Origin of the sequence: Microbispora hainanensis (assembly GCF_036186745.1) — a bacterium.
Classification (GTDB): domain Bacteria; phylum Actinomycetota; class Actinomycetes; order Streptosporangiales; family Streptosporangiaceae; genus Microbispora.
This window is the reverse complement of record NZ_CP108086.1, coordinates 567,457-795,865: the sequence shown is the minus strand read 5'-3', so window position 1 is coordinate 795,865 and position 228,409 is coordinate 567,457. Positions and strand designations below refer to the sequence as shown.

General features: G+C 71.7%; 203 protein-coding genes, 3 tRNA genes and 1 pseudogene (2 of these 207 running past the window's edge). 121 read left to right on the top strand and 86 right to left on the bottom strand.

The features are described from left to right. Window positions 1-237, bottom strand: the 5' end (the start) of a protein-coding gene (locus OHB01_RS03590) for a B3/4 domain-containing protein (protein ID WP_142651270.1). It extends 405 nt beyond the left edge of the window; 237 of the gene's 642 nt are visible here — the first part of the coding sequence; it begins with the start codon at window positions 235-237; the stop codon falls past the left edge of the window. Between the two features lie 10 nt (window positions 238-247). Further along, window positions 248-823 (bottom strand): TetR/AcrR family transcriptional regulator, encoded by a 576-nt coding sequence (locus OHB01_RS03585; protein ID WP_328854925.1) that lies wholly within the window; start codon window positions 821-823, stop codon window positions 248-250. 69 nt (window positions 824-892) lie between these two features. Here OHB01_RS03585 and OHB01_RS03580 point away from each other — a divergent pair, with 69 nt between their 5' ends. Together OHB01_RS03580 and OHB01_RS03575 are read left to right on the top strand one after the other, a co-directional pair. After that, on the top strand, window positions 893-1,651 hold the full coding sequence (locus OHB01_RS03580; protein ID WP_142651272.1) for an SDR family oxidoreductase: 759 nt from the start codon (window positions 893-895) through the stop codon (window positions 1,649-1,651). 46 nt (window positions 1,652-1,697) lie between these two features. After that, window positions 1,698-2,408, top strand: coding sequence for a type 1 glutamine amidotransferase (locus tag OHB01_RS03575; RefSeq protein ID WP_142651273.1), 711 nt, complete (start codon window positions 1,698-1,700; stop codon window positions 2,406-2,408). Between the two features lie 19 nt (window positions 2,409-2,427). On the opposite strand, the gene OHB01_RS03570 is transcribed toward OHB01_RS03575, so the two are convergent. Next, window positions 2,428-2,808: a YbaB/EbfC family nucleoid-associated protein gene (locus OHB01_RS03570; RefSeq protein WP_147944689.1), complete on the bottom strand. Its 381-nt coding sequence runs from the start codon at window positions 2,806-2,808 to the stop codon at window positions 2,428-2,430. A gap of 26 nt (window positions 2,809-2,834) precedes the next feature. Continuing rightward, window positions 2,835-3,224 (bottom strand): YbaB/EbfC family nucleoid-associated protein, encoded by a 390-nt coding sequence (locus tag OHB01_RS03565; RefSeq protein WP_142651275.1) that lies wholly within the window; start codon window positions 3,222-3,224, stop codon window positions 2,835-2,837. 79 nt (window positions 3,225-3,303) lie between these two features. Here OHB01_RS03565 and OHB01_RS03560 point away from each other — a divergent pair, with 79 nt between their 5' ends. From OHB01_RS03560 to OHB01_RS03550, 3 genes are read left to right on the top strand one after another with little or no spacing between them, the layout of a single operon-like run. Then, window positions 3,304-3,630 carry a hypothetical protein gene (locus OHB01_RS03560; RefSeq protein ID WP_142651276.1) on the top strand — a complete coding sequence of 109 codons (327 nt, stop codon included), beginning with the start codon at window positions 3,304-3,306 and terminating at the stop codon, window positions 3,628-3,630. Between the two features lie 13 nt (window positions 3,631-3,643). Next, window positions 3,644-4,615, top strand: a complete 972-nt coding sequence (locus tag OHB01_RS03555) for a DUF4258 domain-containing protein (protein WP_142651277.1) — start codon at window positions 3,644-3,646, stop codon at window positions 4,613-4,615. Between the two features lie 18 nt (window positions 4,616-4,633). Then, on the top strand, window positions 4,634-4,966 hold the full coding sequence (locus tag OHB01_RS03550; RefSeq protein WP_328854924.1) for a DUF2283 domain-containing protein: 333 nt from the start codon (window positions 4,634-4,636) through the stop codon (window positions 4,964-4,966). 119 nt (window positions 4,967-5,085) lie between these two features. On the opposite strand, the gene OHB01_RS03545 is transcribed toward OHB01_RS03550, so the two are convergent. Beyond that, window positions 5,086-7,626, bottom strand: a complete 2,541-nt coding sequence (locus OHB01_RS03545; RefSeq protein WP_260617501.1) for a glycoside hydrolase family 9 protein — start codon at window positions 7,624-7,626, stop codon at window positions 5,086-5,088. A gap of 196 nt (window positions 7,627-7,822) precedes the next feature. Between OHB01_RS03545 and OHB01_RS03540 the strand changes: the two genes are divergently transcribed. Both OHB01_RS03540 and OHB01_RS03535 read left to right on the top strand, forming a co-directional pair. Next, window positions 7,823-8,431: an ArsR/SmtB family transcription factor gene (locus tag OHB01_RS03540; RefSeq protein WP_142651280.1), complete on the top strand. Its 609-nt coding sequence runs from the start codon at window positions 7,823-7,825 to the stop codon at window positions 8,429-8,431. Between the two features lie 98 nt (window positions 8,432-8,529). Beyond that, the gene (locus OHB01_RS03535; protein WP_328854923.1) at window positions 8,530-9,594 is read left to right on the top strand and encodes an MBL fold metallo-hydrolase; all 1,065 of its coding nucleotides are present in this window, start codon (window positions 8,530-8,532) and stop codon (window positions 9,592-9,594) included. 45 nt (window positions 9,595-9,639) lie between these two features. Here OHB01_RS03535 and OHB01_RS03530 read toward each other — a convergent pair whose 3' ends face one another. The 3 genes from OHB01_RS03530 to OHB01_RS03520 all read right to left on the bottom strand — a co-directional run bounded on the left by OHB01_RS03530 (window position 9,640) and on the right by OHB01_RS03520 (window position 14,742). After that, on the bottom strand, window positions 9,640-11,196 hold the full coding sequence (locus OHB01_RS03530) for an FAD-dependent oxidoreductase (RefSeq protein ID WP_147944686.1): 1,557 nt from the start codon (window positions 11,194-11,196) through the stop codon (window positions 9,640-9,642). Window positions 11,197-11,680: 484 nt separating this feature from the next. Beyond that, a complete protein-coding gene (locus OHB01_RS03525; RefSeq protein WP_328854922.1) occupies window positions 11,681-14,548 on the bottom strand; it encodes a DUF222 domain-containing protein in 2,868 nt (955 codons plus the stop codon). Continuing rightward, window positions 14,527-14,742, bottom strand: a complete 216-nt coding sequence (locus OHB01_RS03520; protein ID WP_328854921.1) for a hypothetical protein — start codon at window positions 14,740-14,742, stop codon at window positions 14,527-14,529. The genes OHB01_RS03525 and OHB01_RS03520 overlap by 22 nt, the downstream gene beginning before the upstream one ends. Window positions 14,743-15,710: 968 nt before the next feature. Between OHB01_RS03520 and OHB01_RS03515 the strand changes: the two genes are divergently transcribed. Together OHB01_RS03515 and OHB01_RS03510 are read left to right on the top strand one after the other, a co-directional pair. After that, window positions 15,711-16,184 carry a MarR family winged helix-turn-helix transcriptional regulator gene (locus tag OHB01_RS03515; protein ID WP_205831275.1) on the top strand — a complete coding sequence of 158 codons (474 nt, stop codon included), beginning with the start codon at window positions 15,711-15,713 and terminating at the stop codon, window positions 16,182-16,184. A 110-nt stretch (window positions 16,185-16,294) separates the two neighbouring features. Further along, window positions 16,295-17,203, top strand: coding sequence for an SDR family oxidoreductase (locus tag OHB01_RS03510; protein ID WP_328854920.1), 909 nt, complete (start codon window positions 16,295-16,297; stop codon window positions 17,201-17,203). 28 nt (window positions 17,204-17,231) lie between these two features. Here OHB01_RS03510 and OHB01_RS03505 read toward each other — a convergent pair whose 3' ends face one another. After that, the gene (locus tag OHB01_RS03505; RefSeq protein ID WP_142652675.1) at window positions 17,232-19,637 is read right to left on the bottom strand and encodes a glycoside hydrolase family 65 protein; all 2,406 of its coding nucleotides are present in this window, start codon (window positions 19,635-19,637) and stop codon (window positions 17,232-17,234) included. Further along, window positions 19,634-20,377, bottom strand: a complete 744-nt coding sequence (locus OHB01_RS03500) for a beta-phosphoglucomutase family hydrolase (RefSeq protein WP_142652676.1) — start codon at window positions 20,375-20,377, stop codon at window positions 19,634-19,636. Before OHB01_RS03500 ends, OHB01_RS03505 begins: the two co-directional genes overlap by 4 nt. A 157-nt stretch (window positions 20,378-20,534) precedes the next feature. Here OHB01_RS03500 and OHB01_RS03495 point away from each other — a divergent pair, with 157 nt between their 5' ends. From OHB01_RS03495 to OHB01_RS03470, 6 genes are all read left to right on the top strand, one after another. Beyond that, window positions 20,535-21,737: an ROK family transcriptional regulator gene (locus OHB01_RS03495; protein WP_221890037.1), complete on the top strand. Its 1,203-nt coding sequence runs from the start codon at window positions 20,535-20,537 to the stop codon at window positions 21,735-21,737. A 19-nt stretch (window positions 21,738-21,756) separates the two neighbouring features. Continuing rightward, entirely contained in the window at window positions 21,757-23,403 is a 1,647-nt protein-coding gene (locus OHB01_RS03490) for a sugar ABC transporter ATP-binding protein (protein WP_328709248.1), read from the top strand. Continuing rightward, window positions 23,396-24,403 (top strand): ABC transporter permease, encoded by a 1,008-nt coding sequence (locus OHB01_RS03485; RefSeq protein ID WP_328709249.1) that lies wholly within the window; start codon window positions 23,396-23,398, stop codon window positions 24,401-24,403. Before OHB01_RS03490 ends, OHB01_RS03485 begins: the two co-directional genes overlap by 8 nt. A 143-nt stretch (window positions 24,404-24,546) precedes the next feature. Continuing rightward, window positions 24,547-25,602 (top strand): ABC transporter substrate-binding protein, encoded by a 1,056-nt coding sequence (locus tag OHB01_RS03480; protein ID WP_328854919.1) that lies wholly within the window; start codon window positions 24,547-24,549, stop codon window positions 25,600-25,602. A gap of 15 nt (window positions 25,603-25,617) precedes the next feature. Continuing rightward, complete coding sequence (locus tag OHB01_RS03475) at window positions 25,618-26,784, top strand: Gfo/Idh/MocA family oxidoreductase (protein WP_328854918.1); 1,167 nt, start codon at window positions 25,618-25,620, stop codon at window positions 26,782-26,784. 31 nt (window positions 26,785-26,815) lie between these two features. After that, window positions 26,816-27,826, top strand: coding sequence for a sugar phosphate isomerase/epimerase family protein (locus OHB01_RS03470; protein ID WP_328709252.1), 1,011 nt, complete (start codon window positions 26,816-26,818; stop codon window positions 27,824-27,826). Window positions 27,827-27,924: 98 nt separating this feature from the next. Here OHB01_RS03470 and OHB01_RS03465 read toward each other — a convergent pair whose 3' ends face one another. The 4 genes from OHB01_RS03465 to OHB01_RS03450 form a co-directional block, all read right to left on the bottom strand. Then, window positions 27,925-28,419 (bottom strand): MSMEG_6728 family protein, encoded by a 495-nt coding sequence (locus tag OHB01_RS03465; protein WP_147942991.1) that lies wholly within the window; start codon window positions 28,417-28,419, stop codon window positions 27,925-27,927. 73 nt (window positions 28,420-28,492) lie between these two features. Further along, complete coding sequence (locus tag OHB01_RS03460) at window positions 28,493-29,578, bottom strand: alcohol dehydrogenase catalytic domain-containing protein (RefSeq protein WP_142646297.1); 1,086 nt, start codon at window positions 29,576-29,578, stop codon at window positions 28,493-28,495. 49 nt (window positions 29,579-29,627) lie between these two features. Further along, on the bottom strand, window positions 29,628-29,822 hold the full coding sequence (locus OHB01_RS03455) for a ferredoxin (protein ID WP_142646295.1): 195 nt from the start codon (window positions 29,820-29,822) through the stop codon (window positions 29,628-29,630). A 70-nt stretch (window positions 29,823-29,892) separates the two neighbouring features. Further along, a complete protein-coding gene (locus OHB01_RS03450) occupies window positions 29,893-30,372 on the bottom strand; it encodes a pyridoxamine 5'-phosphate oxidase family protein (RefSeq protein WP_142646293.1) in 480 nt (159 codons plus the stop codon). A gap of 82 nt (window positions 30,373-30,454) precedes the next feature. Between OHB01_RS03450 and OHB01_RS03445 the strand changes: the two genes are divergently transcribed. After that, window positions 30,455-31,084: a class I SAM-dependent methyltransferase gene (locus OHB01_RS03445; protein WP_205829952.1), complete on the top strand. Its 630-nt coding sequence runs from the start codon at window positions 30,455-30,457 to the stop codon at window positions 31,082-31,084. Here the strand turns inward: OHB01_RS03445 and OHB01_RS03440 are convergent, their stop codons facing one another. The 3 genes from OHB01_RS03440 to OHB01_RS03430 all read right to left on the bottom strand — a co-directional run bounded on the left by OHB01_RS03440 (window position 31,085) and on the right by OHB01_RS03430 (window position 34,171). Beyond that, a complete protein-coding gene (locus tag OHB01_RS03440) occupies window positions 31,085-32,146 on the bottom strand; it encodes a prenyltransferase (RefSeq protein ID WP_142646291.1) in 1,062 nt (353 codons plus the stop codon). Beyond that, window positions 32,143-32,856, bottom strand: a complete 714-nt coding sequence (locus tag OHB01_RS03435) for a class I SAM-dependent methyltransferase (RefSeq protein WP_142646288.1) — start codon at window positions 32,854-32,856, stop codon at window positions 32,143-32,145. Before OHB01_RS03435 ends, OHB01_RS03440 begins: the two co-directional genes overlap by 4 nt. Before the next feature lie 73 nt (window positions 32,857-32,929). Beyond that, entirely contained in the window at window positions 32,930-34,171 is a 1,242-nt protein-coding gene (locus OHB01_RS03430; RefSeq protein WP_240971098.1) for a glycosyltransferase family 4 protein, read from the bottom strand. 255 nt (window positions 34,172-34,426) lie between these two features. Here OHB01_RS03430 and OHB01_RS03425 point away from each other — a divergent pair, with 255 nt between their 5' ends. Then, on the top strand, window positions 34,427-35,452 hold the full coding sequence (locus OHB01_RS03425; protein ID WP_142646284.1) for a GDP-mannose 4,6-dehydratase: 1,026 nt from the start codon (window positions 34,427-34,429) through the stop codon (window positions 35,450-35,452). A gap of 11 nt (window positions 35,453-35,463) precedes the next feature. Here the strand turns inward: OHB01_RS03425 and OHB01_RS03420 are convergent, their stop codons facing one another. Next, entirely contained in the window at window positions 35,464-37,290 is a 1,827-nt protein-coding gene (locus tag OHB01_RS03420) for a hypothetical protein (RefSeq protein ID WP_328854917.1), read from the bottom strand. 21 nt (window positions 37,291-37,311) lie between these two features. Between OHB01_RS03420 and OHB01_RS03415 the strand changes: the two genes are divergently transcribed. Then, on the top strand, window positions 37,312-37,638 hold the full coding sequence (locus OHB01_RS03415; protein WP_142646280.1) for a hypothetical protein: 327 nt from the start codon (window positions 37,312-37,314) through the stop codon (window positions 37,636-37,638). Window positions 37,639-37,841: 203 nt separating this feature from the next. Here OHB01_RS03415 and OHB01_RS03410 read toward each other — a convergent pair whose 3' ends face one another. After that, window positions 37,842-38,438, bottom strand: coding sequence for a hypothetical protein (locus tag OHB01_RS03410; RefSeq protein WP_328854916.1), 597 nt, complete (start codon window positions 38,436-38,438; stop codon window positions 37,842-37,844). Continuing rightward, entirely contained in the window at window positions 38,435-39,493 is a 1,059-nt protein-coding gene (locus OHB01_RS03405; protein ID WP_147942987.1) for a PASTA domain-containing protein, read from the bottom strand. The genes OHB01_RS03410 and OHB01_RS03405 overlap by 4 nt, the downstream gene beginning before the upstream one ends. Before the next feature lie 381 nt (window positions 39,494-39,874). On the opposite strand from OHB01_RS03405, the gene OHB01_RS03400 reads away from it, so the two are divergent. After that, window positions 39,875-41,284 (top strand): ROK family protein, encoded by a 1,410-nt coding sequence (locus tag OHB01_RS03400; RefSeq protein WP_328854915.1) that lies wholly within the window; start codon window positions 39,875-39,877, stop codon window positions 41,282-41,284. Here the strand turns inward: OHB01_RS03400 and OHB01_RS03395 are convergent. Then, the gene (locus OHB01_RS03395; RefSeq protein ID WP_142646272.1) at window positions 41,256-42,455 is read right to left on the bottom strand and encodes a cytochrome P450; all 1,200 of its coding nucleotides are present in this window, start codon (window positions 42,453-42,455) and stop codon (window positions 41,256-41,258) included. The genes OHB01_RS03400 and OHB01_RS03395 overlap by 29 nt on opposite strands. Before the next feature lie 182 nt (window positions 42,456-42,637). Here OHB01_RS03395 and OHB01_RS03390 point away from each other — a divergent pair, with 182 nt between their 5' ends. Then, window positions 42,638-42,982: an MmcQ/YjbR family DNA-binding protein gene (locus OHB01_RS03390; RefSeq protein ID WP_142646270.1), complete on the top strand. Its 345-nt coding sequence runs from the start codon at window positions 42,638-42,640 to the stop codon at window positions 42,980-42,982. A 313-nt stretch (window positions 42,983-43,295) separates the two neighbouring features. Here the strand turns inward: OHB01_RS03390 and OHB01_RS03385 are convergent, their stop codons facing one another. Then, complete coding sequence (locus OHB01_RS03385; RefSeq protein WP_328854914.1) at window positions 43,296-46,175, bottom strand: ATP-binding protein; 2,880 nt, start codon at window positions 46,173-46,175, stop codon at window positions 43,296-43,298. A 432-nt stretch (window positions 46,176-46,607) separates the two neighbouring features. Here OHB01_RS03385 and OHB01_RS03380 point away from each other — a divergent pair, with 432 nt between their 5' ends. The 5 genes from OHB01_RS03380 to OHB01_RS03360 all read left to right on the top strand — a co-directional run bounded on the left by OHB01_RS03380 (window position 46,608) and on the right by OHB01_RS03360 (window position 56,520). Beyond that, complete coding sequence (locus OHB01_RS03380) at window positions 46,608-48,863, top strand: TOMM precursor leader peptide-binding protein (protein ID WP_168065720.1); 2,256 nt, start codon at window positions 46,608-46,610, stop codon at window positions 48,861-48,863. 16 nt (window positions 48,864-48,879) lie between these two features. Continuing rightward, window positions 48,880-50,481 (top strand): SagB family peptide dehydrogenase, encoded by a 1,602-nt coding sequence (locus tag OHB01_RS03375; RefSeq protein ID WP_328854913.1) that lies wholly within the window; start codon window positions 48,880-48,882, stop codon window positions 50,479-50,481. Further along, window positions 50,478-51,290, top strand: coding sequence for an HlyD family efflux transporter periplasmic adaptor subunit (locus OHB01_RS03370; RefSeq protein ID WP_168065718.1), 813 nt, complete (start codon window positions 50,478-50,480; stop codon window positions 51,288-51,290). Before OHB01_RS03375 ends, OHB01_RS03370 begins: the two co-directional genes overlap by 4 nt. A gap of 92 nt (window positions 51,291-51,382) precedes the next feature. Next, a complete protein-coding gene (locus OHB01_RS03365) occupies window positions 51,383-53,548 on the top strand; it encodes an NHLP family bacteriocin export ABC transporter peptidase/permease/ATPase subunit (RefSeq protein WP_328854912.1) in 2,166 nt (721 codons plus the stop codon). Continuing rightward, window positions 53,545-56,520 carry an NHLP bacteriocin export ABC transporter permease/ATPase subunit gene (locus OHB01_RS03360; protein WP_142646260.1) on the top strand — a complete coding sequence of 992 codons (2,976 nt, stop codon included), beginning with the start codon at window positions 53,545-53,547 and terminating at the stop codon, window positions 56,518-56,520. Before OHB01_RS03365 ends, OHB01_RS03360 begins: the two co-directional genes overlap by 4 nt. A gap of 312 nt (window positions 56,521-56,832) precedes the next feature. On the opposite strand, the gene OHB01_RS03355 is transcribed toward OHB01_RS03360, so the two are convergent. The 3 genes from OHB01_RS03355 to OHB01_RS03345 are packed head-to-tail and all read right to left on the bottom strand — an operon-like array spanning window position 56,833 to window position 59,185. Next, window positions 56,833-57,018, bottom strand: a complete 186-nt coding sequence (locus OHB01_RS03355; protein ID WP_079320568.1) for a hypothetical protein — start codon at window positions 57,016-57,018, stop codon at window positions 56,833-56,835. Next, window positions 57,015-57,851, bottom strand: coding sequence for a class I SAM-dependent methyltransferase (locus OHB01_RS03350; RefSeq protein WP_168065716.1), 837 nt, complete (start codon window positions 57,849-57,851; stop codon window positions 57,015-57,017). Before OHB01_RS03350 ends, OHB01_RS03355 begins: the two co-directional genes overlap by 4 nt. Beyond that, entirely contained in the window at window positions 57,848-59,185 is a 1,338-nt protein-coding gene (locus OHB01_RS03345) for a cytochrome P450 (protein ID WP_147942979.1), read from the bottom strand. Before OHB01_RS03345 ends, OHB01_RS03350 begins: the two co-directional genes overlap by 4 nt. A gap of 230 nt (window positions 59,186-59,415) precedes the next feature. On the opposite strand from OHB01_RS03345, the gene OHB01_RS03340 reads away from it, so the two are divergent. Genes OHB01_RS03340 through OHB01_RS03330 form a run of 3 tightly spaced genes read left to right on the top strand, consistent with a single transcriptional unit; the run spans window position 59,416 to window position 61,649 of the window. Further along, window positions 59,416-59,808 (top strand): hypothetical protein, encoded by a 393-nt coding sequence (locus OHB01_RS03340; RefSeq protein WP_205829950.1) that lies wholly within the window; start codon window positions 59,416-59,418, stop codon window positions 59,806-59,808. A gap of 42 nt (window positions 59,809-59,850) precedes the next feature. Then, window positions 59,851-60,795: an ABC transporter ATP-binding protein gene (locus OHB01_RS03335; protein ID WP_261985726.1), complete on the top strand. Its 945-nt coding sequence runs from the start codon at window positions 59,851-59,853 to the stop codon at window positions 60,793-60,795. Continuing rightward, window positions 60,795-61,649: an ABC transporter permease gene (locus OHB01_RS03330; RefSeq protein WP_240971095.1), complete on the top strand. Its 855-nt coding sequence runs from the start codon at window positions 60,795-60,797 to the stop codon at window positions 61,647-61,649. Before OHB01_RS03335 ends, OHB01_RS03330 begins: the two co-directional genes overlap by 1 nt. 3 nt (window positions 61,650-61,652) lie before the next feature. On the opposite strand, the gene OHB01_RS03325 is transcribed toward OHB01_RS03330, so the two are convergent. Continuing rightward, window positions 61,653-62,816: a cytochrome P450 gene (locus OHB01_RS03325; RefSeq protein ID WP_142646250.1), complete on the bottom strand. Its 1,164-nt coding sequence runs from the start codon at window positions 62,814-62,816 to the stop codon at window positions 61,653-61,655. Window positions 62,817-62,936: 120 nt separating this feature from the next. On the opposite strand from OHB01_RS03325, the gene OHB01_RS03320 reads away from it, so the two are divergent. Genes OHB01_RS03320 through OHB01_RS03305 form a run of 4 tightly spaced genes read left to right on the top strand, consistent with a single transcriptional unit; the run spans window position 62,937 to window position 66,562 of the window. Beyond that, a complete protein-coding gene (locus OHB01_RS03320; RefSeq protein WP_142646249.1) occupies window positions 62,937-64,163 on the top strand; it encodes a flavin monoamine oxidase family protein in 1,227 nt (408 codons plus the stop codon). Continuing rightward, window positions 64,160-65,077 carry a Rieske 2Fe-2S domain-containing protein gene (locus OHB01_RS03315; protein WP_142646246.1) on the top strand — a complete coding sequence of 306 codons (918 nt, stop codon included), beginning with the start codon at window positions 64,160-64,162 and terminating at the stop codon, window positions 65,075-65,077. The genes OHB01_RS03320 and OHB01_RS03315 overlap by 4 nt, the downstream gene beginning before the upstream one ends. After that, the gene (locus OHB01_RS03310; protein ID WP_261985727.1) at window positions 65,077-65,862 is read left to right on the top strand and encodes an alpha/beta fold hydrolase; all 786 of its coding nucleotides are present in this window, start codon (window positions 65,077-65,079) and stop codon (window positions 65,860-65,862) included. Before OHB01_RS03315 ends, OHB01_RS03310 begins: the two co-directional genes overlap by 1 nt. Beyond that, window positions 65,849-66,562: a VOC family protein gene (locus tag OHB01_RS03305; RefSeq protein ID WP_328854911.1), complete on the top strand. Its 714-nt coding sequence runs from the start codon at window positions 65,849-65,851 to the stop codon at window positions 66,560-66,562. Before OHB01_RS03310 ends, OHB01_RS03305 begins: the two co-directional genes overlap by 14 nt. On the opposite strand, the gene OHB01_RS03300 is transcribed toward OHB01_RS03305, so the two are convergent. The 3 genes from OHB01_RS03300 to OHB01_RS03290 all read right to left on the bottom strand — a co-directional run bounded on the left by OHB01_RS03300 (window position 66,522) and on the right by OHB01_RS03290 (window position 68,505). Continuing rightward, window positions 66,522-66,692, bottom strand: a complete 171-nt coding sequence (locus tag OHB01_RS03300) for a hypothetical protein (RefSeq protein ID WP_168065714.1) — start codon at window positions 66,690-66,692, stop codon at window positions 66,522-66,524. The two genes, OHB01_RS03305 and OHB01_RS03300, sit on opposite strands and share 41 nt — an antisense overlap. A 125-nt stretch (window positions 66,693-66,817) precedes the next feature. Beyond that, window positions 66,818-67,666 (bottom strand): hypothetical protein, encoded by an 849-nt coding sequence (locus OHB01_RS03295; protein WP_328709266.1) that lies wholly within the window; start codon window positions 67,664-67,666, stop codon window positions 66,818-66,820. Window positions 67,667-67,848: 182 nt separating this feature from the next. Beyond that, complete coding sequence (locus tag OHB01_RS03290; protein ID WP_328854910.1) at window positions 67,849-68,505, bottom strand: TetR family transcriptional regulator; 657 nt, start codon at window positions 68,503-68,505, stop codon at window positions 67,849-67,851. Between the two features lie 209 nt (window positions 68,506-68,714). Between OHB01_RS03290 and OHB01_RS03285 the strand changes: the two genes are divergently transcribed. After that, window positions 68,715-69,782 (top strand): acyl-CoA dehydrogenase family protein, encoded by a 1,068-nt coding sequence (locus OHB01_RS03285; protein ID WP_328854909.1) that lies wholly within the window; start codon window positions 68,715-68,717, stop codon window positions 69,780-69,782. Next, complete coding sequence (locus OHB01_RS03280) at window positions 69,782-70,954, top strand: acyl-CoA dehydrogenase family protein (protein WP_142646235.1); 1,173 nt, start codon at window positions 69,782-69,784, stop codon at window positions 70,952-70,954. Before OHB01_RS03285 ends, OHB01_RS03280 begins: the two co-directional genes overlap by 1 nt. A gap of 90 nt (window positions 70,955-71,044) precedes the next feature. Here the strand turns inward: OHB01_RS03280 and OHB01_RS03275 are convergent, their stop codons facing one another. Then, complete coding sequence (locus tag OHB01_RS03275; protein WP_328854908.1) at window positions 71,045-73,162, bottom strand: hypothetical protein; 2,118 nt, start codon at window positions 73,160-73,162, stop codon at window positions 71,045-71,047. Between the two features lie 283 nt (window positions 73,163-73,445). Between OHB01_RS03275 and OHB01_RS03270 the strand changes: the two genes are divergently transcribed. The 4 genes from OHB01_RS03270 to OHB01_RS03255 are packed head-to-tail and all read left to right on the top strand — an operon-like array spanning window position 73,446 to window position 76,803. Next, window positions 73,446-74,513, top strand: coding sequence for an ABC transporter ATP-binding protein (locus OHB01_RS03270; protein ID WP_147942975.1), 1,068 nt, complete (start codon window positions 73,446-73,448; stop codon window positions 74,511-74,513). Further along, the gene (locus OHB01_RS03265; RefSeq protein WP_142646230.1) at window positions 74,510-75,184 is read left to right on the top strand and encodes an ABC transporter permease; all 675 of its coding nucleotides are present in this window, start codon (window positions 74,510-74,512) and stop codon (window positions 75,182-75,184) included. Before OHB01_RS03270 ends, OHB01_RS03265 begins: the two co-directional genes overlap by 4 nt. After that, the gene (locus OHB01_RS03260; RefSeq protein WP_142646228.1) at window positions 75,181-75,843 is read left to right on the top strand and encodes an ABC transporter permease; all 663 of its coding nucleotides are present in this window, start codon (window positions 75,181-75,183) and stop codon (window positions 75,841-75,843) included. The genes OHB01_RS03265 and OHB01_RS03260 overlap by 4 nt, the downstream gene beginning before the upstream one ends. A gap of 39 nt (window positions 75,844-75,882) precedes the next feature. Further along, complete coding sequence (locus OHB01_RS03255) at window positions 75,883-76,803, top strand: ABC transporter substrate-binding protein (protein WP_142646226.1); 921 nt, start codon at window positions 75,883-75,885, stop codon at window positions 76,801-76,803. 347 nt (window positions 76,804-77,150) lie between these two features. On the opposite strand, the gene OHB01_RS03250 is transcribed toward OHB01_RS03255, so the two are convergent. From OHB01_RS03250 to OHB01_RS03240, 3 genes are all read right to left on the bottom strand, one after another. Further along, entirely contained in the window at window positions 77,151-77,579 is a 429-nt protein-coding gene (locus OHB01_RS03250; RefSeq protein WP_142646224.1) for a hypothetical protein, read from the bottom strand. Continuing rightward, window positions 77,572-77,844, bottom strand: coding sequence for a type II toxin-antitoxin system ParD family antitoxin (locus OHB01_RS03245; protein ID WP_142646222.1), 273 nt, complete (start codon window positions 77,842-77,844; stop codon window positions 77,572-77,574). The genes OHB01_RS03250 and OHB01_RS03245 overlap by 8 nt, the downstream gene beginning before the upstream one ends. 111 nt (window positions 77,845-77,955) lie before the next feature. Further along, window positions 77,956-78,792 (bottom strand): helix-turn-helix transcriptional regulator, encoded by an 837-nt coding sequence (locus tag OHB01_RS03240; RefSeq protein WP_142646220.1) that lies wholly within the window; start codon window positions 78,790-78,792, stop codon window positions 77,956-77,958. A 132-nt stretch (window positions 78,793-78,924) separates the two neighbouring features. Here OHB01_RS03240 and OHB01_RS03235 point away from each other — a divergent pair, with 132 nt between their 5' ends. Beyond that, window positions 78,925-79,536: a YbhB/YbcL family Raf kinase inhibitor-like protein gene (locus OHB01_RS03235; RefSeq protein WP_328854907.1), complete on the top strand. Its 612-nt coding sequence runs from the start codon at window positions 78,925-78,927 to the stop codon at window positions 79,534-79,536. 89 nt (window positions 79,537-79,625) lie between these two features. Here the strand turns inward: OHB01_RS03235 and iolD are convergent, their stop codons facing one another. From iolD to OHB01_RS03210, 5 genes and pseudogenes are all read right to left on the bottom strand, one after another. Continuing rightward, a complete protein-coding gene (gene iolD / locus OHB01_RS03230; protein WP_147942973.1) occupies window positions 79,626-81,488 on the bottom strand; it encodes a 3D-(3,5/4)-trihydroxycyclohexane-1,2-dione acylhydrolase (decyclizing) in 1,863 nt (620 codons plus the stop codon). Further along, on the bottom strand, window positions 81,485-82,297 hold the full coding sequence (gene iolB / locus OHB01_RS03225; RefSeq protein WP_142646214.1) for a 5-deoxy-glucuronate isomerase: 813 nt from the start codon (window positions 82,295-82,297) through the stop codon (window positions 81,485-81,487). The genes iolD and iolB overlap by 4 nt, the downstream gene beginning before the upstream one ends. Beyond that, a complete protein-coding gene (locus tag OHB01_RS03220; protein ID WP_328854906.1) occupies window positions 82,294-82,455 on the bottom strand; it encodes a hypothetical protein in 162 nt (53 codons plus the stop codon). Before OHB01_RS03220 ends, iolB begins: the two co-directional genes overlap by 4 nt. A 68-nt stretch (window positions 82,456-82,523) precedes the next feature. Continuing rightward, window positions 82,524-82,718, bottom strand: a pseudogene (locus OHB01_RS03215) (PfkB family carbohydrate kinase); the annotation flags it as partial. Window positions 82,719-82,736: 18 nt separating this feature from the next. Further along, window positions 82,737-83,480, bottom strand: a complete 744-nt coding sequence (locus OHB01_RS03210) for a GntR family transcriptional regulator (protein ID WP_142646213.1) — start codon at window positions 83,478-83,480, stop codon at window positions 82,737-82,739. Window positions 83,481-83,686: 206 nt separating this feature from the next. On the opposite strand from OHB01_RS03210, the gene OHB01_RS03205 reads away from it, so the two are divergent. Beyond that, on the top strand, window positions 83,687-84,178 hold the full coding sequence (locus tag OHB01_RS03205) for a flavin reductase family protein (protein ID WP_260617155.1): 492 nt from the start codon (window positions 83,687-83,689) through the stop codon (window positions 84,176-84,178). Here OHB01_RS03205 and sppA read toward each other — a convergent pair. The 3 genes from sppA to OHB01_RS03190 form a co-directional block, all read right to left on the bottom strand. Beyond that, on the bottom strand, window positions 84,171-85,862 hold the full coding sequence (gene sppA / locus OHB01_RS03200) for a signal peptide peptidase SppA (protein ID WP_147942972.1): 1,692 nt from the start codon (window positions 85,860-85,862) through the stop codon (window positions 84,171-84,173). The two genes, OHB01_RS03205 and sppA, sit on opposite strands and share 8 nt — an antisense overlap. A gap of 101 nt (window positions 85,863-85,963) precedes the next feature. Continuing rightward, entirely contained in the window at window positions 85,964-87,613 is a 1,650-nt protein-coding gene (locus tag OHB01_RS03195; protein ID WP_142646209.1) for a glycosyl hydrolase family 18 protein, read from the bottom strand. A 168-nt stretch (window positions 87,614-87,781) separates the two neighbouring features. Continuing rightward, a complete protein-coding gene (locus OHB01_RS03190) occupies window positions 87,782-88,162 on the bottom strand; it encodes a MerR family transcriptional regulator (protein ID WP_030506153.1) in 381 nt (126 codons plus the stop codon). Window positions 88,163-88,371: 209 nt separating this feature from the next. Between OHB01_RS03190 and OHB01_RS03185 the strand changes: the two genes are divergently transcribed. From OHB01_RS03185 to OHB01_RS03175, 3 genes are all read left to right on the top strand, one after another. After that, window positions 88,372-89,313, top strand: a complete 942-nt coding sequence (locus OHB01_RS03185) for an alpha/beta hydrolase family protein (protein ID WP_030506152.1) — start codon at window positions 88,372-88,374, stop codon at window positions 89,311-89,313. A 189-nt stretch (window positions 89,314-89,502) separates the two neighbouring features. Further along, on the top strand, window positions 89,503-90,642 hold the full coding sequence (locus OHB01_RS03180) for a sensor histidine kinase (protein WP_142646207.1): 1,140 nt from the start codon (window positions 89,503-89,505) through the stop codon (window positions 90,640-90,642). Next, the gene (locus OHB01_RS03175) at window positions 90,639-91,316 is read left to right on the top strand and encodes a response regulator (RefSeq protein WP_142646206.1); all 678 of its coding nucleotides are present in this window, start codon (window positions 90,639-90,641) and stop codon (window positions 91,314-91,316) included. The genes OHB01_RS03180 and OHB01_RS03175 overlap by 4 nt, the downstream gene beginning before the upstream one ends. A 27-nt stretch (window positions 91,317-91,343) precedes the next feature. Here OHB01_RS03175 and OHB01_RS03170 read toward each other — a convergent pair whose 3' ends face one another. Beyond that, entirely contained in the window at window positions 91,344-92,279 is a 936-nt protein-coding gene (locus OHB01_RS03170; protein WP_142646204.1) for a LysR family transcriptional regulator, read from the bottom strand. A gap of 309 nt (window positions 92,280-92,588) precedes the next feature. Between OHB01_RS03170 and OHB01_RS03165 the strand changes: the two genes are divergently transcribed. Next, window positions 92,589-94,010, top strand: coding sequence for an MFS transporter (locus OHB01_RS03165; RefSeq protein ID WP_260617154.1), 1,422 nt, complete (start codon window positions 92,589-92,591; stop codon window positions 94,008-94,010). 19 nt (window positions 94,011-94,029) lie between these two features. On the opposite strand, the gene OHB01_RS03160 is transcribed toward OHB01_RS03165, so the two are convergent. After that, complete coding sequence (locus tag OHB01_RS03160; protein ID WP_240971093.1) at window positions 94,030-94,716, bottom strand: DUF2306 domain-containing protein; 687 nt, start codon at window positions 94,714-94,716, stop codon at window positions 94,030-94,032. Window positions 94,717-94,877: 161 nt separating this feature from the next. Here OHB01_RS03160 and OHB01_RS03155 point away from each other — a divergent pair, with 161 nt between their 5' ends. Together OHB01_RS03155 and OHB01_RS03150 are read left to right on the top strand one after the other, a co-directional pair. Then, window positions 94,878-95,861, top strand: coding sequence for an NAD(P)-dependent alcohol dehydrogenase (locus OHB01_RS03155; protein ID WP_142646200.1), 984 nt, complete (start codon window positions 94,878-94,880; stop codon window positions 95,859-95,861). Between the two features lie 6 nt (window positions 95,862-95,867). Then, the gene (locus OHB01_RS03150; protein ID WP_168065712.1) at window positions 95,868-96,032 is read left to right on the top strand and encodes a hypothetical protein; all 165 of its coding nucleotides are present in this window, start codon (window positions 95,868-95,870) and stop codon (window positions 96,030-96,032) included. 14 nt (window positions 96,033-96,046) lie between these two features. On the opposite strand, the gene glgB is transcribed toward OHB01_RS03150, so the two are convergent. Genes glgB through OHB01_RS03130 form a run of 4 tightly spaced genes read right to left on the bottom strand, consistent with a single transcriptional unit; the run spans window position 96,047 to window position 103,533 of the window. Next, the gene (gene glgB / locus OHB01_RS03145; protein ID WP_328854905.1) at window positions 96,047-98,305 is read right to left on the bottom strand and encodes a 1,4-alpha-glucan branching protein GlgB; all 2,259 of its coding nucleotides are present in this window, start codon (window positions 98,303-98,305) and stop codon (window positions 96,047-96,049) included. Between the two features lie 47 nt (window positions 98,306-98,352). Next, window positions 98,353-99,705 (bottom strand): maltokinase N-terminal cap-like domain-containing protein, encoded by a 1,353-nt coding sequence (locus tag OHB01_RS03140; protein ID WP_142646197.1) that lies wholly within the window; start codon window positions 99,703-99,705, stop codon window positions 98,353-98,355. After that, window positions 99,702-101,453 (bottom strand): maltose alpha-D-glucosyltransferase, encoded by a 1,752-nt coding sequence (treS, locus tag OHB01_RS03135; RefSeq protein ID WP_142646195.1) that lies wholly within the window; start codon window positions 101,451-101,453, stop codon window positions 99,702-99,704. The genes OHB01_RS03140 and treS overlap by 4 nt, the downstream gene beginning before the upstream one ends. A 31-nt stretch (window positions 101,454-101,484) precedes the next feature. Then, window positions 101,485-103,533, bottom strand: coding sequence for an alpha-1,4-glucan--maltose-1-phosphate maltosyltransferase (locus OHB01_RS03130; RefSeq protein ID WP_142646193.1), 2,049 nt, complete (start codon window positions 103,531-103,533; stop codon window positions 101,485-101,487). A gap of 373 nt (window positions 103,534-103,906) precedes the next feature. Here OHB01_RS03130 and glgP point away from each other — a divergent pair, with 373 nt between their 5' ends. The 3 genes from glgP to OHB01_RS03115 are packed head-to-tail and all read left to right on the top strand — an operon-like array spanning window position 103,907 to window position 108,414. Next, window positions 103,907-106,504 carry an alpha-glucan family phosphorylase gene (glgP, locus tag OHB01_RS03125; RefSeq protein WP_142646191.1) on the top strand — a complete coding sequence of 866 codons (2,598 nt, stop codon included), beginning with the start codon at window positions 103,907-103,909 and terminating at the stop codon, window positions 106,502-106,504. A 55-nt stretch (window positions 106,505-106,559) separates the two neighbouring features. Beyond that, window positions 106,560-107,618: a glycosyltransferase family 4 protein gene (locus OHB01_RS03120; protein ID WP_142646189.1), complete on the top strand. Its 1,059-nt coding sequence runs from the start codon at window positions 106,560-106,562 to the stop codon at window positions 107,616-107,618. A 22-nt stretch (window positions 107,619-107,640) separates the two neighbouring features. Continuing rightward, window positions 107,641-108,414: an enoyl-CoA hydratase/isomerase family protein gene (locus OHB01_RS03115; RefSeq protein ID WP_147942964.1), complete on the top strand. Its 774-nt coding sequence runs from the start codon at window positions 107,641-107,643 to the stop codon at window positions 108,412-108,414. Between the two features lie 4 nt (window positions 108,415-108,418). Here the strand turns inward: OHB01_RS03115 and OHB01_RS03110 are convergent, their stop codons facing one another. Genes OHB01_RS03110 through OHB01_RS03100 form a run of 3 tightly spaced genes read right to left on the bottom strand, consistent with a single transcriptional unit; the run spans window position 108,419 to window position 112,024 of the window. Further along, window positions 108,419-109,288: an alpha/beta fold hydrolase gene (locus OHB01_RS03110; protein WP_328854904.1), complete on the bottom strand. Its 870-nt coding sequence runs from the start codon at window positions 109,286-109,288 to the stop codon at window positions 108,419-108,421. Between the two features lie 3 nt (window positions 109,289-109,291). Beyond that, complete coding sequence (locus OHB01_RS03105) at window positions 109,292-111,637, bottom strand: helix-turn-helix transcriptional regulator (RefSeq protein ID WP_328854903.1); 2,346 nt, start codon at window positions 111,635-111,637, stop codon at window positions 109,292-109,294. A 30-nt stretch (window positions 111,638-111,667) separates the two neighbouring features. Continuing rightward, a complete protein-coding gene (locus tag OHB01_RS03100) occupies window positions 111,668-112,024 on the bottom strand; it encodes an ATP-binding protein (RefSeq protein ID WP_328854902.1) in 357 nt (118 codons plus the stop codon). A gap of 133 nt (window positions 112,025-112,157) precedes the next feature. Between OHB01_RS03100 and OHB01_RS03095 the strand changes: the two genes are divergently transcribed. The 7 genes from OHB01_RS03095 to OHB01_RS03065 all read left to right on the top strand — a co-directional run bounded on the left by OHB01_RS03095 (window position 112,158) and on the right by OHB01_RS03065 (window position 121,058). Beyond that, a complete protein-coding gene (locus OHB01_RS03095) occupies window positions 112,158-112,526 on the top strand; it encodes a hypothetical protein (protein WP_240971091.1) in 369 nt (122 codons plus the stop codon). Between the two features lie 6 nt (window positions 112,527-112,532). Continuing rightward, complete coding sequence (locus OHB01_RS03090; RefSeq protein ID WP_147942963.1) at window positions 112,533-113,759, top strand: DUF6395 domain-containing protein; 1,227 nt, start codon at window positions 112,533-112,535, stop codon at window positions 113,757-113,759. Next, entirely contained in the window at window positions 113,744-114,598 is an 855-nt protein-coding gene (locus OHB01_RS03085; protein ID WP_240971089.1) for a M55 family metallopeptidase, read from the top strand. Before OHB01_RS03090 ends, OHB01_RS03085 begins: the two co-directional genes overlap by 16 nt. 71 nt (window positions 114,599-114,669) lie before the next feature. Further along, the gene (locus tag OHB01_RS03080; RefSeq protein ID WP_142646179.1) at window positions 114,670-115,185 is read left to right on the top strand and encodes a YbaK/EbsC family protein; all 516 of its coding nucleotides are present in this window, start codon (window positions 114,670-114,672) and stop codon (window positions 115,183-115,185) included. Between the two features lie 106 nt (window positions 115,186-115,291). Continuing rightward, window positions 115,292-117,679 carry a serine/threonine-protein kinase gene (locus OHB01_RS03075; RefSeq protein ID WP_328854901.1) on the top strand — a complete coding sequence of 796 codons (2,388 nt, stop codon included), beginning with the start codon at window positions 115,292-115,294 and terminating at the stop codon, window positions 117,677-117,679. Window positions 117,680-117,690: 11 nt separating this feature from the next. Further along, complete coding sequence (locus tag OHB01_RS03070) at window positions 117,691-119,622, top strand: bifunctional serine/threonine protein kinase/MFS transporter (RefSeq protein WP_328854900.1); 1,932 nt, start codon at window positions 117,691-117,693, stop codon at window positions 119,620-119,622. A 200-nt stretch (window positions 119,623-119,822) separates the two neighbouring features. Continuing rightward, window positions 119,823-121,058 (top strand): serine/threonine-protein kinase, encoded by a 1,236-nt coding sequence (locus OHB01_RS03065; protein ID WP_142646176.1) that lies wholly within the window; start codon window positions 119,823-119,825, stop codon window positions 121,056-121,058. On the opposite strand, the gene OHB01_RS03060 is transcribed toward OHB01_RS03065, so the two are convergent. Further along, on the bottom strand, window positions 121,055-121,996 hold the full coding sequence (locus tag OHB01_RS03060; protein ID WP_147942961.1) for a hypothetical protein: 942 nt from the start codon (window positions 121,994-121,996) through the stop codon (window positions 121,055-121,057). The two genes, OHB01_RS03065 and OHB01_RS03060, sit on opposite strands and share 4 nt — an antisense overlap. A 367-nt stretch (window positions 121,997-122,363) precedes the next feature. Between OHB01_RS03060 and OHB01_RS03055 the strand changes: the two genes are divergently transcribed. Next, window positions 122,364-123,143: an electron transfer flavoprotein subunit beta/FixA family protein gene (locus OHB01_RS03055; protein ID WP_142646170.1), complete on the top strand. Its 780-nt coding sequence runs from the start codon at window positions 122,364-122,366 to the stop codon at window positions 123,141-123,143. 11 nt (window positions 123,144-123,154) lie between these two features. After that, window positions 123,155-124,108 (top strand): electron transfer flavoprotein subunit alpha/FixB family protein, encoded by a 954-nt coding sequence (locus tag OHB01_RS03050; protein ID WP_142646168.1) that lies wholly within the window; start codon window positions 123,155-123,157, stop codon window positions 124,106-124,108. 54 nt (window positions 124,109-124,162) lie between these two features. Here OHB01_RS03050 and OHB01_RS03045 read toward each other — a convergent pair whose 3' ends face one another. From OHB01_RS03045 to OHB01_RS03035, 3 genes are all read right to left on the bottom strand, one after another. Continuing rightward, entirely contained in the window at window positions 124,163-125,185 is a 1,023-nt protein-coding gene (locus OHB01_RS03045) for a zinc-dependent alcohol dehydrogenase family protein (RefSeq protein ID WP_142646166.1), read from the bottom strand. 195 nt (window positions 125,186-125,380) lie between these two features. Further along, window positions 125,381-126,607, bottom strand: a complete 1,227-nt coding sequence (locus tag OHB01_RS03040; protein ID WP_328854899.1) for an MFS transporter — start codon at window positions 126,605-126,607, stop codon at window positions 125,381-125,383. A 138-nt stretch (window positions 126,608-126,745) separates the two neighbouring features. Continuing rightward, the gene (locus tag OHB01_RS03035; protein ID WP_142646162.1) at window positions 126,746-127,237 is read right to left on the bottom strand and encodes a TetR/AcrR family transcriptional regulator; all 492 of its coding nucleotides are present in this window, start codon (window positions 127,235-127,237) and stop codon (window positions 126,746-126,748) included. A gap of 103 nt (window positions 127,238-127,340) precedes the next feature. On the opposite strand from OHB01_RS03035, the gene OHB01_RS03030 reads away from it, so the two are divergent. Beyond that, a complete protein-coding gene (locus OHB01_RS03030) occupies window positions 127,341-128,495 on the top strand; it encodes a cysteine desulfurase family protein (protein ID WP_142646160.1) in 1,155 nt (384 codons plus the stop codon). A gap of 88 nt (window positions 128,496-128,583) precedes the next feature. Here OHB01_RS03030 and OHB01_RS03025 read toward each other — a convergent pair whose 3' ends face one another. Then, the gene (locus OHB01_RS03025) at window positions 128,584-128,982 is read right to left on the bottom strand and encodes a RidA family protein (RefSeq protein WP_142646158.1); all 399 of its coding nucleotides are present in this window, start codon (window positions 128,980-128,982) and stop codon (window positions 128,584-128,586) included. Window positions 128,983-129,003: 21 nt separating this feature from the next. On the opposite strand from OHB01_RS03025, the gene OHB01_RS03020 reads away from it, so the two are divergent. After that, window positions 129,004-129,285 carry a LysR family substrate-binding domain-containing protein gene (locus OHB01_RS03020; protein ID WP_260617152.1) on the top strand — a complete coding sequence of 94 codons (282 nt, stop codon included), beginning with the start codon at window positions 129,004-129,006 and terminating at the stop codon, window positions 129,283-129,285. A 10-nt stretch (window positions 129,286-129,295) separates the two neighbouring features. On the opposite strand, the gene OHB01_RS03015 is transcribed toward OHB01_RS03020, so the two are convergent. From OHB01_RS03015 to OHB01_RS03005, 3 genes are all read right to left on the bottom strand, one after another. Next, the gene (locus tag OHB01_RS03015; protein WP_168065708.1) at window positions 129,296-129,850 is read right to left on the bottom strand and encodes a hemerythrin domain-containing protein; all 555 of its coding nucleotides are present in this window, start codon (window positions 129,848-129,850) and stop codon (window positions 129,296-129,298) included. Continuing rightward, complete coding sequence (locus tag OHB01_RS03010; RefSeq protein ID WP_142646154.1) at window positions 129,847-130,767, bottom strand: Rieske 2Fe-2S domain-containing protein; 921 nt, start codon at window positions 130,765-130,767, stop codon at window positions 129,847-129,849. The genes OHB01_RS03015 and OHB01_RS03010 overlap by 4 nt, the downstream gene beginning before the upstream one ends. A gap of 134 nt (window positions 130,768-130,901) precedes the next feature. Next, window positions 130,902-131,942, bottom strand: coding sequence for a DUF695 domain-containing protein (locus tag OHB01_RS03005; RefSeq protein ID WP_142646152.1), 1,041 nt, complete (start codon window positions 131,940-131,942; stop codon window positions 130,902-130,904). Between the two features lie 76 nt (window positions 131,943-132,018). Here OHB01_RS03005 and mnmA point away from each other — a divergent pair, with 76 nt between their 5' ends. Then, a complete protein-coding gene (gene mnmA, locus OHB01_RS03000; RefSeq protein ID WP_147942959.1) occupies window positions 132,019-133,104 on the top strand; it encodes a tRNA 2-thiouridine(34) synthase MnmA in 1,086 nt (361 codons plus the stop codon). A gap of 2 nt (window positions 133,105-133,106) precedes the next feature. Here mnmA and OHB01_RS02995 read toward each other — a convergent pair whose 3' ends face one another. After that, the gene (locus tag OHB01_RS02995; RefSeq protein WP_142646148.1) at window positions 133,107-133,739 is read right to left on the bottom strand and encodes an MBL fold metallo-hydrolase; all 633 of its coding nucleotides are present in this window, start codon (window positions 133,737-133,739) and stop codon (window positions 133,107-133,109) included. Window positions 133,740-133,758: 19 nt separating this feature from the next. On the opposite strand from OHB01_RS02995, the gene OHB01_RS02990 reads away from it, so the two are divergent. The 4 genes from OHB01_RS02990 to OHB01_RS02975 all read left to right on the top strand — a co-directional run bounded on the left by OHB01_RS02990 (window position 133,759) and on the right by OHB01_RS02975 (window position 139,934). Beyond that, window positions 133,759-134,763: a methionine synthase gene (locus tag OHB01_RS02990; protein ID WP_142646146.1), complete on the top strand. Its 1,005-nt coding sequence runs from the start codon at window positions 133,759-133,761 to the stop codon at window positions 134,761-134,763. Window positions 134,764-135,023: 260 nt separating this feature from the next. Beyond that, the gene (gene ligA / locus OHB01_RS02985; protein ID WP_328709283.1) at window positions 135,024-137,504 is read left to right on the top strand and encodes an NAD-dependent DNA ligase LigA; all 2,481 of its coding nucleotides are present in this window, start codon (window positions 135,024-135,026) and stop codon (window positions 137,502-137,504) included. Between the two features lie 225 nt (window positions 137,505-137,729). Further along, complete coding sequence (locus tag OHB01_RS02980; protein WP_328854898.1) at window positions 137,730-138,602, top strand: PhzF family phenazine biosynthesis isomerase; 873 nt, start codon at window positions 137,730-137,732, stop codon at window positions 138,600-138,602. A gap of 261 nt (window positions 138,603-138,863) precedes the next feature. Next, window positions 138,864-139,934, top strand: coding sequence for an ERCC4 domain-containing protein (locus OHB01_RS02975; RefSeq protein ID WP_142646142.1), 1,071 nt, complete (start codon window positions 138,864-138,866; stop codon window positions 139,932-139,934). Between the two features lie 170 nt (window positions 139,935-140,104). On the opposite strand, the gene OHB01_RS02970 is transcribed toward OHB01_RS02975, so the two are convergent. Then, window positions 140,105-141,517, bottom strand: coding sequence for a glycoside hydrolase family 6 protein (locus tag OHB01_RS02970; protein WP_142646140.1), 1,413 nt, complete (start codon window positions 141,515-141,517; stop codon window positions 140,105-140,107). A 361-nt stretch (window positions 141,518-141,878) separates the two neighbouring features. On the opposite strand from OHB01_RS02970, the gene OHB01_RS02965 reads away from it, so the two are divergent. The 7 genes from OHB01_RS02965 to OHB01_RS02935 all read left to right on the top strand — a co-directional run bounded on the left by OHB01_RS02965 (window position 141,879) and on the right by OHB01_RS02935 (window position 151,850). Continuing rightward, window positions 141,879-143,948 (top strand): putative bifunctional diguanylate cyclase/phosphodiesterase, encoded by a 2,070-nt coding sequence (locus OHB01_RS02965; protein WP_328710956.1) that lies wholly within the window; start codon window positions 141,879-141,881, stop codon window positions 143,946-143,948. A gap of 426 nt (window positions 143,949-144,374) precedes the next feature. Beyond that, the gene (gatC, locus tag OHB01_RS02960; protein WP_142619286.1) at window positions 144,375-144,674 is read left to right on the top strand and encodes an Asp-tRNA(Asn)/Glu-tRNA(Gln) amidotransferase subunit GatC; all 300 of its coding nucleotides are present in this window, start codon (window positions 144,375-144,377) and stop codon (window positions 144,672-144,674) included. Continuing rightward, window positions 144,671-146,161: an Asp-tRNA(Asn)/Glu-tRNA(Gln) amidotransferase subunit GatA gene (gene gatA / locus OHB01_RS02955; RefSeq protein ID WP_142646138.1), complete on the top strand. Its 1,491-nt coding sequence runs from the start codon at window positions 144,671-144,673 to the stop codon at window positions 146,159-146,161. Before gatC ends, gatA begins: the two co-directional genes overlap by 4 nt. A gap of 25 nt (window positions 146,162-146,186) precedes the next feature. Then, window positions 146,187-147,347, top strand: coding sequence for an ATP-binding protein (locus OHB01_RS02950; RefSeq protein WP_328854897.1), 1,161 nt, complete (start codon window positions 146,187-146,189; stop codon window positions 147,345-147,347). Continuing rightward, complete coding sequence (locus OHB01_RS02945; protein ID WP_147942955.1) at window positions 147,344-147,934, top strand: DUF4276 family protein; 591 nt, start codon at window positions 147,344-147,346, stop codon at window positions 147,932-147,934. Before OHB01_RS02950 ends, OHB01_RS02945 begins: the two co-directional genes overlap by 4 nt. Further along, entirely contained in the window at window positions 147,931-149,439 is a 1,509-nt protein-coding gene (gene gatB, locus OHB01_RS02940; RefSeq protein ID WP_260617150.1) for an Asp-tRNA(Asn)/Glu-tRNA(Gln) amidotransferase subunit GatB, read from the top strand. The genes OHB01_RS02945 and gatB overlap by 4 nt, the downstream gene beginning before the upstream one ends. Window positions 149,440-149,960: 521 nt before the next feature. Then, window positions 149,961-151,850, top strand: a complete 1,890-nt coding sequence (locus OHB01_RS02935) for a VanW family protein (RefSeq protein WP_142646132.1) — start codon at window positions 149,961-149,963, stop codon at window positions 151,848-151,850. Here OHB01_RS02935 and OHB01_RS02930 read toward each other — a convergent pair whose 3' ends face one another. Then, on the bottom strand, window positions 151,851-152,993 hold the full coding sequence (locus OHB01_RS02930) for a PQQ-dependent sugar dehydrogenase (protein WP_328854896.1): 1,143 nt from the start codon (window positions 152,991-152,993) through the stop codon (window positions 151,851-151,853). A gap of 66 nt (window positions 152,994-153,059) precedes the next feature. Here OHB01_RS02930 and OHB01_RS02925 point away from each other — a divergent pair, with 66 nt between their 5' ends. From OHB01_RS02925 to ilvC, 5 genes are all read left to right on the top strand, one after another. Beyond that, complete coding sequence (locus OHB01_RS02925) at window positions 153,060-153,992, top strand: 2-hydroxyacid dehydrogenase (protein WP_147942953.1); 933 nt, start codon at window positions 153,060-153,062, stop codon at window positions 153,990-153,992. 189 nt (window positions 153,993-154,181) lie between these two features. Then, complete coding sequence (locus OHB01_RS02920) at window positions 154,182-156,950, top strand: putative bifunctional diguanylate cyclase/phosphodiesterase (protein WP_419197564.1); 2,769 nt, start codon at window positions 154,182-154,184, stop codon at window positions 156,948-156,950. A gap of 395 nt (window positions 156,951-157,345) precedes the next feature. Next, on the top strand, window positions 157,346-159,166 hold the full coding sequence (locus OHB01_RS02915; RefSeq protein WP_205829943.1) for an acetolactate synthase large subunit: 1,821 nt from the start codon (window positions 157,346-157,348) through the stop codon (window positions 159,164-159,166). A gap of 55 nt (window positions 159,167-159,221) precedes the next feature. Continuing rightward, complete coding sequence (gene ilvN / locus OHB01_RS02910; RefSeq protein WP_030506098.1) at window positions 159,222-159,746, top strand: acetolactate synthase small subunit; 525 nt, start codon at window positions 159,222-159,224, stop codon at window positions 159,744-159,746. 57 nt (window positions 159,747-159,803) lie between these two features. Further along, a complete protein-coding gene (ilvC, locus tag OHB01_RS02905; RefSeq protein ID WP_142646338.1) occupies window positions 159,804-160,796 on the top strand; it encodes a ketol-acid reductoisomerase in 993 nt (330 codons plus the stop codon). 283 nt (window positions 160,797-161,079) lie between these two features. Here the strand turns inward: ilvC and dacB are convergent, their stop codons facing one another. From dacB to OHB01_RS02880, 5 genes are all read right to left on the bottom strand, one after another. Beyond that, window positions 161,080-162,705 carry a D-alanyl-D-alanine carboxypeptidase/D-alanyl-D-alanine-endopeptidase gene (dacB, locus tag OHB01_RS02900; RefSeq protein WP_328854895.1) on the bottom strand — a complete coding sequence of 542 codons (1,626 nt, stop codon included), beginning with the start codon at window positions 162,703-162,705 and terminating at the stop codon, window positions 161,080-161,082. A gap of 81 nt (window positions 162,706-162,786) precedes the next feature. After that, on the bottom strand, window positions 162,787-163,320 hold the full coding sequence (locus OHB01_RS02895) for a DUF1707 and FHA domain-containing protein (protein ID WP_142646123.1): 534 nt from the start codon (window positions 163,318-163,320) through the stop codon (window positions 162,787-162,789). A 135-nt stretch (window positions 163,321-163,455) separates the two neighbouring features. Continuing rightward, window positions 163,456-164,403, bottom strand: coding sequence for a CAP domain-containing protein (locus OHB01_RS02890; RefSeq protein WP_328854894.1), 948 nt, complete (start codon window positions 164,401-164,403; stop codon window positions 163,456-163,458). A gap of 421 nt (window positions 164,404-164,824) precedes the next feature. Next, the gene (locus tag OHB01_RS02885; protein ID WP_240971085.1) at window positions 164,825-166,279 is read right to left on the bottom strand and encodes an MFS transporter; all 1,455 of its coding nucleotides are present in this window, start codon (window positions 166,277-166,279) and stop codon (window positions 164,825-164,827) included. Between the two features lie 127 nt (window positions 166,280-166,406). Continuing rightward, complete coding sequence (locus OHB01_RS02880) at window positions 166,407-167,306, bottom strand: hypothetical protein (RefSeq protein ID WP_142646117.1); 900 nt, start codon at window positions 167,304-167,306, stop codon at window positions 166,407-166,409. Between the two features lie 383 nt (window positions 167,307-167,689). On the opposite strand from OHB01_RS02880, the gene serA reads away from it, so the two are divergent. The 4 genes from serA (at window position 167,690) to OHB01_RS02860 (ending at window position 173,360) form a co-directional block, all read left to right on the top strand. Next, on the top strand, window positions 167,690-169,279 hold the full coding sequence (gene serA / locus OHB01_RS02875) for a phosphoglycerate dehydrogenase (protein ID WP_142646115.1): 1,590 nt from the start codon (window positions 167,690-167,692) through the stop codon (window positions 169,277-169,279). Window positions 169,280-169,799: 520 nt separating this feature from the next. Next, entirely contained in the window at window positions 169,800-171,002 is a 1,203-nt protein-coding gene (locus OHB01_RS02870; protein ID WP_328854893.1) for an ROK family transcriptional regulator, read from the top strand. 76 nt (window positions 171,003-171,078) lie between these two features. Continuing rightward, on the top strand, window positions 171,079-172,125 hold the full coding sequence (locus OHB01_RS02865) for a 3-isopropylmalate dehydrogenase (RefSeq protein WP_142646111.1): 1,047 nt from the start codon (window positions 171,079-171,081) through the stop codon (window positions 172,123-172,125). 143 nt (window positions 172,126-172,268) lie between these two features. After that, window positions 172,269-173,360, top strand: a complete 1,092-nt coding sequence (locus OHB01_RS02860; protein WP_142646109.1) for a branched-chain amino acid aminotransferase — start codon at window positions 172,269-172,271, stop codon at window positions 173,358-173,360. A 194-nt stretch (window positions 173,361-173,554) separates the two neighbouring features. On the opposite strand, the gene OHB01_RS02855 is transcribed toward OHB01_RS02860, so the two are convergent. Beyond that, window positions 173,555-174,205, bottom strand: coding sequence for a hypothetical protein (locus OHB01_RS02855; protein WP_142646107.1), 651 nt, complete (start codon window positions 174,203-174,205; stop codon window positions 173,555-173,557). Window positions 174,206-174,399: 194 nt separating this feature from the next. Continuing rightward, window positions 174,400-175,053: an O-methyltransferase gene (locus tag OHB01_RS02850; protein WP_147942949.1), complete on the bottom strand. Its 654-nt coding sequence runs from the start codon at window positions 175,051-175,053 to the stop codon at window positions 174,400-174,402. Between the two features lie 273 nt (window positions 175,054-175,326). Between OHB01_RS02850 and cimA the strand changes: the two genes are divergently transcribed. The 4 genes from cimA to OHB01_RS02830 all read left to right on the top strand — a co-directional run bounded on the left by cimA (window position 175,327) and on the right by OHB01_RS02830 (window position 179,645). Further along, window positions 175,327-176,901, top strand: a complete 1,575-nt coding sequence (gene cimA / locus OHB01_RS02845; protein WP_142646103.1) for a citramalate synthase — start codon at window positions 175,327-175,329, stop codon at window positions 176,899-176,901. Window positions 176,902-177,474: 573 nt separating this feature from the next. Continuing rightward, window positions 177,475-177,858 carry a group I truncated hemoglobin gene (locus OHB01_RS02840; protein ID WP_142646102.1) on the top strand — a complete coding sequence of 128 codons (384 nt, stop codon included), beginning with the start codon at window positions 177,475-177,477 and terminating at the stop codon, window positions 177,856-177,858. Then, window positions 177,859-178,980, top strand: a complete 1,122-nt coding sequence (locus OHB01_RS02835) for a globin domain-containing protein (RefSeq protein WP_142646100.1) — start codon at window positions 177,859-177,861, stop codon at window positions 178,978-178,980. It begins immediately after the preceding gene. After that, complete coding sequence (locus tag OHB01_RS02830) at window positions 178,977-179,645, top strand: DivIVA domain-containing protein (protein ID WP_168065704.1); 669 nt, start codon at window positions 178,977-178,979, stop codon at window positions 179,643-179,645. The genes OHB01_RS02835 and OHB01_RS02830 overlap by 4 nt, the downstream gene beginning before the upstream one ends. Before the next feature lie 32 nt (window positions 179,646-179,677). Here OHB01_RS02830 and OHB01_RS02825 read toward each other — a convergent pair whose 3' ends face one another. Further along, on the bottom strand, window positions 179,678-181,348 hold the full coding sequence (locus tag OHB01_RS02825; RefSeq protein WP_328854892.1) for a heparinase II/III family protein: 1,671 nt from the start codon (window positions 181,346-181,348) through the stop codon (window positions 179,678-179,680). A 191-nt stretch (window positions 181,349-181,539) separates the two neighbouring features. Between OHB01_RS02825 and OHB01_RS02820 the strand changes: the two genes are divergently transcribed. Further along, the gene (locus tag OHB01_RS02820) at window positions 181,540-182,187 is read left to right on the top strand and encodes an HD domain-containing protein (protein ID WP_205829941.1); all 648 of its coding nucleotides are present in this window, start codon (window positions 181,540-181,542) and stop codon (window positions 182,185-182,187) included. 198 nt (window positions 182,188-182,385) lie between these two features. Here OHB01_RS02820 and OHB01_RS02815 read toward each other — a convergent pair whose 3' ends face one another. Beyond that, entirely contained in the window at window positions 182,386-182,799 is a 414-nt protein-coding gene (locus OHB01_RS02815) for an antibiotic biosynthesis monooxygenase (protein WP_328854891.1), read from the bottom strand. A 274-nt stretch (window positions 182,800-183,073) separates the two neighbouring features. Between OHB01_RS02815 and OHB01_RS02810 the strand changes: the two genes are divergently transcribed. Next, window positions 183,074-183,844: a fumarylacetoacetate hydrolase family protein gene (locus OHB01_RS02810; RefSeq protein WP_142646094.1), complete on the top strand. Its 771-nt coding sequence runs from the start codon at window positions 183,074-183,076 to the stop codon at window positions 183,842-183,844. Between the two features lie 28 nt (window positions 183,845-183,872). Beyond that, window positions 183,873-185,201 (top strand): glutamate--tRNA ligase, encoded by a 1,329-nt coding sequence (gene gltX / locus OHB01_RS02805; protein WP_205829978.1) that lies wholly within the window; start codon window positions 183,873-183,875, stop codon window positions 185,199-185,201. Here gltX and OHB01_RS02800 read toward each other — a convergent pair. Then, window positions 185,098-186,429, bottom strand: a complete 1,332-nt coding sequence (locus OHB01_RS02800; protein ID WP_328854890.1) for an MATE family efflux transporter — start codon at window positions 186,427-186,429, stop codon at window positions 185,098-185,100. The genes gltX and OHB01_RS02800 overlap by 104 nt on opposite strands. A gap of 72 nt (window positions 186,430-186,501) precedes the next feature. On the opposite strand from OHB01_RS02800, the gene OHB01_RS02795 reads away from it, so the two are divergent. Continuing rightward, window positions 186,502-187,041, top strand: a complete 540-nt coding sequence (locus tag OHB01_RS02795) for a PadR family transcriptional regulator (protein WP_142646088.1) — start codon at window positions 186,502-186,504, stop codon at window positions 187,039-187,041. Between the two features lie 15 nt (window positions 187,042-187,056). Here OHB01_RS02795 and OHB01_RS02790 read toward each other — a convergent pair whose 3' ends face one another. Then, window positions 187,057-189,039, bottom strand: coding sequence for a M3 family metallopeptidase (locus OHB01_RS02790; protein ID WP_328854889.1), 1,983 nt, complete (start codon window positions 189,037-189,039; stop codon window positions 187,057-187,059). 248 nt (window positions 189,040-189,287) lie between these two features. Here OHB01_RS02790 and OHB01_RS02785 point away from each other — a divergent pair. The 4 genes from OHB01_RS02785 to OHB01_RS02770 all read left to right on the top strand — a co-directional run bounded on the left by OHB01_RS02785 (window position 189,288) and on the right by OHB01_RS02770 (window position 190,240). After that, window positions 189,288-189,359, top strand: a tRNA-Gln gene (locus OHB01_RS02785). A gap of 45 nt (window positions 189,360-189,404) precedes the next feature. Then, window positions 189,405-189,477, top strand: a tRNA-Glu gene (locus tag OHB01_RS02780). Window positions 189,478-189,490: 13 nt separating this feature from the next. Beyond that, window positions 189,491-189,563: transfer RNA gene (locus OHB01_RS02775), tRNA-Glu, on the top strand. Between the two features lie 248 nt (window positions 189,564-189,811). Further along, a complete protein-coding gene (locus tag OHB01_RS02770; protein ID WP_142646085.1) occupies window positions 189,812-190,240 on the top strand; it encodes an ester cyclase in 429 nt (142 codons plus the stop codon). A gap of 31 nt (window positions 190,241-190,271) precedes the next feature. Here the strand turns inward: OHB01_RS02770 and OHB01_RS02765 are convergent, their stop codons facing one another. Continuing rightward, window positions 190,272-190,994 (bottom strand): MgtC/SapB family protein, encoded by a 723-nt coding sequence (locus OHB01_RS02765; RefSeq protein ID WP_142646083.1) that lies wholly within the window; start codon window positions 190,992-190,994, stop codon window positions 190,272-190,274. A 77-nt stretch (window positions 190,995-191,071) separates the two neighbouring features. Here OHB01_RS02765 and OHB01_RS02760 point away from each other — a divergent pair, with 77 nt between their 5' ends. Further along, on the top strand, window positions 191,072-191,566 hold the full coding sequence (locus OHB01_RS02760) for a PaaI family thioesterase (protein WP_147943801.1): 495 nt from the start codon (window positions 191,072-191,074) through the stop codon (window positions 191,564-191,566). On the opposite strand, the gene OHB01_RS02755 is transcribed toward OHB01_RS02760, so the two are convergent. Then, window positions 191,544-193,247, bottom strand: coding sequence for a hypothetical protein (locus OHB01_RS02755; protein ID WP_328709296.1), 1,704 nt, complete (start codon window positions 193,245-193,247; stop codon window positions 191,544-191,546). The two genes, OHB01_RS02760 and OHB01_RS02755, sit on opposite strands and share 23 nt — an antisense overlap. Window positions 193,248-193,404: 157 nt before the next feature. Next, entirely contained in the window at window positions 193,405-194,121 is a 717-nt protein-coding gene (locus tag OHB01_RS02750; RefSeq protein ID WP_079312748.1) for an IclR family transcriptional regulator, read from the bottom strand. A gap of 140 nt (window positions 194,122-194,261) precedes the next feature. Here OHB01_RS02750 and leuC point away from each other — a divergent pair, with 140 nt between their 5' ends. The 5 genes from leuC (at window position 194,262) to OHB01_RS02725 (ending at window position 199,283) form a co-directional block, all read left to right on the top strand. Next, on the top strand, window positions 194,262-195,647 hold the full coding sequence (gene leuC, locus OHB01_RS02745) for a 3-isopropylmalate dehydratase large subunit (RefSeq protein ID WP_142646077.1): 1,386 nt from the start codon (window positions 194,262-194,264) through the stop codon (window positions 195,645-195,647). Between the two features lie 32 nt (window positions 195,648-195,679). After that, window positions 195,680-196,267, top strand: coding sequence for a 3-isopropylmalate dehydratase small subunit (leuD, locus tag OHB01_RS02740; protein ID WP_142646074.1), 588 nt, complete (start codon window positions 195,680-195,682; stop codon window positions 196,265-196,267). Continuing rightward, window positions 196,246-196,506, top strand: a complete 261-nt coding sequence (locus tag OHB01_RS02735; RefSeq protein ID WP_147943798.1) for a hypothetical protein — start codon at window positions 196,246-196,248, stop codon at window positions 196,504-196,506. The genes leuD and OHB01_RS02735 overlap by 22 nt, the downstream gene beginning before the upstream one ends. Before the next feature lie 53 nt (window positions 196,507-196,559). Next, window positions 196,560-196,856 (top strand): HU family DNA-binding protein, encoded by a 297-nt coding sequence (locus tag OHB01_RS02730; RefSeq protein WP_142562214.1) that lies wholly within the window; start codon window positions 196,560-196,562, stop codon window positions 196,854-196,856. Between the two features lie 402 nt (window positions 196,857-197,258). Beyond that, entirely contained in the window at window positions 197,259-199,283 is a 2,025-nt protein-coding gene (locus OHB01_RS02725) for a SpoIIE family protein phosphatase (protein ID WP_328854888.1), read from the top strand. On the opposite strand, the gene OHB01_RS02720 is transcribed toward OHB01_RS02725, so the two are convergent. Then, on the bottom strand, window positions 199,262-200,797 hold the full coding sequence (locus tag OHB01_RS02720) for an MFS transporter (protein ID WP_328854887.1): 1,536 nt from the start codon (window positions 200,795-200,797) through the stop codon (window positions 199,262-199,264). The two genes, OHB01_RS02725 and OHB01_RS02720, sit on opposite strands and share 22 nt — an antisense overlap. A 149-nt stretch (window positions 200,798-200,946) precedes the next feature. Here OHB01_RS02720 and OHB01_RS02715 point away from each other — a divergent pair, with 149 nt between their 5' ends. Together OHB01_RS02715 and OHB01_RS02710 are read left to right on the top strand one after the other, a co-directional pair. Next, on the top strand, window positions 200,947-201,318 hold the full coding sequence (locus OHB01_RS02715) for a YciI family protein (RefSeq protein WP_142646071.1): 372 nt from the start codon (window positions 200,947-200,949) through the stop codon (window positions 201,316-201,318). Next, entirely contained in the window at window positions 201,315-202,529 is a 1,215-nt protein-coding gene (locus tag OHB01_RS02710; RefSeq protein WP_142646070.1) for an RNA polymerase sigma factor, read from the top strand. Before OHB01_RS02715 ends, OHB01_RS02710 begins: the two co-directional genes overlap by 4 nt. A gap of 16 nt (window positions 202,530-202,545) precedes the next feature. On the opposite strand, the gene OHB01_RS02705 is transcribed toward OHB01_RS02710, so the two are convergent. Next, window positions 202,546-202,728 (bottom strand): hypothetical protein, encoded by a 183-nt coding sequence (locus OHB01_RS02705; protein WP_142646069.1) that lies wholly within the window; start codon window positions 202,726-202,728, stop codon window positions 202,546-202,548. A gap of 411 nt (window positions 202,729-203,139) precedes the next feature. Further along, window positions 203,140-204,006: a TetR family transcriptional regulator gene (locus tag OHB01_RS02700; RefSeq protein WP_328854886.1), complete on the bottom strand. Its 867-nt coding sequence runs from the start codon at window positions 204,004-204,006 to the stop codon at window positions 203,140-203,142. 110 nt (window positions 204,007-204,116) lie between these two features. Between OHB01_RS02700 and OHB01_RS02695 the strand changes: the two genes are divergently transcribed. Beyond that, on the top strand, window positions 204,117-204,908 hold the full coding sequence (locus OHB01_RS02695) for an SDR family oxidoreductase (RefSeq protein ID WP_142646068.1): 792 nt from the start codon (window positions 204,117-204,119) through the stop codon (window positions 204,906-204,908). 269 nt (window positions 204,909-205,177) lie between these two features. Here the strand turns inward: OHB01_RS02695 and OHB01_RS02690 are convergent, their stop codons facing one another. Continuing rightward, on the bottom strand, window positions 205,178-205,378 hold the full coding sequence (locus tag OHB01_RS02690) for a hypothetical protein (protein ID WP_142617359.1): 201 nt from the start codon (window positions 205,376-205,378) through the stop codon (window positions 205,178-205,180). A gap of 71 nt (window positions 205,379-205,449) precedes the next feature. On the opposite strand from OHB01_RS02690, the gene OHB01_RS02685 reads away from it, so the two are divergent. Beyond that, window positions 205,450-206,697: an MFS transporter gene (locus OHB01_RS02685; RefSeq protein ID WP_147943795.1), complete on the top strand. Its 1,248-nt coding sequence runs from the start codon at window positions 205,450-205,452 to the stop codon at window positions 206,695-206,697. On the opposite strand, the gene OHB01_RS02680 is transcribed toward OHB01_RS02685, so the two are convergent. Further along, the gene (locus tag OHB01_RS02680) at window positions 206,694-207,437 is read right to left on the bottom strand and encodes a TetR/AcrR family transcriptional regulator (RefSeq protein ID WP_147943794.1); all 744 of its coding nucleotides are present in this window, start codon (window positions 207,435-207,437) and stop codon (window positions 206,694-206,696) included. The two genes, OHB01_RS02685 and OHB01_RS02680, sit on opposite strands and share 4 nt — an antisense overlap. A 195-nt stretch (window positions 207,438-207,632) precedes the next feature. On the opposite strand from OHB01_RS02680, the gene OHB01_RS02675 reads away from it, so the two are divergent. Then, window positions 207,633-209,099 carry an MFS transporter gene (locus OHB01_RS02675; RefSeq protein WP_205829939.1) on the top strand — a complete coding sequence of 489 codons (1,467 nt, stop codon included), beginning with the start codon at window positions 207,633-207,635 and terminating at the stop codon, window positions 209,097-209,099. A 158-nt stretch (window positions 209,100-209,257) separates the two neighbouring features. Here the strand turns inward: OHB01_RS02675 and cofC are convergent, their stop codons facing one another. After that, a complete protein-coding gene (gene cofC / locus OHB01_RS02670) occupies window positions 209,258-209,905 on the bottom strand; it encodes a 2-phospho-L-lactate guanylyltransferase (protein ID WP_142646064.1) in 648 nt (215 codons plus the stop codon). Between the two features lie 78 nt (window positions 209,906-209,983). Between cofC and OHB01_RS02665 the strand changes: the two genes are divergently transcribed. From OHB01_RS02665 to OHB01_RS02655, 3 genes are all read left to right on the top strand, one after another. Beyond that, window positions 209,984-210,781, top strand: a complete 798-nt coding sequence (locus OHB01_RS02665) for a lysophospholipid acyltransferase family protein (RefSeq protein WP_260617146.1) — start codon at window positions 209,984-209,986, stop codon at window positions 210,779-210,781. A gap of 53 nt (window positions 210,782-210,834) precedes the next feature. Further along, the gene (locus tag OHB01_RS02660; RefSeq protein WP_142646063.1) at window positions 210,835-211,842 is read left to right on the top strand and encodes an NAD(P)H-dependent glycerol-3-phosphate dehydrogenase; all 1,008 of its coding nucleotides are present in this window, start codon (window positions 210,835-210,837) and stop codon (window positions 211,840-211,842) included. Window positions 211,843-211,962: 120 nt separating this feature from the next. Continuing rightward, entirely contained in the window at window positions 211,963-213,078 is a 1,116-nt protein-coding gene (locus OHB01_RS02655) for a D-alanine--D-alanine ligase family protein (protein WP_142646062.1), read from the top strand. Here the strand turns inward: OHB01_RS02655 and OHB01_RS02650 are convergent, their stop codons facing one another. Together OHB01_RS02650 and OHB01_RS02645 are read right to left on the bottom strand one after the other, a co-directional pair. Then, window positions 213,079-213,534, bottom strand: coding sequence for a DUF3515 domain-containing protein (locus OHB01_RS02650; protein ID WP_142646060.1), 456 nt, complete (start codon window positions 213,532-213,534; stop codon window positions 213,079-213,081). Between the two features lie 23 nt (window positions 213,535-213,557). Next, window positions 213,558-213,791 carry an Lrp/AsnC family transcriptional regulator gene (locus OHB01_RS02645; protein WP_030506047.1) on the bottom strand — a complete coding sequence of 78 codons (234 nt, stop codon included), beginning with the start codon at window positions 213,789-213,791 and terminating at the stop codon, window positions 213,558-213,560. A gap of 47 nt (window positions 213,792-213,838) precedes the next feature. On the opposite strand from OHB01_RS02645, the gene OHB01_RS02640 reads away from it, so the two are divergent. Beyond that, window positions 213,839-214,807: a thiamine-phosphate kinase gene (locus OHB01_RS02640; RefSeq protein WP_142646058.1), complete on the top strand. Its 969-nt coding sequence runs from the start codon at window positions 213,839-213,841 to the stop codon at window positions 214,805-214,807. 169 nt (window positions 214,808-214,976) lie between these two features. Here the strand turns inward: OHB01_RS02640 and OHB01_RS02635 are convergent, their stop codons facing one another. Continuing rightward, entirely contained in the window at window positions 214,977-215,468 is a 492-nt protein-coding gene (locus OHB01_RS02635) for a hypothetical protein (protein ID WP_142646056.1), read from the bottom strand. Between OHB01_RS02635 and OHB01_RS02630 the strand changes: the two genes are divergently transcribed. Continuing rightward, window positions 215,467-216,468 (top strand): cellulose binding domain-containing protein, encoded by a 1,002-nt coding sequence (locus OHB01_RS02630; RefSeq protein WP_142646054.1) that lies wholly within the window; start codon window positions 215,467-215,469, stop codon window positions 216,466-216,468. The genes OHB01_RS02635 and OHB01_RS02630 overlap by 2 nt on opposite strands. Before the next feature lie 255 nt (window positions 216,469-216,723). Then, a complete protein-coding gene (gene thiD / locus OHB01_RS02625) occupies window positions 216,724-217,521 on the top strand; it encodes a bifunctional hydroxymethylpyrimidine kinase/phosphomethylpyrimidine kinase (protein ID WP_142646052.1) in 798 nt (265 codons plus the stop codon). A gap of 53 nt (window positions 217,522-217,574) precedes the next feature. On the opposite strand, the gene OHB01_RS02620 is transcribed toward thiD, so the two are convergent. Together OHB01_RS02620 and rpmB are read right to left on the bottom strand one after the other, a co-directional pair. Beyond that, entirely contained in the window at window positions 217,575-218,249 is a 675-nt protein-coding gene (locus OHB01_RS02620; RefSeq protein WP_260617158.1) for an NAD(P)H-binding protein, read from the bottom strand. Window positions 218,250-218,409: 160 nt separating this feature from the next. Next, a complete protein-coding gene (rpmB, locus tag OHB01_RS02615; RefSeq protein WP_030506042.1) occupies window positions 218,410-218,595 on the bottom strand; it encodes a 50S ribosomal protein L28 in 186 nt (61 codons plus the stop codon). 207 nt (window positions 218,596-218,802) lie between these two features. On the opposite strand from rpmB, the gene OHB01_RS02610 reads away from it, so the two are divergent. From OHB01_RS02610 to OHB01_RS02560, 11 genes are all read left to right on the top strand, one after another. Continuing rightward, complete coding sequence (locus tag OHB01_RS02610) at window positions 218,803-220,371, top strand: DAK2 domain-containing protein (protein ID WP_328854885.1); 1,569 nt, start codon at window positions 218,803-218,805, stop codon at window positions 220,369-220,371. A gap of 36 nt (window positions 220,372-220,407) precedes the next feature. Continuing rightward, the gene (gene recG / locus OHB01_RS02605; protein ID WP_142646046.1) at window positions 220,408-222,570 is read left to right on the top strand and encodes an ATP-dependent DNA helicase RecG; all 2,163 of its coding nucleotides are present in this window, start codon (window positions 220,408-220,410) and stop codon (window positions 222,568-222,570) included. A 323-nt stretch (window positions 222,571-222,893) separates the two neighbouring features. Beyond that, the gene (rsmD, locus tag OHB01_RS02600; protein ID WP_142646044.1) at window positions 222,894-223,463 is read left to right on the top strand and encodes a 16S rRNA (guanine(966)-N(2))-methyltransferase RsmD; all 570 of its coding nucleotides are present in this window, start codon (window positions 222,894-222,896) and stop codon (window positions 223,461-223,463) included. Window positions 223,464-223,480: 17 nt separating this feature from the next. Next, on the top strand, window positions 223,481-223,957 hold the full coding sequence (coaD, locus tag OHB01_RS02595; RefSeq protein ID WP_142617375.1) for a pantetheine-phosphate adenylyltransferase: 477 nt from the start codon (window positions 223,481-223,483) through the stop codon (window positions 223,955-223,957). Window positions 223,958-224,027: 70 nt separating this feature from the next. Further along, a complete protein-coding gene (locus OHB01_RS02590) occupies window positions 224,028-224,582 on the top strand; it encodes a YceD family protein (RefSeq protein WP_142646042.1) in 555 nt (184 codons plus the stop codon). Window position 224,583: 1 nt separating this feature from the next. After that, on the top strand, window positions 224,584-224,763 hold the full coding sequence (gene rpmF, locus OHB01_RS02585; protein WP_142646040.1) for a 50S ribosomal protein L32: 180 nt from the start codon (window positions 224,584-224,586) through the stop codon (window positions 224,761-224,763). A gap of 268 nt (window positions 224,764-225,031) precedes the next feature. Beyond that, entirely contained in the window at window positions 225,032-225,781 is a 750-nt protein-coding gene (gene rnc, locus OHB01_RS02580; RefSeq protein WP_142646039.1) for a ribonuclease III, read from the top strand. Window positions 225,782-225,797: 16 nt separating this feature from the next. Further along, a complete protein-coding gene (gene mutM / locus OHB01_RS02575; protein ID WP_142646037.1) occupies window positions 225,798-226,679 on the top strand; it encodes a bifunctional DNA-formamidopyrimidine glycosylase/DNA-(apurinic or apyrimidinic site) lyase in 882 nt (293 codons plus the stop codon). 47 nt (window positions 226,680-226,726) lie between these two features. Next, entirely contained in the window at window positions 226,727-226,996 is a 270-nt protein-coding gene (locus OHB01_RS02570) for an acylphosphatase (protein WP_185948930.1), read from the top strand. Between the two features lie 188 nt (window positions 226,997-227,184). Beyond that, window positions 227,185-227,379, top strand: coding sequence for a hypothetical protein (locus tag OHB01_RS02565; RefSeq protein ID WP_036331364.1), 195 nt, complete (start codon window positions 227,185-227,187; stop codon window positions 227,377-227,379). A 278-nt stretch (window positions 227,380-227,657) separates the two neighbouring features. Further along, window positions 227,658-228,409, top strand: the beginning of a protein-coding gene (locus tag OHB01_RS02560; RefSeq protein WP_328709299.1) for an AAA family ATPase. It continues 2,971 nt past the right edge of the window; only the first 752 of its 3,723 coding nucleotides appear in the window; the start codon lies at window positions 227,658-227,660; its stop codon lies beyond the right edge, outside the window.

Genomic DNA, 228,409 nt, shown 5'->3' with positions numbered 1-228,409 from the left:
CGCGTCGACCGAGGGCCGGGTGCGCTGCGGCTTGGCGCCGAAGGCGCGGTAGGCCGTCCGCCAGGCCTCGATCCTCTCGTCGGTGAGCGGCACGGCGTGGGCCGCCGCGTCGGCGAGCCAGGCCCGCGACCGGTCGTCGGAGGGCCCGTTGCGCAGGCCGTACGCGCAGACCACCAGGACGGCGAAGTCCGGACGTAGCGCCGTGACGGCGTCGTCCACCCAGATGTCGTCGATCACGCCCGACAGCCTACGGCCACGCCCGCATGGCGAGCGTCGCCACCGCGTCGAGGTCGCCACGGCTCGCGCCGTCCCTGGCCTGGGTGGACATGCCCTGGATGACGGCGGCGAAGAACGTCGCGAGCGCGGGGGCGTCGGTCTCCGGGGGGAGGAGGCCGGCCTCGACGTCCCGCTCGATCCGGCGGCGGATCGCCGCCTTGCTCGCCTCGCGGTGCGCCCGCAGCTCCTCGACCACGCCGGGGTCGCTCGTGTTCACTCCCGCCGAGATGATCATGCAGCCGGGTGGGTGGGCCTGGTCGGTGTAGACCTCTGCCGCCTCGCGCAACAGGCGCTCGACGGCGGCCCGCGCGGTCGGCTCCCCCGCCAGGGCATGCGAGGCGAACGCGCCGTGGGTCTCCTGGTAACGGCGCACGGCCTCGCCGAACAGCCGGCGTTTGTCCCCGAAGGCGGCGTAGAGGCTCGGCGGGTTGATCCCCATCACCGCGGTCAGGCCGGCGACCGAGGTCGCCTCGTAACCATGCCGCCAGAACTCCTCCAGCGCCCGCTCCAGCGCGACGTCCCGGTCGAACGCCCTCGTCCTGCCCATGCGCCGATTTTATAGCGATCGCTACAGGTCGTGTTATTTTGTAGCGGTCGCTAAAGAAAGGGGACGGGCATGGGCACGCTCGACGGCAGGACGGCGCTGGTCACGGGCGCGAGCAGGGGAATCGGACGCGGGATCGCCGAACGGCTGGCGGCCGACGGGGCGCTGGTGGCGGTGAACTACGCCAGGGACGAGGCGGCGGCCAAGGACACGGTGGCGGCGATCGAGGCCCGAGGCGGCCGGGCCTTCGCGGTCAGGGCCGAGCTGGGCGCGCCGGGCGACGTGGACGAGCTGTTCGCCGGGCTGGACCGGGAGCTGGGGCCGCGGGCGCCGATCGACATCCTCGTCAACAACACGGGGATCACCGTGCGGGGAACGATCGAGGAGGTGACGCCGGAGCTCTATGACCGGGCGTTCGCCGTCAACACGCGGGCGGCCTTCTTCGTCACCCGGCGGGCGCTGCCGCGCATCCCCGACGGCGGGCGGATCGTGACCGTCACCTCGGGAGTGACCAGGATCGCGTTCCCCGAGGCGATCGCGTACGCGATGACCAAGGGCGCGCTGGAGACCTTCACACTGGCGCTGGCCAAGCACCTCGGGCCGCGAGGGATCACCGTCAACAATGTGGCGCCGGGGATCGTCGACACCGACACCAACGCGGACTGGCTGCGCGGCGACGAAGCGGCCTGGGCGGCGTCGGCCGGCCGGGCGGCGCTGGGCCGCGTCGGCACACCGCGCGACATGGCCGACGTGGTCGCGTTCCTCGCCTCCGGAGACGCCCGCTGGGTCACCGGCACCACGGTCGACGCCACCGGCGGCAGCGACCTGTGAGCCCGCCGCCCGGGGGCAGGAGGCCGGGCGAGTAGAGTCCGGGCTCATGCCGGAAACGCCGCGTGTGCTCGCCGTACAGAACGGGGCGAAGGGGGGTCCCGGGCGGTTCGGGAAATGGCTGGAGGCCGCCGGGGTCGCCGTCGACGTGGTCACCGCCTTCGACGGCTCCGCCCTGCCGTCACGGCTGGAGCACGACGGCCTGCTCGTGCTCGGCGGCGGCTACATGCCGGACGACGACGACACGGCGCCCTGGCTGCCGGCCACCCGCGCCCTCGTCGAGCAGGCCCTCGCCCGGTCGGTGCCCTACTTCGGCATCTGCCTGGGCGGGCAGATGCTGGCCTCGGTCGGCGGCGGGAAGGTCCAGGCGGACGCCGGGGCGCCCGAGCACGGCAGCACCTCCATCGCCATGAGGGCCGAGGCGGCGGACGACGTGGTGTTCGGCGGGCTGCCCCAGGTCGTCCCGGCGATCGAGAACCACATCGACGCCGTCACGGCCCTGCCGCCGGGCGCGGTCTGGCTCGCCGAGACGGAACGCTGCCCCTACCAGGCGTTCCGGCTGGGCGAGCGTGCCTGGGGCGTGCAGTTCCACCCCGAGGCCGGGCCCGAGCGCATCCGGCTGTGGGACGCCGAGCACACCCGCAGGCGGGGGCTGGACATCGACGAGCTGTACGCCGCCGCCGTGACCGACGACCCGCTCGCGCGGGCCGCCTGGGGCGAGGTCGCCTCCCGCTTCGCCGCCGTGGTCGAGCGGGGCTGAGCGGATCGTCTCCGGGGCGTCAGTCCCAGGGGACGTCGAGCAGCCGTTCGAACTGGGCGGCGGCCTCGTCGGGGTCGAACCCGGGCAGGCCGTCGCGGATCAGCTCCCGGGTCCGGCGCGCGGCGTCGAGCCGCGCCCGGGAGACGGCGGCGCGGACCTCCTCCGCCAGCGTCCGGCTGTCCAGGCGCATAGCGCGCGGCCCGAACGTCACGTCCAGCACCATGCCCTCCGCCGACACGGTGGCCGTCACCTGGCCGGAGGCCGCCTCGCCCGTGCCGGTGATCTCTTCGAGGTCGGCCCGGGCCCGCTCTGCCCAGGCGTGGACGCGCTCCGCCTGCTCCTCGGCCCGGGCGAGATCCTCCTCGCGGATGTCGGCCGGGTTCATGCGAGAGCCGTACACGGCGCCTCCAGTCGGGTCGTGAAGGGTCACAGCAGGTCGCGGGCGATCCGCTCCACACGGTCGCGGACGAAGCCGTCGTCCAGGGGCGCGGGGACGTCCGCGGTCTCCGCGAGGGCGGCATCCATGATCTGCCTGGTCCTGGCCTCGGCGTCCCACTGGGCCGCGCGCAGCACGGCCGTCACCTGCCGGCCGAGCGCCTCGCGGTCGAGTCGCAGGACGCGGGGGTCGAAGTGCAGCTCCACGATGTCGCCCCGGCCGTCGGCCACCGCTCTCATCGTGCGGTCGGGGTTTTCCGCCCGACCCGTCACGTCGCGGACCAGGGCCCGCGCGTCCTGCAGCCGTCGCATCATCGCCCGGCCCTCCAGCAACACGCGCTCCAGCAGCTCGGCGTCGCCGTCGGGGGAGGGGGTCGTCATGAAAAAAGGTTATCGAATGGTAGATCGGTGTTTACTGGGATCTGTACGCGACGGGAAGTGGGGGAGTTGAGCCTGCGGCATGGAGTCGGGACTGGAGATCATCCACGACCGGATGAGGCAGGACGCCTCCCGGATGCGGGTGCACGGTGAGGACTACGCCGCCGCGCTGCGCCGGCTCAGGGAACGCGGGCTCGGGGGCGCGGCCTGGCAGGACGACGGCCTGCTCGGCATGCTGACCGGGCCGTACGCCGAGTGCACGCTTCTGGGGGTGGAGGCGCTGACCGGTCTGTCCGCGGCGATGGCCGACACCGGCGACGGGCTGGGCAGGGTGAGCGCCCGCGTCGGCGAGGCCGAGGACGCGAGCCTGACGCGGTCCCGCGACCTGTACGGCGAGCAGTGGGCGTGACGGGGGCCCCGCGATGGGTGTGACGGTTCCTCCGCAGGTGGACGTGATGCTGAGCATGCTCGGCATGCCCTGGCCGAACGTCGACGAGGACGAGATCCGCAAGGACGCAGACGCCTGGCGGACCGTGCTCGCGGGCACCGACCGGTCCGGTGCGGCGGCGAACGCCACGATCGCGGGGACGGGTGAGGTCTATCGCGGCAGGTCGGCGAACGCGCTGGCCGGCTACTGGAACGAGACGGGCGGCGAGGGCGGGCACCTGAGCCGGGCGGCCGCCGCCGCGCGGCTGGCCCCTGCCGTGCTCGACAACACCGCCTGGCTGACGACCGGCGTGAAGGTCGCGGTGGCCTCGACCGCCGTCTACACGACCGTACGGGTGGCCAGGGCGTACCTGTCCGGTGGCCCGCTCGGCGCGGCACTGGCCGCGGCGGAGATGTTCCGCTCCCGCGCCGCCATCGGGAAGATCCAGCGGGAGGGCGCCGAGGGCGCCGGACGGGTGCTGGCCCCCGCGCTCGACCGCCGGGTCACCGAGCAGTTCCGCCGGATCCTCGAAGGCCTGCGCCGCCCGGGCGGAGGAGGGCCGGTCCCCGCGTTCGCCGGCGCGGGTCACCGCATCCCGGCCCGGGGGACGGTGGGTCCCCGCGCGGCGGCCGGCCGGTCCCCGCAGGACGGCCTGGCGCTCATGGGGCGCAGCAACAAGAACGCCAGGAGCGGCGGCAACGGGCGCCGCGGCGGGGGCGGACGCCGTAGCGGTGGCGGGGGTGGCGCCAGTGCCAGGGACGACGGCCGGACCTCCCACAGCGAGCAGCGCCAGAGCCAGCGTGGTTTCAGCGACGACATGATCGACGACGTCAAGGCGAACGGCCGGAGGAGCCGTGGCCACGAACCCGGCACCTCCGTCTATGAGACGGACAAGCTGAAGGTCGTCGTGAACGACAAGACCGATAACGTGATCACTGTCATCCGCAAGAAGAAAAGAAGGAACTAGTGGGCGGGGGAGTCTGACGTGCGAATCGAGCACGACAGGGAGAACAACGTCGCCTACATCTACCTGGTCGACGAGATCGGTGAGGGAGAGGCGGTCACCCAGATCGAGGTCGAGGACGACGACCTGCGCGGGGAGATCGTGCTGGACCTGGACCGGGAGGGGCGGCTGCTGGGCATCGAGGTGCTCGGCGCGTCGCGCGTCCTGCGGCCGGAGGTCCTCGCCCTGGCCGACGACGATGCCGGCGATGATGCCGGCGACCAGGCAGGCGAAGGAGACGGCGGGGACGACGGCGGGGACGGGGGCGGGCCGGGCGGTTCCAGCCTGCCGCCCTACGAGCCGCACCTGCGCTGAATTCTCTTTGTGCTGAGTTCTTTTGCGCTGAGTTCTTTTGTGATGGGCCTGCCGACGACGTGGAACCGGCCGCCGCCTCTGCTGAGGCGGCGGCCGGGGTCTTCAGAGGCGGCGGGCCGTCAGGCGGAGCAGGCGGCGCCGTTCAGCGTGAACAGGTCGGGCGTGGGGTTGGCCTCCGGCGCGGCCTTGCCGTTGAAACCGAAGGTGATCGACTGGCCCGGGTTGATGGTCTTGTTGTACGACTCGTTCGAGGCGGTCACCGTCGCCGCCTTCTGGGAGAACTTGGCGTTCCAGCCGATGTCGATCGTCTGACCGCCCAGGAACGACCACTTCAGCGACCAGCCCTCGATCGCCTTCGTGCCGGTGTTCTTGATCGTGAGCTGGGTGGTGAAGCCCGTCGGCCACGAGCCGTGCGTGGTGTAGGTGACCTTGCACCCGGCCGGGGCCTTGACCGCGCCGTCGCCCTGATCGGCGATGAACGCCGAGATCCACGACAGCGGCGCGTTCCAGTTGATCGTCAGCTCGTTGGTCGCCCAGGAGCCGATGTCGTCGATGTAGCAGAACTGCGCCACGCAGCCCGTGAGCTTCGCCTGGGCCACCGGGTCCTGGATGGCGGAGTTGGGGCCGCCCGCGAGCGTGCCGCGCGGCGGGTTCGGCAGCGAGGTGTCCAGGGAGTGGGCGTACCACCTGGTGTGCTGGTTCTTCGACGCCACCTCGCCGTAACCGGTCACGTACGACTGGTTGAGCGCGTTGCGGCCGAAGATGTAGTCGATGCCCTCCAGCACGCCGTCGCGGTACTTCACGTCGCCGGTGAGGTCATAGGCCGTGGCGATGACCACCAGGTTGTTGACGACGATGCTGTTCGATCCCCAGTCGTAGTTCGTCGTGTCGTACGGCAGGCCGTACGGGTGGGCCTTCAGTATGGCGAGGTACTTGTCCGCGCCGGCCACCACGGAGGCGCGCACCTCGTCGCGGCCGGGCAGATCGTTGGGCACGGTCGCCAGGTCGAGGCGGCCGAGCGCGGCGACGTTGCCCCAGTCCATGGCGCCCGTCTTCCAGATGTCGGCCGTGTGGAGCGGCGAGGCGAGGACGTAGTCCTTGTACTCCTTCTCACCGGTGGTGATGTAGAGCTCGGCGGCCGCCCAGTAGAACTCGTCGCTGACGTTCGCGTCGTCGTAGGTGCCGCCGCCGACGCCGTCGGAGGGGGAGGCGAGCAGGTTCGGGTGCGCCTTGGCCGCCGTCCACGCCTTCTTCGCCGCCGTGAGGTTCTTCGCGGCGAACTCGGCGTCGTACGGCGCGAAGATCCGCGCCGCCTGGGCGGCCGTCGCGGCGAGGTTGAGCGTGGCGGCCGTGGAGACCGGGTGCAGCTCCCGCTTCTGCGCGTCCAGGTGCGGCAGCAGCGGCAGGCCGGTCCAGTTCTCGTCGTGGATCTTGTGGTGGACCATGCCGTCGGGCCGCTGCATCTTCAGCAGGAACTCCTGCTCCCAGCGGGCCTCGTCGAGCACGTCGGGGACGTCGTCGCCGCTCTCGGGGATGTTCAGGCTGCCGATCGGCTTGGCGGTCGCGGCGTTCTTGGTCCGCTCGAACTCGCTCATGAGCTGCGCGACCGAGATGCCGCCGTTGACGACGTACTTGCCGTGGTCGCCCGCGTCATACCAGCCGCCGGACACGTCGAGCGAGTAGTCGCAGACCCCCGGCTGGCAGGGGACGTTCGTGTCGCCCTGGTTGGGGGCGACGCCCACGTGCCCGGCGGGACGGCCGTAGCCGGGACGCAGGGCGTCGTCGATCGCGATCCCGCTGCGCTGGGTGTAGTAGAACTTCAACGCGTCGAGCTTGAGGTCGGCGTACGCGTCGGGCTTGATGTCGAACGGCCGGCTGGTCTCGCCGTCGGCGGTCAGCGTGTAGCCGGTCCCGGCCTTCGTGTACGTGCTGAAGTCGATCGTGTGGACGTTCTGCCCGGAGCTGGAGTCGACGCCGCGCGGGGTGGTCGTGCCGTGCGCGACCACGGTGCCGGCGGAGTTCTTGAGCTGCCAGGGCAGCGCCTCGGTGGCGTCGGTGACCACGGTGGCGTTCTTGGGGCCCTTGGGCAGGTAGGCCACCTGGTTCACGCGGACCCGGGGGCCGGTGTCGGGCGTGTAGACCTCTGGCGGCGCCCCGCCCTTGAGGGAGACGTTGTCAACGCAGAACCGCCATGCCGTCGCGCTGCCGCCGAGCTGGAAGACGACCTGCGCGTTGGGCAGGTCGACCGGCGAGGTGAACGTGTAGCTGTAGGTGTTGCCCGAGACGCTCAGCTCGGGAGCGGCCGACACATACTGCGTGTAGGGGTCGGTCGGGAGCTGGACGTACGCCCTGGCGACCTTCCCGGGGTCCGCGGTGGCGAAGAAACTGAACGCGTAGGTCTCGTCCTTCACCAGCGGGATGTCGTTGACGCCGATGATCGCGTCCCAGGGGTTGATCGTGCCCGCGGGGACGTCGGAGCAGAGACGGCCGTCGGTCAGCTCGAAGTCGAGGTTCGCCGTGTGCCACCACGGGTCTGTGGTGGTGTCGAACGTGCCGTTGGGGATCTGTTCCGGGCCCTCCTCCGCCGTGGCGGGAGGTGCGCCTGTCAGGCAGGCCGTGGCCAGCGCCGCCACGGCGAGAATGCCGATTCGTCTGAGCACTGTGGTCCTCGGGGAGAGTGGGAGCGCTCCCAAAGTCGGAAGCGACTCGCATGCTTCCTTCGGCTTTCCGCGGGCGTCAACGATGCGGGCGGTGGGACGCGCCTGACCGGCCATTGCGAGGGGGTGTGACTGAAACTTACATTTCCGCAAAGGGCTTTTTGCAAAGATTCCTTTGCGAAGAGTAGCGTCGGCCGGCATGGACCACGAGGTCTTCCATGTCGACGATCCCCGTGCGCTGAAGGCCGTCGCCCACCCGTTGCGGGTGCGGCTGCTGGGGGAACTGCGTACGAACGGCCCGGCGACCGCGACCGAGCTGGCCGGGCGCCTCGGCGAGAGCTCCGGCGCGACCAGCTATCACCTGCGCCAGCTCGCCAGGTATGGCTTCGTGGAGGCCGATCCCGACCGGCGCGACCGGCGTGAGCGCCGATGGCGGGCGATCCACCGCTTCACCTCATGGAGCGACGTGGAGACGGCCGCGACGGCTGCGACGCCCGCGACGCCTGCGACGGCTTCGCCGGCCGAGGGCAGGGAGGCCGCGGCGGTCCTGCGGTGGCGTCAGCTCGAAAAGCTCACTGCCGACGTCGAGAGCTTCGAGCGCGAGCGCGACCTGTGGAGCGAGGCGTGGGTCGAGGCCGCCGGGATGTCCGACCTGGTCGTACGGCTGTCGCCGGCGACGGTGGCGTCCCTCTACGAACGGGTGTCGGCCATGCTCCTCGAGGCCGCCGAGCGGGATCGGGACGACCCGGACGCGCGTCCGGTCGCGGTGTTGCTGGCGGCCCATCCGCGCCGGGACCCGGCGGCCTGACATCAACCGGCCCCGCCCCCTGAAGGCACCCCCTGTAGAACGAAATTCGGTTACACGGCACAATCAAGCGTCAGGGCTGCGAAAGGGGCGGGGAGCCGATGAGCAAGGTGATCGTGACCGCGGCGAACGAGGCGCAGCGCGCGGCGTGGCTGGGCGGGAGCCTGCCCGAGGTCGAGCGGGTGCGGCCGGGGCTGTGGTCGATTCCCGTCCCGATCCCCATCAACCCGCTGCGCTACGTCCTCGTCTACGCCCTGGAGGTCCCGGACGGGGTCGTGATCATCGACGCCGGATGGAACACCGAGGAGGCGTACGGCGCGCTCGTCGCGGGGCTCGCCACGGCCGGATATGAGATCACGGACGTGAAGGCCGTGCTGGTCACCCACATCCATCCGGACCACTACGGCCTGGCCGGGCGGATCCGGGAGGCGTCCGGCGCCTGGATCGGGCTCCACCCGGCCGACGCCCGCATCGTGCACGACCGCTATGACGAATCGGCGATCGACTCGCTCGTGCAGCGGGAGCGGTCCCTGCTGGTCAGGTGCGGAGTTCCGGACATGACGGCGCAGGAGCTCGCCGGGGCGTCGGTCATGCTGCGGCAGTTCGTCACGATGGCGACGCCCGACCGGCTCATCGAGGACGGCGACCGGCTCGACCTGCCGGGCTGGGACCTGCGGGCGATGTGGACCCCCGGCCACTCGCCCGGTCACCTGTGCTTCGTGGAGCCGGAGCGCAGGCTGCTGTTCTCCGGCGACCACGTGCTCGCCCGGATCACGTCGATGGTCGCCGTGCATCCCCAGTCGGCGGCCAACCCGCTCGCCGACTATCTCGACGCGCTGCGGGCGGTGGGCAAGCTCGATGTCGAGGAGGTGCTGCCCGCCCACGAATACCGCTTCCTTGAGCTGGCCAAGCGGGTGGACTACGTGATCGGGCACCACGAGGAGCGGCTGGCGGAGGTGCAGCGCGTCGTGGCCGACTGCGACGGCTCCACCTGCTGGGACATCGCCACCCGGCTCACCTGGTCGCGCGGCTGGGAGGAGATCCCCGCGCACATGCGGCGGGCGGCCAACAACGAGACGCTCGCCCACCTGGTGTGGCTGGAGCAGCGGGACATGGTCACCCGAGTGCCGGGCGAGCCCGACCTCTGGTACGCGCCGTCCGCCTGACCGGGCCGCTCGCGGCCATACCGGCCGCCGGGGGACCGCCGCTCATCACGATGCCGTGTTTCCGGCGGAGACCACGTCGTTTCCGGCGGAGACCGCGTCCTGCCGGGGGAGTGCGGCCGCGGTGACGTTCAGGTGGGTTTCGAGGTAGGCGTCGACGACGTCCAGATCGGCGGTCACGGCGGCGACGTAGCCGTCGGGGCGCACCAGGACCCACTCCCCGGAGACGAGTCCGTAACCGTCGCGCACGTGGTGGCCGGTGTCCGCGATGTCGCCGCGTTCGCCGATGGTGTGCACGTGCACGCCGCGCCGGGCGGCGGGGGCGTCGCCCGCGGGCACGTCGTAGCCGATCAGTGTCCAGTGGGTGCCCCGGAAGAGCGAGAACAGGCGTGTGGGCAGGCCTCCGGCACCGGTGACGGGCGCGTCGGGGGCGCGGTGGCCGGCGAGCACGCCCGCGCTTCGCAGGGGGTCGGTGAGAGTGAGCGGCGAGCCGGGGTAGCCGAGGTCGAGCTGGGAGACGTCCCGCTTGCGGTTGATGTCGCCCTGCTTGGCCGCGTCGAGCAGCCGTGTCGACAGGCCGAGCACCGCCTCCGCGACCGGGCGGCGCTCCTTCTCGTACGACGCCAGCAGCCGCTCCGGGGCGCCGTCGAGTACGGCGGCGAGCTTCCAGCCCAGGTTGTAGGCGTCCTGCACGCTGGTGTTGAGCCCCTGCCCGCCGGTCGGCGGGTGGACGTGCGCCGCGTCTCCGGTCAGGAACACCCGTCCGGCCTGGTAGGTCCCCGCCAGGCGGGCGTTCATCTCGTACGCCGAGGCCCACGGGACCGAGCGGATCACCACGTCGTCGCGGCCGGTGCGCTCGCGCACCAGCTCGGTCAGGCCGTGCGCGGACAGGTCGACGTCCACGTCGAAGGGGATCGGCGCCTGGAGCTGGAACATCTCGGTGCCGTAGAGCGGGCACAGCATGAGCTGGTCGTCTGCTCCCCGCCCCCAGCGGTGCCACGCGTCGAACGAGAGCCCTTCGACGACCACATCGGCCACCAGGGCGCGCACCCCGAGAGTGGCGCCGTCGAAGGCCACTCCCAGGGCCTTGCGTACGAAGCTCGACCCACCGTCGGCGCCCACCAGATAGCGGGCGCGCACGGTGCGCGTACCGGCCGGAGTGAGGATGCGGGCGTTCACGCCGTCGTCGTCCTGGTCGAAGCCGACCAGCTCGTGGTCGTAGTGCGGGGCGTGGCCGAGCTCGGCCAGCCGCTCGCGCAGCCTGCGCTCGGTGAGGAACTGCGGGACCAGCAGCGCCATCCGATAGGGCTCGTACGGAGTCGGGCCGGTCATGTCGGTCATCGCCCTGTCGATCGGGCCGTCGGCGGTGTAGAGGCGCTGGGGCGGATATTCGCCGCCGGAGGCGACGATCTTGTCGATCACACCGAGGTCCTCGAACACCTCCTGGGTACGCGGCTGGATGCCCTTGCCACGTGACCCCGCGAACGGGCGGGCGGCCTTGTCGATCAGCAGGAAGCTCACGCCCCGGCGGGCCAGGTCGATCGCGAGGGTCTCCCCGGCCGCCCCGGCTCCGCTGATGATCACCTCGACGTCGGTGTCGGTCATGTCCGGCTCCTCTTTCGCATGCCTCGGGACGGCTCGGCCGTCCACTGAAATTATGTGTAAAACGCACACATCGTAGGCATGTCTGCGATCACTCGTCAATCGTGAGTCGGCAAAGTAGGCTGTAACCAGCATCTATTGAAGGGTGGGTCGGTCAGAGAGTTGCATGCATGTTGCACTGGATTCTGGGACACTTGCGCCCTTGGGCGGCCCCCGTGAGACCCGCGTCGCGGCGGCCCAGAGCGGTCAGATTCGCGCGTCGGAACGGCGGGCCACGGCCCGCGAGGCGGTGACCAGAGCCGTCAAGAGCGTCAAGACCTGCCTGGGGGAGCTCGACGTCTGTCCGCGAGTCAGCCTGGGCCTGCCCTGTGCGTTGCCCTCTGTGCCTCTCGCCTCACTCGCGCAGCCGCTGGGCCTGTCTGTGCGTCGCTCGGGCCTGCCTGTGCGTCGCTCGGTGCCGCGTCGCGCTCCCTGTGTGCCCCGCGTCTTACTCGTGTAGTCGTCGGGTTCTTCCGAGGCGGTGGTAGGTGAAGGCCCAGCGGTCTTCGCCTACGTTGCGGCGGGTGTAGCGGTCGGGGTGCTGGTAGCGGTCGCGGTTGTGGAACTGGCAGGCCGGTCCCAGCAGCTTCAGGTCCGTGAGGCCGCCGGTGCTCCAGTTGTCGGCGTGGTCGATCTGGCACATGGTCGCCGGGAGCGGGCAGCCGTCGATCCAGCAGGTGTCATAGCGGGCGTAGATGGCCCGGCGTTGGGCGGGGGTGGCCAGACGGACTTTGCGGCCCATGTCGAGGACTTGCCCGTCGGCGTTCATGACGATCCGGACCAGGGTTGAGGTGCGGGCGAGGCGGTGCACGCTGGAGAGGGGCAGCACCTGCCCGGTCGCGAGCAACAACCCCGGCGCGGTCCCCGGTGCCATCCCCAACGCCCCTCCCAGAGACGCCCCCAGCAGCGTGCTTGCCGACGCTCCCAGCGCCGACCCCAGCGACGCCCCGGGCAGCGTGCCCGCCGACGCTCCCAGCGACGCACCCAAGAATGCCCCGGGCATCGTGCCTGCCGACGCACCTGGCGCTGCTCCGGGTGACGCCCCGGGAGCTGCTCCCGGTGACGCACTCTGCGACGCTGCTTGCGCCGTCCCCGGCGTCCCACGCCCGGCTCCCGGTGTCCCCGACGTTCCCGTTGCCCCGGTCGCGCAGCAGCAGCGCGCCTCGCCGTCGCACCGGCACATGCTGTGGCCATGCCGGCAGTCCCCCGCAGGCCGAGGCCCGGCGTGGGTGTGACGTGCGGAGACATCCTCGGGAGGAGGATCCGGCCGCGTCGCCTCCGAGGGCGCTGCCTGCGAGGGCGCTGCCTGCGATGGCGGCGCGTCCGAAGCCGTCGCGCCCGAAGGCGCTGTGTTCGAAGGTGCTGTGTTCGAAGGCGCTGTGTGCCAATGCCCGCCGCCGTGGGCAGGCCATGCTGGCGTGCCCCGCCGGGCGTGGGTTGCTCCGGACCGGGCCGCGCCGCGATCGCTGCCATCGCCCTTGGCGGGCGCGGTCTCGTCGCTCTCGGCAGAGCTGGTGTTCGCGGTGTCGTCGTCCTCGGCGGAGTCGGCGTTCATGGTGTGGTCGCCCTCGGCGCAAGCGGTGCGTGCGGTGCTGCGCAGCTCACACTCGCCGGGCCGCCGCTCACCGGTCCCGCGCCCGCCGACTCCACAGCCGCAAGACTCCTCATCGCTATGTCCGGGCGCGGCATCGCGGGAGCCACGGGCAGAGGCAGAGGCGGGATCGGTGGCGGTGGCGGAGGCGGCGGCGAGGTCGGTCTCGGCCATGCCCACACCACTGGCGTCGGCCTCCGCGATATCGCAGGCGTCGGCGGCGGCTCCATCGCTTGGGCTGCCGGTGCTCGCGGCCTTGGCGGGCGCAGGGGCGGCGGTGTTTTCGGCGCTCTCCGCACCGGCATCTGCCCCGGCCTCGCCAGGAGCACGGTCGCCGGTGCCGTCGGCAGCGGGGTGGTCGGTGCCGCCCGCAGCACCCGGGTCGCCCATCACGCCGGAGGCGGCGCCCTCGGCCCCGGTGGGGTCGTCGGCGCTTTCGGCGTCGCTGTCGCAGTCGCCGGTGGCAACGGCCTCGCTCGGGGCCTCGGAGCTTCCCGTGGCGTCGGGGGTGTAGTCGCTGGTGACGTCGGCCTCGGGAGTGTCGAAGCCGTCGGGGCCGTCCGCGCCGCTCGGGTGACCGGGGCCGCTCATCGCGTCGGAGGCGTTGTCGGCGGCCTCGACAGGCGCAGGGGCTACGGTGTCGGCGGCGCTCTCGGTGCAGGCGTCAGCGGCTCCGTCGGCATCGGCATTGCTCCCCGCACCGGCACCTGCCTCGGCCTCGGCCGCGTCGAGGTCGTCGGACTCGCCGGGAGCAAAGTCGCCTGTGTGCTCCCGGCCTTCCTCGAAGCCCTCGGCGTCCCGCGCGTCCTCGACATGGTCGGCGGGGTCGTCGGTGGCCGGGTCGGCGGGGTCTTGGGTGGCTGGGTCGGTGTCTTCGGTGGCCGGGGCAGCGGGGTCTTGGGTGGCCGGGTCGGCGGGGTATGGGTTGTCGTCGGTGGGGTCGGTGGGGTCGGTGGGGTCGGTGGGGTCGGTGGGGTCGGTGGGGTCGGTGGGGTCGGTGTTGTCGGGGTCGGTGGGGAGGGATTCGGCGCTGACCACGACGAGGAGCTCGGCGGCGATCTTCTGCTCCAGCAGCGCGATCAGCGCGTCCGCCTGACGTACCGTCAGCGGGCGGTCATCCCCCTGTGCCCTCAGCTTGGCGTACGCCTGCAACAAGGCCATCAACCGGGCGCCGGCCTCACGCGGCAGGTAGAACTCTCCTTCCACGCCGCCGCCCTTACTGGTGCGGACCCGCAGGAACCGCCTCCCGTAATCGGCCCGCTCATCCCGCTCTTCCCCATCGGGGTCCAGCACCGCCCGCAGGTGGCGGCCAGCTTTGGCGACCTCCGCCGCCCCCGCTTTGCGGGCCAGGTCCACCAGGATCGGCTCGGCCAGGCCGGCCTGCTCGTCCGATAGTCCGGCGACAGCGGCGCAGATGGCCTCCACCACCCCCGCCGCCAGCTCACCCGCAGCGAACTTCTCCCGCACCTTAGGGAGGCGCGGCAGTTCCGCCCCCAACGTGAGCAGGCGGCCCGCACCGCCCACCGTCATCCCCCCACTGGTGCGTAGCCAGCAGCGGGTGGAGGCATGCCCATGCTGCTTGGCCTGACCTGCTCGGTGGACCCGCCCCACCCGGTCGGCCAGGGCGCTGGTGATCCGATCCCGGGCGAACAGCAACTCCTCCGCCTCGGCCAGGCACACATCCACGTCATCGGGAAGCGGGGTCAGCGCCAGCTCTTGGGCCACCTCACGAACCGACCCCACCACCACCCACGACGACCGCACACGACCCCGACCACGACCACGACCACGCCCACCCACACCGCCGGAAGCACCCGCACCCGCACCCGAGCCGCCCGCGCGAGCGCCATCCGCGCTAGCGCCAGAGCCAGAGCCGGCCGCGCCAGTGCCATCCGCGCTAGCGCCAGAGCCAGAGCCATTCGCACCGGCGGGAGCCGCGTCCTCGGCAGTCTCACGGGCGGCATTCGCGCCAGCGCCGTTCGCGCCACCCACATTCGCACCGGCGAATGCCGCACTGTCGGCGGCCCCGCGCGCGGCGTGCGCGCGAGTGCCATCCGCGCCAGCGGCGTCCGCACCGGCGGCAGCCGCACGATCGGCAGCCCCACGGGCGGCACCCGCGTCAGATCCCGCGCTGTCGGCGGTCCAACGCGCGGCGTTCGCGTCAGCGCCGTCCGTGCCAGCACCGCTCACGCCAGCGGCATTCGTACCGGTGGCCGCCCCACTCGTGGCATCCGCGCCGTCGTTGGTTGCGCTGTCGGTATCGGTGCCTGGAACGTCCGCGCTCGGGTCGTCCACGCTCTCGACAACAGATGCGTCGGCGCGCTGCCGGAGCCCGAAGTTGATGATCGGGAAGGGCTCGCGGGCGGACGAGCCGTCGGACGACCACAGTGGGGAATTGGCGATCAGACGGTCCCACCACTCACCGTCGGCATCGTTCGAATGACGAAGGCGCTCAGGATCGATGTCGAACAGATCCATCACACCTTCCTCACTTGATTCGAACTGATGTATGGATTCTCTCACACTCTGTGAGCGAGTGGCAACCGTGCGAAGTGAAGGGTTGGAGCCTCAGGTCGACCGAAAAAACAGGGGGTGCTGCACGTCAAAGGGGGTGGGCAAAAGCAGCGAAGGGTTGGCCGAAGAGCAGCGAGGGGGCTGCCTGGAATCGCCCCGCATCCGGCTGTGAGTATCCGGGCGGTGAGCATCAGGGCTGTGAGTATCCGGGCGGTGAGTAGGTGAGCATCGGGGCGGTGAGTACGGCGAGCGTCCGGAGTGCGAGCACCTGGGCCGCGAGTATCCGATCGCCGAGCACCGTGAGAAGGGCGGATACTCAGGTAAGCCCGACATCAGGGAGGGCTCGACAGCGAGGAAGGACGGTTAGGCCGCCTTGACCACACGGCGACGCCAGACCACGTTGCGCCGTCTCCACGGGGCCATCATCGATCTGATCGTGCTGATGAACCTGCCCAGCCGCGATGACGAGCTGCTGGCCGAAGCCGGCGTCTCCCTCGACCGCGCGCTGTTCCCGCTCCTCGTGGGCATCGAGCGATTCGGGCCGATCGGCGTGGTCGAGCTGGCCGAGCGCGCCGGACGCGACTACACCACGATCAGCCGCCAGGTCGCGAAACTCGCCTCTCTCGGGCTGGTAGAACGACGCCCCAGCCCCGCCGACGCGCGGGTGAAGGAGGCCATCATCACCGCCGAGGGCCGCCGCGTCACCGACGCTCTCGACGCCGCCCGCCAGCGCCTGGCCGGTCCCGTTCTCGCGCAGTGGAGCGACCGGGACCTCATGGAGCTCGAACGCCTCATGCGCCGCTACGTCGACGACATGTCCGCCGCGAAGGCCATAAAGGGCGACTGACGGGCCGCCGATCTCCGTCCCCTCACGGAACTCTTGTAGCACGGGCCGCCACCGCCGCCGGAGGTTAAAGTGCTACCAGAACCTTGTTCTCTTTATCGAAGGGTGGCGCCATGTCGGCTGCTGAGGGGTCCGAGCTGAGGTTCGACGGAAGGGTCGCGATCGTCACCGGGGCCGGGCACGGGCTCGGCAGGTCGCATGCGCTGCTGCTCGGCAGCCGCGGGGCGAAGGTCGTCGTCAACGACCTCGGTGGCGCACTCGACGGCACCGGCGCGTCCTCGGGACCCGCGGCGGAGGTAGCCGAACTCATCGTGAAGAACGGCGGGGAGGCGGTGGCCAGCACCGACAACGTCGCCACTCCGGAGGGCGCGGAGGCGATCGTGCGGACGGCGCTCGACGCGTTCGGCCGCGTCGACATCCTCGTCAACAACGCCGGCATCCTGCGCGACCGGTCGTTCGGGAAGATGACGGTCGAGGAGTTCGACGCCGTGATCGCCGTGCACGTGCGCGGCTCGTTCCTGGTCAGCCGCGCGGCGTTCCCGCACATGAAGGAGCAGGCGTACGGACGGATCGTGAACACCTCCTCGCCCGCCGGGCTGTTCGGCAACTTCGGCCAGGCCAACTATTCGACGGCCAAGATGGGCCTGGTGGGCCTCACGAAGACCCTCGGCATCGAGGGTGCGCGGGCGAACATCAGGGCCAACGCGATCGCCCCCGTCGCGTGGACGCGGATGACCGAGACGCTGCTGCCCGCGGAGTTCGAGAGCAAGTTCACCCCCGAGCGGGTCAGCCCGCTCGTGGCCTACCTGGCCCACGAGAGCTGCGCGACCACCGGCGAGGTGTTCTCGGTCGGCGCCGGGCGGATCGCCCGGGTGTTCGTGGCGGAGGGGCCGGGCTGGCGGACCGACGACCTCACCGTCGAGGCGATCCGCGACAACTGGGAGGCCGTCATGGCCGAGCAGCCCTATCTTCCGACGAAGCTGGGCGAGCAGGCCGGCGCCTCCCTGCAGGCCATGCTCTGATCTCCTTTCGTCGTCCCCGGCCGGGAGGTCAGACCTCCTCGGCCGGCTGCTCGGCCGGGACGACGAGACCGCGGGACAGGTCCCCGGGCCGCCGGGGTGTCGGCTCGCGGCCCGGCGGCTGCCTGACCGGCAGGTCCGGGAAGGGCGGCGGCGCGTTGCGCCGGGCCTGCGGCTGCGCGCCGATCGTGAGCTCCTCGCCGTGGTGCGACACCGTGAGCGGCGAGCCGTGCAGGAGCCGGTACGTCGTGCCGTCCGGGGCGACGTCGACCCGCGCCAGGCGGCCCCGGTAACGGACGCGGAAGGTGAGCCGGGTGATGCCCTGCGGCAGGCGGGGCGCGAAGCAGAGCCGGCCGTCGTGCGCCCGCATGCCGCCGAACCCGTTCACCAGCGCGATCCACGCCCCGGCGAGCGAGGCCATGTGGACGCCGTCGCGGGTGTTGTGCTCCAGGTCGCGCAGGTCCATCAGCGCGGCCTCGCCCAGGTAGGCGTACGCGAGGTCGAGCTGCCCCACCTCGGCGGCGAGCACGGCCTGGGTGCAGGCCGACAGCGAGGAGTCGCGCACGGTCAGCGCCTCGTAGTAGGCGAAGTTGCGCGCCTTCTGCTCGGGCGTGAACGCCTCGCCGCACAGGTGCATGGCCAGCACGAGATCGGCCTGCTTGACGACCTGCTTGCGATAGAGGTCGAAGTAGGGGAAGTGGAGCAGCAGCGGATACTGCTCGGGCGTGGTGTTCGCGAAGTCCCACACCGCGTGCCCGGTGAACCCCTCGCTCTGCTCGTGCACCCCCAGCCGCTCGTCGTATGGCAGGAAGATGGCGGCGGCGCAGTCGCGCCACATCGCCGCCTCCTCCAGCGTGACCCCGAGCAGCTCGGCCCGGTCGAGATGGCGTACGGCCGTCTCGGCGGCGGCCCGCAGGTTGCGCTGGGCCATGAGGTTGGTGAAGACGTTGTTGTCGGCGACGGCGCTGTACTCGTCCGGGCCGGTCACGCCGTCGATGCGGTAGCGGCCGTCGGCGTCGTGGTGGCCGAGCGCGCACCACAGCCGGGCGGTCGCGACGAGCAGCGGCAGGCCGACGTCCCGCTCGAATCCGGTGTCCTCGGTCGCGTCGACATACCGCGTGACCGCGGCGGCGATGTCGGCGTTGACGTGGAAGGCCGCCGTGCCGGCGGGCCAGTAGCCGGAGCACTCCTCGCCGTTGATCGTCCGCCAGGGGAAGGCGGCGCCGCGCAGTCCGAGCTGCTCGGCGCGGGCCTGGGCGAGCGGGAGGATCGACTCCCGCCACATGAGGGCGTCGGCGGCGGCCCGGGGATAGGTGTAGGTCATCACCGGAAGCACGAAGCTCTCGGTGTCCCAGAACGCGTGACCGTCGTACCCCGAGCCGGTCAGCCCCTTGCCCGCGATGGGCCGCCGCTCCAGCCGCGCGCCCGCCTGGAGCAGGTGGAACAGCCCGAAGCGTACGGCCTGCTGCACCTCGGCGTCGCCCTCGACCTCGACGTCCGCGCCCGCCCAGAAGTCGTCGAGGAAGGCGCGCTGCTCGGCGCACAGGCCGTCCCATCCGGTGAGCCTGGCGGCGGCCAGCGCCGCCACGACCTGGTCGTGCATCGCGGGCCTGGACCGCTTGGCCGACCAGCCGTAGGCGAAGAACTTGTCGAGCCGCAGCCGTTCGCCCGGCGCGAGCCGGGTGGCGATCGTGACCCGGCTGACGTTGCCGCCGCCGTCGCACTCGACCCGGGTGCCGTCCGGGCCCTCGATCTCGTGCCGCATCCCCGCCGCGACCCGCAGCCGGCTGGCCCTGGTGGAGTGGACCATGACGCACACGTTGTTGCGCGCGGCGACGTTCTCCTCCAGCACCAGCGGCGCCTCCAGCGCGGCGGCGGCGCGGGGATCGGCGGTCGGCGGCGGCACGGTCTCGTTGGCCACCAGCTCCGACTGGACGACCACGTTGAGCGGCTGGTCCACCGGCTCCACCTCGTAGCGGATCGCGGCCACCGCCCGGTGGGTGAACGACACGAGCCGGGTCGAGGTGACGCGCACCCGCGCCCCGGTCGGCGAGCTCCAGCAGGCCTTCCGGATGAGCGTGCCCGCCCGCATGTCGAGGACCCGCTCGTGTGAGTGCAGCGTGCCATAGCGGACGTCGAACGGCTCGTCGTCCACGAGCAGCCGGATCAGCTTGCCGTTGGTGACGTTGACGACCGTCTGCCCGGACTCGGGGTAGCCGTAGCCCGCCTCGGCGTACGGCAGCGGGCGCAGCTCGTAGAAGGAGTTGAGGTAGGTGCCCGGCAGGCCGAAAGGCTCGCCCTCGTCGAGGTTGCCGCGCAACCCGATGTGCCCGTTGGACAGCGCGAACACCGACTCGGTCTGGGCGAGCACGTCGGTGTGCAGGTGGCACTCGCGCACCGACCACGGCTCGACGATGAAGGCGGGATGCTTGATCATTTCTCGTCCAGCAGTTCGGAGAGATCCGACACCACGATGTCGGCGCCGTTGTCGCGCAGGGCCTGCGCCTGATCCCCGCGGTCCACGCCGACCACGAGGGCGAAGCCGCCCGCGCGCCCGGCGGCGACCCCCGCCAGCGCGTCCTCGAACACCGCGCACTCGGCCGGTGTGAGCCCGAGCGCCTCGGCGGCGGCGAGGAACATGTCGGGGGCGGGCTTGCCCGCGAGCCCGCGCTCCTTGGCCACCTCGCCGTCGATCCGCGCGTCGAACATGTCGTCGATCCCGGCCGCGGCGAGCACGCGCCGCGTGTTGGCGCTGCTGGAGACGACCGCGCGGCGCAGCCCGGCGTCGCGTACGGCGCGCAGGTAGCGCACCGAGCCTTCGAAGACCTCCACGCCCTGCCGATCGAGGATCGCCTGGACCAGCTCGTTCTTGCGGTTGCTCAGGCCGTTGACGGTGGGCATGCCCGGCGGGTCGTCCGGCCTGCCCTCGGGCAGGTCGATGCCCCTGGACAGCAGGAACTCCCGGGTGCCGTCCAGGCGCTTCCTGCCGTCGACGTACCGCTCGTAGTCGCCGGTCGCGTCGAAGGGCACGAACGGCGTGCCGGTGGCGGCCGCTCGATCGCGCAGGTATTCGTCGAACATCTCCTTCCACGCCGCGGCGTGGATCAGGGCCGTACGCGTGAGCACCCCGTCCATGTCGAACAGGCAGCCGCGCACTTCGTCAGGCAACCCCAGCATGCGCCCTCCAACCGTTCTCCTGACTCTCCTACCCCGTCAGACGCTCCTAACTTTTGTTGATTCCAGCGAAAGATTGCATCGGATCGATAAAAGGTCTTCCCTGATCAGGGGGAAAGGAGGTACGTTTCCAGCCAATCACCGGGACGCGGAGGCGTACGTGAAGAGGACGACCATCAGGCCGGAGAACGTCCATCAGGCCGCGCTCCTGCGGTTGCTGAGGGAGGGCGGGCGCTCCCGCGCCGAACTCGGCGACGTGGTGGACCTGTCACGGTCGAAGCTCAACGTGGAACTGGACCGGCTGATCGAGCTGGGGCTCGCCGAGCCCGACGGACTGGCCGCCTCACGCGGGGGCAGGCGCTCGGGACGCGTACGGCTGGCCCGTGACATCCGGTTCGCCGGGCTCGACATCGGCGCCACCTCGATCGACGTGGCGGTCACCGACGGCGAGCTCAACGTGCTCGGTCACCTGAGCGAGCCCTGCGACATCAAAGAGGGGCCCGCCGCCGTGCTCGACCGGGCCATCGAACTGCTCGGCAAGCTGAGCAGGGACGGGCTGTTCAGCGAGCTCAGCGGTGCCGGCGTCGGCGTCCCGGGGCCGGTGAGCTTCGCCGAGGGCGTTCCGGTGGTGCCGCCGATCATGCCGGGCTGGGACCGCTACCCGGTCAGGGAGACGGTCGGTCAGGCACTCGGCTGCCCCACGGTGGTCGACAACGACGTCAACATCATGGCGCTCGGAGAGCTGCACGCCGGTCTCGCGCGGCACGTCGAGGACTTCCTGCTCGTCAAGATCGGCACCGGCATCGGCTGCGGCATCGTGGTGGACGGGAAGATCTACCGCGGGGTGTCCGGCAGCGCCGGCGACATCGGCCACATCCGGGTGGACGATCTCGGGCCGGTCTGCTCCTGCGGCAACTCCGGGTGCCTTGAGGCGTACTTCGGCGGCGCCGCGCTGGCGCGCGAGGCGGTCGTGGTGGCCCGCTCGGGCGGCTCGCCCTACCTGGCCGAACGGCTCGCGGTCGCGGGCGCGCTGACGGCCGAGGACGTCGCCGCCGCCGCGGCGCAGGGCGACGCCGACGCGATCGGGCTGATCCGCGACGGCGGACGCCGGGTGGGCCAGGTGCTGGCGAGCCTCGTCAGCTTCTTCAACCCCGGCCTCGTGATCATCGCGGGGGGCGTGGCCAAGCTCGGCCACGTGCTGCTCGCGGAGATCAGGAGCGTCGTCTACCGCAGGTCGCTGCCGCTCGCCACCGGAAACCTGCCGATCGTGCTGTCCGAGCTCGGCGACACCGCGGGTGTCGTCGGCGCCACCCGCCTCATCAGCGATCACGTCTACTCCGACCACGTCTACTCCGCCAACTGATCATCGTTGGGAGATCCCCATGGCCGACGAACACCCCCTGCTCCAGATGAGGGGGATCGTCAAGCAGTTTCCCGGCGTACGTGCGCTGGATGGTGTGGACCTGGAGGTCAGGGCTGGTGAGGTGCACTGCCTGCTCGGGCAGAACGGGGCCGGGAAGTCCACGCTGATCAAGATCTTGTCGGGTGCGCATGCGCCGGATGAGGGGGAGGTGCTGCTGGACGGCTCGCCCGTGCGGCTGGCGCCGCCGACCGCGGCGATGGGGCATGGCATCGCGACGATCTATCAGGAGCTCGACCTGGTGGACGGGTTGAGCGTGTCGGAGAACATCTTCTTGGGTCATGAGCCGGCGCGGCTGGGGTTTTCGCGGCGGGGTGAGGCCGATCGGGCGGCGGCGCAGTTGCTGGGCCGGTTGGGGCATGGGGAGATCCGGCCGCGGACCGAGGTGGGCCGGTTGTCGCCGGCGCACAAGCAGATCGTGAGCATGGCGCGGGCGTTGTCGCATTCGGCCCGGTTGATCATCATGGACGAGCCGTCGGCGGCGTTGGCCCATGACGAGGTGGCCAATCTGTTCCGGGTGATCCGTGATCTCACCTCGCAGGGGGTGGCGGTGATCTACATCTCCCATCGTTTGGAGGAGATCCGGGAGATCGGGGATCGGGTCACGGTGTTGAAGGACGGGCGGACGGTCGCGGTGGGGTTGTCGGCCAAGGACACTCCGACCGGGCAGATCGTGGCGTTGATGACGGGCCGGAATGTGGAGTATGTGTTCCCGCCGCGGCCGGGCCGGGATGTCCATGAGGGGCGGCCGGAGGTGCTGCGGGTGGAGGGGCTGACGCTGCCGGGCCGGTTCGCGGATGTGTCGTTCAGTGTGCGGGCGGGGGAGATCGTCGGGCTGGCGGGGCTGGTCGGGTCGGGTCGTAGTGAGATCGTCGAGGCGATCTACGGGGCGCGGCGGGCGAGCGGCCGGGTGGTGCTGGATGGCCGGGTGGTGCGTGGGGGCAGCACGACGCGGGCGGTGCGGATGGGGATGGGCCTGGCGCCGGAGGAGCGTAAGGCGCAGGCGTTGCTGCTGGATCATCCGGTGGCGCAGAACATCACGCTGGCGAGTTTGAGCCGGTACACCAGGCCGCGGTGGCTGGGGTGGCTGGATCGGCGGGCGGAGCTGGCCGAGGCGACGCGGTTGGCGCAGGCGCTGGATATTCGTCCGCCGGATCCGCGGCGTCCGGTGCGGACGTTGTCGGGGGGCAACCAGCAGAAGGCGGTGCTGGGGCGGTGGCTGGCCGAGGACCGCAAGTTGTTGTTGCTGGACGAGCCGACGCGTGGGGTGGATGTCGGGGCGCGGGCGGAGTTGTACGCGTTGGTGCGCCGGCTGGCCGATGACGGCATCGGGGTGGTGCTGGTGTCCAGTGAGGTGCCCGAGGTGCTGGGGCTGGCCGATCGGGTGCTGGTGGTGCGTGAGGGCCGGATCGTGCACGAGGCCCCGGCCGAGGACCTGGACGAACACCGCGTGCTCGACCTCGTGATGGTCTCCACCGAACGAACCACCGCGCAAACCACCGAACAAACGACCGGGCGAACCACCGCGCAGGCCGCCGAACAGACCACCGGTTCTGAAGCCGGGTCTGGTGTTGCAATTCCCCCCTCTGAAGGAGCGTTCGATGATTGAGGTCGATCAGGCCGCGCAGGCCGGTCCGCCCGTGGCGGCGGGTCCGGGCGGGCGGTTCGGCCGGCTGGGCGAGGTCCGGCACCTGGGGCTGGTCGCGGCGTTGGTGCTGCTGGCGATCGTGGGTCTGGTGACCAGGCCGGAGAACTTCGCCACCTCGTCCAACCTGGTGAGCATTCTGGCGCTGGCCTCGACGATCGGTGTGATCACGGTCGGGATGACGTTCGTGATCATCGGGGGTGGCATCGACCTGTCGGTCGGGGCGTTGATGGCGCTGGCCTCGGTGTGGGCGACGACGCTGGCCACGCAGTCCTACGGGCCGATCGTGATGATCGTGTGCGCGGTGCTGGTCGGCACCGGCGCGGGACTGTTGAACGGCATTTTGATCGCCTATGGGCGGATGGTGCCGTTCATCGCGACGCTGGCGATGATGGTGGCCGGGCGTGGCCTGGCGCAGCGGATGTCGAACCAGCGCACGCAGCTGGTGCAGCCGGACAACTCGCTGATCGTGGACCTGTCGACCACGCGGCTGCTCGGGCTGCCGTTGCTGGTGTACGTGTTCGCGCTGGTGGTGCTGATCGGCTGGGTGGTGCTGAACCGTACGACGTTCGGCCGGCGCACCTATGCGGTGGGCGGCAACCCCGAGGCGGCGCGGCTGGCCGGTATCGACGTGCGCAAGCACACGCTGATGTTGTACGCGCTGTCGGGTCTGTGCTGCGGGATCGCCGCGGTGCTGATCATGGCGCGGACCACGACGGGGTCGTCCACGCATGGTGATCTGTACGAGCTGGACGCGATCGCGGCGGTGATCATCGGTGGGACGCTGCTGAGCGGCGGCCGGGGCACGATCATCGGGTCGATCCTGGGTCTGCTGATCTTCACGGTGATCACCAACCTGTTCATCCTCAACGGTCTCAACACCGCCGACCAGCTCGTCGCCAAGGGCGCGATCATCGTCATCGCCGTGCTCCTGCAGCGACGCGGCCTCAGAACACACACCTGACCCAGAACCCCCGCTTTCCCTGCCCGACCAGTCCAGGTCCGCCGCCGTACGGCCGCGGTCCCGGCCCCCTGCACCCTTTTCCTCGCTTTCCTGTTTCCTCGCTTTCCTGCTATTTCACCCCCCCCACTGCAAGGGAGAACGACATGACACAGAACCCCGGCCGCCGGGGCTTCCTCCTCGGCGGAGCCGTCCTCGGCGCCGGTGCCCTGGTCGCGGCCTGCACGAGCAACGAGCCCGCCGCGCAGGCGAGCGCACCGGCCGCGGCCCCCGCGGCCGGGGGCGCCAACGACGCCCCCGGTGAGAAGGTCGTCATCGGTTTCTCGGCTCCGGCCGCCGACCACGGCTGGATCGCCGCCATCGCCAAGAACGCGACGGACGCGGCCGCGCAGTTCTCCGATGTGGAGTTCAAGGCGGTCGAGCCGACCAACGACATCAACCAGCAGATCTCGGCGGTGGAGTCGCTGATCCAGGCCAAGGTCGACGCGCTGGTGATCCTGCCCAACGACGGTGAGCAGCTCAACCAGGTCGCCCGGCAGGCGATGGACGCGGGCATCCCGGTGATCAACCTGGACCGGGTCTTCCCCGACAAGCTGTCGTACCGGACCTGGCTGGGCGGCGACAACTACGGCATGGGCGTGGCGGCGGGCCACTTCATCGGCAAGACGCTCAAGGACAAGGGCGTGTCCGACCCGGTGATCCTGGAGATCCAGGGCATCGCGACGCTGCCGCTGACCCAGGACCGCAGCAAGGGCTTCGCCGACGCGCTGAAGACCTACGGGTTCTCGGTGACCGCGCAGCAGGACGCGAAGTTCACGGTGGAGTCGGGCACGCAGGTGGCCAGCAACCTGCTGCAGGCGCACAAGAAGATCGACGCGATCTGGAACCACGACGACGACCAGGGCATCGGTGTGCTCGCCGCGATCAAGGAGGCCGGTCGCGACGAGTTCTTCATGGTCGGCGGCGCCGGCTCGGCCAACGCGATGCGCGACATCCAGGCCGACAACGGCGTGCTGAAGGCCACGGTCACCTACAGCCCCACGATGGCCGGTTCGGCGATCAAGCTGGCGCGGCTGGTCGCGCAGGGCAAGGGCATGAGCGACCTGCTGGAGCAGGAGGTGCCGCAGTCGATCACACTGGCCTCGGCGACCATTACCAAGGAGAACGTGCAGAAGTATCTGCCGCTCGGCTTCGAATCCTGATTCGAGGGAGATCTAGTGACAGACAGCAGGCCGGCGCTCGGTGTCGGCATGGTGGGGTACGCGTTCATGGGACGCGTGCACTCGCAGGCGTGGCGGAGCGTCGCTTCGGTTTTCGACCTGCCGGTAAGGCCCGTCATGGCGGCCCTGTCCGGCAGGTCGCCCGACCGCACGGCCGAAGCGGCGGCCATGCTCGGCTGGGCGGCGGTGGAGACCGACTGGAAGCGGCTTCTCGAACGCGATGACGTGCAGATTGTGGACATCTGCACGCCGGGTGACAGCCACGCCGAGATCGCGATCGCGGCGCTGGCGGCGGGCAAGCACGTGCTGTGCGAGAAGCCGCTGGCCAACACCGTGGCCGAGGCCGAGGCGATGGCCGCGGCGGCGCGGGAGGCGGCGGCGCGCGGCGTGCGCAGCATGGTCGCCTTCAACTACCGCCGCGTGCCCGCGATCGCGCTGGCCCGGCGGTTCGTCGAGGAGGGCAGGCTCGGCGAGATCCGGCACGTGCGGGCGCAGTATCTGCAGGACTGGATCGTCGACCCGCAGTTCCCCCTGGTCTGGCGGCTGCAGAAGGACAAGGCGGGATCGGGCGCCCTCGGCGACATCGGCGCCCACATCATCGACACCGCGCAGTTCATCGTCGGCCGGTCGCTTACCGGGGTGAGCGCGCTCACCGAGACCTTCATCAAGGAGCGCCCGCTCGCCGAGGAGTCGGCCGGCCTGGCCGCCGAAGGCGGCAGTGAAATGGGCGAGGTGACGGTGGACGACGCGGCGCTGTTCATCGGCCGCTTCGAGGGCGGGGCACTGGGCTCCTTCGAGGCCACCCGCTTCGCCACCGGGCGCAAGAACGCGCTGCGCATCGAGGTCAACGGCTCGGCGGGCAGCCTGGCCTTCGACTTCGAGGCGATGAACGAGCTGTGGTTCTACCAGGCCGACGAGGGGGACGCCGGTTTCCGGCGGATCCTCGTCACCGAGCCGGACCACCCGTACGCCGGGGCGTGGTGGCCGCCGGGCCACGGCCTCGGTTACGAGCACACCTTCGTCCACGAGACGAAGGACTTCCTGGAGGCGATCGCCGCCGGCACCGACCCCACGCCGTCCTTCGAGGACGGGCTGCGGGTGCAGCGGGTGCTCGCCGCGGTCGAGGAGAGCGCCGCCGCCGGGTCGGGCTGGATCTCGGTGTGATTGTCCACAAGGTTGTGAGAGCGGGAGTGAGATGACGCGACCGATCACGTTGTTCACGGGGCAGTGGGCGGACCTGCCGTTCGAGGAGGTCTGCCGGCTGGCCTCGGAATGGGGCTACGACGGCCTGGAGATCGCCTGCTGGGGCGACCACTTCGAGGTCGACAAGGCCCTCGCCGACGACTCCTACGTCGAACGCAAGAAGGAGACCCTGGCCAAGTACAACCTCGGGGTGTGGACGATCTCCAACCACCTCCTCAGCCAGGCCGTCTGCGACCACCCCATCGACGAACGCCACAAGGGCATCCTGCCCGCCCGCATCTGGGGCGACGGCGAACCCGAAGGCGTACGGCAGCGCGCCGCCGAGGAACTCAAGGACACCGCCCGCGCGGCGGCCAAGCTCGGCGTCAAGACCGTCGTCGGCTTCACCGGCTCCTCCATCTGGCACACCCTGGCGATGTTCCCCCCGGTGCCGCCGTCCATGATCGAGGCCGGCTACCAGGACTTCGCCGACCGCTTCAACCCGATCCTGGACGTCTTCGACGAGGTGGGGGTGCGGTTCGCACACGAGGTGCACCCCAGCGAGATCGCCTACGACTACCACACCACGGTGCGGACGCTGGAGGCCATCGGGCACCGGCCGGCCTTCGGGCTGAACTGGGACCCCTCGCACATGGTGTGGCAGGGCCTGGACCCGGCGAACTTCATCCTCGACTTCGCCGACAAGATCTACCACGTCGACTGCAAGGACGCCCGGGTGGCCACCCGCGACGGCCGGCGCGGCCGTCTGGCCTCCCACCTGGCCTGGGCCGATCCCCGCCGCGGCTGGGACTTCGTGTCCACCGGCCGGGGCGACGTGCCGTGGGAGGAGTGCTTCCGGGCGCTCAACCACATCGGCTACGACGGCCCGATCTCCATCGAGTGGGAGGACGCGGGCATGGACCGGCTGCACGGCGCACCCGAGGCCCTCGCCTACATCCGCTCCCTCAACGCCATCACCCCGCCCGACGCCGCCTTCGACGCCGCCTTCTCCTCCGAGAGCTGATCTCTCTCCCCGGCTCTCGCGAGGCCCGGGCCGGGCGCACCCCCCAGGTGCCGCCCGGCCCTCCGGCATGCTGACGGCGTGCTACACAGTACGGCGTGCTACACGGTGCGGCGGGGTGGGAGGAGGGCGTTGACGCGGTCGGAGCCGGGCCAGACGTAGGGGAGGTCGTCGGGGTCGCCGGGGAACTTCGGGCCGTAGAACTCCGGGTCCTTGCGCAGCAGGGCCGAGCGGTGACTGAGGTGGAGGGCGGGGTCGCCGAGCCAGGGCGGCAGCTCGCCCGCCTCCGCGAGGGCCTCCTGGACGCGGGGCGTCTCGATGCCCCGGCAGCCGAGCAGCTCCCTGGTCATGGTCGCGGCGCAGGTGTCGGCGCGGCCCAGGTCGCACCAGGCCGCCACGATCTCCAGGCCGTAGCGGACCAGCGCCTCCTCGTATCCGGCCCACATGTGCGCCACCGGGTGGTGCCGCCAGCCGTACCCCGGAATGGTCAGCGTGCGCAGCACCTGCAGGGCCTCGACCCGCTGTTTGCCGAGGCGGAGCGGGTCGAGGACGCGGGCGGTGGCCGCGAAGCCCGGATAGGGCAGGAACGTCTGCATGTCGCCGCTCGGGTTACCCCGGCCCGCCGGAGATATCCCCCGCGCCGGGGAGATCTCCGGCGGGCCGGTGGCCTCAGTCGAACAGCACGATCTGCCGGAGCACCTCGCCGCCGCGCAGGGCGTCGACCGCGTCGTTCAGATCGCTGATCCTGATGCGAGAGCTGATCATACTGTCGAGATCGAGTTTGCCCGACTTGTAAAGGTTTACGAAGCGCGGGAAGTCCCTGCGGACGTCGGCGTCGCCGTACAGCGAGCTGAGGAGGTTCTTGCCCTCGAACAGCAGGTTGAAGGCGCTCAGCGGCACCATGTCGTCCATGGCGCCCGCGCCGACGACGATGACGTCGCCGCCGCGCCGCGTCGCCTGCCAGGCGGTCATGATGGCGGCCGACTTGCCGACCACCTCGAAGCCGTGGTCGAAGCCCTGGCCGCCGGTCAGCGTGCCGATGGCGTCCATGAGCTGGTCGGGGGTGCAGGCGTGGGTGGCGCCGACCTTCTTCGCGAGCGCGTGCTTGGACTCCAGCGGGTCGATCGCGAGGATCGTGGTCGCGCCGGAGATGCGGGCGCCCTGGATCACCGACAGGCCGACGCCGCCGCAGCCGACGACCGCGACGGTCGCGCCCGGGCGCACCTTCGCGGTGTTGAGCACCGCGCCGACGCCCGTCGTGATGCCGCAGCCGATCAGCGCCGCCGCCTCGTACGGCACGTCGGGGTCGACCTTGATCGCACCCTGCCACGGCACGATGATCTCCTCGGCCCAGGTGCCGCACCCGGCCATGCCGAACGCCGGGGTGTCGCCGCCGAACAGGAAGCGCGGCTCGGTGAAGCTCTTCATCATGTACGTCATGCAGAGATTCGGCTGACCGCCCACGCAGCTCGGGCAGTCGCCGCAGGCGGGCGTCCAGTTGATGATGACGTGGTCGCCCGGCTGCACGGTGGTCACGCCGTCGCCCACCTCGACGACCTCGCCCGCGCCCTCGTGACCGGGGATGATCGGGAGCGGCATGGGGAGCACGCCGTTGAGGACCGAGAGGTCGGAGTGGCAGACGCCGGTGGCCTTCACCCGCACCCGGACGTCACCCGGGCCCACCGGCGTCAGCGTGAAGTCGTCTCTGATGTCGAGCTTTTCGTCGCCGACCGCGTGGAGAAGCGCGCCGCGCATGGGGGACCTCCCGGTCTTTCAGGCTGGTCTTTCAGGGGGGCGCCGCGCGTCACTCGTCTTCGAGCGACAGCGCGGCCTTGGGGCAGGACCGGACCGCATGGCGGACCCGGTCGAGCAGTTCGGCGGGCGGCTCGGGCAGCAGCACGTGGAGGTCGTCCTCGTCGTCGACCTCGAAGACCTCGGGCGCCAGGCCCATGCAGACGGCGTTGGCCTCGCACACGTCGTAGTCGACCTTGATCTTCATGGCGCGTCCTCCTCCTGTGCGTCACATCGCGCTGGAGCTCACGTTAGGGCCTGTCCCGCGGATCTTGCGCCTATCGCGGTCGTCCGGAGCCCTCGCCGCCGAGCTTGCGGTGATCCCAGGAGACGACGCGGGCCGGCTCGACCAGATAGGCCACGCGCTTGCGCGCGGTGTGCTCGACGTAGGCCCGCGCCTCGGGGCCGTCGACGGGCACGCCGGTCATCCGCCGCGTGACGTCCAGGCCGACCTCCAGGACGGCCGCCGGGTCGTCGATCGGCCGCGCCTTGCCGTAGACGAGCACGCCGCGAAGCCGCGCGTACTCGTCCCCGGTCTCGATCAGGCAGCTCACGCGCGGGTCGCGCTCGATGTTGCGGGCCTTCTGCGACTTGGCGTACGTCCAGAACGTGACGCGGCCGTCGTCGAGTCCGTAGAACATCGTGACCAGGTGGGGCGTGCCGTCGGGGTTGATCGTGCCGAGCTGGAGTTTGCGGGCGTCCCGCAGGAGCTCCGCGACCTCTTCCTCGCTCATCGCGATGCGGGCGCGCTGGTTCACGAAGCAAAGTAGAACACGTTGCATCAGGGTGGACAAGGGGCAGTCCCGAACATCATTCGGCTTGTTGGATAGGGTGCCGGGCATGGTGACCCCGATGCCCGACGACCTGCGCCGCGCCGCCGAGAAGGCGCGTGGTTTCATGCCCTCCGCCGAGGGCGAGGCGCTGTACGAGACCGCCTGCGCGTACGGCTCCCGCGGACCGATCTGCGAGATCGGCACCTACTGCGGCAAGTCGGCGATCTACCTGGGCGCCGGGGCGCGGCGGGCGGGCACGGTGGTCTTCACGGTGGACCACCACCGGGGTTCGGAGGAGATCCAGCCGGGCTGGCCGCACCACGACCCCGAGCTCGTGGACCCGGAGACCGGGCGGATGGACTCGCTGCCGTTCTTCCGCGCCACGATCGCCGCCGCCGGCCTGGAGGACGAGGTGATCGCGGTCGTGGGCGCGTCGGCCACGGTCGCCCGCCACTGGTCCACTCCGCTGGCCGTGCTGTTCATCGACGGCGGCCACTCGGAGGAACCGGTGACGGCCGACTACGAGGGATGGGCGCCGCACGTGATGAAGGGCGGCGCGCTGGTCTTCCACGACATCTATCCCGATCCCGCGGACGGCGGGCAGGCGCCCTACCGGGTCTACCTGCGCGCGCTGGAGTCGGGCGACTTCCGCGAGGTGCGGGTCGTCGGATCGCTGCGCGTGCTCGAAAGAGTGTGATCAGGCGCGGGCGCGCTCGCAGCCGCACTCGCCGGTGATGCGGGCCTCCCGGCCGCCGGCGTCGCGGAAGATCCCCGAGCCGGGGGTGGCGCGGGAGAGGGCGTCCGCGGCGAGCACCACCGCGGCGGCCGTGTAGGCCGACCGCTCGTTGGGGAAGTGCCGCTCGTTCACGAACTGCCACCCGGTCCAGTAGGAGCCGTCCTCGTGGCGCAGGTGCTGCATGTCGGCGAACACCGCCAGCGCGCGCTCCCGCAGCCCGGCCGCGTCGAGCGCCAGCACCAGCTCGCACGACTCCGCGCCGGTGACCCAGGGCTGGTCGGAGACGCAGCGCGCGCCGAGCCCGGGTACGACGAAGGTGTCCCACTCCAGGTCGAACCGCTGTGCCGCCGCGGCCCCGCGTACGGCGCCGCCGAGCACGGGGTAGTACCAGTCCATCGAGAACCGGCTCTTGTCGGCGAACGCCTCCGGGTGGCCGGCGATCACGTGGCCGAGCTGGTCGGCGGCGAGCTCCCAGTCGGGCTGTGGGTCGCCCAGCCGTTCGGCGAGCAGCGCCCCGCACCGCAGGCCCTGGTGGATGGAGGAGCACCCGGTGAGCAGTGCGTAGTCCGCCGGGCTTCCTTCGGCGTCGCGCTGCCAGAGGATCTCGCCGCGCGCGGTCTGCAGGCCGATGACGAAGTCGAGGGCCCGCGTCACCATCGGCCACATCGACCGGGCGAAGTCCTCGTCGCCGGTCACCAGCAGGTCGTGCCAGACCCCCACCGCGACGTACGCCGCGTGGTTGGACTCCCCGGCCGCCTCGGCCGGCTCGCCGTCGCGGACCTTCATCGGCCAGGAGCCGTCCGGGCGCTGGTGCCGTACGAGCCAGTCGTAGCCCCTGCGGGCCTCGTCGCGCAGCCCGGCCACGGTCAGCGCCATCAGGCACTCGATGTGGTTCCACGCGTCGATGTGGCCCTCGGGCCAGGGGACGCCGCCCTGGTCGTCCTGGACCGCGGCGATGCTCTCGGCCGTACGGACGACCTGCTCGGCGGTGATGATCCCCGGAACGTCGGGCACCCGCGTCATGCGGGCTTCCGCACGTAGACCACGACGCTCTTGCCGATCAGGGGGTTGAGCACGGCCTCGGCCAGCCGGGTCGCGAGGGGGCGCTTCATGATGTCCCAGACGAGCAGCTCGTGGTAGGCCTTGGCCAGCGGGTGGTCGTCGTCATTGACCCCGACCGCGCACTTGATCCACCAGTACGGCGAGTGCAGGCCGTGGGCGTAGTGGTGGCCGCCGACCTCGAGCCCGGAGGACTTCAGCTTCGCCTGGAGCTCCGCCAACGTATAAATCCGGATATGTCCGCCGGGGGCGGTGTGGTAGTCCTCCGACAGGGCCCAGCAGATCCGCTCCGGCAGGAAGCTCGGGACCGTGATCGCGGCCCGGCCGCCCGGCTTCAGCACGCGGACGATCTCGCGCATCGCGGCCATGTCGTCGGGGATGTGCTCCAGCACCTCGGCGGCGATGACGCGGTCGAACGACGCGTCGGGGAACGGCATGTGCAGGGCGTCGCCGACGACGGTGTCCCCGGTCGCGCCCGCCGGCACCTCGCCTTCCTTGTCCATCGCCGCGAACATGGCCGCCACGTTCTCCATCTCGGCGGCGTCCATGTCGAAGGCGACCACGTCGGCGCCCCGGCGCAGCACCTCGAAGGCGTGCCGGCCACCGCCGGCCCCGAGGTCGAGGACGCGGTCGCCCGGTCCGACGGGCAGCCGGTTGAAGTCGACGGTCAGCACTCGGTGCCTGCCTTTCGTGGGGTCTGGGGAGTCACCGGGGGACGTTCATCGGGGGACGCCTAGCGGGAGACGCTCATCGGGACAGGCGCCGTGCCGCGATGGCCTCGTGGTAGGCCTCGACCGTGCGCTGGGCGACGACCGGCCAGGCGTACCGCTCCATCACGCGGTCGTAGCCGCGCCGGCCGAACTCCGCGCGTTCCTCGGGGGAGTCGAGCAGGCGGCGCAGCACGGCGGCCAGCTCCTCGGGGTCGCCCGGGGTCACCTGTACGGCCGCGTCGCCGACCACCTCGGGCAGGGCGCCCGTACGGGAGGCGACCAGCGGGGTGCCGCACGCCATGTGCTCGACGGCCGGCAGCGAGAACCCCTCGTAGAGCGAGGGGACCACCGCGACCTCGGAGGTGGCGATCAGCTCGGCCAGCTCCTCGTCAGGGATGCCGTGCACGAACCGCACGCGGTCGTGCAGCGACAGCTCGTTGACGAGCTGTTCTGTGGGGCCTCCGGGGGTGGGCCTGCTCACCACGGTGAGGTCGACCTCGCGCTCGGTGGCGAGCTTGGCGACCGCCCGCAGCAGGGTCGCCACGCCCTTCATGGGCGAGTCGGCGCTGGCCACGGCCACGATCGAGTTCGGCCGCTTCGGCAGCTCGGGCCGGGGGTGGAAGAACCGGGTGTCCACGCCGAGCGGGATCAGCCGCATGTTCGACTGCGGCACGTTGAAGTCGCGGTGGATGTCGGCGAGCGACGACTCGCTGACGGTCAGGATCGGGCTCAGCCGGGGCGCCACGATGCTCTGCATGCGCACGAAGCCGTACCAGCGGCGCATCGACAGCCGCTTCCAGCCCTTGGCGGCCTTCAGCTCGATCCGCCGGTCCACGCTGATCGGGTGATGGATGGTGCCGACCACCGGGAACAGCCGCTGGATGCCGAGCAGGCCGTAGCCCAGGGTCTGGTTGTCCTGGACGACGTCGAAGTCGCCGCGCCGCCTCTTCAGCTCGCGGTAGGCCCGCAGGCTGAACGTCAGCGGCTCGGGGAAGCCGGCCGTCCACATCGTGGCGACTTCGAGCACGTCGATCCAGTCGCGGTATTCGTCGCGCTTCGGCGTGCGGAACGGGTCCTCGTCGCGGTAGAGGTCCAGGCTCGGCACCTTGTTGAGGATCACGCCCTCGTCCAGCTCCGGGTAGGGCTGGCCGGAGAAGACCTCCACGTGGTGGCCCAGGGCGACGAGCTCGCGGCTTATATGGCGCAGGTACACCCCCTGGCCGCCACAGGTGGGCTTGCTGCGGTAGGACAGCAGCGCGACGCGCAGCCTCTCCGCCAAGAGGCACCCCTTTCCAGCCGGTTTCCCGCCGTGCCCCCGTGGGGCTGCTGCCAGGAACACTACCATTTGACCTTAGATGGGGTAGGTGAGGTGGAAAGGGTCCTCGATTGACCCTCACCCTGCCCGACCTGGGCTGTTAGCTTACCCGAACGCGATTCTGTGTAACACGTTCTAGTGGCGCGTCTATAGGCATGGCCGGGCAGGGCGGTACATTCGCCTCTCATAGGCCAAGTTGGGCGCTACGAGGAGGATCCGTTGGCCAGGCGTGCGCTGATCACCGGCATCACCGGTCAGGACGGCTCCTATCTCGCAGAACACCTGCTGAGCGAGGGATACGAGGTCTGGGGCCTCGTCCGCGGGCAGGCCAACCCCCGCGTCCCGCGCGTGCGCCGCCTCCTCCAGGACGTACGGCTGGTCCGCGGCGACCTGCTCGACCAGGGGTCGCTGATCTCGGCGGTGGAGAAGGTGCAGCCCGACGAGGTCTACAACCTCGGGGCCATCTCGTTCGTGCCCATGTCGTGGGAGCAGGCCGAGCTGACCGCCGAGGTGACCGGCATGGGCGTGCTGCGCGTGCTGGAGGCCATCCGCGTCTGCTCGGGGATCACCGCGTCGCGCGGCTCGTCGGCCGGGCAGATCCGCTTCTACCAGGCGTCGTCGTCGGAGATGTTCGGCCAGGTCAGGGAGACGCCGCAGACCGAGCGCACCCCCTTCCACCCCAGGTCGCCGTACGGCGTGGCCAAGGCGTACGGGCACTTCCTCACGCAGAACTACCGCGAGTCGTACGGGATGTTCGCGGTGTCGGGCATCCTGTTCAACCACGAGTCGCCCCGGCGGGGTGCCGAGTTCGTCACCCGCAAGGTCTCGCTCGGCGTCGCGCGGATCAAGCTCGGCATGGCCACGGAGCTGCGCCTGGGCAACCTGGAGGCGCGCCGCGACTGGGGGTACGCCGGCGACTTCGTCCGGGCCATGCACATGATGCTGTCGGCCGACGAGCCCGAGGACTACGTCATCGGCACCGGGCGCACCCACTCGGTGCGCGAGCTGGTCGAGGCGGCGTTCGCCGCCGCCGGGCTGGACTGGGAGCGGCATGTCGTCTGCGACGCGTCCCTGCACCGCCCGGCGGAGGTCGACCTGCTGTGCGCGGACCCGAAGAAGGCCCGCACCCAGCTCGGCTGGGAGCCGACGGTGTCGTTCGAGGAGCTCGTGGCGATGATGGTCGAGGCCGACCTGCGCCTGCTCGCCGACGGCGGCGACCCGGAGCAGGACTCCTCCTGGGCCTGATCGGACAGGGCCTACGGCGGATCGAGCGCCCGTCCGACCGCCTCCGCGACCTTGCCGATGCCGTATTCCAGACGGCGGAAATAGGTGGCCCTGGACAGGTGGAGGCGGTGCGCGAGCAGGTCGTGGCCTCCGGCGCGGCTCAGGTAGTAGAGGCGCAGGATCTCCCCGGCCTCGGCGTCCACGGCGGACGCCGACGACGCGAGCGCCTCCACGGCCTCCCGCAGGAGGACGGCCGGCGCCTGCGGGCCTGAGGCGGCCGTCCGGCCCCGCCTGCGTAGGTCCCGCAGCGCGGTGCGGACGAGTTCGGCCGCCCGGCCCGGTCCCTCGGCGTACGGGTCCCGCATCCGGTGCAGCCACGCGGGCAGGTTGCGTCCGGTGAACGTGCGGGCGTAGAGGGCGCTCGGCCGGCCGCACCGGTAGAGGTCGTGCCGGGTGTCGCCCACGCGGCGCAGGCCGAAGCGCGCCGACATCTCCTGGTAGGGGACCCACGGCGTGGACACGACGAGCCGCCCGCCGGCGATTCCCGTGGTGAGGATGTGGCGGACGAGCGCGGCCTGGGCCCGGGCGGCCCGCGGCTCGACCGCCATCATGCCGACGACCGATCCTCCGAGGTCCAGCAGCGTGTCCGCGTGCTGCTGGAGCAGCGGCTCCAGCGCCGGTGCGCCGACGGGATCCAGCGGCGTGAGGTTGACCATGCCCACCGGGTGATCGTCGGTGTCCACCGCGAGATGGAAACCGTGGTCGGCGCCGGAGAGCCACAGCTCGCGCATCCGCTCGACCTGGCGTTCCGCCAGCCCCTCGTGCTCGCCCCACAACCGCATCAGGCGGCCGATCGCCTCGTCGTCGCCGTCCACGGCGCGCCGGACGGAGAACTCGGCGCGCTCGTCGGCGTACAGGTCGCGGCGCGCGCGCCGGCTCCCCGACAGATAGAGGACCTGGTCGGCGAGCCGGGCCCGCAGCGGCGGATCGGCGGTGCGGGCCAGCTGGCGGTGCCGATGCTCGGCGGCCCGGGCGGCCAGCTCGTCGCGGCGGACCGGATGACGCCAGCGATAGGCGAGATCGAAGAGCGTGCGGTAGGGCTCGGCGACGGTCAGCCCGTGACGATCAGGGCGGATCACGCTCAGCCGTCTCAGCCGCGTGAAGGCCTTGGGCCGCAGCCCGATCAGGGCGGTGAGGAGATCCTCGTCCGCCCCGTCGACGGCGGCCACGATCGGCAGCGCCTCGGGAGGGATGCCCCGGGACTCCGCGCCCAGGCGGCGCAGCACCTCGGTGGCGGCCGCGTCGGCCAGCGCGCCCTCCGGCGGCTCCGGTTCGGCGTCCCTGCGGATCGCCCGGCACAGCGAGTCGGTGACGAGCGGGATCCCGCCGCTGAGCCGTACGACGAGGCCGGCGTGCGCCGGGCCGGTCACGCCGAGCGCGGCGGCCAGCGCGCGGATGCCGGCGGGCGGCCACGGCCCGAGCTCGACGGTGACGAGCGGCCGGTGCGCCCATCCGGGCCGCGTGGCCAGGGGCAGCCGACCGGCGATCACGAACCGGCCGTGCCCGGTGCGGTCGACGAAACGCGCCGCCGCGGCCGCCCGGTGGTCGGTGTCGACCCCGTCGATGGCGAGCGGCCCGCGCCCCCCTGCCGGTGTGCGGTCGAGGTCCACGAAGTCGTACGCCAGCGTCGCGAGCAGCCGGCTCTTGCCGACCCCGAGCGGGCCCACCACGTTGACGATCGCCGCCCCGGGCCCGCCGTCCGCCTCGTCCAGCGCCCTGACGACGCACCGGGCGGGGTCGAGGGGGTTGAGACCCGGTTGAGACTCCGCCGGGGACGAGCGCGGATACGTTCGGATCACATCGAACACGGAGAGGTGACCATGTTCAGTGTCCTCCGCGCACGTGCCGGTGCCGCCGCCGTCGCCATCGGCGCGATGAGCGTCCTCACGGTGACCGCCGGACCCGCCCAGGCCGCCGTGAACCCGGCCAACTGCCAGTTCAGCTACAACCTGTCCATCGGGCGCGTGGCCGCCGACTGCTGGAACCCCACCCAGTCGGGGTGGCAGCTCCAGCTCACCTGCTCGCGCTTCAGGAACGGCAGCCTTTACTACGCCAGGGGATCGATCGTCTACGGCAGCGGCGTGTCGGCCGCGCAGTGCGACGCGCACACCTCGGAGATCGCCGGCGTCGACATCGTCAACCTCTGAGCCGGCGCTCACCGGCGGCTCTCCGGGCGACCAGGAGCCGCGGCGGACGACGTGCGGGAAGAGCGCATGGATTCCCCTTCGGGACGCACACCCGCGATGCGGGAAGATGGGGCGGGAAGGGTGGTTCCAGCGCATCGTGAGCCGCCTGACAGGCGGTGTCAAGATCTCCCGCACGCTCGTCCGGCCACGCTGGGCCGGCCTGCTCAGGAGGGTGGCCGGGCCAGCAGGATTCCGGCGCCGAGGGGAACGGCGACGGATGGGATGCGGATCGGCACCTTGCTCTCGCCGATCTTGAATCCGTCCACTCCCCAGCTCACCGCGACCTCGCAGTCCCCGCCGGGACGGAGAGTCACCAGCCGCCCGTCGCGGATCGCCGCGCTCAGCAGCCCGATCGTGAACGTCAGGTCGACGGAGAACGTGATCGTGAACACCTTGCGCTCGTCGGCGTAGACCTCGACGTACGGGCGGTGCTCCGAGGTGATCGAGTGCGTGGCCAGGGAGACCGGTTCGATCTTCCCCCGGCGGCCGTCCTCGTGACTGCGCACCGCGGCGGCCCGCAGCTCGCGGGATTTCTGCCACCCGGCCGCCAGGACCGTCCCGAGGGTGATCCCGTGGAGCAGGCCGGCGCCGGCCTCGGGCAGCTGGGCGACGAGTTGCCCGGCGAGGGCCGGGGCGTCGCGGCAGATCGTGCTCATCACCTGGGGGTCGCGGACGACGCGTGCCGCCGCCACCGCGCCGCGCGCGCTGTCGTAAAGCGCGAGGGCGGCCGTGCCCGGATTCGGGTTGATGGTCAGGTTCATGACAGGCCTTCCCGGATCTCCTGCCGCCCCGGGTCGGGGACGACGTGAAGACGTACGGCCGGGCGGGGGCCGCGGCTCTCGTGGATCCGCACGCTCGGGGACGGGTCGGCGCGGGAGACGAGACGCACCGCCCGGCGGCGGTCCTGGTCCCGGTCGGGCGCGCGCCGGCCGCCCCGGGCCTTCCACCCGGCGAGGCCGAGGAGTGCGGCGGCGACCGCGACGAGGGCGAGCCCCGGCGGCACATCGAAGCCGGAGCCCGTCTCCTTGCGGGAGAGCTCGGTCGGCACCGCCTCAGGGCTCTCCTCGGGCGACTCCTCCGGCCGCGGCGACTCCGCTGGACTCGGTGAGGGGCTGTCCTCCGGGCTCGCCGGTGGACTCACAGGCGGACTCGCAGGCGGGCTCACCGCTGGGCTCACGAGGGACGCTTCGCTCAGGACGACGTAGATGGCATCGCCGATGGTCAGCTCGCCTCCGCCTGGAGGGCTCTGGTCCTCGACGATCTGGTCGTCGCGCGCGTCGTCCGCTCCGCCGAGCGTCAGCCCCCGGTCCGCCGCCATCTGCCGTGCCTCCTCGACCGTACGGCCGATGAGGTACGGCACCTCGGTGGAGCCGTCGAGTAGCAGGCTGACGGCCTGCCCGTAGGCGAGCCGCCCGCCGGGCGCGGGAGTCTGCTCGGCGACCTTCCACTCGCCGGTGGCCTCCGGCTGCCCGGTGGTCACGCCGAACCCGGCCTTCTCCGCTTCGGCGGTGGCCGTGGTCAGCGTCATCCCGGTCAGGTCGGGCACCTGCCCTTCCAGGTAAACGCGGACCCCCGTGATTTTGAACTCGATGCACGACAGCGTCTCCGCGCCGCTCACGTAACTCGTCCCGGGAGGAACGGGATCGGGCACGGTCACGATCCCATAGCCGAAATGGTTGTGGAGCGTCTCGTACGCCTGCTCGTACGTCTGACCGATCACGTTGGGCGGGGGCGGGCATTTCGCGGCCTGCGCCGGGGTGGCCCAGAACGCGGCGACGGCCAGGGCGAGGGCCGCGATCAGGCGTACCGGCATCATCGTCTCCGGAGCGAGTCGAGGTTGTCCGAGAGGAACGGGGACGGGCTTCCCGAATGATGGGCTTCCCGAATGACGGGCTTCCCGAATGATGGGCTTCCCGAATGATGGGCTTCCCGAATGATGGGCTTCTCGAGAAATGGTGCGAAGAATCGCGGCCGGCTCGCCTGAGTATCCCCCTACTCATATGCGCGAGCGCAATTCCCCGGTCCGTTGAGCGGACCGCAGGACGTCGTGGTCACCGGGCACGTGCCGGGCAGTGCCGGGCGACCGCCCGCCACTCCGCCTCGCGCGGCGCCTCGTCCGTAGTGATCGTCGTGACCAGCACGAGCCGCCATGGACCTCAAATTGACATAAAACCTACCAATTGTGCATGCTTTGGGCATGCGGCAAATCACGCCAGAGGTCGTGCCGCCGGCGCGACGCGGGCACGAGCAGGCCGTGCTGGGCCTGCTGCGCGCGTACGGCCCGCTCAACCGGGGCGAGCTCAGCCGGCGGTGCGGCCTGTCGCGGACGACCCTGCACGACACGCTCAGCGGGCTGCTGGCCGCGGGTGCGGTGGTCACCGCGACGCCGGACGAGGCGCCGCGCGGCCGGGGCCGTCCCGCCGAGCGGCTGGCACTCAACCCCGCGGCCGGACAGGCCCTCGGCATCGACTTCTCCCGCCGCGCGGTGCACGTTGCCGCCGTCGGCGTGACGTACGAGATCGTGGGCACGGCGGGGGAGGCGCACGCGCCCGGCCTGCCGTGGCCCGACCGGGTGGCGCTCGCCGAGCGCCTCGTCCGCGGGCTGCTCGGCGGCGGGTTGTGGCGCATGGCGCTCAAGGGCGTCGGCGTGGGCGTCGTGGGCCCCCTGGCCGGGGACGGAGCGCGGGACGGCGCCCTGTCCGGCGTCGCGGCCCTGCTCGGGGAGCGCTTCGGCGGGCCGGTGCTGCTGGACAACAACACCAGGCTCGCGGCGCTCGCCGAATCGACGTGGGGCGCGGCGGCCGGTGACCAGGACGCGCTCTATCTGCGGCTGTCGTACGGCGTCGGCGGCGGCGTGGTGGCCGGAGGAGTGCTGCACCGCGGGGCCGACGGAGTGTCGGGGGAGATCGGGCACGTTCCGGTGGACCCGGCCGGGAGGCCCTGCGAGTGCGGCGGCACGGGATGCCTGGAGACCGTGGCCTCGATCAGGGCGGTGCTCGACGCGTACCGCGCCAGGGGCGGCAGGGGCGACGACCTGCCCGCGCTGAGGACCGCCGTGGAGGCGCGCGACCCGATCGCCCTCGGTCTGCTGTCCGAGGTGGGCGGCCAGATCGGGCGGGTGCTCGCCACGCTGTCCAACGCGATCGGGCCCAGGGTGATCGTCATCGGTGGCGAGCTGGCCGAGCTCGGCGCCCCGCTCCTGGAGCCCGTGCGGAAGGCCCTGGACGCGGGGGCGGTGCCGATCTCGCGCCATCGGCTGACCCTGCGCCGGGCGGCGCTCGGCGACGTCGCGGGCGCGCTCGGCGGCGTCGCCCTGGCGCTCGGGGAGTCCCCGCTGCTGTCGCGCTACCCGACGGCGGAGCCGGAGCCCCGCCCCGCGGCTACACCCGCCAGCGGTCCTGCCGACTCATTGGCGGGCGGTTCCGCGGATTCACGGGCTGGCGGCCTTGTGGAGTCACCCGCCGACAGACGCGGCGGGCACTCGTCCCGCACCACCGGCGGGCGGGGCACGGCGCAGGCCCGGCCGCGCCTGCCCCTGACTCCGCTGCCGACGCTGCCGACGCTGCCGACGCTGCCGGTCAGCCGAGGGCGACGGGCAGCGTCTTGATGCCGTTGATGAAGTAGGACCTCAGCCGGGTGGCCTCGCCGGTCTGCCGGATTCCGGGCAGGCGCTCGGCCAGCACCTCGAACAGCACCCGAAGCTCCAGCTTGGCCAGGTGGTTGCCGAGGCAGAAGTGCGCCCCGCCGCCGCCGAAGCCGATCTGCGGGTTGGGGTCGCGGCCGATGTCGAACTCCTCGGGCCGCTCGAAGACCTCCTCGTCCCGGTTGGCCGACGCGTAGAAGACCACCACCTTGTCGCCCTCGGCGATCTTCCGGCCGCGGATCTCGGTGTCCGCCGTGGCCGTACGCCGGAACAGGTTGACCGGGGACACCCACCGGACGATCTCGTCGGCGGCCGTCCTCGCGAGAGAAGGGTCGTCCACCAGGCGCTTCCACTGGTCCGGGTGCTCGAAGAGGGTCAGCATGCCTCCGGACGCCGCGTTCCGCGTGGTCTCGTTGCCCGCCACGATGAGCAGCAGGACGAACAGGTCGAACTCGTCCTCGGTCAGCGTCTGCCCGTTCTCGTCGGGCTGCAGGAGCCTGGTGACGATGTCGTCGCGCGGCTCCTGCCTGCGCGCCGCGGCCAGCGTGTGGGCGTACGAGTAGACCTCGAAGGCGGCGGCCTGCCCCTCCTCGGGGCTGCCGGCGTAGTCGGGATCGTCGCTGCCGATCATGCGGTTGGACCACTCGAAGATCTTGTCCCGGTCCTCGACCGGCGCGCCGAGCAGCTCGCAGATCACGTACAGCGGGAGCGGCGCGGCGATGTCCCGCACGAAGTCGACCTCGGGCTTGCCCTGCACCTCGTCCACCAGGGCGTGGCAGATGTCCCTGATGTGCTCCTCCAGCCGCCCGATCTGGCGCGGGGTGAAGCCGCGGTTGACCAGCGAGCGGCGCCGGGTGTGGTCGGGCGGGTCCTGGTTGAGCATCATCAGCCGCTGGAACTGGCGCTGCTCCTCGGGCATCTCGTCGAACAGGGCCAGTTTCCGCGCGGAGGAGAAGAGGTCGGAGTGACGGGAGACGTGGACGACGTCCGCGTGCTTGGTGACCGCCCAGAATCCGGGCCAGTCGCCTTCTCCCTCGTGCCGGTAGACGGGCGCGTTGTCCCTCAGCCAGCGGAGCTGGTCGTGCGGCACCCCGCTGCGCGCGTAGCGGTCCATGTCGACGAGGTTGATTTCCATGGCCTCACCTAATCGGGTTTTGGCTGCCCGTGGTAATAGAGACGGTCGTCCCGGTCGCGCGCTTGCCCGCACTGTTTCTGAAACGTGTTCTATTACGGAGCCGACGGCGCGTCAAGCGACCCTCGGGTGAAGGATCGCTGCCGCGAGGCTAAATGTCGGTGGGCTCTGGTACGACTGGGCGCATGGGTGTGAGCGTCGAGGAGTTCCTCTCCATGCTGGGCCGGTTGCCCGAGGTCAGCCAGGGTGAGGGCGGCGACTGGGTGTCGTTCAAGGTGCGCGGCAAGGGCTTCGGCTACCTGTGGGAGCGCACCGAGACGGTGGGCCTCAAGGCGACGATCGAGGAGCAGATCGCGCTAGTGGCCGAGCGGCCCGAGGTGTTCGAGCCGCAGTTCACCGCCGGGCGTTTCGGCTGGGTCGTGGTCCATCTGGCCAAGATCGACGCTGACGAGCTGTTCGAGCTGGTGACCGAGGCATGGTGCCTGACCGCGCCGAAGACCCTCGTCGAGGCCTACGAAGCCCGGTCATAGCCCAGGTGGTTCACCGCCGCAGCCCGGGCCCTACGCCTCCTGGCCGGGCGATCGGTGCCGGCAGGGTCTTGGTGCGTTGTCCGCCAATGTTCACTGGGGGTGGAGGGAGCGGAGCGGAAGGGAACGAGGACCGCAGCGAAGGCCCAGCGAAGCGGGTTTCGCGAGGACCGGAGTTTCCTTGCGGCGCAGTGACCGACTTGCTCAAGGTCCGCCGACCTGTCCGCCAGGCATCACCGAGGACTTCCGGTGCGGTGACCGACGTACTCAAGGCTTGTGGACACGTCCGCCAGGCGTCCTATCCGAGACCCGTGGCCTAAGCGTCCTGGTCGGGCCATTCCTCCTGGTCGGGGCCGTGGACGTGGCCGTGACCAGGGGCGGGGCGAGGCTCGGCCGGGTGTTCGCGGAGCCGTCTGACGACCTCCGCGAGCTCGGCGCGGGTGTGGATGCCGAGCTTGCGGTAGATGCGGGCGAGATGAGTGTCCACGGTCCGCTTGCTGATGGACAGCTCGTTCGCGACCTGGAGGTTGCTCATGCCGCGCAGGACCAGGTCGGTGACCCGCATCTCCCCGGCGGTCAGGGGTGACGGGCCGTCGGACTGCGCGCCGCGGGCCCGGCTGCCGATCGTGGCGAGGTTGCGCTCGGCGAGCGCGGCGAGCCGTACGGCGCCGCAGCCGTCGGCCAGGTCGTACGCCTCGCTGAGGGTGTCGTGGGCGCGGCGTGTCTCCCCGGCGGCCCGGAGGGCGATGCCCAGGCGCACCATCGCCCGGATGCGTTCGATGCCGCCGGGCCCGTCGAGCACCGACAGCGCCTCGCTGAGCAGGTCGAGGCGGCGGGTGCCCTCGGTGGTCGTGCTCGCGGTGCTCAGCGCGCGGCCGACGCAGTCGGGAGCGCCCCAGGCCCGGGCGAGTTCGAGCTCCTCCTCGGCCAGGCGGTGGGCCGGCCCGCGCTGGCCGATCCGCAGGTAGGCGAGGGCAGCCTGGCCGCGCCAGCCCGCGCACGCCGGGTTGACCACCCCCGCCGACAGGAGCTGCCGCCCGGCCTCCAGCAGGGCCGGCAGTCCCTCGCGTACGTCGCCCCTGGCGATCGCCACGCGGCCCTGGGTCTCAAGCAGGGCCGCCTGCAGCAGGGGGTGCACCGGTTCGCGTGTGGTGACCTCGTCGAACAACGCGTGGGCGACGTCGAGTTCGTCGCGTTCGAGGTGCACACGGGCCATGCACGACACGGCGGCGACGTGCAGCCCGGAGGCGTGCGAGCCGCGGGCGAAGTGGACGGCCTCGCGGGCGTGCGCCAGTGACGCGCGCAGCTCGCCTCTGCGGTAGGCGATGTCCGACTGCAGTGTGACGGCGAGGGCCTGCCCGGTCATCGAGGCGCGCGCTCGCGCCTCGGCGGCCACCTGTTCCGACCAGTACGCCGCCTCGTCCACGCGGCCCGCCCACACCAGCGCCATGACCAGCGTCGGCGGGATCGAGCCGCCACCGTCGAGGCAGCGCCGGGCCAGGGCCAGCGTGCGGCCGCGGTTCCTGCCCCTGGCCGCGCCGGACAGCGCGGCGGAGGCGAGGTAGTCCTGCGCTCCCGCACTGGTGGCGGCGCCGGGCTCGGCGTTGAGCTGCCGCATCGCCGCGCGCGAGCCGTACGACTGGCCGGTCAGCAGCGCCTGCGCGCTGAGCCGCAGCAGCACCTCGCGGTCGGGGAGCCCGCCGGGCGGGTCCTCGTCGAAGCCCCGGGCGATGTCGCAGAAGGCGGCGGCGGCCTCGGAGGAGTTGAGCGTGAGCAGGGCGGTGGCGAAGGGCGCCAGGGAGTCCGCCCGCTCACCGGCGTCGCCGGCGAGCGCGGTCACGGTGCGCAGGTGCCGCAGGCAGGCGGGGATGTCGAGGTGCACCTCGACGGCGCCCAGCTCGGCCGTCACCTGGAGGACGGTGTGGTCCTTGGCCGTGGCGAGCGCGCGGTGGAGATAGCGGGTCGCGTCCTCCCAGGCGTTCTCGGAGACCGCCTCCCGCGCCGCCTCGCGCAGCACCGACACGGCCCACGGGTCGCCGGTGGGGCTGGCCGACAGCAGGTGCCGGGCCGACCGTTTGGGGGGCGAGCCGAGGCGGTGCAGCAGCGAGGCGGCCCGCCGGTGCATCTCGTCGCGCGTCCGGGGGTCCATGCGGGCGAGGATCGTCGACTGGACGAGGTCGTGCGTGAACCGTTGCGGCGGGCTGCCCTCGAGCAGGCCCGCCCCCGCGAGCGCGTGGCCCGCCTCCTCGGCCGCGACCGCGCCGTAGCCGGCCAGCATCGCCGCCGTCTCAAGCCCGGCGTACGGCGCGATGATGGCCAGGCTCTGCAGCAGGGCGAGCAGGGACGGATATCGGCCGCTGAGCCATTCCAGGACGGTCTCCGACAGGGCCGTCGCGCCGATCCGCATCACCCGGGGCAGCTCGGACCGCTGGGGCAGGACGTCGGCGGCGGCCAGCCGTCCGGCCGTCTCCAGCAGGAGCAGCGGGTTTCCCTTGGTCAGGCGGTGACAGGCGGCGACGATCTCGTCGTCCACCGGGGCGCCGAGCGCCGACTCCAGGAGCGTGGCGGCGCATCTGCGGCACAGCGCCGAGGGCCGCAGCGAGCGCGCGTACGGCAACGCCAGGATGTCGCGTACCGCGTCGCCGCCGGTGCGGTCCTCCACGTCGCAGGTCAGGATCATCGCGATGGGCAGGCCGTCGAGCCGCCTGGCGATGTAGGAGCACCACTGCGCCGACTGCGGGTCGGCGTGGTTGAGGTCGTCGACCGCGATGATCAGCGGCTGTCCCGCGGTCAGCGAGCGGGTGGCCCGATAGAGGTCGTCGAGCAGCGTGGCGGGCACGGCGGGCGCGCTCCCGTCGTACGGCACCGCCGTCAGCGCCGGCGCGCGCGCACCGCCGTCGAGGACGGCGGCGGGGGCGCCGGGCTCGGCCCGTCCCGAGCCGCTCATCATCGGGTCGAACAGCTGCCGGACGATGCCGAACGCGAAGGAGCGCTCGTCGGTGTGGCCGCGGGCGCTCAGCACGACGCCGCCCGGCCTGCGCGCCAGTGCCGCGTGCAGCAGCCGGGTCTTCCCGATCCCTCGCGTGCCCTGAATGACCAGTACGGCCGGTCTTCCTTCTTGAAGCCCGGCCAGCACCTCGTCGACGACCCCTAGCTCCTTGTCTCGGTGCAGTAGTACCGGTCGCCCTGAGGCCATCCCTACCCCCGGACCATGTACTGATTTTTCTCGACATAGGGATCATGCCGGACAGGGCCAGCGGGTTGTCAATACTTGAAATCGCGACTAGTAAACATAATGATACTGACCGCTTAAGTGACATGGCGTCAGGATTTCCGGTCAATCGGATGGGGATTTCCGCCCCACTGTGTCAAAACCCCTATGGCGTAGGCAATCCGGGCGGCCGAATCATAGCGGCAGGTCGGCGGGCGCGGCCCTGAGGGGTGGTGCACATACGTATTCCGCCGTGCCGCCGGCGATACGCATCATCGTACGCACAGGTCCGGATCGCGCTTTGTGCGCGCCGGTTGTACGTATGCGTCCGTGAACCGACAAATACGTCTTTACTTTTTCCACAAGTCAATGGAATTCTCCGCTCATCGGCTAATCGCGGAGTGAATGGCGGAGGGCATGGAACGGCCACGGCTCAAGGCGCACTTCACCACCGAAGTCCTCGACGACGCGAAAGTCTTCCTATTGGCGGAAGGCCAGCACTATCTCGTACGCGGCGCGGGCTCGGGCCGCGTCCTCCCCTATCTCGACGGCCGGCACACGGTGATGGACATCGTCCAGGCCCTCGCCGGTGAGCTGTCCCCGGCCCAGGCGGTGCTCGCCGTACGGCGTTATGAGGCCGCCGGCCATCTGACCGAGGGCAGGCCGCCCCTGGCCGATCCGGTGCTCGCCTTCTGGGACGCGCAGGGCATCGACCCCGCGGCCGTCGTCGCGGCCCTGGAGCGGACGTCCTTCCGGCTGTTCGCGGGCGAGGGCGTCGACCCCCGCCCGATCGAGGCGCTTCTGCACGAGCACGGGCTGCGCACCGCCCCGGACGGCGACGGCCCGGTCGTGGCGGTGGTCCACGACTACCTCGACCCGGGCCTGGCGGAGCTCAACGCCGAGTGCCTGGCGGCCGGGCGGCCCTGGGTGCTGGTGAGGCCGGCCGGCACCGTGGCCTGGCTGGGGCCGCTGTTCCAGCCGGGGGAGACGGGCTGCTGGGCCTGCATGTCCCAGCGGATCGAGGGCAACCGGCAGGTCGAGCGCTATCTCGCGGGCAAGCGGGGCGACGGGCGGCCGACGCATCCGGTCCGCGAGGCCCTGCCGGGCGGTGCGGCGGCGGTGGGCGGGCTGCTCGCGGCCGAGCTCGCCCGTACGGCGGCCACCGGCAGGCCCTCGACCCTCCAGGGCAAGATGATCACGCTCGACCTGCGCACGCTCACCAGCGCCGAGCACCAGCTCGTCCGGCTGCCGCAGTGCCCGTCGTGCGGCGACCCCTCGCTGATCCGCGACCGCGAGCCGAAGGTGGCGCTGGCCGCGCGGACCGCCCGCCACGCGACCGACGGCGGCTACCGGGTCGAGCAGCCCTCGGCGACGTACGCCCGGCTGGAGCGGCACATCAGCCCCTACCTGGGCGCGGTCACCCGGCTGCGGCCGTGGGCCGACGAGGACAACGGCGTGACCTACAGCTTCACCGCCGGTCACAACTTCGCCATGCTGGGCGACAACATGGACCTGCTGCGCCGCAACCTGCGCGGGCAGAGCGGCGGCAAGGGCCGCACCGAGATCCAGGCCAAGGTCAGCGCCGTGTGCGAGGCGATCGAGCGTTACTCGGGCGTGTGGCGCGGCGAGGAGCCGGTGATCAAGGCGGCCTACGCCGACCTCGACGAGGGTCTCGCGGTGCACCCGGCCGACCTGCTGCTGTTCTCCGACAAGCAGTACGGCGACAGGGACGCCTGGAACAGCGACCCGTCCCACCGGCTGCACCTGGTGCCCGAGAGGTTCCGTACGGACCTGCCGCTCGACTGGTCGCGGGCCTGGTCGCTGACCGCCGACGAGGAGCGGCTGGTCCCCGCCGGCTACGCCTGGTATGGCCATCCCGACCTCGAACGCCACTTCTACTGCGTCGGCGACTCCAACGGCAGCGCCTCGGGCAACACGCTGGAGGAGGCGATCCTCCAGGGGTTCTGCGAGGTCGTGGAGCGGGACGCGGTCGCGCTGTGGTGGTACAACCGGGTCCGGCGGCCCGCCTTCGACCTCGACTCGCTCAACGACCCGTACGTTGACACGCTGCGCGAGTTCTACGCCGACATGGGCCGGAGCCTGTGGCTGCTCGACCTGACCAGCGACCTCGGCGTCCCGGCCTTCGCCGGTGTCTCCCATCGGCTCGACCACCCGGTGCAGGACATCATCGTGGGGTTCGGCGCCCACCTCGATCCCCGGATCGCCGCGCTGCGCACGCTTACCGAGGTCAACCAGTTCCTCCCGTCCGTACGCCGCAGGGACGAGAACGGCGAGACGATCTATCACGACGACGACATCGCGACGCTCCGCTGGTGGAAGGAGACCACGCTCGACAGCGACCCCTGGCTGCTGCCCGACCCCGCGCAGCGGGCCCGCACGCTCGCGGACTATCGGCTGCCCGAGGGGGCAGACCTCGCGGCCGACGTCGAGACCTGCGTCGCCAGGGCCGCCGCCTGCGGCCTTGAGGTGATCGTCCTCGACCAGACGCGGCCGGATCTGGAGCTCAACGTCGCCCGGGTGCTGGTCCCCGGCATGCGGCACTTCTGGCGACGGCTCGGCCCGGGCCGCCTGTACGACGTGCCGGTGGCCCTCGGCTGGCGGACGGAACCGGCTCTGGAGGAGGAGCTCAACCCCACCAGCGTCTTCTTCTGACCCGATAGGGGGAGCAATGCACACCGTTCAGGTGCGGCTGCGCCGCGACGCCGGCCTGTCCGAACCGGAGGAGACGCCGGGGGTGGTCACCCTGGCCACGCCGTTCGGCCCCGCCACGCTGCGGGGCCTGCCGCCCGGCGCGGTCGCCGCGCTGCGCGCGCTGGCCCGCGGCGGCACGAGCGAGGACGAGCTGGCCAGGACCGTCACCGAGCACGACGGCGAGGGCGGGCTGCTGCGCTGGCACCTGCTGCTGCGCAAGCTGTCGGCCGGCGCGCTGCTGGAGCGGGCCGTCCTGTTGGTGCCGTCCGGCGGAGAGGCCGTGGTGCCGTCCGGCGGAGAGGCCGTGGTGCCGTCCGGCGGAGAGGCCGTGGTGCCGTCCGGCGGAGAAACGGTGCCGTCCGGCGGAGAAACGGTGCCGTCCGGCGGAGAGATGGCGACAGCCGGGGCCGAGCCGGTGGCCGTGCTGCGCCCCTTCGGCGGCGGCCCGCTGCGCCCGGCCGCGCCGCTCGCAGCCGACGCCCGGGTCCGCCTGTCGAGGTTCGCCATCGCGGTGCCGGAGGACGGCAGGCTCGTGGTGCGCGTGCCCCGCAGCCCCCTCGGGGTCGAGCTCGCCCCGGCCGCAGCGCCGCTGCTCGGCCTGCTCGCGGACTGGACGACCCCGGCCGGTCTCGCCTGCCCCAGGCTGCCGGCCGAGACGACGGCGGCGGTGCTCGGCCTGTTCGCCGACGCCGGGCTGCTGGTGCGGCCGACGCCGGAGGGGGAGGACCTCGAGCGCGGCGCCGCCCCGCTCGCCCAGTGGTCGCCGGCCGACCTGTGGCTGCACACCCGCACCCGGGAGCCGCGTACGACCGGGCGCTACGGCGGCACCTATCCGCTGCGGGGCGTGCAGGATCCGCTGCCGGTGGCGCCGCCCGCCTTCGCCGGCCCCCGGATCGCCCTGGAGCCGCCGGACCTGGACGCGATAGCGAAGACCGAGGCGAGCCTGACCGACGTGCTGGAGGCCCGCCGCTCGATCCGCGAGCACGACGCCGCCGCCCCGATCACCCTCGACCACCTGGGCGAGCTGCTCTACCGCACGATGCGCCAGCGGCGCACCTTCACCGGGGAGGACGGCCAGGAGCTGGCCGACCGGCCCTACCCGTCCGGCGGCGCGGTCCACGAGCTGGAGGTCTATCCCCTCGTCGTCTCCTGCGAGGGCCTGGAGCCCGGCCTGTGGCACTACGCCGCCCACGCGCACGCGCTGGAACGGGTGGCCGATCCCGGCCCGGCGACCCGTACGCTGCTCGACCGGGCCAGGTCGGCGGCCATGATGACCGAGGACCCGCAGGTCCTGCTGATCGTGACGGCCCGCTTCGGGCGGGTGATGTGGAAGTACGAGACCATCGCCTACTCGCTGATCCTCAAGCACGTGGGCGTGCTCTACCAGACCTTCTACCTGGTGGCCACGGCCATGGGCCTGGCGGTCTGCGGGCTCGGCGGCGGTGACGCGGCGGAGTTCGCCGCGGCCAGCGGGCTCGACCCCCACGCGGAGGGCAGCGTGGGCGAGCTGCTGCTCGGCAGCAGGAAGGGCGGTGTGGCGGGGACGCCGCCGGGATGGTCCCCGGAGGTGCCGTCATGAAGTTCCGGTTGAAGGCACTGCAGCGGATGCGGGAGCCCGACGAGCTCGACTCCCCGACCCTGCTCGCCTCCCCGCGCGGCTGGATCGCCACGTTCGTCGTGCTCATCGTGGTCGTCGCCGCGGGGGTGTGGTCGTTCGTCGGCAGGCTGCCGGTCACCGTCACCGCCAAGGGGCTGCTGACCCATCCGGCGGGCACCGCCCAGTTGCAGAGCCCGTACACCGGGACCGTGCGGACGATGATGGTGAGCCCCGGCCTGCGGGTGGTGCGCGGGCAGGCGGTGGCGGAGGTCCTGCGGGCCGACGGCACCGTGCGCACCGTGAGCAGCCCGTTCTCCGGCGAGGTCGTGACCACCTCGGCGAGCGAGGGCGCGATGGTCCGCGAGGGCGACGGGCTGCTCGCGATGGAGCGGACCGACGCCCCCCGCGACCGCCTGGTCGCGATGCTGTTCGTGCCGGGCGACCACGCGCTCGGCATCGCCCCCGGCCGTACGGTGGACCTCGCGGTCTCCGACGCCCCGCCCGGCGTGTTCGGGCTGCTGCGCGGCAGGGTGACCTCGATCAGCCCCTATCCGCTGATGGCGGAGGGCGTCGCCGCCCTGGTCGGCGGCGACCTCGCGGCTCGCGGCTATCTCACCGCGGAGCCGCCCCGCCTGGTGGTCGTCGATCTCCTGCCCGACCCCCGCACGATCTCCGGATACTCCTGGACGACCGAGACCGGTCCCCCGATGGAGCTGCGGTCGCAGGTCACGGTGACGGGCACCGTCACGCTCGGCAGCCAGACGCCTTTCAACCTGCTCCTCGGACGTTGAGAAGGAGACGGATGAGCCAGGTCACGGCCTCTCGCGCCGACGCCCCGCCGCCCGACGCCCCGCGCCGGCGCGAACCCCGCAGACGGGGGCGCGTGAGCACGCCGACCGTGATCCAGATGGAGGCCGTCGAGTGCGGGGCCGCCGCCCTCGCCATGGTCCTCGGCCATTACGGCAGGTTCGTGCCCCTTGAGGAGCTGCGGGCCGCGTGCGCGGTGTCCCGGGACGGCGCGAAGGCGTCCAGCGTGATCGCCGCCGCCCGCAAGTACGGCCTGAACGCCAAGGGCTTCCAGATGGAGCTGGAGGACCTGCGCGACGTCGTCAAACCGGCGATCATCTTCTGGGCGTTCCAGCACTTCATGGTCGTCGAGGGCATCCGCACCCGTTTCGGCAGGCCGGTGGTGGCGGTCAACGACCCCGCGAGCGGCCCGCGCCTGGTCGACTGGGACGAGTTCGACTCGGGCTTCACCGGCATCGTGCTGGCCTTCGAGCCCGGGCCCGGGTTCCGGCCCGGCGGCCGGCCCACCCGGGTGGCCGAGGCGCTGCTGTCGCGCCGCATGCCCTCCGGCCGGGCGCTGCCGCTGGTGCTGCTGGCCAGCCTGCTGCTGGTCGTGCCCGGGATCATCGCGCCGGCGTTCAGCCGGGTGTTCATCGACCACATCCTCACCGGCCGCGATCCCGGCTTCATCCTGCCGCTGCTGGTGGCGATGTCGGTGACCGCCCTGGCGATGTTCGTGCTGACCTCGGTGCAGCGGCACTACCTGCTGCGGATGGAAATACGGATGGGGCTGGTCAGCTCCGCCCGTTTCTTCCGGCATCTGCTGCGCCTGCCGGTGGAGTTCTTCCTGCAACGCAGGCCCGCCGAGGTCGCCAGGCGGGTGTCGGCCAACGACATGGTCGCCGAGATCCTGTCCAGGGACCTGGCGGTCACCGTCGTCAACCTCGTGCTGGTGCTCTTCTACGCGGTCGTCCTGATCCGCTACGACGTGCTGCTCGGCCTCATCGGCGTGGGCATGGCGCTGCTCAACATCCTCGTGCTGCGGCAGGTGTCCAGGGCGAGGACCGACGCCGTGGCCGCGCTGCGGGCCGATCTCGGCAACCTCACGTCGGCCACCTTCAACACGCTGCAGCTCGTGGAGACCGTCAAGGCCACCGGCGCCGAGCCCAGCGCGTTCCAGCGGTGGGCGGGCTTCCTGGCCAAGGCCGTGACCGCCCGGCAGCGGCTGGGCGTGCCCAGCGCGGTCATCACGGTCGTGCCCCCGCTGCTCGCCGGGGTCAACAGCGGGCTCATCCTGCTCGTCGGCGGCCTGCGGGTGGTGGACGGCGCGGTCAGCGTCGGCCTGCTGGTGGCCTTCCAGAGCCTGCTCGGCGCGCTCTCGCGGCCGGTCACCCAGCTCACCAACCTCGGCGGGCGGCTGCAGGACATCTCGGCCGACATCACCCGGCTGTACGACGTGGAACGCCACCCCCGCTCGCCCGTCTTCGACCGCCCGGACCGGCCGTCCGGAAGCCGGCTCGACGGGTCGATCACCTTCGAGGACGTGACGTTCGGCTACAACCCGCTGGCCAAGCCGGTCATCAAGAACGTGTCGTTCTCGGTGGTGCCGGGCCGGCGGGTGGCGATCGTCGGGGGCTCGGGAAGCGGGAAATCGACCATCGGCCGCCTCGTGGCGGGGCTCTACCGGCCGGCGTCGGGCCGGGTGCTGCTCGACGGGCGCGACCGCGAGGAGATCTCCAGGACCGAGCTGGCGGCCTCGGTCGCGTACGTGGACCAGGACATCTCGCTGTTCGAGGGCACGGTGCGCGACAACCTCACGCTGTGGAGCGACGACATCTCCGACGAGGTCGTCACCGCCGCGCTGCACGACGCGGCCATCTTCGACGTCATCTCCGCCCGCCCCGGCGGCCTCAACAGCCGGGTGCGCGAGGGCGGGCGCAACTTCAGCGGCGGGCAGCGCCAGCGGCTTGAGCTGGCCAGGGCGCTGGCCGGGCAGCCGACCCTGCTCGTGCTCGACGAGGCGACCAGCGCCCTCGACCCGGAGACCGAACGGGTCATCGCCGACAACCTGCGCCGCCGGGGATGCGCCTGCCTGATCATCGCCCACCGGCTGTCGACCGTACGCGACGCCGACGAGATTCTCGTGCTGCACCAGGGCGAGGTGGTGGAACGCGGCACGCACGACGACCTCATGCGCCTGGGCGGCCACTACGCCCGCCTGATCGAGAACGCCCGGCCGGGCGGTGAGGGGATGGACCGATGAGCGTCTCGACCGCGACGCCGTCCTCGACGTTCTCGGCGTTCTTCACCGACGCGGCCACACCCATCGACTACTCGGCCGACCGGCTGCTCGTGCTGGCCGACCTGCGCGAGGTGCTGCTGGTCGAGCGCGGCGCGGTCGACCTGTTCGCCGTACGCCTGGAGAACGGCAGGCCGGTCGGCAGGTGGAACTACCTGTGCCGGGTGCGGCAGGGCGCGCTGGTGCTCGGCTCGCCGCGCGGCCCCAGGCACAGCATCGTCGGGCGGCCGGTGCTCGGCGCCCGCGTGTCGAGCCTGCCGCTGGCCCGGCTTGAGGGCCTGTCGGCCCGGCGCGTCGACGGCCCGTCCGCGTCGGGCAAGGCGGTCCGCGCCCTGCCCACCCGCGAGTACGGCATGGCGGTGCGCGAGTTCGTCCAGGGCCTGGAGGCCGGCGTGGTGGCGCTCGCCGCGTCGATGCGCGACACGCTGCCCCCGCGTGACTTCGTCCCCCTGTCACCGGACGAGCCGACCGTCGTCCGCGAGGGCGAGGCCGTACGGTCGGTCGACGGACTGCGGTGGATCACCGTCGAGGACGGCGTGGTCGAGATGCCGGACGGCGTCGCCGGTCAGCTCAGCGCGGGCGCCGAGGTGTGCGTCACCGAGCGGGACTGGCTGGTGGCGCTCGGCCCGGCCCGGCTGCGCGCCCGCTCGACCCTCGACCTGCTGGGCGCGGGCGAGCTGTGGCACCGGTGGGTCGAATACACCACCCGCTTCCTCTACATGATCGACCGGCGGATCGAGCGCCGGAACTCGACCGAGCTGAGGGCGCTGACGAGCCGGGCCGAACGGGGCGGCGACGTGCTGCGCGCCACCGCCCGCGGGTTCGACACGCTGGTGCGCGACACCGAGGCGCGGGTGCGCCTCACCGATGTGGCCGGGGACCCGCCCATGCTGGCCGCCGCGCGCCTGGTGGCCTCGCACGCCGGGTTCTCGGTGGTCGCGCCCCCGCCGGGAACGGCGCACGGCGGCCGGATCGACCCGCTGCAGGCCATCGCGCTCGCCTCGGGCGTACGCACCCGCCGGATCAGGCTGGAGGATCGCTGGTGGCGGCGGGACATCGGGCCGATGGTGGGCTACCGCTCCTCCGACGGTGAGCCGGTGGCGCTGCTGCCCATCGGGTCGCGCTATGTCATGGCCGCGCCGGGGGAGGAGCGCGTCACCCCGGTCACCGCGGCGGTCGCCGGCACGCTGACCCGGCACGCGGACGTGCTGTACGAGCCGCTGCCGCCGGCCGTCACCGGGGTGGGCGGGCTGCTGCGCTTCGGCCTGGCCAAGAACCGCAAGGACCTGTGGACCCTGCTCAGCCTCGGGACGCTGGTGGCCTGCATCGGCCTGCTGGTGCCGGCCATGACCGGCCTCGTGCTCGGCACGTACGTGGCCAGGGCCGAGCGCGAGATGATCGTGCAGGGCGCGCTGCTGGTGATCGCGGGCTCGCTCGTGGCGGCCGCGCTGTCCGTGGTGCAGAACTTCGCCGCGCTGCGCATCGAGGGCAGATCGTCGGCCCGACTGCAGGCGGGCGCCTGGATGCGGCTGCTGTCGCTGCCCGCGACGTTCTTCACCGACTACTCCACGGCCGAGCTGGGCACCACGGTCCTCGGCGTCAGCGTGGTGCAGGAGACGCTGTCCGGTGTGATGACGACGGCGGCCCTCGGCCTGTTCGCCGGCCTGGCCAACCTGGTGCTCGTCTACTTCTACGACGTACGGCTCGCGCTGATCGCGACGACGCTCGTGCTGGTAGGGGTGCTCGTGTGCGCGGTCGCGGGCTACTTCGAGGTGCGGCTGCAACGCCGGCTCTACACCCAGGAGCAGCGGCTGTCGTCGCGGGTCTTCCAGCTTCTGACGGCCGTGCCGAAGCTGCGGGTGGCGGCGGCCGAGGAGCGGGGCTTCGGGGTCTGGGCGGCGGAGTTCCTCAAGGCGCGCAGCATCGGCGTGTCCGCACGCCGGGTGCAGAACCTCGTCACGACCTTCAACGCCGGCTTCCCACTGGTCGCCTCGGTCATCGTCTTCGCCGTGGTGGCCGGGCCGATGCTCGGGGACGTGTCCGTCTCCGCGTTCCTGGCGTTCTTCGCCGCGTTCAACCTGCTGCTGGCCTCGGTGCTGCAGTTCACCGGCGCGGCGATCACCGCGATGAGCGTGGTGCCCATGCTGGAGCGGCTGCGGCCGATCCTGGCGGCCGAGCCGGAGGAGCACGCGGGCAAGGCCGACCCGGGCGAGCTGTCGGGCCGGATCGAGCTGTCGCGGGTGTCGTTCCGCTATGGCGAGGACGGCCCGCTCGTCCTGGACGGGGTGGACCTGTCGGTCGAGCCCGGCGAGTTCGTCGCGATCGTCGGCCCGACCGGCAGCGGCAAGTCGACGATCCTGCGGCTGCTGCTCGGCTTCGAGTCGCCGAGCTCGGGAACGGTGCTGTACGACGGCCAGGACCTGGGCGAGCTCGACATCGGCGCGGTGCGCCGCCAGTGCGGGGTGGTCCTGCAGAACAGCTCGCTGCTCGCCGGCGACATCAAGGCCAACATCATCGGCAGCACCGACCACACGATCGACGACGCCTGGGACGCGGCCGCCATGGCGGGCATCGCCGACGACATCGCGAACATGCCGATGGGCATGCACACGGTGCTGTCGGAGGGCACCAACACGCTGTCGGGCGGTCAGCGGCAGCGCATCATGATCGCCCGTGCCCTCGTCTCGCATCCCCGCATCGTGCTGTTCGACGAGGCGACCAGCGCATTGGACAACCCCACCCAGAAGATCGTCACGGAGAGCACCCGCCAGCTCAACGCCACCCGCATCGTCATCGCCCACCGGCTGTCCACGATCACGGACGCCGACAAGATCGTGGTGCTCGATCGCGGGCGCATCGTCCAGCAGGGCCGATATCAGGAGCTGCTCGAGGACTCCGACGGCCTGTTCGCCCGCCTCGCCCGCCGCCAGATCTGAGCCCGCCGCCAGATCTGAGCCCACGGAAACGATCAGTTCCAGCACGTAACCTCGGTGCCATGACGGCTGCCGCCCCTGAAGAGTACGAGGACATGCACCGGCTGGTCGACCAGCTAACCGGAGACCAGCTCCGGGAGATCCGCGCGCACACGCTGCGGCTGGTGCACTCCTGCCCTCCGGGTTCGTGCGGCCTCGTCGGCTGCGGGGGCCAGGAAGGCAGAAGAGGCCCCGGAGGGCCTCTCAGCTGCTGTTCTGCTGGTGGCAGGTCCAGGGTGCGAACCTGCGTTGGTGTCGCCGGCGGTTGGTGTGCGGTCAGTAGCGGGGCCTGCGGCTGAGCACGATTCCGGCGATGAGGAACACCACGCCGAGCCCGCCGTACACGAAGGCGTGGGTGGTGGCGGGCGGCTTCACGCTGGCGTTGGCGACGGCCAGCCCGAGGCCCACGATGCCGCTGATGTAGCAGAAGATCGCGACGAAGATCTTCCAGAAGGGGCTCATGACGTACTCCGTTCGGATGCGGCGGGACCACCCGGTGCGGTCCCGGCGACGACGAGGCCGAGCAGCATGACCCAGGCGTCGGGGTCGGCGCGGAAACGCCGCCACCGGTCGGCCGCCAGGGCGAGCTCGGGCAGGGTCAGGGCACCGGAGGCGACCAGCGGCGCCAGCCGCTCCGGGCCCAGGTGAGGGGCGAACGCCTCGGTGGGGCGGTCGTCGTTGGTGGTGGCGAACGGGCGCAGCACCACGCCGCCGAAGCCCGCACGGCGCAGGAGCCGGGTGAGCTTGCGCCCGATCAGCCGGTCGCCGCCGGCCTGCCGCTGCGCGCCGGTCATGCGGTTGTGCACGCCGGCCATCTCGGGATACATCGGGTCGGCCAGGCCCCACAGCATCGCGTCCACCTCGACCACGACCAGCCGCCCGCCGGGCCGCAGCACCCGCAGCGCCTCCGCCACCACGGCGGCGGGGTCGGCCACGTGCTGCAGCACGTATCGGAGCAGGACCGTGCCCACGGACGCGTCCGCCAGCGGCAGCCGTACGGCGTCGCAGCCGAGCAGGGGGGCCCGGGCGTCCGCCGCGTGCGCGAGCAGCGCGGTGTCGATGTCGGCGGCCACGACGGGCAGGTCCGGCAGGGCGGCCCGCAGCCGCCGCGTGACCGCGCCCGAGCCCGCCCCGAGCTCCAGCAGGGGCGCCGGGACGCCGACGTCGAGCAGGATCCGCAGCTCCTCGTCGAAGGAGAGCTCGGCCTGGGCCTCCAGGCGGGCCAGCTCGCCGTGCAGCCCCCCGGCGGTCGTCGTGGCCGGGTCGTACGACCCGGCGCCCGTCGCGGCGGTCACGGCTCGCTCCGCCCGTCCCGGGGGCGCGGGACCATGAGCATGCCGTGCCGGGGGCGCAGCGTGACCAGGGCCTCGGGCTCGACCGGGAAGCCGGGGACGAGCTCGGGGCGCACGGCGCGCAGCAGCACGGCCAGCACGAGCGTGGCCTCGACCAGCGCGAAATGGCGGCCGACGCACACCCGCGGGCCGCCGCCGAAGGGGAGGTACTGGTGCCCGGCGTGGGTGTGCTCGGCCGCGAACCGGTCCGGTGCGTACGTCTCCGGGTCGGGCCAGTACCGAGGATCCCGGTGGAGTACGTATGGGCTGACGCACACCAGCGTGCCCGAAGGTATGGCGTATCCGCCGACGACGTCGGCCTCGACGGAGCGCCGGGAGATGAGCCACACGGGCGGATACAGCCGCATGGCCTCCTTGATCGCCCGCTGGCAGGCGGTCAGCCGGGGCAGGTCGGCGGCGGTGGGGGTGCGGCCGCCGCCCAGCACCTCGTCCACCTCCGCGCGTACGGCCCGGGCCGCGCCGGGATGACGGTCGAGGAGGTAGAGCGTCCAGGTCAGGGCCTTGGCCGTGGTCTCGTGGCCGGCCATGACGATCGTCAGCACCTGGTCGCGCAGGTCGGTCGCGGTCATCGCGTGCCCCGAGGCCAGCATCGCGCCGAGCAGGTCGTCGTTCTCCTGGCCGGTGGCCCGGCGGGCGGCCACGATCGTGCGGGTGACGGCGTCGAGGAACGCCTTAGCCCGGCGGAACCCCTCCCGTCCGCCTCCCTCGGAGGCGGGGTCGAAGTGCCCGATGAAGCGGTTGACCTCGTCGACCGCCCGCCCGAAGCCGTCGCCGACGCCCGCGATGTCCGCGCCGAGCATGGCCCGCGCGATGACGGTGAGCGTGAGCGCGGTCAGGTCGTGGTCGACGCGTACGGCCTCGCCGTTCTCGCCGGCCCGCCGCCACCGTTCGGCCAGGTGGGCCGCGGCGTCGGTCATGATCTGGTCGAACCGCTCGACCTCCGTCGGGCGGAAGGCCGGGGCGATCATCTTGCGCTGCCTGGCCCACTCCTCGCCGCCGCTGGTCAGCAGGCCGTTGCCGAGCAGAGGGCGCAGCATGTCGTCGTCGGGCGTGCGGTCCTTGGTGTAGTTGGCGCCGTTGTCCTTCAGCACGTGCCGGGCCAGGTCGGGCCGGTGCAGCATGTAGACGGGCGCGCCCTCGGCCTCGTGTCTCGTCACGTCGCCCCAGGCGGCCATCTCGGTGACGAAGCGCAGCGGGTCCTCCCGCATGCTGCGCAGACTCTGGGCGCCGTCCGGACCCGGCGGCAGGGATACGTAACCGCTGTGCGTATCGGCCATGCCCACCCTCACTTTTTCTGAATACGTATTCGCTTATGAATTGCGCATGCGATCGACTGCGAATACGTACTCGGTGATATTTCCTGATCGGAGCATAGTCCGCGCCGTTCGAGGCCTCAATACTTATGCCGGCGGCGGGAAAATTAAGTCTGTGCCGTTCCCGCATCGCCGTGTAAGACTTCATTTCGAAAGCGGCGGACATCGCCGTAAAGAAAGCCGGGAGGCAGGCAATGTCTTTGGACCCCAGACAGCGCGCGGAATTCGTGAACGCCTACACCCGCGTTCTCATCACCGCGTGGTCGAGTGAGGAATACTCGGCGCGGCTGGACTCCGACCCCCGCGCGGCTCTCGCCGAGTCCGGGCTGGAGCTGCCCGCTGGAGCCGAGGTCGTCCTCGTCCGCAACATTCCCGAAGGCCACCACGACAGCAACATCGAGGTGCAGGTCGCGCTCTGGGAGAGGGGCCTCGAGACGGGCCGCTTCGAGCTGCACATCCCCGAGACGCCTCAGGTCGACATGGCCGAGCTGAGCGAGGGCGACCTCGACTCCATCGCCGCCGGCGCGTCCGCGGTCGAGGCGATCGACATCAACTGCTGCTGCTGCCCCTGCTGCTGCTGCACCTGATCGTCACCTGACCGTCACCACCACCACTCGGAGGGCTAGGCCATGTCCATGGTCGCCGAGCAGGCGAACCCCGTCCACGTGCGCTCCCTGCGCAAGCGGTACGGCCCGGTGAACGCGGTCGAGGAGGTGGACCTCGACGTGCGGAGCGGCGAGGTCTTCGCCCTCCTCGGGCCGAACGGCGCCGGCAAGACCACCACGGTGGAGATCCTGGTGGGGGTTCGCCGGCGGACATCCGGCGACGTGCGCGTCCTCGGCCGCGATCCGGCCGAGGACGCGCCCGAGTGGCGCGCCAGGATCGGCGTCGTCCCCCAGACCACGGGCGCGTACACCGACCTGACCGTGCGCGAGGTGGTCGAGCACTTCGCGGCGTTCTACCCCGCGCCGCTGCCGGTGGCCGAGGTGATCGACATGGTCGGCCTCGGCAAACAGGCGCGCAAGCAGGCGCAGTCGCTCTCCGGCGGGCAGGCGCGGCGGCTCGACGTCGCGGTCGGCGTCGTCGGAGACCCCGATCTCATCTTCCTGGACGAGCCGACGACGGGACTCGACCCCGTCGCCCGCAGGGAGGCGTGGGACCTCGTCCGCTACTTCGCCGACCGTGGCAAGACGACCGTGCTCACCACCCACTACCTGGACGAGGTCGAGGCGCTCGCGCAGCGGGCGGCCGTCATCGTCGGGGGGCGGGTCGTCGAGTCGGGCCCGGTCGCCGAGCTGGGCGGCAGGCGCGCGACACCCGCCGCCGTCAGTTTCACCAGGACGGACGGGCTCGCCGCGAGCCTGCCCACGCTGCCGGACGACGCCGTGGTGGAGGAGGCGGAGGGCCTGGTGGTCGTACGCACGCACCACCCCACCGAGGCCATGGCCGCGCTGCTGCCCTGGGCGGCCGCCTCCGGCGTGCGCGAGCTGCCGGACCTGCGCATCCACCGGCCGTCGCTGGAGGAGATCTACCTGGACCTCATCCGGAGCAACCAGGAAGGCGGTGTCGTGTGATGAACGCTCCCGACGCGGTCCTCACCCAGGAGAGCGGGATGGTGCTGAATCCCGCCCGCTCGATCCTGTGGCGGGCGGCCGTCTCGCGTTCGTCGGTCGAGCTCAAGTCGTTCTTCCGCAACCGGCAGTCGCTGGTCTTCACGCTGCTGCTGCCCATCGTGCTGCTGGTCGTGCTCGGCTCCATCTTCTCGGGGACCGTGCCCGGCACCCACACGGACTTCAAGCAGATGTTCATCGCGGGCATCATCGCCTGCGGCGTGATGAGCGTCAGCTTCAACGGGCTGGCCATCAGCGTCGCCATCGAGCGCGACACCGGGATGATCCGCCGGCTGGCCTCCAGCCCGATGCCGAAGTCGGCCTACTTCGTCGGCAAGGTGGTCAGGGTGGCCGTGACCGGCACCCTGGAGACGGTGCTGCTGCTCGCGGTGGCCGTGCTGGCGTTCGGGCTGCCGCTGCCCTCGACCGCCGCCCGGTGGGAGACGCTCGTGTGGGTGCTGCTGCTCGGCGGGGTGGCCTGCACGCTGCTGGCCGTGGCGTTCAGCTCGGTCATCCCCAACGCCAGGTCGGCCTCGGCCATCGTCACGCTGCCGTTCCTGGTGCTGCAGTTCATCTCGGGGGTGTTCTTCCCCTACAGCCAGTTGCCGGCGTGGATGCAGACGGTCGCGGCGCTGTTCCCGCTCAAGTGGATGACCCAGGGGCTGCGCTCGGTATTCCTGCCCAACGACTTCGCCCACGTCGAGCCGGCGGGCGTCTGGGAGCTCGACCGCGTGGCGCTCGTGCTGGCCGCGTGGTGCCTGGCCGGGCTCGCGCTGAGCTTCCTGACCTTCCGCTGGCGCGGGCCCAACGTCCGCTGACGCTCAGGAGAGCCGGACCCGGAACTCGCCCAGCCGGCGCGGCACGAGCACGGGCGCCCAGGCGGGCGGGGCGCCGTCCGCGCGGATCGCGGGGAAACGTCCGGCCAGGCCGCGCAGCAGCAGCGCGCCGGCCTGCCGGACGAGGGGCGCGCCCAGGCAGAAGTGGGTGCCGGCGCCGAAGGCGAGGTGGGGATTGGGAGACCGGGTCGGCACCAGGTCGTGGGGGTGGTCGAAGACGGCCGGGTCCCGGTTGGCCGCCGCGACCACGGCGAGCACCCGCGCGCCGGCGGGGATGACCGCGTCCCCGAAGGACACCTCCGCCGTCGTCACCCTCGCCGTGAAGGGGATCGGCGCCTCCAGCCGCAGCAGCTCGTCGACCGCCGTACGGGCGACGTCGTCGCCGCCCTCCCGCAGCGCCGCCAGTGCCTCGGGGCGCGGCAGCAGCCAGAACAGCGCGTTGCCCACCATCTCGGCCAGCGGGCGCCAGCCGCCGACGACGGCCAGCGAGAGGATGCCCAGCATCTCGGGCCGCGTCAGCCGTTCGTCCGCGGCCAGCCGCGCGATCGACCCGCCGGGCCCGCGCGCCACGTGCGCGTCGAGAAAACGGGTCAGCTCGCCCATCGCGACGCGGCCCTCCCGCGCGGCCTGGGGCCCCGCCAGCGGGTCGAGGTTGACCGAGGCCCGCCGCGCCAGGTCGGCGAAGGCCGCCTCGTCCTCGCGCGGCACGAGCAGCGTCCGCGCGAGCACGCCGGTCGCGAACGGCTCACCCAGGTCACGGGTGACCTCGATCTCGCCCGCCAGCCCGTCGAGCAGGCCGTCCACGACGGCGGTGATGCCGGTGGCGAGCTCGCGCACCGCGGCGGGGCCGAGCAGGGCCATGCCGGGGGCGCGCAGCCGGTTGTGGTCGGGCGGGTCGGTGGTCAGCATCGAGGCGGGCAGGTCGTCGTCGCGCACCCGCTCGCGCTGCCCCAGCTCGGCCGAGAACCGGGGGTCCTTGAGCGCGCTCGCGACGTGCTCGTGTGCCGTGAGCAGCCACATCCGGGTCGTGACGTCGAAGTGGACCGGATCGTTGGCCCGCAGCCAGTCGTACGCCGGATACGGGTCGGACCTGCCGGCCGGCGAGAACGGATGGGCCAGACCGGCCGGAAGCCGGCGGAAAGCGGTCATCGGCGATCCCCTGGGGCTGAGGTCACAAGATCACGAGTCACAAGATCACGAGTCGCACGATCACAAGTCACAAGATCACGGCACGGCCACGCTACTACAGAGCCGTCGCCGCCGGGATGAATGCGAACAACTGCGGACCGGACGGGCGCATGGGAGGCAGCGATGCGGGTCGATGTAGTGGTTGTGGGCGCGGGCGTCAGCGGCCTGACCGCCGCGCGGCGGCTGCGCGCCGCCGGTCTGACCGTCACGGTGCTGGAAGCCAGAGACCGCGTCGGCGGGCGGGTGCGCACCCACCGGCCCGCCGACGGCGGGCCGGAGATGGAGCTCGGCGCGCAGGTCGTCCACGGCGACCGCAACCCCGTCTGGGACGTGCTCGAACCGGACGCGGCCGAGCCGGTGCGGCCCGGCAAGGCCCTCGTCGCCGCGGAGGGCAGGGTGCTGCCGCTGGGCGTGCTCGCCCGGCGCGGACAGCCGCCGTGGGCCGTCGAGCAGAGCCTGCTGCGCGACCCGGGCGAGGACGTGCCCGTCGCGGGGCGGCTCGTCTCCGGAGACCAGGCCGAATGGCTGCGGCAGAACTGGGCGGCCGACCCCGAGTCGCTCAGCGCGGCGGGCATGGCCGCCGGACGCCTCGCCGACGACGTCGGCGAGGGCCGCTACGCCATACGCGGCGGATTCGACCGGCTGCCCGGCGCGCTCGCCCACGGCCTCGACGTACGGCCCGGCTGCCCGGCCAGGAGCATCGCCTGGTCGCCTGGCCGGGTGGAGGCCCGTCTCGACGACGGCGCGGTGACGGCCGCGGCGGCGGTGGTGACCGTGCCCCCGCCCGTGGTCGCGGACGGGACGCTCACGATCGCGGGCCTGCCGGACCGCAAGCGGGCGGCGGCCGAGTCGCTGCGCCTCGGCGACGCCTGGTGCGGGGTGGTGACGCTGTCGCGGCCCGCCCCCGAGTCGGCCGTCGTGTTCGACGCCGAGGGCGGCCTGGGCTTCGTCACCTGCACCGCGGGCAGCACACGCGTCCTGGTGGTGGCCAAGGCGAGGGCCGCCGCGCGGGCGCGCGAGGCGGCCCGCGAAGGGCCGCCCCCGCTGGGCCGGGTGCTGCCCTGGGCCGGGAACGCCCGGCCCGAGCACGTCGAGGCGGCCGACTGGGGAGCGGACGCCTGGGCGACCGGAGCGTTCACCTATCCCCGGGTCGGCGCGCTGTGGGCGCGGGCGGCGTGGGCGGAGCCGATGGGCGCGACGGTGTTCTTCGCCGGAGAGGCCACGGCCCCCGGCGTCCCGATGGTGCAGGCGGCCATGGCCAGCGGTGACCGCGCGGCCGGAGAGGTGCTGGAGGCGGTAGGGCGATGAAGGTGCACACGGGCTGGTATCTGCTGGCGTTCGAGGAGGAGCTCGCCGAGGGGCTGAACCCCCTGATGCTCGGCGGGCGCAGGCTGCTCGCCGTACGGGAGGGGTCGCGCGTCCGCGTGTTCGACGGGCTGTGCCCGCACCGGGGCGCGGCCCTGGGCCACGGCGGCACCCTGGACGGCGACTGCGTGATCTGTCCCTTCCACGGCAAGCGGGTGTCCCTCGGCGACACGGCGCGGCGCTGGTCGGTCGCCGAATACGCGGTCGAGCGGGCGGGCGCGGCCGTGTTCGTACGGCTGTCCGCGGACGACGACCGCGGTTTCCAGCGGGCCATCAAGGAGGTGGCCGACGGCAACATCGTGGTGAGCGCGGTGATCCAGCCGGTGGCGGTCCCCTCGGAATACGTGGTGGAGAACGCCTTCGACGCCGAGCACTTCCACCAGGTGCACCTCGTGCCCCGGGTGGTCGGCATGCGGGTCTCGCCCGGCCCGGACGGCGAGATGGCGATCGAGGGGGAGTTCCGCACCAAGGCCCCGCCGTGGGAGCGGGAGCGCCGGCTCGACTTCGCCTCCCGGTTCTACGCCCGGGCCTTCAGCCCCAGCCTCGTCATGACCGAGCTGGGCACCGCCGACGCGCCGTACACGATCATCACGGGCGCCGTGCCCACCCGCGAGGGCTGCGTGGGGCGGGTCGCCATCGCCCTGCGGCCGGAGCGCGCGGAGGCGCTCGACGCGCTGGTCCACGGCGCGAAGTACGCCTTCGAGCAGGACCGCGTCGTCTGGGACCACCTCGATCCGGACGCGCCGCAGCGCTACGACGCCGGAGACCGGCCGGTGCTGGCCTTCCGCCGGTTCTGCGCCACCTTCGGCGCCGTCCCGCCGGCCGGAACCCCCTCGGCGACCGGGGAGCCGTCGTGATGCGGGTGCACGCGATCGGGAGCGGCCCGGCCGTGCTGTGGATCCACGGCTACACGATGGACTCCACCACCTGGCGCGACCTGTGGGCGCTGCTACCCGGACGCCGCCACGTCGGCATCGACCTGCCGGGCCACGGAGGGTCGGGCCCGATGCGGCCCGGCACGACGCTGCCGGGCCTCGCGGCCGAGATCGCGGATGTCGCGCGGGCCGAGGGCGCGCACGACGTCGTCGCCCTGTCGTTCGGGTCGCTGGCGGGCATCCAGCTCGCCGTCGACGCCCCCGACGTCGTACGGCGTCTCGTCGTGGCGGCCCCCACCATCGCGGGCGCCCCCAGCGAGCCGGGGACGGCCCCGCGTTATCGCGAGCTGATGGCGCTGCGGCGGATCGGCGCGGACGGCGCCGCGCTTGCGGACGTCTGGATGTCCTCCCCGCCCGACATCTTCCGCGGCACCGAGGCGCACCCCCGGCTGCGGGCGAGCCTGCGGACCGTCATCGCCCGGCATGGCTGGGACGAGCTGCGCACCGGCGCGATGGCGGCGTTCCACCGGCACACGCACACCGACGAGGCGCTCGCCTCGATCAGGGCCGACACCCTGGTGCTCGTCGGGGACGCCGAGATGCCGACGTTCGCGGCCAACGCCGAGCGGCTGGGCGCGCTCGTCCCCCGCTGCCGGGTGGCCGAGATGGCGGACGCCGGTCACCTGTGCCTGATCGAACGCCCGGAGGCCGCCGCGCGGCTCATCCGGTCGCATCTGGAGAGGAGCCCGGTGGATGCCCAGGCGTGAGACGTACGCGCAGGGCTCGCCCTGCTGGGTGGACTACATGGCGGCCGACCCGGAGGGTGCGCGGGACTTCTACGCGGCCCTGTTCGGCTGGACCTTCGACGAGCCCGAGGAGTACGGCTACCGCCTGGCGCGGCGGGCCGGGGAGGTCGTCGGAGGGTTCGGCCAGGTGCCGCCGGGGCGGGGGCTGACGGCCACCTGGAACACCTACCTGGCGGCCAAGGACGCCGACGCGGTGGCCGCGCGGGTGAAGGAGCTCGGCGGCGCGGTGGTGCTCGGGCCGCTCCCGGCCGGGGAGAACGGGCGGTTCCTGTTCGCCGTCGACACGACGGGCGCGTCGGTCGGCTTCTGGCAGGGGCACTGGGCGGAGGGCATCGTCGTGGTCGACGAGTGCGGCGCGACCTGCGGCCACGAGCTGAGGGTGGCCGATCCCGGCGGCGCCCGCGCGTTCTACGCCGGGCTCTTCGGGGAGCAGGCGGCGCCCGGACGGGAGCTGCGCGGCGTGCCGGCCGGCGCGTCCCCTCAGTGGGTGTCCTACTTCCTCGTGGACGACGTGCACTCGGCGGCCCTGGCCGCGCAACGGGCGGGCGGCGGGGTCGCCGAGGCGGCGGACGACGGGCGGGAGGCGGTGTTGCGCGACCCGTGGGGCGCGCTGTTCGGCGTCAGGGACGGCCGGTGCCGCTCCGGGGACGGAACCAGATGAAGAACGCCGCCACGAGGAGCGCGCCGACGATCACGACGACCGTGCCCACGGTCGTGTCGATCATCAGCGACACGACGACCGCGACCGCGTAGACCAGCGGCACGATGAGGCGGATGTTGCTCAGTCCCATGACGGCTCCCCGGAAAGAAAAGAATGCGCCGAACGCATCATCGGCCATCTTTCCGGGGGCCGTCCAGCGCGGTTCCGGTTATTACGTATTCCGATGCGGGAGCGTACGTATACGTATTGCGGGGGTCAGATATTCAGGCCGGGCCGCAGCAGGAGCAGATAAAACGCCACCACGGCGGCGTAGCCGGCGAACGCCCACAGGGGAAGCCGCCAGCCCGCGTCCGTCCGATTCTCGCGTTCGTACGGCCGGCCCGCATTGACCGTCATGAATCCGACCAGCGCCATTCCCGGCCCCCAGCAGCCGAGAATGCCGTAGAAGACCACCTCGGGGTCGCCGCCGAGCCCGGCGGGCACCAGCAGCGCCAGGCCGATCAGGTAGGGGATCCACAGGCGGGTCACGGACGCCTTGCGGTCGCGCGGCGTGTCCAGCGGCACGCTCGCGGGCAGCGAGTCGAGGTACATCCGGCTGAACGGCCGGGTGACCAGATAGAGCAGCCCCATCCCGGCGGCGGTGACGAGGAACTGCACGGCGACGGGCACGTTGTAGAGCCGGGCGATGACGCCGGTGTCGCCCACTGTGAGCAGCGGCATGACCACCAGATAGCCCAGGAACGCCGTGATGCCGGTCATCGCCAGCCACATGAGCAGCAGGCGCGGATAGGAGGGCCCGCGCCGGCGGTAGAGCGCCCAGCAGACGAGGCCCGTGACGAGGCTGCCGATCGGGCCGCCCGCGGCCACGAGGGCCTCGTGCGCCCGTTCCGGCGAGGGCACGTGCAACTCGACGAACTGGCCGATGGCAGGATGGAATCCCAGCGCGCGGGCGGCCAGCGCGTGCGACCCCTCGTGCAGGAACACCTCGACGAGTTGTGCCGTCGCGTACGACAGGGCAAGCGGTCCCCAGGCCGCGCGGACGGAGGGAGTGGGGGGAGCGGCGGCGTCCTGCCGGGCCGCCGGGATGTCAGGGGGGCTCGTCATCCTGTCATGGAACCAGAACCCGCAGACCCGGTCCAAGCGCTTTCGGGCAATTGGAATTTCAATCCAGTTGGAGTGGAACTCGTTCTAGCGGGAGACGACGGCTCACCCTATCGTGCATATCCGTCTTACCCGAGGGCATGGCCGGTGTATCGCCGGATTTCATCGGGCGACGGAAGGAAATTCTAGAAACCCGCCAGCAGCCGATCGGCCGCGATCTCGATCCGGTGCTGGATCTGCTCGTAGGTGCGCCGCCCGCGCAGCATCTCCAGCAACTCCTGCACCCAGACCCCCGCCAGGGAGCCGGTGAGGGCGAGCTGGTCCTCCGGGGGAAGGCTCACCGTGCGGCCCTCGGTCGCGACCCGCAGCAGCAGGCTCGCCATCCGGTCGCCGAACGGCGCCTCCACCTCCGCCATGATCAGGGAGCGGATGAGCGCGTCGGCGAGCTCCGGCTCGCGCATCAGGCCCCGCGTGGCCCGCATCAGCACGTCGACCGCGCGGCCCGCGGGGTTGGCGGCCTGCGGCGGACGCCGTTCGATGCTGGACTCCAGCAGGTCGATCTCCTCGCCGACCACCGCCACGACCAGGTCCATCTTGGACGGGAAGTAGCGGTAGAGCGTTCCCAGGGCGACGCCCGCGCGCTCGGCGACCGTGCGCATCTGCATCGCCTCGACGCCTCCACGGGAGGCGAGGGCGGCCGCCGCCTGGACGATGCGCCGGCGCCGTTGGTGCTGGCTCCGGGTGCGGACCCCGGGAGCGGCCGGAGCCGGATGGCCGCCGGCAGAGGAGGGGCCCTCGGGAAGTGGTGGTGGAGCGTCGGCGACTGCATGCGAAGTGCGCATAGGAACACGTTATCTGATTTCCGCCCCTTCCGGATGGTTACCCGCCGGTCACAAAAGGCGCTGGCGGCTTTATGGCTTTCTTGTTTCGGCCGTGCGTCGCCACCGGTTCGTGAGCCCTACCCTGGACAGGGATTAGAATCCGTTCTAGTTTGCGGTTCTGGGCGGATTCCCGCCCCGCAGGCAGGTCCGTGGAACACGCGGGAGGTCCGGTGGACTTCGATCTCGACGAGACCCATGCCGAGGTGCGCGCGCTGGCCGCGTCGGTGCTGGACCGGGAGGCGGACCAGGCCAGGATCGAGGCGCACGAGCGCGGCGGCCGGCCGTACGACGCGGGGGCGTGGAAGGCGCTGGCACAGGCGGGCCTGCTCGGGGTGTGCCTGCCGCCAGAGGCGGGTGGCGCCGGGCTCGGCCCGCTCGCGATGGCGGTGATCCTGCGCGAGGCGGGGGCCCGCGTCGCGCCGGTTCCCGCGCTGCCCGGTCTCATCGCCGCGCTGACCGTCGCCGCGCACGGCACGGACGCCCAGCGCCGGGCGCTCGCGCCGTTCGCCGAGGGAGACGAGGTGCTCACCGTCGCCTTCCGCGAGGCCGGGGCGGGCACGGGCGACCCGCCCGCCGCGATCGCCGAGAACGGCAGGATCACCGGGCGGCCCGGTGTCGTCCCGTACGCCGCCGAGGCGTCGGCCGTCCTCGTGCCCGCGCGGTCGGCGGACGGGACCGCGCTGTTCCTGGTGCGGCCCGCGGACGCGCGGCTGCTGCCGGCCTCGACGGCGGCCGGGGAGCCCGCGGCCGCGGTCGTCCTGGAGGACGCGCCGGGCGAGATGGTGGGGGAGCCGGACGGCGCGGCCGTCGCCGCGCTGCGGCTGAACACCCTGGCCGCGGTCACCGCGGCCGCCTCCGGAGTCCTCGCGGGCGCGCTCGCGCTGACCAAGGGGCACATCGCCGCGCGCCGGCAGTTCGACCGGGTGCTCGCCGAGTTCCAGGCCGTGACCATGCAGATCGCCGACGTCTACATCGCCGCACGCGCGCTCGACGTCGCCATGTGGACGGGAGTGTGGCGGCTGGGCGAGGGGCTGCCCGCGGAGCGGGACCTGGCCGTCGCCGCTCACACCGCGGCCGGGGACGCCGTACGCGCGCTCTACACCTGTCAGCACCTGCACGGCGGCATCGGTCTCGACGTGGCCTATCCGCTGCACCGCTACTTCGGCCTGGGCAAGCACCTCGCCCACCTGCTGGGCGGTGAGCGGGCCCAGCTCGACCTGATCGGAGCGCTGATCTGATGTTCATCGAGCTGACGGCGGACCAGCGGCGGCTCCGCGACGACCTGCGCGACTACTTCGCGTCGTGCCTGACCCCCGAGCAGCGCGCCGAGATCGCCCGCGACCCGTTCGGCGAGGCGTACCTGGCGCACTGCCGCAGGCTGGGCCGCGACGGCAAGCTCGGCCTCGGCTGGCCGAAGGAGTACGGCGGGGGCGGATACGGCCCGGTGGAGCAGCAGATCTTCGCCAACGAGGTCGCCCGGGCCGAGGTGCCCTACCCGCTGATCACGCTGCAGACGGTCGGTCCGACGCTGATGCGCTACGGCACGGACGCGCAGAAGGAGTTCTTCCTGCCGCGCATCCTCGCCGGGGAGTGCCACTTCGCGATCGGCTACACCGAGCCCGAGGCGGGCACCGACCTCGCCTCGCTGCGGACGACGGCGGTGCGCGACGGCGACCACTACGTGGTCAACGGCCAGAAGGTGTTCACCTCGGGCGCGCACCACGCCGACCACATCTGGCTGGCGGCCCGCACCGATCCGGCGGCGAAGAAACACCGCGGGATCACCATGATGATCGTCGACTGCACCGACCCCGGGTTCTCCTGGACGCCGATCGTCACGATGGACGGCCGCCATCACACCAACGCGACGTACTACTCGGACGTGCGCGTCCCGCTCGACATGGTCGTCGGCGAGGTGGACAAGGGCTGGGACCTGATCGTCAGCCAGCTCAACCACGAACGCGTCACGCTCGGGCCCGCCGGCGCCATCGGGCACACCCTCGACCGGTTCGCCCGCTGGGCGAAGACCGGCCGGGGACGCGACGGCGCGCCGCTGTGGGATCACCCCGACGTACGGCGGGCCGTCGCCGGGGTGTACGCGTGCTTCCGCACGAACGAACTGCTCAACTGGCAGGTCGCGGCGTCGATGGACCTCGGCTGGCTGGGCGCCCCCGACGCGTCGGCCACCAAGATCTACGCCTCGGAACGGGTGCAGGAGGTCGGCCGGATCGTCGGCGACACGCTGGCCCGCTTCGGCGACCCGTACGACGAGGAGACGCGCGACCTGATAGAGCGGGTGGACCGGGGCGTCAAGGGCGGCCTCGTGCTCACCTTCGGCGGCGGCGTCAACGAGGTGCAGCGGGAGCTGATCGCCATGCTCGGGCTCGGGCTGCCCAGACCACCCCGCTGAGCACGCGCCCGGCAGCGGTTTTCGGGGGGTGCGCGCGTTCCGGGTGTTCGGGGTGTTCCGGGTGTCCCGGGTGTTGCGGGCGTTCCGGGATCAGGGCGTGAAGACCGTCGGCACGTTGAAGAAGACGATCAGCGCGATGATCAGGCAGATCAGGATGCCGACGGCCTCCCACAGCCAGTCGTAGTGCCGGTCGCCCTTGCCCCGGCGGCTCTTGCGGGTGCCCGTGCCTGTGCCCTTGCTCTTGCTCGTGCTCTTGCGCGTCGCGTTGCCGGTGCTCTTGCTCTTGTTCGCGCCGCTGCCGCCGGACGTCCGGCCGGCGTGCTTGCGGGCGGGACGGCGCGGGGCGGCGGGCCGGGGCACGGAGAGCGCGGCGACGGCCGGGTGGATCAGGACGTCGTTCTCCGTCGAAGACGCCTCGACGGCCCGCGCACCGTACGTCTCCACCGGCTTCACCGGCTCCGCCGTCTCCACCTGCGGCTCCTCGGCCGGTCGCGCGGCCTCCCACGGCGCGGGAGCGAACGCGTCCACAGGGGAGGCGGCAGGGGAGGGAGCGGGGAAGAGCGCCTCGGCGGGCGGCGTCAGCGGAGGTTCGTCGGCCGGCTCCTCGACCCGGGGGAAGCCGGACGACTCCTGGGTCCCAGGGAAGCCTGGCGCCGCCTCGGTCGTCGGGAACGTGCCGGTGGACTCGCCCTGTCGCGACGTGTCCGCGGGATCGGCCGTACGGAACGCGTCGAAGGGCACGGCGAAACGCAGCGTGTCGAACAACGCGTCCAGCGGCTCCGCCGGGCGGGACGGGCCGGCGGCCCCCGAGGCGTCCGAAGGCACCGCGGGACGCGGTGCGGTGCCGAAGGCGTCGAGGGGCTCCGCGTGACGAGGCGTGCCGGACGTCTGCGGCGTGGCTCCGAAGGCGTCGAACGGCTCGGTGGGCCGCGCGGTGCCGAAAGCGTCGAACGGTTCCGCAGGGCGGTGTGCCGTGCCGAAGGGATCGAAAGGTTCCGTGGGCGGCGCGCTGCCGAAGGCGTCGAACGGTTCCACCGGACGGGGCGTGCCGGACGTCCCGAAGGCGTCGAAGGGGCGCGCGCCCGTGCCGAAGGCCTCGAACGGATCCGTACGGGGAGGGGTGGTGCCGAAGGCGTCGAACGGCTCGGGAGCAGGCGCGACGTCCGGAGCGGGCGGCGGTGCGGCGGGTGCGATGGGCGTGATCTGCGGGCTCTGCGCGGCTTCCGGAGGGGAGGCCTGGGGGGACGCCTGCGGCTCCACCGGCGCGGTCAGGGCCGCCGGGCGCTCGGCCGGCCGCTTGTCCGCGCGCTCGTCCGGCCGCTCTGTGGGCGCGGACCGTGCGGCGCGCTTCCTGCGCAGCCGGCCCTCGCCGAGCGAGTTGAGCAGCGCCCCGCGCAGCCGGGGCATGGGCTCGGTGGCCGCCTCGTGCTTCGCCTTGCGCCGGGAGCCCTGCGGCTGCCCGATGGCGTCGGCCTTGACCACGCACGTGTTGGTGACCTGGTCGGGGTCGCTGAGCGGCAGCGGCCAGGTCGGGGTGGTCGGCCACAGCTTCTTGGTGACCAGCCCGGAGGACTTCTCCGTCGTGGCGCTGCCCGGCTCGTCGTACGGCAGCGCCGCCAGCACCCGGTCGCGTACGGACGCGGCCGGGCGGCGCCAGGGCAGCCGGGCCAGCACGTCGCCGAGAGGGGAGACGCCGATGGCGTCGTAGACCTCCGCGACGCCCGGCGGCACGAACGGCGCCGACCTCGCGGCGGTCACCGCGGTCTCCAGCGTCTTGGCGAAGCGGCGCGTCGCGCCCGCGATCAGCTCCTCGGCGGTGTCGGCCGCGACGTCGAGGACCACCGACAGCTCGTGCGCCGTCAGGCCGCACACCTCAGCCAGCAGCAGGACCTCGCGCTGGTGCGGCCGGATGTCACGGAAGACCCGCTCGATCAAGGAGGTGGCGGGGTCGGCGACGGAGTCGACGGCCGGCATCGCGTAGCTGACGTCGCGGCGGTAGATCTCCCGCCGACCCAGCGCGTACAGCGCGGCGCGCGAGGGCGGCTCGGCGGTCGGTACGGTGGTGAAGACGGCCACCACGGCGTCGGCGGCGGACGCCGTCTCACCGAGCTGGTCGTGGCAGTACGCGAACAACCCCGCCGCGTGACGCTCGTAGAGCTCGGCGATGAGCTCGCTCCTGGAGCGCAGACCGGTGAGCGGTGCAGTCACGACCGGCTCCTCTGAGTTTCTTGGCTGGTCCGTTCTGAGGGACGCGGCGGAGGGACGGGAGAGGCGTGAGAGTAATCATGCCAACACATCACCGCGTCACGCATCATGAGATGCCCTATTGATAGATATCTAGGCCCGGATTTCGGGTGATCCCGCCGTAGGCTGACCGGCGGGTGTTGTGTCCGGATCGGGGCGCGTGGGATATCCGAGGGGTTCGGAGGGAAGAGCGAGGGGGCCTCCCGGTGTTGGGTTGATCGCACACTCTTTCGAAGGGCGAGATGGCGTGATCACGTTCGAAGACGTCACCAAGCGCTACCGGGATGGGACGGTGGCCGTGGACGAGCTCAGCCTGGAGGTGCCCACCGGTGCGATCACCGTGTTCGTGGGCCCGTCCGGCTGTGGCAAGACCACGTCGCTGCGGATGATCAATCGCATGATCGACGCCACCTCCGGCCGCATCACCCTGGATGGTCAGGACGTGCGCGAGATCGACCCGCCGACGCTCCGGCGCGGCATCGGGTACGTGATCCAGCAGGCCGGCCTGTTCCCGCACCGCAAGATCGTGGACAACGTCGCGACGGTGCCGTACCTGCTGGGCTGGAACAAGAAGAAGGCGCGCGCCCGCGCGATGGAGCTGCTCGACCTCGTCGGGCTCGATCCCGGCCTGGCCGGCCGCTATCCCTTCCAGCTCTCGGGCGGGCAGCAGCAGCGCGTCGGCGTGGCGCGGGCGCTCGCGGCCGATCCTCCGGTGCTGCTCATGGACGAGCCGTTCAGCGCCGTCGACCCGATCGTGCGGGCCAGTCTCCAGGACGAGCTGCTGCGGCTGCAGTCGGAGCTGCGCAAGACGATCGTGTTCGTCACCCACGACATCGACGAGGCGGTCAAGCTCGGCGACACGGTGGCCGTCATGCGCGTCGGCGGGCGGCTGGCCCAGATGGCCGGCCCGGCCACGCTGCTCACCGAGCCCGCCGACGACTTCGTCCGCGAGTTCCTCGGCCGCGACCGCGGCATCCGGCGGCTGTCGTTCATCTCGGCCAAGGAGGTGCGCCTCCGCCCGGCGCCGCCCGATCTGGTGACCGACGAGGACGGCAGGCCGCTCGGCTGGCGTACCGCGGAGGGGCTCGCCGCCCACGGAACTTTCAACCCGGAGACCGACTCGCTGCGCGCGGCGCTCGACGCGGCGCTGCTGTCCCCCAACGGCACCGCGATCGCCGTGGACGAGGAGGGCCGCGTGCGCGGCGTGGCCGGCCGGGACGCGATCGACGAACTGCTCGCCGAGTACGCGCCGCCCGCCTCGGGCCCCGCACCCGGAGCTTCGAGCGGCGGCGCCTCCGAGGGGGCGCCCACGTGACCGACGAGCCCCTGGTCCGCTGGGACTGGATCGCGCGCAACTGGGACAACGGCGGCCCCACCGCGATCAGCGCCCTGCTGGAGAACCACGTCGTCATGGCCTTCCTGCCCGTGCTGTTCGGGCTGGTCGTGGCGCTGCCGCTGGGCCTGGCCTGCGTACGCTGGCGCTGGCTCTACCAGCCGACCGCCGCGCTGATGAACGTCACCTACTCGCTGCCGTCCCTCGTCCTGTTCTCGATCTTCCTGTCGATCACCGGGCTCACCCGGTCGACCGTCGTCATCCCGCTGACGTTCTTCGCGCTCGCGGTGCTGATCCCCGCCGTGGTGGACGGCCTGGCCTCGGTGCCCGACTCCGTACGGCAGTCGGCGGTGGCGATGGGGTTCCGGCCCGCGCGCCGGCTGCTGCGGGTCGAGCTGCCGGTCGCGGCGCCGGTGGTGCTGGCCGGGCTGCGGGTCGCGACCGTGTCCAGCATCAGCCTGGTCAGCGTGGGCGCGCTCATCGGCCAGGGCGGGCTGGGCAACCTGTTCATCGACGGCTGGCAGCGGCAGTTCTACACGCCGATCGTGGTCGGGATCGCGCTCATCGTCCTGCTCGCCGTGCTCGCCGACGGGCTGCTCGTGCTCGCCCAGCGGCTGCTGACTCCCTGGTCCCGGGCGAGGAGGACGGCGTGAACTGGCTGGCCGACTTCTTCGGCGACGCGGGGCACTGGTCGGGCCCGGACGGCATCCCGGTCCGGCTGCTCGAACACCTGGAGTTCTCGGCCGCGGCCTTCCTCATCGCGGCGCTGATCGCCGTGCCGCTCGGCATGCTCATCGGCCACACGGGCCGCGGCGCGCTGCTCGTCGTGGTCGCGGCGAACGCCGCCCGGGCGCTGCCGACGCTCGGCCTGCTCGTGCTCGTGGTGCTGCTGGCGGGCGTGGGGACCGTCCTGCCGGTGCTGATCCCGCTGGTCGTGCTGGCGGTGCCGCCCATCCTGGTGAACACCTACGAGGGCGTGCGGGGGGTGGACGCCGACCTGCGCGACGCGGCGTACGGCATGGGCCTACGCGGGCGTCAGGTGCTGTTCCGCACGCTGACCCCGGTCGCGCTGCCGCTCATCCTGCTGGGCCTGCGCCTCGCCGCCATCCAGGTCGTCTCGACCGCCACCGTGGCGGCGTTCGTCGGGCTGGGTGGTCTCGGCCGGTTCATCATCGACGGCCTGGCGACCAAAACCTACGCGGACGTGGTCGGGGGAGCGGTCCTGGTGGCCGCGCTCGCCCTGGCCGTCCAGTTCGCCTTCGTCCTGCTCGACCGGGTGATCGTCTCGCCCGGTGTCCGCCAGGTCCGCTAATCTCGATTTTATCCCCCTATAATGAAGGGATTTTCTGTTATGAGGCGTATCTTCGGCGTCGCGGCGGTCGCTCTGACCGCGGCGCTCACGTTATCGGCCTGCGGGAGCTCCGACCCGCTCTCCACGACCGCGTCCGCCGCCCCGTCGGAGTCGGGCTCGGGCGACGCCGCCGCCACGAAGGTCGTCGTCGGCTCGTTCAACTTCCCCGAGAGCGTCCTGCTCGCCTCGATGTACGCCCAGGCCCTCCAGGCCAAGGGGGTCACGGTCGAGGAGAAGCCCAACATCGGCAGCCGCGAGGTCGTCTACGACCAGGTCAAGAGCGGCGGCCTGACCGTGCTGCCCGAGTACGCCGGGTCGCTGCTGGCCTTCGTCGACAAGTCGAGCACGGCCAGGACCAAGGACGAGATCCTCGCGGGCCTGAAGGCCAAGCTGCCCCCGGAGCTGGAGATCCTGGAGCCGGCGGCGGCCGAGGACAACAACTCGCTCACGGTCACCAAGGCCACGGCCGACAAATACCAGCTCACCACCATCGAAGACCTCGCCAAGGTGGCGAAGGACTTCGTGGTCGGCGGGCCGCCGGAGTTCAAGCAGCGCCAGGAGGAGAACTTCAAGAACGTCTACGGCCTGGAGTTCAAGCAGTGGAAGCCCACCGGCGACACCACCGCTGACGCGATCAAGAGCGGCACGGTCCAGGTGGGCAACGTGTTCACCACCGACCCCAAGATCGTGCTGAACGACCTCGTGCCGCTGCAGGACAACAAGAACGCCTTCGGCTCCGAGAACGTAACGCCCCTCGTCTACAAGGCCGGGGTCAACGACACCGTGACCTCCACGCTGAACGCGGTCTCCGCCAAGCTGGACACCGAGACGCTGGTCACCCTGATGAAGCGCATCGCCGTCGACAAGGACGACCCGCCCGTGGTGGCCAAGGACTGGCTCACCCAGAACGGCCTGGTCTGACGGCGGCCACGTAGCCGAACGCCTCCCGGCCGGAGCATGCTCATGCTCCCCGCCGGGAGGCGTTCGTCTGTCCGCACCCCGACGGCGCTCGGCCCGGCGCGGTCTCCACTGGCCGGTGCCGGTGCCGGTGCCGGTGTCGGTGTCGGTGGTGGTGGTGTCGGCCGGCCCTGCCGAGCCAGTCCACCGTCGGCCGCGCCAAGCCAGGCCACTGTCGGCCGTGCCGAGCCAGGTCACCCTCCGGCAGTAACGACCTGTCACAGTGGGCGTCACGCCTGACCCGGCCGCCTGCCTTCGCCCCGGCTACCGGTTTCGTCCGCAGTGCTCCGGCCTTCGGGCCGGGGAGCGCGTCAATCGGGGTCGGAGATCTCCGTCACCTGCACGCCGTCCAGGTCGAGCCCTGCCCACCGGCCCGCGTCCAGTGTGAGGATGTCGGCCCCCTCCAGCCGGGCGAGCATCACCGTGTGCGCGTCCTCCCACGACGGCCTGCCGTCGCCGGTCAGCCGCGCGGCTGCCTGCCCGAGTTCGAGCGCGTCGTCGAAGTCGCCCAGCGGGCCGTACGCCCCGTGGTCGAGGCGGGCGATTCCGCGCACCGCCGGCAGGAACCCCGTCTTGTCGCTGCCGCCCATCTCCGCGGCCACGGCGGCGACGACCAGTGCGGGCACCGTCAGGCGCAGGCCCTGCTGGTCCAGCTCCAGCAGCAACGTGATCAGCGGCATGTCCCCGCGGGCGACCTCCGACACCACGGTGGTGTCCAGGACGAAGCCGCGCTCACTCATCGGCTGCCTGTGCCAGGTGCCGCTCCCGCTGCGCGAGCACGTGGGCGGTCATCCGGGCCACCTTGGCCGACGCGGCGGGGTCCGACCGCACCGCCTGGGCGGCGGCGCGCACCGCGGCGTCGGCCTCGCGGTCCGCCTCGGCCCGCCGCGCCAACGCGGCGTTGACCACCGCCGACACCGACCGGGCCCGCCCGGCGGCGACCTCCGCGTTGGCGTACTCGAGCAGGTGCTCCTCGATCGTCACACTGACAGCCCTCGTCGTCATGCGATAACCATACGATGACCCCGGGCCGGTCGCCCGCCATTCCCGCCACGGCGGGTTCCGCTGCCCCGGTCGGGCGCTGGTGGTCGGGCGCTGGTGGTCAGGCGGTGGTGGTCAGGCGATGGCGGTCAGAGCGGCGGAGCGGGCAGTGACGAGGGTGCGCAGGGCGTTCTCGGTGGCCTGGTCGGCCGGGGTGAGGACGAACAGGCGCTGGTCGGAGCTGTCGACCGCGTGGAACGTGTCATAGGCCAGAGTCATCAGGCCGACGTCGTGGCGCAGGATGCGTTTGGTGCCGCGGGAGCGTTCCTCGACGTGCTGGTCGGCCCACCAGGCGGCGAACTGCGGGCTCTCGGCACGCAGATCGGCCACGAGCCTGGCCAGCACCGGGTCGCCGGGATGGCGGGTGCGGTTGGCGCGCAGATTGCCCACGGTCTCGCGGGCGAAACGTTCCCAGTCGAGCTGCCCCTCCCGCAGGTCCGGTTCGCAGAACAGGATGCGGGCGGTGTTGCCCAGCCGCCCGGCCCCGAACTCGTCGCCGAACAGCGCCTTGGCGGCGTTGTTGCAGGCCAGGATGTCGAAGCGGAAGTCCATGACGTACGCGGGCAGCAACGGCATGCCGTCCAGCAGCGCGCGCAGCGACGGCGAGAGCGGGGCGGGAACGTACTCCGGCGGCGGCGCCTCGCCCCGCGCGACCAGGTAGAGATGCCTCCGCTCGGCAGGGCTGAGCCGCAGCGCGGTGGCGACGGCGTCCAGCACGGCGGATCCGGGCATGCCGACGCGGCCCTGCTCCAGCCGGATGTACCACTCCACGCTGACCGCGGCGAGCTCGGCCACCTCCTGGCGGCGCAGCCCCGGTGTGCGCCGTCGCCCACGGACGGGCAGCCCGGCCTCCTGAGGGGTCAGCCGTTCCCTGGCCGCCCGCAGGAACGCGCCCAGTTCGTCACGTCGCATGCCGACAAGCGTGGCAGAAGGGGCGTGTCCCCAGGGAGGTACGCCGGATACCAGGCTCCCGAGCGCCTGGTCACGCGCCGAGCCGGGGCGGAAGGGTGACGAGCACATCCCGACACGTTGAGGAGAGCAGTCATGAAGCGCACGTTCACCGCCCTGGCCGTCGCCGCCGTCACCGTGGCCACCACAGCGGCCACCACAGCGGCCGCCGGCACCCAGACCGCCTCGGCGGCCCCCACCGGGACGCCCGCCTTCGGCTACCACAAGGTGCGCGCCGGCGTCCCCGCCCACGTCGCCAGGTTCCATGTGGAAAGCCCGGACCTGGCCGCCGGCACGTTCCCGGCCAAGGCATTCTCCGACGGCTTCGGCTGCACCGGCAAAAACGTCGCTCCCCGGCTGAGATGGTCAGGCGCCCCGGCCGGGACCAAGAGCTTCGCGGTGACCATGTTCGACCGGGACGCTCCGACCGGCAGCGGCTTCTGGCATTGGGCGGTCCGCGGCATTCCGGCCTCCGCCACGTCGATCCCCAAGGGCGTCGCCGCCGGGGCCAACGACACCGGCGAGAGGGGCTACCTGGGCCCGTGCCCGCCCGCGGGCGACCGCCCGCACCGCTACGAGGTGACCGTCCTGGCGCTGGACGTGGCCGACGCGGGAGTCCCGCGGAACGCCACCCCCGCCCTGGCCTCCTTCGCCCTGTCCTCCCACGTCATCGGCTACGCCCGCATCACCGCGACCGCCAAGCGCTGAGAACGGCCTCGGCTTCGTTCACGGCGTCTCGGGGCGTCTCGCGGCGTCCGGGATCGCCGAGCGCCCAGCCCGCAGAGACACCCGGGTCCTCAGAGGTAGGGCCGCTGGTCGCGCTTGGCCTCCTCGTAGCGTTCGCGCGCGGCGCGCGCCTCGGGGAGCCCGGACACCTCGGCCACCGGCACGTCCCACCACGCCTCGGCGGCAGGTGCGGGGCCGGGGACCGTCTCGACGTAGACCACGGTCGTACGGGGGGAGGCGACCGCCTTGGCGAGCGCGGCCCGCAGGGTCTGTGGGTCGGTGGCCGTCAGCACGTCGGCGCCGAGGCTGGCCGCGTTGGCGGCGAGGTCCACCGGCAGCCGCTCCCCGTCGAGCAGGCCGCCGGGGCCGCGCCTGCGATAGGCGGTGCCGAGCCGGAGCGCGCCGACCGACTCGCTCAGCGCGCCGATCGAGGCGAAGCCCTGGTTGTCCACCAGGACGATGACGAGCTTGACGCCCTCCTGCACGGCGGTGGCGATCTCCTGGGCCATCATCAGGTAGGACCCGTCGCCGACGAGCACGAAAACCTCGCGCTCGGGGGCGGCGAGCTTCACCCCAAGGCCCCCGGCGATCTCGTAGCCCATGCAGGAGTAGCCGTACTCGACGTGATACTGCCCGGGGTCGGAGGCCCGCCAGAGCCGGTGCAGGTCGCCCGGCATCGACCCTGCGGCGTTGACCACCACCCCGCCCGCGGCGACCTCGTTCAGCACGCCGAGCACGACCGGCTGGGTCAGCTCGGTGCCGCTGCGGAACCGGTCGATCTCCGCCTGCCAGGCGGCGGCCAGCTCGGCCGCGCGGGCCGTCCAGCCGGGGTCGGCCCGCCAGTCCACGTCGCCGAAGGCCGCGTCGAGCGCCGTCAGAGCCTCCCGCGCGTCGGCGACGAGCATCTCGGCCGCGTGCTTGGCCGCGTCGAACGCCGCCACGTTGACGTTGAGGAACCGGGCCCGCCGGAACAGCGTCCGCGAGGCGGTGGTGAAGTCGCTGTAGCGGGTGCCGATCCCGATGACCAGGTCGGCCTCACGGGCCAGGGTGTCGGCCGCGCGGGTGCCGGTGTGCCCGATCGCGCCCACCGCGCACGGATGGTCGTACGGCAGCGCGCCCTTGCCGGCCTGGGTCTCGGCCACCGGCACGCCGTGGCGTTCGGCGAAGCGGGCCAGCTCGGCGCAGGCGTCGCTGTACCCGACCCCGCCCCCGGCGATGATCAGCGGGCGGCGCGAGCCGCGCAGCAGCGCGACGGCCCTGGCCAGGGCGGCGGGCTCGGGGACCGGCCGGGCCACGTGCCACACCCTGCGGGCGAACAGCTCCTCGGGCCAGTCGTACGCCTCGGCCTGCACGTCCTGCGGCAGCGCCAGCGTCACCGCGCCGGTCTCGGCGGGGTCGGTGAGCACCCGCATGGCTCCCATCAGGGCCGCCGGAAGCTGCTCGGGCCGGTTGATCCGGTCCCAGAAGCGGCTGACGGGCCTGAGGCAGTCGTTGACGCTGACGTCGTACGAGCGGGGGTCCTCCAGCTCCTGCAGCACGGGTGTGGCGGCCCGGGTGGCGAACAGGTCGCCGGGCAGCAGCAGCACCGGCAGCCGGTTGATCGTGGCCAGCGCGGCCCCGGTGACCATGTTGGTCGCGCCCGGCCCGATCGAGCCGGTGCAGGCGAGCGTGGACAGCCGGCCGGACTGCCGGGCATAACCGGCGGCCGTGTGCACCATCGCCTGCTCGTTGCGGGCCAGGTAATAGGGCAGCGGGTCGCGCGTGCCCGCGCCCTGCTCGGCAAGGGCCTGCCCGACGCCCGCGACGTTGCCGTGCCCGAAGATGCCGAAGCACCCGGCGATCAGCCGGTGCTCGACGCCGTCGCGCTCGGTCCATTGCCGCGCGAGGAACCGCACCAGCGCCTGCGCGACCGTGAGCCTCGTCGTGTCCGTCATGAGACACCTCCCAGCCGGGGATCGACGGGCTGACCGGCCCACGTGCCGCGGATCCACGCGTGCCTCGGGTCGTCGGAGAAGGCCATCGACCGCTTGTCCGCCGGGCCGGCCAGGACGTTCAGGTAGTAGAGGTCGTAGCCGGGTGCGGCCATCGACGGGCCGTGATAGCCGTGCGGCACGAGCACGACGTCGCCCGCCGACACCTCGGCCAGCGTCTCGTGGGTGCCGTAGACCCGCTGGTAGCCGGGGCCGCCCTCGAAGTAGTAGATCTCCTCGAGCACGGACTCGTGCTCCGACGCCGTGTCGTGCTTGTGGGGCGGATAGGACGACCAGTTGCCGCCCGGCGTGATCACCTCGACCGCCACGAGCTTGTCGCAGCCGAACGCCTCGGGGGAGCAGAAGTTGTTCACCTGCCGGGTCGCCTGCCCCGCGCCCCGGATCTCGACCGGCACGGCCTCGGCCGGGCCATACCTGACGGGCAGGCGGCGGGTGGCCCGGGCGGCCGGAAACGCGATCCTGCCCCTGCCGGTGACGGTGACCCGCGTGTCGATCGGCAGGTACGCGAAGTCGGTCGGCCCGGAGAACACCGAGGGGCGTCCGGTGAGCGACAGCCGCAGGCCGTCGGCGACGACCTCGCACGCGCCCGCCAGCGGCAGGACGAGCATCTCCTCCTCACCCGTCGACAGCTCCACCGGCCGGTCCGTCAGGTTCACGACCCGCAGCCCGGCGTACGTCCAGCCCGCGGCCTCGGGGGTGATCTCGACGTCCCAGGGGCCGGAGGCGGCCGTGCCGTACGGAACGTGGGTCATGTGGCCTCCAGCAGGGCGACCGCGGCGTCCACGGCCGCGGCGACGTCGTCGTCCGGTGGGCAGAGCAGCGCCCGCTCCGGGTGCCAGGCCCGGTCGTCCAGCAGGCGGCGGCGGTCCTCCTCACGCATGCCCGGCGTCCCGCCTTCCTGCCCCTCCATCAGGGACGTTCCCCGGGTGCGGGGGCAGTCCCCGCGCGGAACCCCGCGTCATGACGGTCTCGACATTCGCGCAGCGCGTCGTGCACGAACTCGCCGAACGGGTCGGCGCCGGTGCGGGTGATCACGGCGCTGCGGCGGCCCAGGCGGGCGGCGGCCACGGCCACGTTGGCCGGGCTGCCGCCCAGGTATTCGCCGAAGGACGTCACCTGCCGCAGGGAGACCCCGACCTGCAGGGGATAGAGGTCCGCCCCGACCCGCCCCATGGATGAGGAAAGGGTGATTCAGCGCTCGACGAGGGTGACCTCAAGGGAATAGTGCGAGGCGCGGTACACGTGCGAGCCGTGCTCGACCGCACGGCCCTGGTCGTCGTACGTCGTGCGGACCATCGTGAGCAGCGGGCAGCCGCGCCGCTCCTCCAGCAGCCGCGCCTCCGATGCGGTGGCGGCGCGGGCGCCGATGCGCTGGTGCGCCACCCGCATCCGGATGCCGGTCTGGCGCAGCAACTCGTAGAGCCCGCGCTCCTGCAGCGACTCGGCGGACAGCGGGGCCAGCCCGACCGGCAGCCAGTTGTGCAGCAGGGCGAGCGGCTCTCCCATGGCGAACCTGATCCGTTCCAGCCGCAGCACCTCGGCGCCCGGTTCGACGCCCAGCGCCGCGGCGGCCTCCTCCCCGGCAGGCACGGTTTCGAGGGACGACACCCGGGTCTCGGGCTTCTGCCCGGCCCTGCGCAGGTCGTCGTACAGGCTGGTCAGCTCGACCGAGCGCTTCACCTGGCCGTGCACGACCTGGGTGCCGACGCCGCGCTTGCGGACGACCAGGCCCTTGTCGACGAGGAACTGGATCGCCTGGCGGATGGTGGGGCGGGACAGACCGAGCCGCTCGGCGAGCTGGATCTCGTTGTCCAGCCGGGAGCCGGGGGGCAGCGTGCCGGCCTTGATGGCCTCGGAGATCCGCTCGGCCACCTGGAAATAGAGGGGCACGGGACTCGACCGGTCGATGTCGATGTCCAATCGGGTGACGGTCACGATTCGACGGTAGCTGACATCAGAATGTCCGGACCAATGCCCTCGGGCCTGGTAAGGAGGGGGATTCCGGCCTTTTCCGCAGGGCGTCGCCCGGACGCGGGCGCTCGCTGGCGCCGAAGGCCGGGACCCGTGCACAGCCGGGAGCTCGGTTGCGCGTCCCGGTCCCCGGTGGCACAGTCGCACGCCGGAGGGGAAGGAGCCGGGGCGTGGGACCTGCACAGGGACTGTTCACCGAGGCCATGGCGCAGGTGGCCGCGGGCGTGGCCGTCGTGACGGTCAAGGACGACCGCGACGACCTGGGCACGACGGTCGCGACCCTGATGTCGGTGTCGCTCGACCCGCCGCTCGTGCTGATCAGCCTCGATTCGGCCGGATATCTCGCCGAGGTGCTGCTGCGCAGGGACCGCTGGGCCGCGAGCGTCCTCGCGGACGGCCAGCAGACGATCGCCTCCAGGTTCGCCACGGCCGGACGGCCGGGCGCCCGGCTCCTGCTGGCCGGGGTCGCCCACCATCGCGGCCCGCACAGCGAGGCGCTCGTCGTGGAGCAGGGGGTGGCGGCGATCGAGGCCGAGACGGCCCGGGTCGTCCCGGCCGGCGATCACACGCTGTTCATCGGCGAGGTCCTCGGCGTCGACTACGTCGACGCGTCCAGGGCCCCGCTCGTACGGCTGCGCTCCCGCTACCGCGCGATCACCTGATCGTCCACCAGCCCGGCAGCACCAGCGGGCCGTACGCCGGGAGACCGAGCTGCCCGGCCATCCGCGCCAGCGGCCCCCACGCCTCCAGGCGCACCCGGGCGAGCGCGGCCGACCTGTCCTCGCTCGACTCCGGCGGGCGCAGCCGCTCCAGGGGGTGCATGCGGGGATAGGTCCGTACGGGTGCGTCGCCGGGCAGCCCGGCCCGGCGGCGGGCCAGGGCGAGGGCGTCCTCCAGACCGCCGAGCTCGTCGGCGAGACCGGCCGTCCTGGCGTCGGCGCCGGTCCACACCCGGCCCCTGGCCAGCTCGTGCGCCCGCTCCTTGCTCAGGCCACGGCCCTGCGCCACCTTGCCCACGAAGTCGTCGTAGATGCGGTCGAGCCAGGCGTTCACCCGCTGCCACTGCTCGTCGGAGAACGCGGTGGACGGCGAGAACATCCCGGCGTTGGCGCCCTCGGTCACCGACTCGGTCACCACGCCGAGCTTGCCGAGCAGCTCCCCGACCACGGGCTTGCCGCCGAACACCCCGATCGAGCCGGTCAGCGTGCCCGGCTGGGCCACGATCACGTCGGCGGCCATCGACACGAAGTAGCCGCCGGAGGCCGCGAGGTCGCCCATCGACACGATGACCGGCTTGCCCGCCTGGCGCGCCAGCACGACCTCCCGCCAGATCGCGTCGGAGGCGACGTACGATCCGCCGGGGCTGTCCACGCGGAACACGATGGCCTTGACCTTCTCGTCCCGGCGGGCCGAGCGCAGGGCGGCGCAGATGGTGTCGGAGCCCATGGCGCCCCCGCCGCCCAGCGGCGAGCGTCCGCTGCGGCCGAGACGGATCATGCCGGTGCCGTGGACCAGGGCGACCGTGGCCGCCCCGGGGTGGGGGAGCCTGCCCGACAGCGCGCTCTTGGCGTACCGCGACACGTAGAGCAGGTGCGCGCCCTCGTCGACGGTCTCGGCATAGACCTCGTCGCGATACTTCAGCTCGTCCACGAGCCCGGCCTCGACGGCCTCCGACCCGATGAACGGGCCCTGGTCGATCAGCTCGCGCACCCGCTTGGGGTCGAGGCCGCGTCCCTCGGCGATGCCCGCGACGATCTGCTCGGTGACCGACTCGGCGATGCGCCCCGTCGACTCGCGGTGGGCGTCGGTCATGTGGTTCTGGGTGAAGGTGTTGGCCGCGGTCTTGTACTCGTGCCGCTGGCCGAGCTGATACTCCACCCCGGCCTTGGCGAGCGCGTCGCGGAGGAACCGCTGCTCCAGCGCCACGCCGGTCAGACCCACGTCGCCGGAGGGCTGGAGGTAGACCCGCTCGAAGGCGCTGGCCAGGTAGTAGGGGACGGTGCCCGCGCCGAACTCGCCGAACGTCTCGGCGAACGCGACGGTGCGCTTGCCCGCGGCGCGCAGCTTTACCACGGCCGTACGCAGCTCCTGCACCATGCCGAGGCCGAGGGGGTTGCCGCCGATCTTGACGATCAGCGCGGTGACGCGGGGGTCCTTGCGGGCGCGGCGCAGGCCCGACAGCACCTCGGTGAGGCGCGCCTTGCGCATGGACAGCAGGGCGGTGACGGGGTCGGAGGGCGGGCCTTCCGACAACCCCTCGGTCAGGTCCAGTTCCAGCACGAGCGGCGCGGTACGGCGCTGCCGCAGCTTGCCGACCGTTTCTACGATCGTCCTCGTCGCGTCCATAAATGCCACCATAAGCGAAGGTTTCGCCGGGGTGGCCGGATGATCAGGGCCCCCGCGCGAGACGCGCGAGGGCCCATGACGGTGCGAGGCGCTTACTTCGGTTACTTCAATCCGTTGGACATCGCGGTGATCAGCTCACCGTTGGAGGTGTCGCCGCTGAACTCCCAGAAGAACGCTCCGCCGAGACCCTGGTTCTTGGCGTAGGTCATCTTGCCGCCGATCGTGGCGGGGGTGTCGTAGCTCCACCAGTTCGAGCCGCACTTGGCGTAGGCGGTGCCGGCGACCGTGCCGGTGGCCGGGCAGGTGTTCTTGAGGACCTTGTAGTCCTCGATGCCCGCCTCGTACGTGCCGGGCGCGGCGCCGGTGGCGCTGCCGCCGGGCGCGGCCTGGGTGACGCCGGTCCAGCCGCGGCCGTAGAAACCGATGCCCAGCAGGAGCTTGCTCGCCGGCACGCCCTTGCTCTTGAGCTTCTGGATGGCCGCGTCGGAGTAGAACCCTGCGGTGGGGATGCCGGAGTAGGACGTGAGCGGCGAGTGGGGCGCCGTCGGGCCCTGTGGGGCGAAGGCGCCGAAGTAGTCGTAGGTCATCACGTTGTACCAGTCGACGTACTGCGCCGCGCCGCCGTAGTCGGCCGCGTCGATCTTGCCGCCGTTCGTGCCGTCCGCGGTGATCGCGGCGGTGACGAGGTAGCTGGAGCCGAACTTGGCCCGCAGGGCCGCCATCAGGTTCTTGAACGCCGCCGCACCGCTGGAGTCACAGCTCAGGCCGCAGGCGTTCGGGTACTCCCAGTCGATGTCGATGCCGTCGAACACGTCCGCCCAGCGCGGGTCCTTCAGCAGGTTGTAGCAGGAGTTCGCGAACGCGGTGGGGTTGGCCGCCGCCTGCCCGAAGCCGCCCGACCAGCTCCACCCGCCGAAGGAGTAGAGGACCTTGATGTTCGGATACATCGCCTTGAGCTTGCGCAACTGGTTGAACGCGCCGCGCAGCGCGTTGGGGTTGTCCCAGGTGTCGGCCTTGCCGTCCACGCTGTTGGCCGCGGTGTAGGCCATGTCGTAGTCGGCGTAGGAGTCGCCGATCGCGCACTGGCCGTTGGTCACGTTGCCGAAGGCGTAGTTGATGTGGGTGAGCTTGGCGGCCGAGCCGCTGCTCACGATGTTCTTCACGAAGTACTGCCGGGCGTAGACGCCCCAGTCGGCGAAGTAGCCCAGCACCTTCCTGCCGCCGGGCGGCGGGGGCGTGGGGCTCGCCGAGGGGGACGCCGAGGGAGACGCGGACGGCGAGGCCGAGGGAGACGCCGAGGGCGAGGCGGACGGGCTGGCGCTCGGGCTCTTGCTCGGGCTGGCCGAGGGGGAGCTGGTGGGCCCGCCGGTGCAGGGCGCGCCGTTCAGCGTGCAGTTCATCGGGGTCGAGCCGCCGGGCGCTCCGATGAAGCCGAAGGTCGCCGTCGCGCCCGCCGCGAGGCCGCCGCTCCAGGAGGGGTTCTTGAACGTGTAGTGGTTGCCGCTCTTGGTCATGGTGGTGTCCCAGGCCGAGCTGATCGACGCGCCCGAGGGCATGTCGATCTCGACGGTCCAGCTCGGCAGGGCGTCCGACCCGGCCTTCACGGTGAACTTGCCCTGGAAGCCGGTGCCCCAGTCGGAGTCGACGGAGTACGTGGCGGTGGCGGGGGTGGCGGCGGTCGCGGTCCCGAGCGCGAGCGGCGCGAGTAACGCCGCGCCCGCGATCAGGGAGCCGAGGAGGATCTTTCGCACCGGAGCTCCTGCTCTTGGGGGGTAAAGGACAGGAAAGTTTCCTATTAGTTAGGAGAGTAAGCGCAGACAGGGAGGGGGTCAACGCCCTCGTTCGCCGCTAAGGGTCGTTTAAGCCTCCGCTAAGGTCGGAGCGCCGTCTTGGGGGAAATCCGGCCCGCCCTGGCCGGGCTAGGCGGTGGTCTCCTGCCTGCAAGAAGCGCCGGTGACCATGTTGCTGCCGGCGGCGGTGATGACGGAGTCGAGCCGGTCCCGGGCGTGCATGAGATCGGTGATGCGCCGGTCGACATGCTCGCGCTCCGCCGCCAGCCGCTTGAGCAGGGCGGGAGTGGCGCGGCCGTCGATGACGCACGGCATGAGCTCGACGATTGTCTTGCTGGACAGCCCGGCTGCATACAACTGCTGGATCAGCCGGACCCGGTCGACCGCGCTCTCGGGATAGTGGCGCTGGCCGCTGGGGCTGCGCTCGGCGCTGAGCAGATTCTGCTCCTCGTAGTAACGCAGGGCCCGGACGCTGACGCCGGTCCGGGCTGCGAGCTCTCCGACGCGCATCTCGTCTCCTGGTGACATCCATCACGTGACTTGCCTCTGACGTCAACGTCAGCTTTTAGCGTAACCGGCGTGCGCCTCCGCGGGGGACCTTCTCCTGGCCGGCCTCCCGGCGCACAAGGGCGTGAGCGAGAGGGGCGCCTCGAACGCGTCCTCCACGAGAAGACAGCCCGACCTCACCCATCCGCACGACACCTGAAAGAAGCACACGCATGACCACGTACAAGACGACCGGCCTCACCGGCCCCGCGTCCACCCCGACCGTATCGGTGAAACCGGTCGTGCTGCCCGCGCCGCGGCGCGGCGAGGACCTGCACGTACGCGTCTCCGCACCGGTCGTCGGCACTGAGCTGCCGATCGTGCTGTTCGCACATGGATTCGGCTCGAACCTGGACGGCTACGCCCCTCTGGTCGACCACTGGGCCTCCCACGGCTTCGTGGTGATCCAGGCCACTCACCTCGACTCCAGGCGCCTCGACATCGCCGCGGACGATCCCCGCAAGCCCGACGTGTGGCGCTACCGCGTGCAGGACATGAAGCAGATCCTCGACGAACTCGACACCCTGGAGGCATCCGTGCCCGGCCTAGCCGGCCGGGTGGACCGCAGTCGAATCGTCGCGGCCGGACACTCCTTCGGCGGCCAGACCGCGGGTATCCTCGTGGGTCTGCGCGTTACGGACCCCAGGACCGGAACCGCGCAGGACATGTCCGACTCCCGGGTCATGGCCAGCATCCAGCTGGCCACAGCCGGCAAGGGCGGCGACGAACTGACCCCCTTCGCCCACGAGAGCGCTCCCTGGCTGCGCGACCAGGACTTCTCCCATATCACCGCGCCCGGACTCGTCGTCGCCGGCGACAAGGACGAGCTTCCGCTCTCCACCCGGGGACCGTCCTGGACGACCGACCCCTACACCCTCAGCCGGGGCGGCAAGAGCCTGCTGACGGTCTACGGCGGCCGGCACTCCCTCGGCGGCATCTCCGGCTACGAGGCGGCGGAGACCACCGACGAAGATCCCGGCCGAGTCGCCCTCGTCCAGCAGGTCACCCTCGCCTACCTGCGCCACGTCACGGGCATCGACCACGCCGACTGGGAAAGGGCGCAGGCCGCCCTCGCCGGTGACTCCCACCCGCTGGGACGACTGGAATCGAAGTAACCACCCGCGCCGAACCCGGCTTCCACACCCACCTGCGGAGCGGAAGCCGGGCTCGGTGCCGAGGGGCGGGCAGGCAAAGCCGTGAGAACGGCTGCCCGAGCGAGATCAGGCCAGTCGAGCCGGCCGGGCGACAGGACAGTCTCCACACGGGGGCGGCGCGGCGGACGCCGGCTCTCGTACCATGATTCGGTGCACGGCTTCGTCCGCTCCGTGTGGTCCGAGCCCCGTCCCCCCGATCCACCCGTACGCGTGTGGCGGGACTGGGCGCTCGTCGGGGTGCTCGTGCCGCTCGCGGTGCTCGAAGGGGTGCTGCGGCCGGACCTTCCCTGGCGGCTGTTCGCGGTGGCCGTGACCGCCGGACTGGCGCCCACCCTGCTGTGGCGGCGCACCCGGCCGCTGGCGATGCTCGCGATCTGCTTCGTCGTCACCGGGGTGATCCCGATCATCGCGACCGGCACGACGCTCGATACGTACACGCTGGGATACATGCTGCTCCTGCCGTACGCGGTGGTCCGGTGGGGGTCGGGCAGGGAGATCGTGGCCGGCCTGGGGATCATGCTCACCGCCGCCGGACTGTCCGTGCTCGCCGACCACGCCGCGTTGCCCGACGCGGTCGGGCCGTTCGCCGTCATGCTCGCGACCACCAGCCTGGGCGGCGCGTTCCGCTATCGGGCCGGGGCGAGGATGCGCGAGCTCGACCAGGTCAAGCTGCTGATGCGCGAGCAGCTCGCCCGCGACCTGCACGACACGGTCGCGCACCACGTCTCCGCGATGGCCATCCGCGCACAGGCCGGGCTCGCCACGGCGGCGTCACGGCCGGACGCCGCGGCCGAGGCCCTCCGCGTGATCGAGGCCGAGGCGGCCCGGGCCCTCGACGAGATGCGCGCCATCGTCCGCGTCCTGCGCCGCGACCGTCCGGCGGAGCTGACCCCCGGCCCGCGCATCGCCGAGATCGAACGGCTCGCCGGCCGGGGCGGCTCCCACCATCCGGCGGTCGAGGTGGAGATAACGGGAGACCTCGACGGTCTGTCGCCGTCGGTCGAGTCCGCGGTCTACCGCATCGCCCAGGAGGCGGTGACCAACGCCGTACGGCACGCGCGCCGCGCCACCCGGGTCGAGGTGCGCGTCGCGGCGGACGAGACGGCGGTGCGCCTGTGCGTGCGCGACGACGGCGACGGGGGCGCCACGCGCCCGGCCGCGCCGCCGGGATACGGGCTCATCGGCATGAGCGAGCGCGCGAACCTGCTCGGCGGCACGTGCGTGGCCGGCCCGGACCGCGATCGGGGGTGGGCGGTGACCGCGGTGCTTCCCCGGGCCGGGGCCACATGAGCGAGCGAGCCGATGGGCACGGCGTCCGCGTGCTGATCGCCGACGACCAGGAGATCGTCCGCACCGGGCTCTCGATGATCCTCGACGCCCAGCCGGGCATCGAGGTCGTCGGCACCGCAGCCGATGGTCGCCGGGCCGTCGAGCTGGCCCGGCGCCTGCGACCCGACGTGTGCCTGTTCGACATCCGCATGCCCGGCACCGACGGCATCGAGGCGACCCGGTCGCTCGCCGGTCCTGACGTCGCCGATCCGCTCGCCGTCGTCGTGATCACCACGTTCGACCTCGACGAGTACGTCTACGCGGCGCTGCGGGCGGGGGCCCGGGGGTTCCTGCTGAAGAACGCCGGTGCCGACATGCTCGCGCAGGCCGTGCACGCCGCCGCCGGAGGCGACGCGCTCATCGCCCCGAGCGTCACCGCGCGGCTGCTCGGGGCGTTCGCCCGCACCGGTCCCGCCGCGTCGCCCGCGCAGCCTGTCGAGGCGCTCACCTATCGGGAGGAGGAGATCCTCGCCGCCGTGGCGCGTGGCCGGACCAACGGCGAGATCTCCGCCGAGCTGCACATCTCGCTCAGCACGGTCAAGACGCACGTCGCCAGCCTGATGGCGAAGCTGGGCGCCCGCAACCGGGTGGAGATCGCCATCTGGGCGTACGAGACCGGCCGCGCCGGAAGCTGACCGGACCCCGGCGGGGAGTCGCGGCGTTCAGCGGGGGATCGCCCACCGGGGTGTCCAGGTCCCGGCCGCGTCCTGCCCGGCCGTGGCGGCGGCGAGGTGGGCGCGGAGGGTCGCCAGCGCGGGGTGGGGGTTGTCGCGGCGCCACAGGAGCGCGTGCGGATAGACGGGAGTGGGGTCGGTCACCGGGATGCGGCGCAGGCCGTGCCCGGCGGGCCAGACGAGGCGGGTCTGCGCGCCCATGAACGTGGCCAGGGACGGGGTGTCGGCGATGGTGTCGAGGAGCGCGTCGGAGCCGAAGTTGGGACCGGTCGCCTCGATGGTGAGGCCGAACTCGGCGTAGAGGTCGTCGTAGTAGGCGGCCCACTCGGTGCCGGGGACGATGCCGGGCATCCAGATCCGGTGCCCGGCGAGCTGGGCGAGCGTCACCGACCGGGCGCCCGCCAGCGCGTGGGCGGGGCCGGTGACGAGCTGGAGCGCCTCGTCGGTCACCCGTACGGCCTCGATGTCATCGGGCAGCGGCCGGCCGGGCTCGGCGACGGCGCGGAAGGACGCGTCGATCGCGCCGGACCGGATGGCGGCGACGGCCCTGTCGATGTCGAACAGCATCACCACGTCGAGCTCGATCTCGGGGTGCGCCCGGTGGAAGCCGCGCATGAGGCTCGACGCCGCGCCGCGCGAGTTGAGCACGTCGACGCGCAGCGCACGGCTGCCGGCGCGCACCGAGGCGACGGCCCGCTCGGCGGCGCGCAGCAGCTCGCGGGCGTGGGGCAGGAACGCCTGCCCGTCGATGGTGAGCTCGGCGCCGCGCGGCCTGCGGAGGAAGAGCCGCACGCCGAGGTCGCGCTCCAGCGCCGCGATGCGCTTGGAGACGGCCTGCTGGGTCACCGCCAGATCGGCGGCGGCCTCCTGGAACTGCCCCGCGTCGGCGACGGCGACGAAGGTCCGGACGGCGTCGAGGTCCATCCGGACACCTTAGGTCGTGGCCGGCACACCATGGTCCTGCTGCGTCCTGCTGCGTCCTGCTGCGTCCTGCTGCGTCCTGCTGCGTCCTGCTTGTGCCCTGCTGTGCGGGGCCCGGGCGGCGCCTCTTCGCTCCGTCGCCCTCGCGACGGGCGGCGTTCGTCCGGTGCTTCCTGGGCGTACAACCGGTGGTTGTCATGGAAGGGCCTAGCGGTTGTTTGATCCCTGGTCATCGGGCTCGCTTTGATGCTGCCGATCGCGAATCGGTTGTGCGGCATCGGTCGTACGGCATCGGTCGTACGGGATCGGGTTGTGCGGGCGAGTGACGAGGGGACGTCGGACATTGCGGAACGGACACCGGCCGGGGCACCGGCTGGGCGGCGGTTCGGGTGGCTCTGGGCGGCGTACGGCACCAGCGCGCTCGGCACGTGGCTCGCCTTCGGCGCGTTCCCGCTGATCGCGGTCCAGGTGCTGCACTCCGGGCCGGCGGAGGTCGCGGCGCTGTCCGCCGTGGGGGCCGCGGTGGGTGCGGCCGTGGCGGTGCCGCTCGGCCCGTGGGTGGAGTTCCGCCGCAAGCGGCCGGTGCTGATCGGGACGGACCTGGTGCGGTGCGCGGCGCTGCTGACGATCCCCGCCGCGTACGCGCTGGGCGTGCTGTCCTTCGTCCAGCTCCTGCTGGTCTCGGTCGTCGTCGCGGCGGCCGACATCACCTTCCGCGCCGCCTCCGGGGCGTACCTGAAGACGCTGGTGCCGGCCGGGCACCTGCTCGTCGCCAACGCACGGTTCGAGTCCACGGCCTGGACGAGCGCGATCATCGGACCGCCGCTGGGCGGCGCCGCGATCGGGCTCCTCGGCCCGGTGGCGACGGTGGTGGCCGACGCGGTCAGCTACCTGCTCTCGGCTCTGGGCATCCGTGCGACGGACGGCGGGGAGCGGCGCCCCGAGCGCAGGCAGGCCGCTCGCATGCGCATCGGGGACCTGCTCGACGGCTGGCGCTACATCCTGGCCGACGCGACGCTGCGTCCGCTGTTCTTCAACGCCGCCGTGTTCAACGGCCTGGTGATGGCCGCCGATGCGCTGCTGGCCGTCCTGATGCTCGGCCGGCTCGGGTTCGCGCCGTGGCAGTACGGCCTCGCGTTCGCCGCGCCCTCGATCGGCGGGCTGCTCGGCTCGCGGCTGGCCCGGCCGCTCGTCACCCGGTTCGGGCAGCACCGGGTGCTGGTCGCGAGCGGGGCGCTGCGCGCGCTCTGGCTCGTGGGCCTGGCCTTCGTGGGGCCGGGCACCGGAGGGATGCTGCTGGTGATGGGCGTCGAGCTCGGGCTCGTCTTCTGCTGCGGGGTCTTCAATCCCGTCTGCGCCACCTATCGCCTCGAACGCACCGCGCCCGGCCGGATCGCCCGCATGCTGTCCGCCTGGACGGTGACCACCAAGGCGTCGATCGCGCTGCTGACGGCCGTCTGGGGTGTGCTGGGCGGCCTGCTCGGCCCGCGTACGGCCATCGGCCTGGCGGGTGTGCTCCTGCTGGCGACCCCGCTGCTGCTTCCCCGCCGCGCCGCGACGACTCCCGAGCACGCTGCCGAACTGCCTGCCGAACTTCCCGCCGAGCACCCTGCCGACTCCACAGCCGACTCCACAGCCGACTCCACGGCCGAACCCCCTCCCGAGCCCGAGCCCCACGCCGAGCCCGAGCGCGAGCGCGAGCCCGAGCCGGGGCCCGCGCCGAGCCGCGCCTGACGGCGGGGACACGGGCCGCCTACCTCACCCTCCGGTACGGGAGCCGGGAGCCTCTGCGTACGGCCCACTCCGCGACGGCGAGGTTGATCACCCAGCCGGCGCCCATGAGCAGCGCCCGGGGGAGCGGGCCGGGCTCGCCGGCCAGCGCCACCCAGGGACCGACGGTCAGCAACTGGGTGCCCGCGCCCATGCCGATCGCGTAGCCCCGCGTCATCCAGGCCCGGTGCCGGGTGACGTCCCGCCGCCGGATCGCCGCGAAGCCGAGGACGAGAGACACGATCATGAGGGTGCCGAACACCAGCCGCAGGCCGACGAGCAGGGCGCTGTCGTTCTGCAACGGGGGATAGAACAGCGTCATCCACAGCCCCGAGACCGCGCTGACGAGCCCGGACGGCACCACGAGCCGCCCGGCGGTGCGGTGCCAGGCGGGCCTGCGGCGGCGCAGTCCATGGGCGAACTGGAGCGCCCCCAGGATGCTGAAGAGCGTGACGGAGACGATGTGCGCGACGACGGGCGCGGGCGTCGCGAAATAGCGGACGCTGTCGTGGGTGATCGGCCCGCCCCCGGCCAGTTGCCCCAGCCGGGTGGAGCCGGCGATCACCGGGACGGCGCTGAGCGCGATCAGCGCGGCGGGCACGAGCCGTCCCGCCCTGCGGTTCCGGCCCGGCAAGCTGCCGAGCGCGGGGCGTTCCATGGATTCGGTCATGGGGCGATCGTCGTTCGCGCGGGGGCGGCGTTTCATCGGCGGAACGGCCGGACTCGCGCCACCCGATCGGCTGCCGATCGGGCGTACTTTCGGCCGATACGCCCCGCATGCGGCGCTTCTTACGCTGGCCCTCCCACCGCCGAGGTGACGAGGAGAATGCGATGAAGGCGTACGTCATCCGCTCGTACGGTCCGCCCGACGTCCTGGAGCTCACCGACGTAGACACGCCCGCGCCCGGCCCCGGTGAGGTGCTGGTGCGGGTGCGCGCCACCTCCGTCCAGCCGTACGACTGGCACCACATGAGAGGCGAGCCGTACGTCGCGCGCCTGATGGGCGGCACGGTCGGCCCGCGCAGGCCGCGCATCGGCATCCTGGGCGCCGACGTGGCGGGAGAGGTCGAGGCGGTCGGCGCCGGCGTCACCGCGTTCCGTCCGGGCGACGGGGTGTTCGCGCTGCTCACGCAGGGCGGCTTCGCCGAGTATGTGTGCGTGCCGGAGGGCGCGCTGGCCCGCAAGCCGGGGAACCTGTCGTTCGAGCAGGCGGCCGCGGTGCCGATGGCGGCCGTCACCGCGCTGATAGCGCTCGACCTGGGACGCGTCCAGGCGGGGCACGAGGTCCTCGTCAACGGCGCCTCGGGCGGCGTGGGCACCTTCGCGGTGCAGCTCGCGAAGGCGTTCGGCGCCGAGGTCACCGCGGTGTGCAGCGGGCGCAACGCGGACCTGGTGCGGTCGATCGGCGCGGGTGAGGTCGTCGACTACACGAAGGAGGACTTCACCCGGCGCGGACGGCGTCACGACCTGCTGATCGACATCGCGGGCACCCGCGCGCTGCCGGCCTGCGCGCGGGTGCTGAAGCCCCGGGGGACGCACGTCGTCGTCGGCGGGCCTGCCGGGCGGTGGCTGCAGCCGGTCCGTCACATCATGGGGACGCTCGCGGCGTCGCCGTTCGTGTCCCAGCGTGTGGTCACCGCCCAGGTGGCGTACGGCGAGAAGGCCCGGGGCGACCTGATGCGGCTGACCGACCTCGTCGAGGACGGCGACGTCACCCCCGTCATCGGCCGCACCTACGCGTTCGGCGAGCTCCCCACGGCCGTCGCGTACGTGGAGCGGGGCCACGCCGCCGGAAAGGTCGTCGTCACGATCTGACCGGCCTTGCGGGGCTCTCCACGGCCGCGGTCGGACGACGCCGAGCGGCGGCAGTTCTACCTGGGGCAGCGCTCCTGGTTCCTGCTCGTCGGCGAACGCGGCTGGGACTTCGAACGCGCGGAGAGATGGCTCGCCGCCGCGGCCAAGGAGGCGCTGCTGAAAGAGCCGTAAGCCGCCGGCGGGGCTCAGGACCCGGCGACCGCGCCCCCGGGCTCGGAGTCCGCCTCCTCCGCGCCGGCCTTCCCGGTGTCCGCCTTCCCGGTCGTCTCCGCGCGCGCGTCCATCTCCGGGCTCACGGCCGTCGGGCTCTCCACCGGGCGCAGCCACACCACGCCGAGCGGCGGCACGCGCAGCCGGGTCGAGCAGGGCAGCCCGTGCCACGGCGTCTCGACCGACTCGACCGAGCCCATGTTGCCGACGCCGCTCCCGGCGTACTCGTACGCGTCGGTGTTGAGGATCTCCTCCCACCGCCCGGGAGTGGGCAGGCCGAGGTGGTAGTCCTCGTGCGGGGCGCCGGAGAAGTTGGCGACGCAGGCCAGCACCGAGCCGTCCGCGCCGTAGCGCAGGAACGACAGCACGTTGCCCGAGGCGTCGTCGGCGTCGATCCAGCGGAAGCCCTCGTGGGTGTGGTCGCGCGTGTACAGCGCGGGCGACTCCCGGTAGAGGTGGTTGAGATCCTTCACCAGGCGGCGTACGCCCTGGTGGTAGTCGAAGTCGAGCACCCACCAGTCGAGGCCGTTGGCCTCCGACCACTCGGCGCCCTGGCCGAACTCGCCGCCCATGAACAGCAGCTGCTTGCCGGGGTGGGCCCACATGAAGCCGAACAACGCGCGGAGGTTGGCGAAGCGCTGCCACTCGTCGCCCGGCATCTTGCCCAGCAGCGACCCCTTGAGGTGGACGACCTCGTCGTGCGACAGCGGCAGCACGAAGTTCTCCGAGAAGGCGTACATGAGGGAGAACGTCATCTGGTGGTGGTGATACTGTCGATAGATCGGCTCGCGGGACATGTAGCTGAGCGAGTCGTGCATCCAGCCCATGTTCCACTTGAAGCCGAAGCCGAGCCCGCCGAGGTGGACGGGCCGCGACACGCCGGGCCAGGCGGTCGACTCCTCCGCGATCGTCATGATTCCCGGCTCCTCGCGGTAGACGACGGAGTTCATCTCCTTGAGGAACTCGATCGCGTCGAGGTTCTCCCTGCCGCCGTACACGTTGGGCGTCCACTCGCCCTCGCGCCGCGAGTAGTCGAGGTAGAGCATCGAGGCCACGGCGTCCACCCGCAGGCCGTCGACGTGGAACTCCTTGAGCCAGTAGAGCGCGTTGGCCACGAGGAAGTTGCGCACCTCGTTGCGGCCGAAGTCGAAGACGTACGTGCCCCAGTCGGGGTGGGTGCCGCGGGCGGGGTCGGCGTGCTCGTAGAGCGGGGTGCCGTCGAAGCGGGCCAGCGCCCATTCGTCCATCGGGAAGTGCGCGGGCACCCAGTCGACGATCACGCCGATGCCGGCCCGGTGCAGCTCGTCGACGAGGTGGCGGAAGTCGTCGGGGGAGCCGAACCGCGAGGTCGGGGCGTAGTAGGAGGTCACCTGGTATCCCCACGAGCCGCCGAACGGGTGCTCGGCGACCGGCAGGAACTCCACGTGGGTGAATTCCATGTCCTTGACATACTCGACCAGCTCGCGGGCGAGGTCGCGGTAGGACAGGCCGGGGCGCCAGGAGCCCAGGTGCACCTCGTAGATGCTCATCGGCTCGGTGAGGGCGTCGTGCGACGGCCGGGCGGTCATCCACTCCTCGTCGCGCCACTCGTACGCGGAGCTCTCGACGATGCTGGCCGTCGCCGGGGGCACCTCGGTGCGGCGGGCCATCGGGTCGGCCTTCTCCCGCCAGATGCCGTCGAGGCCGAGAATCTGGAACTTGTAGCGCGTGCCCTCGCCGATCTCGGGGAGGAACAGCTCCCACACGCCCGACCGGCCGAGCGAGCGCATGGGGTGGGCGGCGCCGTTCCAGTGGTTGAAGTCGCCGATCACCCGCACGCCCTGCGCGTTCGGCGCCCAGACCGAGAAGGCCGTCCCGTCGACGTCCTCGTGACGCATCACGCGCGCCCCGAGCACCTCCCACAGCCGCTCGTGCCGTCCCTCGCTGATCAGGTGCAGGTCGAGCTCGCCCAGCGTCGGCCAGTGCCGGTAGGGGTCGTCCGTCTCGTACGGCGGAGCGTCGGGATAGGTGATGCGCAGGCGATAGTCGGGGACCTTGTCGACGCCGGGCAGCGTCACCTCGAACACCCCGAACGCGCGATGGCTCATCGTGTGCGCCGATCCGTCGGCCAGCACCTCGACCTTCTCCGCGAAGGGGCGCAGGGCCCTGATCGTGACGCCGTCGGGCCCGGGATGGGCCCCCAAGATCGAGTGGGGGTCGTGATGCGCGCCCCCGGCCAGCCGGTCCAAGTCCATGTCGCCCAACCTGCCCTAGATATATCCCTCCGAACACCCCGATCTTGTCAGCGAAAGGCCGCGAGCGGGATGGGCAGCCACGAGGGGCGGTTGCGCGCCTCGTAGACGACCTCGTAGACCGCCTTGCTCAGTTCGAGCGCGCGCAGCAGCACCGCGTCGTCGCCTCGGATGTGCCCGCCGCCTTCGGAGTAGCCGGCCAGGAAGGCGGCCCGGTTGCGCTCGGACCACTCCCGGGCCCGGCACTCCAGCGCCTCGGCGTTGGGATGCCCGGCCAGCAGATGCCGCGCCGCGTATTCGAAGGAGCGCAGCATGCCCGCCACGTCGCGCAGCGGCGAGTCGAGCGCCCGCCGCTCGGCCAGCGGCTGGCCCGGCTCGCCCTCGAAGTCGAGCACCACCCAGTCGGTCATCGTGCGCATGACCTGGCCGAGGTGGTAGTCGCCGTGCACGCGCTGCACCGGGATCTCGTGACCGAGGTCGGCCAGCCGGTCGAACGCCTCGGCGGCCACGGCGGCGTGCTCGCCGAGAGGCGGCACTTCGGCGACCGCCTTGTCGAGGCGGCGGCGGAACCGCTCGGTCATCCGCTTGATCTCGGGAGGCTCGATCGTCCCGGTGGGGAAGGCCCGCGCGAGCTCCCGGTGCACCCGCGCGGTGGCCAGCCCGAGCCGCCGCGCCTCGGCGGCGAAGTCGCCTCCCGCGTCCTCCGCCGGCATGCCCTCGGGGCTGGCGTAGAAGTCGCGCACGCTGGTCAGCGCCATCGACCAGCCCTCGTTTGCGTTCTGCAGATACTCCTGCATGATCGCCAGGGTGGTGGGCTCGCCCTGGAGCTCGGTCTCGATCCAGCCGTACGGCTTGGCCACGTGGGCCGAGCCCGCGTCCGCGAGCGCCGTGATGATCTCCAGCTCGGGGTTGACTCCCGGGTTGAGCTGGCGGAACAGCTTGAATATGTACTTGTCGCCGTACACCAGCGAGGTGTTCGACTGCTCGGCGGTCAGCACGAGGCTGCGCTGCGAGGTGTCGATCTCCACCCCGTGCGCGGGGTGGAAACCGAGGCCGTCGAACCGGCGGTCGCCGGCCATCCCCTCCAGCAGGTGCGCCGTCAGGACGGAGTCGTGCAGCGCGTCGTACATCTCGACCTCGCGGCCGTCGCCCCGGCGGCAGGTGCCGATCCGGACGTGACCGAGCCGGTCGGGCAGGTGCTCGCGCAGCCCGACCGGGATCTGGTAGCGCGTGTGGCGCTCCCCCTGCCGCACGCACACGATCAGATGGACCAGCGCCGGGTCGCCGGAGGCGATCTCGATCTCGGAGTCGATGGACAGGTCGTCGATGGCGCGCCCCTTGCCGGCGAACCACCGTTGTCCGGTGATCCAGCCGGCCAGGAGTCCCTGAAGTGAAGTCGTCACTCCTCCTTCGTGCCGGCCGTCCTGTTCGTGACGGGCAGTGTGAACCAATAGAACCCATGCCCGGGGAGCGTCAAAAGATACGGAAGCTCGCCGATCGGGGGAAACGGAACTCCGCCCATGCACTCGACCGGCGTGGACCCCTCGAACCTGCGCAGGTCGAGCTCGACCGGCTGGGGGAAGCGCGACAGGTTGTTGACGCACAGCACCCGGTCGTCGCCCAGCTCGCGCACGAACGCGAGCACGCTCGGGTTGGACGAGTTCAGCTCGGTGAACTCACCGAGGCCGAACACCGGGTGACGCTTGCGGATCTCGATCATCCGCTTGGTGAAGTGGAGCAGTGAGCTGGCGCTCTTCTGCTGCGCCTCGACGTTGATCGCCTGATATCCGTAGATCGGGTCCATGATCACCGGCAGGTAGAGCCGGCCGGGGTCGCAGCTCGAAAAGCCCGCGTTGCGGTCGGGCGTCCACTGCATCGGCGTGCGGACGCCGTCCCGGTCGCCGAGCCAGATGTTGTCGCCCATGCCGATCTCGTCGCCGTAGTACATGACCGGCGAGCCGGGCAGGCTGAGCAGCAGCGCGGTGAACAGCTCGATCTGGTTGCGGTCGTTGTCCAGCAGCGTCGCCAGCCGGCGGCGGATGCCGACGTTGGCCCGCATGCGGGGGTCCTTGGCGTACTCGGAGTACATGTAGTCGCGCTCTTCGTCGGTGACCATCTCGAGCGTGAGCTCGTCGTGGTTGCGCAGGAAGATGCCCCACTGGCAGTTCTCAGGGATCTTGGGCGTCTGGGCCAGGATCTCCGAGATGGGGTAGCGCGACTCCCGCCGCACCGCCATGAAGATGCGCGGCATCAGCGGGAAGTGGAAGGCCATGTGGCACTCGTCGCCGCCGGTGACCGGGTCGCCGAAATACTCCACCACGTCGGCCGGCCACTGGTTGGCCTCGGCCAGCAGCACCCGGTCGGGGTAGAGCCGGTCGACCTCGGCCCGCACCCGCTTGAGGTACGCGTGGGTCGCCGGCAGGTTCTCGCAGTTGGTGTCCTCCTGCTCGAACAGGTAGGGGATCGCGTCGAGCCGGAACCCGTCGATGCCGAGGTCGAGCCAGAAGCGGATGACCTCCAGCATCGCGTCCTGCACGGCCGGGTTCTCGAAGTTGAGGTCCGGCTGGTGGTGGAAGAACCGGTGCCAGTAGTACTGCCCGCGGACCGGGTCGAAGGTCCAGTTGGACGCCTCGGTGTCGATGAAGATGATCCGGGCGTCCTTGTACTTCTCGTCCGTGTCGCTCCAGACGTAGAAGTCGCCGTACGGGCCCTCGGGGTCGGTGCGGGACGCCTGGAACCAGGGGTGCTGGTCGCTGGTGTGGTTCATGACCAGGTCGGCGATGACCCGGATGCCGCGCTTGTGCGCCTCGTCCACCAGCTTGATGAAGTCCCCCAGATCACCGAAATCCGGGAGGATCTTCATGTAGTCCGAGATGTCATACCCGCCGTCCTTGAGGGGGGACTCGTACAGCGGGAGCAGCCAAAGACAGTCGATGCCGAGCCACTGGAGATAGTCCAGCTTCTCGATGAGGCCACGGATGTCGCCGGTGCCGTCGCCGTTCGAGTCGGCGAAGCCCCGGATCAGCACCTCGTAGAAGACAGCCCGCTTGTACCAGTACTTGTCCCGCGGCTCCTCCTCGGTGAAGGTGTTGGGGACCGGCTGCGTGTGGCTGGGCTGGGTGTGACTGGGCTGAGGTGTCGTCGAGCTCACCTTTTGACTCCCCGGATGTGCCGAGCTGCGCTCACGGGCGGTGCGCTGACCCGTGGCGGAGCGTGAGAATGTGTGCGGGATGGACGTGCGGGTCGAGGCGCACGTAGTTCGCCTGGCCCCAGCGGTACGACTCGCCCGACAGTTGGTCGTCCACGACGAACTCGGCATGCCAGTCGAGACCGAGGGCCGGCATGTCGAGCCGGACCGTCGCCTCGTGTGTGTTGTGTGGATCCAGATTGACGACGGCCAGCACGACATCGCCTAGTCCGTGCCGTCGTGAGGCCGTGTCATAGGCGCCGGGCAGCCGCTTGGAGAAGCAGATCACGTCCGGCTGGTCGACGTTGTGAAACCGTAGGTTACGCAATTCCTGGAGCGCCGGGTGCGCTCTTCTCAACAAATTGAGCTGGGTAATGAGCGGGGCAAGGCTGCGGCCCTCACGCTCCGCTTCGGCCCAGTCACGCGGCCTGTACTGGTATTTCTCGCTGTCCAGGTACTCCTCGCTGCCGGGACGCACCGGGACGTTCTCGGCCAGCTCATACCCGGAGTACACACCCCACGTAGGAGCCATCAACGCGGCCAGAATCGCCCGGATCTTGAACGCCGGAACGCCTCCGTGCTGGAGATACTCGTGCAGGATGTCGGGCGTGTTGACGAACAGGTTCGGCCGCAGGTAGTGCGAGGTCTCGTGGGACAGCTCCCACAGATACTCCTCCAGCTCGGGCTTGGAGTTGCGCCAGGTGAAGTAGGTGTACGACTGGTGGAACCCGACCTTGGCGAGCGTGCGCAGCATGGCCGGGCGGGTGAACGCCTCGGCGAGGAACAGCACGTCGGGGTCGGTCGTGTTGATGTCGGAGATCAGCCGCTCCCAGAACCGGACCGGCTTGGTGTGCGGGTTGTCCACCCGGAAGATCCGCACGCCGTGGTCCATCCAGTGCCGGACCACCCGCTTGACCTCCGCGTAGATCCCCTCGGGGTCCTTGTCGAAGTTCAGCGGATAGATGTCCTGGTATTTCTTCGGCGGGTTCTCGGCGTACGCGATCGAGCCGTCGGCCCGGATGTTGAACCACTCCGGGTGCTCCTTGACCCAGGGATGGTCGGGGGAGCACTGGAGCGCGAGATCGAGGGCGACCTCCATGCCCAGCTCGCGGGCCTTGGCGACGAACGCGTCGAAGTCCTCGATCGTGCCCAGATCGGGGTGGATCGCGTCGTGCCCGCCCTCCTGGGAACCGATGGCCCAGGGCGACCCGGGGTCGTACTGGTCGGGGGTCAGGGTGTTGTTGCGGCCCTTGCGGAACTGCGTCCCGATCGGGTGGATCGGCGGCAGGTAGACCACGTCGAAGCCCATCTGGGCGATCGCGGGGAGCCGCCTGGCCGCCGTACGGAACGTGCCCGACTTGGGGGCGACGCCCTCCTGCCCCACCACGGCGCCCTCGGAGCGGGGGAAGAACTCATACCAGGAGCCGAACAGCGCCCGCCGCCGGTCCACCCGCACGCGGTTGCGGCCCGAACGGGTGAGCAGGTCGCGCAGCGGGTGCGCGGCGATCAGCGCGGCGGTCTCGGGCAGCTGGGTCACCGCGAAGCGCGCCCTGGGGTCCACCGCGTCGTCGCGCAGCCGGGCCGCGAGGGCCAGCAGCGCGGCCCGGTGCCCGCAGGTGCCGCCCGCCTCCGCCGCCGTGCAGTCCGCCGCCCGCACGCCCTTGGCCGCCCGCTCGAACAGCCGGGCGCCCTCCTCGCACATGAGGTCGGCGTCCAGGTCGCGCGGGATCTTGATGCCCGCGTCGTGCATCCACGTGGCGATCGGATCACTCCACGCCTCCACCCGGAACTGCCACAGGCCCTCGGCGGGGAGCGTGACCTCCACGCTCCACCGGTCGGTGCCGGGCGCGACCTCGCGCATGGGCAGCATCCGGCCCGGCGTGCCGCTCGGGTCGGTCAGCACCACGCCGGCGGCGACCGCGTCGTGCCCTTCGCGGAACACCGTCGCACTGATCTCGAAGGTCTCTCCCGCGGCCGCCTTGGCGGGCCACTGGCCGCAGTCGACGACGGGCTGGATGTCCAGGATGGGAATGCGTCCGATCATCGTCACTTCGTATTCGGGGGCGGCACACCGGGTGCCGCCGGGGTCAGCGGGGCAGGAACAGCTCTGGTCAGGCGGCAGCACGAGACACGGACCACTGGCCGCGGTCCTTTCTCGTCATACAGGGGTTGCCCTAATAGTCCACTCTTACCCCTGCGGAACGAAAGACCGCTCGCGTGTTTGGGATGACTCCGCGGGGAGATCGATCATTGCGTGCCGGCCGCCGCAGTCCGGCACGCACATCACCAGGTCAAGGGTACTTTGGTGAGGTTTGAACCGGTCTGATGGTGGTGAAAGCGTTCGAGAACTGGCTTCGCAGTACGGCAAGGTTGATTCGGTCGCGCGTCGTGGCGCTGAGTAACTAGGGTCTGGCCCCGTGAGAGCTATCCGCAGGTTCACTGTCCGAACCGTCCTTCCCTCACAGCTCGCACCTTTGGGCGAGTTGGTCCAAAATCTCAGATGGTCGTGGCACCCCGAGACCACGGACCTGTTCGCCGAGGTGGATCCCGAGGTCTGGGAGCGCGTCGATCACGACCCCGTCGCGCTGCTCGGCGCGGTCGAGGCCGAAAGACTGCGCGAGCTCGCCCAGGACCGGCGCTTCCTGCGCCGCCTCGCCGACGCCGCCGACGACCTGCGCGAGTACATGACCGCCCCCCGGTGGTACCAGTCGCTGGAGGACGCGCCGAAGGCGATCGGCTACTTCTCGCCCGAGTACGGCATCTCCGCCGCCCTGCCGCAGTATTCGGGCGGCCTCGGCATCCTCGCCGGCGACCACCTGAAGGCCGCCAGCGACCTCGGTGTCCCGATCCTCGGCGTCGGCCTGCTCTACCGGCACGGCTACTTCACCCAGTCCCTTTCCGCCGAGGGCTGGCAGCTTGAGCACTACCCCTCCCTCGACCCCGGCGGCCTGCCGCTCACCCTGCTCAAGGAGGAGGACGGCGCCCCGGCGCGCATCAAGATCGGCCTCCCCGAGGGGCGCGTGCTGCACGCCCAGATCTGGGTGGCCCAGGTCGGCCGGGTGCCGCTGCTCCTGCTCGACTCCGACGTCGCCGAGAACGACGCGGTCGCCAGGGACGTGACCGACCGCCTGTACGGCGGGGGCGGCGACCACCGCCTGATGCAGGAGCTGCTGCTCGGCATCGGCGGCGTGCGGGCCATCCGGGCCTACTGCCGGATCACCGGCCACCCCGAGCCCGAGGTGTTCCACACCAACGAGGGCCACGCCGGCTTCCTCGGCCTTGAGCGCATCCGCGAGCTGACCGAGGCCCGGCTGTCGTTCGAGGAGGCCCTTGAGGCCGTACGCGCCGGGACCGTGTTCACCACCCACACCCCGGTCCCCGCGGGCATCGACCGGTTCCCGGCCGAGATGATCGCCCGGCAGTTCGGCGGGTCGAACGCCTGGCCGACGGTGTCGGTCGACCGCATCCTGGAGCTCGGCGCCGAGCCCGACGGCCCCGACGCCGACAAGTCGGTCTTCAACATGGCCGTCATGGGCATGCGGCTGGCCCAGCGGGTCAACGGCGTGTCCGAGCTGCACGGCCGCGTCAGCCGGGAGATGTTCCAGGGCCTGTGGCCGGGCTTCGACGTCGACGAGGTGCCGATCGGCTCGATCACCAACGGCGTCCACGCCCCGACCTGGGTCGGCCGGGAGATGATGGAGCTCGCCGGCGCGGAGCTGCCCTCGCTGATCGACAAGGCGCAGGGCTGGGAGGGCGCGCACAAGCTGTCCGAGGCCGATATCTGGGGCATCCGGGGCACGCTGCGGGCCCGCCTGGTCGTGGAGGCGCGGCGGCGGCTGCGCAAGTCGTGGCGCCAGCGCGGCGCCAGCGAGGCCGAGCTGGGCTGGGTGGACGAGGCGCTCGACCCGAACGTCCTGACGATCGGCTTCGCCCGGCGGGTGCCGTCGTACAAGCGGCTGACTCTCATGCTGAACCAGCCCGACCGGCTGCGCAGGCTGCTGCTCGATCCGGACAAGCCGGTGCAGATCGTCATCGCCGGCAAGGCGCATCCGGCCGACGAGGGCGGCAAGAAGCTCATCCAGCAGATCGTCCGCTTCGCCGACTCGGAGGACGTGCGGCACCGCATCGTCTTCCTGCCCGACTACGACATGGCGCTCGGGCAGCTCATGGTGACGGGCTCGGACGTGTGGATGAACAACCCGCTGCGCCCGCTGGAGGCGTGCGGCACGTCCGGCATGAAGGCGGCGCTCAACGGCGGCCTCAACCTGTCCATCCGCGACGGATGGTGGGACGAGTGGTACGACGGCAACAACGGCTGGGCGATCCCCAGCGCCGACGGAGTGGACGACCCCGAGCGCCGCGACGAGCTGGAGGCCACGGCGCTGTACGACCTCATCGAGCGCGAGGTGGCCGACCGCTTCTACGACCGGGCCGCCGACGGCCTGCCGCGGCGCTGGCTGGAGATGGTCAAGCACACGCTGAGCTCGCTCGGGCCGAAGGTGCTGGCCGGGCGCATGCTGCGCGACTACGTGACCGACCTGTACACCCCGGCGGCCGTCTCCGCCCGGTCGCTCGCGGCCGACGGCTACAGCAACGCCCGGCTGTTCGCGGCGTGGAAGCTGCGCGTGGCCAAGGCCTGGCCGGGTGTACGCGTCGAGCACGTCGAGGCGACCGGCGTCGGGGACACCCCCGAGCTGGGGGCCCGGCTGGAGCTGGGGGCCACGATCGCCCTCGGCGAGCTGTCGCCGGATGACGTCCAGGTCCAGGCCGCCTACGGCCGGGTGGGCGCGCACGACGAGCTGCTGTCACCGAGCTACGTCACGCTGAAGGTCGACTCGGTGGGCGACGACGGCCGGGCGCACTACACCGGCGTCGTGCCGCTCGACCGCACCGGCGCGTTCGGCTACACCGTGCGCGTGGTCCCGTTCCACCCGCTGATGGCGTCCGTGGCCGAGCTCGGCCTCATCGCCGTACCGGAGGAGCCGGTCGGCATGACCAACGGCACCCTGCGCTGATCGATCACCCCTCCCTCCTGCTTTCTTCGCAGGTGGGAGGGGTAAGACCAGCACCATGGCACAGGCCCTGCACATCGGGATGATCGCCCCGCCGTGGTATGACGTGCCGCCCCGCGCGTACGGCGGCATCGAGGCGGTGACCGCCACGCTGGTCCGTGGTCTGCGGGCGCGCGGGCACCGGGTCACCGTCATCGGGGCCGGCCGCGAGGTGGATCTGCGGACCTACGACGAGCCGCCCTCGGACCGGATCGGCGAGCCCTTCCCCGAGGTGGTGCACGCGGCCGAGGCGGCCCGCCTCCTGCGGGGCCTGGAGGTGGACGTCGTCCACGACCACTCGCTGGCCGGGCCGCTCACCGCCGGGGGGCGGCTCGTGCCGACGGTCGTCACCTGCCACAGCGACGTGAGCGGGGAGCTGGGCGACTACTACCGGAGCCTCGGCACGGACGTGTCCCTGGTGGCCATCTCCTCGGCCCAGCGCGCCCAGGCGCCCGGCCTCAACTGGGTGGGGCGGGTGCACAACGCGGTGGACGTCGCCGCGTGGCCGTTCCGGGAGCGCAAGGACGACTGGGTGCTGTGGCTGGGGCGGCTCAGCCCCGACAAGGGCGCGCACCTCGCGATCGAGGCGGCGCGGGCGGCGGGCCGCCGCATCCTGCTGGTCGGCAGGCGCACCGAGCCGGCGGAGCGGGCCTACTTCCGCGAACGGATCGAGCCGCTGCTCGGGCCCGGCGTCGAATACCTGGGGGAGGCGGACGAGCGGCTCAAGAGCGACCTGTTCTCCCGGGCCCGGTGCCTGGTGTTCCCGCTGCTCTGGGACGAGCCCTTCGGCATGGTCATGATCGAGGCGATGGCCTGCGGCACCCCGGTGGTGGCGCTGCGGCGGGGCGCGGCGCCCGAGATCGTGGTGGACGGCGTGACCGGCTACATCCGCGACACGCCCGAGGAGCTGCCCGCCGCGATCGAGGCGGTCTCCGCGCTGGACCCGCACGCGGTGCGCGACCGCGTCGTCCGGCACTTCGACGTGCCCGTGATGATCAGAGGATACGAGCGCGTCTACCACGAGGTCACCGCCGCGATGGCGGCCACGCCCTCGCGGCCCCTCCCGCTCGGCCGCTGATCTCCCCCTTATGGTGGGGGCCATGGGTGAATTCGTCAGGGTCGAGATCTCCGAGCACGTCGCCACGATCCGGCTCGACCGGCCGAAGATGAACGCGCTGAACCGGCAGGTCCAGGAGGAGATCGCGGAGGCCGCGCGCCTCGTGGACGCCGATCCGAACACGCACGCGGTCATCGTCTACGGCGGCGAACGGGTCTTCGCGGCCGGCGCCGACATCAAGGAGATGGCGGTCATGTCCTACGCCGACATGGCCGTGCACTCGCGCACTCTGCAGGACTGCTTCACCGCGGTCGCGCGGATCGGCAAGCCGGTCATCGCGGCGATCACCGGATATGCCCTGGGCGGCGGCTGCGAGCTCGCGCTGTGCGCCGACTTCCGGGTGGCCGGGCAGAGCGCGAAGCTCGGCCAGCCGGAGATCACCCTCGGGATCATCCCCGGCGCGGGCGGCACCCAGCGCCTGCCCCGGCTCGTCGGGCCCGCCCGGGCCAAGGACCTGATCTTCACCGGGCGGCACGTTGACGCCGCCGAGGCGCTCGCCATCGGCCTGGTCGACAGGGTGGTGCCCGACGGCGAGGTCTACACCGCGGCGCTCGAACTCGCCGCGACCTTCGCCCAGGGGCCGGTCGCCGCGGTGCGGGCGGCCAAGCTCGCGATCGACCACGGCCTCGAGACCGACCTCGACACCGGCCTGGAGATCGAACGCCTCCAGTTCTCCGGCCTGTTCGCGACCCAGGACGCCCGGGAGGGCATGACGGCCTTCGCCGAGAAGCGCCGCCCTAAATTCACCGGCCGCTGACGGGTCATGCCGTGTGGGCGAGGACGGCGCCGGCCAGCTCGGCGTGCACCTCGGGCGGCAGGGTGTGGCCCATTCCCTTGACCGTCATCAGCCGGGCGCCGGGGATCCGCTCGGCGATGACGGCCCCGTGGCCCGGCTTGGCGGGCTCGTGCGTGCCCTCGACGACCAGGGTGGGCGCCTCGATCCGGTGCAGGACGCCCACCGGCTCGAAGCCGGGCTTGGCCGCCGCCGCGAGCCGGTGGTTGGCCGCCGCGTCGAGGTCCCGCGCCCGGTCGTACACGCGCTCGGCCAGCCTGCGCGAGGCGTCCTCGTCGAACGGCAGGCCGGTGCCGTGCAGCACGCGGTCCTCCGCGATCATGCGCTCGATGCGCTCCCGCCGGTCGCGCGGCGGCGGCGCGGCGATCACCTCGCGGTAGAACGCGACGAACTCCGGCGTGGGCTCGGGCAGGCTGCCCTCGGGCTGCGGCTCGCCCATCAGCGCCCGCATGAGCACCGCGCCCTCACCACCGCCGAGCGGCGACGAGGCGACGACGGTGAGCGTCCGCACGCGCTCCGGCCGCTCCACCGCGATCAGCTGCCCGAGCAGCCCGCCCGCCGAGTGGCAGACCAGATGCGCGCTGTCCAATCCGTGCGCGTCCATCACCCGCAGCACGTCGTCCTTGATGTCATCCCATGTGTACGGATCCTTCGAGAAGTCGACGACGTCGGACATCCCGGTGTCGCGGTGGTCGTAGCGGATCACGCGCCGGCCGCCCGCGACGAGCCGGCCCACGAACGCGTCCGGCCACAGGATCCCCTGCGACATCGACCCCATCACCAGCACGATCGGCGCGTCGGCCGCGGCCCCGAACTCTTCACTCCAGATGTTTGGCATGGGCTAAAGCATGCTGCGCGGGGCCGCCGGCGCCTTCCGTAGAACTACTAGCCGCGCCAGCTCCGTACGCGAGGTGATGCCGAGCTTCGGATAGATCTTGTACAGGTGATATTCGACCGTGCGCGGGCTCAGGAACAGCCGGGCGGCGATCTCCTTGCTGGTCGCGCCATCCGCCACCAGGGTGGCGATGCGCAGCTCCTGCGGGGTGAGCGCGTCGAGCGCCGTCCCCCGCACGTCCGGCACCGCCACGGGCGTCTCCGGCCCGTTCTCCTCCGGCCCGTTCTCTTCCGGCCGGACGCTCTCGCCCGCCGCGCGCAGCTCGCCGTACGCGCGCCGCGCCCACGGATCGGCTCCCGCCCGCCGGAACGTCTCCAGCGCCGCTCGCAGGTGCGCCCTGGCCTCTCCCGGCCGGTGCGTACGGCGCAGCCGCTCGCCCAGCAGCAGTCCCGTCCTGGCCGCCTCGAACGGGTTGGCGTGCAGGCGCGACGCCTCGCCGAGCGCCTCGACCGCCTGGTCGTCCGGCAGGACCAGGCCGCGGCACCGGGCGAGCAGCGCCCGCGACTCGGCCGTCCCCGCATGGGACGACCAGCGCTCGTACGCCTCCAGGGCCGCACGGGCGGCGTCGGCGTCGCCCGCGCCGACGGCGGCCTCGATCCGGTCGGGCGTGCTCCGCCAGACCACGGTGGGATGACCGGCTCCCGGGCCCGCGGCGGCGATCGCGGTGAACCGGTCGTGGGCGGCGGCGAACCGGCCGAGGCACAGGTCGAGCATGGCCAGGGCGTACGCCGCGAGCCCGGCGCGCAGGCCCACCCGGTGGGGGACGGCGATGGCGAGCGCCTCCCCGGCATGCCGGGCGCAGGCCTCCTCCTCGCCGCGCAGGGCCGCCACGGCCGCGAGGTTGGCCAGGTGGGCCGCCACGGTGTTCGCATATCCGGCCTCGCGCGCCAGCTCCAGGCCCTCCTCCGAGACGGCCCGGCTCTCGGCGAGGCGCCCGGCGAGCCGCTCCGCGGTGGCGACGAACTCCAGCACCACGGGAAGCTGGCCGGCCATCCCCGAGACCCTGGCCACGCGCCCGGCCCGCTCGGCCAGCTCGGCGGACAGGTCCACCTCGCCCAGATGGCTGGCCGCCGCCGTCGCCCACAGGAAATCGGCCGCCTCGCGCAGCTCACCCGTACGGCCGAGCGCCCGCCTGAGCAGGTCGTGCCCGCCGTCGCCCGCGAGCGTCGCGCCGATGCCGGCGACCACGTCGCGCAGGAACCCTTCGGGGAAGGCCGCCGCCCGCCGCCCGATCTCGATCATGGCCGCCGTGTCGCCGACGTACGACGCCGCCTCCGAGGCGTCGGCCAGCATGTCCAGGGTGTCGCCCGCCGCGAGGATCCGTACGGCCTCCGCGGCGTTGCCGGAGTTGAGCTCGAAGCGTCCGCGGAGCCGGGCGATCTCCATGGTCAGCGCGGTGTCCGCCCCGGCGAGCTCGCGTGCCTCGGCCAGCAGCGACTCGGCCTGGCCGGGACGGCCCCCGAGCCACGCGGCCTCGGCGGCGTCCGTGAGCCGCCGGGCGCGCACGAGCGGTGCGGGGGTGAGCTCGGCGGCCCTGGTCAGGGCGGTGGCGGCGGCGCCATAGCCGCCTCGGTCCCGGGCCCGCTCCGCGGCCCGCGCGAGGGCGGCGGCGACCGATTCGTCCTGACCGAGCGCGGCCCCGGCCAGATGCCAGGCCCGCCGGTCTCCCTCAGATATCTCGGACGCATCCGACACCTCGGCCAGTGCCGCGTGCGCCTCGCGGCGTGCGGCGGGGGAGGCCGCCTCGTACACCGCCGACCGGATCAGCGGATGGCGGAACCGCACGCGCGTCCCGGACACGCCCGCGAGCCCGGCCGACTCCAGCTCGGGCAGCGCCGCCTCGTCCGCGCCCAGCCGCTCGGCGGCCCGCAGCACCAGGCCGAGATCGCTCTCGACCGCCGCCAGTAGGGCGGTCAGCCGTGCCCCCGCGGACAACGCGGCCACCCGGTCGCCGAAGAGCCGGCTTCCACCGGGCAGGGGGTCGGGCAGCGGTTCCCGACCGGCCCGCTGGGCGTCCGTGAGCAGCCGCGCCGTCTCGCGCAGCGCCAGCGGGTTGCCCCCGGTCAGCGCCACGAGCTCGCGCCTGACCGGCGGCGCGAGCGTGAAGCCGGCGTCGAGCAGCTCGGCGGCCGCAGGTTCGGCCAGCCCGGCGATCTCCAGCGAGGGCAGGCCCGGCACCGGCGTGTCGCCGCGTACGGCCAGCGGCATCGCGATCGGTTCGGTGCGCAGCCGCCTGGCGGCGAACAGCAGGGCGTCGGCCGACGGCCGGTCCACCCACTGGAAGTCGTCCACGACGCAGATGAGCCCGTCCGGCGCGGCGGCCTAGGCCAGCAGCGACAGCACCCCGGCCGCCAGCAGGAACCGGTCGCCCGAACCGGCGGGGGCCAGCCCGAGCGCGCCGCGTACGGCCTCGGCCTGCGGTTCCGGCAGCGCGTCGAGCAGCCCGGTCACCGGCAGCAGCAACTGGTGGAGGGCGGCGAACGCCAGGTCGGCCTCCGCCTCGACCCCCGTGGTGCGCAGCACGCGCATGGGCGCGCCGCGGGAGGCCGCCAGGTCGAGCAGCGCCGTCTTGCCCGCACCGGCCTCGCCGCGCAGCACGAGCGCGCCGCCCTGACCCTTCCCGGCCCGGGCGATCAGGTCGTCTATCGCGGCCGTCTCCGCCGATCTGCCGTAAAGCACAACCGCCGACTGTATTGCGTGGTGAGAGGCGCGACCGACGCGAACCGGCCTTATCGCGGCTTCCCAGGGTCCTTTGAGCGACTTCAAATTTTGCGTCAAGAAACGCTCCAAAATGCCACTATCGTGGCGGTCCATGATGCGGTTGCGAGTGCTGGGCCTGTCACGGCTGCGCCGGGCGCTGCTGTCCCGGCTCGACTCTCGATACGTCACCAAACCCGATCACCGGCAGGACCTGAAGGACGCCATCTGGGAGGTCCAGATGCTCCGCCGCGAGGTCGTGGGGCTGCGTGAGGAGGTCGACCGGCTGCGGCGGATCTCCACGGCGCCGGTGAAACCGGCCGCCGCGCCCACCCCGGCCGCCGACCCCAAGGCGGCCGAGGCGCACCGGCTGGCCACCGAGATCGCTGCGGCGGTGGACACGCTGCTGCAGAACGAGATGCGCATCTGGCAGGCGATCGACGACCTGTCGGCGCGGGTGGGCGCTCCCGGGCGGGCGGGGTGACCGGTCGTGCGGGTGCGATGGACGCGTGACGCGGACGTGTGGCGGCTGGTCTTCCGGCTCGACCCGGAGGACGAGACGACGGGGGCCTGCACCGACGGCCACCCCGTCGAACTGCGGACCAACTCCTGCCACGTCCGGACAGGGGACGCCGGCGCGTCCCCCCATCCCGACCTGCTCGCGGTCGCGGCGTGGACCGTCGTCGCGCCGTGGACCAGGCGGCGGGTGACCTTCGACCGGCCGATCTCCGCCGGGCTCGCCGAGGCGTTCCGTACGGCGTGGGGCGTGGACGCCGGGCCGGTCGGGGCGGACGCCAGGCGCGGCACCCGCCTCGCCATCTCCTACAGCGGGGGCGCCGACTCGATGGCGGTGGCCGCGATGTTCCCCGACGCGCCGTTCGTGCACTTCCAGCGGGTCAGTCACCCCCGGGTGCCCAACCGGTGGACGCACTACCGCTCGGACGTGCTGGCCCAGCTCGCCCGGCAGACCGGCCGCGAACTCCACATCGCCCAGTCGGACCTGGAGTTCCTGCTGAGCCGTCCCCGGCCCGGCTTCCCCGAGCACCACGCCGTCACGGTGGGGGCGCTGCTCCTCGCCGACCTCCTCGACCTCGGCGGCGTCGCGCTGGGCTACGAGATCGGGTCGCGCTGGCTCGGCAGCGACCGCTACGTCAACCGCTACACCCCGGACAACCCCATGTGGGCGCCGCAGGGGAAATGGGCCCCGCTGTACGCGGCCGCGGGGCTCCCGCTGGTGCTCCCGGTCGGGGGCGTGAGCGAGCCCGTGACCATGCGCATGGCGCTGGGCTCCGATCTCGCGCACCTGGTGCGCTGGTGCCTGCGGGGCGACGCCTCGGGACCATGCCGGAAGTGCGGCAAGTGCCTGCGCAAGGAGCTGATCCTCGCCGCCGTCGAGGGGCGGCCGATCACGACGACGCTCACCGCCCGGTCGGTCCCCGCACGCGCCTGGCAGCAGCCGCCGCCGTACTCTGGCCAGGAGACGATCGAGTACGGCTGCGCGCGGGTGCCGGGGATCGAGGACACACCGTTCGCGAAGGCGGCGGAGTACCTCAAGGCGACTGTCGAGTCCACCCGCTGGATGGACCGCTGTTACCCGCCCTCGATCGACGAGACGCCGGAGCCCTGGCGCGAACGAGTCGGCGCGTACATGCGGGAGCAGGTCGGGCTCATGACCGCGGACGAGCAGCGCCAGGTGGAGGCATGGGCGGCGATATGAAGATCTACCTGTCGGTGGACATGGAGGGGGTCACCGGGCTGACCGACCCCGAGGAGATGCACCTCGGGGGCCGCGGATACGAGCGCGGCTGCGAGCTGATGACCGGCGACGCCAACGCGGTGATCCAGGGCGCCTTCGACGCGGGCGCCGCGTCCGTGCTGGTGAACGACGCCCACGGGTCCACCAAGAACCTCAGGATCGACCTGCTGGACGAGCGCGCCACGCTGATCAGGGGGCCGGGCAAGCCGCACCGCATGGGTCAGGGCCTCGTCGCCGGCATGGACGCCGCCTGCTTCGCGGGTTATCACGCACGGGCCGGGGTGCCGCACGGGGTGCTCAACCACACGTGGATGGGCAAGGAGATCCAGAACGTCTACCTGAACGGCGAGGTCTGCGGCGAGACCCGGATCGTGGCCGGCTTCGCGGGCTCGCTGGGCGTGCCGGTCGCCCTCGTCACCGGTGACGAGGCGGTGTGCGAGGAGGCCAGGGAACTGCTCGGCGACGTCGAGACGGTCGCCGTGAAGAAGGGCATCGACAAGTTCTCCGCCGAGCTGCTGCCCCCGGCCGTCGCCTCGCGGCGCATTCGCGAGGCCGCGGCCCGTGCCCTGGGCAGGCTGTCCGATTTCCGGCCCTACGTGGTCGAGCCGCCGTACACGCTCGGTGTGGAGTGGAACTCCACCGCCATCGCCGCGGCCTGCTCGATCGTGCCCGGCGTACGGCTCGCCGGAACTCGGCACACCGAGTTCACCACCGACGACTACCACGAGATCATGGCGGTGTTCGGGCTCTTCTCCATGATCGGAGGCCAGGTCGCCTGCGGCAGCGGCCGGTACGGCTGACGCCCGCCCTGCTCGGAGCTGCCTCTAGGGTGGTCACCCGACTGCACGAGCGCGCCGTCAAGGAGGGCTGAATGCCGCTCGAATGGGTTCCCGCGTCCGACCGGCCGGACCTGCTCGCCGATCCCGTCGCCAAGGCCGTGGCCTCGCTCGACGTCACGGTGAAGGTCGCCGAGATCGATCCCGCGCTGTCCGACACCGCCGCGTTCTGCGAGCGGTACGGCGTGGCGATGGAGGACTCGGCCAACTGCGTCATCGTCGCCGCCAAGCGGGGCGGGCAGACGCGGTACGCCGCCGTCATGGTGCTCGCCACCGACCGGGCCGACGTCAACGGAATCGTCCGTCGCCACCTGGACGCGCGGAAGGCGTCCTTCGCTCCGCAGACGGAGGCCGTCGAACTGACCGCGATGGAGTATGGAGGGATCACTCCGATCGGCCTTCCCGAGGGCTGGCCGGTGCTCGTTGACGAAAACGTGACCCGGCGGCCTTTCGTGGTGATCGGCAGCGGTGTGCGCCGCTCCAAGCTGGCGCTTTCCGGCGAGGCGCTGGTCGCGGCGACGCGTGGGGAGGTTCTCGCGCTCACCATTTGACCGACTGCCGGGAAACCGTCGGCGTCTTTTCTCCGTTGTGCTGACTGGAGATGTGGCGCGATGGTTCACTCATGGGCGTTCTTTTAGTCGGTATGGTGCTTAGGCAATGAATCAGGACGACCGACTGGGCCCGTACCGGCTGCTGAGGCGGCTCGGTGAGGGCGGCATGGGCGTGGTGCACCTCGCCCTCGACCCGCAGGGCAGACAGGTGGCCGTCAAGGTCCTGCGCTCGGAGGTCGCGGGCGACGACGTCGCGCGCAGACGCCTGTCGCGCGAGGTCGAGACCATGCGGCGGGTGCGCGGGCCGAACATCGCGGAGGTCGTCGACGCCGACGTCACGGGACGCAGGCCGTACATCGTCACCCGCTACGTGCCGGGCCGGCCGCTCGACGAGATCGTCAAGAACGACGGCCCGCTGCCCCTGGACGCCCTGCTCAAGGTCGCCGTCGGGGTGGCCGAGGCGCTCGCCGCCGTGCACGCGGCCGGGGTCATCCACCGCGACCTCAAGCCCGGCAACGTGCTGATGCTGGACGGCCAGCCGGTGCTGATCGACTTCGGCATCGCCCAGGCGGTCGACGCCACCCGGCTCACCCAGACCGGCATGTTCATCGGCACGCCCGGCTATCTCGCCCCGGAGATCATCGAGGGGCACGAGGCCGGGCCGCAGGTGGACGTGCACGCCTGGGCCGGCACCGTGCTCTACGCCGCCACCGGCCAGCCGCCGTTCGGCAAGGGCACGCTGGAGATGATCTTCTTCAACATCACCTCCGGCCGGGCCAACGTCGAGGCCGCCCCCGGGCCGATCCAGCCGATGCTGCGTGCCGCGTTCCACCGCGACCCGGCCCGGCGGCCGACCGCGGCCGAGCTCGTACGGCAGCTCTCGCGGCTCCTGCCCCAGTCGCCGGGCGGCAGGCCCCGCGTGCCCGACGAGATCACGACGGTGCCCAATGTGGACGACACCGGCGGTCAGCAGGTCCCCGGGCCAGGCCGCCCGGGAGGGCCGGTCAGAGGGTCGGTCACAGGGTCGGTCACAGGGCCGGTCACAGGGCCGCCGCCGGGCGGGTCGCCGGTGCCGCCGGTCGGCCCGCCGGTCGCGCCCGTGGCGACGCCGCCGGTCACGCCGTCCCAGCCGGGCGGCAAGGCCGAGGAGTTCGTCTCGCTGCTGCGCGAGACCCCGGCGGCGGGCCAGGGCGGCGACCCCTTCCCGACCGTCCGTGTGACCGGAGAGGACCTGCGCCGGGCGGGCCTCGGGCCGAACGGCCCGGCGACCAGTCCGGCGAGCGGCCCGAGTGGTCCGAACGGCCCGAGCGGTCCGAGCGCGCCGCACGGCCCGGCCGAGGGCGACATCCCCACCCGGATGGCTCCGCCCCGCCCCTCGCCGACCGGCCCGTCCGGTCCCTCTGGTCCGTCCGGGCCGCCCGCGTTCCCGGGCACGCCCGTGGCGGGCCCCGGGGTCGCGACCGGCGGGCCGTCCGCAGCGCCGCCTGTCCGGCCGGCGGACGAGTGGCCCACGCCGATGCTGCACCCTGAGGGCGACATCCCCACCCGGCGGGTGACCTCCGAGGAGGTGCGCCAGGCCGTCGCCGGCGACCCCACGGGAGCACGCGCGGCATCCCCCGGGCCCGCCCAGCACGGGACGGCCCAGCACGGGACGGCCCAGCACGGGACGGCCCAGCACGGGACGGCACAGCAGGGATCCGCACAGCACGGGTCCTACGAGCAGGGGGACGTGGCGGCGCGTGACCACGCGATCTTCGGGCACGCGCCCGAGATCTACGAGCGGACTCCGCAGGTCCACCAGCCGAACCCCACGCCGTTCATGCCGACGGTGCGGGTGCCGCCCCCGCCGCCCATGCCGTTCTCGCCCGGCGGGCTGTTCCAGCGCTCCAAGACGTACGGGATCGCGAGCGCGCTGCTGCTCGTCGTGATGACGTCGCTCGCGGTCGTGGCGCCGCTGCTGGTGTGCCTGGTGGCCGTGCCGGCCGTGGTGCTGCTGCGGGCCGCCGACCTGGCCCAGCCGCACCTCAACTCCCGCCGTCCCGCGGGCGCCGCGGCGGCCGACGTGCTGCGGGTGCTGAGCCGCCCGGCGGAGCTCGTGAAGTCGATCGGCATCACGATCGCGCTCGTGCCGTACGCGCTGATCCTGGGGCTGCCGGTGACGCTGCTGCTCACGATCCTGCTCGGCGACACGTCCGCGCTCCGGCTCGCGGCGCTGAGCTGGGGGGTCGCGACGGCGCTGTGGACGATCTGCGCGGGGCCCGGAGTGGTGGGCCCGGGCAGGCAGATGCGGCGGACCCTGGCCTCCCTGGTGCCGGGGGAGGGGGCGGCGAGGGGGCTCGCCTGGGGGATCGGCGCCCTCGCGGTGCTGACGGCGGCGGTCGCGCTCTCCAGCCTTCTGGGTAATCAGACAGCAGGGCACTTCTGGGGCCCAATCGACGTTGTGTCATTACTGGAACGACTGGAAGACCTGCGTAACCAGGCGGGGAACGGGTGACGGGGGACGACATGTCGGCTACTGAGGCTCCGGAGAGGATCGGGCCCTACCGGCTGCTGCGGCAGCTCGGCGAGGGCGGCATGGGGGTGGTCCATCTCGGCCTTGACGCGGAGGGGCGCGAGGTCGCGGTCAAGGTGCTGCACCCGCACGTCGCCACCGACCTCAAGGCGCGCGACCGGCTCACCCGCGAGGTCGAGACCATGCGGCGGGTGCGCAGCAAGCGGGTCGCCGAGGTCCTCGACGCCGACCTGACCGGCGCCGCTCCCTACATCGTGACGCGGTACGCCCCCGGGCGGACCTTAGAGCAGACGGTGCTGGAAGACGGGCCGCTCAGCGACGACGGCGTGATCCGGCTCGCGGTGGGCCTGTGCGAGGCCCTGGTCGCCATCCACGCGGCCGATGTCATCCACCGCGACCTCAAGCCGGCCAACGTGATGCTCGTGGACGGCGAGCCGCTCGTGATCGACTTCGGCATCGCCCACCTGGTGAACGCCACCCGGCTGACCCAGACGGGCATGTTCGTCGGCACGCCCGGCTATCTCGCCCCGGAGATCATCCGGGACACCGAGATCACCCAGGCAGCCGACGTGCACGCGCTGGCGGCCACGGTCTTCTTCGCGGCCACGGGGAAGGCGCCGTTCGGCTCGGGCACGTTCGAGTCGATCTGCTACAACATCCTCGAAGGCAAGGCGCAGGTGGACCTCGCGCCGGCCTGGATGCGGAACTGGCTCCGCCTCGCTATGACGCCCGAGGCGACGTCGCGCCCCACGGCCGCGTCGCTGCTCAGGCTCACCCGTCAGCTCGACCCCTCGGTCACCGTGCTCAGGGAGACGGCCCACGAGCCGCCGCGCGACGGCGGGACGCGGATCCTGGACGGCACGCGCGTGCTCGACGAAGTGGCGCGGAGGGACGGCGGCCCGGTGAACGGATCCGGCACACTGAACGGCGTCGGCGGGAGCCGCACCGGCATGTTGCCGGCCGACGACGACAGCTACTCCGACCTGCTGCCGCCGGTGAACTACGTGGAGCCGGAGCGGCCCCGCCGGGAGCCCAGGGAGTCGCGGGCGCCCAGGCAGCGCCGTCCCGAGTCCGCGCCGCCCCCGGCGCACCCGCAGGCCCTGCCGTACGGCCAGGCGCCGCCGCCCTACCAGTCCGCGCCCTACGAGCCGCCGGTCTACCAGCCGTACACCGACCAGCGGGTGGCGGGCTACCCGGAGCCCCGGGTCGCGCCGCCTCCTGCCACGCCGTACGAGCCCGAGGCGAGGCGGGCCCCCTACCGGGCCCCGCATCCCGTGCTCGCGGCACTGCTGCTGGCCACGATCGTGGCGCTGGCCTGCCTGCTGCCGGTCGTGGTGAGCCTGTTCGCCGTCGTGGCGGCGCTGTGCCTGCGGGTGGGGCAGTATCTGCTCGGCGACCTCGCCGACCGCCGGGCGGCGCGGGGCAGCAGCGGGGCCGACCCGCTCCTCGCGGTGCTCGGCACGCCGTGGGCGCTGATCAAGGCCGGGCTGGCGACGGTGGTGCAGGTGCCGCTGGCCCTGATGTTCGCGATGTGCGTTTGGGGCGGATTCCACTACCTCGGCGGGGTCAGGCCCGACCCCGCCGCGGCGTACGCCGCGGGCGCCTTCGTGGCCGGGCTGTTCCTCCTGCCCGGCGGGAAGGCCCCCCGCAAGGCGGTTTCCCGGACGCTGAGCGCGGTGATCCGGAGCCCCGGCGCGGGAATGATCGTGACGATCGCGGTCGGCACGGTCGCGCTGTTCGCGGTCATGACGGCGCTGTCGGCGGACGCCTCGTGGATCCCCTGGCGGCCGCCGTCGGTGGCGGTGGACCACATCGTCGCCGACCTCAAACAGAGGGGTCAGAACACGGTCGTCAACCTGATCGGCGGCGTGATCGGCGACATCATGGACAGGATCGGCCTGGGCTTCCTGACCTTCTGGACCTGACCGGCCCGATCCCGATAGTGAACCGCAAGGCATGGAGCGAAACGGCACCGGCACGCCGGAGGGGCGCGCCCGGTGCCCGGACTGAGGAGCGAGTGGAGCGAGGGACGACCGACTCCGAGCGGCGAGGGAAGTGTTCGACGCGCGCTTTCGGCGCGACCATCGGATGAGAGCGTCCCGACGAGCGAAGCGGGAGACACAGTTTGGGCACGCCGGAACAGCTTGGTCCCTATCGCCTGGTCTCCGCCCTCGGCTCCGGGGGGTTCGGTGAGGTCCACCTCGCACTGGACCCCGACGGGCGCACGGTGGCGGTGAAGGTCCTGCATCCCCACGTCGCCTCCGACGGGTTCGCCATCACCCGCCTCGCCCGCGAGGTGGAGACCATGCGCCGGGTGCGCGGGGCCCACGTCGCCGAGGTGCTGGACGCCTCCCTGTCGGGGGAGCGGCCCTACATCGTCACCCGGTACGTCCAGGGCAGGCCGCTCAGCGCGGTCGTGGCCAACGACGGTCCGGTCGCGGGGGCCGACCTGCTGCGGCTCGCCCTGGGGCTGGCGGAGGCGCTGGAGTCCGTCCACGCGGCCGGGGTCGTCCACCGCGACCTCAAACCGGCCAACGTGATCGTCTCCGAGCGCGAGCCGTACGTGATCGACTTCGGCATCGCCTGCGCGCTGGAGTCGGCCTCGGTCACCGCCTCGGGCGCCGTCGTCGGCACGCCCGGCTATCTGGCCCCCGAGGTGCTGGAAGGCCGGGAGGCCGGACCGGAGGCCGACGTGTTCGCCTGGGGGGCGACGCTGGCCTACGCCGCCTCGGGGCGGCAGCCGTACGGGACCGGGCCGGCCGCGGCGATCGCCTACCGGGTCGTCCACCGCGAGCCCGACCTGACGGGCGTGCCGTCGTGGCTCGTCCCGATCGTGGAGCGCTGCCTGAGCACCGATCCGGTGGACCGCCCGGAGACGGCCGAGCTGGCCGGGCTCCTCAAGGAGGCCGCGCCGGTGCTGGACGGGATCGAGCCGGCGCGGCCCGCGCTGTCGGAGGCGCCCACCCAGCAGTGGCGGCCCGGAGACCGGCGGGAGCGCCGGCCCGCGCGGGAGAGCCGCAGGGGAGAGGTGGACGACCCGCGCGCCGCGCACCGCGAGAAGCTGCACCGCCGCTGGGTGATCGGCTCCGCGGTGGTGGTCGGCCTGTTCGCCGCCGCGGCGCGGGCCAACCTGCCCGAGGTGTCGCTCCTGCTGCTGGTGCTCTACGGCATCGCGCTGCTCGTGGACGCGGGGTTCGGGCTGCTGGGCAGGTCGCGGCGGCGGCTCGTGGTGGATCTCGCGGGCGGCGTCGGGGCCGTCGCGGTGTGGGCGCTGCTCAGCACGCTGTTCAGCACTGTGACGCTCCTCATGGCCGTCGGCACGGTGGTGTTCTTGCTCGTCATGCTGGTGGTCGCGAGCTAGGAGAACCAGTCGGCGCCGACCTCCTGGATGGTCCGGCTGCCCCGGGGCACCACCAGCGCCTCGCTCAGCACCTGGTTGACGTGGTGGGGGTTGTTGACCATGCCGAACAGGAAGAACGAGCCGCCGTCCGACGTACGGAAGCCGAAGACCGCCCCGTGCCCCTCGAAGGCGACGTACGCCCCCTTGTTGACGGCGGGGAACGCCTTGCGGCTGTAGCTGTCCTTGGCCAGGCGATAGCCGGAGGCGCCCTCTTTCTTCTCGTTGTTCCAGAAGTTCAGATATTCCTGGGTCACGGCGCGCGCCATGTCGTTGTCCATGTCGGTGATGTAGCCGTCGGCGTCGAGCCGCGGCTTGGGCATCCGCCGGCCCCAGTGGAGCGGGGTCGCGACGGCCAGCTTGAACGGCTGCCCGGGTGAGCGGAAGAACGCGAGCACGTGGGGGCGGGCGTGGCCCTCGGTGTCCTTGTAGGTCGCCTGCGCGATGAACCAGTCGCCGATCGACGGCTGCAGCTCCGGCCGGGGCAGGTAGATCCTCGGCGTGCCGATCACGTGGATCGGCCTGTGCCCCGGCTTCGAGCCGAAGATCTCGTGGTTGCGTTCGAGCACGCCCTCGTGCAGCGCCGCCTCGATGAACAGCGCGTCGAGCAGGTCGTTCTTGTTCCACCATTTGCGCTTGCGCAGCGTCGCGTTGTATTCGCCCACCCACTTCGTCATGGCCTGCCTCGCCTCGGGGAGCGTCAGCCCCGTCCCGGCGGTGGCGGTGTTAGCGGGGGTGGCAGAGGAGGTGGGGCCGGCGGACGAAGTGCGGGCGGTGCTCGACGCCGGCCGTGGTGACGCGGGCGGGCTGGGCGCGTCGGCGCGGTGCGCGATCATGTCGGTGACCACGCCGCAGCCGGACAGGCTCACGACCATGGCCACGATCACCCACATCCTGCGCACCGGCGGCACCCCCCCAAGATCGGCCCGCAGAAATGCCAACATATCGGACACCGGAGCGGGGGTGAGTTCCGGCCGTGGGGCCTCCGCGATGCTTCCGGAACATAGTTCGGTAGGGTGGCAGTGGGCGTGACCGGGTTCTGGGTGATTCCTCAGCCGAAGGACGCGGCCGTAAAAACCTGGAGGTTTGCACCTAAGCTACCGATGGGTAACATACGCCTGGGGGGACCAGGGTCAGCTCGACACCCGGGCCACCTGCACAGGCGCGCCCGCTAGCACCTGGCAGTCTTGCATCACGTGCGCGTACCCCGCGCCACGTACCGAGAACCGCGGCGTCAGCCGTACGGAAAGGGGAGGTCGGCCACCGGCCATGAACATCGTCGTCTGCGTGAAGCAGGTCCCCGACACGGCGACCGAGCGCAAGCTGAGGTCCGATGACAAGACGCTCGACCGCGACGCCGCCGACGGCGTCGTGAACGAGCTCGACGAGTACGCGGTCGAGGAGGCGCTGCGGCTCAAGGAGGCCCATGGAGGCGAGGTCACCGTCCTCAGCATGGGCCCCGCCAAGGCGACCGAGACCATCCGCAAGGCCCTGGCGATGGGCGCCGACAAGGCGGTGCACCTGCACGACGACGCGCTGCACGGGTCGGACGCCCTGGGCACCTCCTACGCCATCTCCCAGGCACTGAAGAAGATCGGCTTCGACCTGGTCATCCTGGGGTCGGAGTCGACCGACGCCCGCACCGGCATGCTCGCCGCGATGCTGGCCGAGCGGCTCGGCGCGCCGCAGCTCACGCTCGCCCGCAAGGTCGAGGTCGAGGGCACGGCCATCCGGGTCGAGCGGATCACCGACTACGGCTACGACAAGGTCGAGGCGTCGCTGCCGGCCGTCGTGTCGGTGGTCGAGAAGATCAACGAGCCGCGCTACCCGTCGTTCAAGGGCATCATGGCCGCCAAGAAGAAGCCGGTCGAGACCCTCGGGGTCGCCGACGCGGAGATCGCGGCCGACCAGGTGGGCCTCGCGAACTCCTGGAGCGAGGTCGTGGACTTCGCCGCCGCCCCGCCGCGTGCCGCGGGCACCGTGATCAAGGATGAGGGCGACGGCGGAGCCAAGGCCGCCGAGTTCCTCGCGTCGAAGAAGTTCATCTGAGGGGCCCCGTGATGAGTGAGATTCTGGTTCTCGTCGAGCACGTCGACGGTGACGTCAAGAAGGTCACCCTCGAACTGCTGACCCTGGCCCGGTCGCTGGGCACCCCCGCCGCCGTGTGGGCAGGCCCCGGCTACTCCGACGCCGCGAAGGCCAGGCTCGCCGAGTATGGCGCCGAGAAGATCTACGTGGCGAACGCCGACGAGATCGGCGACTACGTGGCGGCCCCCAAGGCCGAGGTGCTGGCGCACCTGGTGACCGAGCGGTCCCCGGCAGCCGTCTTCGTCGCCGCGACCGGTGAGGGCAAGGAGATCGCCGGCCGCCTGGCGATCAAGACGGACTCCGGTGTGATCTCCGACGCGGTGGGCGTCGGCGAGGGCTTCGTCGCCGAGCAGTCCATCTTCGGCGGCGGCGTCAACGTCCACAGCCGCGTGACCAAGGGCACGCCGATCATCACGGTCCGCCCGAACAGCACCGCCCCCGTCGCCGCCCCCGCGGCCGGCGCCGAGGAGAAGGTGGAGGTCGCGCTGTCGGACGCCGCCCGCGCGGCCAGGATCGTCGAGCGGGTCGTCCAGGAGAAGGGCGCCCGTCCGGAGCTGACCGAGGCCGCGATCGTGGTCTCCGGCGGCCGGGGCGTGGGCTCGGGCGAGAACTTCGCGATCATCGAGAAGCTCGCCGACGCGCTCGGCGCGGCGGTGGGCGCCTCGCGGGCCGCGACCGACGCGGGCTGGTATCCGCACCAGTTCCAGGTCGGGCAGACGGGCAAGACCGTCTCCCCGCAGCTCTACATCGCGGCCGGCATCTCCGGAGCCATCCAGCACCGGGCCGGCATGCAGACCTCCAAGACCATCGTCGTGATCAACAAGGACGCCGAGGCGCCCCTGTTCGAGATCGCCGACTTCGGTGTCGTGGGCGACCTGTTCCAGGTCGTCCCGCAGCTCACCGAGGAGATCGAGAAGCGCAAGTGACGCGCCCGGCCCGTGCCGTGTGAACGCGCGGCACGGGCCGGAAGCCGGCCGTTCTCAGGGGCGCAGCAGCACCTTGACGGCCCGGCGCTCGTCCATGGCCCGGTAGCCTTCGGCGGCCTGCTCCAGCGGCAGTTCGAGGTCGAAGACCCTGCCGGGCCTGATCGTGCGGTCCCAGATCAGCCGGATGAGGTCGGGCAGGAAACGGCGCACCGGGGCCGGGCCGCCGTGCAGGTGCACGGCGGCGTAGAACAGCTCCAGGCCGGGCAGCGCGACGCCGTGGGCGACCCCGACGTAGCCGATGTGCCCGCCGGGGCGAGTGGAGCGGACGGCCTGCATCATCGACTCCTGGGTGCCGACCGCTTCGATGACCGAGTGCGCGCCCAGCCCGCCGGTCATTTCCTTGATCTTGGCCACGCCCTCGTCGCCGCGTTCGGTGACGATGTCGGTGGCGCCGAACTCGACGGCGAGCCTCTGCCGGTCGGCGTGCCGGCTGAAGGCGACGATCCGCTCCGCGCCGAGCTGCTTGGCGGCCAGCACGCCGAGCAGGCCGACGGCGCCGTCGCCGACGACCGCGACGGTCTTGCCGGGGCCCGCTTCCGCGGCGACCGCCGCGAACCAGCCGGTGCCCAGCACGTCGGAGGCGGCCAGCAGATCCGGGATCAGGTCCGCCCGGGGCATGCCGGGGGTGGCGACCAGGGTGCCGTCGGCCAGGGGAACGCGGGCCCGCTGCGCCTGCGTGCCGATGGAGGCCATCGGCACCGCGTTGACGCAGCGGGACTGGTAGCCGGCCCGGCAGATCTCGCAGGTGTTGTCGGAGGCGAAGAACGAGCCGACCACGAACTGGCCCGGCTCGACCGACGTGACCTCGTCGCCGATCTCCTCGACCACGCCGGCGTACTCGTGGCCCATCGGGACCGGCCCGTCGCGCTTCTCGACGCCGCGGTAGGGCCACAGGTCCGAGCCGCAGACGCAGGTCGCGGGCAGCCGGATGATCGCGTCGGTCGGCGCGAGGATCTCCGGGTCCTCGCGCTGCTCCACCCGGACGTCCCCGGGGGCGTACATCACTACGGCTCGCATCTCGTGCACTCCTTCGCGAGTCCTTCCCGGCGGCCCGCGCCTTCCGGCGGAAAGCGCCCTGGCATCTCCAATGCCCACCGGGCCGGGGTCATGGCCCGCCGTCCGGGTAAAACCCCTGGCCCGGTGGTGGAGGCGCGGTGTGGAGATGTGAGTGCGAGGGTGCGGTGTGGAGGTGCGGTGCGCGGGCCGTGGGCGTCAGGCCGCCGCGCGGAGGCGCACCTCCTCGTCCGTCTCCTCGCGCGCCGGCCGCACCGGCAGCGGGATGATCTCCGTACGCGACGCGGGCAGGAGCCGTGCGGCCACGGCGATGACGACGCCGAGGACGACCGCCACGCCCATCGCGACCCGCAGCGAGGCCGCGCTGGACAGGAAGCCGATGACCACGGGCCCGAGCAGCAGGCCCGCGTAGCCCATCGCGCTCGCCTGGGCGATCGCCGGGCCGGGCTCGCGGGTCGCGGTCCCCGCCAGAGACAGCGCCATCGGCGAGATCGTCGCCACCGACAGCCCGATGAAGAACAGCCCGGCCACGGCGGCCATGGTGACCGGCGCGGCGATGACCGCGAGGAACGCGAGCGCGGTGGCGGCGCCGGAGAACATGATCAGCCCGCGGGCGCCGTAGCGGCCGCGCAGCCGGTCGCCGGCCAGGCGCGCGAGCAGCATGCCCGCCTCGAACACCGGGTAGCCGAGCGCGGCGACCGCCTCGGAGGCGTGCAGCGTGTCCATCAGGTAGAGGCCGTTCCAGTCGGCGACGACGCCCTCCGCCATGAACCCGGCGAAGGTGACCGCGCCCAGCAGGTAGACGACTCCGGGCAGCCTGCGCCGGGGCCGGGACGAGGACCGGCCCGCCTCGCCCGCCTCGGGCGCCGGGTCGGGCAGGTGCATGCGGCTGAGCGCCAGCGCCGCCGGCACCGAGAGCAGGGCGACGACCAGGATGTGGGCGGTGAGGGACAGCCCCAGGGCGATGGCCGCCGTGCCGACCAGGCCCGCCGAGATCGCGCCGACGCACCATCCCGCGTGCATGCCGCTCATGACCGGCCGGCCGTACGCGCGCTCGACGGCCGAGCCCTGGGCGTTCATGCCGACGTCGACCGCGCCGAACGCCATGCCGAACAGGGCGGCGGCCAGGGCCAGCACGGGGAAGGACGGCGCGAACGCGACGAGGACCAGTGACGCCGCGCACAGGGGAGCGGCCGCGCGCAGGACGCCACGGCTGCCGATCCTGGCCAGCACGACGCGCATGAGCTGCATGGTGAGCAGCGCGCCGATCCCCCAGCTCAGCAGGGTGAGCCCGACGGCCGACTCCGGCAGGTGGAGCCGGTCGGCCAGGGCGGGGAGGCGCACGGTGAAGGTTCCGCACATCAGGCCGGCCAGGACGAAGGTGAGGACTGCCCCGTGACGGGCCTTCCTCAAAGCGCGGGTCATCACAGCTTCCTTTCCAGGTGAGTCAAGTGGGTTTCCAGGCCCGGATTTACGGGCAGACACCAGCAGGTCGCCCTTTCACGGCAGAGCCGGAAGGAAGGGCGACCACCAGGTGAAGGTCAGAGAGCCGCGAGCGGCGCGTTACAACAGGGCGAGCAGCTTGGCGCGGATCGCGGTGTAGTCGATGATCCCCGCGCAGTGGGTGGCGACCTCCCAGACGCCCTCACAGGCCAGCCGTACGACCTGAGAGGTCAGGGGGTCGGGCTCGTCCTCCAGGCCCTGCCGCATCCAGCGGTTCATCGCCCCGCGCAGCGGCGCGAGCAGTTCGGGGTCGCCGGCCGCGCCCGTCACCACGGCCCATCGTCGCAGCCGGCCGGTCTCCAGGGCCTCGAACGTCGCGGCGACGTACGCCCGGGTGTAGGTGCTCTCCGACTGCGCCTCGATGAGGGCGTCGAAGTCGGCGATCAGGCGCTCGATCATGCCTTTGACGAGCGCGTCCTTGCTCGCGAAGTGATAGAGGAGACCGCCCTTGCTGACCCCGGCGCGCTCGGCCACCGCCGCCAGGGTCAGGGCCTGGGCGCCCTGATCCTGCAGCAGGCCCTCGGCCGCGTCCAGCAGTTCATCTCTCCTCACGGCGTCTACTGTACCGTCTGGACGGTTAAGTTGCGACTCGTGCCCGGGATCTCCGCCCGCCCGGATACGCTTGGTGGGCTGGATCACGTGTTTGGGAGGGGTCGTGGGAGCTGCTTATCTGGACCATGCCTCGACCACGCCGATGCTGCCCGAGGCGATCGAGGCGATGACCGCCCAGCTCGGTCAGGTCGGCAATCCCTCGTCCCTGCACGCGGCGGGCCGCCGGGCCCGCCGGGTCGTCGAGGAGTCGCGCGAGACGATCGCGTGCGCGCTCGGCGCCCGGCCCAGCGAGGTCGTGTTCACGGCCGGCGGCACCGAGGCCGACAACCTCGCCATCAAGGGCCTGTTCTGGGCGAGGAAGCGGCCCAGGATCCTCATCAGCTCGGTCGAGCACCACGCCGCCCTCGATCCCGCCCACTGGCTCGGCGACAACCACGGCGCCCGGGTCGAGCTGCTGGAGGTGGACGAGCGGGGCCGGGTGCATCCGGAGACGCTGCGCGAGGCCATCGCCCGCGACCCGGACGACGTGGCCCTGGTGAGCGTCATGTGGGCCAACAACGAGGTGGGCACCGTGCAGCCGGTGCGCGTGCTGGCCGGCATCGCCCACGAATACGGCATCCCCTTCCACACCGACGCGGTGCAGGCGGTCGGCCAGCTCCCGGTGTCGTTCGCCGAGTCCGGCGTGGACGCCATGACCGTCTCCGGTCACAAGGTCGGCGGTCCCGTGGGCGTCGGGGCGCTGCTGCTGGCCCGGGGCGTCGATCCGGTGCCCGTCCTGCACGGCGGCGGGCAGGAGCGCGACATCCGCTCCGGCACCCTGGACGCGCCGGCCATCGCCGGGTTCGCCACGGCGGTCGAGACGGCCGTCGCGCGGCAGCCCGCCACGGCCGAGCGGCTGTCGGCGCTGCGCGACGACCTGATCGAGCGCGTACGGCTGGCCGTGCCCGACGTCGTGCTGAACGGCGACCCGGTGAACCGGCTGCCCGGCAACGCCCACTTCTCGTTCCCCGGCTGCGAGGGGGACGCCCTGCTCATGCTGCTCGACGCCAAGGGCGTCGAGTGCTCCACGGGCTCGGCCTGCTCGGCCGGGGTCGCCCAGCCGTCCCACGTGTTGCTCGCCATGGGCCAGGACGGCGCGCGCGCCCGCGGCTCGCTGCGTTTCTCCCTCGGTCACACCTCGGTGAAGGAGGACGTCGACCGGGTCGCGGGGGTCATCGGGCACGTGGTCGAGCGCGCCCGCCGCGCCGGCCTGTCATAACCCGCCCTGATCGTCCCTTGATGCCCGCGCCTCGACGGCTTCCCCGGCAGCGCGTACGAGGCGACTCGCGGGGCGTTCGTCCCGCCGGTCAGCGAGCAGCGGCCGCGGGCCTCGGCGCTGCGGGCCGTCGTGCGCAGACCTCCATCTCGAACTTCATGCGGGGATCGGAGAGTCCGCACACGAGCATCGTCGCGGCTGGGCGGACGTCGCCGAAGCAGCGGCGCAGGGTCGGCCAGCACGGCGCGAAGTCCGCACGGTCGGGCAGCAGATATCTGACCCGGACGACGTCGGCGAACGAGCAACCCGCCTCGGCCAGCGCCGATTCGACGTTGCGCAGGCACTGCTCGGCCTGCTCGACCACGTCGGCGGAGATCGTCATGGTCGCGTAGTCGAACCCGGTCGTCCCGGACACGTGCACCCAGTCGCCGTCGATCACCGCCCGCGCGTAGCCGATCTCCTCTTCGAAGGTGGATCCACTCATGATCATGCGTCGCTCGGTATCCTCGACGTGTGCCGCAGCGCGGGTTTCGAACCCCGCCTCGGCCGGCAGGCGATCGAATGGCAGACGGTCTGCGCGCTCGTCGAGGCAGGACTGGGAGTGTCGCTCGCCCCGGCGAGCATCCGCCGGATCCGCCTCAAAGGTGTCGCCTACCGCCGGATCGAGCCGAACGACGCACGCACCGCCGTCGCGGCGGCCTGGCGTCGCGACGACCGGAACCCCCTGGTCACAAGATTCCTCGAGGTCGCCCGCGGCGAAATCCCGACCGGCCGGAGCGAGGCCGACCCGTGATCACGCCCGGCTATCGGGCCGTACGGCGCAGCAGCGCCCGCTCCAGGCGGAGGAACGCGCGGATGCGCTGTGACGAGCGCAGTTGGTCCAGGCGGGTCTGGAGGCTGTCGCCCACGTCGACGAGCAGTTCCTCGTCCGCGAAGCGCTCGACCTCGGGGAACATCCGGAGTTCCTCGTCCAGGTGGGCGTGTGACACCAGCACGTCGTGCAGCACGCCCAGCTCCCGGTCGAACCGCTCGCTGCTCGGGTCGGCCCGCACGAGCGCCGCGAGCTGGTCGGTGAGTTGGCGGTGCTCGGACCACGCCGCCGCGATGGCCGGAGTGATGTCGCGCACGGCGGGATAGAAGACGTCCTCCTCGATCCGTTCGTGCATCCACAGCTCGTCGAACAGCTCGTCGGTGAGCGCCCGCCGCCGTCCGGGCTCGGAGCGCGGCGTCTCCGCCAGCTCCCGCAGGAGGCCGCGCAGCACCTCGTGGTGCTCCACGAGCACCCGCGTCGCCGTCTTCCGCTCCTGCAGGGAGGGCGCCTCACGCACCTCCGTGAGCGCCGATGACCTTCTCCTCACGGCTGCACCTCCTGCTGGTGGACCAGCGCGCTGCCGGGCGGCGCGGTGGCCACGACCGGCGCGCGGCGCACCTCGATCCACCCGTGGCGTACGCGGGTCTGGAAGCACGGCGCCGGTGCGGTGGCCGGGCCGTTCAGGCTCTCCCCGCTGGACAGCTCGAACTGGCTGCCGTGCCAGGGACAGGTGAGGGCGCCGTCCCGGAGCCAGCCGTCCGACAGCGGGCCGCGCAGGTGCGGGCAGGCGTTCTCCAGGGCGTGGATGCGGCCGTCCGCGCGGACCAGGACGACCTCCACGTCGCCCGCCCGCACCCGGCGGGGGCTGCCGTCGGCCAGGTCGCGCTCGGCCAGCACGCGGGTGAAGCGACGTGGTTCGTGCTGCCCGACGCTCTGGTCGACCCCGATCCGGTGGCGGAAGACGAGCGTGCCGCCCAGGAACCCGCTGGCCATGATCAGGGGATAGCCGAGCAGGGTGGCGAGCCGTCCCCGCAGGTGGTGTCCCCGGCCCCGCTGCAGCCACGACCAGCCGTACAGGCCGAGGGCGACCGTGTTGAGCGCGCCGTGGACCATGCCGATGCGCCGGGCGTTGTCGTGCGTGTACTGCCAGTCGTGCAGGCCGGTCGCCATCGCGGCCAGCGCACCCGCGATGCCGACTCCCACGGCCGTGCGCGCCGCGCGCTTCTGCCCGGTGAGGTCCAGGACCAGCGCCGTCGTCCAGGACCCGATCGGGATGTCGGTGAGCGCCGGGTGGAGCGGGTGCCCCAGCCAGACGCCGTGCAGGAGGCCGCGGGCGCGGCCTTGGGTGACCCCGAGAAGGTTCTCGGCGAAGCCGAGGCCTTGTTCCAGCCGATGACCGGGCCGGTCGAGGCGGCCGTCGCCTTCGATCGCGTTCAGCAACCGGTCCAGTGTGCGCTGAGCCATGTCCGACCCCAATCCCTCGCCGGATCGGCCCCGCAGCCTGCGGGGAACGGGCGGAACGCGGGCGCTCGCCCGCGCGTCGCGTCTTATCGCGGGGTGCCCGCCCGTTATGGCGTGAAACGCGCTCTATTCCCGGTTCAGGTCAGGAAGTGGGCCACCGCGCTCCAGGAGGGGTCCTCGGCCACGTCGACGTGGGCGCGCCCCTCCTTCCACCCGGCGGCGACCTCCTCGACGACGGACGGCACGGCCGCCGCGGGGTCGGCGTAGAGGTGCATCACCCGGCTGCGGTCGGCGCTCAGGTGGGCCACCAGGACGGCCGAGCCGAGCGCGGCCAGCCGTTCGTTCAGCCGCTCCTCGAACTCGCCCAGCGCGTCCAGGGAGGCCCCTGCCGGCAGCCCGTCGCCGTCGGCCTCCCGGTAGGGCAGGGTGACGGTGATGTGCTGGTCGAACAGCGGGAAGTCGACCGGCCTGAGGGGATAGCGGGCGGTCGCGGTCAGCCGTCCGCCGGTGGCGGTGCGGCCTTCGAGGAGCGCCCACTGCTCCTCCTTGAACTCCTCCGCCACCTCGGCGACGACCGAGGGCAGGTGGATCGCGGGGAGCGCGTCGATCGGCTCGAACTCGGCGGCCACGATCTCGCCGACCCAGCGGGCCACCTCGTCCTCGCCCAGCAGCCAGTCGAGCGCGAGGAAGGCCGCCTCCGTCCGGGTGTCGTCGTCCACGTCGGGGAAGATCGGGTGGAACGCGGTGACGTCCACGCGCGGCGAGCCCGGCGGCACGCGCAAGGCCACCACCAGCCGGTCGAGCCCGAACTCCCGCCCGCCGACGTCGACCGTCAGATCGGCGGCCTGCGGGTTCGCCTGCCGCGACGGATAGAACTCCCACATCGCGTCCGCGGGCGGCGCGGCCAGGGCCCACCGGTGGGCGAACGGCCGCAGCTCCGGGTCGTTCGACGCGCTGACGACCAGGGCGTTCACGGCCATGCGGCCGGGAGCGATCTCCCAGACGAGGGAGGGGTGAAGGGCGGTGACGGCGGGGCCGATCATCTCGAACAGGGCCTCGGGGTCCTCCGCCTCGACGTGCGCGTCGATCTGGGGACGTGCCTCGTCCCACCAGGTCCAGAAGGCCGCGATGGCCTCGGCGGGGTCGGCGGACTCGCTCTTGCGCCCGAACAGTCGCATGACCCCGCATCCTCCCAGCCCGCCCGCCCCGATGCCAACGCGGGCGCGGCTCCGCGGGCGGTAACCTCGAACTGTTATGGGTTCCACACGAAAGCTTCGCGTCCTCGCGGCCATGTCCGGCGGGGTCGACTCCGCGGTGGCCGCCGCTCGGATCGCCGAGGCGGGGCACGACGTGACCGGCGTCCATCTGGCGCTGTCGTCCAACCCGCAGTCCTATCGCACCGGCGCGCGCGGGTGCTGCACCCTGGAGGACGCCCGCGACGCGCGCCGGGCGGCCGACGTCATCGGCATCCCCTTCTACGTGTGGGACATGGCGGAACGCTTCCATCGCGACGTGGTCGACGACTTCGTCAGCGAGTACGCCGCCGGGCGCACCCCCAACCCCTGCCTGCGCTGCAACGAGAAGATCAAGTTCGAGGCGGTGCTCGACCGGGCGCTCGCGCTCGGCTTCGACGCCGTCGCCACCGGCCACCACGCGCGGCTGGAGGACGGCGTGCTGCGGCGCAGCGTCGACGACGCCAAGGACCAGTCGTACGTGCTGGGCGTGCTCACCCGCGAGCAGCTCGCGCACGCGATCTTCCCGCTGGGCGGCTCGACCAAGGCGCAGGTGCGCGAGGAGGCGGCGCGGCGCGGGCTGACCGTCGCCGACAAGCCCGACAGCCACGACATCTGCTTCATCGCCGACGGCGACACCCGGGCGTTCCTCGCCGAGCGGCTCGGCGCGGCCGAGGGGCCGATCGTCGACGCGCTCACCGGCCGGGTGGTCGGCAGCCACCAGGGGGCGTACGGCTTCACGATCGGGCAGCGCAAGGGCCTGCACATCGACCAGCCGGCCGCCGACGGCAGGCCCCGTTACGTGCTGTCGATCGAGCCGGTGTCCAACACGGTCACCGTCGGGCCGCGTTCCTCCCTGGAGGTGACCTCCATCGTGGGGGAGCGGCCGGTGTGGAACGGGCGGCTGCCGGAGCCGCTCGCCCCGATCACCTGCACGGTGCAGCTTCGGGCGCACGGCGAGGTGTACGGCTGCCGTGCCCAGGTGTCCGGCGGCGAGCTGCACATCCAGCTCGACCGCCCGGCGACCGGCGTCGCGGCGGGTCAGGGGGCCGTTCTGTACGACGGGGATGCCGTCATCGGCTCCGCCACGATCGCCTCGGCTGTCTGAGCTCAGGAGATCTCGACGGACTCCCCGACGGGGATCCGGCGGAAGTCGGCCTTCTGCCGGCCGGCCTCCATGCCGAGCCAGTTGTCGATCAGCGTCGCGCCGATGTCGTTGACGAGCCCGTCGTGGGTCGAGTACGCCCGCGCGGGCCGGACGTAGCGCAGATACATGATCATCTCCGCGCCCTTCAGCCACGGCGCGTTGGTCGGCACGAGCAGCGTGGGCACGTCCGCGCCCGGAGGCGTGAGCGCGTCACCGGGATAGAACACCTCGTCGTCCACGAAGAAACCGACGTTCTGCACGGGCGGGACGTCGGGCAGGTTGACCGCGTGCCACTCGCCGACCGCCCGCACATGGAATCCCGCCGTGTCGAAGGCGTCCCCATGGGTGACCACCTGGACCTTGCCCGGGACCTGACCGAGCTGGTCGGCGACGGCCTGGCAGGTGTACACCTCCAGGTCAGGGCTCGCGTTCTTGAACAGGTTGACGTCCACGTGGTCGAAGTGCTCGTGAGTGATCAGCACGGCGTCCGCGCCGTCGAGGAGCCCTTGACCGCTGAACGAGCCGGGGTCGATGACGAGGGTCCGCCCGTCCTTCTCCAGCCGCCAGCACGCGTGACCGAGTTTGGTGAGTTTCATAATCCATAAGCTAGTCACCGTGAGCGAGTATCCGTGGAGCGAGGCCACGGCAACAGGGGTGGGGTCCTATCCGGGCGAGGACCACCTGGAGGCGGTCAGAACGGCCTTCGGCGAGCTGCCCATGCCCTACCTGCCCGAGCTGCCCGCCCGTGGCGTCGGCGCCGACATGATCGGCCGTACGGCGTCGCTGCTGGTCGAGCTGCCCGTCGAGGTGCAGCCGTCCGGCTGGCGGCTCACCGACCGGCCGGGGCGGGATTTCAAGCGGGCCAGAGACCATCTCGTTCGCGACCTCGACGGGCTGGAGGAGGTCTCCCAGGGCTACGAGGGGCCGTTCAAGATCCAGGCGTGCGGGCCGTTGACGCTGGCCGGGGCGATCGAGCTCAGGCATGGCGACAAGGTGCTCGCCGACGCGGGAGCCGTACGCGACCTGACCGAGTCGCTGGCCGAGGGGCTGGCGCAGCACGTTGCGGACGTGCGGCGGCGGATTCCGGGAGCCGACGTCGTCGTCCAGATCGACGAGCCGGGGCTGCCCGGGGTGCTCGCGGGCACGGTGCCGACCGCGTCGGGCTTCGGGCGGCTGCCCGCCGTCGAGTCCCCGATCGCGGCCGAGCGGCTGAAGGCCGTGCTGTCCGCGCTCGCGCCCGCCTTTCCCGTCGTGCACTGCTGCGCGCCGGACGTGCCGTACGAGGTCATCCGTACGGCGGGGGCGCGGGGCGTGTCGGTGGACGCCGCGCTGCTGCGCCGTCGCGACGAGGACCACATCGGGGAGACGATCGAGAAGGGGCTCGCGATGTTCCTCGGCGTCGTGCCGGGTATCGACACCCGGCTCGCCGATGTCGGGGTGGTGGCCAAGCCGGCGGTCGAGCTGTGGCGGCGGCTCGGCTTCCCGCCCGCCCGGCTCGCCGAGCAGGTCGTGCTCACCCCCGCCTGCGGCCTGGCCGGGGCCTCGCCCGCGTACGCCAAGGCGGCGCTGGCCCGGTGCCGGGACGCGGCCCGGGTGCTCCGGGAGGACCCCGGCGAGTGACGTCGGCGGTGGCGACCGGTCCGAGTACAGCGGACAAAAGGGAATGAAAGTGGGCTGCAAGCGGTCTACCGTAATTCTCGATCGCTCTTGCAGCGAGGGGCCGCGGGGTCTGGAGCGGCACCTCGGCGAGCGGTCCGGCGGGAGTCGCCCACGTCCTCGGTGCGGCTCCCGCCCCCTGCCCATCGCGCACTGCCCATCGCGAACTGTCGGTCGCCGGAGATACGGTTGCCCTGGGTGTCTGACGAGGGGAGACGTGCGACGTGACCGACAGGGCTGACGAGGCTGGCGGGTTCGACGGCGTCGCGCCCGGGGACGCGTCCGGAGACACGGCGAACGGGCGCGAGGAGGCCGCACGCGAGGTCGAGCGCGTGACGAACGCCGCCGAGAGCGCCAGCGGGGAACCACAGAGCGCCAGCGGGGAACCACAGAGCGCCAGCGGGGAACCACAGAGCGCCAGCGGGGAACCACAGAGCGCCAGCGGGGAACCACAGAGCGCCACTAGGGAAACACAGGGCGCCACCGGAGAGGCGCAGAGCGCGAGCGGGGAAGCATCGAGCGCCGGCGGAGAGAGACAGAGCGCGCCGGCCGAGGCACGGGAGCGGCACGCCGAGCTCGCCGAGCTGATCGAGGAAGCCAACTGGCGCTACTACGTGCTCGACTCGCCGACGGTGAGCGACGCCGAATACGACCGCTGGATGCGGGAGATCCGGGCGCTGGAAGAGGCCTATCCCGACCTGCGCACGCCCGACTCGCCCACGCAGAAGGTGGGAGCGCAGATCTCCACCGACTTCGCCCCCGTCACCCATCTCACGCGGATGGAGAGCCTCGACAACGCCTTCAACGACGCCGACCTCGCCGCCTGGCAGGCCAGGGCGGAGCGGCTGATCGAGGCCGACCCCGGGCCCTACCTGTGCGAGCTGAAGATCGACGGCCTGGCCGTGGCCCTGGTGTACGAGAAGGGCCGCCTGGTGCGCGGCGCGACCCGGGGCGACGGGCGCACCGGCGAGGACGTCACCCCCAACATCCGCACGCTCGCCGACGTGCCGCACCGGCTGCGCGGAGACGACGTGCCCGACCTGCTGGAGGTGCGTGGCGAGGTCTTCCTGCCGGTCGAGGGCTTCAAGAAGCTCAACGAGCAGCTCATGGACGCGGGCAAACCGCCGTTCGCCAACCCGCGCAACTCCGCGGCCGGATCGCTGCGGCAGAAGGACCCGCGGGTCACCGCGCAGCGCCCGCTGCGGATGATCGTGCACGGCGTCGGCAAGTGGGAGGGCGACGGTCCGCTGCCCGCCACCCAGTCGGCCGTCTACGAGCGGCTGCGTGAGTTCGGGCTCCCCGTCAGCGACCGCTACAAGGTGGTCAAGAGCCTCGACGAGATCCGCGAGTTCATCGCCTACTACGACGAGCACCGCCACGATCCGGAGTACGAGATCGACGGTGTGGTGGTCAAGATCGACCGTATTGCCGTTCAGCGGCAGCTCGGGTCCACCAGCCGGGCCCCGCGCTGGGCGATCGCGTTCAAATACCCGCCCGAGGAGGTCACCACCAAGCTCCTCGACATTCAGGTCGGGGTGGGCCGGACGGGCCGGGTCACGCCGTTCGGCGTGATGAAGCCGGTGACGGTGGCCGGGTCCACCGTGGAGCGCGCGACGCTGCACAACGCCGCGGAGGTGGCGCGCAAGGGTGTGCTGATCGGCGACACCGTGGTGCTGCGCAAGGCGGGCGACGTCATCCCCGAGATCGTCGGGCCCGTTGTGGAGCTGCGGCAGGGCAACGAGCGGGAGTTCGTGATGCCCACGCACTGCCCCGAGTGCGGCACCGAGTTGGCCCGCGAGCGCGAGGGCGACGCCGACCTGCGCTGCCCGAACGCCCGCTCCTGCCCCGCGCAGCTTCGTGAGCGGGTTTACTTCGCCGCCGGGCGCAACGCGTTCGACATCGAAGGGCTGGGCTATGTCGCGGCGACCGCGCTGACCCAGCCGCTGCCGCCGCAGGAGCCGCCGCTCCGCACGGAGGCCGACCTGTTCGACCTGACCATCGAGAAAATGCTGCCGATCAGGACGGTTGTCCGCGACCCCGACACGGGCCTGCCGAAGACCGACCCGGAGACCGGCGAGCCGAAGGTCGTCGCGCTGTTCGCCACCGTCTCCGGCGAGCCGAGCAAGAACGCCGAGCTGATCCTCCAGCAACTGCAGGAGAAGAAGGACCAGCCGCTGTGGCGGGTGCTCGTGGCGCTGTCGATCCGGCACGTCGGCCCGCCCACGGCCCGCGCGCTCGCCGCGGAGTTCCGCTCGATCGACGCCATCGCCAACGCGTCCGAGGAGGAGCTGGCGGCGGTCGAGGGCATCGGCCCGCGGGTCGCCGCGACCATCAAGGAGTGGTTCGCGGTCGACTGGCACCAGGAGATCATCGAGAAGTGGCGGGCCGCCGGGGTCCGGATGGCCGACGAGTCGCCCGAGGACGAGGGCCCGCGTCCGCTGGAGGGGCTCACCTTCGTCGTCACCGGCACGCTGTCGGACTTCAGCCGCGACGAGGCGAGCGAGGCCATCAGCGCCAGGGGCGGCAAGGTCACCTCGTCGGTGTCGAAGAAGACGAGCTTCCTGGTGGTGGGTGACAACCCCGGCTCGAAGTACGACAAGGCGGTCAAGGCCGGCGTCCCGATCCTCAACGAGGAGGGCTTCCACGTCCTCCTCGACAAGGGCCCCGACGCCGCCCGCGCCGTCGCCCTCACCCCCGAGGAGTGAGCCGCACCTTATTGAGCCGCACCTTGTAGAGCCACTGAGGCAGGGCCGACGGGACCGAGGGGCGTCCTCCGGATCCGGGCCTCGCGGGCACCTGGACGACCGGCCTCGCCTTGAGGATCACCGTTCCGGCGTGCCCAGGCACTCCTGGAGAGGCAGTTCAACGCCACCACTCAGGGGAACATGGCCAACTGCTCTGCCGTTGGCCGAGACATGCCGAGTTCTGCGATGCCCATAGCCGAAGTCATGCACTACGCGGCCTTCACCACCGATCCCGCCGGCGGCAACATGGCCGGAGTGGTGCTCGACGCCGCAGGTCTGGACGACGCGGACATGCTCGCCGTCGCCGCAGAGGTGGGCCACCCGGAGACGGCCTTTCTGAGCGAGGCTCCCGCGCGTCTCACCGAGGCCGGCCGGACGTTCGCCGTCCGTTATTTCAGCCCGAAGCGGGAGGTGCCGTTCTGCGGGCACGCCACGGTGGCGTCCGCGGTCGCGCTGGCCGAGCGGATCGGCCCGGGTGGCCTGGTCTTCGAGACGAAGGCGGGAACCGTACCCGTCGACGTGGCGGCGGACGACGACGGCGTGCTGTGGGCGACGCTGACCAGTGTGGATCCGTACGTCGAGCCGGTCGGCGAGGACGACGTGGCACAGGCGCTCGACGCGCTGAGGTGGCGGATCGACGAGCTCGATCCCGAGCTGCCCCCGCGGATCGCGTACGCCGGGTCGCGCCATCTCGTCCTGGCCGCCGCCACCCGCGAGCGCCTGGCCGATCTGGACTACGACTTCCCGGGGCTGGCGCGCTACATGACCGAACGGGATCTCATCACCCTGCAACTGGTGTGGCGCGAGTCGGCGGACACCTTCCAGGTGCGTGATCCGTTCCCCGTCGGCGGGATCGTGGAGGACCCGGCCACCGGGGCCGCCGCGGCCGCTTTCGGCGCGTACCTGCGGGAGCTCGGCAAGGCCGGTCCCGGCGCCGTGCTGACCCTGCACCAGGGTGTGGACATGGGACGGCCCGGCCTGCTGCGGGTGGAGTTGCGGGACGGGGACACCAGGGTTCGGGTGTCCGGCGCCGGGGTGCCTGTTCCGGCCGGCGACTGATCTGCGCATGCCCCCGGAAGACTGCGGCCGCGAACCGGTGGCAGCCCTCGCGGACGAAGCCCATCCGGCCCACGGCGAAGCGGTGGCATGGTTCGGCGTGACTGGGACGCCGCGGCGATCGGTGGGACCGTCGCCGGTGATCCCGCCGAGTCGTCCGAGACTCAACCGTTCAGGCTTCGTTCCGCCGTGGGCCGCCGGGGACGTTCCTGCGGATTGTGAAAGAGGCCTGGAGGAGGGCGGCGGAGCAGGGAGAATGCAGGCGTGCAGCGTGACTTCGTCATCGTCCGCAATCCAGACCCCGACTCCCGCCTGCCGTACCTGATTCGCGTGCCGTTGGGCGCGGCGGGTCTGGTGCTGCGCGCGGGCGGGACCTGGCCCCGCGAGAGGGCGATCTACTGCTACCCGGCCGGCGATGACGAGTGGCCGGCCGAGCCGGAGGTGATCGAGCGCGTGCCGGTCCGCCAGTGCGTACGGCGGGGCGCCGCGATCGACCTGGTTCTCGACCGCGGCAGGGAGAACCGGTCGCAGATCGTCTACACCACCGCCCGGGGGCGGGACGCGATCTTCTGGCAGACGGCCCGGGTGCGCAAGCAGGCCAGGCCGGGCGTCCGCACTCCGACCGCGCGGGCCTCCGGCATCGCCGCTCTGCCGATCGTCGTGGACAGCGGTGAGCGGTACGGTTACCGCTTCGCCTCGCAGCAGGTCCAGATCGACAAGCGCCGCCTGCCCGCCGGTGACTACGCGGTCGAGAGAGACGGCCGGGTATGGGCCGCCGTCGAGCGCAAGAGCCTGCCCGACCTCGTGGCCAGCCTCCTCAACTCACGGTTGAAATTCCAGCTCACCGAGTTGGCCGCGCTGCCGCGCGCCGCCGTCGTGGTCGAGGACCGCTACTCGGAGGTGTTCAAACTCGACCGTGTCCGGCCCGCGGTGGTGGCCGACGGCATCGCCGAACTGCAAGTGACCTTCCCCGGTGTCCCGATCGTGTTCTGCGAGACCAGGAAACTCGCCGAGGAATGGACCTATCGCTTCCTGGCCGCCGCGTACGCGCTGGCCATCATGCCTGCGGAAGACGGCGAGGCGTACGAGACGCCGGGGGCGGGCCCATCGCGGCGGCCGGTTTCTGAGACGCCGGCTTCGGACCTTCGGCGGCACACGCCGTCCGCGACCGATGCGCAGGCTCCGGACCTTCGGCGGCACACGCCGTCCGCGAGCAACGGCCCGACGACAGCGGAGATCCGGAGATGGGCCCGGAACAACGGCCTGGACGTGTCCGATCGCGGCAGGCTCCGCCCCGAGATCCGGCTCGCCTACGAGCGCGCCCACGAGGAATGACCCGCCTGTAGGTCCGGCCAGGAGCCGAGCCGACGCGTCAGCAACGAGTGCCCGGCCCCCCGGCGCCTTGGGAGACGGCGGCCTGGACACGGAACCCACGAAGGCGTGCCGTACGGGTGGGGAGTCCGTACGGCACGCCTGGACTATGCGGCTGGACTATGCGGCGGGGATCAGGCCGTGGTGCAGACCAGCGGAGACGGGGTGGACGGGGTCCCGCTGGAGCTGCCGAGGAAGCCGAACGCGGTGCTCGCGCCGGGGGCGAGGTTGCCGTTCCAGCTCAGGTTCGAGGCCGTGACATTGGTGCTGCCGGTCAGGTTGGCGTTCCACGACTGGGTGATGGACTGCCCGCCGGGCATCGTCCAGCTCACGGTCCAGTTGTTGATCGCCGAAGAGCCCGCGTTGGTCACGGTGATCTCACCCTGGAAGCCGCCCTGCCACGAGCTGATGACCTTGTAGGTCGCCGTGCAGCCGCCGTTGCCGGGGAAGGTCGGCGAGGCCGACGGAGAAGGCGACGGCGACGGAGACGGCGACGGGGACGGGGACGGGGACGGGGACGGGGACGGGGACGGGGACGGGGAGGGCGACGGCGACCGGGTCGGCGACGGCGACGGAGACGGCGAGGGGGTGTACGGGGCGGCTATCGCCAGGTCGTAGGCCCGCTGCGGCACGAACTGCCCTGCAGGGGCGATGCAGCCGTCGGACTCGCCCGGAGGCTTGACCCAGAGGAAGGCGGCGATCGCCGAGTCGCCGGTGTTCGTGGTGCTCCAGGTGCCGGTGGCGCGGCCGGCCGGGTCACACCACTCGGTGCCGACCGGGCCGTTGCCGTTGCGGCTGGTGTCGATCACGGCCTTCAGCCAGGAGTAGCCGGTGGCCGAGATGACGCTCTTGGCGTAGGAGACAGCGCCCGAGGTGAAGCGGTAGTTGGAGACGTTGAGGGCGATGCCGTCCGCGCTGTTGGCGATGTCGGCGCCGCGCAGCCGGTTGGCCATGTCGGAGGCGCCCACCCAGGCGTCGTTGCCCGCGTCGAAGAAGACCTTGACGTTCGGGGAGGTGGCCTTGAACTTCTTCCCGGCGTACGCCATGGAGGCCTGGACCTCGGCCTGCTGCGAGGAGTTCATGCAGTTCGGCATGATCGCCAGGGCGTCGGGCTCCAGGATGATGTAGGCGGGCCGCCCACCGAGCCCCGCGGCGACCTGATCGATCCAGGCGCGGTACGACGAGTGGTCGGGCGCGCCGCCCGCGCTCGCGCCGCCGCAGTCGCGGTTCGGCATCTCGTACACGACCATGATCGGGATCTTGCCGGCGGAGGCGGCGGCTCCGACGTACGCGTCGACCTGGCTGCGTACGGTCGAGGGGTTGTAGCTGGCGAACCACCGGCCCTGCGGGACGGCGGCGATGCGGTCCCTGATCACCGGGGTGCGGCTGTCACCGGGGTTGGCGGCCACCCACTTGGCCGCGTTGGTCGTCGGGTCGACGTAGAACTCGGAGTCGGCGGCTTGCGCGGCGGAGGAGGTGAGCACGGACGCTCCCACCGCGGCCGTGGCGACCGCTGTGAGTACAGCTGCCGTCAATCTGCGAGACATGGAAATACTCCGTCCGGTAGAGTGGGAGCGCTCCCACATGTCTCTGGATGGTAGGGAGCAGACAGCGGGTCCAAGAAGGGTCGCTCAGGGTTTGTTTGGACGGCCAACCTAGTAGGCGCAGGCGGGCGGGGGAGTGGACCTGTGGAGCAGTTGAAACTTTCACCCCAACTCCGGCCAGACCGTGATATCTCCAGAAATCATGGTGACGGAGTGTGCCCAAGCGGTTTCGCGAAGTGGCCCAGAGGTCGTACCCTCCCATAGTGACCTCTTGGGGGGTTTCTTACCGATGACGCTTTCACGCGGTCTTATGCCGCTTGCCGGGGTGCCACGTGTCCTCCTGCCCGCCGTCGACCTGGGCGAAATGTCCACGCCCGTCGACACCCGGGACACCGGACCGCGCCCGGGCTCGCCCCTGTGGGCCTACCTCACGGCGGTCACCGCCGTCGGCGTCACCGCGCTGGTGATCGCGCAGGTGCGGCTCGGCTTCGGCGAACTGGGTGAGGTGGCCCGCACTCCGCTGTTCTGGATGCTGACGGTCCTGGTCGTGCTGGGCGAGCTGCGCCCGGTCATGTTCAGCTCCTCGACGCTCGTCGGGGGCACGCCGGCATCGACGATGTTCACCTTCGCCGTGCTGATGTACCAGGGCCTGCCGACGGCGGCGCTGATGCAGGCGGTCGCCGTGGTGGTCAGCGGGCTGGTGCATCGCAGGGCCTGGCACCGGGTGCTGTTCAACCTCTCCCAGGTGACCCTGGCCTGCGTGGCGGCCGCGGGGGCCTTCGCCGCGTTCGGCGCGCATGCGGCGCCCCTCACGCCCCGGACGCCCGACGGCGCGGACATCCCGGCCATCGCGGTGGCCGCCACGGCGTACTTCGCGGTCCGCGCGATCCTGGTCTGCCAGGCGGTGGCGCTGCACGAGCGCCGGCCGCTGGCCCGGGTGATGAAGGCGTCGATCGGCCCGCAGGCCCTCGTCTACGGGGCGCTGCTCGGGCTCGCGCCCCTTGTCGTGGTCGTGATGGCGCACTCCACGGCCCTGGTGCCGCTCTTCGTCGCGCCGCTGGCCGCGGTCTACTTCACCGCGACGCTCTCGCTCCGCCGCGACCACCAGGCCACCCATGACGGGCTCACCGGCCTGCCGAACCGCAAGATGCTCATCCTGCGCACTGAGGAAGCCCTGGCCGAGGCGCGCGAGCACGAGCGGGTGGGGCTGCTCCTGCTCGACCTCGACCGCTTCAAGGAGGTCAACGACACGCTCGGCCATCCGGTCGGCGACCGGCTGCTGCAGATCGTGGCCCACCGGCTCACCCACAGCGTGCGGCCGGGCGACGTGGTCGCCCGGCTCGGCGGGGACGAGTTCGCGGTGCTGCTGCCGTCGATCAGGGACGCCCACGCGGCCAGGGAGGTCGCCTCGCGGCTGCGGGTCGCGCTGACCGAGCCGGTACGCCTTGAGGGGATGACATTCGATCTCGACGCGTCGATCGGCATCGCGCTCTATCCCGACCACGCGCCGGACTTCGAACTGCTCATGCAGCGCTCCGACGTGGCGATGTACCTCGCCAAGGAGGGCCGTACGGGCGTCGAGTTCTACCTGCCGGGCAAGGACCGCAACTCGCCGGAACGCCTCAGCCTGCTCGGCGACCTGCGCCGGGCGATCGACGCCGACGAGCTGGAGCTCCACTATCAGCCCAAGGTGAGCCTGGAGGACGGCAGGGTCGAGAGCGTCGAGGCGCTGCTGCGCTGGTGGCACCCGGTGCGCGGGCCGATCTCACCCGCCGAGTTCATCCCGCTGGCCGAGCAGTCCTACCTGATGCGCGAGCTCACCCAGCACGTCATCGGCCACGCGCTGCAGCAGGCGGCCCGCTGGTGGCACGCGGGGATCGACGTGCCGGTCTCCGTCAACGTGTCGGCCCGCGACCTGCTGGATTCGAGCCTGCCCGAGCAACTGGAGTCCGGGCTGGAGAAGCTGGACCTGCCCCCGGAGGCCATCCGGCTGGAGGTCACCGAACGTATTCTCATGACCGATCAGGCCTATAGCGCCGACACGATCCGCACCCTGGCCGGTCTCGGCATCCAGCTGGCCCTGGACGACTTCGGCACCGGCTACTCCTCGCTGGTACGGCTCCAGCGGCTCCCGGTCTCCGAGGTCAAGATCGACGCGTCGTTCGTACGCCGGCTCGGGGAGTCGCCGGACGACGAGCGGATCGTCCGCTCGATCATCGACCTCGTACGGTCCCTCGGGCTGAGGTCGGTGGCCGAGGGGGTCGAGTCGCCGGAGGTCGCGACGCTGCTGCGCGAGATGGGCTGCCACGCGGGCCAGGGCTGGTGGCTGGCCAAGCCCATGCCCGCGAGCGAGGCGACCACATGGCTGCGCGGCCGGCTCAGCGCGGCCTTCCGCGACCGCGAGACCGGCGGAGCCCGCCTCGCGCCCCACTGAACCGCCACACCGAGCCGCCACACCGAGCCGCCACACCGAGCCGCCACACCGAGCTTCCACACCGAGCTTCCACACCGAGCTTCCACACTGGGTCTCCGGGCAGCCGCGCTGGGCGGCAGCACCGAACCGCCATGCTGCGTGATCGCGTTTTGCCGTCGCGCTGAACCCGTCGCGCTGAACAGCCGCGCTGGGCGGCCACAGTGGGTCTCCACAGTGGGCAGCCGCGCTGATCTGTCGTGCCGGGCCGTCGGCGCCGCGCCGCCCGCGCCGGCCCGCCCGCGCTGGGGAGGGCGCGGCAGGGCGTCGGCCTCGGCGCGGGAGTCGCGTTAAGAGGATGTGACGCGCCGTCGCCGGTTCGGCCGCGCTCGGCGACGAGCCCTAGGATGGGTAGGTCCAATCTCCATCATGAAACGGGTTCGACGACTCATGTCCGCCATAACCCGCGATGAGGTCGCTCACCTCGCCCGGCTGTCCCGGCTGGCACTGGCCGACGACGAGCTCGACCACTTCGCCGCCCAGCTCGACCAGATCGTCGGCGCCGTCGCCCGTGTCGCGGAGGTGGCGGCCGACGACATCCCGCCGTCCTCGCACGCGCTTCCGCTGACCAACGTGTTCCGGCCCGACGTCGTACGGCCCGGCCTCACGCCGGAGGGCGCCCTGTCCGGCGCGCCCGCGGTGGAGGACGACCGATTCCGCGTGCCGCGGATCCTCGGGGAGGAAGAATGAGCTTGATTCGCAAGACCGCCGCCGAGCTCGGCGCGCTGGTCGCCTCCCGAGAGGTCACCGCGGTCGAGGTCACCCAGGCCCATCTCGACCGGATCGCCGAGGTCGACGGCCGGGTCAACGCCTTCCTGCACGTGGACGCCGAGTCCGCGCTGGCGCAGGCGCGCTCGGTCGACGAGCGCATCGCCGCCGGCGAGACGCTCGGGCCGCTGGCCGGGGTGCCGATCGCGCACAAGGACGTGTTCACCACGACCGACATGCCGACGACCGCAGGCTCGAAGATCCTCGAAGGCTGGCGCCCACCGTACGACGCGACCGTGACCCGCCGCCTGCGCGAGGCCGGCCTGGTGATCCTCGGCAAGACCAACCTGGACGAGTTCGCCATGGGGTCGTCCACGGAGAACTCGGCGTACGGGCCGACGCACAACCCCTGGGACCTGTCCCGGATTCCGGGCGGTTCTTCCGGAGGTTCGTCGGCCGCGGTGTCCGCCTACGAGGCGCCGCTGTCCACCGGCACCGACACGGGCGGCTCGATCCGCCAGCCCGCCGCGGTGACCGGCATCGTCGGCATGAAGCCGACGTACGGCGGCTCGTCCCGCTATGGGCTGATCGCGTTCGCGTCCTCGCTCGACACGCCCGGGCCGTTCGCCCGCAACGTGCTCGACGCGGCGCTGCTGCACGAGGCCTTCTCCGGCCACGACCCGCTCGACTCGACCTCGATCGACGCGCCGGTCCCGCCGGTGGTCGAGGCCGCGCGGCACGCCGACGTGGCGGGCATGCGGGTCGGCGTGGTCAAGGAGTTCGGCGGGGAGGGCTACCAGCCCGGCGTGCTCGCCCGGTTCAACGAGGCCGTCGAGCTGCTTGAGTCGCTCGGGGCCAAGGTCGTCGAGGTCTCCTGCCCGACGTTCTCCTACGCGCTGCCCGCGTACTACCTGATCGCGCCCTCGGAGTGCTCGTCCAACCTGGCCCGCTTCGACGCCATGCGGTACGGCCTGCGCGTCGGCGACGACGGCACCCGCAGCGCCGAGGAGGTCATGGCCCTGACCCGGGCGGCCGGTTTCGGGCCCGAGGTCAAGCGGCGCATCATGCTCGGCACCTACGCCCTGTCGTCCGGCTACTACGACGCCTACTACGGGCAGGCCCAGAAGGTCCGCACGCTGATCATGCGGGACTTCGAGGCGGCCTTCCAGCAGGTGGACGTGCTGGTATCGCCGACCACGCCGACCACCGCCTTCCCGATCGGTGAGCGGGCCGACGACCCGATGGCGATGTACCTCGCCGACCTGTGCACGATCCCGACCAACCTGGCCGGCAACGCGGCGATCTCGGTGCCGTGCGGCCTGGCCGACGAGGACGGCCTGCCGGTCGGACTGCAGGTCATGGCACCGGTCCTGGCCGACGACCGCTGCTACCGGGTCGGCGCCGCCGTGGAGAAGGCATTCGAGAGCCGGTGGGGCGGCCCGCTGCTGTCCCGCGCGCCCGCGCTCTAGTCGCCGAGAGGAGGGGAACGGCGGCATGATCACCCGCATCGAGATCGACGGCTTCAAGTCCTTCCTGGACTTCCGGCTCGACGTGCCGCCGTTCCTCGCCCTCGTCGGCCCCAACTCCAGCGGCAAGTCCAACCTGCTGGACGCGTTCCTGTATCTGCGCGATTCCGCGTGGGGTCCCGAGGCGCTTCTGACCCCCTCCAGGGGAAGGCCCCATGAGCTGTTCCATCGGGTGAGCAAAGGCCGGCCGGTGACCGAGTTCACGATCCGAGCATGGACTTTGACCCACATCGGCGACGGCATCCTGCCGTTTCTCTACTACAGCGGTGCTGATCTCGGCGACGACGGCGTTCCCCGGCCTTGGGCGCTCTCGGCCGGGCCGCTACGAGAGTCTTTCTTCCCAGTGCTTTCCCCGTGGCTTCCGCACGAGCCCGAGAAGGCGCAGAAGGCGCTGAGCCGGGAGATGTCCAATCCGAGCCGCTATGTGCAGCTTCTGAATTCCGAGGTCGATGCCTGGAATATGCACCAGGTGGAGCCGGATTGTTTGCGCTCCTGGTCGTCGGCGGCGGATCACGGACCACTGCGGGCGGATGGCGGCAATCTGGCTTCCGTTCTCGGGCGGCTCAAGGCGGAGGGAGTGCTCGAAGAACTCCTCGTGGACATGGTGGCGCTCATCCCGGACATCACCGGGATCGAGCCGATCCTGGACGAACGGCGTCAGGAATGGACGTTCGACGTCATCGTGGACGGCCAGGGGGCGATACCCAGCACACTGCTGTCCGACGGGACGCTCAGGGTCATCGCGCTGCTGGCCGCGCTGCATGATCCGGCTCACGCCGGAGTGCTGCTCATCGAGGAGATCGAGAACGGGCTGCACCCCAGCCGCCTCGCGGAGCTACTCCGCAGGATCCAGGGCAGGGTCACCGATCTCAACGACCCGGAGAGCGCCAAACGACCGTTGCGGCAGGTGATCCTCACCACGCACTCGCCGGTGGTCGTCTCCGAGCTGTACCGGCTCCGGCCGGACGCGCTGGTCTTCCTCGACACCGCCGTACGCGTCGATCCCGACAACGACAGGATCTCCCGGGTCACGGTCGCCAAGCCGGTGCGGTCGGAGGGGGAGCCGGGCACGTTCGTCTCTCCGCGCCAGGTGAGGAAGTATCTGAGCGCGGTGGGCGAGGTGCCATGAGCAGGCCGCTGGTGCCCGGGCTGATCGCCGAGGGGGAGACAGACGAGGTCTTCCTCGGAGTGGTGATCTCCCGGCAGCTCCGTGAGCTCACCGCGCAGTCATCCCGGTGCGCCGTCGACGTGGAGAGCACCGAAATCGGCGCCTGCCGATCGATCTACGACCACGGCAGGATGACCGGCGCGCTGCGTGAGCTGGCGAGCGACTGCCACCTGCTTTTCGTCCACAACGACCACAGGGAGCGGGACAAGGCGGACCGGGTCGTGCGGGACTCGGGACTGCCCACACCGGTGATCGCGCTGGTACCGGTTCAGGAGACCGAGGCGTGGCTTCTCGCGGACGCGGGCGTGTGGCGCCGGTTGAGCGGGAGCGACCACGGACGGTTGCCCGCCCGCCCGCGGGACGTCGAGAAGATCGCGGACCCCAAGAAAACACTCGCCGAGGTGGCGCCGCGCCGCGGAAAACCCGTTCGTGACTACTTCGAATACATCGCTCGTAACATCGACCTCGACGTTCTCGCCCAGGTGCCCGCGTACGCGGACTGGGTCTCCGACGCGAGGAACGCATTGAAGGGACTTGGTTACCTGTGAGCAGCACTGAGACGCTCATGCCGTACGACGAGGCGCTGGAGCGCTTCGAGCCGGTGCTGGGGCTGGAGACGCACGTCGAGCTGGGCACCGAATCGAAGATGTTCTGCGGCTGCCCGACGACCTTCGGCGCGCCGCCGAACACGCAGGTCTGCCCGGTGTGCCTGGCACTGCCCGGCTCGCTGCCGACGGCCAACGAGAAGGCGATCGAGTCGACGATCCGGATCGGCCTCGCGCTCAACTGCACCATCGCCGAGTGGTGCAGGTTCGCCCGGAAGAACTACTTCTATCCGGACATGCCGAAGAACTACCAGATCAGCCAGTACGACGAGCCGCTGTGCACGGACGGCTACCTGGACGTCGAGGTGGACGGGAAGACCGTCCGCGTGGAGATCGAGCGGGTCCACCTGGAGGAGGACACCGGCAAGTCCACCCACGTGGGCGGCGCGACCGGGCGCATCCACGGCGCCGACTACTCGATCGTCGACTACAACCGCGCCGGCATCCCGCTCGTGGAGATCGTGACCAAGCCGATCGCCGGCACCGACAGGCTCGCCCCCGAGGTCGCCCGCGCGTACGTCACCGAGCTGCGCGAGGTGATGCGCTCGCTCGGCGTGTCCGACGTGCGGATGGAGCAGGGCTCGCTGCGCTGCGACGTGAACGTCTCGCTGATGCCGCGCGGCTCGTCGGAGTGGGGCACCCGTACGGAGACCAAGAACGTCAACTCGCTGCGCAGCGTCGAGCGGGCGGTGCGGGGCGAGATCGAGCGCCAGGCGGCCATCCTCGCCGAGGGCGGCCGGATCGTGCAGGAGACCCGCCACTTCCACGAGGACACCGGCCAGACGACCTCCGGGCGGTCCAAGGAAGAGGCGCAGGACTACCGCTACTTCCCCGAGCCCGACCTGCTGCCGATGGCGCCCGACCCGGCCTGGGTCGAGTCGCTGAAGGCGGCGCTGCCCGAGCTGCCGTCGGCGCGGCGCAAGCGGCTCCAGCAGGAGTGGGGCGTGTCCGACCTGGACATGGCCGCCATGCACAACGCCGACGCGATCGACCTGGTCGAGGCGACGGTGGCCGCGGGCGCGCCCGCCGCCGACGCGCGCAAGTGGTGGATGGGCGAGCTGGCCCGCAGGGCCAACGAGACGGCCACGGCGCTCGCCGACCTGCCGATCACCCCGGCGCAGGTCGCCCGGGTGACCGAGCTGGTCGCCTCCGGCGCGCTGAACGACAAGCTGGCCCGCCAGGTGCTGGAGGGCGTGCTCGCCGGCGAGGGCGGCCCGGACGAGGTCGTGGCCAAGCGCGGGCTCCAGGTCGTCAGCGACGAGGGCGAGCTGTCGGCGATCATCGACCAGGTGCTGGCCGACAACGCCGACGCCGCCGAGAAGGTGCGCGGCGGGAAGATCGCGGCCGTGGGCGCGCTGGTCGGCGGCGTGATGAAGGCCAGCCGGGGCAAGGCGGACGCGGGCCGGGCCCGCGAGCTGATCCTCGAGAAGCTGGGCGTGCAGGGCTGACGGGCCTCGCGCACTTCGGTCACTGTGGCGGTCATCGCAAAGCCTGACCGACGCGTCCACCCACCTCGGGCACGTCGGTCACTGCGCCGGAAAGGAAGCGCCGGTCCTCGCGAAGCCCGCACCGCTGGACCCTCGCTGCGGTCCTGGCTCCCTCCACTCCGGTGAACGTCGCGGACGCCGCCTCGGCGGGGGTCGCGCGGCAAGGTGAGAACGGCCGGTCACGGTTTCGCGTGGCCGGCCGTTGGCCTTTTCCTTTGTTGGGTTTGTTCCGGTTTGTTCCGAATCGTGCTTCCGGCGAAAGTGGCGTCGGTGAAAATCGCGTCTTCTGCACGGAAAGCGACCTTTCTGGCGAGTGCGGAAGGTGTTGCTTCGGGACATATCCAGCGGAGGGCGTTTAGGGTTAACTGATCGCGAGTTGACCTTGAGCTGGAGGAGTCTGAGGCGTGCGCAACGCCGGAGCGTCCGTCGACCCGCCCACGGATCCGTCCGGGGCGGCGTCCGCTCCTCCGCACAAACATCCCGTGCGCCGCGTCACCTCACTGCCCCGCGGGGTCTCGGCCCTCCCCCGAGGGGTGTCGGCCGACATCTTCGCCGAACCTCCCGCTCCCGCCGCACCGGCCGCCAAGCCGTCCGGTGGCGGGAGCATCCCGCCGCCTGCCGCGCCGGTCGAGCCGTGGCGGGTGCCGGAGCGCCCGGCGCGTGAGGAACCCGCCGTCGTCCCGTCGCAGGATCCCGACGACCTTTACGACCCCGTCCCGCAGGGCCGTACGCTCCGCCGTACGCTGATCGGCCTGGCGGTGTTGCTCCTGCTGCTCTATCTCGTGCCGGCCGTCTTCATGGCGGGGAAGGTCCTGCCCGGCACGACGGTGCTCGGCGTCGACATCGGCGGGCAGAGCAGGCCGGAGGCAGTCGCCACCTTGCGCGAACGGCTGTACGCCCAGGCCAGGACGCCGGTGATCGTACGGCAGGGCACGCGGCGGCTGACCGTGGACCCGCAGCAGGCCGGTCTGATGCTCGATGCCGAGGCCACGGTCACGGCCGCGCCGGGCGGCTTTCCCAACCCCCTGGAGGTGTGGAACGCGCTGACCGGCACCCGTGAGGTGAAGCCCGTCGTGTCGGTGGACCGCCGCAAACTCGACGAGGCGGTGGCCAGGTTCGTCGCCGCGCCGCTGGAACGCCCGGGGCGCGAGGGAGACGTCTCGTTCGAGGGGGTCACCCCGGTCCCGATCTATCCCCGGGTCGGCTACGTCATCGACAGGAAGGCGACGGCCGACCAGATCGTCCGGGGATACCTCGACCCCGTGGCCGTCGTCGTGGCGCCCACGTCGCGTGATCTGCCGCACATCACCCGGGCCGAGGTGCGGCGCGCCCTGCAGTGGGCGCGACGCGCGGTGGCCGCGCCGCTCACGCTGACCAACGGGACCGCGTCGGTCAGCCTGTCACCCGCCACACTGGCGCGATATCTCACGTTCGCGCCCGACGGAGCGGTCCTGCGGCCGCACTTCGACGCCGTGGCTGCGGTCAGGAGCGTCGAGCCCACGCTGGTCGGCCCCTCGCGGGTGGCCCGCGACGCCGCCTTCACGGTGAAGGACGGCCGGCCGGTCCTGGTGCCCGGCAGGCCGGGCGACCGGGTGGACACGGACCGTCTCGCCGCGGACGTGCTGGCCGCCCTCGACGGCAGCGACCGTACGGTGGCCGTGTCGGTCGTGAACGGCCCGCCACGGATCACCGACACCGCGGCGCAGCGGATGGGGATCCGGGAGGAGATCGGCCGTTTCACCACCTCCTACGCCTGCTGTCCCCAGAGCGCGGCCAACATCCGCACCGCCGCCGCGCTCCTCGACGGCCGTCTCGTGGAGCCGGGGGAGACGTTCTCGTTCAACGGGGTCGTCGGCCCGCGCACGGCGGCCGCGGGGTTCGACGGCATCACCCCCACCATGATCCACGGCCGGGCCGGCACGGAGGCGGCGGGGATGACCCAGGTCGCGACCACCCTGCTGAACGCCGTGATCCGCGCCGGGCTCCGGGTCGGCGAGCACACCCCGCCCGAGGTCCACGCCTCCCAGCTGCCGGCCGGCACCGAGGCCGCCGTGTCCTTCCCCGGCCCCGACCTGCGCTGGAGGAACGACTCGCAATACGGCGTGCTCGTCCACGCGTCCACGAGCGGCACCTCGCTGACCGTGACGCTGTGGAGCACCAAGCGGTACGACGTGGAGGTGCAGGAGCCGGTCGTCGGGCAGCGGGTCGAGGTGCCCGCCGTGACCGGTCAGGGGCCGGGCTGCGTGACGACGCAGGGGCAGCCCGGTTTCACCGCCGCGGTGACGCGGGTGCTGCGGCAGAACGGCGAGGTGGTCTCCCGGCAGACCTTCCGCACCTCCTACCACGCCCAGGCCGCGGTCATCTGCCGCTGATCAGGAAGGCCGCACCACCAGGATCCGGTCGTCGCCGTCCCTGGGGGAGCCGCGCCCGTCCCGGTTGCTGGTGCCCACCCACAGCGTGCCGTCGGACGCGGTGGCCACCGCGCGCATCCTGCCGTACTCGCCCATGTAGAGCGCGGCGGGACGTCCGGCGCGGCCCGAGGCGTCCACCGGAACGCGCCACAGGCGCTCGCCGCGCAGCGCCGCGGCCCACAGCGCCCCCGAGGCGTACGCGAGACCGGACGGCGACGCCTCGTCGGTCGACCAGGTGAGCAGGGGGTCGGTGTATCCGGACCGGTGGCCCACCCCTTCGACCTCCGGCCAGCCGTAGTTGTGGCCCTTCTCGATGAGGTTGATCTCGTCGTAGGTGTTCTGGCCGAACTCGGTGGCGTACATGTGTCCCCGGTCGTCCCAGGCCATCCCCTGCACGTTGCGGTGCCCATAGGTCCACACGAGGGTGCCGAAGGGGTTGCCGGGAGCGGGCCGGCCGTCCGCCGTCATGCGCAGGATCTTGCCGCCCAGCGAGTTCCTGTCCTGGGCCATGCCGCGTTCGCCGGTCTCCCCGGTCGAGGCGTACAGGTAGCCGTCGGGGCCGAAGGCGAGGCGGCCCCCGTTGTGGATGGCACCCTTCGGGATGCCGCTGACGATCACCTTCCGGTCGGAGAGCCCTCCGTCGTAGCGGTAGCGGACGATCCGGTTGTCGTCCTGGGCGGTGAAGTAGACGAAGACATAGTGGTCGTCGGCATAGCGGGGCGAGACGGCCACGCCCAGCAGGCCGCCCTCGCCGCTCGCGGCCACCCCCTCGATCACGCCGGCCTCGTGGACCTGGCCGCCCGGGGTGACCCGCAGCAGCCGCGCCGACTCGCGCTCGGTCACCAGCGCGTCGCCGCCGGGCAGGAACGCGATCGCCCAGGGCACGCTCAGGCCGGTGACCAGCGTGCGCGGTGCGGCGGGGGCGACGCTCGTCTCACCGCCGGCGGGAGTCGCGCCCGCGCCACCGGCGGTGGCGGCGTCGCTCGCGGCGGACAGGGGCGGGGGAGTCCTGCCCCCGCCCTCCTCACCCGGCGCGCACGCCGCGGTCGCCGTCAGAAGGGCCGCCCCCAGCAGCGCCGCGCCCACCCCGTGCCTGTTCGCCATCCCTGATGACCTCCTCATGCACCCCATACTCGCTGGCCGGGCCGATGGTTCCCTAGGTTTGTTCCTGTGAAGATCTGGGTCGCATCACAGGACATCGCCGACGCGCTCACAGAGCTGCCCGAAGGCCTCCCCTCCCTTGACTGCGTCGTGTACGACGGGCGGACGCCGTTGCCCGGCCCGCCCGAGGACGTGGAGATCTGGGTGCCTCCGCTGGTCCCGCTGCCGGACACCCCCGGCCTCCTGGGCCGCATGACCAGCCTCCGCCTGCTGCAGACCGTGACGGCGGGGGTCGAGCCCTACCTTCCGCACGTGCCGCCGAAGGCGGTCCTGTGCAACGCGCGCGGCGTCCACGACGCGGGCACGGCCGAGTGGGCGGTGGGCGCGATGATCGCGATGCTGCGGGAGTTCCCCGATTTCGCGGCCGCCCAGGCCAGGCGGGAGTGGACCTACCACCACACCGGCGTCCTCGCCGACAGCACCGTGCTGATCGTCGGGTACGGCTCGATCGGCGAGGCGCTCGAACGGCGTCTTGCCGGATTCGAGGTGGACATCGTGCGGGTGGCGCGCACGGCCCGCGACAGCGCCCACGGCCGTGTCCATGGTGAGAGCGAACTGCCCGCGCTGCTGCCCGAGGCGGACGTGGTCGTGCTCCTGGTGCCCGCCACCCCGGGGACGGCCGGCCTGGTGGACGCCGGGTTCCTCGCCCGGATGAAGGACGGCGCGCTGCTGGTGAACGCCGCGCGCGGGTCGGTCGTGGACGCCGACGCGCTGCTGGCCGAGTTGCTGACGGGCAGGCTGCGGGCGGCGCTCGATGTCACGCCCGTCGAGCCGTTGCCGTCCGACCACCCGCTGTGGACCGCGCCGGGGGTCTTCATCACCCCGCACATCGCCGGCAGCACGCCCGCGTCGGTGCGGCGTACGCGGAGGCTGGTGCGGGAACAGGTGATCCGTCATCTGACGGGCCGTCCACTCGATAACATGATCACCGGGCATTACTGACCGCTCCGTTAAGGATTCCGGAACGTGGCTGCCTCGTGACCTGGGGTGCGTACGGTGAAGCTCAGCGTGCGCGGCTGGTTATCAGATCGGTGACGACTCGCTCGTTGTCCCCCTCTCGATCAGCGGGAGTGCGCACACTGGCCATGTGACAGGGAGAGTAAAGCCGAGTCGAGAACGGGAGGGGCAGTGATGGCACACCCCACCGAATCCGGCGACGCTGACACAACTCCGGACTCGGCCAAAACCCCGGCGGACACGACAACCGGAGACGAATCGGCGACAGGTGCAGAGGCGACGCGCGTGAACGGCAGGCGTGACCCCCGGGTCCCACTCACCACGGCGGCCGGGCTCGGCGCGGTGGCGGTCGTCGTGGCCCTGGTCACCGGAGGCTCGGCACCGGTCGTGACCGCGGTCGCGGGTGTCGTCACCGGCCTGCTCGCGGCCATCTCGCTGATCATGGCCGCCTCCCGCGTCGTCCCCGTCCACCGGCGCCAGCCCGGCGCGTGGCGGTGGATGGCCGCCGGGTCGCTGACCTGGCTCCTCGGCGTCGGGGTGCGCCCCGTGGCCGACGGCACGCCGTTCGTGCTCACCTTCGCCGACCTGCTCATGCTCGTCGGGTCCGTGCTGCTCGCGATCGGCTGCGGCATGTCGGTGAAACCACCCGCGTTCACACGCGGGGTGATACGCCAGGCGGCCGACGCCTACCTGGGCGCGGCGTCGGTCTTCGCCGTGGCCTGGGTCGCCGTGCTCGGCCCGGCGTTCCGTAAGGCGGAGGACACTGGAGCGTTCTTCGTCGCGCTCGCGCTGCCCGTGGTCTGCCTGCTCGCGACCTGCGCCGTGACCCCGGCCGTGGCGGCCTCCCGGTCGGGCAACCGGGTGGTCGGGCTCGCCGGTGTGGGACTGCTCACCGCGATAACGGCGGCGGAGCTGGCCACGGCCCTCGCCCGCCTCGACGGCGACACCCCGCCGCTCGCGGCGGGGCTCGTCGTCCCGGCCATGCTGCTGGTCCTCGCCGTCGCCCCGTGGGTGCACGAGGACCGGCCGGTCAGGCCGTTGCCCGCCGCGCTGACGGCCGCCACCCCGCTCGTGCTGGTCGCCGCGGCCACGCTGGTCGCCACCCTGTACGCGATCGGGAACAGCCGCGACGCCGCCCTGGTGATCGTGGCCGCCTCGGTCGTCCTCGTCCTGCTCGGCCGCCTGTTCGTGCTCCTGGTCGAGACCGCGGGCATGCGCCGCCTGGTCGACGTCGGAGAGCAGCAACTGCGCAGGCTCGCCGAGAACACCGGCGACGTCGTGCTGGTGTGCGATCCCCGCGGGATCATCCAGGAGGTCGGCCCCGGCCTGGAGACGACGTACGGCTACTGCCCCGACGACCTCGCCTTCCGGCCGATCTTCGACTACATCCACCCCGAGGACGTGCCTGCCGTACAGGCCCTCCTCGACCGCATGATGGACGACGAGGACGACGGGCCGGATCAGGAGGGTGAGCCGGCGCAGGAGGGCGGCACCCGCATCTCCTGCCGGTTCCGCGCCTCCGACGGCACCTGGCGTCCCACCGAGTCCGTCGCCGCCCGGCACGTACGCGACGACGACCTCGTCCTGGTCACGATCCGCGACCTCAGCGACCAGGTGGCCCTGCGCAACCAGGTCACCCACCTGACCTTCCACGACGGGGTCACCGGGCTGCCCAACCGGGCCTACTTCGAGGAGCGCGCCCGGGACGTGCTCACCCGCCGGGGAGCCGGCGGGACCGCGGTGATCTTCCTGGACCTCGACGGCTTCACCTCCGTCAACGACTCCGTCGGCCACGCCAGCGGCGACCACCTGCTCGGCCAGGCCGCCCGCCGCCTGCGCTCGGCCGTACGCGCCGACGACACGCTCGCCCGGTGGGGCGGGGACGAGTTCGCGGTGCTGCTGGAGGGCGGCGCGTCCGGAGGCACCGACGCGCAGACCGCCATCGACCTGGCCGAACGGCTCGTCCGCGCGGTCTCCAACGAGCCGTTCCGGGTGGCCGACCGCGACATCGCGCTGACGGCCAGCGTCGGCGTGGCCTTCGCCGAGGAGGACCTGCCGCCCGGAGACCTGCTGCGCAACGCCGACGTGGCGATGTCGCGGGCCAAGGAGCTCGGCGGGCGCCGGGTGGAGGTCTTCGCCACCCACATGCACGCCGACGTCCTGCGCCGCCTGGAGATCGCCTCCGACCTGCAGCGGGCGCTGCTGGAGAACCAGTTCGCGATCGAGTATCAGCCCGTGGTCGACCTGGCCACGTCGCAGGTGACCGCCGTCGAGGCGCTGGTGCGCTGGTGGCGGGGCAGCACGTTCGTGCCGCCCGAGCAGTTCCTCGGGCCCGCCGAGGACACCGGGATCATCGTGCCGCTCAGCGAGTGGATCCTGCGCGAGGCGTGCCGCGAGGTGGCGGCCTGGCGCGCGTCGTCGTGGGACATCGGGCTGGCGCTGAACCTGTCCGCGCGGCAGATCATGGCCCCGCGCTTCGTGGAGACCGTGGCGGAGGCGCTGAGCGAGAGCGGGCTGCCCGCCAGCAAGCTGACCCTCGAAGTCATCGAGGAGATGCTGGTCGAGGACGCCGGCGAGATGATCAGCAGGCTGTCGGAGCTGAGGACACTCGGCGTACGGCTGGCCATCGACGACTTCGGCACCGGCTACGCGTCGCTCGCGTTCCTGCGGCAACTGCCGGTCGACATGATCAAGATCGACCCGTCGTTCGTCTCCGGACTCGGCCGCGACGACACGCTGACCCTGCTGACGAAGACGATCGTGCAGCTCGGCAACGACCTCGGGCTGATCGTCGTCGCCGAGGGCATCGAGCGGCCCGAGCAACTCGACCTCCTGCGCAAGATGGGCTGCACGCGCGGCCAGGGCTATCTGGTGGCCCGTCCCATGACCGCACGGGGCGTCGACTCCCTGATGCCGAGCACGACCCTCCAGAACACCGCCTGAGCCGCGCCGAAGGCGCGCCGTGAGCACAGCGTCATGCCGGAGGCGCGCCAGGGGGCAGCGTCGATCGTCTGGGCGCTTTGATCGGCTGGGCCGTGCCTGCGGCACGCAAGGAGCGCGTCCCTCGTCGCGCGTGGTCGCTTCGCACCCGCGCGCCTCAGTCCAGAACGGTGGCGCGGACACGCGGCGTCGTGCCGGCCGCGCTGCGGGTCGCATAGCCTGGGAGTCCGTTGTGGGTGTCTTGGATGGCGAGACGGGCGTCCCACATGATTTGACGTGGAGGCGCTCCATCGGACATCGTTGTAGCCATGCATAGCGGTGGGATTCTCGTAGTACTTCGCAGGCGCGCAGCCTGACGAAGCACTAGGTCCTGCGCGCGCCCCAGCTCCGCTCAGCGGATGGGGCATTTTTTATGCCAGGAGCCACGCCAAGCAGCCCAGCCAGAAGCAAGCTCAGCCACAAGGAACGAGCCGATGACCGAGAAAATGACAGGTGCCCAGGCCCTCGTGCGGGCGCTGGAGCAGGTCGGGGTCGACACGGTGTTCGGGATCCCCGGCGGGGCCATTCTCCCCGCCTACGATCCCCTCTACGACTCGACCAAGGTCCGGCACGTGCTTGTACGGCACGAGCAGGGCGCCGGCCACGCGGCCGAGGGCTATGCGCAGGCGACCGGCAGGGTCGGGGTGTGCATGGCCACCAGCGGCCCGGGGGCGACCAATCTGGTGACCCCGATCGCCGACGCCTACATGGACTCGGTGCCGATCGTCGCGATCACCGGGCAGGTCTCCACCCCGCTCATCGGGACCGACGCGTTCCAGGAAGCCGACATCTCCGGTATCACGATGCCGATCACCAAGCACAACTTCCTCGTCACCAAGGCCGAGGACATCCCGCGGACCATCGCCGAGGCGTTCCACATCGCCGCGACCGGCCGTCCGGGGCCGGTGCTGGTGGACATCGCCAAGGACGCCCTGCAGGCGACCACCACCTTCTCCTGGCCGCCGGTCATGCAGCTTCCCGGCTACCGTCCGGTGACCCGGCCGCATTCCAAGCAGATTCGCGAGGCCGCCCGGCTGATGACCGAGGCCAAGCGGCCGGTGTTCTATGTCGGCGGCGGCGTGCACAAGGCGCGCGCCTCGGCCGAGCTGCTGGAGCTGGCCGAGCTGACCGGCATCCCGGTGGTCACCACGCTGATGGCGCGGGGCACCTTCCCCGACAGCCACCCCCAGCACATGGGCATGCCCGGCATGCACGGCAGCGTCTCGGCCGTCGGCGCCCTGCAGCGCTCCGACCTGCTGATCGCGCTCGGCACCCGGTTCGACGACCGGGTCACCGGCCAGCTGTCCAGCTTCGCTCCGCACGCCAAGGTCATCCACGCCGACATCGACCCCGCGGAGATCTCCAAGAACCGCCACGCCGACGTCCCGATCGTGGGCGACTGCCGCGAGGTGATCGGCGACCTGATCACGGCGGTGCGGACCGAGCAGGCCGAGGGCCGCAAGGGCGACTACAGCGAGTGGTGGCGGCTGCTCAACGGCTACAAGGAGACCTACCCGCTGGGCTACGAGGAGTTCGCCGACGGCTCGCTGGCCCCGCAGTACGTCATGGAGCGGCTGAGCGCGCTGGTCGGAGCGGACGCGATCTACGCGGCGGGCGTCGGCCAGCACCAGATGTGGGCCGCCCAGTTCATCAAGTACGAGCACCCGGGGACGTTCATCAACTCCGGCGGCGCGGGCACGATGGGGTACGCCGTGCCGGCCGCCATGGGCGCCAAGATGGGCCGCCCGGACAAGGTCGTGTGGGCCGTCGACGGCGACGGATGCTTCCAGATGACCAACCAGGAGCTGGCGACCTGCGCGATCGAGGGTGTGCCGATCAAGGTGGCGGTCATCAACAACGGCAACCTCGGCATGGTCCGCCAGTGGCAGACCCTGTTCTACGACGAGCGCTACTCCAACACCGATCTGCAGCGGCCCAAGCGCATTCCCGACTTCGTGAAGCTCGCCGAAGCGTACGGTTGCGTCGGCCTGCGGTGTGAGCGTCCCGAGGACGTGGACGACACGATCCGCAAGGCCATGGAGATCAACGACGTGCCGGTGGTGGTCGATTTCGTCGTGCACCAGGACGCGATGGTCTGGCCGATGGTCGCGGCCGGCACGAGCAACGACGACATCAAGTACGCCCGTGACATGGCGCCGAACTGGGAGGGTGGAGAATGAGCCCCGCCCAGGCCCGACCCGTTCACGACCAGCAGCGCGAGGAGATGGAGCAAGCATGAGTCGCCACACGCTGTCCGTGCTGGTGGAGAACAAGCCGGGCGTGCTGGCCCGGGTCGCCGCCCTGTTCAGCCGCCGCGGGTTCAACATCGACTCGCTGGCGGTCGGGCCCACGGAGCACGACGACATCTCGCGGATGACCATCGTCGTCAACGTGGAGGACCTCCCGCTGGAGCAGGTCACCAAACAGCTCAACAAGCTGGTCAACGTCATCAAGATCGTCGAGCTCGACAACAGCCAGTCGGTGCAGCGCGAGCTGATGTTGATCAAGGTGCGGACCGACTCGGAGAGCCGGTCGCACGTCCTCGAACTCGTGAACCTCTTCCGGGCACGCTGCGTTGACGTGGCTCCGGACGCGGTGACGATCGAGGTCACCGGGACGACCGACAAGCTGGAGGCGTTCGTCCGGGTCCTTGAGCCGTACGGCATCAAGGAGCTCGTGCAGTCGGGCATGGTGGCCATCGGCCGCGGCGCCCGTTCCATCACCGACCGCTCGCTTCGCGCCCTCGACCGCAGCGCATAGCTCCCATGGCAGGCACGTCGCGACGGACAACCCGTGAAAGGCAAGCAAGTGACTGAGATCTTCTACGACGACGACGCCGACCTGTCGATCATCCAGGGCCGCCACGTCGCGGTGCTGGGTTACGGCAGCCAGGGCCACGCGCACGCCCTGAGCCTGCGCGACTCGGGTGTGGACGTCCGGGTCGGCCTGCCCGAGGGCTCCAAGAGCCGGGAGAAGGCCGAGGCCGACGGGCTGCGCGTGCTGTCGCCGGGCGAGGCCGTCGAAGAGGCCGACCTCACGATGATCCTCGCGCCGGACCACATCCAGCGGCACCTGTACGCCGAGCACGTCGCGCCGAACCTCGTCGAGGGCGACGCGCTGTTCTTCGGCCACGGCCTCAACATCCGCTACGGCCTCATCGAGGCCCCGGCGGGCGTCGACGTCGCGATGGTGGCGCCGAAGGGCCCGGGTCACCTGGTCCGCCGCCAGTACTCGGCCGGTCGCGGCGTGCCCTGTCTGGTCGCCGTCGAGCGCGACGCCACCGGCAACGCCTGGCCGCTCGTGCTGTCGTACGCCAAGGGCATCGGCGGCACCCGCGCCGGCGCGCTGAAGACGACCTTCACCGAGGAGACCGAGACCGACCTGTTCGGCGAGCAGGCCGTGCTGTGCGGCGGCGTCTCCGAGCTGATCAAGGCCGGTTTCGAGACGCTGATCGAGGCCGGCTACCAGCCGGAGGTCGCCTACTTCGAGTGCCTCCACGAGATGAAGCTGATCGTGGACCTCATGTACGAGGGCGGCATCTCCAAGATGTACTGGTCGGTGTCCGACACCGCCGAGTACGGCGGCTACACCCGTGGCCCGCGCGTGGTCAACGCGGAGACCAAGAAGGAGATGCGCCGCATCCTCGACGAGATCCAGGACGGCCGCTTCGCCCGCGAGCTGGTCGAGGAGTTCGACTCCGGCCAGACCAACTTCAAGCGCTACCGCGAGGAGCTGGCGGGCCACTCCATCGAGCAGACCGGCGGCAAGCTCCGCCCGATGATGAGCTGGCTCAAGGGCGAGCAGGCCTGAGGCTCGCGAACGCTCGCGTGACCGCGGCGCCGCTCCCCGCCCGGAAGGGCGGGGCGCGGCGCCGCGTCGCGTTTCACGCCTCCCGCCGACCGGCACCGGCCCCCGCCGACCGGCACTGCCCCCCACCGGTTTCCGGCAGCTCCCACCAGCCCCCACCAGCCCCCGCCGACCCCGCCGACCCCGCCGGTCAGCGCTGGGACCCGAACGGCCCGGCACCGTCGCAGCCGGTAGGCGGACCTCAGAGCACTGTCGCCGCCGGTCTAGCGGCCGGGGCCGGACGGGGTCAGCACCGGGCGGGCTTGAGCCAGGAGCATTCGAGGTCACCGGCCGAGGGCCGCCGCGACGCCTGGCCGGTCTCCTGCGGCGTCGGCTCCGGAGCCACACCGCGCGCGTCCGCCGAGACGCCCGCCGCCTCATCGACCGTCTCATCGACCGTCTCATCGACCGGGGCGTTCCTGGTGAACTGCGCCAGCCTGACGGCGATCCGGTCCTCCAGGTCGCGCGGCGGGCCGGACAGGTAGCCGTTGCTGATGACCGAGAAGACCAGCGGCTCGCCGTCCGCGCTGGTCACGTAGCCCGACAGCGCGGTCACGCCGGTCAGCGAGCCGGTCTTGGCGTGCACGTTCCCGGCCGCCGCCGTGCCGCCCATCCTGCTGCGCAGTGTCCCGCCGACCATGCGCTCCGCCTCTCCCGCGATCGGCAGGGCGGCGTACCAGGTGGGGAACCAGGGCTTGCCGCGCACCGCCGCGAGCAGGGCGGTGATCCCGCCGGGCGTCAGGGCGTCCACCCGGGACAGGCCCGAGCCGTCCCGCAGCCGCAGCGTCTTCACACCGTTGGCCTGCGCGAACGCGGTCGTCACGGCGAGCCCGGCCGCCCATGTTCCCGCGCCGGAGACCTTGCGTCCCATCGCCTTGGTGAGGATCTCCGCGTGCATGTTGTTGCTCAGCTTCAGGAACGGCACGAGCAGGTCGCCGAGAGGCATCGACCGGCGTGCGGCGACCGTGACCGCCTTCGCGGTGGCGGTCCCGCGCACGGTCGGCCCGAGCACCTTCACGCCGTGCCGGGCCAGCCCCTCACGGAACAGGGTGGCCGCGTAGAGCGTGGGGTCCCACACCGCGACCCACTCGTCGTACGGCTCGGCGACCGTGCCGCTGACCACGACGGTGTTGGTGCCGTGCTGCCGCTCGACGAGCACGTCCGTCTCGTCGCCGGTGACGGCCTTGTTCACGATCGTCACGTAGCCGGTGGCCGGGGTGGTGGAGACCTTGGCGGCCTTGCCGGGGCCGCTTCCGGGCGCGACCGAGACGATCACGGAGCCCGCGTCGTAGTCGGTGTCGGGCGCCGCGGTCAGCGCCGAGATCTGCCCGGCGTAGTAGTACGGCTCGTCGTCCCAGGCCCAGTCGGTGCCGAGCCGTACGTCGTCGAACCAGGTGTCGTCGGCGACCAGCCGTCCCGTGACGACCTTGACGCCGGCCGCCGCGACCTTGGCGGCGAGCGCGTCGTAGTCGGCGGCGAGCATGGTGGGGTCGCCCGTGCCCCGCAGCGTGAGGTCGCCCACGACCGTACGGCCCGCCTTGGACGCGGCGAGCACGTCGGTCGTGAACCGGAAGTCCGCGCCGAGCGTGTCGAGAGCGGCGGCGGAGGTGAGCAGCTTGGTGTTGGATGCGGGGGCGAACAGCTTGTCCGCGTCGAGGGAGTAGAGGTCCTCGCCGCTGGCGGCGGCACGTACGGCGACGCCCGCCCGCGCGGGGGCCAGCCGGGAGTCGGCGAGGATCTGGTCGAGGTCGCGGGTCAGGTCCGCGATGCCGGGGGCCGGACCCCGCGCTCCGGCGGGGACGCCGGACCCGGCGATTCCGGTGGCCAGGACGGCACCGGCCAGCATGATCGTGATACGTCGTGACAATCGCACGGTCCGCTCCCGGGTGAGTGGCTTTCCGCGATCGTCGGCGAGCCGTGCCGGGGCGGCAATACGGAAATGTACGTATAACGATCAGGCGGGCATCGAGACCAGGAACACGCAGTCGCCGAAGGCCACCTCGTCGCCTGCCCGTACGGACGCGGGGCCGACCAGGCGCCAGCCGTTCAGCCGGGTGCCGTTCATCGAGCCGAGGTCGACGAGCAGCCAGGAGTCCTGCTCCCGCCGCAGTTCGGCGTGCACCCGCGAGACGGTCAGGTCGGCGAGGACGAGGTCACAGGAGGAGCCGCGGCCGACCAGATAGCGGGCCCGGCCGTCGGCGGGCAGGGCGAGCCGGGGCAGCCGGGGACGCCGCCAGGCGGACTCGATCCGGCTGCTCAGCTCCGACACGGAGGCGACGGCGTCGGTGATCCTTCTGCGCCAGCGCCCGCGGTGCGGGAGGTCGGAGACCAGCTCGTCCAACTCGTTGCGACTGCGAGCACGGAGCGCGAGGTCCACCCGGCCGACGAAGGTCTCCATGGACAGGCGTCCTTCGGCGGCCCGGTCGCGGAGCTCGCTGAGCGCACGCTCGCGGTCCCCGTCCGATGCGCGAACCGGGGGAGAGCTCATGAAAGGAGTATCCGTCGCAGTGGTCCGAGGTGTCCAGAAGACCGCCGTATTCCCCGTCGATCCCGGGGTGGGAGCGGGGGCGCCGGGCATGGCGTCCCCGCTCCCTGCGCCGTCGGCGCGTCTCTACCGTCGGCTCTACTGCCGGCCGAAGTCCTGGGTCCAGTACGGGCCGCCCGCGGCGACGTACCCGACCCCGATGTCGGTGTAGGTGCAGTTGAGGATGTTCTGCCGGTGCCCGGGGCTGTTCATCCAGCCCTGGACCACGGCCTGGGCCGTGCCGTAGCCCTTGGCGATGTTCTCCGCCGCGGCCCGCCAGGTGTAGCCGGCGGCCGTGATGCGGTCGGCGAAGGAACGGCCGTCCTTCGAGGTGTGGTCAAAGTAGTTCTTCGCGGACATGTCGGCCGAGTGGGCGTACGCGGCGGCGCGCAGGCGCGCGTCGTGCTTCAGCGGGCCGCAGCCCGCCTTGGCCCGCTCGACGTTGGTGAGGCGCACCACCTCGTTCTCGATGGCGGTGCCCACGGCCGAGCCGCTCGTCGGAGAGGCGCTGGGCGCGGCGGGGGTGGGGGCGCTCGGGGCGGGGGCCGTGCTTGGGGTGGTGCTTGGGGTGGTGCTGGGAGTGGTGCTGGGGGTGGTGCTGGGAGTGGTGGTGGGGATGGTGGAGGGGGTGCCGCTGGGGCGTGGGGAGGAGGTGGCGGTGGGAACCGTGGTGGGGATGTCGCAGTCGAGGCGCACCGGCTTCGAGCGCGAGACGTGGCCGCGATAGTCGGTGACGACGCTGTAGTACGCGCCGTTCACGCAGGTCAGCGCCACGGTGACGCGCGCGTTCCTGACCACCTTGGAGCCGCTCTTGACCACGCGGTCGGGGCCCGGCCTGCTCTTCACGATCCGGACCCGGAAACGGGCGTTGTCGACGCAACCGGCCCGCGAGCCCGCCGCGCGGATCTTGCCGTCCACGCTGACGTACGGCTTCGCGGCGGCGACCCGGCAGCCCGCGTGCCAGGCCTCGGCCTGAGCCGGCACCGCCGTCATGCCGGCGGCCGCGACGCTCCCGAGGCACAGGACCGCTCCGAGCGCTCTGTTCACGATCATTCCTCCAGTGGGGGTTAGACGCTGGGGAAGTCGTCATTATGGTGCGCTAGAGACCGACATGTGGTGATAAATCGGTCCAAGGAGGAAAGTATCTACCTTCTCTTAAACTTCTTTTATGCCGCGCAATGCCTTGGATGTCCGATAATCCGCAGGTCAGCGGCGTGATCAGCGCAGAGACCGGCTTGAGGCGCGTTTAAGGTCGTCCGCGGCCTCCCGCGCCACCCGTTCCAGCCGCTCGCGGCAGCGCTCCCACCACGGCGGACGGCCGGCCGTCACCCGGTCGTCGCCCTCCCGGCATCCGGCGCCGCCGTCGACCGGCCCGCGGACGACGTGAGCGTGGCAGGCCGGGCCCCTGTCCGGACGCCGGCCTCGGCCCGGCGGGGCGCCGCCAGCGGCGCGAGGCCGCCCGATCACCTCATTCTTCGGTGCGGAGCACTTCTCCGGGTTCGGGCCGCCCGCCGTCCTGCGTGCGGTCCTGTCCGCCGTGCTGCCCGTCGCTCCCGGAGACGGGAGCCGCGGAGGGCGTGCTCCCGCCGGTGACGGCGGCGAGGCGGTCGGCGGTGAGGTCGTACCTGAGGGTCATCAGCACGCCCGCGAACGTGATCAGGGCGGGCACCACGGTCACGCCGATCACCACGGCGACGTGGGCGCTGTCCGGCTGGGTCACCGGATGCTCGGGGTCGGAGGAGGCGAAGCTGCCCAGGCTCAGCACCCATCCGTACGCGGTCGCCCCGAGCGCCTGGACCGCGTTCTCCACCGCGGTCCACAGGCCGGTGAAGATCCCGCCCCTGCGCTCGCCGCTGAGCATGCCGTCGTACGCGATGACGTCGGCGAGCATGGAGAACTGCAGCAGCTGGGTGCCCGCGTAGCCGAAGCCCACGATCATCACGCACAGGTGCGCGTACAGCTCGCCGAACGCGGGCGTCGCGAGGAGCAGCAGCGCGCCGATCGTGAACAGCGCACCACAGAGGATCATGGCGCCGCGCTTGTCGAGCTTGCGGGCCAGCCACACCCACAGCGGCATCGTGATCAGCATCGGCCCCACGAGCGCCGCGAAGAGCGTGGTGGTGGCGGCGGTGTCGTCGAGCGCGTACGCGGCGAAATAGGGCGCCCCGGCGAGCATCACGCCGGCCCCGAGCGTCTGCGCGGAGCTGAGCCCGAGGAGCCACAGGAACTGCTTGCTGGTGCGGGCGGCGGCGAGCTGCTCCCGGAGCGTCCCCTCGGACTTGCGCGGTGCGGTGAAGGGCGCGCGGGCGGTGCCGAAGAACGAGCCCAGCATCGCGACGAGAAGGATCACGCCGAAGGTGACGCCCATGACGCGGTAGCCGTCGGCCGTCTCGCCGGCGAGCGTCGGCGCGAGGATGCCGCTCATGGCGATCGAGACCGCGATGAGCGCCATGCGCCACTGCAGCAGCGAGGTCCGCTCGTGATAGTCGGTCGTCATCTCCGCGGGCATCGCCTTGTACGGCACCTCGTACAGGGCGTATCCGGTCGCGGCGGCCAGGAAGGTGACGCCGACGTACACGGCGGCGGGGACGCCGGTGATCGGCGGGCCGGCGAACATGAGGGCGAACGACACCGGCAGCACCGCGGCCCCGGCGAGCAGCCAGGGGCGGCGTGGTCCCCACCGCGAGACCGTGCGGTCCGACCATCGGCCGACCAGCGTGTTGGCGATCAGGTCCCAGGCCTTGGGCACGAAGAGCACGACGCCCGCGAGCGCGGCGGGGACCGCGAGCACGTTGGTCATGTAGAAGAGCAGCAGCAGCCCGGGGATCGTGGAGAAGTTGGCCGTGCAGAACGAGCCGACGGCGTACCCGAGGCGAACCCCGAGGGAGACCTTCGACGGGGACGGCGTCGCCGTGGAAACCATGGTCGCCATTCAAGCCGAGCAAGCGTCCGTTAGGAAGGACTGATCGGCAACGGTTCGGCGGCTGCCCGGTGTCCCGCCGATCTCCGCCGGGGCGGCCCCGGCGGAGATCGGTGACGGGCCCGCGGGCTCAGTCGCGTACGTCGGGGAAGACGACGTGCGCGCCGATCTCGATCAGGCGGCGTTCGGTGTGGGCGTCGGCGACCCGGGCCATGAGCACCGGCGCCTCGCTGGCCGCCAGTTGCGGCAGCCGGCTGCGCACCCGCCGGTGCAGCTCCTTCACGATGTCGTCGGCGCCCGAGATGTGCACCTTGACGTGCAGCATGATCCCCCACAGCCCGGCGGCCGTACGCGCCTCGGAGATCCAGACGTGGTGGACGTAGGGATACTCCGGCAGCAGCTCGGCGACCGCCACTCGCAGCGCCGGCAGGATCGGATGGCGCGTCCTGCGATAGCCGGGGTCCACGACCTGCATCGCCCCCGACAGGTGCTGCCGCGGAGCGGGGACCCACTGCGGGAGCGCGGAGGCCGCCTCCGGGACAGGGGCGGGCATGGGAGGGACGGGCGTGGGCGGCGGTGGAGCCTGCCGCGCCGCCTGCGCGCGGGTCACGGTCGCCATCGCGCCCGTGGCGTACGCCGTGGGGGCGGCCGAGCCCAGGGCCGACAGCGCCGGAGCGGGACCGGTGCGGTTCTGCTCCAGATATCGGCGCAGGTCGTCGATCGGCACGGCGGCGGCGGCGGGGCCGGCCGCGTCGATCACGATCTCGCGCACGCCCGTGACGCGCTGGATGTCGAGGATGGTGTCGGCGTCGCACGCCGACAGGGAGTGGCTCCCACGGTGCCGGGCATAGGTCGCCGGTCCCGTGTAGCCGAGCAGAACGCGTTCGCCGTTCTGCGTAGTGCCGAGCACCACGGAGCGGTCGGGGCGGACCGCCACCAGGATGCCCCACTCCGCGAGGGCCGCCAGGAGTTGCCGGGGGCTGCCATGCCGCGCGAGAACGTCGCCCAGGGAGGGGTTCCCGATGCTCATAGCCTGAACGATAGGGACTGGACCATGGCGAATCAGGCTAATCCCCAAGATTAGGTGCGATCAATACCGAGATGGGTGGCAGTCTGGATGGATCAGGCTAAGCCGGGGTACATCCATCGGCTGGGCCCGTACGTGAGCGAGTCTCACGAATCCCCTGAACCCCACCGGAACCTCCCGGCAGCCGGGCTGCGTGGAGCCGCCCGGAGCCGCCGGGAGCCGCCCGGAGCCGCGCGGACCGCGATTCCGAGACCAGGTCGTCGTGCCGCCGCGACACCGCCGAGACCTTGCGTCGTCTCGTATGCCGGGCGCTCGTGAGAGCCTTCACAAGGCCCGGATAGACTCACGTCGTCCGCGCTGTCGCACTTCACGAAGGACTCAACCCAGTGAACAAGCCCGTCGTACTTGTCGCAGAAGAGCTCTCAGAAGCGGGTCTCGCCGTGCTCGGCGCGGACTTCGAGGTCCGGCACACCGACGGCGCCGACCGGTCGCAGCTCCTGCCCGCCCTCGCCGACGTGGACGCCCTGATCGTACGCAGCGCCACCCAGGTCGACGCGGAGGCCATCGCGGCGGCGCCCAAGCTGCGCGTCGTCGCCCGGGCCGGCGTGGGCCTGGACAACGTCGACGTCGAGGCGGCGACCAAGGCCGGCGTCATGGTCGTGAACGCCCCGACCTCCAACATCACCAGCGCCGCCGAGCACACGGTCGCGCTGATCCTCGCCAGCGCCCGCAACGTCGCTCAGGCGCACTCCGCGCTCAAGAGCGGCGAGTGGAAGCGCTCGAAGTACACCGGTGTCGAGCTCGACGAGAAGGTCATCGGCATCCTCGGCCTCGGCAAGATCGGCCAGCTTGTCGCGCAGCGCCTGCAGCCGTTCGGCGTCGAGCTCATCGCGTACGACCCCTACCTGCAGCCGGCCCGCGCGGCGGCGATGGGCGTGCGGCTGGCGTCGCTGGAGGAGGTGCTCCAGCAGTCCGACTTCATCACGGTCCACCTGCCCAAGTCGAAGGAGACCATCGGCCTCATCGGCGACCGCGAGCTGCACATGGTCAAGCCGACGGTCCGGCTGATCAACGTCGCGCGTGGCGGGATCATCGACGAGAACGCCCTCTACGCCGCTCTCAAGGAGGGCCGCGTCGCGGGCGCGGGCATCGACGTGTTCGCCAAGGAGCCCTGCACCGACAGCCCGCTGTTCGAGTTCGACCAGGTCGTGGTGACGCCGCACCTCGGCGCCTCCACTCACGAGGCCCAGGAGAAGGCCGGCACGCAGGTCGCCCGCAGCGTCAAGCTGGCGCTCGCCGGCGAGTTCGTGCCCGACGCGGTGAACGTCCAGGGCGGCGCGGTCGCCGAGGACGTCAAGCCGGGCCTGCCGCTCACCGAGAAGCTCGGCCGCATCTTCACCGCGCTCGCGGGCGAGGTGGCCACCCGCCTCGACGTCGAGGTCCGCGGCGAGATCGCCGCGCAGGACGTCCGGGTCCTGGAACTGGCCGCCCTCAAGGGCGTCTTCACCGACGTCGTCGAGGACGCGGTGACCTACGTCAACGCGCCGCTGCTGGCCAAGGACCGCGGCGTCGTGGTCGAGCTGGTCACCAGCGCGGAGAGCCCCGACTGGCGCAACGTCGTCACGGTGCGCGGCGTGCTCGCCGACGGCCGCACGGTCTCGGTCTCCGGCACCCTGTCGGGCCCGCGGCAGATCACCAAGATCGTCGAGGTCAACGGCTACGCGATGGAGATCGAGCCGACCGAGCACCTGGCGTTCTTCACCTACGCCGACCGTCCCGGCATCGTCGGCATCGTCGGCCGCCTGCTCGGCGAGCAGAACGTGAACATCGCCTCCATGCAGGTCTCCCGGGACGTGAAGGGCGGCAAGGCGCTCATCGCGCTGACGGTCGACACGGCGATCCCGTCCGACGTCGTCGAGCAGATCGCGGGGGAGATCGGCGCCGACAGCGGCCGCACGGTCGACCTGGAGGACTGACCCTCCGATACCGCCTCATCGAACGGCCCGGCGCCTCGTGCGCCGGGCCGTTCGTTTTCTCCCATCCGTTTTCCCGATTCATGGACGGCGTCTCACCAGGTGAGATACTAGGTCGTCCTACGAGATTGTGGGGTACTCTTGCGATGACGAGGCGCCCCGCGCTTCCACCTGCCGCGACGGGGCCTGATCAGGGCAGGCCGGCCCGTCGCGGAGCGCCGCGCAGCCGGCCTTCGGCCCGCCCGTGACGCGTGACCCGCGTTCCATCGGCGGCCGACGCATTGGACCCGCGACAGCCGGGTCCCGCTCTCCGCATTTCTCCGTCGAAGAGAGAATCGCCATGTACGAGATGTATCCCTGGGGTCGTTCCGAGGACGCCGAGGACGAGGCGGCGGCGGCGCTGCAGATCGCGCTCGACCGTCGCGACAACGGGGGCGTACCGCAGCGCTGACCTGGCCGGAAAGCCGGTCTGGCCGGAAATGGGCGGGAACGGCCACCCTCCGGATGTGTCAATCTTGAGTGCGTGGTGAGCATCGGCGGTGGGGCCGCGAACACGACGAGCCTGCTCCGGTTGATCAACCAGCGGGCGGTGTTCACCGAGATCTTCCGCCTCGGCAAGGCCTCGCGCCCCGAGCTCGCCCAGGTGACCGGCCTGTCGAAGCCGACGATCTCGATGGCGCTTGCCGACCTGGAGCGTGCCAGGCTCGTCCGTCCTGTCGGGTTGCGTACCGGCGGCACCGGCCGTGCCGCGCTGCTCTACGAGATCAGGCCGGAGGCGGGCTGGGTGCTCGCGGCCGACATCGGCCGCACCACCGTGCGGCTCGCGCTCGCCGATCTCGTGGGCGACGTCGTCGTCCGCAGGCAGGAGCCCTCGGCGGCGCGGTCGTACGACGGCCTGGTGGGGCAGCTGGAGCGGCTGGCCGCCGAGGTCGTCGCCGAGGCCGGCCTGGCATCCGGTGACGTCACCGTCACCGTGTTCGGCACTCCCGGAATCCACGACAAGGAGAGCGGGGCGCTCCGGCTCGCGCCCGGCCTGCCCGGCTGGGAACGCCCCGGCGCGGTGGACGCGCTGGCCGGTGTGACCGGCTCGCCCTACACCGTGGAGAACGACGTCGACCTCGCGGCGGTGGGGGAGGGCGCGTACGGCCTGGGCAAGGGCGTCTCCCACTTCGTCCTCGTGTCCATCGGGACGGGCGTCGGCATGGGTGTGATGATCGACGGCGGTCTCTACCGGGGTGCCCGGGGAGCGGCCGGCGAGATCTCCCACCTGCCGATGGGCGTTCCGGAAAGGGCGGACGGCCCGGGAGCCGGGCGCGGTGAGTTCGAGTCGGTCGCGTCCGCCGACGGCATCGTGGCGGCGGCGGCGCGTCTCGGCATGACGGCGGCCACGGCCGGTGAGGTCGTCGCCGCGGCGCGCCGCGGCGACCCGGCCGGGCGCGAGGTGCTGGCCGCCGAGGCCGGTCACGTCGCCCGCGCTCTCGCCGGGGTGATCGCCGTGCTCGATCCCGAGCTGATCGTGCTCGGCGGCGGCATCGGCGCACAGGCCGGCGACCTGCTCGCCGACGCGGTGGCCGAGCGGCTGGAGACGCTGGTGGCCCTCGCGCCACCGCGGATCGAGGTGTCCACGCTCGGGCCGGACGCCGTGATCCTCGGGGCGCTGGCGGTCGGGCTGTCCACGGCGCGCGACCTCGTTTTCGAACGTGCCGTCGCGTCTGGACCCGCCTGACCGGCAGGTGCGCCCGGGTATGGACCGAATAGTGAGATCGTGTTTCGATCCACGAGACAACCGGTAAGGTACACGCATGGAGTCGAGCAACATCCGCCTGGCAGTCATCCCCGGTGACGGTATCGGCACCGAGGTCGTCGCCGAAGGCCTCAAGGTCCTCAACGCCGCGGGCGTCAAGTCCGAGACCACCGAGTATGACCTCGGCGCCAGGCGCTATCACGCGACCGGGCAGACGCTTCCCGACGAGGTGCTCGACGAGCTGCGCGGCTACGACGCGATCCTGCTCGGCGCCGTCGGCGACCCGAGCGTCCCGCCCGGTGTCCTGGAGCGCGACCTGCTGCTGCGCCTGCGCTTCGAGCTCGACCACTACGTCAACCTCCGCCCGGTCAAGCTGTTCCCCGGCGTGACGACCCCGCTCGGACAGGCCCGTCCCGAGGACATCGACATGGTCGTCGTCCGTGAGGGCACCGAGGGGCCGTACGCCGGAGCCGGTGGCGCGATGCGCCGCGGCACGCCGCACGAGATCGCCACCCAGGAGTCCCTGAACACGGCCTACGGGGTCGAGCGCGTGGTGCGCTACGCCTTCGAGAAGGCCATGACCCGGCCGCGCCGCAAGCTGACGCTGGTCCACAAGACCAACGTGCTCACCTACGCGGGCGACCTGTGGGCGCGCACCGTCGACCGGCTCGGCCTGGAGTTCCCCGAGGTCGAGACCGACTACTGCCACGTCGACGCGGCCTCCATGTTCTTCATCACCCAGCCGCAGCGGTTCGACGTGATCGTCACCGACAACCTGTTCGGCGACATCCTGACCGACATCGGCGCGGCGGTCGCCGGCGGCATCGGCCTCGCGGCCAGCGGCAACGTCAACCCGGCCCGCACGGCGCCGTCCATGTTCGAGCCCGTCCACGGCAGCGCGCCCGACATCGCGGGCCAGGGCAAGGCCGACCCGACCGCCACGATCCTGTCGGTCGCCATGCTCCTCGACCACCTCGGCCACGCCCAGGCGGCGGCCCGTGTCGAGCAGGCCGTGGCCGACGACCTGATCGAGCGCCAGAGCGCGTGGACGGCACGCTCCACCCGCGAGATCGGCGACGACATCGCCGCCCGAGTAGCCGGCTGATTCCGGCCGCTCATCCCGACATCACGCGCATGGCGGCCCGGTATGGGCCGCCATGCGCTTTTTCATATCTGTGAAATGCCCTAGTTTTCCCTTAGCCGACTCGTCGCACAATTACTACGACGACGTAGAGAGAAGGACCCCGCATGACCACCCACCTCAGGTTCGACGTGCAGCTCAATCCGCAGGCCCGCTCTGCGGCCGAGCGCGAGCAGCTGCTGGCGAGCCCCGGCTTCGGTCAGGTCTTCACCGACCACATGATCTCCATCGACTGGACCGAGGGGGAGGGCTGGCACGACGCGAAGCTCCAGCCGTACGGTCCGCTCGTGCTGGACCCGGCGACGTCGGTGTTCCACTACGCCCAGGAGCTGTTCGAGGGGCTCAAGGCCTACCGGCAGCCGAACGGCTCCATCGTCGCCTTCCGGCCGTACGCGAACGCGGCGCGGTTCAACCAGTCGGCGCAGCGCATGGCGATGCCGGAGCTTCCCGAGGAGACGTTCGTCGAGTCGCTCGAACTCCTCGTGCAGACCGACCGCGACTGGGTGCCGACCGCCGAGGGGCACAGCCTCTACCTGCGTCCCTTCATGATCGCCACGCAGCAGGCCCTCGGGGTGAACCACCCCTCGCGGAACTACAAGTACATGGTGATCGCCTCGCCCGCCGCGTCGTACTTCACCGGTGGCCTCAAGCCGGTCTCGGTCTGGCTGTCCACGGAGTACACCCGCGCGGCGCCCGGGGGCACCGGGTTCGCCAAGTGCGGCGGCAACTACGCGGCGGCGTTCGTGGCCCAGCGGCAGGCCGTCGAGGAGGGCTGCGACCAGGTCGTCTGGCTCGACGCCTTCGAGCACCGGTGGGTCGAGGAGATGGGCGGGATGAACCTGTTCTTCGTCTTCGGCGACCGCCTCGTCACCCCGGCGCTCACCGGGACGCTGCTGCCCGGCATCACCCGCGACTCGATCCTCAGCCTGGCCGGCGAGCTGGGATACAAGGCGGAGGAGGGCAAGATCTCCATCGAGGAGTGGCAGGCGGGCTGCGAGTCCGGCGAGCTCACCGAGGTCTTCGCCTGCGGCACCGCCGCCGTCGTCACCCCCGTCGGCTCCGTCAAGGGCGTCGACCGGAGCTGGACCGTCGGCGACGGCACGCCCGGTCCGGTCACGATGAAGATCCGCGAGGAGCTCGTGGGCATCCAGTACGGCAGCCGCCCCGACACCCACCACTGGATCCACAAGATCTGCTGACGGTCGCCGCACCGGCCCGCCTCTCTCCGGGTGGTGGCCGGTGCGCGGTCGGAACGTGCGCCGGGCAGGGCTGAACGGCCGACGCGCATGGGGCCGTGCTCAAGGGGCCGTGCTCAAGGGGCCGGGCTTGAGGAACGGGGCTTGAGGAACAAGGCTTGAGGAACGGGGCTCGGAGGCAGGGTGCAAGCGGTCGTTCAGCCGATGGCGCCCGGGCAGGGCCTGGCCACCGCGAGGACGGACAGCGACACCAGTCCGTGGAGCAGGCCGGTGCCGCTCACTCCGGCCCTCGCGTCGACACTGATCAGGGGCCGCGCGACCGGGCACGGCCTGGGCGCCGGAGCGGGAGCCGGCGCCGGAGCCGACACGACGCGCGGAGCGGGGGGCGGCGGCGCGACGGGAGACGGCGTGGGCGTCACGGTCACCGTGACGGTGACCGTGGGCACCGGAGTGGGCCTGGCACTGGGCGCCGGAGCAGAGGGCGCCGGGCTCGCGGTCGGGCCGACGACCGTCACGTGCTGGGTGATGTTGCAGACCCGGGCGCGCCGGCACAGCGCGTTCTGCACGTTCGAGGAGCCGCCCGCGGTGTTGGTGGACGTGTGCTGATAGCCGTGGTTGCGCGTGTCGCCGGACACCGACAGCCTGTCCCCGGGCCGGTCCTGCGGGTCCTTCCCCTGGGTGGACGTGACGTTGCGCACGGCGCGATCGCCACGGCCGTGCCCGTTGTCGGCGGCGGCCCCGAGCGGGACGACACCGGCGATGAACGCGGTCGAAGCCGATGTTCCGGCGAGAAGGAGACCGGCGATCCTGCCGGTGAGAAACGCCCTGCTGCCGCGCCGACAAGTCATCCGCCGCCCCCTGTTCGGATCAGACGCCTGGTCGCACCAGACGCCGGGTGATAAAGACGAGCTCCGGGCAAAGCGATCCGCCAATGCGAATCGCTTCGCGAGCGTACTCATCGAGGGGGCGGCGATCATGCGTCCCGCGCCTCTATGGCGCGTTATTACCCGGTCATTGCCCTACGTCCATCGAGATCCAGGATTCAGTTCTTCCTGATGAGCGTGAGGCCGTCGGCGACGGTCAGGAGCACGCTCGTCACCCGGGAGTCGCGGGCGACGAGGTCGTTGAACTCCCGCATCACGGGCACGGTGCCGCCGGCGGCGGGATCGGTGATGTCGCCGTGCTGGAGCGTGTTGTCCACGGCGATCAGGCCGCCGGGCCTCAGCCGGGGCAGGATCTCCTCGTAGTAGACCGGGTATCCCGCCTTGTCGGCGTCGATGAAGGCGAAGTCGATGCTCTCACCCGCCGGCATGGCCCGCAGCGTGTCCGCGGCCGGGCCGAGGCGCAGCTCGATGCGGTCGTCGAGACCCGCCTTCCGCCAGTAGCGGCGCGCCACCGCCGTCCACTCCTCGCTCACGTCGCAGGCGATCAGGCGCCCGTCGGCGGGCAGCCCCCTGGCGATGCAGATCGACGAGTAGCCGGTGAAGGTCCCCACCTCCACGGCGCTGCGGGCGCCGCTCAGCCGGACCAGCATGGTCAGCAGGGTGCCCTGCTCCGGCGCGATCTGCATGGTGATCCGGTCGCCCACCAGCCGGTGGGTCTCCTCGGCCAGGTCGGTGAGCAGATCGTCCGGCGGGCTCGTGTGCGCCGCGGCGTACTCGGCGACGGCAGGGGTGATGAAATTGGCGGCCTTCATGGCTTCACACTAGATCGTCAGCCCGCTGACCTGCGCGAACACTCTCGGATATCTCGTACTATGAGATCGATGTGCCAGAGGGTGACCGGCTGTGGCAAACTGCTCAGCACCATGTTCTACGGTCTGCTCATTATCGGCAGGCGCGCCGGCTAAAAGGACACCGCCGGCGCGCAGACCTCTCACGTCCGTGAGGGGTCTTTTTGTTTGGGCCCCAAGCGGAACCACAGGCCGATGAGCGCGCGGCGAGACGCAACCCGCGAAGGAGACACAGAGATGGCCGACGATCGTTTCCACGTGTACGACACGACGCTCCGTGACGGTGCCCAGCAGGAGGGGCTGAACCTCACGGTCGCCGACAAGCTCGCTATCGCACGTCACCTGGACGGCCTCGGCGTCGGCTTCATCGAGGGTGGCTGGCCGGGCGCGAACCCCAAGGACACCGAGTTCTTCCGGCGGGCTCAGACCGAGCTCGACCTGAAGCACGCGCAGCTCGCCGCGTTCGGCGCGACCCGCCGGGCGGGCGTGAAGGCCGCCGACGACCCACTGGTGGCCGCGCTGCGCGAATCCGGCGCGCCGATCGTGACGCTCGTGGCCAAGAGTCACGACCGTCACGTGGAACTGGCCCTCCGCACGACGCTGGAGGAGAACCTCGCGATGATCCGCGACACGGTCTCCCACCTGACCGCGGAGGGCCAGCGCGTCTTCCTCGACGCCGAGCACTTCTTCGACGGCTACCGCTCCAACCCGGCGTACGCGCTGGAGGTGCTGCGCACGGCCGCGGAGGCGGGGGCGTCGGTGGTCGCGCTGTGCGACACCAACGGCGGCATGCTGCCCGACGAGCTGGCCGACGTGGTGCACGAGGCGGCCGGCACCGGGGCCCGCATCGGCATCCACTGCCACGACGACACCGGCTGCGCGGTCGCCAACACGCTGGCCGCGGTCAAGGCCGGCGCCACACACGTGCAGGGCTGCGCCAACGGCTACGGCGAGCGCTCCGGCAACGCCAACCTCTTCACGGTGGTGGCGAACCTCCAGCTCAAGCGGGGATTCGACCTCGTGCCGCCGCAGTCGCTGCGCGACATGACCCGCATCGCCCACGCGATCACCGAGGTCACCAACGTCACGCCGAACTCCCACCAGCCGTACGTCGGGACGTCGGCCTTCGCGCACAAGGCGGGCCTGCACGCGTCGGCGATCAAGGTGGACCCGAACCTCTACCAGCACATCGACCCCGCCGAGGTCGGCAACGACATGCGCATGCTGGTCTCCGACATGGCCGGCCGCGCCTCGGTCGAGCTGAAGGGCCGCGAGCTGGGCTACGAGCTCACCGGCGAGCAGTCCAGGCAGCTGGTCGAACGGGTCAAGGACCTGGAGGCCAGGGGGCACACGTTCGAGGCGGCCGACGCGTCGTTCGAGCTGCTGCTGCGCGACACGGTCGACGGCGAGCTTCGGCGCTACTTCACGGTCGAGTCGTGGCGGGTGATCGTCGAGCGCCGCCCCGGCGGCGACGTGGTCAGCGAGGCGACCGTCAAGCTCCACGCGAAGGGCGAGCGGATCATCGCGACGGGCGAGGGGAACGGCCCGGTCAACGCGCTCGACAAGGCGGTGCGGCTGGCGCTGGAGAAGCTCTACCCCGAGCTGGCCGCGGTCGAGCTGATCGACTTCAAGGTCCGCATCCTGGAGGGCACGCACGGCACGGACGCGGTGACCCGCGTGCTGATCACGTCGAGTGACGCGACCGGCGAGTGGGCCACGGTCGGGGTGGGCGAGAACATCATCGAGGCGTCCTGGCAGGCGCTCGAGCAGGCGGTCACGTACGGCCTGCTGCGGGCCGGGCACAGCGCCTGAGCAGCGCCTCGCCGAAGCCGGAGCGAGGCCTTGCCGGCGCGTCGCCGAAGCCGGAGCGGGGCCTTGCCGGCGCCTCGTCAAAACCCGGAACAGCGCCTCGCCGGCGCCTCGTCTGCAACTCGGCAGGGCCTGAGCAAAACGGTGCCTGACCAGGGCCTGACCAGGGCCTGACCAGGGCCTGAGTGGTGCCAGGCCCTCCTCAAGGGATGGTGCGAGTGGTGCTCACGATGCGCTCGTGAATGTTGTGGTTTTAGTGACATTTAGTCTAGTTGGTGCTTAGATAGGCGAAGCTCCTGAGGCGGTCATCGCCACGATCGGCGATCCGGCCACGGTTCCAGCCTCAGCGCCCCGCTCTGGCTCAACGGAGGGTGAAGGCAAGAAGTAGCTGCGCACCGAACCCCGTGCTGTCGCGGTGCCTGCCGCCATGCTTCTGATCGTTTTTTCGGAGGCGGCCGGTGCCGTGAGAGCCGAGCGACCGTCTGTCACCATGACCAGCCACGTGACTGCGTGGAGTCCGAAAATTTTCGGCTCGCAGTCATCCCCCTCGCTGGTGCACCCGGAATGGGAGGGTCTGTGATCACCTCGCCGTCTTACTATGACCAGATCGGCGGCGCACCTGTGGTGCGCGAGGTCGTCGAGCGTTTCTATGATCGCGTGCTCGGCGACGACGATCTGAAGCCGTACTTCACCGGCATCGACATGCCCAGGCTGAAGCGGCACATGGTCATGCTGCTGTGCTCCGTCCTCGGCGGGCCCGAGCCGTACGAGGGCCGTGACCTGGGCGAGGCCCACGCCGGCATGGGCATCACGTCGGAGCACTACGACAAGGTCGGCGAGCACCTGGTCGCGGTGCTGCAGGGCGGCGGCGTCGGCGAGGACATCCTGCGCGACGTCGGCCTCGTCCTCGGCAAGGTGAAGTCGTCCATCGTCGCCGAGCCCGCGGAAACGGCCGACTGAGTGGACACGCAGGCTCTCAAGGACAGCTGGCACCTTGTTTCCCGATCGGGCGACCAGGTGCCGCTGTACTTCTACTCGATTCTTTTCCTGATGAACCCGGACGTACGGGACATGTTCCCGGTGTCGATGGCGCGTCAGCGTGACAAGCTCGTGGGCGCCCTGGGCCGCGTCGTCAGCAACGTCGACCGGGTGGAGGAAGTCGTCCCGTTCCTGCAGCAGCTCGGCCGCGACCACCGGAAGTTCGGGGTGACCGCCACCCACTACCCGGCCGTCGGCCAGGCGCTGCTCGCCACGCTGGAGCACTTCCTGGGCGACCGGTGGACGCCCACTCTCGCGCACGACTGGACGCAGGCGTACAACCTGGTCGCCCAGGTGATGGTCGACGCGGCGAACGAGTCGTCGAAGGTCTCCCCGCCCTGGTGGGAGGCGGAGATCATCAGCCACGAGACGCGCACCCTCGGCATCGCCGTCATCCGCGCGCGGCTGAACTACCAGTACCCCTTCCGCCCGGGCCAGTCGGCGTCGATCTCCTACGCCATGCGGCCGCGCGTGTGGCGCTTCTACTCCTTCGCCAACGCGCCCCGCCAGGACAACACCATCGACCTGCACGTACGCATGGTCGACGGCGGCGTGCTCAGCTCGGCGCTCGTCATGGGCGCGCGGCGGGGCGAGGTGCTGCGCGTGGGCGCGGCGGTGGGCGAACGGCTGACGCTCCCCGCGGACGTCCAGGGCGACCTGCTGATGATCGCGGGTGGCACCGGCCTCGCGCCGCTCAAGGCGCTCGTGGAGCAGATCGCCTACGAGGGCCCGACGCGCAGGGTGGACCTCGTGATCGGCGCCCGGAACTCCAGGGAACTGTACGACTACGAGGCGATGGCCAAGATGGCCGCCGAGCACCCCTGGCTCAACGTCGTGCCGGTCGTCTCCCATGACCCCTTCTATCGGGGCAACCGCGGCTACGCCGTGGACGTCGCGCTGCAGGGATGGCGTGGCCAGCACGTCTACGTCTGCGGCTCGGAGGAGATGGCACAGGCCACCGTCGGACGGCTGCTGGACGCCGGCGTGCCGACCGAGCAGATCCACTTCGACGAGTTCACGAGCGACAAGGGTCGGGAGTCATGACGGCAGAGACGCCTTGGGGCAACCCGACGGGGGAGCGCCAGCCGCTCACCCCGGATCGGGTGCGCAAGCAGGAGTTCACGCGCACCTCGCTCGGGCGCCGCGGCTACAGCGAGGACGAGGTGCGCGCGTTCCTCTACCGCGTCGCGGAGGACATGGCGGCCAGCGACAAGGAGAAGGCCGACCTGCGGGCGTACATCGACCGCATGAAGCAGTGGTACAAGGAACACGGCATGAACCCGGAGCAGGCCGCCGTGTCCCAGACCCCGAACGTCGACGCCATCAACATCCTGTCCCGCGCCCAGCAGACCGCCGACGCGCAGATCGCGGAGGCGGAGGACTACGCGCGGCGCATCGTGAGCCAGGCCCGCCGGCAGTACGAGGAACTCCTGATGGAGGCGCAGCGGCAGGCCGAGGAGGCCGCCAACCAGGCGGTCGGCGCCTACCGCGCGTCGGGCAACGGGCTGCAGAGCGCCGAGGCCGAGGAGCTGGAGCGCCGGATCGCCTACCTGCGCACGTTCGCCGACGTCACGCAGGTGCAGTTGCGGGCGGTCCTCGAGGGGCTGGCACAGGAGGTCGACAAGCTCGGCCACGTGCCCGAGCAGGCCAAGCAACTGGCGGCCGGTCCTCTGGCGGGCGGCTCCCCGTCACCCTCGGTGTACGGATAACCGCCCGCCGCCCTCCTGTCGGGGGAGGAGGTCTACGACAGCGTGCCGGCAGAGCTCGCGTGCAGCGTGACCGAACCGGCCGGGGTGTGAACGATCAGAGTGCGTCCTGAGCAGCTGACCTCCGGCCGGTCGGTTCCGGGCACCACCACGGTCAGCAGCGACGTGGCCACGGGCGAGACGATCACCGGAGCCGGCTCCTTGTGCATGTAGCTCGGCGAGACCCAGCCCTGGTAGGGCGAGGTCTGCCCGCGCACCACCCGCTGGCCGCCGACGGGCTTGCACGACGGCATCGCGAGCTGGACGATCGACGCCTTCCAGTCGCCGTCGCCCACCACTACCTGCCCGCCCGAGTCGGACACGACCTTCAGCTTGGGATCGAGGTGCCACAGGTTCTGGAGCTTGCCTCCGCCGCTGTCGAGCACCGCCATGACGTCCTCGCCGTGGTTCACCAGCACCGACCGCTTGCGCGGCACGCCGTACGCCTTGTCGGTGAACGTGAACGCCTGCCGGTCCTTGCGAACGGACTTCGACACCAGGGCCGTGGGGGTGTGCCCGCGGAACTTCCTGCCCACGATGATCGGCACGTTGTGCGCCTCGGGGCTCATCGTCCACCGCCGGTAGGGCGTGTTCTCGTACGAGACGAAGCCCGCCTCGGTGAGGATCGAGCGGCCCTGGGCGTAGTAGGTGACGCCCATGTGGTCCTCGTGGCCGTGGAACTTCAGCGCCGGCCCGAAGCGGATCGAGTAGTAGGCCGACTTGGGGTCGTCCCACGCCGTACGGCCGAACACGTAGCCGGCGTTGAACACCTGCACGGTGGACCTGGCGTGCTCGAAGGCGGTCGGCTGGACGTCGGCGGGGCCGTCGCCGATCGGCACCATGTAGCCGTTGGGCTGGGTGGCGGCGCTGATGTGCCGCGGCAGGCTCTCCCAGCGGGTGGCCAGCGCCGCGGGCACCTTCATCTTGCAGTCCTTGATCGTGTCGACCGCCACCCTGAGCCGGTCGTGCACGTAGATGGCGTAACGCGGCGCCTGCTCGCGCAGCGCGCCCTGCGCGTCGATGTCGAGCTTCATCGACTTCACCATGCGGTTCACGGCGAGGTTCTTCCACGTCGCGTTGCCGTAGCGGCAGCCGATGCGCAGCAGGCCGATGTCCTGGTCGAGCCCGTGGTTGTGGCCGAGCTCGTAGTTCTTGGGGTCCGACAGCAGCTTCGCGTGCAGGGCCAGGCTCTTCGTCAGCCAGTCGGCCTTCACATACCTGCTCAGGCACACCAGGGCCGGGGCGCGCAGCGCGATCGGGTGCTCGGCCCAGGCGTACGGGCTGGTGGTGCGCCCGCCGTACGGGTTGTCCTTGACCCAGTCCTTGGCGATCTCCTCGGCCCGGCTGAGGTAGTCCTCCTCTCCGGTCGTCTCGTAGTCGGCCACGAGCCGGCCCATCCACCGCAGCGACTGGAACACCATCTGCCAGGACCGGTTCTTGTACGGGTCCGTGTGCCAGTTGACGTCCTTGCCGACGATGACCGCGGGCAGGCCGAGGAAGGACAGCTTGCCGCTCATGACGTCGCCGGCGGTGGGGGTCGCGGGCAGCCAGTCTCCCTGGCACTCCGCGGTGCGGTGCGGCGCCCGCGCCTGGGCGGGTGCGGCCACGGCGAGCGCGGTCAGCGGGAGGACGGCCACCAGAGAGAGGGCTGAGAGGCGGCGGAACACGCCGGATTCCTTCCGAGATCGAATTGGGAGCCGCTCATGCTGTCCGAATTCTGGCGATCTGGTCAAGTCACTCTGATTACAAGTGCACAACTGCTCACAAAAGCCACTTCGGGCCGGGCTGGCCCGAATCATGCGGCACGTGGCCGTACGGCTGCTCGCGCCCGGTCTCCGCGCTCTGCCAGCATGAGGCCATGCCGGCTCCGTTCCCAGAGAGGTTCCCGGACGCGTTCCGAGACTCGTTCCGAGACGCGTTCCGAGACGCGTTCCCCGAGACGCCCGCCGCCGCGGCCGCGCTCGCCGTCGCCACCCGCTTCTGCTCGCCCGCGCTGCTCAACCACTCGATCAGGGCCTACGTGTGGGGCGCCGGCTACGCCCGGGCGCACGGGATCGAGTTCGACGACGAGCTCTACTACGTGTCCTCCCTGCTTCACGACATCGGGCTCACCGAGACCTTCGACAGCCACACGGTGCCGTTCGAGGAGGCGGGGGGACGCCTCGCCTGGGTCTTCGGCACGGCCGCCGGATGGTCGCCGGAGAGGGCCGCGCGGGCCGAGAAGATCATCGTCGTGCACATGCGCGACGACGTCGCCGCGTCCGACGACCCGGAGTCGCACATGCTGCAGGTGGCCACGTCGTGGGACGTGTCGGGACGGCGGCCCGAGGAGTTTCCGCAGGACGCCCGGGCCGCCGTGCTCGCGCGGCATCCCCGGCTCGGGTTCGGCGCGGAGTTCCTCGCCGCCTTCGAGGATCAGTCGCGGCGCAAGCCGGGCTGCGCGGCGGACCGCTCCGTCACGGGAGGCATCGCCGCCCGGATCGCCGCCCACCCGCTCGACGCCTGAACCCGTACGTACGACGGCCCGGCGGGGCGTCCGGGTCCGTCTCGGTCAGGACGCCATCCGCAGGGTCGGCCGCAGGGTCGGCATGGAGACACGCGAGCGGCGGCCCCGCGTTCCGGGGCAAGGAATTCACGCATCCCACACGGCCTGTCCTCGTCGCGGACAGGCCGGGCCGCGGACAGCGACGCCGACGGGTCTGACTCAGCCGTCCTGCTTGGGACCGGTGCTCTCCACGACCTCGAACGTCCACAGCTCGGAGCCGGTCGCGGCCGGGCCCTGCCCGTGACCATGACCATGTCCCTGAGCCTGCCCCTGAGCCTGGGCCTGGGCCTGGGCCTGGCCGTGTCCGTGGCCCTGCGCCCCGGCCTCGGCGGCGGCCTGCGCGTGCCCCGCCTGGAACGCCCGGCTCTCCTGCCAGCGCCGGAAGTCCTCCTCGCTGCGCCAGCGGGTGTAGACGAGGTAGCGGTCGCTGCCCTCCACCGGCCGCAGCAGCTCGAACCACTCGAACCCGTCGGCCGACTCCACCATCCCGGCCCGGTTGGCGAACCGCTTCTCCAGCTCGCGCCGCATCTCCTCGGGCACCGTCAGCACATTGATCTTCACGACCGAAGGCACATCGACTCCCCGTAGCGCTCGACAACGTACGTGACCACCTTACGTACGCCCACCCGGCGTCCCCCACTTCGTGCCCCTCCCGTCTGTGTTCGCCCGTCGAGTCGCCCGTCGAGTCGCTCGTCGCGCCGCCCGTCGCGCCGCCCAGAACGGCACCTCGCTGCGTTGTGTGGACGCCCACGGCTCCGCTGTGGCCTCCTCCTCCGCCTTGCGATGCACCACTCCGGACACCGCTCCTTCTGGCAAACCTTGGCGGTCGCGGCACTAGGCTCGTGACGTGCGTATTGCGAGGTTCTCGATGGGCGACCAGGTCGCCTTCGGCGTGGTGGAAGAGGGCGGGCAGGTCATCGCCCGCATCGGCGGGCACCCCTTCCACGGGGTGGAGTTCACCGGCGAGCGGTTCCCGGTCGCCGAGGTCCGCCTGATCGCCCCCATGCTGCCCAGCAAGATCATCGCTATCGGCAAGAACTACGCCGACCATGCCAGGGAGATGGGTGGCGAGCCTCCGGCCGAGCCGGTGATGTTCCTCAAGCCCAACACGACCGTGATCGGGCCGTCGGAGGCGATCGCCTACCCCGGGAAGCTGACGGAGCGGGTCGACTACGAGGGCGAGCTGGCCGTGGTGATCGGCCGGCTGTGCCGTGACGTCCCCGCCGAGCGCGCGAGCGAGGTGATCTTCGGGTACACCTGCGCCAACGACGTGACCGCACGCGACCTGCAGGCCAGGGACGGCCAGTGGACCAGGGCCAAGGGCTTCGACACGTTCTGCCCGCTCGGTCCCTGGATCGAGACCGAGCTCGACCCGGCCGACCTGGCGATCACCACGACGCTCAACGGCGAGGTCAGGCAGAGCGCCCGCACCTCCCTCCTGCTGCACGACATCCCCGCGCTCATCGCGTACGTGAGCGCGGTCATGACCCTGCTGCCCGGCGACGTCATCCTGACCGGCACGCCCGCCGGGGTGGGGCCGATGTCCGTGGGCGACGAGGTCGGCGTGACCATCGAAGGAATCGGAACTCTCACTAACCGGGTGATCTCACGTGACTAGGGTGCGCTTCGCCCCTTCGCCCACCGGCATGTTCCACGTCGGCGGCGCCCGTTCGGCGCTGTTCAACTGGGCGATCGCCGAGCAGTCCGGCGGCACGTTCGTGCTGCGCATCGAGGACACGGACGCGGCACGCAACCGGCCGGAATGGACCGAGGGCATCATCTCGGCCCTCGCCTGGATCGGCATCAGCGGCGACTCGCCGCACTTCGAGGGGCCCTACTTCCAGTCCGCCTACGAGCAGCAGCACCGCGACGCCGCGGCCAAGCTGCTCAAGGAGGGCAAGGCCTACCACTGCACCTGTACGCGTGACGACGTGAAGGCCAGGACCGGCTCGGAACACCAGGGCTACGACGGCTACTGCCGCGACCGTGGTCTCACCGAGGGCGCCGTGCGGTTCCGTACGCCCGACGAGGGCGTGACCGTGGTGGAGGACAAGGTCCGCGGCCGGGTGGAGTTCCCCAACTCGGCGATGGAGGACTTCGTCATCGTCCGCGGGGACGGCTCGCCGCTGTTCATCCTCGCCAACGTCGTGGACGACATGGAGATGCGCATCAGCCATGTCGTACGGGCCGAGGAGCACCTGTCGAACACGCCCAAGCAGCAGCTCCTGTGGGAGGCGCTCGGCCACGAGCCGCCGATCTGGGCGCACGTGCCGGTGATCGTCAACGAGAAGCGGCAGAAGCTGTCCAAGCGCCGCGACAAGGTCGCCCTGGAGTCCTACCGCGACGAGGGCTACCTCCCCGAGGCGATGGTCAACTACCTGATGCTGCTCGGCTGGGGGCCCGGCGACGACCGCGAGATCATGCCGTGGTCGGAGATGATGCCGCTGTTCCGGCTGGAGGACGTGAACCAGGCGCCGGCGTTCTTCGACGAGAAGAAGCTGCGGGCCTTCAACGGCGAGTACATCCGGGCGCTGCCACGCGAGGTGTTCGTCGCCCGCTGCGAGCCGTGGCTCGACCCGTCGTGGGACCGCTCGGTGTTCGAGCGCGTGGCCGACCTGGTGCAGACCCGGGTCGCCGTGCTGTCGGAGGTCACCGCCAACGTCGACTTCCTGTTCCTCGACGAGCCCGTCTTCGACCAGGCGTCCTGGGACAAGGCGATGAAGCCGGGCGCGGCCGAGATCCTGGCAGGGTACGCCGAGCGGCTGGAGACGGTCGACTGGAACCCCGAGTCGCTCAAGACCGCCCTGGAGGAGGTCGGCCTCGCGCACGGGCTCAAGCTCGGCAAGGCGCAGGCCCCCGTCCGCGTGGCGATCACCGGCCGGACCGTGGGCCTGCCGCTGTTCGAGTCGATCGAGGTGCTCGGTCGCGAGCGCTCGCTCGCCCGGGTGCGCGCGGCCCTCGCCAGGCTGGGCTGACCAGGCCGAGCGACAGCGCGGCGCCGGCGGCCATGGCCAGCCAGACTCCCGTGGTGCCCATCCGGGCGCCGAGCAGGAAGGCCAGCGGCAACTGGACGGCGAAGCCCGCCAGCGTGGCCGCGAGCAGGCCGGCGCCCCGCCCGCCGGCCTGCAGCACGCCGCCGACGGCGATCAGCCCGCCGAAGGGCACGAGATAGAGCGGCATGCAGCGCAGGAACCACACGGCCTCCGCGGCCACCGCGGGGTCGGCCGTGAACAGGCCCACGGCCGCGGGGGCGAGCGCGTTCAGCACGAGCGAGGCGGCCAGCCCCGCGGCCAGGCCATAACGCACCACGGGAGCGGCGTGCCCACGAGGCGGGCCGTCCGCCTCGCCGGCCCGCGAGGTGTGGATCATCGCCGCCTGCCGGAGGGCGTAGAAGGACATCACCCCGGCCATCATGATCTTCAGGCCGATGCCGTACCCGGCGAGCGCGGCCACGCCGTGCCGGCCGACGATGCCGGTCAGCGCCATGCCCACGAGCGCGCGGGCGAGGAAGTCGCCCGACATGGGCAGCCCGGTGCGCAGGATCGCCGCCGCGTCCGACCGGCTGACCGTGCCCTTCTCCGCCCCCGTCCGCGCGCGCAGCCGCCGTACGAGCAGGAGGGCGGACACGGCCAAAGTGGCCAGACGGGCCGCCACGGTGGCCAGCGCGGCTCCGCGCACGCCCAGGCCGAGCCCGTAGATCAGCAGCGGGTCGAGGCCGATCACGAGCACGTTGCAGAGCAGGGCGGTCCGCATCGGCGTCCGGGTGTCGCCGAGTCCCTTGAAGACGCCGTCGACGAGGTTCTGCGCGTAGAAGATCGGGATACCGGCGAACACCACCGCGTAGTAGCCCGCGGCCAGCCCCACCGTCACGGGATCGTCGGTGAACAGGCGGGCGATCGGCTCGCGCAGCAGCACGCCGGGCACCGCCACGGCCAGGGCGAAGCCGCCCAGCAGCAGCCAGGCCGTACGGATGACCGGGGCCAGCGGGGCGCGGCCGTCGCGTCGTCCGACCAGGACCGTCGTGCCGGTCCCGATGCACAGGATCACGCCCAGGGCCAGGTTCTCGGTCGTGGTGGCGACCGTGACCGCCGCGACGGCTTCGCTGCCGAGGCCGGAGACCCACAGCGTGTCGATCAGCCCGACGGCCACGACGGCCGTCAGCAGCTCGACGTAGACGGGCAGGGCGAGCCTGATCAGGCGCATACGTTCACCTCGGCATCCTGAGAACATCGAATCGAGATACATCGAATAGAGGTATAACGATACGATGCCGCCGTGGCAAGCGGTGACCTGGCGCTGACGATCCTCGGATTCCTCGACGAGGAGCCAATGCACGGATATGAGCTCAAGCAGCGGATCGCCGAGCTGAGCGGGCATGTCCGGCCGGTCAGCGACGGCGCGCTCTATCCGGCGATCGCCCGCATGGAGGCCGCGGGGCTCCTTGAGCGGCACGAGGAGGAGGGCTCGGGTGCCGCCCGGCGTCAGGTGCTCACGATCACCGAGCGGGGCCGGGAGGAGCTGTTCAGGCGGCTGCGGGAGCCGTCCGATCTCGAGATCAGCGACCAGGCGAGGTTCTTCACCGTGCTGGCGTTCCTGTCCCGGCTGCCCGATCCCGAGGATCAGGCGCGGGTGCTGCGCCGGCGCCTCGCCTTCCTGGAGACGCCGGCGAGCTTCTTCTACCGCGGCGGAAAGCCCCTCAGGGCCGAGGAGACGCCCGATCCCTTCCGCCGCGGCATGATGCTCGTCGCCCGGGCCGTGACCGCCGCGGAGAAGGACTGGCTCCGGCAGGCGATATCGGACCTCACCCGGACGTGACCGCTACCGGAGCCCTTACAGCAGCCCGCGGCGGTCGAGCAGGGGAGTGATCTCCGGGGCGCGGCCCCGGAAGTCGCGGAACGCCGTCATCGAGTCGACGCTGCCGCCCCGGGACAGCAGGGCCCGGCGGAACGTGTCGCCGTTCTCCCGGCGCAGCCCGCCGTTCTCGTTGAACCACTCGACGGTGTCGGCGTCGAGGACCTCGCTCCAGATGTAGGAGTAGTAGCCGGCGCTGTAGCCGCCCGCCCAGATGTGGGCGAAGTAGGTGCTGCGGTAGCGCGGCGGGACGGCCGGCAGGTCCACCCCGGCCTCCCGCAGCGCCCGCCGCTCGAACTCCTCCACGTCCTCCTCGCCGTCGTACGCCGTGTGCCAGGCCCAGTCGAGCAGGGTGGCGGCCAGGTACTCCAGCGTGGCGAAGCCCTGGTTGAACTTCTGCGTCTCCAGCATCCGGTCGACGAGGTCCTGCGGCATCGGCTCGCCCGTCTCGTGGTGCCGGGCGTACTCGGCCAGGATCTCCGGATGGGTCGCCCACATCTCGTTCACCTGGGAGGGGTACTCGACGAAGTCGCGCGGCACCGCCGTGCCCGAGAACCGGGGGTGGCGCACGTCGGAGAACAACCCGTGCAGCGCGTGCCCGAACTCGTGGAACATCGTGTTGACCTCGTCGAACGTCATCAGGGTCGGCTCGCCCTTGACGATGTTGAGGTTGTTGACCACGACCGGCCTCGTGCCCTCCAGGCCCGACTGCCGCACCAGGCTGTTCATCCACGCCCCGCCCCGCTTGGAGGCCCTGGCGTGGAAGTCGCCGAGGAACAGGCCCAGCGGGGAGCCGTCCTCGTTGCGCACCTCGAAGACCCGTACGTCGGGGTGGTAGCCGTACAGGTCGGTGCGCTCGTGGAAGGTGACGCCGTACAGGCGCGACGCCGCGTTGAAGACGCCCTTCTCCAGCACGGTGTTCAGCTCGAAGTACGGCCGCATGAGCCGGCTGTCGATGTCGTAGCGGGCCTTGCGCACCTTCTCGGAGTAGAACGCCCAGTCCCACGGCTGGATCGGGTGACCGGCGATCTCCTCCAGGTCGGCCTGCTCCTTGCGCGCGTTGGCGACGGCGGGCGGCACGAGCCGGTCGAGCATCTCGGTGACCGCACGGGTCGAGCCCGCCGTCTGGTCGGCCAGGACGTACTCCGCGTGGTTCTCGTAGCCCAGCAGCCGGGCGCGCTCCCGGCGCAGGACCGCCATCTCCTTGATCAGCTCGGCGTTCGCCGCGCCCCGCCCGACCGAGGCGCGGTGGATCCGCTCACGCAGGGACCGGTTGGTCAGCTCGGCCAGGGCGGGCTGCCCGGTGGGCAGGACCAGCGTGATCAGATACTTGCCGTCCAGCCCGCGCTCCCCGGCCTGGTCGGCGAGCGCCTGGATCGCGTCCTGCGACAGCCCGTCGAGCTCGGCCACGTCCTCGACCACCACCGCCCGCTCGTTGGTGTCGGCGAGCAGGTTCTGCTCGAACGTCGTGCCCAGGGCCGACAACCGCTCGTTGATCTCCCGGAGCCTGGCCTGGTCCTGCGGGCCCAGCGTGGCGCCCGCCCGGGTGAAGTCGGTGACGTAGCGCTTCAGCAGCCACCGCTGCTCCTCGTCGGCCGCCTCGACCGCCTGGATGCGGGCGAAGAGCCCGGCGTTGAGGTGGATCGCGTCGGCGTGCTTGGAGAGCTTCGGCGTGACGTCCTTCTGGATCTCCTGGACGCCCGGCGTCGTGTCGGAGGACGCCTGGTTGAAGAACACCGCGGAGACCCGTTCGAGCAGGGCGCCGGACCTCTCCAGCGCCTCGATCGTGTTCTCGAAGGTAGGCGGCTCCGGGTTCTCGGCGATCGCCTCGACCTCCGCGAGCTGCTCGGCCATGCCCTGCTCGAACGCCGGCGCGTAGTGCTCCTCCCTGATCTCCTGGAAGGGGGGCAGCCCATAGGGCAGGGTGCTCGGGCTGAGGAAGGGGTTCGCGGCCGAGGTCATGGCTGGCGGCTCCTCACGTGGTGCTGACGGTTTCCCCCAGCCTCGCACAGGAGGATCCGGCCCCGCGCGCAGGAGGACCGCCGTTCTCCACCAGCGAAGATCCGGCCTTCCTCCGGGGGATCGGCCCTGCGTACGGGGCATCGGATCACGAGATCGCGAGGCGCGCCGCAATCGTTTTGGTAGTGGGTCGCAAGCTGGGCTATTCTTTCGGAGTCGCAAGCGAGAGCCGCGAGGCCCCCGCGAGCAGATGGGGTATGGGGTAATTGGCAGCCCGACGGATTCTGGCTCCGTTAGTCTAGGTTCGAGTCCTGGTACCCCAGCTGGATCCCCCCAAGGGATTCTGCTGGAAACAGCGCAGTGTGCAAGGTCCCGTCGTCTAGTGGCCTAGGACGCCGCCCTCTCAAGGCGGTAACGGCGGTTCGAATCCGCTCGGGACTACTTCACTGCACTCGGCTCCGTCGTCTAGTGGCCTAGGACGCCGCCCTCTCAAGGCGGTAGCGCCGGTTCGAATCCGGTCGGGGCTACATCCACCGGGAACCTCGGCACTTGCCCGTGCCGGGGTTTTCGCCGTTACGGACGCCGCGCTCCGCTCATGGCCCGCTGCGCGGGCGCGAATCCGGTGGGGGCTACATCCACCGAGAACCTCGGCACTTGCCCGTGCCGGGGTTTTCGCCGTTACGGACGCCGCGCCCCGCTCATGGCCCGCTGCGCCGGGTTACCCTCCGAGACCCGCCGCTTACGCTGGAAGCGACGGGGCGGGGGGTGATGGACGGTGACATCGGCGCGGGAGATCTTGGACCGGCTGGTGCGCGCCTTGGACGCTCATGACGTCGAAGGCGCGGCCCTGCTGTTTCATCCACGGGGCGCCATCGTGGGCCCGGAGGGCACGGCGGACGGGCGCATGGAGGTCGCGTCATACCTGGAGAGGTTCTTCGTCGCCTTTCCGGATTGTCACCACCTGATCTGGCGTCAGCTGGACGTCGGCGACTGCGCGGTCAACGAGTCGACGCTGACCGGCACGCACAAGGGTCCGCTGCTGTTGCCGACCGGTGAGGAGATCGAGGCGACGGAGCGGCGATTCCACCTGCGTGCCTGCCAGATCGCCACGGTCGAGGACGGGCTGGTGATCGGCTACCAGTTCTACTGCGACCAACTGGAGCTGCTCGCACAGCTCGGGCTCTATCCGCCGCCACCGGACTAGCCACCGGACCGGCCACCTGGCTGGAAGCGAGCTAGAAGTGCTGGGCGTTGGCGTCCTCACAGGCGACGGCGACCACGCCCTCTATCTCGGCCAGTTTGCTCGTGAGGTCCGCGATCGAGCCCGGGCCGCGGATCAGCAGGGTGACCGTTACCGTGCCGGCGTCGTGGCTCCTGCCGGGCTGCTCCAGCGACAGCTCGTCGACCACGAAACGCAGGCCCGTGCACTCGGCGAGGGCCTGGCGCAGCACGCCCCGTCCGTCCGCGTACGACAGGCGCAGCCGTGACTGGGCGTGCTTGGAGCGGGGGAGCCGGGCGGCCAGCGGGGTGAGCCCCAGCATCACGACGAAGTTCCCCACCGTGGCGAGGACGGCGAGCCACCAGAGGCCGGCCCCCGCGGCCATGCCGACCGCGGCGGTGAGCCACACGGCGGCGGCGGTGGTCAGTCCCTTGACCACGTCGCGGCGTACGAAGATCAGCCCGCCGCCGATGAAGCCGATGCCGGAGACGATCTGGGCCGCGACCCGGGACGGATCGAGCACCACCGACTCGCCGAGGATGTCGGAGAAGCCGTACTTCGACACGAGCATGAACAGCGCGGCGCCGAACCCCACGAGCGTGTGCGTGCGCAACCCGGCGCTCTTCTGCCGGATCTCCCGCTCCAGCCCGATCGCCGCCGACAACACGAGCGCGAGGGCGAGATCGACGCCCTGTTGCCAGCCGGGGGCGCCACCCGCGCTCAGTGATGCCGTTATCACACGACAAGACTAGGTTTCCTCGCCTCGGGATGTGCGCGATTTGCGTTACGGGAACCCTGAGTTCGAAAATTAGACTCATGACGACGACAGCGAACACGCGTACGCATACGTGGGCTCCGACGACCACGCCTCCGGCCGACATGAGCGGGATCGACTTCCTGCGGGCGCTGCTCGCCGGGCGGTTCCCGCCGCCCCCGATCGCCGGCACGCTGGGCTTCACCCTCGTCCGTGTGGAGCCGGGGGTCGCGGTCTTCGAGGGGGAGACGGGCGAGCACCAGTACAACCCGCTGGGCTCGATTCACGGCGGCTACTTCGCGACGCTGCTCGACTCGGCGCTGGGCTGCGCGGTCATGAGCCGCCTGCCCGCCGGGCGGGGCTACACCACCACCCAGCTCAACGTCCACATGGTGCGTCCCGCCTTCGCGCACACGGGAACGCTGAGGTGCGAGGCGACCGCCCTGCACGTCGGCAGGACGGTCGCGACCGCGGAGGCGCGGCTGACGGCCGTGGGCGACGGCAAGCTGTACGCCCACGGCACGACGACCTGCGCTATCTTCCCGACCGCGCCTTGAACAGCGCCCGCTTGGCGGCCTTGACCACCTGCTTGTCCGGGTGGGTCTCGCCGATGAGGTCCAGCAGCTCCTCGACGTGAGGGTGGTGGACCTTCCAGATCACGTCGAGCAGCCCGATGAGCGTCTGCGCGGGGCCGATGTCGTGCAGGCTGGACACGAACTCCGGCCTGCCGAGCCCGGCGGAGATCGTCCACATGTCGAGGATCAGCCAGTGGGTGTCCGCCTGGGTCGGCTCCGGGGCGTCCTCGACGTCCATCTGGGTCAGGTGCGTCGCGGCGTACGGCCGCAGCGAGGGCTCCTTGAGCGCCTCCTGCCAGGCGGGGATGGCGGCCTCGCCCAGGGAGCCCACCAGGCTGGCGGCCTGGACTCGCACGAGGGCGTCGGCCTCCTCCTCGGCGGCGGCCTGGAGCAGCTCGGAGGCGGCCCGCTCCGGGTCGCGCAGGGCGAGCCAGGCGGCGAACTCCTCGTCGGCCTCCTCCTCGGACATGTCGGCGCTGAACGACAGCAGGTCGAGCGCGGTCATGGCGTCGATGGCGGGCCGGGCGTCGATCTCGATGTCCTCGTCGTCCAGCATGTGGACGAGGCCCTCGGTGCCGAGCGGCGTGAGGGTCACCGCGTCGCCTTCGACGGTGACCATGCCGTAGCCGGTCAGCCAGGCGAGCACGGAGGCGAGCGGGTCGCCGGCCGCGGCCCAGGCGTCGGCGCCCAGGTCGTCGTACTCCGCCGCGGCCTCGGCCAGCTCCTCGCGCAGCGAGGACACCGGCCGCGTGCCGTCGGCCAGCAGCACGCGGATCAGCAGCGCGCGGGTCAGGCCCGACAGGGCCAGCGTGAGATCGTCGTCGTCCAGCTCGGGGTCGCCGTAGTCGAGAGAGTGGAGGCCGAGCATCCAGGCGTCCAGGACGTCGTCGTCGTCCTCGAAGGGCCAGGCGGCGGTGTCGGAGTCGACGCTGACCGTGTCGTCGCCGTCGGGGGCGAGGAACTCCAGGTCGATCGCGAGGTTCCACAGGTTCCAGATGTTGCGCGCGTCGGGCAGGCCGAGCGTGCGCACCGCCTCGTCCACCTCGGACTCGGTGAGCAGCGTCTCCTCGCCCACCTTGCGCCCGGTGCCGACCCACAGCGCCAGGTCGCGGGCCTGTGCGATGAGCGTCACCCCGCGGGCCGCCTCGGCCAGCTCGGTGTCGGGACGCAGCCTGATCGTGGGCAGGGCGCCGATCTCGTCGGCGAACGGCTCGAAGTCGCCGAGGCCCTCGTCGGCCTCGTCCTCGTCGAGCTCGTCCTCCTCCTCGTCCCAGTCGCGCTCGGCGATGGTGTCCTCCATCGCGTCCACGAAGTCGTCCTCGACCTCGTCCAGCTCCGCGAGCAGGGTCTCCAGGGACGCCGAGCCCGGCGAGAGCCGTCCGGTGGACGACAGGAACGTCAGATAGGACCGGACGGCGGTGATCATGCCGTCCGCGGCGGCGTCGGGGTCCTCGACGACCTGGGGCATGCGCTCCAGCAGGACCGTGCGCAGGTCTCCACGCTTCCACAGCCCGACGTCGTTGCGGGCGATCAGCCGATGCCACAGGGCGACGGGGCCCACGAGATCGGGGTCGCTGCCGGGTGCGTTGTCCGGCGCCCAGAGGATGAATTCTTGGAGCAGGGGACGCAGTTCAGCGGCGGCTGCCTCGATGCGGTCTGTCACCCCGCCAGCCTAGTGCCGCGACCGCCAGGATTTGCCCGGAAGGAGCGGTGTCCAGGGCGGGTGGGGCGACCAATGCGGCGAGGCGCCGCTCCGGGTGACGCGACGGGGTCAAGACCGGCGGGAGGGGGCGCCGGGGGCTGCCCGGACCGCTCTCCGATCAGTTCGCGCGGCGCATGGCTTCGGTGATCCGCTCGGCGGCCGCGACGACGGGGGCGGCGTGCATCCGGCCGGGCGTACGGGTCAGCCGCTCGATGGGGCCGGACACGGAAACCGCGGCGATCACCTTGCCGCCGGCGCCGCGGATGGGCGCGGAGACGCTCGCCACGCCCTGCTCGCGCTCGCCGACGCTGTGGGCCCAGCCCCTCCTGCGTACGCTCGCGAGCGTGGCGGCGGTGAACTTGGCCCCTCGAAGGCCGCGGTGCAGCCGGTCGGGCTCCTCCCAGGCGAGCAGGATCTGCGCGGCGGAACCCGCGGTCATGGGCAGGGCGGAGCCGACCGGCACCGTGTCGCGCAGCCCGCTGGCGCGCTCGGCGGCGGCCACGCAGACCCGCTCGTCGCCCTGACGCCGGTAAAGTTGAGCACTCTCCCCGGTCAGGTCGCGAAGCTGGGTGAGCACCGGGCCGGCGACGGCGAGCAGCCGGTCCTCGCCCGCGGCTGTGGACAGTTCCGACAGGCGGGGGCCGAGGATGAACCGGCCCTGCGTGTCGCGGGAGACGATGCGGTGGTGCTCCAGCGCGACGGCCAGCCGGTGGGCCGTCGGCCTTGCCAGGCCGGTCGCCTGGACGAGCTGTGCCAGGGAAGCCGGGCCCGCCTCCAGGGCGTTGAGTACGAGAACCGCCTTGTCGAGTACTCCGACCCCGCTAGAGTTGTCCATACCCCGATACTGCCGTCTCGCCATACGAGATGCAAACGCAATGTTGGGAAACAACAGATACAGTGTCCATATCCCGATATTTCCGTCTCATCATGAGAGACACGACCGCGGGGGTCTGAACGCGAGGAGGCGTCACAACCATGGGTCGCACACTGGCTGAGAAAGTCTGGGAGCAGCACGTCGTACGGCGTGCCGAGGGCGAACCCGACCTGCTCTACATCGACCTGCACCTCATCCACGAGGTGACCAGCCCGCAGGCGTTCGACGGCCTCCGCATGGCCGGCCGCACCGTGCGTCGCCCCGAGCTCACGATCGCCACCGAGGACCACAACGTGCCGACCGTGCTCGGGCCGATCTCCGACCCGGTGTCGCGCACGCAGGTCGAGACGCTGCGCAAGAACGCCGCGGAGTTCGGCATCCGCCTGCACCCGATGGGCGACGCAGGTCAGGGCGTGGTGCACATCATCGGCCCGCAGTTCGGACTGACCCAGCCCGGCATGACGATCGTCTGCGGCGACTCCCACACCTCGACCCACGGGGCGTTCGGCGCCATCGCGTTCGGCATCGGCACCTCCGAGGTCGAGCACGTGCTGGCCACCCAGACGCTGCCCGCCTACCGGCCCAAGACGATGGCCATCGAGGTCAAGGGCGAGCTGCCGGTCGGCGTGACCGCCAAGGACCTGATCCTCGCGATCATCGCGAAGATCGGCACCGGCGGCGGCCAGGGCCACATCGTCGAGTATCGCGGCGAGGCCGTGCGCAAGCTCTCCATGGAGGGCCGCATGACCGTCTGCAACATGTCGATCGAGGCAGGCGCGCGGGCGGGCCTGATCGCCCCCGACGAGACCACGTTCGAATACCTGCGCGGCCGTCCGCACGCGCCCTCCGGCGAGGACTGGGACCGGGCCGTCGAATACTGGAAGACGCTGCGCACCGACGACGACGCCGAGTTCGACAAGGTCGTGGAGATCGACGCCGCGACCCTCACGCCGTTCGTCACGTGGGGCACCAACCCGGGCCAGGGCGCGCCGCTCGGCTCCACGGTGCCGTCGCCCGAGCAGTTCGCCGACCCGGTCGAGCGGTCCGCCGCCGAGCGGGCGCTGGAGTACATGGGCCTGACCGCGGGCACGCCGCTGCGCGACATCCAGGTGGACACCGTCTTCGTCGGCTCCTGCACCAACGGCCGCATCGAGGACCTGCGCGCCGCCGCCGAGATCCTGCGGGGCCGCAAGGTCGTCACCCGTACGCTGATCGTCCCGGGCTCCATGGGCGTCAAGAAGGCCGCCGAGGAGGAGGGCCTCCACGAGGTCTTCAAGGCGGCCGGGGCCGAGTGGCGCGAGGCCGGCTGCTCGATGTGCCTGGGCATGAACCCCGACACCCTGAAGCCGGGCGAGCGCAGCGCCTCGACCTCCAACCGCAACTTCGAGGGCCGCCAGGGCAAGGGCGGGCGCACCCACCTGGTCTCGCCGCAGGTCGCGGCCGCGACCGCGGTGACCGGCCGGCTGACCGCCCCCGCCGACCTCTAGCCCGCCCGCCCCAGTCCCAGGAAGAGATCATCATGGATGCCTTCACCACCCACACCGGCCGGGCCGTGCCGCTGCGCCGCAGCAACGTGGACACCGACCAGATCATCCCGGCGGTCTGGCTGAAGCAGGTCAGCCGTACGGGCTTCGAGAAGGGCCTGTTCGCCGCCTGGCGCGAGGACCCGTCCTTCGTGCTGAACGACCCGGCGTACGAGGGCGCGTCGATCCTGGTGTCCGGGCCCGACTTCGGCACCGGTTCCTCGCGCGAGCACGCCGTCTGGGCCCTCCAGCAGTACGGCTTCCGCGTCGTGATCGCCTCGCGGTTCGGCGACATCTTCCGCAACAACTCCACGAAGATGGGCCTGCTGCCGGTCGTCCTGCCCGAGGACGTCGTCAAGCGGCTGCAGGACGCGGCCGAGGCCGACCCGAAGACGGAGATCACCGTCGACCTGGTGGAACGCCAGGTGCGCTCGGGCGACATCGTGGCCTCGTTCGAGATCGACGACTACACCCGCTGGCGGCTGATGGAGGGCCTCGACGACATCGGGCTGACCCTGCGTCACGCGGACGCCATCGAGGAGTACGAGAATGGACGGCAGCCATGGCTGCCGACGACCGTCTGAACGATCCTCAGACCGTAGATGAGCTGCTGGCGCGGCGACTGCGTGATGCGCATCGCCGCGTCAGAGCGTTAGCCTTACCACAGGAGGAGCAGGCCCGCCTGGCGCGACGGCTGCTTGCTATCTGTGACGTGGCAAAGCGGGACATAGCCCATGCGGCCGCCCGGCTGGACGCCTTCATCGCCTATCTGGACGGCACATTCGACACGCCGAGCAGGCGAAACATGCCCCATGGTGATTGAAGTCCCGCGACCTCGTCCCCTAATTTCAAGCGCGTAAGGGGGAGGAAACCGAAATGAACAAGAAAGAACTCGTCGACGCGATCACGGATCGTGTCGGCGACAAGAAGACGGCTACCGAGGCCGTCAACGCCGTCCTCGACGCCATCCAGAGCGCTGTCGCGAGCGGGGACAAGGTCTCGATCACCGGCTTCGGCGCCTTCGAGATGGTGCACAAGCCGGCTCGTACCGCCCGCAACCCCTCCACCGGGGATCCGATCAAGGTGGAGGAGAGCTGGGCACCCAGGTTCCGGCCCGGAGCAGATTTCAAGGAGCAGGTCAACGCGGGCGGCAAGGCTGCGAAGAAGAAGTAGCCGGCCCCACCCCGCACCAGTGGACGGCGCTCGGAGCCCCCGGGCGCCGTTCGTCGTTTCCGGGGCCCGCCGACGATGCCGCCGCCGCGTGAGGGCCCCGTGGCGCGGGGGCACTGCGGCGCGGGGGCGCTGTGGCGCGGCTTTTCGTACTGCAGCACAGGTGCCCTGAGGCGCCTGCCGCTTAGGCTGCCGCATGAGGGCCCTGTGGCGCCGGTGGCACGAGGACCCTTCCTTCTTCCCTCTCTGACCTGGGAAAACGTGTGTAATCTCAGGTAGGCGAGTCGTAGGGCGGGTATACGGGGTGCCCTCGATCGCGTGCACACGGTCGGACCGGGGGAAGAAGCAGTGCAAGTCGGTCAAAAGTCTGAGACGGCGGCAGCGCGAAAACGCCAGTCAAACTGGGTGCCGCTGGACGTGTTCGACCGGGCGCCGGTCGCGGTGCTGGTGACCGGTGGGGTCGAGCATCGGCTGCGCTATACGAACAACGCCTTCCGGGCGATGTTCGGGCACCGGCCGATCGGGGCGCCGGTGTCGGAGGCTCTCGACGACCTCGTGGGGCACGACACCCTCGCCGCGTTCGACAAGGCGCTGGCGACGGGGCGTACGGTGCGCCTCGACGACGTCTCCACGACCGCGGACGGCGGCGACGGACGGCACGACCGTCTCTTCCGGGTGAGCCTCTCCCGAGTGCCCCTCCAGCATGGCGGGTGGGGACTTCTGGCGCTGGTCCAGGAGGTCACGGCACAGGCCGCCACCGCGCGGCGGCTGCACGCCATGGAGAAGGAGTTGCGCCGCCTCCGGCGCCGCTACCAGAGCATCATCTGGGCGGGCGCGCACGGGGTGTGGGTGACCGGCCCGCACGGCGAGTCCAGAGAGAGCCATGGCTGGCAGCGGCTGACAGGACAGAGACCGGAGGAGAGTTTCGGCCACGGCTGGATGGAGGCCCTGCACCCCGAAGACCGCGTGTACGCCGAGGAATGGTGGGGCAAGGCCTCCGAGCAGGAGGTCCCGCTCCAAGAGGCGACCTACCGCGTCCGCCCCCGCGACGGCGTCTACCGGCACATCCGGTTCCGGGCCGTTCCGGTGCGCGAGAACGGCGCGGTGGTGGAGTGGGTGGGCACCTCAACCGACGTCGAGCAGGAGTGGCAGGAGGAGCGCCGCCGCCGGCTGCTGGAGCGCGCCGCGGCCGCCGCGAGCGACATCACCAACCTGGAGGAGATGTGCCAGGCGCTCGCCGACGTGGTCGTGCCCGAGCTCGCCGACACCTGCGACGTCCATCTGCTTCGCGAGCCGAACGGCGGTCTTCCGTACACGGACGTCATCGTCGCCGAGCGCCTCGGCTGCGCCGTAAGTGAGGGAATACCGACGCTGCCGATGCTGCAGGAGCACTACTCCGCCGAGGTGCTGCGGCGAGCGGTGAGGCAGCGCCGCCCCGCCCAGATGTCCTTCCCCCGTGGACGTCCTCCGTTCCTCTACCCGGAGGCGATCAGCAGGTGGCTCGCCGAGATCGAGGCGCACAACGTTGTCATCCTCCCGATCGTGGTCGAAGGCGAGGTCGCGGCCGTGGTCACGGCCTGCGTCCGCGGGGACCGGCCTCCGATCGGCCAGACCGACATCGACCTGATGGGGCAGATCCTCGATCACACGCACGACGCCATCAGCAATGCTCTGCGCTTCCGGCGCACCCAGCGGGTGGCGCTGGCCCTGCAGCACAGTCTGCTGGCCGAGCCGCCGCATATCCCCGGTCTGGAGCTCGCCGCGCGCTACCAGCCGAGCCCGACCGCCGCCGAGATCGGCGGAGACTGGTACGACGCGTTCGTGCTGCCCGGTGGCGCGGTCAAGCTGGTGATCGGCGACGTGGCCGGGCACGACCTCGCCGCCGCAGTCTGCATGAGCCAGGTGCGCAACATGCTGCGGGCGCTCGCCGTCGATCGTGACGAGTGCCCCGGTGAGGTCCTGCAGCGGCTGAACAGCGCCATGGAGGCCCTGAACGGCGAGACCACGGTCACCTGCGCCCTGACCCGCGTGGAACGGGATGCGGAGGGCCTCTGGGGGCTGGCCTACTCCGCGGCCGGCCACCCGCCGCCGTTGCTGGTGACCGGCGAGGGGGAGGCCCGCTTCCTCCGGGAAGCGGGCAACCCGCTTCTCGGCCTCTGCTACGAGCAGCCGTGGATCAGCGCCGTCGAACCGTTGCCACCGCGCAGCACGCTGCTGCTCTACACCGACGGCCTCGTCGAGCGGCGCGGTGAGGACATCGGCGACGGGCTCGAACGGCTGCGGCGGTGCGCGGAGCCGCTCGCCCGCGAACCGCTGGACCGGTTCTGCGACCAGGTGCTCACCGGGATGCCGGTGACGGGGGAGGACGACGTCGCCATGATCGCGTTACGGGTGCCGATGGAAGGCGGCTACGAGGGAGTCACCTCATAACCGGCCTCACGACCGGCCTCGTGACCGGCCTTATGACCGGGGACCGGAGCCGTGGCGGTCCGGGTCGCCGGACGCATCGCCAGGACCAGCATGGCCAGCCCGGCGAAGACGACCGCGGCTGTCAGGCCGGTGACGTGCAGGCCGGCCGTGAACGCCTCCCGTGCGGCGTGCAGCAGGTGCGCGCCCTCGGCGGCGGGAAGGTGCCGGCTCGCGGCGACCGCGCCGGCCAGCGAGTCGGACGTGCCGTCCATCCTGCCGCGGTAGACCACCGAGGCCACCACGCCGAGCAGCGCGAGGCCGAGCGAACCGCCGAAGTAGTTGCCGGTCTCCGACATCGACGCCGCCGAGCCGGCGCGCTCCGGCGGCACGGACCCGACGACCAGCCCGGTGCCCAGCGCGAACAGCGGGCCCGTGCCCAGCGCCAGCACGGTGATGCCGATCACCACCGGCGGCAGGGCACCCGCGCCGCCGACACCGGCGCCGATCAGCAGCAGGCCGCCCACCGCCGACACCGCCAGTCCGCCGGCGATGGCGGTCGTCCGCCTCACCCGGCGGGCCAGCGCCGGCGCCGCCATGGTGCCGGCCGCCGTGCCCAGGCCCATCGGCGCGAACAGCAACGCCGACACGGCCGGGGAGAGGCCCAGCACGCCCTGCAGATACTGGGTCACCATCAGGCCCGTGCCGGCCATGGCCACGCCGGCGAAGACCAGCGCGACGAGCACGGCCGTGAAGGGGCGGTTGCGGAGCAGCCGCAGATCGAGCAGCGGCGCCTCCACCCGCAACTGCCGCCGTACGAACAGGAAGCCCAAGCCCGCGCCCGCGACGAGGGCGCCCGCCGGGACGGCCGGGCCGCTCGCGACGGTCAGTTGCTTGATCCCGAAGACCGTCAGGAGCACCGCCGCGAGCGACAGCACGACGCCGGCCGGGTCGAGCCGTCCGGCCTGGTCGCTGCGGAACTCCGGCAGCAGCACCGGCCCGGCGAGCAGCAGCAACGCCATCGCCGGCACGGCGACCAGGAACACCGATCCCCACCAGAAGTGCTGGAGCAGGAACCCGGCGAGCACGGGCCCGAGCGCGCCGCCGGTGAACTGGCAGGCCGCCCAGATCGCGATGGCCTTGCCCCGCTGCCGTTCGTCGCGGAACATGCTGGTGATCAGGGCGAGCGTGGACGGTGCCAGGGTCGCCCCGGCGACGCCCAGCAGGGCACGCGCGACGATCAGCATCAGCGGATCGGCCGCGAAGGCCGCCGCGACCGACAGCACCAGGAACGCCGCTCCGCCGATCAGCAGCAGCCGCCGGCGGCCGATCCGGTCGCCGAGCGTGCCCATCGTGATGACCAGACCGGCCACCATGAACCCGTAGCTGTCGCTGATCCACAACTGCTCGACGCTGGTGGCTCCCAGGTCGGCGCTCAGCTGCGGCAGCGCGAGGAGCAGCGCCGTCGCGTCGATCGCGACGAGCAGCGCCGGCAGCGCCAGGACGACCAGTCCCAGCCACGCCCGGTTGACTCGCATGTCGAAACTCCCTGTTCTCTCGACGTCTCGCCGATCGGTCGGAGCGGCCGGGAGTTTTTTGACGCGAGTACATGTCAAGACGGCGGAGCCGGCTCCGACCACCCGGTGGAAGGGCCCCGAGGGGGCTCGCGAACCACGAGGAGAACGAGATGAAGTTCCTGATCAGCCTGCACATCAACCCGGCCGTGCTCGACGCGCTGACCGACGAGGAGCGGGCGGCGATCGGCGAGGGGCACGGCAGGTTCATCGAGGGACTGAAGCGGTCCGGGGAGCTGATCACCACGCAGGCGCTGGTCGACCCGTCGCAGGCCGCGGTGGTGTCCGTACGCGACGGCCAGCCGGTGGTCACCGACGGCCCCTTCCTGGAGGCCAAGGAATATCTGGGCGGCTTCTACCTGATCGACTGCGAGAGCAAGGAGCGGGCGATCGAGCTGGCCGCGCAGATCCCGGACACCGCGATCGAGGGTCTCGGCGTCGAGGTGCGGCAGGTCATGTTCGCCGACGGACAATTGGAGGCATGACAGCACCGGTCATCGAGGACCTGTTACGTGAGCTCACGCCGCAGGTCCTCGGCGCGCTGGTACGGCGGTACGGCCGGTTCGAGGGGTGCGAGGACGCCGTGCAGGAGGCCGTTCTCGCCGCCGCCGTGCAGTGGCCGGCCGAGGGGGTGCCGGACAACCCCCGCGGCTGGCTGTCGACCGTCGCGTCCCGGCGGCTGATCGACCAGATGCGCAGCGACCACGCGCGCCGTGAGCGGGAGTCGGCGACGGCGGCCGTCGAGGTGACACCGGAGGACGTGCCGGACACCGACGACACGCTCGTCCTGCTCTTCCTGTGCTGCCATCCCACGCTGACCGCGGCCTCCCAGGTCGCCCTGACGCTGCGGGCGGTCGGCGGCCTGACCACGGCCGAGATCGCCCGCGCGTTCCTGGTGCCGGAGGCCACGATGGCGGCCAGGATCAGCCGGGCCAAGCAGCGCATCAAGGCCGCCGGCAGCACGTTCGCCATGCCGGGCGGCGCGGAGCTCCACGAGCGGCTCCGCGTCGTCCTGCACGTGCTCTATCTGATCTTCAACGAGGGCTACACCGCCTCATCGGGCAGTGAACTGCACCGCGCCGACCTCGCGCACGAGGCGATCCGGCTGACCCGGATGGTGCACGCCCAGTTGCCCGAGGACGGCGAGGTGACCGGGCTGCTCGCGCTGATGCTGCTGACCCACGCCCGCCGGGAGGCCCGTACGACCCCGTCCGGCGACCTGGTGCCGCTGGACGAGCAGGACCGCGCGAAATGGGATCGCGGGCTGATCGACGAGGGCATCGAGCTGATCAAGGCTGCGCTGGCCGGCCCCGAGCTGGGGCCCTACAAACTGCAGGCCGCCATCGCCGCCACGCACGCCGACGCGGCCACGGCCGAGGAGACCGACTGGCCGCAGGTGCACGCCCTCTATCTGATCCTGGAGCGGATCGCACCCAACCCGATGGTCACCCTCAACCGGGCGATCGCGCTCGCCGAGATCGAGGGCCCGAAGGCCGGGCTGGCCCTGCTGTCCACGCTGGACGGGGACGAGCGGATGGCCGGGCACCACCGGCTGCTGTCCGTGCGCGCGCATCTGCTGGAGAAGACCGGCGACACGGCCGGGGCGTACGAGCACTACCGGCGCGCCGCGAAGGCCACGGCCAGCATGGCCGAGCAGCGCTACCTGGAGTCCCGGGCCAGGCGGGTGCGGCCGTAGCCGCCGCCCCGCCCGCTCAGACCCCCAGGAGGTGCCGGAGGACCAGCAGCCCGATCTCCAGCCCCAGGTGCATGCCGACGCCGGCCTCGGCGGAGCCCGCCAGGGCGAGGGCGAGAGGCATCAGGACGGGGAACAGGACACGAGCCGTCCGGTGCAGGATCTGCGGCAGCGTGAACGGAACGGAAATCGTGATCGTCATGACGGACCTCCTGTCCCGTGCCGGGAGTGCGGCACGGATGAGAACCCGTCACCTCGCGTGACAGCGGGCGGCGACCGCCTCGACGACGCCGGGGCTTCGCGTCGCGGGGAAGGCGACGGGATGGGATGGTTCTGGGCTACTGCCGGATGTCATCCCGATCACCTCCTCGGTGTCGTACGGCGGCGCGTAGAGCCTCTCCAGTAGAACCCCGGCCGGGTGATCGGGTCAAACCCGCCCCAGGCCAGGGCCCAGGTCAGGGCCCAGGTCAGGGTCAGGGCTCAGTTCAGGAGGGTGAAAGCGGGGAGAGCGTCTCGCGGGCGACAGGTCCGCGGCCCAGGCGTCGGGGGTGCTCGCTCATCGGCGGCCACCGGAGACCGGGTCTGCCTGATCAGACCGACTCGGAAGCTCCCATCAGGCGATGACCGGCGCGCTGGGGGAGCCGAACCCGCGCAGCAGGGTGTCCACGACCCGGGTCGCGAGGGCCTCGGCGTCCCGGCTTTGGGAGTCGCCGTCGGATGTGCTCCCGGACGTGCCTCCAGACCTGTCCCCGGCCCTGCCCTGAACCCCGCTCTCAGACCCGTCCTCGGACACGCCTCCGGATGTGCCCCAGGCCCCGTCCCCGGACCCGTTTTCGGACGTGCCCTCGGCCCCGCCCTGAGACCCGCCCTCGGACATGCCTCCGGATGTGCTCCCGGCCCCGCCCTGAGACCCGCCCTCGGACACGCCTCCGGACGTGTCTCTGGACGTGTCTCTGGCCGCGCTCTCGGCGGCGGCCTCGTGGATGAGGGCGTAGTAGACGCGGCGGGTCCAGTCGATGTCGGCGTCGGGACGCAGCACACCCGCTTCACGGGCCCGGCGGAGCAGCCGCTCGCAATCGTCGCGGACCTTCGCGTGCACGCGGGCGGCCTCGGGGTGGGCGTCGTCGGCCGTACGGTTCATGGCGAACCACCAGTCCGTCTTCACCCGCAGGACGTTGGCGGTCACCTGGTAGAGCGCGACGAGGGGCGGCGTGCTGTCCGCGTGGGCCGACTCGACGGCCTCGGCGAACCGGCGGGCGGCCCAGCCGGTGAGCTCCTCCACCAGGGCCTCGCGGGTGGCGAAACGGCGGTGGACGGTCGTGCGGGCGACCCCGGCCGCCTGGGCGACCTGCTCCATGGTCGCCGCCGGATTGGCGGCGAACACCCGCTCGGCCGCCTCCAGGATCGTCCGCACGGTCCGCTCGGAGTCGGCCCGGAGCGGGCGCTTTCCGAGCTGCGAAGGCTGCTGGGCTTTCGGCACCGTCACATGCTACCGGCAGGATTCAGCTCGCTCATGACTTGCAACATTTATGTAGCAAGTTATAGCTTCATTGCGTCATTCAAGTTGCGAAAAGCGCGGAGGGGTGCGCCATGGACATGGGACTCAAGGGACGTACGGCGCTGGTCACCGGTGCCAGCCGGGGCATCGGGCTGGCGGTCGTCGCGGCGCTCGCCGCGGAGGGCGTCCGCGTGGTGGCGGCGGCGCGGAACGTCAGCGCGGAGCTGAAGGAGACCGGCGCGATCGCCGTTCCGGTGGACCTCTCGACGCCCGAGGGCCCGGCGCACCTGGTCGAGCTTGCGGTGGCAGAGCTGGAGGAGGGTCTCGATCTGCTCGTCAACAATGTGGGCGGCGGGGACCCCGGCGTGAACGGCGTGCGGGGATTCCTCGGCTTCGCGGATGACGAGTGGCTCTCGTGGTTCGACCTCAACTTCTTCGCCGCCGTACGGACGACTCGCGCCGCGCTGCCCGCCGTCGTGCGCCGCCGCGGTGTGATCGTGAACATCTCCTCGAACGGCGCCCGCATGCCGCACGTGGGCCCGCTGCCGTACACCACGGCGAAGGCGGCGCTCACGGCGTTCGGCAAGGCCCTGGCGGAGGAGTTCGGGCCGCAGGGGGTGCGGGTGAACACGGTCTCGCCCGGCGCGGTCCGCACCGCAATGTGGGAGGCGCCCGACGGCTACGGCGCCGAGCTGGCTGCGGCGCTCGGAGTGTCGCACGAGCAGTTTCTGGCCGGGCTGCCGGCCCGGGCGGGCATGACCACGGGACGGCTGGTCGAACCGGCGGAGGTGGCGGCCCTCGTGACCTACCTCGCCTCACCGCGCGCGGCGAGCGTCAACGGCGCGGACCTGGTGATCGACGGAGGAGCGCTCAAGACCGTCTGACGCGCCAACGCCCGAAACGCGGGAGACTCCGGGGGCCCGAGACGCGGCGCCGGACACGTGGCGCGCCGGGACTGAGCGCCGGGACTGAGGGGGCGGGAGACCCAGGGCGTCGCAAGCTCGGCGGGCCGCGGACTCAGGGCGCCGGCGACTCCGGGGGCCCGAGACGCGGCGCCGGACACGTGGCGCGCCGGGACTGAGCGCCGGGACTGAGGGGGCGGGAGACCCAGTGCGCCGGAGACCCGGAGGACAGGAGACGGAGCGCCGGAGACTCAGGGCGTCGGGAACGTGGAGAGCGTCACGTAGGTGACGCGGTCGTCCGCCATGACGAGGGCGACCCGCTGGCCGGGGCGCAGGTGGCGCAGCGGCCCGGCGTCGAACGCCTCGCCGTCGAACGGGATCCGGGTGCCGTCGTCGAGGAAGACCCAGCCCGAGCGGGTCGCGGGGTCGAAGCTCTGCACCGTCGCCTGCACGCCGCAAGCCTACCGCTGTGCGTGGAAAATCCTTTGACCAGCGAATCCTCCGGCTGCCAGCATGGCCCGCCATGACCGAGGCAGTGGCGAGGAGCCTGTGGCGCGTGCGTGACTTCCGGCGATACGCCGGGGCCGACGCGATCAGCAAGCTCGGCAGCGAGGTATCCCTGGTCGCCCTGCCGCTCACGGCGGCGCTCACCCTGCACGCGAGCCCGTTCGAGGTGGGGCTGCTCACCGCCGCAGAGATGGTGGCGTTCCTGCTCGTCGGCCTGCCCGCCGGAGCGTGGGTGGACCGCATGCGGCGCCGTCCGGTGCTGGTCGCCGCCGACGTGGTCCGCGCCCTGGCGCTGCTGTCGATCCCGGCCGCGGCCCTGCTCGGAGTGCTCGGCCTGCCGCAGATGTACGCCGTGGCCTTGGTGAACGGGCTGTGCACGGTCTTCTTCGATGTCGCCCACCAGAGCTATCTCCCGTCCATCGTCGGCCGGGAGGACCTCGCCCGCGGGCACGGCACGCTCGCCGCGAACCAGTCGCTCGCCCAGCTCTCCGGCCCGGGGATCGGCGGCTGGCTGGTGCAGGCGCTCACCGCCCCGATCGCGGTGGTCGCCGACGCCCTCAGCTACGCGGGGTCCGCGCTGCTGCTCCTCGGCGTACGCGCGGACGAGCAGCCCGGTGAGAAAGCCCTGAGAGACAGAGACGTCAGGGGCGGCGCCCGGCTGTGGCCGGAGATCGCCGAGGGCCTGCTGTTCGTCGCCGGGCAGCCCGTCCTGCGCCGGGTGGCCGCCGTCGGGGCGTTGATGATGCTGACGTTCGGCCTGTGGTCGGCCACGGTGCCGCTCTACATGGTCCGCGAGGTCGGCGTCAGCCCCGGCACGTACGGCATGCTGCTGTCGGCCGGAGCGGTGGGCGGGGTGGCCGGGGCCTGGCTCGCCCCGCGGATCACGGCCCGCGTCGGCACGGGCCGGGCCATGTACGGCTCGGCCTGGGCGGCCACGGTCTGCATAGCCCCGCTCGCGCTGACGGCGGCGGGCCCGCGCCTGCTGATCCTGCCGGCGGCCCTGGCGGCCAGTGGGGTGGCGACCACCGTGTTCAGCGTGGCGCAGGGGGCCTACCGCCAGTCGATCTGCCCGCCGCACCTGCTCGGCAGGCTGAGCGCCACGATGCGGTTCCTGATGTGGGGTCCGATGCCGCTCGGCGGCCTGCTGGCGGGCACGCTGGGGCAGCTCGCCGGGGTGCGCGTCGCGTTCTGGACCGCCTGCGGGGCCTACACGCTCGCCCATCTGCCGGTCCTGCTCGCGCCGCGGATCCGCGCGGTCTCCTAACCCTCCTCGCGCTCCTCGCCGGGCTCCGGCTCACCGATGTAGGAGGCGAGCCCGCGCAGGATGATCTCCAGGCCGAGCTCGAACCGGTAGTCGTTCGACTCGTCCATCATGATGTCGGCGAGCGCCACCAGGTTCGGGAACCGGTCGGGCGGCAGCGAGGCGAAGTAGCCGTTGATCTCCTCGCGCAGCTTGTCCCACGAGCCCTGCGACTCGCGGTAACGCTCCTGCCAGACGGTCTCCTCCAGCGCGAACCCGTTGATGTAGGTGGACAGCAGGTCGCCGGAGATGGCCAGCACGTGCCGCGGAATCCCGGCGGCGGCGAAGACCGCCAGCAGCCGCTCGACGTAGGGGAGCAGCTCCGGGGTGAACGGCACGTGGCCCATGGCGAGCTTCGGCAGGTCGCGATGGCTCAGCATCCGCTCACGCGCCTGGCGGGCGAAGTCCTTGACCTGCTCCCGCCAGTGCTCGGGGTCGGGCTCGGGAACGTCGTAGCCCTCGAACATGCGGGTGTACATGAGCTGCAACAGTTCGTCCTTGTCGCGTACGTGGACGTACAGCGCCGAGACGGCGACCCCGAGTTCGGCGGCGACCTGCCGCATGCTCAGCCGGTCGTATCCATCACGGTCGAGAACCGTGTAGGCGGCGTCGACGATCCGCTCGCGGGTGAGTGGCACCCTGGCGGGCGTACGTCGCCTGGGCGGACGCTCCCACGGCGGTGTGGGCATGTCCGGCTGTGTCATGAAGGACCTCCCGCTGTTCCGCCCATGCTAATGAACACCGCTCCGCTTCCACGAACACCGCTCTCTCAACGAGATATATCTTGTGTGGCGCCAAAACGAGATATATCGTGGTGAACATCGAACTTGGCGCTGAACACTGATCGGTGATAGAACAGCGCTCACTTTACTATGAACACTGTTCAGTTTCAGGGAGGGATGATGTCGGAACCCATCACGGCGACCGCGCCGGCGTCGCCGGTGGCGGGGGCGCCGTACCGCTGGCGCTGGGCGGCGCTCTTCGTGATCCTCGCCGGAGAGGTCATGGACCTTCTCGACGCGATGGTCACCAACATCGCGGCGCCCGAGATGCGCGCCGACCTGGGCGGCTCCGAGGCCGTCATCCAGTGGCTCGGCGCCGCCTACACGCTTTCGATGGCCGTGGGGCTGATCACCGGCGGGCGGCTCGGTGACATCTTCGGCCGCAGGCGCATGTTCTTGATCGGAGCCGCCGGGTTCACCGTGGGATCCCTGCTGTGCGCCGTCGCGCAGTCGCCCGAGGTGCTGATCGGCGCCCGGGTGATCCAGGGCCTGTTCGGCTCGATCATGCTGCCCCAGGGCCTCGGAATGATCAAGGAGATGTTCCCGCCCGCCGAGATGGGCAAGGCGTTCGGGATGTTCGGGCCGGTCATGGGGTTGTCGGCCGTCGGCGGCCCGATCCTTGCCGGCTGGCTCGTGACGGCCGACTTCTGGGGCACGAGCTGGCGGATGATCTTCCTGATCAACCTGCCGCTCGGCCTGGCCGCGCTGCTCGCCGGAATGCGCTTCCTGCCCGAGTCGCGATCGCCGCAGCCGCCGCGGCTCGACCTGGCCGGGGTCGCGCTCGCGTCCGTGGGCGCCTTCCTGGTGATCTACCCGCTGGTGCAGGGCCGCGAGAACGACTGGCCCGCGTGGGCGTTCGTCATGCTCGCCGCGTCGGTGCTCGTGTTCGCCGTCTTCGGCTGGTTCCAGTCCCGCCGCAGCCGCGCGGGCGGCGACCCCCTGATCGTGCCGAGCCTGTTCCGCAAGCGCGCGTTCACCGGGGGCCTGTTCACCGGCATGGTGTTCTTCTCCGGCATGGCCGGGTTCATGCTGGCCTTCAACCTCTACTGCCAGCTGGGGCTCGGCTACTCGCCGCTCAAGGCGGGGCTCGCGATGGTGCCCTGGTCGGGCGGCATGATCCTCGGGTTCGGGCTCGCGCAGGGGCTGCAGAAGTTCGGGCGCAAGCTGCTCCAGGGCGGCACCCTGCTCATGACGCTGGGCGTGCTCGGCGTCGTGCTCACGCTGAACCTCGCGGGCATGCACGTCAGCCCCTGGCAGCTCGCCCCCGCGCTGATCGTCAGCGGCATCGGCATGGGCCTGCTGATGTCGCCCTTCTTCGACATCGTGCTCGCCGGCGTGGAGGAGCACGAGACGGGCTCGGCGTCCGGCACGCTGACGGCGGTGCAGCAGCTCGGCAACGCGTTCGGCGTGGCCCTGCTCGGCACGGTCTTCTTCGACCTGCTCGGCGACGTCCCCACCGCCGGGAGCTTCGACCAGGCCATGAAGATCACCCTGTGGGTGGTGGCCGGAATGCTCCTGCTCACCTTCGTCGTGGCCTTCCTCCTGCCCAAGCAGGCCCGCGAGAACGCGGAGGCGGCCCACTGACACGACGTCACGGGCGGCCACGCCGGAGCGGGGGCTCGGCGCGGCCGCCCTTCTGACGTCAGGGCCGCACGGCCATTAGAACCGCCGGGCCATCCGGGCCGCACGGCCATCAGGGCCATCCGGGCCGTACGGCCGTCAGGGGCGTGGTGTCCGAAGGGTCAGGGTTCCGGAGTCGTGCCGAGCATCAGGGCCGCGACCTCGGCGGTCGCGGGGCCGACGCCAAGGGCGAGGGCGTCGCGCAGGTCCTCCACGGTGTCCACGTCCCTGCGTACGGACGTGATCCCCGGCGGGGTCAGCTCCTTGGCCCCCCGCGACAGGTGCCTGGCCCGCGACTCGCCGCCGAACCCCGGCCGGAAGGTCACGCCCGGCCGCACGCCGTAGAAGGTCGTCCCCACCTCGGCGGCGTCGGGGACGAATGCCTGGTCGAACTCCAGTGCCGCCGCGAGCACCGTCTCCAGCTCCGCGGGCCGCAGGGCGGGCAGGTCGGCCTGCAGCGCGCCGACGGCGTCGCCGGGCGCGAGCCGTACGGCCTCCTCCGCCCCGGTGCGCAGGGCGGTGTTCAGCCCCCGGTCGGGATCGGCCACCACGTGGGCCCCGAGCGCGGCCAGCCGCCGCGCGGGCAGCGGGTCGGCCGTCACGACCACCACGCGCGCCACCAGCGGGCACCGCAGCGCCGCCGCCACGGTGTCGGAGGCCACCGCGACGGCCAGATCGGCCCGGTGCGGCCCGGCGGCCGCCGCCAGCCGTGTCTTGGCCCGGATCAGGGTCTTCACCGGGACCACTATTGACCATCGCGCGAGGTGCATGCCTGTAGCATCCCGCCTCGACATCGCCCATGGCCAACCGGGAGACTTGTCCCGGATCCCGGTGATTTTGGAGACCCTGTGAGCCACCCCAGCGAACCCTCGTCCGACCCGACCACACCCGCGCCCACACCCGCGGCGCCCGCCGCCGCCACGGTGAACCGCCGCGCGGGCCGTCCGCCGCGCTTCTGGGAGACGCTCGCGGTCGTCGTCGTCAAGCCGATCTCACGGCTGTTCGTACGGCGGAGGTGGCGGGGCGGGGAGAACATCCCCCGCACCGGCGGGCTGATCATCGCCGCCAACCATCTGTCGTGGTCCGACCCCGTGCTGCTCTCGCACTACCTCTACAACAACGGGCGGTGGCCCACGATCCTGGCCAAGGCGGGTCTCTTCCGGATCCGCGGGCTCGGTCACGCCATCGCCCAGCTCCAGGCCATCCCGGTCGAACGCAACAGCACCGAGGCCACCAAGTCGCTGAAGATCGCCGAGGAGCGGCTGCGGAACGGCGCCTGCATCCTGTTCTATCCCGAGGGTACGATCACCCGCGATCCCGACCTGTGGCCCATGGTCGGCAAGACCGGTGTCGCCCGGCTGGCCCTCGCTACCGGCGTGCCGGTCATCCCGATCGCCCACTGGGGCGCCCAGGAGCTGCTGCCGTACGGGGCGACGAAGCCGCGCCTGCTGCCGCGCAAGACCTTCCACGTGCTCGCCGGGCCGCCGGTCGACCTGTCCAAGTACGCCGGGAAGCCCATGCGCGGCTCGGTGCTGCGCGACGCGACCGCCGACATCACCGCCGCCATCACCGAGCTGCTGGCCGAGATCCGGGACGAGAAGGCGCCAGAGGTCCCCTATGACCCCAAGAATGCGGCCGAGGGCTGAGCGGAGCGTACGGTGAGGGGGGAGCGCGCGGAGCAAGAGGAGTGGTGCGGCCAGTGAGCAGGGCGGCTGTTTTCGGAACGGGCTCGTGGGGCACCACGTTCGCGATGATCCTCGCCGAGGCCGGCACCTCCACGACCCTGTGGGGCAGGCGGGCGGAGATCGTCGACGCGATCAACGAGACCCGGGAGAACCCCGAGTATCTGCCGGGGACGCGGCTGCCCGACACGATCCGCGCCACGACCGACCCCGCCGAGGCCATGGCGGGCGCCGACTTCGTGGTCCTCGCGGTGCCGTCCCAGACGCTGCGCGCCAACCTCCGGACATGGAAGCCGCACATCCCGCCGGACGCCGTGCTCGTCAGCCTGATGAAGGGTGTCGAGCTCGGCACCTGCAAGCGGATGAGCGAGGTCATCTGCGAGGTGGCCGAGGTGCCGGAGCGCCGGGTGGCCGTGGTCTCCGGGCCCAACCTGGTGCCCGAGCTGGCCCGGCGGCAGCCCGCCGCGGCCGTCGTCGCCTGCTCCGACGAGGAGGTGGCCGCCCGGCTCCAGGAGGCGTGCCATCTGCCGTGGTTCCGGACCTACACCAATCCGGACGTGGTGGGCGTCGAGCTCGGCGGCGCGGTCAAGAACGTCATCGCGCTGGCCGTCGGCGTCGCGGCCGGCATGGGCCTGGGCGACAACGTGCGGGCGACGCTCATGACGCGGGGGCTGGCCGAGATCGCCCGCCTGGGCGCGGTGCTCGGGGCGGACCAGCACACCTTCGCCGGCCTCGCCGGGATGGGCGACCTCGTCGCCACCTGCACCTCGCCGCTGTCGCGCAACCGCACCTTCGGCGAGAACCTGGGCCGGGGCATGACGATGGCCGAGGTCGTCGCCGCCACGAAGCAGACGGCCGAGGGGGTCAAGTCGTGCGAGTCGGTGCTCGAACTCGCCAAGAAGCACGACGTGGAGATGCCCATCACCGAGGTGGTCGTCGGCGTCGTCCACGACGGCATGACCCCCGGTGAGGCCGCCGTCCTGCTGATGTCGCGCACGCCGAAGCCGGAGCGCTACGGCGTCTGATCACCGTCCGATCGGGATCTCGCCGGGTTCTGATCACGGTCTCAGCGGGGATAACGGACTCCCACGACGGGCGTGGCTGACAAGCCGTTTTGCGTCTCGAACACGGTAGATTCGGGCATCATGAATGAGGAGCGCGAGTCCCCGTCACGCGTACGCGTGGCAGTCGTCTTCGGTGGCCGCAACTCCGAGCACGCCGTCTCCCTGATGGGCGCGGGCAGTGTGCTGGAGGCCATCGACCGGACGAAGTACGAGGTCATCCCCATCGGCATCGCCCAGGACGGGCGCTGGGTGCTGGCGTCGGACGGCCAGTCCTACGCGATCGAGTCCGGTCGCCTGCCCGTCGTGGACGACTCCGGCACCGCGCTCGCACTCCCCGGCGACTCCGGCACCCTTGTGGCTCTCGATTCGGGCGACATCCCGCGTGCGCTCGGCCGCGTGGACGTCGTGTTCCCCATGCTGCACGGGCCGTTCGGGGAGGACGGGACGATCCAGGGCCTGCTGGAGATGGCCGGGGTCCGCTACGTGGGCTCGGGCGTGCTGGCCAGCGCGGTCGGCATGGACAAGGCGTACATGAAGCTCGTGCTGCGCGCCGCCGGGCTGCCGGTCGGCCCGTTCGTGGTCGTACGCGACCGCGACTGGCGGCTCGACCGCGGCCGGGTGCTCAAGGAGATCGAGGAACTGGGCTGGCCGGTGTTCGTGAAGCCGTCCAGGGCCGGGTCGTCGCAAGGCATCACCAAGGCGCACGACCCCGAGTCGCTGGAGGCGGCGATCGAGCTCGCCCGGGAGCACGACCCGAAGGTGCTGGTCGAGGCCGCGATCGTCGGCCGGGAGGTCGAGTGCGCGGTGCTGGAGTCGCTCGGCGACGCCGCCCCCGAGGCGAGCGTCCCCGGCGAGGTGCTCGTGCGGGGCGAGCGCGAGTTCTTCGACTTCGAGGCCAAGTACTACCCCGACCAGATGGAGCTCCGGGCGCCGGCCGACATCCCCGGCGAGGTGGCCGAGACGCTGCGGTCCCTGGCCGTGCGCGCGTTCGAGGCGCTCGGCTGCGAGGGCCTGTCGCGGGTCGACTTCTTCTACACGCCGTCCGGCGAGCTGATCGTCAACGAGATCAACACGATGCCGGGCTTCACGTCGCTGTCGGTCGCGCCGCAGCTGTGGGCCGCCACCGGCCTGCCGTACGCCGACCTGGTCGAGCGGCTGATCCAGCTCGCGCTGCGCCGGCCCGCGGGCCTGCGGTAGTCACTCCGGGATGCTCGACTTGATCGGCTCGGCGAGGTCGACCAGCACGGCCCCGGCCTGGATCCCCTGCCCGATCGTCACCTCGACGTACGCCACCCGGTTGGTGGACGTGAACAGCGTCGGCCGCCGCGGGTCCTGGAACCAGCCGACGCCGTTGATGTCGGCGACCTCGGCCGTGGGCTCCATCGCGGCGGGCCGGGGCACGCCGCAGCGCAGCGCGATCTGGCCGTCACCCCAGACGGCGACGTACGGCGAGGGCGGCTCGGAGGGGGTCCGGTCGAGCCCTTCGAGCGTCTTCGGCAGCGCGGCTTCGAGCTTGCGGCAGGCCGCGGCCGCCTCGCCGGTCGGCGTGGGCGGCTCTACGTGGACGGTGGACGAGCAGGCGGCGAGCAGGGCGAGCGCCGCCAGGACCAGGCCTGCCGGTGTGGCGCGCAGGGGCCTCCTCGCCTCTCGCATCGTCTCCTCGGCTCGCGCTCCGCTCAGATGTGGACGATCGGACACGTCAGTGTACGGGTGATGCCGTGGACGGCCTGGATCTGGGCCACCACGAGCTTGCCGAGCTCGTCCACGTTGTTGGCCTGGGCGCGGACGATCACGTCGTAGGGCCCGGTGACATCCTCGGCCTGCGTCACCCCGGGAATGGAGGAGATCTCCTCGGCCACGTTGGCGGCCCTGCCGACCTCGGTCTGGATAAGGATGTAGGCCTGCACCATGACGCCCTCCGGGTAGAGATCAGTGCCGGAGCGTAACCGTACCTCGAATGCACAAGGGGTGTGCCATCACAGTCGGAGATCTCGGCGAATTCGGAGTAATCCAGCGGATATCGGGACGCCTTCCGCGGACTGCGGCCGTACTGCTGGGCCCCGGCGACGACGCCGCGGTCCTGAAGGCGCCCGATGGGCGGGTCGTCGTCAGCACGGACCTCCTGATCGAGGGTAGGCACTTCCGCCGCGACTGGTCGAGTGGCTACGACATAGGCCGGAAGGCGGCGGCACAGAACCTTTCCGACATTGTTGCCATGGGGGCCGATCCGACCGCTCTCGTGGTCGGCCTGGGGCTGCCCGCCGACGTCGGCACCGACTGGGTGGACGCCCTGACCGACGGCTTCCGCGACGAGTGCGACCTGGTGGGGGCGACGGTGGCGGGGGGCGACATCGCCCGCTCGGAGACCGTCGTGCTCGGCGTGACCGCGCTGGGCGATCTCGGCGGCAGGGCCCCGGTGACCCGGTCGGGCGCGCGTCCGGGCGACGTGGTCGCGGTGGCGGGCCGTCTCGGCCACGCCGCGGCCGGCCTGGCCCTGTTCGAAGCGGGGGTGACCGGCGGCTCCCCGGACCTCGTGACCCTGCTGGAGGCGCACCGCCGTCCCCGGCCGCCGTACGCCTGCGGTCCTGCGGCGGCGCTGCTCGGCGCGACGGCGATGCTCGACGTCAGCGACGGCCTGCTGCAGGACCTCGGTCACGTCGCCGACGCGAGCGGCGTGGCCGTGGGACTGGACGCCGCCGCCTTACCCGTGCCGGAGTCACTGTCCGCGGCGGCACGCGAGCTCGGCGCGGACCCCCTGGAGTGGGTGCTCACGGGAGGTGACGACCACGCGCTGGCCGCGACGTTCCCTCCCGGCGTACGGCTGCCGCCCGAATGGACGCGTGTGGGAGCCGTCACGGAGGGACACGGAGTGCAGGTCAACGGACAGACCTGGACCAAAGGGGGATGGGATCACTTCCGTGCGTGATGTGAAATTTGTGACATAGGCGTATTAGATCTGTTATTAAGTATGGCGGTCAGGCAACAGGAAGGACCGTCATGGGCCGCCACACGGCAGGACGCAAGGCACGAGAGGGTCAGCCCTCCCCGGGTCAGGACGACCTCGCAGAGAGGGGTGGCGTTCAGGACCACCTGGCCTACCGTCCGCCGGTGACGCCGGACGAGCAGTCCCTCGCCGGGCCCGGCCAGTCCGCGCAGTGGCCGGGCGGCGGTGCCGTGCCGTGGCCGGTGCCGCCTTCGGAGGCCGCCGGTGGCCCCGCGACCGGCCCGATGACCGGCCCTGTGACGGGTCCGGTGACGAGCAGTGGCCCGGCGACAAACAGCGGTGCCATGCCGTGGCCCGCGCCGCCCTCGGAGGCCGCCGGTGGCCCCGCGACCGGCCCTGTGACGAGCAGTGGCCTGGCGACAAACAGCGGTGCCGTGCCGTGGCCGGTGCCGCCCTCGGAGTCGACGAGCCGGATGTTCGCGGCCCTGTCGCCCGAGCGGCTGGAGTCCGAGAGTCCGTCGTCGCCGTCGATGTCGTCATCGCCTTCGGAACGGACGGCCTCGTCCGCCCTCCTGACGGCGTCCTTGGGCGCCGGGGACCCCGGGCAGGACGGGGACGACCATGCGAAGCCGCCGAGACGCATGCGGCGGCTGGCGCTCGTGTCGGGGCTGTCGGTGCTGCTGGCCGTGGGCGTCACGGCCGGCGGCGCTCGGCTGCTCGCCGGGCGGACCTCCCTGGCCCTGGATCAGCCGACGACGGCCTGCCCGACGTCGGAGAACTGCGCAGCCGACGGCGGGCCGTACGGAGCCGGGTCCGGCCAGTCCCTCGACGCGACCCCCGCGTCCGGCGACCCGGCCGGGAACGGTCAGGACCAACAGGGCAAGAAGGACTCCGGCGCGTCCGGTTCCGGCCAGGAGGACACCGCACAGAAGGACACCGCACAGGAGGACGCCGCGCAGAACGACGCCGGGGAGGGCACCCCCGCGGCTCCCCGCGCCACACCGGTCGCGACGGCGACCTCGAAGGGCCGGGACCACGACCACACGTCCGCCCGTACGCGTGCCTCGTCCACCGCTGCCCCGCGTGCGTCGGCCCACCCGACCGGGCAGGTGGACGATGCTCCCGCCGCCGTCACGGCCGACCCGGACGACACGACGGGCGCCGGGTCCACCGACGGCGCGACGCCCGGTGAGACCCCGCTGAACGACTCCGGGAGCGGCGAAGACGCCGGTGACGCGGACGACTCCGCTGACGAGTCCGACGCCGATGCGAACCGCAGGACCGGCGCGCACCCGGTGCGGACCACGTCCGCTCTCGTCGCCGGAGGCCCGGCGGTGCGGGTGGGGTTCACGGTGACGAACCGTCACGCGGGCGGCTACACGGCCCGGCTCGCCGTACGGAACGAGGGCCCGGACCTGCCCGCATGGACCATCCGGCTGGCCGTCGGCGGGCGGGTGACCTCGGTCGAGGGGGCAGGCTGGCGGCAGCAGGGGGACACCCTGACCCTGACCTCGCAGGCCGCGCTGGACCAGGGCGGCACGCTGACGCTGACCATCCACGCCGAGGGCGCGTCGGCCGCACCCGCCGACTGCGTGCTCTCCGAGGGACGTTGTGAGGTCACCGGCGCGTCCCAGCGCGGCTGAGGCGTCCCCGGCGGCCCGGCGGCGTCGGCGGCGTCGGCGGCTCGGCGGAACGCCTCGGGACGGCCGGGCGCCGCGTACGCCAACGCTTCACGGGTGTGCGGCATGAGTCTCGGCGCGGCCGCGACCCGCTGACCCGGTCCCCCAGCCCCCAGCCCCCCAGCCCCCCAGCCTCCAGCCCCCGGCTCCCGGCTCCCGGCCACAGCCGGAGACGGGGCGTTTTCCAGGGAACGGCGGGGGTTTTGGTTGGATGGTCGCATGACCACCCCACCACGTGTCCTGACCATCGCGGGCTCGGACTCCGGCGGCGGCGCCGGCATCCAGGCCGACCTGAAGACCATGCTGGCCCTCGGCGTCCACGGCATGAGCGTCATCGCGGCCGTGACGGCGCAGAACTCACTGGGTGTGCAGGGCTACTGGGAACTGCCCCCCGAGGCGGTGCGGGCACAGCTCGACTCGGTCCTCGGCGACATCGGAGCCCAGGCGATCAAGACGGGCATGCTGGCGTCGTCCGTGCTGGTGAAGACCGTCGCGGAGGTCCTCGCGGGCGTGACCGTGCCCGTCGTGGTGGACCCGGTCGGCGTGTCCAAGCACGGCGACAGCCTGCTCGCGCCGGAGGCCGTGGAGACCGTCAAGAGCGTGCTGCTGCCGACCGCGACCGTGGTCACCCCCAACCTGTGGGAGGTCGAGCAGCTCACGGGCGTCAAGGTCGAGGACACCGGCGACATGCCCCGCGCCGCCGAGGCGGTGCTGGCGCTCGGCCCGAAATGGGCGCTGATCAAGGGCGGCCACCTTCCCGGGGAGCCGGTGGACCTGCTCACCGACGGGTCGAGCGAGCACCGCTTCACCGCCGAGCGGCACGACAACCGGCACACCCACGGCACCGGCTGCACGCTCGCCTCCGCGATCGCGTCGTACCTCGCCCTCGGCGAGGACGTGCCCGGCGCCGTACGGCGGGCCAAGGAGTACGTCACGGGCGCCATCGCGCACGGGTTCCCCCTGGGCGCGGGCATCGGGCCCGTGGACCACGCCTGGCGGATGCGGACGGACGCCTGAGCCGGGGCGTCCGGGTCGCGGGAGGCCCCGGCGCGATGCCCTGGCGCGATGCCTCAGCGGAAGGCGTCGGCGTGGTCGGCGGCCCACTGGCGGAACGTCCGCGCGGGTCTGCCGGTGATCTGTTCCACCGTCGAGGTCACCAGGTCGGAGCGGGGACGCCGGGTGCTCGCCAGCAGTGCCTCGACCAGCGCGGGCGGCCTTCCGTCCGCGAGCATCCGCTCCCGTGCCGCCTCCACGGGAACCTCCTCGAAGCGCAGCGGACGGCCGATCACCTCGCCGATCAGGCGGACCTGGTCGGCCCTGCTCACCACGTGCGGTCCGGTCAGCACGTGCGTGGCCCCCGCGTGCCCGTCGCCGGTCGGCACGCGGGCCGCCACGGCCGCGACGTCGGCCTGGTGCACCACCGCCGTGGGGGCGATGCCGGGGCCGCGTACGACACCGTCCTGCCGGATCTGCCCGGCCCATCCCAGCGCGTTGGAGGCGATCGTGTCGGCGCGCAGGATGGTCCACTCCAGGCCCGACGCCTTGATGAGGCTCTCCATCTCGGCGTGGAGCCGGTAGATCGGGTCGGTCCGCCACCCGGCGTCCTCGTTCACGCCTGACGACGACAGGTAGACGAGGCGGCGGGCGGAGCCCGCGATCGTGGCGAGGACGTCCTGCGCGCCCTCGGACGTGAGGAAGGGCCAGACCAGGAACACCGTCGTGATCCCGCTCAGCGCCCTTTCCAGGGCGGTCGAGGTCGTCTCCAGTCAAGGTTGTCCCGGTCCAGGTCGTCCCGGGCCGAGACCATCTCCGGTCGAGGTCGTCTCTGCCGAGGCCGTCTCTGGTCGAGACAGCGCGAGAGCCCGCCACCGGTTCAGGTGGCGGGCTCTCGCGGATGTCAGACGGTCAGCGCGTGACCTTGCCCGCCTTGATGCAGGAGGTGCAGACGTTCATCCGCTTCGGCGTCCCGTTGACCACCGCGCGCACGGTCTGGATGTTGGGGTTCCAGCGGCGGCGGGTGCGGCGGTGCGAGTGGGAGATGTTGTTGCCGAAAATCGGCTTCTTGGCGCAGACGTCGCAGACGGAAGCCACGGTAATCGCTCCTTTGAATCAGTCGATCGGCCCGGCGCCGGTGCAGCGGCTCGTCCGAGCAATGCCGGGACAACCGGCTGGCCACACGAGGATATCCGATGTTCACCGTTGCACGCCAAACGGGACTCCGGCGAACGGGGGATAGTCTCGTACCCGCCAACGGTAGCGCATCGGGGGGCCGGATCGCGCGGAAGGAAGGTCTGCCGGATGCTCAAGGTGCTCGATCCCCCCGCCGTGCGCCGCTGGTCGCGCCACTGCGCGGCGGCCCTCGGCCGGGCCAGGGCGGAGATCGACGCGCTCAACGTGTTCCCCGTGCCCGACGGGGACACCGGCACGAACCTGCACCTCACGATCCTGTCGGCGGCCGAGGCGGTGGACGCGCTGCCCGGCGGCGCGGACGCGAACGCCACCTGGCAGGCCCTGACGCGCGGGGCCCTGCTCGGCGCGCGGGGCAACTCCGGGGTGATCGTCAGCCAGGCCGTCAGGGGCCTGGGTGAGGTGCTCGGGCGCGCGCCGGGAGGCGGCGCCGACCTGCGCGACGGCCTGACGAGGGCGGCCGAGATGGCCAGGGCGGCGGTGGTCCGCCCGGTGGAGGGCACGGTGCTGAGCGTGTTGTCGGCGGCGGCGCAGGCCGTGCGCGACGCGCCCGACGACCTGGCCGAGGTGGCCCGCCGGGCGGCCGACGAGGCGCGGCGGGCCCTGCGCCGTACGACCGGTCAGCTCGGCGTGCTGTCCCGCAACGGCGTGGTGGACGCGGGCGCGGCCGGGCTGGTGATCATGCTGGAGAGCCTGGCCGAGGTGGTGACCGAGGCGTACAGCGAGCGCCACGAGGTGCCCGCCCCGGCCGCGCGGATCGCGCCCGAGCAGGCGCAGGACACCGGCGGCCCCGGTTACGAGGTCATGTACCTCCTCGATGCGGGCGCGCAGGAGGTGGACCGGCTGCGGGGCGAGCTCGACGCGCTGGGGGACAGCCTGGTGATCGTCGGCGGGGAGGACCTGTGGAACGTCCACGTCCACGTGGACGACGCGGGCGCGGCGATCGAGGCAGGGCTGCGCGCGGGACGGCCCCACCGGATCAAGGTGACCTACCTCGGGGGACGGCCGCACGAGCCGGGCCCGGCGCGGGGCGTCGTCGCGGTCGCCGCGGGGGACGGCCTGGCGGCCCTGTTCCGGGAGGCGGGGGCGGTGGTCGTGCGGCGCGAGCCGGGCTCCGCTCCGACGGCGGCGGCCCTGCTGCGGGCCGTCCGGGAGGCCGGCACCGAGGTCGCGGTGCTGCCCAACGACGCCGCCACACATGACGTCGCCGTGGCCGCCGCGGAGATCGCCAGGGAGGAGGGCGTGACGGTCAGCGTCCTGCCCACCCGGGCGTCGGTGCAGGGCCTGGCCGCGCTGGCCGTGCACGACCCGCTGCGCCGCTTCGACGACGACATCGTGGCGATGACCGACGCGGCAGGGCACACCCGCCACGGGCACGTGTGGGTGGCCGACCGCGAGGCGATGACCAGCGCCGGGATCTGCCGCCCCGGCGACGTGCTCGGGGTGGTGGACGGCGACGTCGCGCTGATCGGCGCGGACCTGACCGAGACCGCGGTCGAGGTCGTCCGGCGCCTGGTCTCCGGCGGCAGCGAAATGGTCACGCTCGTCGCCGGCGCGTGCGCGCCCGAGCCGCTCCTGCCCGCCGTACGCGTCCATCTGGAGCAGGTCCGCCCCGACCTGGAGATCGTCGTGTACGAGGGCGGACAGGGCGGTTATCCCCTCCTGATCGGCGTCGAGTAGCCGGATTGTCGGCCCGTACGGGTAGTAATTGGTGTCGTGACGAGCTTCGACGAGCCGCTCAAGAAGGTGGTCGGCAGGTCGGCCGCCTCGCTGGAGAGCGCCCTGGGCATCAGCACGGTCGGTGAGCTGCTGCGCCACTATCCGCGGCGATACGCGCAGCGCGGGGAGCTGACGCCCATCGCGTCGCTGGAGCACGACGAGCACGTCACCGTGGTCGCGAAGGTGTCGTCGGCCGTGCGCAGGCCGATGAAGAACCGGCAGGGCACCTGGCTCGACATCGAGGTGACCGACGGCAAGGAGAAGCTCCACCTGGCGTTCTTCGGCAAGGGCGCCTACGTGGCCGAGCAGCGGCTCACGCCGGGCACCGAGGCGATGTTCTCCGGCAAGGTCGGCGTCTTCGTCGGCGGGAGGACCAGGCGCGTCTCGCTCACTCATCCCGAATACGAGTCGTTCGACGAGACGGAGGAGACGGCCGAGGAGTTCGCCTCCGCACTGGTGCCGATCTATCCCTCCGCCCAGGGGCTGCCGAGCTGGAAGATCCGGCGGGCCGTGCGCACGGTGCTCGACGTGCTCAGCCTGGACGACCCGGTGCCCGCCGAGATCCGGGAGCGGCTGGGGCTGCTGCCGATCGAGGATGCGCTGCGGCGGGTCCACCGGCCCCGCAGCCAGGCGGACGTCGCCCGGTCGCACGACCGGCTGAAGTTCGACGAGGCGTTCGTGTTGCAGGCCGTGCTGGTGCGGCGGCGCATGGCCGCGTCCGCCTGGCTCGCCCGGGCCCGTCCCGGGCGCGACGACGGGCTGCTGCGCGAGTTCGACAAGCGGCTGCCGTTCCAGCTCACCGAGGGGCAGCGGCAGGTCGGCGAGGAGATCGCCGCCGACCTCGCCCGCGAACACCCCATGCACCGGCTCCTGCAGGGCGAGGTCGGCGCGGGCAAGACCGTGGTCGCGCTGCGCGCGATGCTTCAGGTGGTCGACTCCGGCGGGCAGGCCGTGCTGCTCGCCCCCACCGAGGTCCTCGCCCAGCAGCACCACCGGTCGATCGTGAACATGCTGGGCGACCTCGCGGCGGGCGGCATGTTCGGCGGGACGGCGGTCGCGCTGCTCACCGGCTCGATGGGGGCCGCCGCGCGGCGGAGCGCGCTGCTCGACGCGGCCTCCGGCGCGGCCGGCATCGTGATCGGCACTCATGCCGTGCTGCAGGAGCACGTGCAGTTCGCCGACCTCGGCCTGGTCGTGGTGGACGAGCAGCACAGGTTCGGCGTCGAACAGCGCGACGCGCTGCGCGAGAAGGGCGGCGGCGGACGCCCCCACGTGCTGGTCATGACGGCGACGCCGATCCCGCGCACGGTCGCGATGACCGTGTTCGGCGACCTGGAGGTCTCCACGCTGTCCCAGCTCCCCTCGGGGCGGGCCCCGATCACCACCCATGTGGTGCCCGCCGCGGAGAAGCCTCACTACCTCGACCGCGCCTGGCAGCGGGTGCGCGAGGAGGTCGGCCTGGGCCGCCAGGCCTACGTGGTGTGCCCGCGCATCGGCGACCAGGAGGGCGACGAGGGCGACCTGGCGAAGGACGACGAGGAGCGCAGGCCGCCCCTGGCGGTGCTCGACGTCGCGCGCATGCTCGCCGAGGGCCCCCTGTCGGGCCTGCGGATCGAGGCGCTGCACGGCAAGCTCGCGCCCGAGGACAAGGACGCCACGATGCGGGCCTTCGCCCGGGGCGAGATCGACGTGCTGGTCGCGACCACGGTCATCGAGGTCGGCGTCGACGTCCCCAACTCGTCGGTGATGGTCATCATGGACGCCGACCGCTTCGGGGTCTCCCAGCTCCACCAGTTGCGCGGCCGGGTGGGCCGGGGCGGGCTGCCCGGGCTGTGCCTGCTCGTGAGCGAGGCCCCGGAGGGCACCCAGGCGCGCCGCAGGCTCGACGCGGTGGCGGCGACCCTGGACGGGTTCGAGCTGTCCCGTGTCGACCTGGAGCAGCGCAGAGAGGGCGACGTGCTCGGCGCCGCCCAGTCGGGGCGCAAGTCCTCGCTCAAGCTGCTGCAACTGCTGCGCGACGAGGACGTGATCGAGACCGCCCGGGCCGAGGCGACCGCCCTGCTGTCCGCCGATTCCGAGCTGTCGGCCCACCCGGCCCTGCGCGCCGAGATCGACACCATGGTCGCCGGCGAACGCGCCGAATACCTCGAGAAGGCGTGAGGGGGGAAATGAAACGGGCGCCGTGTGAACACGACGCCCGTTAAACGACCCAGGGCCCAGCCTTGGGACGGCCTCCCCCCGAATGCCGTCCCCGGCTGGGCCCGCCCTCGGGTCAGGTGCCGAGGGCGCCGGCGTGCGGAAGGGCTCACGACCACGCCGGCCGGCCTCCCCCTGGGTCACCGCGAAGGCCGCAGAACTCATGATGCGCAAGTGACCGACCCCGCGATACGGCTCTTACTCATTCGTCGCCGCGGCTTGCCCACTCTTGACTCCGTGCCCCTCCGCTGTGCCGGGACGGCCGCCGGGGGCGGGACAATGAAGGTGTGACGCGGGTGATCGCAGGGACGGCGGGGGGACGCAGGCTGGCCGTCCCACCGGGGAGATCGACCAGGCCGACGAGCGACCGCACCCGGGAGGGCCTGTTCGCCACCGTCGGCTCCGCGCTCGGCCCGCTGGACGGGGTCCGGGTGCTCGACCTGTACGCCGGGTCGGGCGCCGTCGGGCTGGAGGCGCTGAGCCGGGGGGCCGCCCACGCGCTGCTGGTGGAGTCGGACGCCAGGGCCGCGCGCACGATCAGGGAGAACATCGCGTCCCTCGGGCTGCCGGGCGCGGCGCTGCGGGCCGAGAAGGTCGAGCGGGTGGTGGCCCGGCCGTGCGAGGAGCCGTACGACTTCGTCTTCGCCGATCCGCCCTACGCCGTCTCCGACGAGGCGGTCACGCGGGTGCTGACGGCGCTGCGCGACAACGGCTGGCTGGCCGAGGGCGCGCTCGTGGCCGTGGAACGGGAGTCGAGGGGTAAGGACCTGGTGTGGCCCGCGGGCTTCACGGAAGACAGGGTCCGTCGATACGGCGAAGCGGCCGTTTGGTACGGTCACGCAGCCGGGAACCCGTGAATCTATGGGGGTGCGCCTTGCGTCGTGTCGTCTGCCCGGGGTCGTTCGATCCCGTGACCAACGGTCATCTGGACATCATCGGCCGGACGTCACGGCTGTATGACGAGGTCGTCGTGGCCGTGCTCATCAACATCGAGAAGCGCAGCCTGTTCACCGTCGACGAGCGCATCGAGATGCTCCAGGCGGTGACGAAGGAGTACGGCAACGTCCGCGTGGAGAAGTTCCACGGCCTGCTGGTCGACTTCTGCAGGCAGCAGGGCATCCCGTCCATCGTGAAGGGCCTGCGCGCGGTCAGCGACTTCGACTACGAGCTGCAGATGGCGCAGCTCAACTATCGGATGTCGGGCGTCGAGACGCTGTTCATGTCCACCAACCCGGAATACTCCTTCCTGTCGTCGAGCAGGCTCAAGGAGATCGCCCGGTACGGAGGGGACGTGTCCGGCCTGGTCCCCGACCTCGTCCACCAGCTGCTGGTGGAGCGGCTCAGAGGCTGAACCGGGGCTGGTATTCTTGCCTTTCAGCCTTGCACGACGGCGGTGATTCGCCATGCCTAACGAGAGCAGGATGAGTCTGCACAGCCTCGATCCCCGAGCCCCCTGGGTGATCTCCACCCATGACCTGGGGCGCCGACCGGGATCGATGCGCACACTCAGCCCGGTTCTCCCGGCACCGGTGGATCTCGCCGTCGGAATGATCGGCGTTCCCAAGGACGCCGACGTCGAGCTGGACATCCGGCTCGAGGCGGTGATGGAGGGCGTGCTCGTGACGGGCACGGCGCAGGCTCCCCTGACGGGGGAGTGCTCGCGCTGCCTGGACCCGTTGACCTCGGAGATCGAGGTCGACTTCCAGGAGCTCTACTTCTACTCGGCGGAGGACGCCGGAGAGGACGATCTGCTCCTCGACGGCGAACTGCTCGATCTCGAGCCGGTATTCCGTGACGCGGTGGTGCTCGCACTGCCGCTGAGCCCGGTGTGCGGTGATGACTGCCCCGGTCTCTGTGCGGAGTGCGGGATCAGGCTGGCGGAGGCCGGCCCTGACCACCGGCACGAAGCGATCGACGCCCGCTGGGCGGCGCTGCAGGGTTTGGTTGTGGAACAGGAAGACGATCAGGAGGGTTGACGTGGCCGTCCCCAAGCGGAAGATGTCGCGGAGCAACACCCGCGCCCGCAGGTCCCAGTGGAAGGCGGCGGCGGTCGCACTCGTGAGCTGCCCGCAGTGCCGCTCGCCCAAGCGCCCGCACGTGGCGTGCCCGAGCTGCGGCACCTACAACCGTCGTCAGGTCGTCGAGCCGTCGGCCTGATCGCGCGTGCGGTAAGGGACGTCGGGACGCCGGCCGGATCGTCAAAGCGAGCCGGTCGGCGTTACCGTGCTTCAAAGAGTTACCGTGCTCCATAGGAACGTGCGGTGGCGGTTGGACGGTACGCACCGACATGCACGCCCGCGGCCGTGGTGGACGCCGGGGCCATCGGCTCCCGGCGGACCGGCGTCCACCACGCCTTCGGGCCTTCGGCCGGCCCGCCTGCCTCCCGTGCACGGCCCTGCCTGCACCTAGGAGTTGGGAGGATTTCATGGCCGCGCCGTCTGTAAAGCCCGTGCCCGTCGAGGTCGCGAGAGACGAGCTGTTCCAGATCCTGGATGTCCGGCTCAGCACCGGCATCCTCGAGCGGGCGCTGACGCACCGCTCGTACGCGTACGAGAACGGCGGACTGCCGACGAACGAGCGCCTGGAGTTCCTGGGCGACTCGGTGCTGGGTCTCGTGGTGACGGACACGCTGTTCCGCAACCACCCGGACCTGCCGGAGGGCCAGCTCGCCAAGCTGCGCGCCGCCGTGGTCAACATGCGCGCGCTCGCCGACGTCGCCAGGACGCTCGACCTCGGCAAATACCTGCGGCTCGGCCGTGGCGAGGAGGGCACCGGCGGCCGCGACAAGTCGTCGATCCTGGCCGACACGCTGGAGGCCCTGATCGGCACGGTCTACGTCGACAAGGGCCTCGACGAGGCGTTCCGCGTCGTCCACCTGCTGTTCGACCCGCTCATCACGCGGTCGGCGTCGCTCGGCGCCGGGCTCGACTGGAAGACGTCCCTGCAGGAGCTCACCGCCGCCGAGATGCTCGGCGTGCCGGAGTATCACGTGGACGAGAGCGGGCCCGACCACGCCAAGTCGTTCTCCGCGGTCGTGCGCGTGGGCGGCAAGGAGTACGGCAAGGGCTCGGGCCGCAGCAAGAAGGAGGCCGAGCAGCAGGCGGCCGAGGCGGCCTGGACCGCGATCCGCGCGGTGCGCGACGCCCGCGAGGGCGCCGGTCCCGTACACGCCTGAGCACGGGAGACGGCGCATGCCCGAACTGCCCGAGGTCGAGGTCGTCCGCAGGGGCCTGGAGAGCTGGGTCGCGGGCCGGACGGTGGCCGCGGCCGAGGTCCTGCACCCCCGGGCGGTCCGGCGCAACGTCGGCGATCTGCCCGCCCAGCTCAAGGGCCGCACGCTGGCGTCGGCCGAGCGGCGCGGCAAATACCTGTGGCTGCCCCTGCGCGACGACGCCACCGGCGAGGAGGAGCCCGGCGAGGCGCTGATCGCCCATCTCGGCATGAGCGGTCAGCTTCTCGTCGTGGACCCGCTGTCGCCGATAGAGAAGCACCTGCGCGTGCGCATGGGCTTCGCCGACGGCGGCCTGGAGTTACGCTTCGTCGACCAGCGCACTTTCGGGCACCTGCTGGTGGCGCCCATGACCTCCGGTCTCGGCCGGCCGGTGCCGGAGCCGATCGCGCACATCGCCGCCGACCCGCTCGAGGACGCCTTCGACGACGCCGAGTTCGCCGTACGGCTGCGGCTGCGCCGTACGGGGATCAAGCGGGCGCTGCTCGACCAGTCGCTGATCAGCGGGGTCGGCAACATCTACGCGGACGAGGCGCTGTGGCGCGCGCGCCTGCACTGGGCGCGGCCGACGGAGACGCTGACCCGGCCGAAGATCGCCGAACTGCTCGCGGCGGTCCGCGAGGTCATGACCGAGGCGCTGGGGCAGGGCGGCACCTCCTTCGACAGCCTCTACGTCAACGTGAACGGCGAGAGCGGCTACTTCGACCGCTCGCTCGCGGTGTACGGCAGGCGGGACGAGCCGTGCCGCCGCTGCGGAACGCCCATCAGGCGGGAGGCGTTCATGAACAGGTCCTCCTACAGCTGCCCGAAGTGCCAGCCCCGCCCGAGGAGCGCCCGCCCTTAGACCACCCCCCGCTGCGCCGGCCGGAGTCGATCTGGATACTTGTAGGCGTGGTTCGGTTGACGGCATGGGTCCGTGGACGGGTGCAGGGTGTGGGGTTCCGCTGGTGGACCCGCGCCCGCGCACTGGAGCTCGGGCTCGTCGGGTGGGCCTCGAACCTGGCCGACGGGAGGGTCGAGGTCGTCGCCGAGGGCCCGAGGGAGTCATGCGAGAAACTCCTGTCGTTGTTACGCACCGGAGACACGCCCGGCCACGTCGAGGGGGTGGTCGAGCGCTGGAGCGATGCGAAGAGAGGTATCGCCGGGTTTGTCGAGAGGTAGGGCTTCCCTCAAACCTCCTAAATCCGGTATATTTATCTAGCGAGAGTGCCCACCGGTGCGTCTGTGCGGAGCGTTCAACTTGACCGCCTCCATTGCCGGTGCGACTCTTGAGAGGAACCACGCGCACCCCTCCCGCGGCATGAAGTGCGCGAACCAGTCTGGTCACTCAGCGTGGAGGACCCTTTACTATGGCGAAGGCTCTACTCGGCCACGTCGGCGGTCCTGATCCTCGGATGATCTCGGAAATGCGCCGTCTCCAGCAGCGCATCCGCGACCTCGAGGCAGAACTCACCCGGCTCCAGGCCCAGAACGACGCGCTCGCGGCGCAAACTCGTGACGAGGCCCTGGTCCGGCTGCAGGATCGCGAGCCGGCTCTCACCTGAGGCCCGGCGGGAACGGGAAAGGATTGTAGGGACGCCCCGCAAAGGCGTCCCTTGCCATTTGCGCCGTCGTTCCCCGGCAATTTGATTCGACGGTTAACTGATCATAAAAACGGTTGACTGATCATAAGTAACGGGCCACGGGCGGGATGGGCGAACCGCCCGTCTTGCCTTACCCGAATTCATTTCCCAATCGGCCACGGGCGCCTATCACCACATCCCCGGCCGCCGGGCGCTGTAGTCTTCCCCCCAAACGCCAGGCGGCACCGAGGGGGGCGGACGTGTATCTGAAGACGCTCACCTTACGCGGCTTCAAGTCCTTCGCCTCGGCCACCACCCTCCGCTTCGAGCCGGGCATCACCGCCGTGGTGGGCCCCAACGGCTCCGGCAAGTCCAACGTCGTGGACGCCCTCGCGTGGGTGATGGGCGAGCACAGCGCCAAGTCGCTGCGCGGCGGCAAGATGGAGGACGTCATCTTCGCGGGCACCTCGAGCCGCCCGCCGCTCGGCCGCGCCGAGGTCACCCTCACGATCGACAACAGCGACGGCGCGCTCCCGATCGACTACACCGAGGTGACGATCAGCCGGCTGATGTTCCGTTCCGGCCAGAGCGAGTACGCCATCAACGGCGACACCTGCCGCCTGCTCGACATCCAGGAACTGCTGTCCGACTCCGGCATCGGCCGGGAGATGCACGTGATCGTCGGCCAGGGCCAGCTCGACCAGGTGCTGCACGCGGGGCCGGAGGAGCGCCGGGCGTTCATCGAGGAGGCCGCGGGCGTACTCAAGCACCGCAAGCGCAAGGAGAAGGCCCTCCGCAAGCTCGACGCGATGCAGGCCAACCTGACCCGCGTCCAGGACCTCGTGGCCGAGCTGCGCCGCCAGCTCAAACCGCTGGGCCGGCAGGCCGAGATCGCCCGCAAGGCGGCAGTCATCCAGGCCGACCTGCGCGACGCCCGGCTGCGCCTGCTCGCCGACGACGTGATCACCCTCCGCGACACGCTGCAGCGTGAGGAGGCCGACGAGGCGGCCGT

Coding starts and splice junctions, on each gene's coding strand:
- OHB01_RS03585 (WP_328854925.1), bottom strand. CDS start 823: ATGGGCAGGACGAGGGCGTTCGACCGGGACGTCGCGCTGGAGCGGGCG.
- OHB01_RS03580 (WP_142651272.1), top strand. CDS start 893: ATGGGCACGCTCGACGGCAGGACGGCGCTGGTCACGGGCGCGAGCAGG.
- OHB01_RS03575 (WP_142651273.1), top strand. CDS start 1,698: ATGCCGGAAACGCCGCGTGTGCTCGCCGTACAGAACGGGGCGAAGGGG.
- OHB01_RS03565 (WP_142651275.1), bottom strand. CDS start 3,224: ATGACGACCCCCTCCCCCGACGGCGACGCCGAGCTGCTGGAGCGCGTG.
- OHB01_RS03560 (WP_142651276.1), top strand. CDS start 3,304: ATGGAGTCGGGACTGGAGATCATCCACGACCGGATGAGGCAGGACGCC.
- OHB01_RS03555 (WP_142651277.1), top strand. CDS start 3,644: ATGGGTGTGACGGTTCCTCCGCAGGTGGACGTGATGCTGAGCATGCTC.
- OHB01_RS03540 (WP_142651280.1), top strand. CDS start 7,823: ATGGACCACGAGGTCTTCCATGTCGACGATCCCCGTGCGCTGAAGGCC.
- OHB01_RS03535 (WP_328854923.1), top strand. CDS start 8,530: ATGAGCAAGGTGATCGTGACCGCGGCGAACGAGGCGCAGCGCGCGGCG.
- OHB01_RS03530 (WP_147944686.1), bottom strand. CDS start 11,196: ATGACCGACACCGACGTCGAGGTGATCATCAGCGGAGCCGGGGCGGCC.
- OHB01_RS03520 (WP_328854921.1), bottom strand. CDS start 14,742: ATGGCTCTGGCTCTGGCGCTAGCGCGGATGGCACTGGCGCGGCCGGCT.
- OHB01_RS03510 (WP_328854920.1), top strand. CDS start 16,295: ATGTCGGCTGCTGAGGGGTCCGAGCTGAGGTTCGACGGAAGGGTCGCG.
- OHB01_RS03505 (WP_142652675.1), bottom strand. CDS start 19,637: ATGATCAAGCATCCCGCCTTCATCGTCGAGCCGTGGTCGGTGCGCGAG.
- OHB01_RS03500 (WP_142652676.1), bottom strand. CDS start 20,377: ATGCTGGGGTTGCCTGACGAAGTGCGCGGCTGCCTGTTCGACATGGAC.
- OHB01_RS03490 (WP_328709248.1), top strand. CDS start 21,757: ATGGCCGACGAACACCCCCTGCTCCAGATGAGGGGGATCGTCAAGCAG.
- OHB01_RS03485 (WP_328709249.1), top strand. CDS start 23,396: ATGATTGAGGTCGATCAGGCCGCGCAGGCCGGTCCGCCCGTGGCGGCG.
- OHB01_RS03480 (WP_328854919.1), top strand. CDS start 24,547: ATGACACAGAACCCCGGCCGCCGGGGCTTCCTCCTCGGCGGAGCCGTC.
- OHB01_RS03470 (WP_328709252.1), top strand. CDS start 26,816: ATGACGCGACCGATCACGTTGTTCACGGGGCAGTGGGCGGACCTGCCG.
- OHB01_RS03465 (WP_147942991.1), bottom strand. CDS start 28,419: ATGCAGACGTTCCTGCCCTATCCGGGCTTCGCGGCCACCGCCCGCGTC.
- OHB01_RS03460 (WP_142646297.1), bottom strand. CDS start 29,578: ATGCGCGGCGCGCTTCTCCACGCGGTCGGCGACGAAAAGCTCGACATC.
- OHB01_RS03455 (WP_142646295.1), bottom strand. CDS start 29,822: ATGAAGATCAAGGTCGACTACGACGTGTGCGAGGCCAACGCCGTCTGC.
- OHB01_RS03445 (WP_205829952.1), top strand. CDS start 30,455: ATGGTGACCCCGATGCCCGACGACCTGCGCCGCGCCGCCGAGAAGGCG.
- OHB01_RS03440 (WP_142646291.1), bottom strand. CDS start 32,146: ATGACGCGGGTGCCCGACGTTCCGGGGATCATCACCGCCGAGCAGGTC.
- OHB01_RS03415 (WP_142646280.1), top strand. CDS start 37,312: ATGTTCAGTGTCCTCCGCGCACGTGCCGGTGCCGCCGCCGTCGCCATC.
- OHB01_RS03410 (WP_328854916.1), bottom strand. CDS start 38,438: ATGAACCTGACCATCAACCCGAATCCGGGCACGGCCGCCCTCGCGCTT.
- OHB01_RS03405 (WP_147942987.1), bottom strand. CDS start 39,493: ATGATGCCGGTACGCCTGATCGCGGCCCTCGCCCTGGCCGTCGCCGCG.
- OHB01_RS03400 (WP_328854915.1), top strand. CDS start 39,875: ATGCGGCAAATCACGCCAGAGGTCGTGCCGCCGGCGCGACGCGGGCAC.
- OHB01_RS03395 (WP_142646272.1), bottom strand. CDS start 42,455: ATGGAAATCAACCTCGTCGACATGGACCGCTACGCGCGCAGCGGGGTG.
- OHB01_RS03390 (WP_142646270.1), top strand. CDS start 42,638: ATGGGTGTGAGCGTCGAGGAGTTCCTCTCCATGCTGGGCCGGTTGCCC.
- OHB01_RS03385 (WP_328854914.1), bottom strand. CDS start 46,175: ATGGCCTCAGGGCGACCGGTACTACTGCACCGAGACAAGGAGCTAGGG.
- OHB01_RS03380 (WP_168065720.1), top strand. CDS start 46,608: ATGGAACGGCCACGGCTCAAGGCGCACTTCACCACCGAAGTCCTCGAC.
- OHB01_RS03375 (WP_328854913.1), top strand. CDS start 48,880: ATGCACACCGTTCAGGTGCGGCTGCGCCGCGACGCCGGCCTGTCCGAA.
- OHB01_RS03370 (WP_168065718.1), top strand. CDS start 50,478: ATGAAGTTCCGGTTGAAGGCACTGCAGCGGATGCGGGAGCCCGACGAG.
- OHB01_RS03360 (WP_142646260.1), top strand. CDS start 53,545: ATGAGCGTCTCGACCGCGACGCCGTCCTCGACGTTCTCGGCGTTCTTC.
- OHB01_RS03355 (WP_079320568.1), bottom strand. CDS start 57,018: ATGAGCCCCTTCTGGAAGATCTTCGTCGCGATCTTCTGCTACATCAGC.
- OHB01_RS03345 (WP_147942979.1), bottom strand. CDS start 59,185: ATGGCCGATACGCACAGCGGTTACGTATCCCTGCCGCCGGGTCCGGAC.
- OHB01_RS03340 (WP_205829950.1), top strand. CDS start 59,416: ATGTCTTTGGACCCCAGACAGCGCGCGGAATTCGTGAACGCCTACACC.
- OHB01_RS03335 (WP_261985726.1), top strand. CDS start 59,851: ATGTCCATGGTCGCCGAGCAGGCGAACCCCGTCCACGTGCGCTCCCTG.
- OHB01_RS03330 (WP_240971095.1), top strand. CDS start 60,795: ATGAACGCTCCCGACGCGGTCCTCACCCAGGAGAGCGGGATGGTGCTG.
- OHB01_RS03325 (WP_142646250.1), bottom strand. CDS start 62,816: ATGACCGCTTTCCGCCGGCTTCCGGCCGGTCTGGCCCATCCGTTCTCG.
- OHB01_RS03320 (WP_142646249.1), top strand. CDS start 62,937: ATGCGAACAACTGCGGACCGGACGGGCGCATGGGAGGCAGCGATGCGG.
- OHB01_RS03315 (WP_142646246.1), top strand. CDS start 64,160: ATGAAGGTGCACACGGGCTGGTATCTGCTGGCGTTCGAGGAGGAGCTC.
- OHB01_RS03310 (WP_261985727.1), top strand. CDS start 65,077: ATGCGGGTGCACGCGATCGGGAGCGGCCCGGCCGTGCTGTGGATCCAC.
- OHB01_RS03305 (WP_328854911.1), top strand. CDS start 65,849: ATGCCCAGGCGTGAGACGTACGCGCAGGGCTCGCCCTGCTGGGTGGAC.
- OHB01_RS03300 (WP_168065714.1), bottom strand. CDS start 66,692: ATGGGACTGAGCAACATCCGCCTCATCGTGCCGCTGGTCTACGCGGTC.
- OHB01_RS03295 (WP_328709266.1), bottom strand. CDS start 67,666: ATGACGAGCCCCCCTGACATCCCGGCGGCCCGGCAGGACGCCGCCGCT.
- OHB01_RS03290 (WP_328854910.1), bottom strand. CDS start 68,505: ATGCGCACTTCGCATGCAGTCGCCGACGCTCCACCACCACTTCCCGAG.
- OHB01_RS03280 (WP_142646235.1), top strand. CDS start 69,782: ATGTTCATCGAGCTGACGGCGGACCAGCGGCGGCTCCGCGACGACCTG.
- OHB01_RS03255 (WP_142646226.1), top strand. CDS start 75,883: ATGAGGCGTATCTTCGGCGTCGCGGCGGTCGCTCTGACCGCGGCGCTC.
- OHB01_RS03250 (WP_142646224.1), bottom strand. CDS start 77,579: ATGAGTGAGCGCGGCTTCGTCCTGGACACCACCGTGGTGTCGGAGGTC.
- OHB01_RS03245 (WP_142646222.1), bottom strand. CDS start 77,844: ATGACGACGAGGGCTGTCAGTGTGACGATCGAGGAGCACCTGCTCGAG.
- OHB01_RS03240 (WP_142646220.1), bottom strand. CDS start 78,792: ATGCGACGTGACGAACTGGGCGCGTTCCTGCGGGCGGCCAGGGAACGG.
- OHB01_RS03235 (WP_328854907.1), top strand. CDS start 78,925: ATGAAGCGCACGTTCACCGCCCTGGCCGTCGCCGCCGTCACCGTGGCC.
- iolD (WP_147942973.1), bottom strand. CDS start 81,488: ATGACGGACACGACGAGGCTCACGGTCGCGCAGGCGCTGGTGCGGTTC.
- iolB (WP_142646214.1), bottom strand. CDS start 82,297: ATGACCCACGTTCCGTACGGCACGGCCGCCTCCGGCCCCTGGGACGTC.
- OHB01_RS03220 (WP_328854906.1), bottom strand. CDS start 82,455: ATGGAGGGGCAGGAAGGCGGGACGCCGGGCATGCGTGAGGAGGACCGC.
- sppA (WP_147942972.1), bottom strand. CDS start 85,862: ATGGACGCGACGAGGACGATCGTAGAAACGGTCGGCAAGCTGCGGCAG.
- OHB01_RS03190 (WP_030506153.1), bottom strand. CDS start 88,162: ATGCGCGTCGGAGAGCTCGCAGCCCGGACCGGCGTCAGCGTCCGGGCC.
- OHB01_RS03185 (WP_030506152.1), top strand. CDS start 88,372: ATGACCACGTACAAGACGACCGGCCTCACCGGCCCCGCGTCCACCCCG.
- OHB01_RS03175 (WP_142646206.1), top strand. CDS start 90,639: ATGAGCGAGCGAGCCGATGGGCACGGCGTCCGCGTGCTGATCGCCGAC.
- OHB01_RS03170 (WP_142646204.1), bottom strand. CDS start 92,279: ATGGACCTCGACGCCGTCCGGACCTTCGTCGCCGTCGCCGACGCGGGG.
- OHB01_RS03160 (WP_240971093.1), bottom strand. CDS start 94,716: ATGACCGAATCCATGGAACGCCCCGCGCTCGGCAGCTTGCCGGGCCGG.
- OHB01_RS03155 (WP_142646200.1), top strand. CDS start 94,878: ATGAAGGCGTACGTCATCCGCTCGTACGGTCCGCCCGACGTCCTGGAG.
- glgB (WP_328854905.1), bottom strand. CDS start 98,305: ATGGACTTGGACCGGCTGGCCGGGGGCGCGCATCACGACCCCCACTCG.
- OHB01_RS03130 (WP_142646193.1), bottom strand. CDS start 103,533: ATGATCGGACGCATTCCCATCCTGGACATCCAGCCCGTCGTCGACTGC.
- OHB01_RS03120 (WP_142646189.1), top strand. CDS start 106,560: ATGGCACAGGCCCTGCACATCGGGATGATCGCCCCGCCGTGGTATGAC.
- OHB01_RS03115 (WP_147942964.1), top strand. CDS start 107,641: ATGGGTGAATTCGTCAGGGTCGAGATCTCCGAGCACGTCGCCACGATC.
- OHB01_RS03110 (WP_328854904.1), bottom strand. CDS start 109,288: ATGCCAAACATCTGGAGTGAAGAGTTCGGGGCCGCGGCCGACGCGCCG.
- OHB01_RS03095 (WP_240971091.1), top strand. CDS start 112,158: ATGATGCGGTTGCGAGTGCTGGGCCTGTCACGGCTGCGCCGGGCGCTG.
- OHB01_RS03085 (WP_240971089.1), top strand. CDS start 113,744: ATGGGCGGCGATATGAAGATCTACCTGTCGGTGGACATGGAGGGGGTC.
- OHB01_RS03080 (WP_142646179.1), top strand. CDS start 114,670: ATGCCGCTCGAATGGGTTCCCGCGTCCGACCGGCCGGACCTGCTCGCC.
- OHB01_RS03075 (WP_328854901.1), top strand. CDS start 115,292: ATGAATCAGGACGACCGACTGGGCCCGTACCGGCTGCTGAGGCGGCTC.
- OHB01_RS03070 (WP_328854900.1), top strand. CDS start 117,691: ATGTCGGCTACTGAGGCTCCGGAGAGGATCGGGCCCTACCGGCTGCTG.
- OHB01_RS03055 (WP_142646170.1), top strand. CDS start 122,364: ATGAACATCGTCGTCTGCGTGAAGCAGGTCCCCGACACGGCGACCGAG.
- OHB01_RS03050 (WP_142646168.1), top strand. CDS start 123,155: ATGAGTGAGATTCTGGTTCTCGTCGAGCACGTCGACGGTGACGTCAAG.
- OHB01_RS03045 (WP_142646166.1), bottom strand. CDS start 125,185: ATGCGAGCCGTAGTGATGTACGCCCCCGGGGACGTCCGGGTGGAGCAG.
- OHB01_RS03040 (WP_328854899.1), bottom strand. CDS start 126,607: ATGACCCGCGCTTTGAGGAAGGCCCGTCACGGGGCAGTCCTCACCTTC.
- OHB01_RS03025 (WP_142646158.1), bottom strand. CDS start 128,982: ATGATCATGAGTGGATCCACCTTCGAAGAGGAGATCGGCTACGCGCGG.
- OHB01_RS03010 (WP_142646154.1), bottom strand. CDS start 130,767: ATGGCTCAGCGCACACTGGACCGGTTGCTGAACGCGATCGAAGGCGAC.
- OHB01_RS03005 (WP_142646152.1), bottom strand. CDS start 131,942: ATGCGACTGTTCGGGCGCAAGAGCGAGTCCGCCGACCCCGCCGAGGCC.
- mnmA (WP_147942959.1), top strand. CDS start 132,019: ATGGGTTCCACACGAAAGCTTCGCGTCCTCGCGGCCATGTCCGGCGGG.
- OHB01_RS02995 (WP_142646148.1), bottom strand. CDS start 133,739: ATGAAACTCACCAAACTCGGTCACGCGTGCTGGCGGCTGGAGAAGGAC.
- OHB01_RS02980 (WP_328854898.1), top strand. CDS start 137,730: ATGCCCATAGCCGAAGTCATGCACTACGCGGCCTTCACCACCGATCCC.
- OHB01_RS02970 (WP_142646140.1), bottom strand. CDS start 141,517: ATGTCTCGCAGATTGACGGCAGCTGTACTCACAGCGGTCGCCACGGCC.
- OHB01_RS02965 (WP_328710956.1), top strand. CDS start 141,879: ATGTCCACGCCCGTCGACACCCGGGACACCGGACCGCGCCCGGGCTCG.
- gatC (WP_142619286.1), top strand. CDS start 144,375: ATGTCCGCCATAACCCGCGATGAGGTCGCTCACCTCGCCCGGCTGTCC.
- gatA (WP_142646138.1), top strand. CDS start 144,671: ATGAGCTTGATTCGCAAGACCGCCGCCGAGCTCGGCGCGCTGGTCGCC.
- OHB01_RS02950 (WP_328854897.1), top strand. CDS start 146,187: ATGATCACCCGCATCGAGATCGACGGCTTCAAGTCCTTCCTGGACTTC.
- OHB01_RS02945 (WP_147942955.1), top strand. CDS start 147,344: ATGAGCAGGCCGCTGGTGCCCGGGCTGATCGCCGAGGGGGAGACAGAC.
- OHB01_RS02930 (WP_328854896.1), bottom strand. CDS start 152,993: ATGGCGAACAGGCACGGGGTGGGCGCGGCGCTGCTGGGGGCGGCCCTT.
- OHB01_RS02920 (WP_419197564.1), top strand. CDS start 154,182: ATGGCACACCCCACCGAATCCGGCGACGCTGACACAACTCCGGACTCG.
- OHB01_RS02915 (WP_205829943.1), top strand. CDS start 157,346: ATGGGGCATTTTTTATGCCAGGAGCCACGCCAAGCAGCCCAGCCAGAA.
- ilvN (WP_030506098.1), top strand. CDS start 159,222: ATGAGTCGCCACACGCTGTCCGTGCTGGTGGAGAACAAGCCGGGCGTG.
- OHB01_RS02895 (WP_142646123.1), bottom strand. CDS start 163,320: ATGAGCTCTCCCCCGGTTCGCGCATCGGACGGGGACCGCGAGCGTGCG.
- OHB01_RS02885 (WP_240971085.1), bottom strand. CDS start 166,279: ATGGTTTCCACGGCGACGCCGTCCCCGTCGAAGGTCTCCCTCGGGGTT.
- OHB01_RS02880 (WP_142646117.1), bottom strand. CDS start 167,306: ATGAGCATCGGGAACCCCTCCCTGGGCGACGTTCTCGCGCGGCATGGC.
- OHB01_RS02865 (WP_142646111.1), top strand. CDS start 171,079: ATGGAGTCGAGCAACATCCGCCTGGCAGTCATCCCCGGTGACGGTATC.
- OHB01_RS02860 (WP_142646109.1), top strand. CDS start 172,269: ATGACCACCCACCTCAGGTTCGACGTGCAGCTCAATCCGCAGGCCCGC.
- OHB01_RS02855 (WP_142646107.1), bottom strand. CDS start 174,205: ATGACTTGTCGGCGCGGCAGCAGGGCGTTTCTCACCGGCAGGATCGCC.
- OHB01_RS02850 (WP_147942949.1), bottom strand. CDS start 175,053: ATGAAGGCCGCCAATTTCATCACCCCTGCCGTCGCCGAGTACGCCGCG.
- cimA (WP_142646103.1), top strand. CDS start 175,327: ATGGCCGACGATCGTTTCCACGTGTACGACACGACGCTCCGTGACGGT.
- OHB01_RS02830 (WP_168065704.1), top strand. CDS start 178,977: ATGACGGCAGAGACGCCTTGGGGCAACCCGACGGGGGAGCGCCAGCCG.
- OHB01_RS02820 (WP_205829941.1), top strand. CDS start 181,540: ATGCCGGCTCCGTTCCCAGAGAGGTTCCCGGACGCGTTCCGAGACTCG.
- gltX (WP_205829978.1), top strand. CDS start 183,873: ATGTTCCACGTCGGCGGCGCCCGTTCGGCGCTGTTCAACTGGGCGATC.
- OHB01_RS02800 (WP_328854890.1), bottom strand. CDS start 186,429: ATGCGCCTGATCAGGCTCGCCCTGCCCGTCTACGTCGAGCTGCTGACG.
- OHB01_RS02790 (WP_328854889.1), bottom strand. CDS start 189,039: ATGACCTCGGCCGCGAACCCCTTCCTCAGCCCGAGCACCCTGCCCTAT.
- OHB01_RS02760 (WP_147943801.1), top strand. CDS start 191,072: ATGACGACGACAGCGAACACGCGTACGCATACGTGGGCTCCGACGACC.
- OHB01_RS02750 (WP_079312748.1), bottom strand. CDS start 194,121: ATGGACAACTCTAGCGGGGTCGGAGTACTCGACAAGGCGGTTCTCGTA.
- leuC (WP_142646077.1), top strand. CDS start 194,262: ATGGGTCGCACACTGGCTGAGAAAGTCTGGGAGCAGCACGTCGTACGG.
- leuD (WP_142646074.1), top strand. CDS start 195,680: ATGGATGCCTTCACCACCCACACCGGCCGGGCCGTGCCGCTGCGCCGC.
- OHB01_RS02735 (WP_147943798.1), top strand. CDS start 196,246: ATGGCTGCCGACGACCGTCTGAACGATCCTCAGACCGTAGATGAGCTG.
- OHB01_RS02730 (WP_142562214.1), top strand. CDS start 196,560: ATGAACAAGAAAGAACTCGTCGACGCGATCACGGATCGTGTCGGCGAC.
- OHB01_RS02720 (WP_328854887.1), bottom strand. CDS start 200,797: ATGCGAGTCAACCGGGCGTGGCTGGGACTGGTCGTCCTGGCGCTGCCG.
- OHB01_RS02715 (WP_142646071.1), top strand. CDS start 200,947: ATGAAGTTCCTGATCAGCCTGCACATCAACCCGGCCGTGCTCGACGCG.
- OHB01_RS02710 (WP_142646070.1), top strand. CDS start 201,315: ATGACAGCACCGGTCATCGAGGACCTGTTACGTGAGCTCACGCCGCAG.
- OHB01_RS02705 (WP_142646069.1), bottom strand. CDS start 202,728: ATGACGATCACGATTTCCGTTCCGTTCACGCTGCCGCAGATCCTGCAC.
- OHB01_RS02695 (WP_142646068.1), top strand. CDS start 204,117: ATGGACATGGGACTCAAGGGACGTACGGCGCTGGTCACCGGTGCCAGC.
- OHB01_RS02685 (WP_147943795.1), top strand. CDS start 205,450: ATGACCGAGGCAGTGGCGAGGAGCCTGTGGCGCGTGCGTGACTTCCGG.
- OHB01_RS02680 (WP_147943794.1), bottom strand. CDS start 207,437: ATGACACAGCCGGACATGCCCACACCGCCGTGGGAGCGTCCGCCCAGG.
- OHB01_RS02675 (WP_205829939.1), top strand. CDS start 207,633: ATGATGTCGGAACCCATCACGGCGACCGCGCCGGCGTCGCCGGTGGCG.
- cofC (WP_142646064.1), bottom strand. CDS start 209,905: ATGCACCTCGCGCGATGGTCAATAGTGGTCCCGGTGAAGACCCTGATC.
- OHB01_RS02655 (WP_142646062.1), top strand. CDS start 211,963: ATGAATGAGGAGCGCGAGTCCCCGTCACGCGTACGCGTGGCAGTCGTC.
- OHB01_RS02650 (WP_142646060.1), bottom strand. CDS start 213,534: ATGCGAGAGGCGAGGAGGCCCCTGCGCGCCACACCGGCAGGCCTGGTC.
- OHB01_RS02645 (WP_030506047.1), bottom strand. CDS start 213,791: ATGGTGCAGGCCTACATCCTTATCCAGACCGAGGTCGGCAGGGCCGCC.
- OHB01_RS02640 (WP_142646058.1), top strand. CDS start 213,839: ATGCACAAGGGGTGTGCCATCACAGTCGGAGATCTCGGCGAATTCGGA.
- OHB01_RS02630 (WP_142646054.1), top strand. CDS start 215,467: ATGCGGCGGCTGGCGCTCGTGTCGGGGCTGTCGGTGCTGCTGGCCGTG.
- OHB01_RS02635 (WP_142646056.1), bottom strand. CDS start 215,468: ATGCGTCTCGGCGGCTTCGCATGGTCGTCCCCGTCCTGCCCGGGGTCC.
- thiD (WP_142646052.1), top strand. CDS start 216,724: ATGACCACCCCACCACGTGTCCTGACCATCGCGGGCTCGGACTCCGGC.
- OHB01_RS02610 (WP_328854885.1), top strand. CDS start 218,803: ATGCTCAAGGTGCTCGATCCCCCCGCCGTGCGCCGCTGGTCGCGCCAC.
- OHB01_RS02590 (WP_142646042.1), top strand. CDS start 224,028: ATGAGTCTGCACAGCCTCGATCCCCGAGCCCCCTGGGTGATCTCCACC.
- rnc (WP_142646039.1), top strand. CDS start 225,032: ATGGCCGCGCCGTCTGTAAAGCCCGTGCCCGTCGAGGTCGCGAGAGAC.
- mutM (WP_142646037.1), top strand. CDS start 225,798: ATGCCCGAACTGCCCGAGGTCGAGGTCGTCCGCAGGGGCCTGGAGAGC.
- OHB01_RS02565 (WP_036331364.1), top strand. CDS start 227,185: ATGGCGAAGGCTCTACTCGGCCACGTCGGCGGTCCTGATCCTCGGATG.